General features: G+C 66.0%; 173 protein-coding genes, 2 tRNA genes, 1 pseudogene and 1 riboswitch. Of the genes and pseudogenes, 100 read left to right on the forward strand and 76 right to left on the reverse strand.

What is annotated here, in order from left to right; translation table 11 throughout:
• Positions 1 to 248: 248 nt before the first annotated feature.
• From FHR96_RS09990 to FHR96_RS10010, 5 genes are all read left to right on the forward strand, one after another.
• The gene (locus FHR96_RS09990) at positions 249 to 1,292 is read left to right on the forward strand and encodes a GlxA family transcriptional regulator (RefSeq protein ID WP_183387536.1); all 1,044 of its coding nucleotides are present in this window, start codon (positions 249 to 251) and stop codon (positions 1,290 to 1,292) included.
• The gene (locus tag FHR96_RS09995) at positions 1,283 to 2,461 is read left to right on the forward strand and encodes an MFS transporter (protein WP_183387537.1); all 1,179 of its coding nucleotides are present in this window, start codon (positions 1,283 to 1,285) and stop codon (positions 2,459 to 2,461) included. The genes FHR96_RS09990 and FHR96_RS09995 overlap by 10 nt, the downstream gene beginning before the upstream one ends.
• Before the next feature lie 24 nt (positions 2,462 to 2,485).
• Entirely contained in the window at positions 2,486 to 3,871 is a 1,386-nt protein-coding gene (locus tag FHR96_RS10000) for a YcjX family GTP-binding protein (RefSeq protein ID WP_183387538.1), read from the forward strand.
• Positions 3,868 to 4,929, forward strand: a complete 1,062-nt coding sequence (locus FHR96_RS10005; RefSeq protein WP_183387539.1) for a TIGR01620 family protein — start codon at positions 3,868 to 3,870, stop codon at positions 4,927 to 4,929. The genes FHR96_RS10000 and FHR96_RS10005 overlap by 4 nt, the downstream gene beginning before the upstream one ends.
• 76 nt (positions 4,930 to 5,005) lie before the next feature.
• Complete coding sequence (locus FHR96_RS10010; protein WP_183387540.1) at positions 5,006 to 5,446, forward strand: universal stress protein; 441 nt, start codon at positions 5,006 to 5,008, stop codon at positions 5,444 to 5,446.
• On the opposite strand, the gene FHR96_RS10015 is transcribed toward FHR96_RS10010, so the two are convergent.
• The 14 genes from FHR96_RS10015 to FHR96_RS10080 form a co-directional block, all read right to left on the reverse strand.
• Positions 5,433 to 6,692, reverse strand: coding sequence for a YbiU family protein (locus FHR96_RS10015; protein ID WP_183387541.1), 1,260 nt, complete (start codon positions 6,690 to 6,692; stop codon positions 5,433 to 5,435). The two genes, FHR96_RS10010 and FHR96_RS10015, sit on opposite strands and share 14 nt — an antisense overlap.
• Positions 6,693 to 6,706: 14 nt before the next feature.
• Complete coding sequence (locus tag FHR96_RS10020; protein ID WP_183387542.1) at positions 6,707 to 7,828, reverse strand: ABC transporter ATP-binding protein; 1,122 nt, start codon at positions 7,826 to 7,828, stop codon at positions 6,707 to 6,709.
• An 88-nt stretch (positions 7,829 to 7,916) separates the two neighbouring features.
• On the reverse strand, positions 7,917 to 8,795 hold the full coding sequence (locus FHR96_RS10025; RefSeq protein ID WP_183387543.1) for a carbohydrate ABC transporter permease: 879 nt from the start codon (positions 8,793 to 8,795) through the stop codon (positions 7,917 to 7,919).
• Entirely contained in the window at positions 8,788 to 9,729 is a 942-nt protein-coding gene (locus tag FHR96_RS10030) for a carbohydrate ABC transporter permease (protein WP_183387544.1), read from the reverse strand. Before FHR96_RS10030 ends, FHR96_RS10025 begins: the two co-directional genes overlap by 8 nt.
• Positions 9,730 to 9,792: 63 nt before the next feature.
• On the reverse strand, positions 9,793 to 11,067 hold the full coding sequence (locus tag FHR96_RS10035) for an ABC transporter substrate-binding protein (RefSeq protein WP_183387545.1): 1,275 nt from the start codon (positions 11,065 to 11,067) through the stop codon (positions 9,793 to 9,795).
• A gap of 122 nt (positions 11,068 to 11,189) precedes the next feature.
• Positions 11,190 to 12,380, reverse strand: coding sequence for an AGE family epimerase/isomerase (locus FHR96_RS10040; protein WP_343066362.1), 1,191 nt, complete (start codon positions 12,378 to 12,380; stop codon positions 11,190 to 11,192).
• An 80-nt stretch (positions 12,381 to 12,460) separates the two neighbouring features.
• A complete protein-coding gene (locus FHR96_RS10045; protein WP_183387546.1) occupies positions 12,461 to 13,945 on the reverse strand; it encodes a sensor histidine kinase in 1,485 nt (494 codons plus the stop codon).
• On the reverse strand, positions 13,942 to 14,667 hold the full coding sequence (locus FHR96_RS10050) for a response regulator (protein WP_183387547.1): 726 nt from the start codon (positions 14,665 to 14,667) through the stop codon (positions 13,942 to 13,944). The genes FHR96_RS10045 and FHR96_RS10050 overlap by 4 nt, the downstream gene beginning before the upstream one ends.
• A gap of 56 nt (positions 14,668 to 14,723) precedes the next feature.
• A complete protein-coding gene (locus tag FHR96_RS10055; RefSeq protein WP_183387548.1) occupies positions 14,724 to 15,521 on the reverse strand; it encodes a Cof-type HAD-IIB family hydrolase in 798 nt (265 codons plus the stop codon).
• Between the two features lie 90 nt (positions 15,522 to 15,611).
• Complete coding sequence (gene nagE, locus FHR96_RS10060; RefSeq protein ID WP_183387549.1) at positions 15,612 to 17,312, reverse strand: N-acetylglucosamine-specific PTS transporter subunit IIBC; 1,701 nt, start codon at positions 17,310 to 17,312, stop codon at positions 15,612 to 15,614.
• Positions 17,309 to 19,846, reverse strand: a complete 2,538-nt coding sequence (gene ptsP / locus FHR96_RS10065) for a phosphoenolpyruvate--protein phosphotransferase (RefSeq protein ID WP_183387550.1) — start codon at positions 19,844 to 19,846, stop codon at positions 17,309 to 17,311. Before ptsP ends, nagE begins: the two co-directional genes overlap by 4 nt.
• An 80-nt stretch (positions 19,847 to 19,926) precedes the next feature.
• On the reverse strand, positions 19,927 to 20,937 hold the full coding sequence (locus tag FHR96_RS10070) for an SIS domain-containing protein (RefSeq protein WP_221195773.1): 1,011 nt from the start codon (positions 20,935 to 20,937) through the stop codon (positions 19,927 to 19,929).
• A complete protein-coding gene (gene nagA / locus FHR96_RS10075) occupies positions 20,921 to 22,051 on the reverse strand; it encodes an N-acetylglucosamine-6-phosphate deacetylase (RefSeq protein ID WP_183387551.1) in 1,131 nt (376 codons plus the stop codon). The genes FHR96_RS10070 and nagA overlap by 17 nt, the downstream gene beginning before the upstream one ends.
• Positions 22,052 to 22,063: 12 nt before the next feature.
• Positions 22,064 to 22,798 (reverse strand): GntR family transcriptional regulator, encoded by a 735-nt coding sequence (locus tag FHR96_RS10080; protein WP_183387552.1) that lies wholly within the window; start codon positions 22,796 to 22,798, stop codon positions 22,064 to 22,066.
• A 226-nt stretch (positions 22,799 to 23,024) separates the two neighbouring features.
• On the opposite strand from FHR96_RS10080, the gene FHR96_RS10085 reads away from it, so the two are divergent.
• The 9 genes from FHR96_RS10085 (at position 23,025) to FHR96_RS10125 (ending at position 33,663) form a co-directional block, all read left to right on the forward strand.
• On the forward strand, positions 23,025 to 24,965 hold the full coding sequence (locus FHR96_RS10085; protein WP_183387553.1) for an exoribonuclease II: 1,941 nt from the start codon (positions 23,025 to 23,027) through the stop codon (positions 24,963 to 24,965).
• Positions 24,966 to 25,187: 222 nt separating this feature from the next.
• Positions 25,188 to 26,306 (forward strand): N-acetylglucosaminyl phosphatidylglycerol synthase, encoded by a 1,119-nt coding sequence (gene gpgS, locus FHR96_RS10090; protein WP_183387554.1) that lies wholly within the window; start codon positions 25,188 to 25,190, stop codon positions 26,304 to 26,306.
• Positions 26,299 to 27,288, forward strand: coding sequence for a glucosaminyl phosphatidylglycerol flippase (gpgF, locus tag FHR96_RS10095; RefSeq protein WP_183387555.1), 990 nt, complete (start codon positions 26,299 to 26,301; stop codon positions 27,286 to 27,288). The genes gpgS and gpgF overlap by 8 nt, the downstream gene beginning before the upstream one ends.
• A gap of 98 nt (positions 27,289 to 27,386) precedes the next feature.
• Positions 27,387 to 27,746, forward strand: a complete 360-nt coding sequence (locus FHR96_RS10100; protein ID WP_183387556.1) for a hypothetical protein — start codon at positions 27,387 to 27,389, stop codon at positions 27,744 to 27,746.
• A gap of 97 nt (positions 27,747 to 27,843) precedes the next feature.
• Positions 27,844 to 29,712 (forward strand): cellulose binding domain-containing protein, encoded by a 1,869-nt coding sequence (locus tag FHR96_RS10105; protein ID WP_183387557.1) that lies wholly within the window; start codon positions 27,844 to 27,846, stop codon positions 29,710 to 29,712.
• A gap of 176 nt (positions 29,713 to 29,888) precedes the next feature.
• Entirely contained in the window at positions 29,889 to 31,934 is a 2,046-nt protein-coding gene (gene siaA, locus FHR96_RS10110; protein WP_183387558.1) for a biofilm regulation protein phosphatase SiaA, read from the forward strand.
• Positions 31,935 to 31,946: 12 nt separating this feature from the next.
• A complete protein-coding gene (gene siaB / locus FHR96_RS10115; RefSeq protein ID WP_183387559.1) occupies positions 31,947 to 32,480 on the forward strand; it encodes a biofilm regulation protein kinase SiaB in 534 nt (177 codons plus the stop codon).
• An 11-nt stretch (positions 32,481 to 32,491) separates the two neighbouring features.
• A complete protein-coding gene (siaC, locus tag FHR96_RS10120; RefSeq protein ID WP_183387560.1) occupies positions 32,492 to 32,881 on the forward strand; it encodes a biofilm regulation phosphoprotein SiaC in 390 nt (129 codons plus the stop codon).
• Positions 32,882 to 32,883: 2 nt separating this feature from the next.
• Positions 32,884 to 33,663 (forward strand): diguanylate cyclase domain-containing protein, encoded by a 780-nt coding sequence (locus FHR96_RS10125; protein WP_246392890.1) that lies wholly within the window; start codon positions 32,884 to 32,886, stop codon positions 33,661 to 33,663.
• A gap of 109 nt (positions 33,664 to 33,772) precedes the next feature.
• Here FHR96_RS10125 and sucD read toward each other — a convergent pair whose 3' ends face one another.
• The 9 genes from sucD to sdhC all read right to left on the reverse strand — a co-directional run bounded on the left by sucD (position 33,773) and on the right by sdhC (position 45,286).
• A complete protein-coding gene (sucD, locus tag FHR96_RS10130) occupies positions 33,773 to 34,645 on the reverse strand; it encodes a succinate--CoA ligase subunit alpha (protein ID WP_183387562.1) in 873 nt (290 codons plus the stop codon).
• On the reverse strand, positions 34,645 to 35,811 hold the full coding sequence (gene sucC, locus FHR96_RS10135; RefSeq protein ID WP_183387563.1) for an ADP-forming succinate--CoA ligase subunit beta: 1,167 nt from the start codon (positions 35,809 to 35,811) through the stop codon (positions 34,645 to 34,647). The genes sucD and sucC overlap by 1 nt, the downstream gene beginning before the upstream one ends.
• A gap of 137 nt (positions 35,812 to 35,948) precedes the next feature.
• On the reverse strand, positions 35,949 to 37,388 hold the full coding sequence (lpdA, locus tag FHR96_RS10140; RefSeq protein WP_183387564.1) for a dihydrolipoyl dehydrogenase: 1,440 nt from the start codon (positions 37,386 to 37,388) through the stop codon (positions 35,949 to 35,951).
• A gap of 48 nt (positions 37,389 to 37,436) precedes the next feature.
• Entirely contained in the window at positions 37,437 to 38,984 is a 1,548-nt protein-coding gene (gene odhB, locus FHR96_RS10145; RefSeq protein ID WP_183387565.1) for a 2-oxoglutarate dehydrogenase complex dihydrolipoyllysine-residue succinyltransferase, read from the reverse strand.
• Positions 38,985 to 39,026: 42 nt separating this feature from the next.
• The gene (locus FHR96_RS10150; protein WP_183387566.1) at positions 39,027 to 41,861 is read right to left on the reverse strand and encodes a 2-oxoglutarate dehydrogenase E1 component; all 2,835 of its coding nucleotides are present in this window, start codon (positions 41,859 to 41,861) and stop codon (positions 39,027 to 39,029) included.
• A 208-nt stretch (positions 41,862 to 42,069) separates the two neighbouring features.
• Positions 42,070 to 42,780, reverse strand: a complete 711-nt coding sequence (locus FHR96_RS10155; RefSeq protein WP_183387567.1) for a succinate dehydrogenase iron-sulfur subunit — start codon at positions 42,778 to 42,780, stop codon at positions 42,070 to 42,072.
• 11 nt (positions 42,781 to 42,791) lie between these two features.
• Positions 42,792 to 44,564 carry a succinate dehydrogenase flavoprotein subunit gene (gene sdhA / locus FHR96_RS10160; RefSeq protein WP_183387568.1) on the reverse strand — a complete coding sequence of 591 codons (1,773 nt, stop codon included), beginning with the start codon at positions 44,562 to 44,564 and terminating at the stop codon, positions 42,792 to 42,794.
• A 3-nt stretch (positions 44,565 to 44,567) separates the two neighbouring features.
• Positions 44,568 to 44,915: a succinate dehydrogenase, hydrophobic membrane anchor protein gene (sdhD, locus tag FHR96_RS10165; RefSeq protein WP_183387569.1), complete on the reverse strand. Its 348-nt coding sequence runs from the start codon at positions 44,913 to 44,915 to the stop codon at positions 44,568 to 44,570.
• Positions 44,909 to 45,286, reverse strand: coding sequence for a succinate dehydrogenase, cytochrome b556 subunit (sdhC, locus tag FHR96_RS10170; protein ID WP_183387570.1), 378 nt, complete (start codon positions 45,284 to 45,286; stop codon positions 44,909 to 44,911). The genes sdhD and sdhC overlap by 7 nt, the downstream gene beginning before the upstream one ends.
• Positions 45,287 to 45,739: 453 nt before the next feature.
• Here sdhC and gltA point away from each other — a divergent pair, with 453 nt between their 5' ends.
• On the forward strand, positions 45,740 to 47,026 hold the full coding sequence (gene gltA / locus FHR96_RS10175; protein ID WP_183387571.1) for a citrate synthase: 1,287 nt from the start codon (positions 45,740 to 45,742) through the stop codon (positions 47,024 to 47,026).
• A gap of 598 nt (positions 47,027 to 47,624) precedes the next feature.
• Here the strand turns inward: gltA and FHR96_RS10180 are convergent.
• The 3 genes from FHR96_RS10180 to gltX form a co-directional block, all read right to left on the reverse strand.
• A tRNA-Glu gene (locus FHR96_RS10180) sits at positions 47,625 to 47,700 on the reverse strand.
• Between the two features lie 24 nt (positions 47,701 to 47,724).
• Positions 47,725 to 47,800: transfer RNA gene (locus FHR96_RS10185), tRNA-Ala, on the reverse strand.
• A 195-nt stretch (positions 47,801 to 47,995) separates the two neighbouring features.
• Entirely contained in the window at positions 47,996 to 49,474 is a 1,479-nt protein-coding gene (gltX, locus tag FHR96_RS10190; protein WP_183387572.1) for a glutamate--tRNA ligase, read from the reverse strand.
• A gap of 210 nt (positions 49,475 to 49,684) precedes the next feature.
• Here gltX and FHR96_RS10195 point away from each other — a divergent pair, with 210 nt between their 5' ends.
• Both FHR96_RS10195 and FHR96_RS10200 read left to right on the forward strand, forming a co-directional pair.
• Positions 49,685 to 50,425 carry an SDR family NAD(P)-dependent oxidoreductase gene (locus FHR96_RS10195; RefSeq protein ID WP_183387573.1) on the forward strand — a complete coding sequence of 247 codons (741 nt, stop codon included), beginning with the start codon at positions 49,685 to 49,687 and terminating at the stop codon, positions 50,423 to 50,425.
• Positions 50,426 to 50,531: 106 nt separating this feature from the next.
• The gene (locus tag FHR96_RS10200; protein ID WP_183387574.1) at positions 50,532 to 51,119 is read left to right on the forward strand and encodes a helix-turn-helix domain-containing protein; all 588 of its coding nucleotides are present in this window, start codon (positions 50,532 to 50,534) and stop codon (positions 51,117 to 51,119) included.
• Between the two features lie 9 nt (positions 51,120 to 51,128).
• Here FHR96_RS10200 and FHR96_RS10205 read toward each other — a convergent pair whose 3' ends face one another.
• The 3 genes from FHR96_RS10205 to FHR96_RS10215 form a co-directional block, all read right to left on the reverse strand.
• Complete coding sequence (locus FHR96_RS10205; protein ID WP_183387575.1) at positions 51,129 to 51,716, reverse strand: hypothetical protein; 588 nt, start codon at positions 51,714 to 51,716, stop codon at positions 51,129 to 51,131.
• A 63-nt stretch (positions 51,717 to 51,779) separates the two neighbouring features.
• On the reverse strand, positions 51,780 to 52,103 hold the full coding sequence (locus FHR96_RS10210; RefSeq protein ID WP_183387576.1) for a TraR/DksA family transcriptional regulator: 324 nt from the start codon (positions 52,101 to 52,103) through the stop codon (positions 51,780 to 51,782).
• A 32-nt stretch (positions 52,104 to 52,135) separates the two neighbouring features.
• Positions 52,136 to 52,378, reverse strand: coding sequence for a hypothetical protein (locus FHR96_RS10215; RefSeq protein WP_183387577.1), 243 nt, complete (start codon positions 52,376 to 52,378; stop codon positions 52,136 to 52,138).
• Between the two features lie 335 nt (positions 52,379 to 52,713).
• On the opposite strand from FHR96_RS10215, the gene FHR96_RS10220 reads away from it, so the two are divergent.
• Positions 52,714 to 52,932: a hypothetical protein gene (locus tag FHR96_RS10220; protein ID WP_183387578.1), complete on the forward strand. Its 219-nt coding sequence runs from the start codon at positions 52,714 to 52,716 to the stop codon at positions 52,930 to 52,932.
• A gap of 253 nt (positions 52,933 to 53,185) precedes the next feature.
• Here the strand turns inward: FHR96_RS10220 and FHR96_RS10225 are convergent, their stop codons facing one another.
• Entirely contained in the window at positions 53,186 to 54,259 is a 1,074-nt protein-coding gene (locus FHR96_RS10225) for a phage portal protein (protein ID WP_183387579.1), read from the reverse strand.
• Entirely contained in the window at positions 54,256 to 56,031 is a 1,776-nt protein-coding gene (locus FHR96_RS10230) for a terminase large subunit domain-containing protein (RefSeq protein ID WP_183387580.1), read from the reverse strand. The genes FHR96_RS10225 and FHR96_RS10230 overlap by 4 nt, the downstream gene beginning before the upstream one ends.
• Before the next feature lie 143 nt (positions 56,032 to 56,174).
• On the opposite strand from FHR96_RS10230, the gene FHR96_RS10235 reads away from it, so the two are divergent.
• From FHR96_RS10235 to FHR96_RS10345, 25 genes and pseudogenes are all read left to right on the forward strand, one after another.
• Positions 56,175 to 56,996: a GPO family capsid scaffolding protein gene (locus FHR96_RS10235; RefSeq protein WP_183387581.1), complete on the forward strand. Its 822-nt coding sequence runs from the start codon at positions 56,175 to 56,177 to the stop codon at positions 56,994 to 56,996.
• Between the two features lie 13 nt (positions 56,997 to 57,009).
• On the forward strand, positions 57,010 to 58,029 hold the full coding sequence (locus tag FHR96_RS10240) for a phage major capsid protein, P2 family (protein WP_183387582.1): 1,020 nt from the start codon (positions 57,010 to 57,012) through the stop codon (positions 58,027 to 58,029).
• Positions 58,029 to 58,766, forward strand: coding sequence for a phage terminase small subunit (gpM, locus tag FHR96_RS10245; RefSeq protein WP_183387583.1), 738 nt, complete (start codon positions 58,029 to 58,031; stop codon positions 58,764 to 58,766). Before FHR96_RS10240 ends, gpM begins: the two co-directional genes overlap by 1 nt.
• Positions 58,767 to 58,878: 112 nt before the next feature.
• Complete coding sequence (locus tag FHR96_RS10250; RefSeq protein WP_183387584.1) at positions 58,879 to 59,367, forward strand: head completion/stabilization protein; 489 nt, start codon at positions 58,879 to 58,881, stop codon at positions 59,365 to 59,367.
• On the forward strand, positions 59,364 to 59,576 hold the full coding sequence (locus FHR96_RS10255) for a tail protein X (RefSeq protein WP_183387585.1): 213 nt from the start codon (positions 59,364 to 59,366) through the stop codon (positions 59,574 to 59,576). Before FHR96_RS10250 ends, FHR96_RS10255 begins: the two co-directional genes overlap by 4 nt.
• 26 nt (positions 59,577 to 59,602) lie before the next feature.
• Complete coding sequence (locus FHR96_RS10260) at positions 59,603 to 59,824, forward strand: hypothetical protein (protein ID WP_183387586.1); 222 nt, start codon at positions 59,603 to 59,605, stop codon at positions 59,822 to 59,824.
• The gene (locus FHR96_RS10265; RefSeq protein ID WP_183387587.1) at positions 59,821 to 60,339 is read left to right on the forward strand and encodes a lysozyme; all 519 of its coding nucleotides are present in this window, start codon (positions 59,821 to 59,823) and stop codon (positions 60,337 to 60,339) included. The genes FHR96_RS10260 and FHR96_RS10265 overlap by 4 nt, the downstream gene beginning before the upstream one ends.
• A 47-nt stretch (positions 60,340 to 60,386) precedes the next feature.
• A pseudogene (gene lysB / locus FHR96_RS10270) lies at positions 60,387 to 60,761 on the forward strand (Rz-like lysis system protein LysB); the annotation flags it as partial.
• On the forward strand, positions 60,682 to 60,903 hold the full coding sequence (lysC, locus tag FHR96_RS22735) for an Rz1-like lysis system protein LysC (protein WP_379813055.1): 222 nt from the start codon (positions 60,682 to 60,684) through the stop codon (positions 60,901 to 60,903). The pseudogene lysB and the gene lysC, both read left to right, overlap by 80 nt.
• A complete protein-coding gene (locus FHR96_RS22595; protein ID WP_281378390.1) occupies positions 60,900 to 61,028 on the forward strand; it encodes a hypothetical protein in 129 nt (42 codons plus the stop codon). Before lysC ends, FHR96_RS22595 begins: the two co-directional genes overlap by 4 nt.
• A 14-nt stretch (positions 61,029 to 61,042) precedes the next feature.
• Positions 61,043 to 61,546, forward strand: a complete 504-nt coding sequence (locus FHR96_RS10275; RefSeq protein ID WP_183387589.1) for a phage tail protein — start codon at positions 61,043 to 61,045, stop codon at positions 61,544 to 61,546.
• A complete protein-coding gene (locus FHR96_RS10280) occupies positions 61,533 to 61,991 on the forward strand; it encodes a phage virion morphogenesis protein (RefSeq protein WP_183387590.1) in 459 nt (152 codons plus the stop codon). The genes FHR96_RS10275 and FHR96_RS10280 overlap by 14 nt, the downstream gene beginning before the upstream one ends.
• 78 nt (positions 61,992 to 62,069) lie before the next feature.
• Positions 62,070 to 62,591, forward strand: a complete 522-nt coding sequence (locus FHR96_RS10285; RefSeq protein ID WP_183387591.1) for a phage baseplate assembly protein V — start codon at positions 62,070 to 62,072, stop codon at positions 62,589 to 62,591.
• A gap of 6 nt (positions 62,592 to 62,597) precedes the next feature.
• Positions 62,598 to 62,924, forward strand: a complete 327-nt coding sequence (locus FHR96_RS10290; protein ID WP_183387592.1) for a hypothetical protein — start codon at positions 62,598 to 62,600, stop codon at positions 62,922 to 62,924.
• 2 nt (positions 62,925 to 62,926) lie between these two features.
• The gene (locus FHR96_RS10295) at positions 62,927 to 63,202 is read left to right on the forward strand and encodes a PAAR domain-containing protein (RefSeq protein WP_183387593.1); all 276 of its coding nucleotides are present in this window, start codon (positions 62,927 to 62,929) and stop codon (positions 63,200 to 63,202) included.
• An 11-nt stretch (positions 63,203 to 63,213) separates the two neighbouring features.
• A complete protein-coding gene (locus tag FHR96_RS10300; RefSeq protein ID WP_183387594.1) occupies positions 63,214 to 63,561 on the forward strand; it encodes a GPW/gp25 family protein in 348 nt (115 codons plus the stop codon).
• On the forward strand, positions 63,558 to 64,460 hold the full coding sequence (locus tag FHR96_RS10305; protein ID WP_183387595.1) for a baseplate J/gp47 family protein: 903 nt from the start codon (positions 63,558 to 63,560) through the stop codon (positions 64,458 to 64,460). Before FHR96_RS10300 ends, FHR96_RS10305 begins: the two co-directional genes overlap by 4 nt.
• Positions 64,457 to 65,389, forward strand: a complete 933-nt coding sequence (locus tag FHR96_RS10310) for a phage tail protein I (RefSeq protein WP_183387596.1) — start codon at positions 64,457 to 64,459, stop codon at positions 65,387 to 65,389. The genes FHR96_RS10305 and FHR96_RS10310 overlap by 4 nt, the downstream gene beginning before the upstream one ends.
• On the forward strand, positions 65,386 to 65,916 hold the full coding sequence (locus FHR96_RS10315; protein ID WP_183387597.1) for a phage tail-collar fiber domain-containing protein: 531 nt from the start codon (positions 65,386 to 65,388) through the stop codon (positions 65,914 to 65,916). The genes FHR96_RS10310 and FHR96_RS10315 overlap by 4 nt, the downstream gene beginning before the upstream one ends.
• 9 nt (positions 65,917 to 65,925) lie before the next feature.
• On the forward strand, positions 65,926 to 66,285 hold the full coding sequence (locus FHR96_RS10320) for a hypothetical protein (protein ID WP_183387598.1): 360 nt from the start codon (positions 65,926 to 65,928) through the stop codon (positions 66,283 to 66,285).
• Positions 66,278 to 66,565: a hypothetical protein gene (locus FHR96_RS10325; protein WP_183387599.1), complete on the forward strand. Its 288-nt coding sequence runs from the start codon at positions 66,278 to 66,280 to the stop codon at positions 66,563 to 66,565. The genes FHR96_RS10320 and FHR96_RS10325 overlap by 8 nt, the downstream gene beginning before the upstream one ends.
• A complete protein-coding gene (locus FHR96_RS10330) occupies positions 66,562 to 66,978 on the forward strand; it encodes a hypothetical protein (protein ID WP_183387600.1) in 417 nt (138 codons plus the stop codon). The genes FHR96_RS10325 and FHR96_RS10330 overlap by 4 nt, the downstream gene beginning before the upstream one ends.
• Before the next feature lie 2 nt (positions 66,979 to 66,980).
• Positions 66,981 to 67,811 (forward strand): hypothetical protein, encoded by an 831-nt coding sequence (locus tag FHR96_RS10335; protein ID WP_183387601.1) that lies wholly within the window; start codon positions 66,981 to 66,983, stop codon positions 67,809 to 67,811.
• 24 nt (positions 67,812 to 67,835) lie between these two features.
• The gene (locus tag FHR96_RS10340) at positions 67,836 to 68,318 is read left to right on the forward strand and encodes a hypothetical protein (protein WP_183387602.1); all 483 of its coding nucleotides are present in this window, start codon (positions 67,836 to 67,838) and stop codon (positions 68,316 to 68,318) included.
• Positions 68,315 to 68,608 (forward strand): hypothetical protein, encoded by a 294-nt coding sequence (locus FHR96_RS10345; RefSeq protein ID WP_183387603.1) that lies wholly within the window; start codon positions 68,315 to 68,317, stop codon positions 68,606 to 68,608. Before FHR96_RS10340 ends, FHR96_RS10345 begins: the two co-directional genes overlap by 4 nt.
• 36 nt (positions 68,609 to 68,644) lie before the next feature.
• On the opposite strand, the gene FHR96_RS10350 is transcribed toward FHR96_RS10345, so the two are convergent.
• Positions 68,645 to 68,977 carry a YegP family protein gene (locus FHR96_RS10350; RefSeq protein ID WP_183387604.1) on the reverse strand — a complete coding sequence of 111 codons (333 nt, stop codon included), beginning with the start codon at positions 68,975 to 68,977 and terminating at the stop codon, positions 68,645 to 68,647.
• Between the two features lie 247 nt (positions 68,978 to 69,224).
• On the opposite strand from FHR96_RS10350, the gene FHR96_RS10355 reads away from it, so the two are divergent.
• From FHR96_RS10355 to FHR96_RS10390, 8 genes are all read left to right on the forward strand, one after another.
• Entirely contained in the window at positions 69,225 to 70,409 is a 1,185-nt protein-coding gene (locus tag FHR96_RS10355) for a phage tail sheath protein (protein WP_183387605.1), read from the forward strand.
• Between the two features lie 15 nt (positions 70,410 to 70,424).
• Positions 70,425 to 70,937 carry a phage major tail tube protein gene (locus FHR96_RS10360; protein ID WP_183387606.1) on the forward strand — a complete coding sequence of 171 codons (513 nt, stop codon included), beginning with the start codon at positions 70,425 to 70,427 and terminating at the stop codon, positions 70,935 to 70,937.
• A gap of 132 nt (positions 70,938 to 71,069) precedes the next feature.
• On the forward strand, positions 71,070 to 71,384 hold the full coding sequence (locus FHR96_RS10365) for a phage tail assembly protein (RefSeq protein ID WP_183387607.1): 315 nt from the start codon (positions 71,070 to 71,072) through the stop codon (positions 71,382 to 71,384).
• Between the two features lie 26 nt (positions 71,385 to 71,410).
• On the forward strand, positions 71,411 to 71,581 hold the full coding sequence (locus FHR96_RS22740; RefSeq protein ID WP_183387608.1) for a GpE family phage tail protein: 171 nt from the start codon (positions 71,411 to 71,413) through the stop codon (positions 71,579 to 71,581).
• Positions 71,535 to 75,494: a phage tail tape measure protein gene (locus FHR96_RS10375; RefSeq protein WP_183387609.1), complete on the forward strand. Its 3,960-nt coding sequence runs from the start codon at positions 71,535 to 71,537 to the stop codon at positions 75,492 to 75,494. The genes FHR96_RS22740 and FHR96_RS10375 overlap by 47 nt, the downstream gene beginning before the upstream one ends.
• A gap of 9 nt (positions 75,495 to 75,503) precedes the next feature.
• A complete protein-coding gene (locus FHR96_RS10380; protein WP_183387610.1) occupies positions 75,504 to 75,950 on the forward strand; it encodes a phage tail protein in 447 nt (148 codons plus the stop codon).
• Entirely contained in the window at positions 75,950 to 76,957 is a 1,008-nt protein-coding gene (locus FHR96_RS10385; protein ID WP_183387611.1) for a contractile injection system protein, VgrG/Pvc8 family, read from the forward strand. Before FHR96_RS10380 ends, FHR96_RS10385 begins: the two co-directional genes overlap by 1 nt.
• Positions 76,954 to 77,121 carry a hypothetical protein gene (locus FHR96_RS10390; RefSeq protein ID WP_183387612.1) on the forward strand — a complete coding sequence of 56 codons (168 nt, stop codon included), beginning with the start codon at positions 76,954 to 76,956 and terminating at the stop codon, positions 77,119 to 77,121. Before FHR96_RS10385 ends, FHR96_RS10390 begins: the two co-directional genes overlap by 4 nt.
• Positions 77,122 to 77,245: 124 nt before the next feature.
• Here the strand turns inward: FHR96_RS10390 and FHR96_RS10395 are convergent, their stop codons facing one another.
• Together FHR96_RS10395 and FHR96_RS10400 are read right to left on the reverse strand one after the other, a co-directional pair.
• Positions 77,246 to 77,668 carry a trypco2 family protein gene (locus FHR96_RS10395; protein ID WP_183387613.1) on the reverse strand — a complete coding sequence of 141 codons (423 nt, stop codon included), beginning with the start codon at positions 77,666 to 77,668 and terminating at the stop codon, positions 77,246 to 77,248.
• 70 nt (positions 77,669 to 77,738) lie between these two features.
• Positions 77,739 to 78,092 (reverse strand): LexA family protein, encoded by a 354-nt coding sequence (locus FHR96_RS10400; protein ID WP_183387614.1) that lies wholly within the window; start codon positions 78,090 to 78,092, stop codon positions 77,739 to 77,741.
• A gap of 154 nt (positions 78,093 to 78,246) precedes the next feature.
• Between FHR96_RS10400 and FHR96_RS10405 the strand changes: the two genes are divergently transcribed.
• Genes FHR96_RS10405 through FHR96_RS10415 form a run of 3 tightly spaced genes read left to right on the forward strand, consistent with a single transcriptional unit; the run spans position 78,247 to position 80,497 of the window.
• Positions 78,247 to 78,687, forward strand: coding sequence for a LexA family protein (locus tag FHR96_RS10405; RefSeq protein ID WP_183387615.1), 441 nt, complete (start codon positions 78,247 to 78,249; stop codon positions 78,685 to 78,687).
• On the forward strand, positions 78,684 to 79,961 hold the full coding sequence (locus FHR96_RS10410; protein WP_183387616.1) for a Y-family DNA polymerase: 1,278 nt from the start codon (positions 78,684 to 78,686) through the stop codon (positions 79,959 to 79,961). The genes FHR96_RS10405 and FHR96_RS10410 overlap by 4 nt, the downstream gene beginning before the upstream one ends.
• A gap of 47 nt (positions 79,962 to 80,008) precedes the next feature.
• Positions 80,009 to 80,497, forward strand: a complete 489-nt coding sequence (locus FHR96_RS10415) for a hypothetical protein (protein WP_183387617.1) — start codon at positions 80,009 to 80,011, stop codon at positions 80,495 to 80,497.
• Positions 80,498 to 80,502: 5 nt separating this feature from the next.
• On the opposite strand, the gene FHR96_RS10420 is transcribed toward FHR96_RS10415, so the two are convergent.
• Genes FHR96_RS10420 through FHR96_RS10435 form a run of 4 tightly spaced genes read right to left on the reverse strand, consistent with a single transcriptional unit; the run spans position 80,503 to position 84,574 of the window.
• Entirely contained in the window at positions 80,503 to 81,156 is a 654-nt protein-coding gene (locus FHR96_RS10420) for an SOS response-associated peptidase (RefSeq protein WP_183387618.1), read from the reverse strand.
• A gap of 43 nt (positions 81,157 to 81,199) precedes the next feature.
• On the reverse strand, positions 81,200 to 82,234 hold the full coding sequence (locus FHR96_RS10425) for a hypothetical protein (RefSeq protein WP_183387619.1): 1,035 nt from the start codon (positions 82,232 to 82,234) through the stop codon (positions 81,200 to 81,202).
• Between the two features lie 16 nt (positions 82,235 to 82,250).
• Positions 82,251 to 83,840: an AAA family ATPase gene (locus FHR96_RS10430; protein ID WP_183387620.1), complete on the reverse strand. Its 1,590-nt coding sequence runs from the start codon at positions 83,838 to 83,840 to the stop codon at positions 82,251 to 82,253.
• A 17-nt stretch (positions 83,841 to 83,857) separates the two neighbouring features.
• Positions 83,858 to 84,574 carry an XRE family transcriptional regulator gene (locus tag FHR96_RS10435; protein WP_343066363.1) on the reverse strand — a complete coding sequence of 239 codons (717 nt, stop codon included), beginning with the start codon at positions 84,572 to 84,574 and terminating at the stop codon, positions 83,858 to 83,860.
• A 51-nt stretch (positions 84,575 to 84,625) separates the two neighbouring features.
• Here FHR96_RS10435 and FHR96_RS10440 point away from each other — a divergent pair, with 51 nt between their 5' ends.
• The 16 genes from FHR96_RS10440 to FHR96_RS10515 all read left to right on the forward strand — a co-directional run bounded on the left by FHR96_RS10440 (position 84,626) and on the right by FHR96_RS10515 (position 92,056).
• Positions 84,626 to 84,949, forward strand: coding sequence for a hypothetical protein (locus tag FHR96_RS10440; protein WP_183387622.1), 324 nt, complete (start codon positions 84,626 to 84,628; stop codon positions 84,947 to 84,949).
• Positions 84,950 to 85,006: 57 nt separating this feature from the next.
• Positions 85,007 to 85,222, forward strand: coding sequence for a hypothetical protein (locus FHR96_RS10445; protein ID WP_183387623.1), 216 nt, complete (start codon positions 85,007 to 85,009; stop codon positions 85,220 to 85,222).
• Positions 85,223 to 85,262: 40 nt separating this feature from the next.
• On the forward strand, positions 85,263 to 85,466 hold the full coding sequence (locus tag FHR96_RS10450; RefSeq protein ID WP_183387624.1) for a hypothetical protein: 204 nt from the start codon (positions 85,263 to 85,265) through the stop codon (positions 85,464 to 85,466).
• 34 nt (positions 85,467 to 85,500) lie between these two features.
• On the forward strand, positions 85,501 to 85,710 hold the full coding sequence (locus FHR96_RS10455; RefSeq protein ID WP_183387625.1) for a hypothetical protein: 210 nt from the start codon (positions 85,501 to 85,503) through the stop codon (positions 85,708 to 85,710).
• On the forward strand, positions 85,707 to 85,970 hold the full coding sequence (locus tag FHR96_RS10460) for an Ogr/Delta-like zinc finger protein (RefSeq protein WP_183387626.1): 264 nt from the start codon (positions 85,707 to 85,709) through the stop codon (positions 85,968 to 85,970). The genes FHR96_RS10455 and FHR96_RS10460 overlap by 4 nt, the downstream gene beginning before the upstream one ends.
• A gap of 22 nt (positions 85,971 to 85,992) precedes the next feature.
• Positions 85,993 to 86,382, forward strand: a complete 390-nt coding sequence (locus FHR96_RS10465; RefSeq protein ID WP_183387627.1) for a hypothetical protein — start codon at positions 85,993 to 85,995, stop codon at positions 86,380 to 86,382.
• Positions 86,383 to 86,434: 52 nt separating this feature from the next.
• Positions 86,435 to 86,851, forward strand: coding sequence for a hypothetical protein (locus FHR96_RS10470; protein ID WP_183387628.1), 417 nt, complete (start codon positions 86,435 to 86,437; stop codon positions 86,849 to 86,851).
• A complete protein-coding gene (locus tag FHR96_RS10475; protein ID WP_183387629.1) occupies positions 86,851 to 87,093 on the forward strand; it encodes a hypothetical protein in 243 nt (80 codons plus the stop codon). Before FHR96_RS10470 ends, FHR96_RS10475 begins: the two co-directional genes overlap by 1 nt.
• Positions 87,093 to 89,387, forward strand: a complete 2,295-nt coding sequence (locus FHR96_RS10480; protein WP_183387630.1) for a replication endonuclease — start codon at positions 87,093 to 87,095, stop codon at positions 89,385 to 89,387. The genes FHR96_RS10475 and FHR96_RS10480 overlap by 1 nt, the downstream gene beginning before the upstream one ends.
• 23 nt (positions 89,388 to 89,410) lie before the next feature.
• Positions 89,411 to 89,626: a hypothetical protein gene (locus FHR96_RS10485; RefSeq protein ID WP_183387631.1), complete on the forward strand. Its 216-nt coding sequence runs from the start codon at positions 89,411 to 89,413 to the stop codon at positions 89,624 to 89,626.
• Entirely contained in the window at positions 89,619 to 89,834 is a 216-nt protein-coding gene (locus FHR96_RS10490) for a TraR/DksA C4-type zinc finger protein (protein WP_183387632.1), read from the forward strand. Before FHR96_RS10485 ends, FHR96_RS10490 begins: the two co-directional genes overlap by 8 nt.
• Complete coding sequence (locus FHR96_RS10495; RefSeq protein ID WP_183387633.1) at positions 89,824 to 90,111, forward strand: hypothetical protein; 288 nt, start codon at positions 89,824 to 89,826, stop codon at positions 90,109 to 90,111. Before FHR96_RS10490 ends, FHR96_RS10495 begins: the two co-directional genes overlap by 11 nt.
• A complete protein-coding gene (locus tag FHR96_RS10500; protein WP_183387634.1) occupies positions 90,108 to 90,365 on the forward strand; it encodes a pyocin activator PrtN family protein in 258 nt (85 codons plus the stop codon). Before FHR96_RS10495 ends, FHR96_RS10500 begins: the two co-directional genes overlap by 4 nt.
• Positions 90,366 to 90,502: 137 nt before the next feature.
• Positions 90,503 to 91,390 (forward strand): LAPAL motif-containing putative phage structural protein, encoded by an 888-nt coding sequence (locus tag FHR96_RS10505; protein ID WP_183387635.1) that lies wholly within the window; start codon positions 90,503 to 90,505, stop codon positions 91,388 to 91,390.
• Positions 91,391 to 91,419: 29 nt separating this feature from the next.
• Entirely contained in the window at positions 91,420 to 91,671 is a 252-nt protein-coding gene (locus FHR96_RS10510; RefSeq protein ID WP_183387636.1) for a hypothetical protein, read from the forward strand.
• A complete protein-coding gene (locus tag FHR96_RS10515; RefSeq protein WP_183387637.1) occupies positions 91,664 to 92,056 on the forward strand; it encodes a hypothetical protein in 393 nt (130 codons plus the stop codon). The genes FHR96_RS10510 and FHR96_RS10515 overlap by 8 nt, the downstream gene beginning before the upstream one ends.
• On the opposite strand, the gene FHR96_RS10520 is transcribed toward FHR96_RS10515, so the two are convergent.
• On the reverse strand, positions 92,053 to 93,111 hold the full coding sequence (locus FHR96_RS10520) for a tyrosine-type recombinase/integrase (protein WP_183387638.1): 1,059 nt from the start codon (positions 93,109 to 93,111) through the stop codon (positions 92,053 to 92,055). The two genes, FHR96_RS10515 and FHR96_RS10520, sit on opposite strands and share 4 nt — an antisense overlap.
• 130 nt (positions 93,112 to 93,241) lie before the next feature.
• On the opposite strand from FHR96_RS10520, the gene dusA reads away from it, so the two are divergent.
• Positions 93,242 to 94,261: a tRNA dihydrouridine(20/20a) synthase DusA gene (gene dusA, locus FHR96_RS10525; RefSeq protein ID WP_183387639.1), complete on the forward strand. Its 1,020-nt coding sequence runs from the start codon at positions 93,242 to 93,244 to the stop codon at positions 94,259 to 94,261.
• A gap of 1 nt (position 94,262) precedes the next feature.
• On the opposite strand, the gene FHR96_RS10530 is transcribed toward dusA, so the two are convergent.
• Positions 94,263 to 95,294 (reverse strand): succinylglutamate desuccinylase/aspartoacylase family protein, encoded by a 1,032-nt coding sequence (locus FHR96_RS10530; protein WP_183387640.1) that lies wholly within the window; start codon positions 95,292 to 95,294, stop codon positions 94,263 to 94,265.
• Between the two features lie 156 nt (positions 95,295 to 95,450).
• Between FHR96_RS10530 and FHR96_RS10535 the strand changes: the two genes are divergently transcribed.
• Positions 95,451 to 96,071: a TetR family transcriptional regulator gene (locus FHR96_RS10535; protein ID WP_183387641.1), complete on the forward strand. Its 621-nt coding sequence runs from the start codon at positions 95,451 to 95,453 to the stop codon at positions 96,069 to 96,071.
• Here the strand turns inward: FHR96_RS10535 and FHR96_RS10540 are convergent.
• The 4 genes from FHR96_RS10540 to FHR96_RS10555 all read right to left on the reverse strand — a co-directional run bounded on the left by FHR96_RS10540 (position 96,063) and on the right by FHR96_RS10555 (position 102,957).
• On the reverse strand, positions 96,063 to 96,776 hold the full coding sequence (locus FHR96_RS10540; protein WP_183387642.1) for a hypothetical protein: 714 nt from the start codon (positions 96,774 to 96,776) through the stop codon (positions 96,063 to 96,065). The genes FHR96_RS10535 and FHR96_RS10540 overlap by 9 nt on opposite strands.
• 171 nt (positions 96,777 to 96,947) lie before the next feature.
• Positions 96,948 to 100,130 carry an efflux RND transporter permease subunit gene (locus tag FHR96_RS10545; RefSeq protein WP_183387643.1) on the reverse strand — a complete coding sequence of 1,061 codons (3,183 nt, stop codon included), beginning with the start codon at positions 100,128 to 100,130 and terminating at the stop codon, positions 96,948 to 96,950.
• Positions 100,127 to 101,410 (reverse strand): efflux RND transporter periplasmic adaptor subunit, encoded by a 1,284-nt coding sequence (locus tag FHR96_RS10550; RefSeq protein WP_183387644.1) that lies wholly within the window; start codon positions 101,408 to 101,410, stop codon positions 100,127 to 100,129. Before FHR96_RS10550 ends, FHR96_RS10545 begins: the two co-directional genes overlap by 4 nt.
• A gap of 95 nt (positions 101,411 to 101,505) precedes the next feature.
• The gene (locus tag FHR96_RS10555; protein ID WP_183387645.1) at positions 101,506 to 102,957 is read right to left on the reverse strand and encodes a TolC family outer membrane protein; all 1,452 of its coding nucleotides are present in this window, start codon (positions 102,955 to 102,957) and stop codon (positions 101,506 to 101,508) included.
• Between the two features lie 166 nt (positions 102,958 to 103,123).
• Here FHR96_RS10555 and FHR96_RS10560 point away from each other — a divergent pair, with 166 nt between their 5' ends.
• Positions 103,124 to 104,044: an alpha/beta fold hydrolase gene (locus tag FHR96_RS10560; RefSeq protein ID WP_183387646.1), complete on the forward strand. Its 921-nt coding sequence runs from the start codon at positions 103,124 to 103,126 to the stop codon at positions 104,042 to 104,044.
• Positions 104,045 to 104,046: 2 nt separating this feature from the next.
• Here the strand turns inward: FHR96_RS10560 and FHR96_RS10565 are convergent, their stop codons facing one another.
• Both FHR96_RS10565 and FHR96_RS10570 read right to left on the reverse strand, forming a co-directional pair.
• Positions 104,047 to 104,889 carry a fructosamine kinase family protein gene (locus tag FHR96_RS10565; protein WP_183387647.1) on the reverse strand — a complete coding sequence of 281 codons (843 nt, stop codon included), beginning with the start codon at positions 104,887 to 104,889 and terminating at the stop codon, positions 104,047 to 104,049.
• Positions 104,890 to 105,017: 128 nt separating this feature from the next.
• Positions 105,018 to 105,524 (reverse strand): fasciclin domain-containing protein, encoded by a 507-nt coding sequence (locus FHR96_RS10570; RefSeq protein ID WP_221195775.1) that lies wholly within the window; start codon positions 105,522 to 105,524, stop codon positions 105,018 to 105,020.
• Positions 105,525 to 105,721: 197 nt separating this feature from the next.
• Here FHR96_RS10570 and FHR96_RS10575 point away from each other — a divergent pair, with 197 nt between their 5' ends.
• Positions 105,722 to 106,033, forward strand: a complete 312-nt coding sequence (locus tag FHR96_RS10575) for a YqfO family protein (protein WP_183387648.1) — start codon at positions 105,722 to 105,724, stop codon at positions 106,031 to 106,033.
• A gap of 38 nt (positions 106,034 to 106,071) precedes the next feature.
• Here FHR96_RS10575 and FHR96_RS10580 read toward each other — a convergent pair whose 3' ends face one another.
• A complete protein-coding gene (locus FHR96_RS10580; RefSeq protein WP_183387649.1) occupies positions 106,072 to 106,629 on the reverse strand; it encodes an NUDIX hydrolase in 558 nt (185 codons plus the stop codon).
• 93 nt (positions 106,630 to 106,722) lie between these two features.
• Between FHR96_RS10580 and FHR96_RS10585 the strand changes: the two genes are divergently transcribed.
• Genes FHR96_RS10585 through FHR96_RS10595 form a run of 3 tightly spaced genes read left to right on the forward strand, consistent with a single transcriptional unit; the run spans position 106,723 to position 109,180 of the window.
• Positions 106,723 to 107,343 (forward strand): CoA pyrophosphatase, encoded by a 621-nt coding sequence (locus FHR96_RS10585; protein WP_183387650.1) that lies wholly within the window; start codon positions 106,723 to 106,725, stop codon positions 107,341 to 107,343.
• Complete coding sequence (locus FHR96_RS10590; protein WP_183387651.1) at positions 107,340 to 107,990, forward strand: 2OG-Fe(II) oxygenase; 651 nt, start codon at positions 107,340 to 107,342, stop codon at positions 107,988 to 107,990. The genes FHR96_RS10585 and FHR96_RS10590 overlap by 4 nt, the downstream gene beginning before the upstream one ends.
• Positions 107,990 to 109,180: a sensor histidine kinase gene (locus FHR96_RS10595; RefSeq protein ID WP_183387652.1), complete on the forward strand. Its 1,191-nt coding sequence runs from the start codon at positions 107,990 to 107,992 to the stop codon at positions 109,178 to 109,180. The genes FHR96_RS10590 and FHR96_RS10595 overlap by 1 nt, the downstream gene beginning before the upstream one ends.
• 7 nt (positions 109,181 to 109,187) lie before the next feature.
• Here the strand turns inward: FHR96_RS10595 and FHR96_RS10600 are convergent, their stop codons facing one another.
• Positions 109,188 to 110,975 (reverse strand): PHA/PHB synthase family protein, encoded by a 1,788-nt coding sequence (locus tag FHR96_RS10600; protein WP_246392886.1) that lies wholly within the window; start codon positions 110,973 to 110,975, stop codon positions 109,188 to 109,190.
• A gap of 157 nt (positions 110,976 to 111,132) precedes the next feature.
• Here FHR96_RS10600 and FHR96_RS10605 point away from each other — a divergent pair, with 157 nt between their 5' ends.
• Both FHR96_RS10605 and FHR96_RS10610 read left to right on the forward strand, forming a co-directional pair.
• The gene (locus FHR96_RS10605; protein ID WP_183387653.1) at positions 111,133 to 111,771 is read left to right on the forward strand and encodes a response regulator; all 639 of its coding nucleotides are present in this window, start codon (positions 111,133 to 111,135) and stop codon (positions 111,769 to 111,771) included.
• A 107-nt stretch (positions 111,772 to 111,878) separates the two neighbouring features.
• A complete protein-coding gene (locus FHR96_RS10610) occupies positions 111,879 to 112,376 on the forward strand; it encodes a nucleoside deaminase (protein WP_183387654.1) in 498 nt (165 codons plus the stop codon).
• A gap of 116 nt (positions 112,377 to 112,492) precedes the next feature.
• Here FHR96_RS10610 and FHR96_RS10615 read toward each other — a convergent pair whose 3' ends face one another.
• The 6 genes from FHR96_RS10615 to FHR96_RS10640 form a co-directional block, all read right to left on the reverse strand.
• Positions 112,493 to 112,879: a tautomerase family protein gene (locus FHR96_RS10615; protein ID WP_183387655.1), complete on the reverse strand. Its 387-nt coding sequence runs from the start codon at positions 112,877 to 112,879 to the stop codon at positions 112,493 to 112,495.
• A gap of 48 nt (positions 112,880 to 112,927) precedes the next feature.
• Positions 112,928 to 113,365, reverse strand: a complete 438-nt coding sequence (locus tag FHR96_RS10620) for a GNAT family N-acetyltransferase (RefSeq protein ID WP_183387656.1) — start codon at positions 113,363 to 113,365, stop codon at positions 112,928 to 112,930.
• 6 nt (positions 113,366 to 113,371) lie between these two features.
• Positions 113,372 to 114,217, reverse strand: coding sequence for an MOSC domain-containing protein (locus tag FHR96_RS10625; RefSeq protein ID WP_183387657.1), 846 nt, complete (start codon positions 114,215 to 114,217; stop codon positions 113,372 to 113,374).
• A gap of 46 nt (positions 114,218 to 114,263) precedes the next feature.
• Positions 114,264 to 114,968 carry an aspartate/glutamate racemase family protein gene (locus FHR96_RS10630; RefSeq protein ID WP_183387658.1) on the reverse strand — a complete coding sequence of 235 codons (705 nt, stop codon included), beginning with the start codon at positions 114,966 to 114,968 and terminating at the stop codon, positions 114,264 to 114,266.
• 29 nt (positions 114,969 to 114,997) lie between these two features.
• Positions 114,998 to 115,522: a GNAT family N-acetyltransferase gene (locus FHR96_RS10635; protein WP_183387659.1), complete on the reverse strand. Its 525-nt coding sequence runs from the start codon at positions 115,520 to 115,522 to the stop codon at positions 114,998 to 115,000.
• 105 nt (positions 115,523 to 115,627) lie between these two features.
• Positions 115,628 to 116,707: an NAD(P)-dependent alcohol dehydrogenase gene (locus FHR96_RS10640; RefSeq protein ID WP_183387660.1), complete on the reverse strand. Its 1,080-nt coding sequence runs from the start codon at positions 116,705 to 116,707 to the stop codon at positions 115,628 to 115,630.
• Between the two features lie 210 nt (positions 116,708 to 116,917).
• On the opposite strand from FHR96_RS10640, the gene FHR96_RS10645 reads away from it, so the two are divergent.
• Together FHR96_RS10645 and FHR96_RS10650 are read left to right on the forward strand one after the other, a co-directional pair.
• Positions 116,918 to 117,826 (forward strand): DMT family transporter, encoded by a 909-nt coding sequence (locus FHR96_RS10645; RefSeq protein WP_183387661.1) that lies wholly within the window; start codon positions 116,918 to 116,920, stop codon positions 117,824 to 117,826.
• Positions 117,827 to 117,857: 31 nt separating this feature from the next.
• The gene (locus FHR96_RS10650; protein WP_183387662.1) at positions 117,858 to 118,613 is read left to right on the forward strand and encodes a Mut7-C RNAse domain-containing protein; all 756 of its coding nucleotides are present in this window, start codon (positions 117,858 to 117,860) and stop codon (positions 118,611 to 118,613) included.
• A 58-nt stretch (positions 118,614 to 118,671) separates the two neighbouring features.
• Here FHR96_RS10650 and FHR96_RS10655 read toward each other — a convergent pair whose 3' ends face one another.
• The 5 genes from FHR96_RS10655 to FHR96_RS10675 form a co-directional block, all read right to left on the reverse strand.
• Positions 118,672 to 119,445, reverse strand: a complete 774-nt coding sequence (locus FHR96_RS10655) for an enoyl-CoA hydratase-related protein (RefSeq protein WP_183387663.1) — start codon at positions 119,443 to 119,445, stop codon at positions 118,672 to 118,674.
• An 86-nt stretch (positions 119,446 to 119,531) separates the two neighbouring features.
• Positions 119,532 to 120,380, reverse strand: coding sequence for a 3-hydroxyacyl-CoA dehydrogenase family protein (locus tag FHR96_RS10660; protein WP_183387664.1), 849 nt, complete (start codon positions 120,378 to 120,380; stop codon positions 119,532 to 119,534).
• Positions 120,381 to 120,486: 106 nt separating this feature from the next.
• Positions 120,487 to 122,283 (reverse strand): acyl-CoA dehydrogenase, encoded by a 1,797-nt coding sequence (locus FHR96_RS10665; protein ID WP_183387665.1) that lies wholly within the window; start codon positions 122,281 to 122,283, stop codon positions 120,487 to 120,489.
• 106 nt (positions 122,284 to 122,389) lie between these two features.
• The gene (locus tag FHR96_RS10670; protein ID WP_183387666.1) at positions 122,390 to 123,796 is read right to left on the reverse strand and encodes an MFS transporter; all 1,407 of its coding nucleotides are present in this window, start codon (positions 123,794 to 123,796) and stop codon (positions 122,390 to 122,392) included.
• A gap of 209 nt (positions 123,797 to 124,005) precedes the next feature.
• The gene (locus tag FHR96_RS10675; protein ID WP_183387667.1) at positions 124,006 to 124,662 is read right to left on the reverse strand and encodes a class I SAM-dependent methyltransferase; all 657 of its coding nucleotides are present in this window, start codon (positions 124,660 to 124,662) and stop codon (positions 124,006 to 124,008) included.
• A gap of 40 nt (positions 124,663 to 124,702) precedes the next feature.
• On the opposite strand from FHR96_RS10675, the gene FHR96_RS10680 reads away from it, so the two are divergent.
• From FHR96_RS10680 to FHR96_RS10725, 10 genes are all read left to right on the forward strand, one after another.
• Positions 124,703 to 125,083 carry a VOC family protein gene (locus tag FHR96_RS10680; protein ID WP_183387668.1) on the forward strand — a complete coding sequence of 127 codons (381 nt, stop codon included), beginning with the start codon at positions 124,703 to 124,705 and terminating at the stop codon, positions 125,081 to 125,083.
• A gap of 79 nt (positions 125,084 to 125,162) precedes the next feature.
• Positions 125,163 to 125,543, forward strand: a complete 381-nt coding sequence (locus FHR96_RS10685) for a DUF4870 family protein (RefSeq protein WP_183387669.1) — start codon at positions 125,163 to 125,165, stop codon at positions 125,541 to 125,543.
• Positions 125,544 to 125,546: 3 nt separating this feature from the next.
• Entirely contained in the window at positions 125,547 to 126,476 is a 930-nt protein-coding gene (locus FHR96_RS10690; protein WP_183387670.1) for a lysophospholipid acyltransferase family protein, read from the forward strand.
• A gap of 168 nt (positions 126,477 to 126,644) precedes the next feature.
• Entirely contained in the window at positions 126,645 to 128,198 is a 1,554-nt protein-coding gene (locus FHR96_RS10695) for an OpgD/OpgG family glucan biosynthesis protein (RefSeq protein WP_183387671.1), read from the forward strand.
• Positions 128,185 to 130,098, forward strand: a complete 1,914-nt coding sequence (mdoH, locus tag FHR96_RS10700) for a glucans biosynthesis glucosyltransferase MdoH (protein ID WP_246392887.1) — start codon at positions 128,185 to 128,187, stop codon at positions 130,096 to 130,098. The genes FHR96_RS10695 and mdoH overlap by 14 nt, the downstream gene beginning before the upstream one ends.
• 290 nt (positions 130,099 to 130,388) lie before the next feature.
• Positions 130,389 to 131,057, forward strand: a complete 669-nt coding sequence (gene tenA / locus FHR96_RS10705; RefSeq protein WP_183387673.1) for a thiaminase II — start codon at positions 130,389 to 130,391, stop codon at positions 131,055 to 131,057.
• A gap of 303 nt (positions 131,058 to 131,360) precedes the next feature.
• Positions 131,361 to 131,473: riboswitch (TPP riboswitch) on the forward strand.
• 77 nt (positions 131,474 to 131,550) lie between these two features.
• Entirely contained in the window at positions 131,551 to 133,446 is a 1,896-nt protein-coding gene (thiC, locus tag FHR96_RS10710; protein ID WP_183387674.1) for a phosphomethylpyrimidine synthase ThiC, read from the forward strand.
• 124 nt (positions 133,447 to 133,570) lie between these two features.
• Positions 133,571 to 134,401 carry an IclR family transcriptional regulator gene (locus tag FHR96_RS10715; RefSeq protein WP_246392888.1) on the forward strand — a complete coding sequence of 277 codons (831 nt, stop codon included), beginning with the start codon at positions 133,571 to 133,573 and terminating at the stop codon, positions 134,399 to 134,401.
• A 5-nt stretch (positions 134,402 to 134,406) separates the two neighbouring features.
• Positions 134,407 to 135,696 (forward strand): NAD(P)/FAD-dependent oxidoreductase, encoded by a 1,290-nt coding sequence (locus FHR96_RS10720; RefSeq protein ID WP_183387675.1) that lies wholly within the window; start codon positions 134,407 to 134,409, stop codon positions 135,694 to 135,696.
• A 37-nt stretch (positions 135,697 to 135,733) separates the two neighbouring features.
• The gene (locus tag FHR96_RS10725) at positions 135,734 to 137,152 is read left to right on the forward strand and encodes a Na+/H+ antiporter NhaC family protein (protein WP_183387676.1); all 1,419 of its coding nucleotides are present in this window, start codon (positions 135,734 to 135,736) and stop codon (positions 137,150 to 137,152) included.
• Between the two features lie 133 nt (positions 137,153 to 137,285).
• Here the strand turns inward: FHR96_RS10725 and FHR96_RS10730 are convergent, their stop codons facing one another.
• Positions 137,286 to 139,823: a heavy metal translocating P-type ATPase gene (locus FHR96_RS10730; RefSeq protein WP_183387677.1), complete on the reverse strand. Its 2,538-nt coding sequence runs from the start codon at positions 139,821 to 139,823 to the stop codon at positions 137,286 to 137,288.
• Positions 139,824 to 140,026: 203 nt separating this feature from the next.
• Between FHR96_RS10730 and FHR96_RS10735 the strand changes: the two genes are divergently transcribed.
• Positions 140,027 to 141,850, forward strand: a complete 1,824-nt coding sequence (locus FHR96_RS10735; RefSeq protein ID WP_183387678.1) for a sugar phosphorylase — start codon at positions 140,027 to 140,029, stop codon at positions 141,848 to 141,850.
• A gap of 140 nt (positions 141,851 to 141,990) precedes the next feature.
• On the opposite strand, the gene FHR96_RS10740 is transcribed toward FHR96_RS10735, so the two are convergent.
• From FHR96_RS10740 to FHR96_RS10750, 3 genes are all read right to left on the reverse strand, one after another.
• The gene (locus FHR96_RS10740) at positions 141,991 to 143,208 is read right to left on the reverse strand and encodes a glycosyltransferase family protein (protein WP_183387679.1); all 1,218 of its coding nucleotides are present in this window, start codon (positions 143,206 to 143,208) and stop codon (positions 141,991 to 141,993) included.
• Positions 143,205 to 144,113, reverse strand: coding sequence for an HAD-IIB family hydrolase (locus tag FHR96_RS10745; protein ID WP_183387680.1), 909 nt, complete (start codon positions 144,111 to 144,113; stop codon positions 143,205 to 143,207). The genes FHR96_RS10740 and FHR96_RS10745 overlap by 4 nt, the downstream gene beginning before the upstream one ends.
• A gap of 242 nt (positions 144,114 to 144,355) precedes the next feature.
• On the reverse strand, positions 144,356 to 144,859 hold the full coding sequence (locus FHR96_RS10750) for a porin family protein (protein WP_183387681.1): 504 nt from the start codon (positions 144,857 to 144,859) through the stop codon (positions 144,356 to 144,358).
• Between the two features lie 187 nt (positions 144,860 to 145,046).
• Between FHR96_RS10750 and FHR96_RS10755 the strand changes: the two genes are divergently transcribed.
• Positions 145,047 to 146,228, forward strand: a complete 1,182-nt coding sequence (locus tag FHR96_RS10755; RefSeq protein ID WP_183387682.1) for an acetate/propionate family kinase — start codon at positions 145,047 to 145,049, stop codon at positions 146,226 to 146,228.
• The gene (gene pta, locus FHR96_RS10760; RefSeq protein WP_183387683.1) at positions 146,225 to 148,438 is read left to right on the forward strand and encodes a phosphate acetyltransferase; all 2,214 of its coding nucleotides are present in this window, start codon (positions 146,225 to 146,227) and stop codon (positions 148,436 to 148,438) included. The genes FHR96_RS10755 and pta overlap by 4 nt, the downstream gene beginning before the upstream one ends.
• Here the strand turns inward: pta and FHR96_RS10765 are convergent.
• The 3 genes from FHR96_RS10765 to FHR96_RS10775 form a co-directional block, all read right to left on the reverse strand.
• A complete protein-coding gene (locus FHR96_RS10765; RefSeq protein WP_183387684.1) occupies positions 148,435 to 149,232 on the reverse strand; it encodes a thiazole synthase in 798 nt (265 codons plus the stop codon). The two genes, pta and FHR96_RS10765, sit on opposite strands and share 4 nt — an antisense overlap.
• 87 nt (positions 149,233 to 149,319) lie before the next feature.
• Positions 149,320 to 150,387 (reverse strand): YeiH family protein, encoded by a 1,068-nt coding sequence (locus FHR96_RS10770; RefSeq protein WP_183387685.1) that lies wholly within the window; start codon positions 150,385 to 150,387, stop codon positions 149,320 to 149,322.
• A gap of 231 nt (positions 150,388 to 150,618) precedes the next feature.
• Positions 150,619 to 152,247: a GMC family oxidoreductase gene (locus FHR96_RS10775; RefSeq protein ID WP_425485674.1), complete on the reverse strand. Its 1,629-nt coding sequence runs from the start codon at positions 152,245 to 152,247 to the stop codon at positions 150,619 to 150,621.
• Positions 152,248 to 152,463: 216 nt separating this feature from the next.
• On the opposite strand from FHR96_RS10775, the gene FHR96_RS10780 reads away from it, so the two are divergent.
• The 4 genes from FHR96_RS10780 to FHR96_RS10795 all read left to right on the forward strand — a co-directional run bounded on the left by FHR96_RS10780 (position 152,464) and on the right by FHR96_RS10795 (position 156,402).
• Positions 152,464 to 153,690, forward strand: coding sequence for a TRAP transporter substrate-binding protein (locus FHR96_RS10780; RefSeq protein ID WP_183387687.1), 1,227 nt, complete (start codon positions 152,464 to 152,466; stop codon positions 153,688 to 153,690).
• 14 nt (positions 153,691 to 153,704) lie between these two features.
• Positions 153,705 to 154,265: a TRAP transporter small permease gene (locus FHR96_RS10785; RefSeq protein WP_183387688.1), complete on the forward strand. Its 561-nt coding sequence runs from the start codon at positions 153,705 to 153,707 to the stop codon at positions 154,263 to 154,265.
• An 11-nt stretch (positions 154,266 to 154,276) separates the two neighbouring features.
• Positions 154,277 to 155,554 (forward strand): TRAP transporter large permease, encoded by a 1,278-nt coding sequence (locus FHR96_RS10790; protein ID WP_183387689.1) that lies wholly within the window; start codon positions 154,277 to 154,279, stop codon positions 155,552 to 155,554.
• 89 nt (positions 155,555 to 155,643) lie between these two features.
• Complete coding sequence (locus FHR96_RS10795) at positions 155,644 to 156,402, forward strand: IclR family transcriptional regulator (RefSeq protein WP_183387690.1); 759 nt, start codon at positions 155,644 to 155,646, stop codon at positions 156,400 to 156,402.
• A 6-nt stretch (positions 156,403 to 156,408) separates the two neighbouring features.
• Here the strand turns inward: FHR96_RS10795 and FHR96_RS10800 are convergent, their stop codons facing one another.
• The 4 genes from FHR96_RS10800 to FHR96_RS10815 form a co-directional block, all read right to left on the reverse strand.
• Positions 156,409 to 156,900: a universal stress protein gene (locus FHR96_RS10800; RefSeq protein ID WP_183387691.1), complete on the reverse strand. Its 492-nt coding sequence runs from the start codon at positions 156,898 to 156,900 to the stop codon at positions 156,409 to 156,411.
• 62 nt (positions 156,901 to 156,962) lie between these two features.
• Positions 156,963 to 158,303 (reverse strand): TRAP transporter large permease, encoded by a 1,341-nt coding sequence (locus tag FHR96_RS10805; RefSeq protein WP_183387692.1) that lies wholly within the window; start codon positions 158,301 to 158,303, stop codon positions 156,963 to 156,965.
• A gap of 2 nt (positions 158,304 to 158,305) precedes the next feature.
• Positions 158,306 to 158,869, reverse strand: coding sequence for a TRAP transporter small permease (locus FHR96_RS10810; protein WP_183387693.1), 564 nt, complete (start codon positions 158,867 to 158,869; stop codon positions 158,306 to 158,308).
• A 96-nt stretch (positions 158,870 to 158,965) separates the two neighbouring features.
• Positions 158,966 to 159,979 carry a TRAP transporter substrate-binding protein gene (locus FHR96_RS10815; protein ID WP_183387694.1) on the reverse strand — a complete coding sequence of 338 codons (1,014 nt, stop codon included), beginning with the start codon at positions 159,977 to 159,979 and terminating at the stop codon, positions 158,966 to 158,968.
• A 325-nt stretch (positions 159,980 to 160,304) separates the two neighbouring features.
• Here FHR96_RS10815 and pdxR point away from each other — a divergent pair, with 325 nt between their 5' ends.
• The gene (gene pdxR / locus FHR96_RS10820; protein ID WP_183387695.1) at positions 160,305 to 161,774 is read left to right on the forward strand and encodes a MocR-like pyridoxine biosynthesis transcription factor PdxR; all 1,470 of its coding nucleotides are present in this window, start codon (positions 160,305 to 160,307) and stop codon (positions 161,772 to 161,774) included.
• 42 nt (positions 161,775 to 161,816) lie between these two features.
• Here the strand turns inward: pdxR and FHR96_RS10825 are convergent, their stop codons facing one another.
• From FHR96_RS10825 to FHR96_RS10835, 3 genes are read right to left on the reverse strand one after another with little or no spacing between them, the layout of a single operon-like run.
• A complete protein-coding gene (locus FHR96_RS10825) occupies positions 161,817 to 162,734 on the reverse strand; it encodes a CobW family GTP-binding protein (RefSeq protein WP_183387696.1) in 918 nt (305 codons plus the stop codon).
• Between the two features lie 16 nt (positions 162,735 to 162,750).
• Positions 162,751 to 164,379: an amidohydrolase gene (locus tag FHR96_RS10830; protein WP_183387697.1), complete on the reverse strand. Its 1,629-nt coding sequence runs from the start codon at positions 164,377 to 164,379 to the stop codon at positions 162,751 to 162,753.
• Entirely contained in the window at positions 164,376 to 165,785 is a 1,410-nt protein-coding gene (locus FHR96_RS10835; protein WP_183387698.1) for a sodium/glutamate symporter, read from the reverse strand. The genes FHR96_RS10830 and FHR96_RS10835 overlap by 4 nt, the downstream gene beginning before the upstream one ends.
• 160 nt (positions 165,786 to 165,945) lie before the next feature.
• On the opposite strand from FHR96_RS10835, the gene FHR96_RS10840 reads away from it, so the two are divergent.
• Positions 165,946 to 166,821 carry a LysR family transcriptional regulator gene (locus FHR96_RS10840; RefSeq protein ID WP_221195776.1) on the forward strand — a complete coding sequence of 292 codons (876 nt, stop codon included), beginning with the start codon at positions 165,946 to 165,948 and terminating at the stop codon, positions 166,819 to 166,821.
• A 51-nt stretch (positions 166,822 to 166,872) separates the two neighbouring features.
• Here FHR96_RS10840 and FHR96_RS10845 read toward each other — a convergent pair whose 3' ends face one another.
• The 3 genes from FHR96_RS10845 to thiO form a co-directional block, all read right to left on the reverse strand.
• Positions 166,873 to 168,312 carry an NAD(P)/FAD-dependent oxidoreductase gene (locus tag FHR96_RS10845; RefSeq protein ID WP_183387700.1) on the reverse strand — a complete coding sequence of 480 codons (1,440 nt, stop codon included), beginning with the start codon at positions 168,310 to 168,312 and terminating at the stop codon, positions 166,873 to 166,875.
• Between the two features lie 46 nt (positions 168,313 to 168,358).
• The gene (locus tag FHR96_RS10850; RefSeq protein ID WP_183387701.1) at positions 168,359 to 168,742 is read right to left on the reverse strand and encodes a nuclear transport factor 2 family protein; all 384 of its coding nucleotides are present in this window, start codon (positions 168,740 to 168,742) and stop codon (positions 168,359 to 168,361) included.
• Between the two features lie 153 nt (positions 168,743 to 168,895).
• On the reverse strand, positions 168,896 to 170,032 hold the full coding sequence (gene thiO, locus FHR96_RS10855) for a glycine oxidase ThiO (protein WP_183387702.1): 1,137 nt from the start codon (positions 170,030 to 170,032) through the stop codon (positions 168,896 to 168,898).
• Positions 170,033 to 170,276 lie beyond the last annotated feature (244 nt).

A 170,276-nucleotide genomic window follows, 5' to 3' on the forward strand; every position in this document is an offset into this window, starting at 1 on the left:
GCGCCGTCGACCTGACGCCGTGGAAGGGCGCGGTACCGGCCGGCATCGTGCTGGTGATCCTGGTGATCGCCATCTACGCGGCCTTCGCCGGCTGACGCCGGCCCGCCCATCGGCCTCCTAGACGCCCCGCTCACCGCGGGGCGTCTTCGTCTGGGGACCGCATGTCCTTATTGGTGGGGCATTGGTCATTGTGGACATCGCGCCTTGAGGTCAAACTCGAGGACATCGTTCACACTGGGAGCCCCCGGATGGCCGCCTCGTCCTCCCTCACCTCGCCCACCGCCACCTCGACGCGCCGCATCGCGTTGATCGCCTATCCTGACTGCCAGGCCCTCGACGTCTGCGGCCCCTGGCAGGTGTTCGCCAGCGCCAACGACTGCGCGGGCCAGCCCCTCTACGCCCTGGAGCTGGTCGCCCGCGCGCCCGGCACCCTGACCACCAACGGCGGCCTGGCGATGCTGGCCGACCTCGACTGGGCGGGCCTGGCGGCACGCGGTGCACCGGACACCCTGCTGGTGGCCGGCGGCAGCGGCGTCTTTGCGGAATGCCGGGCCGGACACCACCTCGACGAGCTGCGCGAGATGGCCCCGCGGGTCAGGCGACTCGGCGCCATCTGCACGGGCGCCTTCCTGCTGGCCCGGGCCGGGCTGCTCGACGGCCGCCGCGCCACCACCCACTGGCGCCATGCCGAGGCGCTGGCACAGGCCCATCCGCAGGTGCGCGTCGAGTCCGATGCCCTCTACGTCGACGATCGCGGCCGCTACACCAGCGCCGGGGTGACGGCCGGCATCGACCTGGCGCTGTCGCTGGTCGCGGCCGATCACGGCGGCGAGCTGGCCGGCCGGGTGGCCCGCGAGCTGGTGATGTTCCTGCACCGGCCCGGCGGCCAGTCCCAGTTCAGTGAGGCACTGCGCCACCAGCAGCGCACCGCCGGCCCGCTGCGCGAGCTGCTGGACCAGCTGCACGCCGACCCCGCCGGCAACCACCGCCTGGAGAGCATGGCCGCACGCATGGCGGTCACCCCGCGCCACCTGTCGCGGCTGTTCCGCCGCCATCTCGATACCACGCCCGGCGCCTACCTGACGCAGCTGCGCCTGGAGGGTGCCCGGCAACAGCTGCTCGCGACCCATCCCGCGCCGCCGCTCGCGCGCCTTGCCGCCCAGTGGCGCCTGGGCGGCGCGGAACAGCTGCGGCGCCTCTTTCACCGCCGTTACGGCGTGCCGCCGTCGGTCTATCATGAGCGCTTCGGCGCCCGCTCCCCCCACCACGAGGACACCCTGCCATGCCATTGACGGTTTCCCTGCTCTCGCTGTGCCAGGCCCTGCTGGTCAGCGGCAACATCCTGCTGATCGCCGTGTCGCCGCTGATCGGCGCCCAGCTCGCGCCGGCGCCCACCTGGTCCACCACTCCCGTCGCCACCCAGTGGCTGGGGCTGATGTGCGCCACCATTCCGGCCTCGCTGATCATGGCCCGCCTCGGCCGACGCCGCGGCTTCGTGCTCGGCAACCTGCTGGGGCTGGGCGGGACCGCGCTGGCCGTGTTCGCCTTGCATATCCAGAGCTTCGCCATCTTCCTGCTCGCCACCTGGCTGATCGGCATCGGCATCGGCTTCGGGCAGTTGTATCGCTTCGCCGCGGTGGAGGCGGCACCCGAGGGCGGACGCGACCGGGCTATCGGCCTGGTGATGGGCGGCGGCGTTCTGGCCGCCTTCTTCGGCCCCTGGCTGGCGCGTCACAGCCACGCCCTGGCCGACACCCCCTACCTGGGCAGTTTCCTGGGGCTCGGCGTGCTCTATCTGGCAGCCCTGGCGCTGTTGGCCTTCGTGCGCATGCCCGAGCCGGCTGCCGATACCGTCGACGGCGAACAGCGCCCGCTGGCCGAGATCATTCGCCAGCCGGTCTTCCTGCTGGCGGTGGTCAGCGCCATGGTCGGCTACGGGGTGATGAACCTGGCCATGACCGCCACGCCCCTGGCAATGGCCGAAGTCGGCCATGGCTTCGACCATGTGGCGGCCACCATCCAGTGGCACGTGGTGGCGATGTTCCTGCCCTCCTTCGTCACCGGACGCCTGACCGCCCGCTTCGGCGCCTCGCGGATGATCGCCGCCGGCTGCCTGCTGCTGGTCGCCAGCGCCCTGACCGCCCAGTTCGACGCCGGGATCGCCGGTTTCCACACCGGGCTGGTGCTGCTCGGCCTGGGCTGGAACTTCACCTTCCTGCCGGCCACCGGCCTGCTCACCGAGGCCCACCGCCCCGCCGAGAAGGCCCGCACCCAGGCGGCCAACGAATTCCTGGTGTTCTCCACCGCGGCGCTGACGGCCCTGCTCGCCGGCCCCGCCATGACCCTGCTCGGCTGGTCGATGCTCAACGCGCTGCTGATCCCCCTGTGCCTGCTGCCTCTGGCGCTGCTGGGCCTGCGACACCTTGCCTTCCGCGCTCGCCGCCCACAGATTAGAGGCTGACACGGATGCCGAGCGACGCCACGAATGCCCCGGGACCTGACACGCGATTTCCATGATCTACTAGAACGCGGACGCGACCGCCAGCTTCGGCTGGCGGTCACCGGCCTGTCGCGGGCCGGCAAGACCGCCTTTCTCACGTCGCTGGTCGACCAGCTGCGCCATGCCGGGCTCGAGGCCCGCCTCGACCTGCTGCCGGCGGCCCGGGAGGGGCGCCTGCTGGGGGCCCGCCGGGTCGAGCAGCAGGACCTCGGCGTACCGCGCTTTCCCTTCGACCGCGCCCTGGCGGCGCTGGACGACTCCCCGCCGCGCTGGCCAGAGCCGACCCGCGGCATCAGCGAGCTGCGCCTATCGATCCGCTACCGGCCGCGTCGTCCCGGCTGGGTCGGCGGCGATACCCGGCGGCTGACCCTGGATCTGTTCGACTACCCGGGCGAGTGGCTGCTCGACCTGCCGCTCCTCGAGCATGACTTCGCCAGCTGGTGCCGCGCCCAACGTTTCGACGGCGAGCGGGCCATGCTGTTTGCCGACTGGCAGCGCGAGGTGGCGGACCTGGAACCGGCTCAGGAAGTCGAGGAAAGCCGCCTGGCCGAGATCGCCGAGCGCTACGCCGAGGGGCTGCGGGCGGCCCGCGAGGCCGGCTTCTCCGATCTCCAGCCCGGGCGTTTCCTGCTGCCCGGCGAGCTGGCGGGGGCACCGGTGCTGCAGTTCTTTCCCCTGCCAGGGCTCGACGCCGCCGACCCGGCCGACCTCGAGCGGCTACCCCCGGAGAGCCTCTACGCCACCCTGGCGCGGCGCTTTCGCCACTATCAGCAGTACATCGTCAAACCCTTCTACCGCGAGCACTTCCGCCGCTTCGACCGCCAGATCGTGCTGGTCGACGTGCTGGGAGCGCTGAACGCCGGCCCGGAACGCTTCGAGGATCTGTCCCGGGCGCTGTCGCGGCTGATGCAAAGCTTCGACTACGGCCGACGCAGCCTGCTGTCGCGGCTGTTCGCCCCGCGCATCGATCGCTTGGCCATCGCCGCCACCAAGGCCGACCACGTCACTCCCGAGCAGCACGCCCGACTTACCGGCCTGCTGGAGGCGCTGCTCGCCGAGCCGCTCAAGGACCTGCGCTTCGCCGACGTGCCGGTGCGCGCCCTGAGCCTGGCCTCGATCCGCGCCACCGAACCGCGCGAGGTCGACCACCGCGGCAAGCGCCAACCGGCCCTGCGCGGCACCACCCTCGAGGGCGAGGAGGCGCTGCTGTTCCCCGGCGAGGTCCCGGAACGACTGCCCGACGCCGACTTCTGGGGCCGCCAGGGGTTTGCCTTCACCGCCTTCCGCCCCCTGCCCCGGGACGGCGGCGCCCTGCCGCATATCCGCCTCGACGCCGCCCTGGACTGGCTGATCGGAGACAAGCTGACATGACCGCTCCTCACGACACCGATCCGCGCCCCGGCCAGCGTTTCTCGCTGGACACGGCCCCTTCTCCAGACGAGGCACCCGACGAGGCACCGGCGCCGGGCCGACGCTACGATCCCGACCAGGCCCACCATCCGCTGGCCGCCACGGAGCCCGACAGCGACGCCGGCGAGGCTGCCGTCACGGCGGGCCTGGCGCCACCGCGGCGACGCCGCTGGGGGCTGTTCGGCCTGCTGGCCGCGGGGCTTGGCCTGGGCGCCGGCGAGCTCGCCCTGTCGCTACCGGCGTCGCTGGCCGAAGGCGACTGGCTCGGCCTGGGCTGGGCCTTGCTGGGGCTCGGCGCCATCGGCCTGGGCGGTGGCGCGCTGGCTCGAGAAGTGTGGCGGCTGCGTCGCCTGCGCGGCCACGAGCGGCTGCGCGAGGCGCTTTCGGCACTGCCCGAGGCCACGCCGCGCCAGGCTCGAGCCACCGCCGAGACCCTGCGCCGCCGCCTGGCGCTGGACGATGACCATCCTCACTGGCGGGCTTTCCTCGCCGCACGCGAGCCCCACCATGACGGTCGCGAGACCCAGGCCCTGCTGGCCCATCACCTGCTCGCCCCGCGGGATCGCGAGGCGAGCCGGCTGATCTCGCGGATGAGCGGCGAGACGGCGGTGATGGTGGCGCTCAGCCCGCTGACGCTGGTCGACATGGCCTTGGTGGCCTGGCGCCACCTGGCGTTGATCGACCGACTGTGCCGGCTCTATGGCCTGGAGCTGGGCTATGCGGCGCGGCTCAGCCTGTTTCGCCGGGTGCTGCGCGACATGGCCTTCGCCGGGGCCAGCGAGATGGCCAGCGAAGCCGGCATGGAGTGGCTGTCGCTGAACCTGGCCGGACGCCTCTCGGCACGTGCCGGCCAGGGGCTCGGGGTCGGTCTGCTGGGGGCGCGGCTGGGGCTGCGCGCCCAGCGCCTGACGCGACCGCTGGCCTTCGACGAGGCCGAACGCCCGCGCATCGCCGACCTGCGCCGCGAACTGTGGAACCGGCTGCGGCGCCTGGAGCGCCGGGAGGACGGCGAGAGTTGATGAGGATCAGCCCACACCGTCGGCAGGCCGTCTAGGCTGTAGGGGTGTGACCCGGCCAAGCCAAGGAGACCTCCCCATGTTCCAGTCCATTCTCGTGCCCGTCGACGGTTCCGAGCACTCGCGCGTCGCGCTGTGCGTGGCCTGCAAGCTGGCCCGCCAGGAGGACGGTCGCATCGTCCTGCTGCATATCCCCGAGGCGCTGCCCCACGAGCCCCTGCTGGTGTGGGGCGCCGGCGCGGTGCCGCTGGGTGCCACCCTCGAGAAGCGCGAGCAGGTCGGCCGCGAGCTGCTCGACCATGCCATGGAAGAGGCCAGGACCCTGGGCGTCGAACAGCTCACCCCCGTGCTCACCCAGGGCGATCCCAGTCAGGCGATCCTGGCCGCCGCCGAGGAGCATGGCGTCGAGACGATCGTCATGGGCAGCCGGGGCCTCGGCGACCTCAAGGGGCTGGTGGTGGGCAGCGTGTCCCACAAGGTCAGCCACGGCGCCAAGTGCCGGGTGATCACCGTTCGCTGACCGACGAGGCCCCCATCTGTGCACGCCCCAGCGGCGTCAGCAGCGCCGGCCCCCCGCGCCCGACGAAGTCCACTTCGAAATCGTCCGCGGCGAAATCCGGCGGCGTGCGCCCCGACGCGAAGGCCCGCCACTGCTCTTCAAGGTAGGCAGCATTCTTGTCGCACCAGGGCGCCGCGCCGATATAGATCACGTTGCTGTCCTCGTGCCCGCGATGCTCGGGGTCCACCGCATGCACCACGTCGCAGTGCCACCAGATGGTGTCGCCGGGCGCCAGGTCCGGGATCGGCGTCAGCGCCTCGAGCAACGGCGCATGCCAGTGAGGGTCTACCGACAGCGCCCGACCCGGCCGGGCCCCGCACAGATCATCGTCGGGCACGTCGTCCTGCAGCGCCCGCAGCAGCAAATAGCTCATCACATCGGCGATCGGGATCAGGTTGAGAGTGCCCGCCCCGCCGCGCTGCGCCGTCAGCGCCGTCCAGCCCTGGAAGGTGCGGAACATCGAGCACACCACCGGCGATTTCACCTCGCGCACCCGGGTGCGGCTGCGCGCGTCGAAGGGATCGAAGCGCTCCGGCCGGCCGTCGAAGACGTGCCGATAGACGTCGCGGAAATTGGCCTCCAGCCAGCGTTCCACGGAACCGCCGTCGACGTGGGGCGACAGCCCCAGGCTCGCCGAGCCCGGCGGGCGACGCCGCAGCCGGTCGGCATAGCAGGCCAGGCGCCCGGGGTCGAACTCTTCCCCGGCGTCCCACAGGCCATTGAGGAAACGGCAGGCGGCGGCCAGGCGCGGATCCTGGCGCGCCAGCACCTGGGGGCGCGACCAGTAGAGGCCGTAGATCTGCGGCGTGCCCTGATCGAGGCCACCGAAGTAAGGGTCCTCGGCGGCCTCGGCGAGCCTTGCCATGAAGCGGTTGCGCGCCAGGTAGTCGCCGATCTCGGCGTTCCAGGACGCGGCGGTGGACTCCGGAAACACGCCGTGGATGGCGCAGGCGCCGCGTCGGCGGATCTGCGCCAGGACCGCCTCGTCGACCCGGCCGGCCACCACGTCGTCGGCGTCGAGGCTCGGGATCGCCGAGCGGCCTGCCTCGCGCTCCGCCCGGATCTCGGCCGCCTGGGCGAGAATGGCGGCTTCGGCCCGGGCGAAGGCGCCGCGATAGTCGCCTATCCGGTGGCGCAGCTCACGCTTGGCAGTGGCGATGGTCTCGCCGAGCCGCTCGGGATCGAAGGTAAAGGCTTGCTGTGGCATGACGATCTCCTGTGTCAGGCGAGACGCTGTTCGCTGTCGGGATCGAAGAGCACCGCACGACGCATGTCGACGCGCAGGCCCAGGCGCTCTCCCGCCGCCACCCGGCAGTCGGGATTCACCCGGGCCGTGATCTCGCCGTCGCCGAGCGGCAGGCGCAGCAGGATATCGGCCCCGGTGGGCTCGACCACGCTGACGGTCGCCGACAGCGGCGTGCCCTCGGCCTGCTCGCCGAGGCGCGCATCTTCCTCGCTGAAGTGCTCGGGACGCAGGCCCAGCGTCAGCGTCCGACCGCAGCATTCGGCCAGGACGGCGGTCTCGCGGCTCGCCGGCCAGGGCAGCAGCAGGTCGTCGGCGCCGGGCGTCGCCACGCGCAGGCGATAGTCGCCGGGCCCGCCCTCGAGCACCGCTGCGACGAAGTTCATCGACGGTGAGCCCATGAAGCCGGCCACGAAGATATCCACCGGGTCGTTGTAGATCTCGTCGGGACTCCCCATCTGCAGGATCCGGCCGTCACGCATCACGGCGATGCAGTCGGCCAGCGTCATGGCCTCGATCTGGTCGTGGGTCACGTAGACGATGGTGGTGCCCAGACGCTGGTGGAGCTTCTTGATCTCGGTGCGCATCTCCACCCGCAGCTTGGCATCGAGGTTGGAGAGCGGCTCGTCGAACAGGTAGACCTTGGGCTCGCGGGCCAGCGCCCGGCCCATGGCCACCCGCTGGCGCTGGCCACCGGAGAGCTGCGAGGGCTTGCGCTCGAGCAGATGCGAGATCTGCAGCAGGTCGGCGACCCGCTCAACGGCCGCCTCGCGCTCGGCCCTGGGCACCTTGCGCATCTCCAGGCCGAAGGCGATGTTGCCGCGCACCGTCATGCTCGGGTAGAGCGCATAGGACTGGAAGACCATGGCGATATCGCGCTCGGCTGGGGTGCGCCAGGTGATGTCCTCGCCGCCGATGAGAATTTCCCCGGAGGTCACCGGCTCGAGGCCGGCGATGGCGTTCATCAGGGTCGACTTGCCGCAGCCGGAGGGGCCGACCAGGATCAGGAACTCGCCCGAGTCGATGGCCAGGCTGACGTCCTTGAGCACCTGGGTGCTGCCGAAGTCCTTGCAGACCCGCTGGATTTCCAAAGCTGACATGGTGGTTACCTCTTCATTGTTCTATTGCCCTCGTACCGGGGGCCGACGGGCCGCCGTCGATGAGGGCGGCTACCGTGCTATCGCGTCGCTAGCCCTTGACCGAGCCGGCGGTGAGCCCGCGCACGAAATACTTGCCGGCCAGCACGTAGACCAGCAGGGTCGGCAGCGCGGCGATCATGGCGGCGGCCATGTCGACGTTGTACTCCTTGACCCCGGTCGAGGTGTTGACCAGGTTATTGAGCGCCACCGTCACCGGCTGGGTGTCGTGCCCGGAGAAGGCCACCCCGAACAGGAAGTCGTTCCAGATCTGGGTGAACTGCCAGATCACCGAGACCACGATGATCGGCTTGGAGACCGGCAACAGGATGCGCCAGAAGATGCGGAAGAAACCCGCGCCGTCCAGCTTGGCCGCCGCGACCAGCTCATCGGGGATCGACACGTAGAAGTTGCGGAAGAACAGCGTGGTGAAGGCGATGCCGAACACCACGTGCACCAGCACCAGTCCGGCCCGGGAGCTGGACAGCCCCAGCCAGCCCAGGGTCTGGGCCATCGGCAGCAGGATGACCTGGAAGGGGATGAAGCAACCGAACAGCATCAGCGCGAACAGCAGCTCCGCGCCGCGGAAGCGCCACTTGGTCAGGGCATAGCCGTTCAGCGCCCCGATCAGGGTGGCGATGATGACCGCCGGGATGACGATGGCGAAGGAGTTCCAGAAGTAGCCGCTCACCCCCTCGCAGCGCATCCCGGTGCAGGCCGAGCCCCAGGCCTTGAGCCAGGGCGCCAGCGTCGGGTGCTCGGGCAGCGTCAGCAGGCTGCCGGCGCCGATCTCGTCCAGGGGCTTGAGCGAGGTCAGCACCATCACCGCCAGCGGCAGCAGATACCACAGTGCGGCGACGACCAGCACCGCCTGCAGCAGCAGGCGCCCGGCACGCGCCGCCGGCGTCCGGGAGCGAATCACGTTATCCATGTCGACGGCTCCGCAGTTCGGAATACAGGTAGGGCACCAGGATCGCCAGCACTCCACCGAGCATCAGGATGGCGCTGGCCGAGCCCATGCCGATCTGGGCCCGGGTGAAGGCGTGGGCGTACATGAAGGTCGCCGGCAGGTCGGAGGCATAGCCCGGTCCACCGCCGGTCAGCGCCACCACCAGGTCGAAGCTCTTGATGGCGATGTGCGAGAGAATCATCACCGCGCTGAACACCACCGGCCGCAGGCAGGGCATTACCACCCGGCGGTAGACCTGCGGCAGGCTGGCGCCATCGAGCTGGGCGGCCTTGAGGATGCTGTCGTCGATGCCGCGCAGGCCGGCCAGGAACAGCGCCATGACGAAGCCCGAGGCCTGCCACACCGCGGCGATCACCAGGGTGTAGACCGCCATGTCGGGATCCACCAGCCAGTCGAAGGTGAAGGATTCGAAGCCCCAGCCGCGCACCATCGCCTGGATGCCCAGGCCCGGGTTGAGCAGCCACTTCCACACCACCCCGGTGACGATGAACGACAGCGCCATGGGATACAGGTAGATCGTACGCAGCACGCCCTCCTGGCGGATCCGCTGGTCGAGCAGGATCGCAAGGCCGGCTCCCAGCACCAGGCAGACGCCGACGAACAGCGCGCCGAACACGCCGAGATTGGTGGCCGCCACCCACCAGCGCTCGTTGGCCATCAGCCGCGAATACTGGGCGAAGCCGACGAAGTCGTAGCTGGGCAGCATGCGTGAATTGGTCAACGAGAGGACGAAGGTCCACAGCATGAAGCCGTAGATGAAGCACAGCGAGATCGCCACGGACGGCGCCAGCACCAGCTTGGGCAGCCAGGTCTGGAACTGCCCCGTGAGACTGGCACGCGCCGCGGGACGCCCGCCGCGCCGCCAGGCGTCCGCGTGGGTCGAAACGGATTTCATGGGATCACCTCACACTCGAGGAAGGGGCGGCGCCCGCACGTTGACGGGCGCCGGACGGAACGCTCAGAGGGCCAGGCTGGCGGCCTGGGCCAGCCGCTCGGCGGCCTGGTCGGCGCTCATGTCGCTCGAGTTGAAGTAGTTGGTAATGATATCGAAGAAGGCGCCCTGGACATCGCTGCGCATGGCCATGCGGTGCGCCATGCTGGGCACCAGGGTGTCGGCGTCGCGGGCGGCCTGGAAGTCCTCCATGGAGCGCAGGGCACAGTCGTCGAAGCCGCTCATGTCGAGATCCGGGCGCGCCGGAATCGAGCCCTTGAGCTGATTGAAGGTCTTCTGGAACTCCGGCTCGAGGATCAGCCGCGCCAGGGCGAACTGCGCTTCGCGCGCCTCGGCATCGCCGAGCTTGAACATCGCGAAGCTGTCGATGTTGAAGGTGAAGGCGTCCTCGGTGCCCGGCACCGGCGCGCATTGATAATCCTCGCCGGCCTGCATGTCGGCGGCGGTGAACTCGCCCTTGGCCCAGTCGCCCATGATCTGCATGGCGGCGTCGCCGTCGATCACCATGCCGGTGGCCAGGTTCCAGTCGCGTCCCGGCATGCCCTCGTCCATCAGCTCGCGCAGGCGCTTGAAGGTGGTCAGCGCCTCGATCATGGTGTCGCTGGTGAGGGTCTGCTCGTCGAGGTCGACGAAGGCGCGGCGATAGAAGTCGCTGCCGCCGAGGCTCAGCACCACGCTCTCGAACAGGGTAGCGTCCTGCCAAGGCTGACCGCCATGGGCCAGCGGCACGTAGCCCGCCTCGCGCAGGGCATCGCCGGCGGCGAACATCTCGTCCCAGCTGGTCGGCATCTCGACCCCGGCATCGGCGAGCACTTCGGGATTGGCCCACAGCCAGTTGACCCGATGGACGTTGACCGGCACCGCCACGTAGTGGCCGTCGTGGCGCATCATGTCGGCCACCACTTCGGGCAGCAGCGCGTCCCAGTCGCCCTGCTCCGCCACGCCGTCGAGATTGCCGAGCAGGCCGAGCTCGCCCCACTCCTGGATCTCCGGGCCGTTGATCTGCGCCGCCGCAGGCGGATTGCCGGACATCGCCCGCGACTTGAGCACCGTCATGGCGCTGTCGCCGGCACCGCCGGCCACCGCGAAGTCCTTCCACTGGTGCCCTTCCGCCTCGAGCAGGTCGCGCAGTTCGCCCACCGCCTTGGCCTCGCCGCCGGAGGTCCACCAGTGCAGGACCTCGACCTCCCCGGCCTGGACCTGGCCGGCGCCGAGGGCACCGGCCGCGGTCAGTCCCAGCAGGGCATGGCGGAGTGGGGTGAATCGCATCAATGCGCGCATGTGACGTGCCTCCTGATTGTTGTTGTCTCGACTGCCGCCCGAAACCTTGGCGGCTCGCCTCACGCTAGCGCATTCGTGGCATCGATAGGCGTTACCTAATACTGGATAGTATTGCCGAGATGTTACGGGGCTGAAACATGTCTCCCGGCCAGGGCATCCATGATGTCGTGGCAGGCGCCCATGGTGTGATAGTCGACCTTGCCGGCCGGACTCTTGACGTCGGAGTAGCGGCGGTTGTCAGGGGTCAGGATGCGGTACCAGGCACCGTGGCGATGGTCGATGAAATGGCGCCAGCTATAGTCCCAGAGCCGTTCGTACCAGCGCCAGTAGGCGGGCCGGCCGGTGCGCGCGCCGAGCAGCGCCGCCGCCGCCAGGCTCTCGGCCTGCACCCAGAAGTACTTGTCGCCGTCGCAGACCCGCTCCGCCGGATCGAGGCCGTAGACCAGGCCGCCGTGGCGACGGTCCCAGCCCGCCGTGGCGCTGGACAGGAACAACCGCTCGGCGGCGGTCACCAGCCAGGGCTCGGGCCGATGACGCTCCAGCATCACCAGCAGCTTGGCCCACTCGGTCTGATGGCCGACCTGGTAACCCCAGGGGCGGAACAGGTGGGCCGGGTCGTCGCGATTGTAGTCCCAGTCGGGCCGCCACTGGTCGTCGTAGTGCTCCCAGATCCAGCCGTGGGGATGGTCGCGATTGGCCGTCACCATGGCCCGGGCGATGGCCAGCGCCTGGTCGAGGAAGGCGGCGTCGCCGGTGGCCTCGAAGGCGGCGATCAGCGCCTCGCAGCCGTGCATGTTGGCGTTCTGGCCGCGATAGGCCGACACTCGCCAGTGCCGGTCGGCCTCATCGGCGAAGCGCTGCCAGCGCGGCTCCCAGAAACGCCTCTGCAGCATCCGATGAACGGCATAGAGGCCGTCTCGCGCTTCGTCGATACCGGCCTTGAGCGCCTCGGCGTAGGCAAGCAGCACGAAGGCCAGCCCGTAGCAGTGATGGGTATCGTCCTCCACCACCCCGGCGTCGAGGGTCCAGGCATAGCCCTGGGAGGCGGTCTGGAAGTGCGCCTGCTCCAGGTAGGCCAGGCCATGCCGCGCCCAGTGGCGGTACTCGTCGCCGCCGCCATGGCGAGCGTAGCGGGCGTAGGTCACCACATAGCGGGCACTGGAGACCAGGTGGCGATGGCCGCGATCGAGAATGGTGCCGTCATCGAGCAGGTAGTGATGGAAACCACCGTGCGGGTCGATGGCGCGGGGATGGTAGAAGGCCATGGTCTTGCGGACATGGGCGGCGAGAAAGTCGCAATCGTAGACGTTCACTGGGTGCCTCCTGCAGGAATATCGGGTCCAGCCTAGCGTGAGCCGGGGGGGAATGCCGTATTTCCAAATGCTGCGAAGTGTTACGAGGCCAGCGGGCCGGGACGCGGTAGCGCGAGGCGCACCACCAACCCGCCGCCGGGCGGGTCGTCGAGCTGCAGCCGCCCGCCGTGGGCCTCGAGAATGTGTCGGGCAATGCCCAGCCCCAGGCCGCTGCCGCCGGTATGTCGGCTGCGCGACGGCTCGAGGCGCACGAAGGGCTCGAAGACCCGCTCGCGCTGCGCCGCCGGAATGCCCGGCCCATGGTCGCGGATATCGAGGCGCAGCGACCACGCATCGTCCGTCAGGCTCACCTCGGCGCGCCGGCCATAGAAGACGGCGTTCTCCAGCAGGTTGGCCAGGCAGCGCTTGAACGCCAGCGGCTTGACGGCAAGCGGCGCCGACTTGCCCTCGATCGTCACTTCGCCGCCCTGCAACCGCAGCTCGCCGGCCAGTTCCTCGAGCAGTGCCCGCGGGTCGACGTCGGCGACCGCCTCGTGCATGTCGAGCCCCTTGACCGAATCCAGGGCACCTCTCACCAGCTGATCGAGCTCATCGAGAGAGGCGCAGAAACGCTCGCGCTGGGCCGGGTCGTCGAGCATCTCGGCGCGCAGCCGCAGGCGTGTGATCGGCGTCTTGAGATCGTGAGAGATCGCCGAGAACAGCCGCTCGCGCTCCTCCACCTGGTGCCGGATACGCCGCTGCATGCGATTGAAGGCCGCCGCCGAGGCCGCCACCTCCCGCGGCCCGCCCTCGCCGAGCGACGGTGCATCCAGGTCGTCGCCGAAGCGCCGCGCCGCCCTGGCCAGCCGCGCCAGGGTTCGGGTGGCGCTGCGAATGCCCAGCCACGACAGGCCGATCACGGTCAGCAGTACCACCAGCAGCACGAACAGGCGATCCGCGGACAGCCATTGGCGCGCGTCCAGGCCCTCCGGCACCGGCAGCAGGGTGGCCACGTAGAGCCACTGGTCGGCCTCCAGAGGCAGCTGCACCACCAGGATCGGCTGCGACGGCGGCGCCGTCAGCAGGCTGTGCTGCCCCCAGCGCGGCGGCAGGTCGCGCAGCGGCACTTCGTTGTTGAGCAGCCGCAGGGTGCCGGGCTCCGAGAAGGCCACCTGGGCATCGGTGACGCCGAGCTCGGCGCGCAGCACGCCCCGGAAGTTGTCGATCACCAGCCGCGCCTCGGGCCCCGCCCCGGCATCGGACACGGCGATGCGGTGATCGTTGACGCTGACGAAGAAGCGCGTGCCGCCCATGTCGCGCAGCTGGTCGAGCACGATATGGCGGTAGCCGTAGGGCAGCGAACGGAAGAAGCGCACCGTGGACGCCACGCTGTAGGCGATGTCGCGCGACAGCTCGTCGAGCCGGGCGAGCCGTCCATCGCGCACCTGGGTCGTCCAGATGGCATAGCTGGCCAGCTGGGCGCCGAGCACGCCGACCAGCATGATCAGCAGGAAGCGGCCACGCAGGGTACGCGGCAGCCAGCGCGCCAGCCGCCGGCGGCCACGTCGCCAGGCACCGCGACTCACGCGATCACGTCCACCCGGGCCGCCAGCACGTAGCCCGCGCCGCGCACGGTGCGAATCAGCGCCGAGTGCTGGGCGTCCTCGCCCAGCCGCTGGCGAAGGCGACAGACATGCACGTCGATGGAGCGATCCAGCGGCGGCGCCGGTCGCCCCCGGGTCAGGTCGAACAAGGCGTCGCGCGACAGCACCTGCTCGGCGTGATCGAGGAAGGCCTGCAGCAGCGTGAAATCGGCGCCGGAGAGCGCGCTGCGTGCGCCGTCGGCGCCGATCAGCTCGCGGGTCACGCGATCCAGCCGCCAGTCGCCGAAGGCCACCACCCTGGCTCGCGCCGGAGGAATCGACGGTTCCCGCGGCCGGCAGCGTCTCAGCACCGCCTTGATCCGAGCCAGCAGCTCGCGGGGATTGAAGGGCTTGCCCAGGTAGTCGTCGGCGCCAAGCTCGAGGCCGAGGATGCGATCGGTCTCGTCGGGACTGGCGGTGAGCATGATGATCGGCAGCTCGCCGTCGCGGCGCACCTCGCGACAGATCGCGAACCCATCGTCGCCGGGTAGCATCAGGTCGACGATCAGCAGGTCGGGACGCTCGGTGGCGAGCAGCTCGCGCAGCGCCACGGCGTCCTCCGCTACCAGGGCGCGATAGCCGTGACGGCCCAGGTAGTCGGCCAGCAGGTCGCGGATTTCCGGGTCGTCGTCGACCACGATCAGGGTAGCGGCGGGGGTTGTCATGTCGGACACCTTACCCGCGACGCCGTCACCCGGCGATACCACCATGGTGGCAGCGCTCAGAGCGCGAAGCGCCCGGCCAGGTGGCGCGCCACGGCGCCGTCGTCGTGGTGACCGATGCGCCGGGCCCCGGGTAGCGTCGCCGCGAGCTCGGGGTGGCCGTTGGCCATGATGTGACCCTCGCCGGCCAGCGCCAGCATCTCGGCGTCGTTGAGGTTGTCGCCGAACGCCAGGCAGCGTTCGGCGGGCAGGTCGAGGCGCGCGAGCAGCGCCGCCAGCGCGGTGCCCTTGTTGACGCCCTCGGCCATGATCTCCAGCGAATTGCCCATCGAATAGGTCACGTGCAGCCGCTCGCCGGCGCGTCGGCGAACCTCCTGCTCGAGCTCGGCGAGGGCCCCGGGATCCCCGATATAGAGCACCTTGCCGACACCGTCGGAGGAAAGCCGCTCCGGCGCCACCACCCGATAGCCGAACCCGGTGTGAGCATGCAGGGCAAGCAGCCCCGGGGCCGCGGCGTCGATCACCCACTCGTCGTCGTGATAGAGATTGAGGCGAACCTCGGCGGGGCGCGGCAGGTCGATCAGCTCGCGGGCCAGCTCGACCGGCAGGTAGCGGGCCTCGATCAGGGCGTCGTCGGGGCCGTGGGTATAGGCCCCGTTGGTGCTGATGATGTGGGCGTCCACGCCGAGCCGGTCACGGAACGCCAGGATGTCGCGATGATGGCGCCCCGACGCCAGGGCGATATGGTGGCCCCGGGCCGCCAGGGCGCGGAAGGTGTCGACCGTCACGTCCGCCAGGGCGTGATCCGCGCCGAGCAGGGTGCCGTCGAGGTCCGTGACGATGAGATGGGACGACATGGGCGGCGCCCTCCACTGAAAAGAATGTCCGCCCATTCTATCAGGCCCGGAGGCGCCACTCGCGGTCGTGTGCGGCGCCCCGGGGGAGGCTCAGCCGGCGTTCAGCGCTCGGGCCAGCGGCGCGGCCTGGTCGCCGACCACCAGGTGCCAGGCGCCCTGCCCCAGCGACTGGATGCCCCGACAGCCCAGCGCCTCCAGGGCCGCAGCGTCCAGACGGGCCTCGTCGGCCAGCTCGACGCGCAGCCGGCTATGGGCCAGGGCTTCCAGGCGACGCAGGTTGTCCACGCCGCCGAGCGCCTGGCGCCAGCGCTCGAGCCGCTCGGCATCCGGCGCCGGGGTGGCGACCTGCGCGTCGCGCTCGGCGTCGCCCGCCGTCTCCGGCGAAGCGTCGTCGGGAGCCGCCAGGCCGACATCCGCCACGGCGGCACGAATCTCATCGGCCACGCCGTCGGCGATCGGGCCGAGGATGACCTGCAGGCCGCCGCCGCCCAGCTTGAGCACGCCACGCGATCCCAGAGACTTGAGAGCGGGCTCGTCGATGGCGCCGGCATCGGCGAGCACCAGGCGCAGCCGGGTGGTGCAGGCGCCGACGCTCGTCAGGTTGTTCGCCCCGCCCAACGCGGCGACGAAGGCCGGGCCGCGTTCACCGATGGCCGCGGGAGCCGCCTCGGCCGCCTCGTTCTCGGGCTCGCGGCCCGGCGTCGGCAGGTCGAAGCGCACGATGGCCCAGCGAAACACCATGTAGTAGAGGGCGGCATAGGCCAGCCCCACCGGCAGCATCAGCCAGCCGTGGGTCGACAGTCCGTAGGACAGTGCATAGTCGAATGCGCCGGCAGAGAAGGTGAAGCCGAGCTTGACGTCCAGCCACTGCATCAGCGCCATGGACACCCCGGTCATCACCGCATGGAAGCCATAGAGCAGCGGCGCCAGGAACATGAAGGTGAACTCGATGGGCTCGGTCACCCCGGTCAGGAAGGCGGTCAGCGCCAGCGACATCAGCAGGCCGCCCACCTGAGCGCGTCGCGACCGGGGCGCGGCGTGGTACATGGCCAGCGCCGCCGCCGGCAGGCCGAACATCATCACCGGGAAGAAGCCGGCCATGAAGCCCCCGGCGGAGGGGTCGCCGGCGAAGAAGCGGTTGAGGTCGCCGGTGGCACCGTCGAAGCTGCCGAACACGAACCACACGAAGCTGTTGAGCACGTGGTGCAGGCCGGTGACGATCAGCAGCCGATTCAGCGCGCCGTAGACGAACTTGCCGAGCGCGCCGGCCTCGATCAGCCAATGACCCAGGCCATCGATGCCAGACTGGATGACCGGCCAGGCCCAGCCGAAGACGATGCCGAGCCCCACCGCCGCCAGTCCGGTGGCGATGGGCACGAAACGCCGACCACCGAAGAAGGCCAGGTAGTCCGGCAGCTGTATCGCCTTGTAGCGGTTATAGAGCAGCCCCGCCACGCTGCCGATGATTACCCCGGCCAGCACTCCCATGTTGATGTCGGGATTGAGGGTCTTGAGCACGGCATCCAGCACCAGGTAGCCGATCACCCCGGCCAGGCCGGCGGCGCCGTTGTTATCGTCGGCGAAGCCCACCGCCAGGCCGATGGCGAAGATCAGCGCCAGGTTGGCGAAGATGGCATTGCCGGCCTCCGCGACGAAGGCGATGTCGAGCAGGTCCGGCTGGCCCAGGCGCAGCAGCAGGCCGGCCACCGGCAACACGGCGATGGGCAGCATCAGCGAGCGGCCGAGCCGTTGCAGGCCGGCCATGAGTCGGGAACCGAGGGTGGTGCTCATGAGGGCATCCTCTCGTGGGTTGTTGTTGTGATGGTGGATTGCGCGGCGAACCATCCCGCCAGGCGCTCGCGCACCGCGGCGGCGTCGTCGAGGACCAGCAGCTCGGGGATCGTCCCGGCCAGGGCCGCGACGTCCAGGCGACGCAGCGCGGCCTTGATCGCCGGCACCCGGGCCGGCTCCACCGAGAGCTCGTCGACGCCCAGCGCCGCCAGCAGCGGCGCGGCCAGGTCGTCGCCGGCGGCGGCGCCGCACACCCCGACCGGACAGCGCCCGGCGGCGCCCTCCACGGTGGTGTGGATCAGCGTCAGCACCGCCGGATGCAGCACGTCGGCGCGGGCCGCCAGCCCGGGATCCTCGCGATCCATGGCCAAGGTGTACTGGGTCAGGTCGTTGGTGCCGATGGACAGGAAGTCGGCCTCGGCGGCGAGACGCCGGGCACACAGGGCCGCGCTCGGCACCTCGATCATGGCGCCCAGCGCCGGCAGCCGGGTCAGGCCCAGCCCCTCGGCGAGACGCTCGAGGCGTTCGCGCACCCGGGCCAGCTCGCCGGCGTCGCCGATCATCGGCACCATGATGCGCAGCCGCTCCGGGGCCGTGACGCCGAGCAGCGCGCGCAGTTGGGCATCGAGCAGTTCGGGATGGCTCTCCCACAGCCGCGAGCCGCGCAGGCCCAGCGCCGGGTTGGGCGCCTGGGGCAGGCGCAGGTAAGGCAGCTGCTTGTCGGCGCCGATATCCAGGGTGCGGATGATCACCGGCTTGCCGCCCAGGGCATCCACCGCGGCCTGGTACTCGCCGCGCTGGTCGGCCTCGCTGGGTGCCGCGGACCGTTCGAGGAACAGGAACTCGCTGCGCATCAGGCCGATGCCGTCGGCGCCCGCCTCGGCGGCCAACCGCGCCTCATCGGCGGAGCCGATATTGGCGCCCACCTCGATCTCGCGACCGTCGCGGGTGACGGCCGGCTCATGAGCGGCGGCCCGCTCCCGGGCGGCGCGTTCGGCGCGCTCGGCGATGGCCGCCTCGACTTCGGCCAGGCGCGCGGCGCTCGGTGCCGGCTCGAGCAGCCCGGCTTCGGCATCGAGCACGGCCCGCTCGCCGTCGAGCTCGCCGATGCAATGGCCCATGGCCACCAGGCAGGGAATCCCGCGGGCCCGGGCCAGGATCGCCACGTGGGAGGTGGTACCACCGGCGGCGAGACACAGCCCGGCCGGGCGGGCCTCGGCCAGGGCCACCAGCTCGGAGGGGGTAAGATCCTCGGCGAGCACGATGGCCCCGGCGGGCACCTCGGGCACTGACGCCTCGGCCTCGGCGAACTCGGCCATCACCCGGCGCTGCAGGTCGCGCAGATCGGCGACGCGTCCGGCGAGCAGCGGGTTGCCGCTGCCGGACAGGCGCTCGGCCTCGGCGTCCAGTGCTTCGCGCCAGGCCTGTCCGGCGCTGCGGCCCGCGGCGAGACGATCGTCTGCCGCCCGGCGCAGGTCGGGATCCTCCAGCCAGGCCTGGTGGGCGGCGAAGATTTCCGCCTCGGCCTCCTGGCCGGCCGCCCGGGCGCGCCGATACGCGGCATCGAGGGCGTCGCCCACCGTTTCCAGGGCGCGGGTCAGACGCGGCGCCTCGACCGACTGGCCCTCGCCGTCCCGCGGCACCCGCGGCAGCGCCGGGGTGTAGGCAACCAGCGGACCGATCGCCAGGCCGGTGCTGGCCACCAGGCCGGGATACTGACCGTCGGCGGCCTCGGCGAGGCTCGCCTGAGGTGCCGGGGCCGGCTCGGCGGCCTCGGGCGTGGTCAGCAGCCGCTGGGCGGCGTCCAGGGCCGCCTCGGCTCGCTCGCCCCGCGCCGTCAGCGTCAGCGACGTGCCCTCCACGACTCCCAGGTTCATCAGCGCGCTGAGGCTGTCGGCCGAAGCCTCGCCGTCCACCGAGGCCACCGTCAGGCTTACCGAGTGCTCCCTGGCGATGGCGCGCAGCCGCGCGGCGGGCCGAGCGTGCAGGCCGGCGGCCAGCGCCAGGACCAGCTCGCAAGAGCGGGTCGGCCCGTCGGCCACAGCGGGCGACGCGTGCTGCTGCGTCTGAGTCAGAGTCAGCAGCGCGTCGCCCTGGGCCACGCGCTGTCCGCTGGGCCGCTCGACCGGCTCGATCCGGTGGCCGGCGGGCTCGGTGACCACCAGCGGGGTGATCAGGGCCTTGGCCCGCCGCGCCAGCAGGTCGGGGGCGAAGCGACACAGCGGCTGGCCGGCGGCCACCCGATCGCCGGTCGTGACGACCAATTCGATGCCCTCGCCGTCCAGTTCGACGGTATCCAGGCCCAGGTGGAGCAGCAGTTCGACGCCCTCGGCGGTGCGCAGGGTCACGGCATGGCGAGTCCGGGCACACTGCACCACTTCGCCGTCGCAGGGGGCATGCAGGGTGTCGCCCAGGGGATCCAGGGCGACGCCCTCGCCCAGCGCCAGGCCGGCGAAGACCGGGTCCGGCACCGCGTGCAGGGGCAGCAGCACGCCATTGCACGGCGCCTGCAGGGTCAGGGATGGGGTAGGCATGGAAGTCTCCATGGGTTGTTGTTGTCTTGGCGAAAGGCCTTGGCAAAAAGGCCTGGGCGGCAGGCCTCACCGACCACCGATCAGATGGTGCGGGTAACCTTGCGCAGGTGACGGGGACGGTCCGGGTCGCTGCCCCGGGCCTCGGCCAGCCCGGCGGCCATGGCGTAGAAGCTCTGGACTACCGACAGCGGCTGCAGGTCGTCGTGGCCGGCGTCGGTCAGGGTCAGGTGGCGCCGGGCAACGCCCGCATCGGCGGCCAGCAGCACCCGGGCGCCCACGCCCTCGAGCCACGCGGCCAGCTCCAGCAGCCCGGCCTGCTCGGCGCCGGGCGGCGCGAACACCAGCACCGGATAGCCCTCCTCGATCAGCGCCATGGGCCCGTGGCGCACCTCGGCGCCGCTGAACGGCTCGGCCTGGATGGCGCAGGTCTCCTTGAACTTGAGCGCCGCCTCCTGGGCCACCGCCAGGCCGGGACCGCGGCCGATCACCATCATCCGCTCGACGCCGCCCAGGGCCTCGATGGCCGGCGACCAGTCCTGCCCGGCCGCCTCGCTCAGGCGATCGGGCAGCGCCTCGAGCGCCGCCAGCAGCGTCTCGTCGCCGGCCCAATGGCCGACCAGTTGGGCGCCGGCGGACAGCGTCGCCAGGTAGCTCTTGGTCGCCGCCACGCTGAGTTCCTCCCCGGCGAACAGCGCCACCTCGTCGTCGCTGGCCTCGCCCAGCGGCGACTCGGGGGTGTTGACCAGCGCCAGGGTGCGGGCGCCGCCGGCGGCCAGGGCCCGCTGGGCGGTGATCAGGTCGGGGCTCTGCCCCGATTGGGAGATCGCCACCGCCAGCTGGCCGGACAGCCGCCAGGGAGCGCCGGCCAGTGAAGGCGGCAGCGAGGCCACCGGGATGCCCAGGTGCTTCATGACCAGATAGCCCAGGTAGGCCGCGGCGTGGTCGGAGCTGCCGCGGGCCACGGTCAGCGCGCCACTCGGCGGCGCGTCGCGCAGGCGGGCGCCCAGCGAGGCCAGGACCTCGGCGTTGCGTTGCAGCTGTCCGCGGATCCGTTCGGGCGCGTTGCGGGCTTCGTCAAGCATCAGTGACATGGGGTTCTCCTTCGATGCGCCGGCCCGCCACGTGGACGGCCTGCAGGTTGAGTTCGGGGTCCAGGACCACCAGGTCGGCCCGGGCGCCCTCGGCCAGGCGGCCCAGGTCCTGGCGGCCGAGGAAGTCGGCGGGAAAGCGCGACAGCCGATCCGAGGCCTCGGCCAGCGTCAGGCCGAGGCTCACCAGGTTGCGCAGCGCCTGGTCCATGGTCAGGGTGCTGCCGGCAAGGGTGCCGTCGGCCAGGCGCACGCCGCCCAGGCATTTGGTGACGGCCTGCTCGCCGAGCCGATAGTCGCCGTCGGGCATGCCCGCCGCGGCGGTGGAATCGGTGACCGCATAGAGATGGGGAATGCTGCGCAGGGCGGCGCGGATGGCACCGGGATGCACGTGCAGCAGGTCGGGGATCAGCTCGGCGTAGTCGGCATGGGCCAGGGCCGCGCCGACCATGCCGGGCTTGCGGTGATGCAGCCCGCTCATGGCATTGAACAGGTGGGTGAAGCCGCAGGCGCCGTGCTCGAGCGCTGCCACGCCCTCCTCGTAGCTGCCCAGGGTGTGGCCGAGCTGCACGCGGATGCCGCGCTCGCTGAGCTGGCGAATCAGGGTCAGGTGGCCGGCCAGTTCCGGCGCCAGGGTCAGCAGGCGGATCGGCGCCAGCCGGCACAGCGACTCGACCTCTTCGAGCACGCCGGGGCGTGCATGGGACGGCTGGGCGCCGAGCTTGCCGGGATTGATGTAGGGGCCTTCCAGATGCACGCCCAGCACGCCAGCGGCGTCCGACGCCGGGTCGCGCAGGTAATCGCCGATGTCGCCGAGCACGCGGCGAATCTCGGCGTCCGGGGCGGTCATGGTGGTGGCCAGCAAGCCGGTGGTGCCGAAGCGCGCATGGGTGCGCGCCACGGTGGCCAGGGCTGCGCCGCCTTCCATCACGTCCGCCCCGCCGCCGCCGTGCACGTGCAGGTCGAGGAAGCCGGGCAGGATACGCGGCAAGTCGTTGTCATCGGGGTCCACCGGCGCCTCGGGCAGCGCGGCGAGGCGCCCGTCGCGCCAGCGCAGCTCGCCGAGCCGCCAGCCGTCGGGGATCAGGACATTGCCGTAGAGCTTGCCTTCATGCATGGGGGCTTCCTCTCAGCGGGTGAGTTCGACCACGAAGTCGTAGTAGTCGGTGCGGCAGTAGGTGACGGTCAGCTCCGCCGGGGTGCCGTCGGCGAGATAGCCCAGGCGGGTCACCTCGAGCAGCGCCTGCCCCTCGGGGACCTCCGCCAACCGGGCCAGCTCAGCATCGGCGTTGATCGCGCTGACATGCTGCAGGGCCCGCGCCACGCTGCGGCCGGCGGCGTCCAGGGTGGCGTAGAGCGAACTCTCCACCGCCTCGGGGTCGCCGAGGATCGCCTGGGGAAGGCAACTCTCCTCCACCGCCATCACCACCCCATCGGCCAGGCGCAGACGCTTGAGCCGGGCGACTCGGGCGTCACCGGCGAGTCCCAGGCGCAGGCTCTCTTCGGCGGTGGGCGCGGCCAGCGTGCGTGACAGCCAGCGCGAGGTCGGTGTGAAGCCGCGCTGGGTGAGCATCTCGGTGAAACTCACCAGTCGGGTCAGCGGCTGGTTGAGGCGCGGAGTGATGAAGGTTCCCGACCCGCGCGTGCGACGAATCAGGCCCAGCTCGGCCAGCCGGTCCAGCGCCTTGCGAGCGGTAATGCGCGAGACGTCCAGCGCCTCGGCCAGGGCCCGCTCGGAAGGCAGCGCCTCGCCGGCCAGCCAGGCGCCGGCCTCGATGGCGCGCTCGAGCCCGCTGGCCAGCTGGTGATAGAGCGGAGTCGGCAGCGAGGTATCGAGATGAAGCTGTTGCAGGCGGGCATCCATGGGCGGTCTCGTCTTGGCATCTTGATAATACCAATGTAGACCACTAACAATACCAATTAAATACCAATTGTCTTAGACCTTGGTCCGAGACCTCCCTCGAGCGCTGCCGACGACGCTTCTCGCCCTCCTCGCGACGGCAGGGAGGGATACCGGCCATCGCCCGATTGGCGCCGGCTGGCGGAATCCGTATAGTGGCTCCCCTACTCCCGCCAATCGATCGTGACCCATGCTGCAGAACAACTCGGTGCTTGCTCAGCTCAAGCAACAGATCCGCGACAACACGCCCCGCGTCGAGGGGGTCATCAAGGCCACCGACCGCGGCTTCGGTTTCCTCGAGACCGACGACGGCGAGTCCTACTTCGTGCCGCCCCCCGCCATGAAACAGGTGCTCCATGGCGATCGGGTCCAGGCCGTGCTCCACGAAGAGGGCGAGAAGAAGTCCGTGGAGCCCGACACCCTGATCGAGAGCGGCATGGAACGCTTCATTGCCCGCGTGAAGAAGCGCGACGGCCGCCTGGCGGTGATCCCCGATCATCCGTCGATGAACGCGCCGCTCAAGGCGAGGGTCAAGCGCAGCCTCGACGAGGCGAGCCTGGGCGACGGCGACTGGGTCGTGGTGCGCCTGGTGCGTCATCCGCTCAAGCCCGAGGACCGCGGCTTCTTCACCCAGATCGACGAGCTGGTAGCCAAGACCGACGACCCGGCGGTGCCCTGGCGGGTGACCCTGGCCCGCCACGCACTGGAGCAGGAATGCCCCGATGCCGGCGACGACTGGCCGCTGCGCGACGAGGGCCTCAGCCGCGAGGACCTGACCGCCGAGCCGTTCTTCACCATCGACGGCGAGAAGACTCGTGACATGGACGACGCCCTGCGGGTAGTGCCCCGCGAGGGTGGCGGCTGGACCCTGACCGTGGCCATCGCCGACCCCACCGCCTACGTCGAGGAAGGCCACGCCGCCGACCTGGAGGCACGCACCCGCGCCTTCACCGTCTATTTGCCGGGCCAGAACGTCACCATGCTGCCCGAGGCGCTGGCCGACGACCTGTGCTCGCTGTGGGAAGACCGTGAGCGCCCGGTGCTGGCCTGTGCGCTGGACATCGAGGCCGACGGCAGCCTGGGCGGCTACCGCTTCTTCGCCGCCACCGCCCGCTCCCATGCCAAGCTGGTCTACGACAACGTCTCCGACTGGCTCGAGGGTCAGGGCGACTGGGCACCGGCGGACGCCATCGGCGAACAGCTCCAGGCCCTGCGCGAGCTGACCGAGGCACGCGCCGCCTGGCGGGCCGAGCATGCCCTGGTGTTCAAGGATCGCCCGGATTACGTCTTCGATCTCGACGCCGCCGGCAACGTGCTGGACATCCGCACCGAGGAGCGGCGCATCGCCAACCGCATGATCGAGGAATCGATGATCGCGGCCAACGCCTGCTGCGCCGACCTGCTGGCCGAACACGTGGGTCACGGCATCTTCAACGTCCATCGCGCCTTCGAGGCCGACAAGGCCGAGGCGGCCCAGGAGTTCCTGGCCAGCCAGGAGATCCAGGTCGAGCTCGAGGCACTGACCGAGCTGCCCCGCTACAAGGAGCTCAAGCGCGAGCTCGAAGGCCGCGACGACGCCTGGCTGGACGCCCGACTGCGCCGCTTCCAGGGCTTCACCAACATGTCCGCCCAGCCTGGCCCGCACTTCGGCCTGGGGCTCGATGCCTACGCCACCTGGACCTCGCCGATCCGCAAGTACGGCGACATGGTCAACCATCGCCTGATCAAGCGCGTGCTCAAGGGCGAGCAGGCTCCGGCCGAGGCCAGCCTGGCGCTCACCGAGCAGCTCACCGAGCGCCGCCGCCTGAATCGCCTGGCCGAGCGCGACGTCAAGGACTGGCTCTACGTGCGCTTCCTGGGCAACGCCGCCGAGTCCGGCGAGAGCTTCGAAGCCGAGATCATCGCCATCAACCGTGGCGGCATGCGCGTGCGCCTGACCGCCAACGGTGCCACCGCCTTCGTGCCGGCGCCGCTGATGCATAGCGACCGCGACAAGGTGGTGATCGATGACAAGGAAGGCCGCATCCAGATCGAGGGCGTCGAGCGCTTCAAGCTCGGCGACGTGACCCGCGTGGCACTGACCGAGGCCCGCGAGGAGACCCGCTCGCTGGTCGGCCGCCCGGCCGAGTAAGCGCCCTCTAGCGCCATGCCTCGCACGCAAAACGGCGGCCCTCGGGCCGCCGTTTTGCGTTCATCCACACACCAAGAGTCGACGAGCGCAGACCCTTTTTCTCGAAGCCACGTCCTCGAAGCCACGTCCTCGAAGCCACGTCCTCGAAGCCCATGTCGTCGAACTGTCGCAAAGCCCGCGTAGCGTAATGGCTGAACCATCGGCCCGCGCGGGAGGGACCCTTTGCATATCGCCGACGTCACCATGTTCCACGCGCCCTCGAGCGGCGGCGTGCGCACCTATCTTCAGGCCAAGCGGCGCCGGATCGCCGCCCATCCCGGCCTGCGCTCGAGCCTGCTGGTGCCGGGCGCCGAGCGCGACGGCCTCGATGACCGCCATACCCTGCCCGCGCCGCGGCTCCCCCTGGGCCAGGGCTACCGCTTCCCGCTGCGTCGCGCCCCCTGGCGAGACCGACTGCTGGACCTCTCCCCGGACCTGATCGAGGCCGGCGATCCCTACGTCACCGCCTGGGCAGCGCTGGACGCCGGGCAGCGGCTCGGCGTGCCAGTGGTGGGCTTCTACCACTCCGACCTGCCACGGCTGATGGGCGACCGCTTCGGCGACGCGGTGCGTCGTCGGCTGCAGCGCTACGTCGTCGACCTCTACCGTCGCTTCGACGGCGTGCTGGCGCCCTGCCGCGCCATGGCCGAGCGCCTGGCCGAGTGGGGCGTGAACGACGTCCGCGTCCAGCCGCTGGGCGTCGACCTCGACACCTTCCACCCCGATCGCGCCGATCCCGCCTGGCGGGCCTCGCTGGGGCTGCCCGCCGACACCCGGCTGCTGGTCTTCGCCGGGCGCCACTCCCGGGAAAAGAACGTCGACGTGCTGCTGCGCACCCTGCAGCGCCTCGGCCGCCCCTATCACCTGCTGCTGATGGGCCCCGGCATGCCGACCCGGGTGCCCACCAACGTGACGGTGGTATCGCGCTACTGCGATCGCCGCGAGGTGGCTCGGGCACTGGCCAGCGCCGACGCCATGCTGCATGCCGGCACCCGCGAGACCTTCGGCCTGGTGGCGCTGGAGGCCATGGCCTGCGGCCTGCCGGTGGTGGCCGCCAGGGCCGGCGCGCTGATCGAGAATGTGCCGCTGGGGGGCGGCATGCTGTGCACGCCCCGCGACGATGCCGCCATGGCCGAGGCGGTGGACGCGCTGTTCCTCAACGGAACGGCAGCCAGCGGCCGACATGCCCGCCGCTACGTCGAGCGACGCTTCCACTGGGACAGGGTGATCGATGACCTGCTCGCCCACTATGCCACCCTGGTGCCCGCGGCAAGCGCTGGATCCTACCGAGATCATGGCTGAACGACGCCGACGCCAGCGCTGGGGATGGCTGGCCGTCGCACTGGTGCTGGCACCGGCGGTACCGCTGCTGGTCGGCGGACGGGACGCCCTGGCGGCGCTGGGCGACTTTCCCCTGGAGCGACTCGCGGGGATGCTGGCGCTGGTGGCCCTGTGCTGGAACCTCAACGCCCTGCGCCTGCGCCTGCTGCTGGCGGGCCGCGCCGGAAGGCTCGGCCAGCGCGGCGCCATGGGACTGGTCATGGCCACCGAATTCGCCATCTGCGCCACGCCGGGCGGCAGCGGCGGCCCGGCCACGCTGCTGCTGCTGCTGGCTCGTCGCGGCCTGCGACCGGCAGCGACCTCGGCGATCTTCATGATCGATCAGTGCTGCGACCTGCTGTTCTTCCTGCTGGCCCTCGGCGGACTGGTTCTGGTGTCACTTGCCACGGCGGTGCCCTGGCCCCATCAGGGTCTGCTGGTCGCCGCCATGGTGAGCCTGGCGCTGCTGCTGATCGGCATCGCCCTGCTGGTGATCCGCCTGCCGACGCTGCTGCGCCGCGGTCATCCGATGAAGAAGCGTCCCAGGCTGGCCAGGCGACTGCTGCACTTTCGCCGCGCGCTGCTAGCCACCCTCGCCTTGCCACGCCCGACCCTGGTGCTGGTCATGGCCTGCTGCGCCGGCCACTGGCTGGTGCGCTACAGCCTGCTCTACCTGGCTCTCTCCGGCCTCGGCGCCGACGTGGCCTGGAGCTGGGCCTTCCTGGTGCAGATGCTGTCGATGGCGGCCGGCCAGCTCAGCCTGTTGCCCGGCGGCGCCGGCGCCGCCGAACTGGGCACCGGCATGCTGTTGATCCCGCTGGTCGGACAGGCCACCGCCGGCGCGGCTATCGTGGTGTGGCGCTTCGTCACCTTCCACTGTTATCTGCTGGCCGGCGCCCCGGTATTCCTGATCATGGTCGGTATGCGACGGCGCATCACGGCCGACGGCGACCGGGCAAGCTGAGCACCGGACGGCCCGATCCACCTGCCGGGCCCGCAACGGCATGCCGGTCACCAGATTGGCCAGATGACCGGTGAAAGTCCGGGCGGCGATCCGCAGCCGTGACGCGAGTCGCACCGGGCATCGGCAGCGCCTGGTCTTCCCCGGCGCTTGCTCTCCTCGACCGCGATGCGCCGGACGATGCCTCCCTCGAAATGCGAGACCGTCCTCTTGAACGACGCCACCGCCACCTGCTCGGGCGAGATCATCGACTGACGGACGGGGCTCAACGTGTCGATGGTGCCTTTCCCCACTTCGCTTTCTCATCACTCAACGCCCCCTCAACCCCCGTAATTCGAGCGCCATTATTGACGCCATTTTTTACCTATACAACACTGTTTCACGGCGAAATAACGGCGCCAACTGATGGAAAAACCATCAAAAATTCTTCTCTAAAACTCGCTAAAACCGTCTCAAAATGACGACAATCAAAGCTAAATACCTCACTGAATACCCACTCACCATCCGACGCATCAACCTCATGATGCGTCGCCAAACCCTGACAAAAGGAGTCAATTAATGAGCACGACCATCGAGGTAGAAACGGACACGACCGCGGCAGAACTCGAGGCGCTGATCCGAGATGCCGCCCCTGGCAGCATCCTGGAGCTTTCCGCTGGGGAGTTTACCCTTGATGAGGCCATCACTATCGAGAGATCGGACATATCCCTGATAGGCGCGGGCTCCGGGGAAACTCGGCTGACATTCACCGACGCTGCTCTGTCGCATGATAACGACCAGGCGATTCACCTGAACGGCAGCGAGAACACCGATATCGGGACCCTCGCTTCCGGGATTAACGCCGGAGAGAACCGGCTGACGCTGGAGGCGGAATCCGACGTCGCCGTTGGTGACACCATTCGGATATGGCAGGACAACGATGATGACTTCTTCGAGGAGATCGGCGATAGCGCATGGCGCAAGGTCGAGTATGCGGAGCTCCGCACCAGCATGGCCAAGGTCACCGATGTCGACGGCGATCGGATCACCCTGGACCGTGACGTTCGCTTCGATTTCGCCGCGGGAAAGACCCGGGTTGAGCGCCTGGACAGCGTCGATGACGTCACCCTGAAGGGCTTCAGCCTGGGCTTCGAGCTCGGGGACGCCGACCCGTCGCGCTTCGAGAACCCCCTCGACGAATTGACCGACTATCACGCCGTGCACCTCGAGGGCACGGTCAATGCGCATCTCGACGATATCCAGGTCCTGGATGGCCCGTCCACCGCCTTTCGCTTCTCCCGAGCGATGGATACCCGGGGCAATGATCTCGAGGCCCATGGTGCCTTCAACAAGGGCAGCGGGGGCAACGGCTACGCCTATGAACTGCACGAGAGCTATGACGGCAAGTTCACCGGGCTAGAGGACAGCGGCATGCGTCATGGGCTGGTCTTCGCTTCCTGGCGCTCCTCGGCCGGCAACGACGTGGAGATCGCCGCCACCGACCGCGACGTCAACTTCCACGGCGGGCGGGATCACGACAACAGCGTCCATGTTCAGCGTTCGATACGTAACCCGGAGGCGGACGAGCTGTCGCCGGCGCTGTATGTCAACGAAGACGGCGAGAGCTTCGGGGCCCCGACCGATCCGGATGCCAACGACGTCACCTTCGACTACCTGGTCGGTTCGCGACGCGCGGACGAGGTCCAGGGCACGGACGACGGCGTCTACCTGGACGGCGGCCTGGGCCATGATCGACTGTCGGGCGGCAGCGGCGACGACCTGCTGCAGGGCGGGCCGGGCGATGACTGGTACGATGGCGACGACCGACTCGACGGCGGGGACGGCATCGACACCGCCCGCTACGCCGACGACGTCGACGACCACGAGGTCGAATTCACCGACGAGGGCGTGATCATTACCGGCAAGGGCGGCGAAGACATCCTCAACGACATGGAGTTCGCGGTCTTCGGCGACGGCACCACCCTGCACACGGCATCGGGCAACCTTTTTCGCGGCGAGCCCATCGACGTACCCAAGCCCGGGGAAATCCTCGACGGCGAGGGTATCAGGCCCGCCATCCTGGAGGACGACGCCGAGCTGCTGGTGACCGGCAACGTCACCAGCGAATGGTCCACCGGCTATGTGGCCGAGATCTTCGTGGAAAACATCTCCAGCGACGATATCGTCGACCCTCGGGTCGACCTGGATCTGCCCGCCGAGCTCGACACCCTCTGGAACGGCCTGGTCACCGAGGGCCCGGATGGCCTGCATATCCAGGACAACGAGGCCAATACCCTCGCACCGGGCGAGTCCTGGCGCTTCAGCTTCAAGGCCTACGGCGATGAAACGCTGCCCGCCGAGATGACGGCCCAGGACGGGGAGGGAGGCGCCCTCGACGTTCAGGTCCTCGGATTGGGCAACACGACGGTGGAGGAACCGATCGCCTGACGCCCACCAACCGCAACCCAGGGGCGCCTGCGGGGCCCCTGTTTGCCTCCTCATGACGGTTCTCCCTGCAGGGTGATTGGTTTCTTACCCCTCGGGATGTGGCATAGTAGTCACAAATCATTACAGAACCATACCCTTCGGCTACCATCGCCGAGGCGGTGCAAGGGAACTCACCCATGGCCAATCGCTGGGGACTGCGTGGCCAGTCCACACTCACGTTGCTGCTGGCCTGCCTGCTGGCCCTGATTCCGGCCCTGCTGATCGGCTGGCAGGCCATCGACGATGTCCGCCACCACTTCGCCACCCGCTATGCCGAGCAGTACACCCTGCTGCACATGCAGAAAATTCTCGCCCCCGTCTCCCGCGAACTGGCCCTGGCTCGTCGCTTCGCCGATTCGGTGGTGACCCGGGAGTGGCTGGCCACTCCCGACGATGCGCAACGACGCGACCGCTTCTTCCGCGAGGCCGAAGGCTTTCGCGAGCAGTTCAGCGGTGATGCCTATTTCGTGGTCGACGATGCCAGCGGCGACTACTTCTACAACGATGCAGACTCTCCCGACAGTCGTCATCCCCGCTACCGGCTGTCACCGGACGATCCGGAAGATGCCTGGTACTTCTCCACCATGGACAGCAGTGCCAGCTACAACATCAACGTCAACATCGACGGCAAGCTGGGCCTGGCCAAGGTATGGATCAACGTCAAGGTTCAGGAGGACGGTCGAGGGCTGGGCATGGCAGGCGGCGGGCTGGACCTCAGCCGGTTCCTCGACGACTTCCTGCGCGACAACGCCCCCGGCCTGACGCCGATGATCATCGACAGCCGCGGCGCCATCCAGGCCCACCCCGACCGCCAGCGGCTGGCCTTCAACTCCGGCGCCCAGACCCGGCTGGCCGGCGACACCCCACGGATCCAGTCGCTACTCGGCGATGCGGCTCAGCGCGAGCGCCTCGAGGACGCCATGCTCGCGGCTCGGCGCCGGCCCGGCGAGGTACATAGCCTGGAAGCCACCCTCGAAGGACAGCCGCGCCTGCTGTCGGTCGGCTATATCCCCGAACTGCAGTGGCTGTTCGTCTCGGCACTGGACCTGAAGAGCGCGCCGGTGTTCGAGGGCCGCTGGTTCTGGACGCTGGTCGTCGCCCTGACGCTGGTGCTGGCGATTCTGATGGCCGGCTTCGCCTACGGCACCGAGCGGCTGATCCTGGGGCCGATACGTCGCCTGCAGCACTCGGCCCGGGCCATCGCCGACGGGGACTATGGCAGCCATCTGCCCACCGAGCGCGATGACGAGATCGGCGAACTGTCTCGTGCCTTCGCCCACATGGCCGGCCAGGTGGAACGTCACACCCAGGAGTTGGAGGAGCAGGTGCGTCGCCGCACCCGAGACCTGGAAGCCACCAACGCCGAGATGGTCACCGCGCGGCGCCAGATCGATGCGTCGCTGGAATACGCCAGCATCATCCAGCGTGCCATCCTGCCCAGCCGCCAGCTGGACATGCATCTGGCCGGGCACCAGGCCGTGCTGTGGCGGCCCCGAGACCAGGTGGGCGGCGATTTCTACGTGTTCCGCGCCACCGAGGCCGGTTACCTGATGGGCGTCATCGACTGCGCGGGGCATGGCGTGCCCGGCTCGCTGATGACCATGCTGGCCCGAGCCATCATCGACAATGCCATCCTGCACGTGGGCGCGCATGACCCGGCGGCCATCCTCAACGAGACCGACCGCCAGAATCGCGCGACCCTGAACCGGGAGACCCTGCCCTCCTCCATCGCCACCAACATGGACGTGGGTCTGGTATGGGTCGAGCATGGCGGCGACTGCCTGACCTTCGCCGGCGCCAAGATGTCGCTATATGCCAGCGACGGCGAGCGACTGGAAGTTCAGCCCGGGGGCAAGCGCGCCCTGGGACAGAAACGCTCCATGACCCACGAGAACCATCGCCTGCCGCTGCGCCAGGGCTGGACCTACACGCTGTGCAGCGACGGCTTTCTCGACCAGGCCGGCGGCGAGCACGGCTTCGGCTTCGGCAACCGCCGCTTCGAAGCCATGCTGCAACGCCATGCCGACGCGCCACTGGACGACCAGATCGCCGCGTTCGAGGCCGAACTGGACGCCTACCGCGGCGAACATCCCCAGCGCGACGACATCACCCTGCTGTGCTTCCGTTTCGACAGGCCACCCAAGGCCGCGTCTCACGACGCCATCCCCCCTTCGTCCACCTGACCCGGAGACGCCATGAATCTGCTGAGCCTGCGCGACAATTACCTGCAGCAACGCATCATGCTGTGCTTCAACGGCCCGATCTCGCGCAGCCTGATCGAGGAAATCGGTCATGCCCTGCGCAACTACCTCAACAGCCAGTCCGCCGCTCCCTCCTCGGCGATGGACGTCTTTGCCGTCTACATCGAAATGACCCAGAACATTCGCCACTATGCCCGGCTGCAGGACTATGGGGAGGAAGAAGCCACCGCCACCATCGCCGTAGCCCGGGACGGCGACGGCCGCTACCTGGTCTCGGCCGGCAACCTGGTCGAGGATGCCGACGGACAACGATTGGTCGAGGCCGTGGAGAGCCTGGCGGGGCTCGATGCCGACGAACTCAAGCGCGCCTACAAGCAGCAGCTGCGCCGCCCTCGAGACGAGGCCGCCACCAGCGGCGCCGGGCTAGGACTGATCGACATGGCGCGCAAGTCGACGCGGCCGCTGGAAGCCTCCCTGCAGCCATTGTCATCGAGCCAAAGTTTTTTTAGCCTGACAGCCACCATTTAACGGTCATCGCCATGAGTCACGATCTAAACCTTCCCGGCAGCCCGTCCACGCCTGCGATCCAGAGCGACTGGCAGTCCGGCCGCCTCGCCATGCAGGGCGATTCCTATCCGGAAAACTCCTACGAACTCTTCAGCCAGGTCATCGACTGGGTCGAGGCCTTCCTGGAACGCGAGTCTCGCTCCCTGACGCTGGTACTGGAACTCGTCTATCTCAACACCAGCTCGGTCAAGGCCATGATGGACATCTTCGACCTGCTCGAGGACACCTACCAGGGTGGCCGGGAGGTAGCCGTCGAGTGGCGCTATGATCCACGCAATGAACGCATTGCCGAGTTGGCCGAGGAGTTCAAGGAAGATTGCAGCTATCCCTTCGCCATCCTGCCGCTCGAGGTGGGCTCGTGAATATGCGGGAACAGGCCCTGCTCGACGAGGTGCTGGCGCTGCTCGACGATCCGAGCCATCGCGATCACCCGCTGCATGGGGCTCTGGAACGCCTCTATCGCCACCACCTGGAGCAGCGGGAGCGGCTGGAACGGCTGATCAGCATTGCCGACGGCTTTCAGCAGAGCGCCCAGTACGACCTGCACGACGCCCGCCACCAGTTGGAACATCAGCGCCGTCGCCAGCGCAAGCTCTCGCGCATCGCCGACCGCTTCCAGGAACTGCTGCACGAGCGCAACCAGGCCCTGGAGGATGTCTCGGGCCAGGACCCGCTGACCGGTCTGGCCAACCGACGCCGCCTCCATCAGCACCTCGAAGAGATGACCGACGATGCCAGCCAGCCGTTCAGCGTGGCGATGATCGATATCGATCACTTCAAGGTCATCAACGACCGCTACGGCCATGCCGCGGGGGACCGCGCCCTGATCGCCCTGGCCAAGACCCTGACGGCATCGCTGCGTGCCGGCGACCTGTGCGGCCGCTGGGGCGGTGAAGAGTTCCTGCTGGCACTGCCGACCACCCGGCTCGACCAGGCCGAGTGCCTGGTCGCCCGGCTCGGCGATCGACTGCGTCAACTGGACCTGGCGCTGGATGCCTCGGGTGAGCCCACCACCGTCACCGCCAGTATCGGCATCGCCGAACACCAGCCCGACGAGGACTACCGAGACACCATCCACCGCGCCGATCAGGCGCTGCTGACCGCCAAACGCGAGGGTCGTGACCGCTCGCGTCGCGCCGGCTGAGCGATCCCCTCGGCGTCGCCGACCGTGTCAATTCCATTCAGGACGGGGCACGGACATGAAAAAGGGCACCCGAGGGTGCCCTTTTCGCGTCTCGTCAGAAGGCCGCGGCTTACCAGCCGGTGGCTTCCTTCAGAGCGTCGCCGATCTCGGCCAGAGAGCGTACGGTCTTGACGCCCGCCGCCTCGAGGGCGCCGAACTTCTCGTCCGCAGTGCCCTTGCCGCCGGCGATGATGGCGCCGGCATGGCCCATGCGCTTGCCGGGAGGCGCGGTGACGCCGGCGATGTAGGAGACGACCGGCTTGGAGACGTTGGCCTTGATGTAGGCGGCCGCCTCTTCCTCGGCGGTGCCGCCGATCTCGCCGATCATCACGATCGCTTCGGTGGCCGGATCCTGCTCGAACTTCTCGAGGATATCGATGAAGGTAGAGCCCGGAATCGGGTCACCGCCGATGCCCACGCAGGTGGACTGACCGAAGCCGTGGTCGGTGGTCTGCTTGACCGCCTCATAGGTCAGGGTGCCGGAGCGCGACACGATACCGACCTTGCCAGGCTTGTGGATGTGGCCCGGCATGATGCCGATCTTGCACTCGCCCGGGGTGATCACGCCGGGGCAGTTCGGACCGATCAGGCGCACGCCCAGCTCGTCACACTTGACCTTGACGTCGAGCATGTCGAGGGTCGGGATGCCTTCGGTGATGCACACGATCAGCTTGATGCCGGCGTTGGCGGCCTCGAGGATCGAGTCCTTGCAGAACGGTGCCGGCACGTAGATCACGCTGGCCTCGGCGCCAGTCTCGGCCACCGCTTCCTTGACGGTGTTGAACACCGGCAGGCCCAGGTGCTCCTGGCCACCCTTGCCCGGGGTCACGCCGCCGACCATCTGGGTGCCGTAGGCGATCGCCTGCTCGGAGTGGAAGGTCCCCTGGCCGCCAGTGAAGCCCTGGCAGATGACCTTGGTGTTCTTGTCGATCAGGATGCTCATTACTTGCCCTCCGCTGCCTTGACGACCTGCTGAGCCGCGTCGGTGAGGCTCTTGGCAGCGATGATGTTCAGACCGCTGGAGGCCAGTTTCTCGGCGCCCAGCTCGGCGTTGTTACCCTCGAGACGCACCACGACCGGCACGTTGACGCCGACCTGCTCGACGGCACCGATGATACCCTCGGCGATCATGTCGCAGCGCACGATGCCACCGAAGATGTTGACCAGCACGGCCTTGACGTTGTCATCGGAGAGGATGATCTTGAACGCCTCGGCAACGCGCTCCTTGGTGGCACCGCCGCCGACGTCCAGGAAGTTGGCCGGGCTACCGCCGTTGAGGTTGACGATGTCCATGGTGCCCATGGCCAGGCCGGCGCCGTTGACCATGCAGCCGATGTTGCCGTCCAGGGCCACGTAGTTGAGGTCCCAGGCCGCGGCCTCGGCCTCGCGCGGATCCTCCTGGGAGGGGTCGCGCATGGCCTGCAGGTCCGGGTGACGGTACAGGGCGTTGCCGTCCAGGTTGATCTTGGCGTCCAGGCAGTGGAGGTTGCCCTCGTCGGTGATCACCAGCGGGTTGATCTCGAGCAGCGCCAGGTCCTTGTCGTGGAACAGCTTGGACAGACCCAGGAAGATCTTGGTGAACTGCTTGACCTGCGCGCCCTCGAGACCCAGCTGGAAAGCCAGCTCACGGGCCTGGTACGGCTGGGCGCCGACAAGCGGATCGATCTCGGCCTTGAGGATCTTCTCGGGCGTCTCCTCGGCGACCTTCTCGATCTCGACGCCGCCCTCGGTGGAGGCCATGAAGACCACGCGACGGGTGGCGCGATCGACCACGGCGCCGAGATAGAGCTCGTTGGCGATGTCGGTGCAGTTCTCGACCAGGATCTTGGCGACCGGCTGGCCCTTCTCGTCGGTCTGGAAGGTCACCAGGTTCTTGCCCAGCCACTGCTCGGCGAAGGCCTTTGCCTCCTCCGGGCTCTTGATCAGCTTGACGCCGCCGGCCTTGCCGCGACCACCGGCATGGACCTGGGCCTTGACGACCCACATCTCACCGCCGATCTTCTTGCAGGCTTCCGCCGCCTCTTCGGGGGTGTCGACGGCGAAGCCCTTGGAAACGGGCAGACCATAGTCGGCAAACAGCTGTTTGCTCTGATACTCGTGAAGGTTCATCGATTCATGCCATTGGTTGCATGTGACTCGAACGGTAGCCTCTGCACTGCCTGAGACGACAGGCGGCGGCTACCACCGTTCCCCTTCGATGCGTCGCCGAAGGGGACGCGCCGCCCGAGGGCGGCGCTCTTGTTGTCTTACTTGCGCTTCTTGCGATTGGCCATGTGGATGGCGTGGCCTTCCACGGCCAGAGCCGCCTCGTGGACAGTTTCGGAGAGGCTCGGGTGCGCATAGCAGGTCAGGGCCAGGTCCTCGGCGCTGGAGCCGAACTCCATGGCAATGACGCCCTGGGCGATCAGCTCGCCGGCGTGCTGCCCGACGATGTGCATGCCCAGCACACGATCGCTCTCGGCATCGGCGACGATCTTGGCCATGCCCTCGGTGGCGTTGTTGGCCATCGCCCGGCCGCTGGCGGCATACGGGAAGGCCCCGGTCTTGACCTCGATGCCCTTGGCCTTGGCATCCTGCTCGGTCAGGCCGACCCAGGCCACCTCGGGGAAGGTATAGATCACGCTGGGGATGGCGTCATAGTTCATCTCGGCCTTATGACCGGCGATGATATCGGCCACCATGATGCCTTCCTCGGAGGCCTTGTGGGCCAGCATCAGGCCACGCACGCAGTCGCCGATGGCGTAGACGCCCGGCACGTTGGTACGGCACTGATCATCCACCTGGATGAAACCACGCTCATCCAGGTCGACGCCGACGCCATCACCGACCACGCCCTTGGTATAGGGCTTGCGGCCGACGCAGACGATCAGCTTGTCGAAGGTGATCTCCTGGTCGCCCTTGGCGTCGCTGTACTTGACCACGACTTCCTGGCCCTTGACCTCGGAGCCGGTGACGCGGGCGCCCAGCTTGATGTCGAGCCCCTGCTTCTTGAGCGACTTCTGGGTCTCCTTGGCCACGTCCTTGTCGACCATCGGCAGGAAGTCGTCCATGGCCTCCAGCACGGTGACCTCGGAGCCAAGGCGGTTCCACACGCTGCCGAGCTCCAGGCCGATGACGCCGGCGCCGATCACGCCCAGGCGCTTGGGCGCTTCCTCGAACTCGAGGGCGCCGGTGGAATCGACGATCAGGCCTTCGGTCAGCGGGGTCGGCGGGATCTCCACCGGCACCGAGCCGGCGGCGATGACGATATTGTCGGCCTCGTAGGTGGCGGCCTTGCCGTCCGGATCGGTCACCTCGACCTGCTGGCTGCCGATGACCTTGCCGGTACCGTCGATCGGGGTCACCCCGTTGGCCTTGAACAGGCCGGAGATACCGCCGGTCAGGTTCTTCACGATCTGGTCCTTGCGGGCCATCATCTTCGTGATGTCCATCTGGACGTCGCCGGTCTGGATGCCCAGGTCACCGAACTCGTCCTTGGCCTCGACGAACTTGTGGGAGGCCTCAAGCAGTGCCTTGGACGGAATGCAGCCCACGTTGAGGCAGGTCCCGCCGTGCACGACCTTGCCCTGCTTGCCGATCCACTTCTCGACGCAGGCGGTCTTCAGGCCCAGCTGGGCGGCACGGATGGCGGCGACGTAGCCGCCGGGGCCCGCGCCGATCACGATGACATCAAACTTGTCGGCCATGTTGGCTCCTTGCGTTGTGTTTCGCTATGTCTCTGTTGCCCGTGCGGATCAGATGTCCAGCAGCAGGCGAGCCGGATCCTCGAGCAGCGCCTTGATGGTCACCAGGAACTGCACCGCGTCCTTGCCGTCGATCATGCGATGATCGTATGACAGCGCCAGGTACATCATCGGACGGATCTCGACCTTGCCATTCACCGCCATGGGCCGTTCCTGGATCTTGTGCATGCCCAGGATCGCGGTCTGCGGCGGATTGAGGATCGGCGTGGACATCAACGAGCCGAAGATACCACCGTTGGTGATGGTGAAGGTGCCGCCCTGCATCTCGTCGATGCCGAGCTTGCCGTCGCGGGCACGCTTGCCGAAGTCGACGATGCCCTTCTCGACGTCGGCGATCTTCATGCCGTCGGTGTCGCGCAGTACCGGCACCACCAGGCCGCGGTCGGTAGACACGGCCACGCCGATGTCCTGGTAGCCGTGATAGACGATGTCGTCACCGTCGATGGAGGCGTTGACGTCCGGGAAGCGCTTGAGCGCCTCGGAGGCCGCCTTGACGAAGAAGCCCATGAAGCCGAGCTTGGTGTCGTGGGCCTTGAGGAAGGTGTCCTTGTACTGGGCACGCAGATCCATCACCGCGCCCATGTCCACCTCGTTGTAGGTGGTCAGCATGGCGGCGGTCTGCTGAGCCTCGACCAGGCGCTTGGCGATGGTCTTGCGCAGGCGGGTCATCGGCACGCGCTTCTCGGGGCGCTCGCCTTCGACGGCCGGGGCCGGCGCTGCGGCAGCCTTGGCACCGCCGGCCGGCTTGGCGGCTTTCTTGGCACTGCCGTCCTTGATGGCCTTCTGCACGTCTTCCTTCAGCACGCGACCGCCCTTGCCGGTGCCCTCGAGCTTGCTGACGTCGAGGTCGTGCTCGGCGACCAGCTTGCGCGCGGCGGGCGCGAGGATCTTGTCGCCGACCTTCTCGTCGCTGGCGCCGTCGTCGGCGGATGCGGCGGCCTTGCCTTCACCGGCGGACGGGGCAGCAGCACCGCCGGCACCTTCGGTGAAGATTGCCAGCACCTGCTCGGAGGTCACTTGGCTGCCTTCCTCGGCCTTGATCTCGGACAGCGCACCGTCGGCGGGGGCGACCACCTCGAGCACGACCTTGTCGGTCTCGATCTCGGCCAGTACTTCGTCGCGCTTGACGGCTTCGCCGACCTGCTTGGCCCAGCTGGCCACGGTGCCTTCCTGGACGGACTCGGGGAAGGTCGGCGCCTTCACCTCGTGCGTCTGGCCGCCGGCGGCCGGGGCGGCCTCCGGTTTGGCGTCGCTCTTCTCTTCGCTGGCGGCCTCGGCCTTGTCGTCGCCGCCGCTGGCCGCGCCTTCGCCGAGGCGGCCGAGCACCTGCTCGGACTGCACGGTATCACCCTCTTCCGCCAGCACCTCGGCCAGGGTACCGGCCTCGGGTGCCACGACCTCGAGCACTACCTTGTCGGTCTCGATCTCGACGATCAGCTCGTCACGCTCGACGCTATCACCCGGCTGCTTGTGCCAGGCGGCCACGCTGCCTTCGGCAACGGATTCCGGAAAGGTGGGTGCCTTGATCTCGGTAGCCATGTCGTTTCCCTTGTGTGTTCTCTCTCGTCCCGGTGGGCTGCCTTAGAGGTTGAAGGCGTCTTCCACCAGCTTGCGCTGCTGTTCGGTGTGCACGGACATGTAGCCCGCCGCGGGCGCCGCCGAGGCCGGGCGACCGGCGAACTTGAGCTTGCCGCCCAGGCCCGTCTTGTGCTGCTCCGCCACGCTGCGCATGTGATGCTGACTGGAATACCAGGCGCCCTGGTTGAGCGGCTCTTCCTGGCACCACACCATCTCGCTGACGTTGGTGTAGGCCTGGATCGCCTCGAGGAGCTCGGCCTCGGGGAACGGATAGAGCTGCTCGAGACGCAGGATGGCCACGTCGTCGCGGGCGTTCTCCTCGCGCCAGTTGGCCAGGTCGTAATAGACCTTGCCGGCACACAGGATGATGCGCTCGACCTTCTCGGCGTCGCGCTCGCCCTGGTCGGGGAGCACCATCTGGAAGCTGCCGCTGGCCAGCTCGTCGAGGCTGGAGGTCGCCTCCTTGTGTCGCAGCAGACTCTTCGGCGACATCACCACCAGCGGCTTTCTCAGCTTGCGGATCACCTGGCGACGCAGCAGATGGAAGATCTGCGCCGGGGTGGTCGGCACGCAGACCTGCATGTTGTGCTCGGCGCACAGCTGCAGGAAGCGCTCCAGACGCGCCGAGGAGTGCTCGGGCCCCTGCCCCTCGTAGCCGTGCGGCAGCAGCATGGTCAAGCCGCACAGTCGCTCCCACTTGGTCTCGCCGGAGGAGATGAACTGGTCGACCACGACCTGGGCGCCGTTGAAGAAGTCGCCGAACTGCGCCTCCCAGATCACCAGGTCATTGGGCGCCGTGGTGGAATAGCCATACTCGAACGCCAGCACGGCTTCCTCGGAGAGGAAGGAATCGTGGATGGTGAAGCACGGCTGGCCATCGCTCAGGTGCTGCAGCGGCACGTAGGTGCTGCCGTCCTTCTGGTTGTGCACTACCGCGTGACGGTGGGAAAAGGTGCCGCGCCCCACGTCCTGCCCGGTCAGGCGCACCGGATGCCCCTGGTCGATCAGCGTGGCATAGGCCAGCGTCTCGGCGAAGCCCCAGTTGGTGGCCATGCCACCGGCCTGCATCTTGCGACGGTCGTCGTAGATCTTGGCGACCTGGCGCTGCACTTCGACCCCGTCCGGGATATCGCACATCTTGGCCGCCAGGTGCTGCAGGCGCTTGAGGTCGAAGCTGGTGTCGGTATGGCCGCTCCATTCGTGACCGAGGTAGGGCTTCCAGTCGACGAACAGTGCGGTGTTGGGCTTCTGTACCAGGGCATTGGCCACGTGGTTGCCGGCGACCAGGTCGTCGCGGTATTTCTCCATCGTGGCCTTGGCATCGTCCTCGCTGATCAGCCCTTCCTCGACCAGGCGCTGGGCGTACAGGGTCCGCGAAGAGGCATGCTTCTTGATCTTGCTGTACATCATCGGCTGAGTGCCGGACGGCTCGTCGGCCTCGTTGTGGCCGCGGCGGCGATAGCACACCAGGTCGATGACCACGTCCTTCTTGAACTGCTGACGGTAGTCCAGTGCCACCTGGGTGGCGTGCAGCACCGCATCCGGATCGTCGCCGTTGACGTGGAAGATCGGTGCCTGGACCATCTTGGCGATGTCGGTGCAGTACTCGGTGGAGCGCGAGTCTTCCGGGTGCGAGGTGGTGAACCCCACCTGGTTGTTGATCACGATGTGCACCGTGCCGCCGGTCCGGTAGGCACGGGTCTGGGACATCTGGAAGGTCTCCATGACCACGCCCTGACCGGCAAAGGCCGCGTCACCATGGACGTTGATCGGCAGTACCTTGCCGCCGTCGGCGTCGCTGCGACGATCCTGGCGGGCCCGCACCGACCCCTCCACCACCGGCGCCACGATCTCCAGGTGCGAGGGGTTGAACGACAGCGCCAGGTGCACTTCGCCGCCCGGCGTCATGACGTTGGAGCTGAAGCCCTGGTGATACTTGACGTCACCGGAGCCACGCTCGACCACCTTCTTGCCGTCGAACTCGTCGATCAGCTCGGAGGGGTTCTTGCCGAGGATGTTGACCAGCACGTTGAGGCGGCCACGGTGGGCCATGCCGATCACCACTTCCTTGGTGCCGTAACCGCCGGCACGCTGGATCAGCTCGTCCATCATCGGGATGAAGGACTCGCCGCCCTCAAGACCGAAGCGCTTGGTGCCCGGATACTTGGACGCCAGGTAGCTCTCGAGGCCTTCGGCGGCAGTGAGTCGCTCGAAGACGTGCTTGCGCACCTCGTTGCTGAACTTGGGCTTGGAGCGCACCGACTCGAAGCGCTGCTGCAGCCAGCGTTTCTCTTCGGTGTCGACGATGTGCATGATCTCGCAGCCGATGCTGCGGCAGTAGGTCTGCTCCAGCGCCTCGACGATCTCCTTCAGCGGGGCCTTGTCGGCGCCGAGGAAGAACGAGCCCGTCTGGAACTCGGTGTCCAGGTCGGCCTTCGAGAGCTGGTGGAAGGAGAGGTCGAGGTCGGGCACCGGGGTCGGGCTGCGCAGATCGAGGGGGTCGATATCGGCCTTCTGGTGCCCGCGGAAGCGGTAGGCGTTGATCAGCTGCAGTACCTTGACCTGCTTGCGACTCTCGTCGCTGCCGGAAGCGGCGGCGGCCTGGGCGGTACGGCGCTGGCGGCCTAGCTGATAGAACTGTTCGCGGGTTGGAGCAAGTGGAACGTCGGGGGTGGCGCTGCCATCGGGTCTCGGCAGTTGGTCGAAATACTGACGCCATTCGTCGGGAACGGCGGTGGGGTCATCGAGGTACTGCTCGTAGAGCGCTTCCACATAGTGAACATTGCTGCCACTGACATGGGAGGAGCGCCACATCAACTCCATTATGCCTTGTTGCATCTCTCGGTCACCCTGCACTGATGGGGTGGTATCGGCCGTCACGGCTCACCCGTGGCGACATCTTTGGTAGCCTGCCGGCGGGCGGACACCTTGTTCTCGATGGTCAAAAGCCGGTGCGCAGGGCACCGGCTTCGACGTCTCACCGGGGGCCAGGCTGCGACAGCACGTCGCAGCTCGCGGCGTATGATAACAAGCCGGGGCCCACGATTTAAGTGGCATTCGCCAGCAGCATCTCGCGGATCTTGCCGATCGCGCGCGTGGGATTCAGCCCCTTGGGACATACCGCCACGCAGTTCATGATGCCGCGGCAGCGGAACACGCTGAACGGGTCCTCCAGCTCGGCCAGGCGCTCACGGGTCGCCTCGTCGCGGGAGTCGGCCAGGAAGCGGTAAGCCTGCAGCAGGCCGGCCGGACCGACGAACTTGTCCGGGTTCCACCAGAACGACGGGCAGGAGGTCGAGCAGCAGGCACACAGGATGCATTCGTAGAGGCCGTCGAGCTTGTCGCGGTCCTCCGGCGACTGCAGGCGCTCGATCGCCGGCGCCGGATTGTCGTTCTGCAGGTACGGCTGGATGCGCTCGTACTGCTTGTAGAACAGCCCCATGTCGACCACCAGGTCACGAATGACCGGCAGACCGGGCAGCGGACGCAGGGTCAGCTTGCCCTTCTTGACCACTTCGGAAAGCGGCGTGATGCAGGCCAGGCCGTTCTTGCCGTTCATGTTCATGCCATCGGAACCGCACACGCCCTCGCGGCAGCTGCGACGGAAGGCCAGGCCATTATCCTGCTCCTTCACCATGTGCAGGACGTCGAGCACCATCAGGTCGCGGCCTTGGGTGTCGACCTGGAACTCCTCCATGTAAGGGGCGGAGTCCGTTTCCGGGTTGTAGCGGTACAGGGATACCTGAAGATTGGACATCGTGACTCCCCTCAGTAGGTGCGGACTTTCGGCTCGAACATGTCGACGGTCTTGGGCGCGAAATTGACGTCGCGCTTGCCCAGCCTCTTGTCGGCCGGGAAGTAGAGCGAGTGCTTCAGCCAGTTGACGTCGTCGCGGTCCGGATAGTCATAGCGGCAGTGAGCACCACGGCTCTCCTTGCGCTCCAGGGCGGCGATGGCGGTGGCCTCGGCGACCTCCATCAGGTTGTCGAGCTCGAGCGCCTCGACCCGCGCCGTGTTGAAGGCGTTCGACTTGTCCGGCAGGTAGGCGTTGTCGATGCGGCCACGCAGCTCGGCCAGCTTCTTGACGCCCTCCTCCATGTTCTTCTCTTCGCGGAACACGCCGAAGTCGTTCTGCATGATGTCCTGCAGCTCGCGCTTGAGCTCGGGGACGGTCTCGCCGCTCTCGGATTCGTTCCAGCGATTGAGACGCTTCATCGCCGACTCGATGTCCGAGTCGCTGGCGGCCAGGTACTCGACCCCTTCGTTGAGCGCGCTTTCGATGAACATGCCGGCGGCACGACCGAACACCACCAGGTCGAGCAGCGAGTTGCCCCCCAGGCGATTGGCGCCGTGGACCGACACGCAGGCCGCTTCGCCGACGGCGTAGAGGCCGTTGACGATGTGATCGTTGCCGTCGCCGTCCTGCATGATGGCCTGACCGTGCACGTTGGTCGGCACGCCGCCCATCATGTAGTGGCAGGTCGGGACCACCGGAATCGGCTCCTTGGCCGGATCCACGTGGGCAAAGGTCTTGGACAGTTCGACGATGCCCGGCAGGCGCTTGCCAAGCACCTCATCGCCGAGGTGATCCAGCTTGAGATAGACGTGATCGCCATTCTCGCCGCAGCCGCGACCCTCGAGGATCTCCATGACCATGGAGCGCGCGACCACGTCGCGACCGGCCAGGTCCTTGGCGTTGGGGGCATAACGTTCCATGAAGCGCTCGCCGTCCTTGTTGACCAGATAGCCGCCTTCGCCGCGGCAGCCCTCGGTCACCAGGACCCCGGCGCCGTAGATACCGGTCGGGTGGAACTGCCACATCTCCATGTCCTGCATCGGGAAACCGGCACGCAGCGCCATGCCGATACCATCACCGGTGTTGATCAGGGCATTGGTAGTGGAAGCATAGATGCGACCGGAGCCACCGGTGGCCAGCACGGTGGCCTTGGACTTGATATGAACCACTTCGCCGGATTCGATGTCCATGGCGATGCAGCCGACCACGTCACCGTTGGCGTTCTTGACCAAGTCGATGGCGTACCACTCGTTGAGGAACGTGGTATTGTTCTTCAAGTTGTTCTGGTAGAGGGTGTGCAGCAGGGCGTGGCCGGTCCGGTCGGCAGCGGCACAGGTGCGGGCCGCCTGGCCGCCCTCGCCGAAGTTCTTGGACTGGCCGCCGAACGGGCGCTGATAGATGCGGCCGTTGTCGAAACGGGAGAACGGCAGCCCCATGTGCTCGAGCTCGAAGACCGCCTTCGGCCCCTCGGAGCACATGTATTCCGCCGCATCCTGGTCGGCGATGTAGTCGCCGCCCTTGACGGTGTCATACATGTGCCAGCGCCAGTCGTCGTTGGGATCGGCAGAAGCGATGGCACAGGTGATGCCGCCCTGGGCGGAAACGGTGTGCGAGCGGGTCGGGAAGACCTTGGACAGCACGGCGGTCTGCTTGCCGGACTTGGCCAGCTCGAGGGCGGCCCGCAGGCCGGAACCGCCACCGCCGATGATGATGGCGTCGAAGGTCAGGCTACGCATGTTGGACATGGATCAGGCTCCCCACAGGACTTGGATACCCCAGACCAGAAACACGAAGATGGCCAGGATGATGACGGTCTGGACGGCGATACGAATGCCGGTCGGCTTGAGATAGTCGGTGGTCACGGTCCACAGCCCCACCCAGGCATGGGCGGCCAGAGACACGAAAGCCAGCAGCGAGAAGATTCGCATCCAGGTCTGGGCGAAGAGTCCGCTCCAGGTCGCGTAGTCGAGACCCGGGTGAAACAGCAGATAACCGACGATGAAGAGTGAGTAGAGGGCCAGGATGATGGCCGAGACACGCTGCACGAGCCAGTCGGACAGCCCGCTGCGCCCAAAGTTCGTGATGTTGGTTACCATACCCAGACTCCAGCCAGAATGATCAGGACCACGCTCACCACCACGGTGATCTGTGCCTTCTTGACGCCGCCCTCGAGGGTCACGCCGATATCGATATCCATCAGCAGGTGCTTGATGCCGGCCACAAAATGAAAGGCCAGCGCGGACAGCAATCCCCAGGCGATCAACTTGGCCAGAAAGTTGTGGGCCAGCGCGTCATGCACCGCCGCAAAGCCTTCGGGCGACGACAACGAGGCGTCGAGGGCCCAGAAGCCGAAGATCAGGCCAATGAAGAGAATGACGCCGGTAATGCGGTGGGCGATCGACGTCAAGGCGGGGAGGGGGAACTGTATCGTGGACAGATCCAGATTTACGGGTCGTTTGCTATTCACGGCTCTCTACACACTCTCTTGGCCCGCAGTAGGCGCTCGGGCGAGGCCCGTCACGGGCGGTGGTTTCGGGAAGGGACTCGATCATGACGCGATGTCACGATCACCGTTTCCTGCCAGTCGCGCGACAGGATTATAGGGTTATGCCCACACCATGACAAATGACGCGCGCACCGACTCGACCATGGTGGCAAGCGCTTCGGGGGCAAAAAAACACCGCCACGGCGTAAGTTATCGCCTACACCCACAGCCTCCGATGGATCTTGCACGCAAATGGTGCAAAGCACCAACTCTGTTACAGACATTGTACATGTCGCGAGGAATGCACAAGCCAAGGGTGGCGATGGATGAATTGACAATCGTGAAGACGCTTCTATAGTGGGCGAACCTTTTCGCCGGCAAGTTCTGCGAAATCACGCATTATCGCGCCACCATGAACTCGAGAGGAGGCCAGTTATGGCTGACAGGAAAGCAACGTTGACGGTAGAAGGTCTGGACAAGCCGATCGAGCTGCCGGTCTACTCGGGGAGCGCAGGTCCGGATGTGATCGATGTCCGCAGCCTGGGCGCCGAAGGCCTCTTTACCTACGACCCCGGCTTCATGGCAACCTCCTCTTGCCAGTCCGCCATCACCTACATCGACGGCGGCAAGGGGGTGCTGCTGCACCGCGGCTACCCCATCGAGCAGTTGGCCAAGCACTCCGACTTCGTCGAACTATGCTACCTGCTGATGTTCGGCGAGCTGCCCGACAAGGCCCAGTACAAGGACTTCGCCGGACGCGTGCGCGGCCATACCATGGTCCACGAACAGCTGGCCAACTTCTTCAAGGGCTTCCGTCGCGACGCCCACCCGATGTCGATCCTGTGCGGCGTGGTCGGTGGCCTGGCGGCCTTCTATCATGACCACCTGGACATCACCAAGCAGGAAGATCGCGAGATCAGCGCCATCCGCCTGATCGCCAAGATGCCGACCATCGCCGCCATGTCCTACAAGTACAACGTCGGCATGCCCTTCAACTATCCGCGCAACGACCTGAACTATGCAGAGAACTTCCTCTACATGATGTTCAGCAACCCCTGCGAGGACTACGAGATCAACCCGGTGTTCGCCAAGGCGATGGATCGCATCTTCATGCTCCACGCCGACCATGAGCAGAACGCCTCGACCTCTACGGTGCGCCTGGCCGGTTCCACCGGTGCCAACCCCTTCGCCTGCATCAGCGCCGGCATTGCCGCCCTGTGGGGGCCGGCTCATGGCGGTGCCAACGAGGCGGTGCTCAACATGCTCGACGAGATCGGCGACGACTCCGAAGAGAACATTCAGCGCTTCATCGACAAGGCCAAGGACAAGAACGACCCGTTCAAGCTGATGGGCTTCGGCCACCGCGTCTACCGCAACTTCGACCCGCGCGCCAAGGTCATGAAGGAAACCTGCGACGAGGTCCTGGCCCAGTTGGGAATGGCCGACGATCCGCAGCTCAAGATCGCCAAGCGCCTGGAACAGATTGCCCTGGAAGACGAGTACTTCATCGAACGCAAGCTGTATCCGAACGTCGACTTCTACTCCGGCATCATCCTCAAGGCCATGGGCATCCCGACCAACATGTTCACCGTGATCTTCGCGGTGTCCCGCACCATCGGCTGGATCTCCCACTGGCACGAGATGATCAGCGACAGCTACAAGATCAGCCGTCCGCGCCAGCTCTACGTGGGCCACACTCAACGCGACTATCCCGCCGAGTGATCCGCCAGCATTGACCCCACGACGACGAAGGCCGCCCATCGGGCGGCCTTCGTCGTTGGCGGCCCTGGCTGCTTGCCACCGCCCCTCACCTGCAAGCCCGACAACCCCCGCCCCAGCGAGCCCTGGAAGGGGTGCCTGCGCCCGTCTCAGGGTACTGACGAAGCTCGACCAGCCTCGCCTGCCTGCGACGCCAGGGAGCGCAGTGGTGGACGATCAGGGCCGACGACATCACACTGTCATCCCGCTGACCTCATTCCGCAGCGTTTTCCACACATTCTGTGGATAACCCTGTTCAAAACCCCTAGAGAAACGCCTCAAATCGCCATGGGCAGCGGGTCGCGCTTAGATTGATCAATTTTTGACCTAATGCAAACCATTGATTTTAAAGAACTAATCAACGAAGCCCATAACCACGGGGCTAGAGCGCGAGCCTGTGCACAGATCGCGGGGGAGGAACAGTCAACGTGGACAAGTCAAGGCCCGTAGCGACCCATCTTTGGTACAAAAGTACGAGAATGCGCCATGCTCAGCGCGCCAGCGGCTCGCAACGGCGAACACAAAAAAAGACGCCTTCGGCGTCCGGATATACAGGAAGGGATGGCGTCCCATAGGGGGTTCGAACCCCTGTTACCGCCGTGAAAGGGCGGTGTCCTAGACCACTAGACGAATGGGACGCAGCATCTTCGATGCGAGATGGTTGGTGGAGCCTAGCGGGATCGAACCGCTGACCTCAACACTGCCAGTGTTGCGCTCTCCCAGCTGAGCTAAGGCCCCGCATCTCGTGAAGACGGGGCGTATAGTACTGATTCCCTTCGCCTTCGTCAACCCCTCGTGCTTCGCACGAGAGCTTTAAGCTATAAGCCTGAAGCTGGAAGAGAAACAACACCCATATCGCCGCTCCCACCGCACCTCGGCACAACCGTTGCTGCCGGTCTTGCCGAGGTCTTCTTAAAGCTTACAGCTTATGGCTTACAGCTCCCGGTACTCCTTCTCAAACCGCTTGGCCTGCTTCTTGGACACGCCGCCAAGCACCGCGATGGCGTGGCGCAGGCGCGCCCGGGTCATGTCGGAGCCGAGGATCGCCATGGCATCCATTACCGAGGTGCTGGACGCCGAACCGGTGATGGCAATGAACACCGGGGCCAGGAAGTCCTTCATCTTGAGTTCGAAGTGCCCGGCCAGCGCCTTGACCTCGGCGAGCAAGGCTTCCTTGTGCCAGGTCGGCACCGTCTCGAGGCGCCACGTGAGGAACTGCAGCAGCTTCACCAGGTCCTCACGGCCCAGCTTGACCGCATCGAAGTCGCCCTCTTCGAGCGCCGGCATCCCGGAAAAGAAGTGACCCGCCAGCGGCATGACATCGGAAAGCGTCTCCACGCGCGGGCGCACCTGTGGAAGGATCTGGCGCACATAGTCCTCGTTGAAGGCCCAATCGCGTAGCGCCGTGAGGAAAGCGTCGTCGTCCAGATCCTCGCGGATGTACAGACCATTGAGCCAGCTCAGCTTCTGCAGGTCGAACACCGGCCCGCCCAGCGAGACCCGCTGCACGTCGAAGTGGCTCATCATCTCATCGAGGGTGAACTTTTCGCGCTCGTCCGGCATCGACCAGCCCATGCGCCCCAGGTAATTGGTCACCGCCTGCGGCAGGAAGCCCATGCGCCGGTAGTAGTTGATCGAGGTCGGATTCTTGCGCTTGGAGAGCTTCGACTTGTCCGGGTTGCGCAGCAGCGGCATATGGCACAGCGCCGGCATCGGCCAGCCGAAGTATTCATATAGAAGCTGATGCTTGGGCGCGGAGTTGATCCACTCCTCGCCGCGCAGCACGTGGGTGATGCCCATCAGATGGTCATCGACCACATTGGCCAGGTGATAGGTCGGCATGCCGTCGGACTTGAGCAGGATCTGGGCGTCCACCTGAGCCCAGTCCACCTCGATGGTGCCACGCAGCATGTCTTCCACCACGCAGGTCCCGCTGGCCGGTACCTGCATACGCACCACGTGGGGCCAGCCCTCGCGCTCACGGCGAGCAACTTCATCGTCGGGAAGCGCCAGGTCGGCGGGCTTGAGCGCCAGGTGCAGCCCCTCGGCCTTGCGCGCCTCGCGTAGCTCGTCGAGCTCCTCGCTGGTGCGATAGCACTTGAAGGCATGACCGGCTTCGATCAGCCGTCTGGCATGCTCAGCATAGATGTCGCCGCGCTCGCTCTGGCGATACGGGCCATGGGGACCACCCACGTCGGGCCCCTCGTCCCACTCCAGGCCCAGCCAGCGCAGGGAGTCGAGGATCATCTGCTCGGACTCGGCGGTCGAACGTACCCGATCGGTGTCCTCGATACGCAGAATGAACTCACCGCCGTGTTGACGAGCGAAGCACAGATTGAACAAAGCGATATAAGCGGTGCCCACATGGGGATCACCGGTGGGAGACGGCGCGATACGAGTACGTACGGTCATGTCGTCCTTGGTCCAGTCGAGAGAATGAGGCCCTGGGCGCCGTCGCCAGCGCGGCACGAAAAGGCCGAGACGCTCGATCGATGGGACAGGCACCTGACCAGGGCGGATGGACGCATTATACGCACCTCGCGCCAGGGCGGCAGCCGTGGTATGGAATCATTGACGCCCCAGGCGGTCCACAGCAAACCCTCTGCAAAGGCACGAACAACGATGCTCGCGCAACTGCCGAATGACTTCAACGCCCTGGTGACCGGAGCCTCCGGAGGGATCGGCTCAGCCCTGGTCGATGCCCTGCTGGCCTCCTCCAGGCTTGGGCGACTGTATGCCGTCAGCCGGCATGAGGTGCGACGTGATGACTCGCGACTGAGCGCCTTCCCCCTGGACCTGACCAAGCCTGAGGGGCTGGAGGCACTCGGCCACGCCCTTCCCGACCGGCCGCTGCACCTGGTGATCAATACCCTCGGCCTGTTGCACGACGAAGCGAGCGGCATCTTTCCGGAAAAGAAACTGGGCGACCTCGACGGCGACGCCATGGCCCGCCTGTTTCACGTCAACGCCACGACCCCGGCACTGCTGCTCCAGACGCTGGAGCCCGTGCTCAAGGGCCATCACCCGGTTCTGATCGGCAGCCTTTCGGCCCGGGTCGGCTCGATCGGCGACAACCGCCTCGGCGGCTGGTACGCCTACCGCGCCAGCAAGGCCGCACATAACATGCTGATGAAGACCGCCGCCGTGGAGCTCCGCCGCCTCAATCCCCACGCCGTGGTGATCTGCCTGCATCCTGGCACCACCGATACCGCCCTGTCGGCTCCCTTCCAGACCAGGGTGCCCGAGGGCAAGCTGTTCTCACCGGCCTTCGTCGCCGAACGTTTACTGAGCGTGCTGGGAGAGCGACGGCCCGAGGACAGCGGCGGCTTCCTGGACTGGAACGATGCCACCATCCCATGGTGACAAAGTCTCGAGCCCGCGGTCATATCGTTGATGCGCGCTATTGCACAGTCTGTAGCAATAACGGACCATTCCATCCTTCTAGACGACCTCAGACAGGACGACGTTAATGGATACACTCGGCCCTCGGATCAAGCATCTCCGGCTGGAGGCCAAGCTCAACAAGGCCGCTCTCGCCCGCCGGGTCGGCGTCTCGGACGTCACCATCTCGTATTGGGAGTCCGGGGCTATCAAGCAGATCGGCCATGAACGCCTGGTGGCCCTGGCCGCCGCCCTCAACTGTCCACTGTCCGCCCTGCTCGATGACGAGGGCACGCGTCCTTCGCCGCTCTTCTTGAGGGCCGATGCTTCGCCTCCCTGGACGACCCCCGATGCCAAGGGCATCGAACTGCCTATCGAGCTGACCCCTGGGCAGCGCTGGGATGGCGACTGCCACCTGGTCACACCGGCCCCGGGAGAGAGCTTCGATTATCTCGGCGCCGGCGATCTGGCGGCCATCGCCCCTACCGAAATATTCCGGCAACCCGGCCTGTATCTGATCGAAGAGGCCGGTCGCCTGGCACTGCGCCGAGTACAGCAGGATGCCAAGGGTGCCCTGACCTTCCAGCGCCAGGACGACGACGCCCTCGTCCCCTATACACCGGACTGCCGATTACTGGGCAAGATCGTCTCGCTGTGGCGCCACGAAGTCCTGTGAACCGCACGCTCAGTCCAGTTCCATGACCTCGACCTGATCGGTGGTATGTCGCGGCCGTGAGCCCACCAGAAAACGCTGAGAGGCGCTGACCACCTGCCCCAGCCCATGACGTGATGCCTCGACCAGGGGGCCGCGCAGGTTCTCCCCCTGCTCTCCCAGCCGCGCTCGCACTTCCGGCGGCTGAACCTGGGCTGGCGGCATGTTCACGGTGATGCGGTAGTCCCCGTCGGGCAGACCGCTCCCGGGACCAAAGGGCCCAGCGGAGAATGCGCCGGCCGAGACGGTGGTTCGCTCCTGCCAACGCACGCCACTGACTTCCCGCTCCACCAACACCTGCAGGCGGGTATGGTCCGGCAGATTGGTCGTGCTCTCGACCACCAGCCGCCGATCGCTACGCAGCCGGGCCGACACCTCGATGACCACGACAGCATCGAACGGTGGCACCTCGGCGGTAGGCGTGGCTTCGGCGGTCGGCTCGGGCTGAGCCACGCCGCCGACCCGCTCGTCGGCCGGCGGCGAGTCCTCCTCGCTGCTGCCGCATCCGGACAGCAACGCTGCCAGAACGACCCATACCGTACCGCGACGCCATGCCCTCATGCCTGTCCTCCATGCCCTGGAATCCCTCGCCAGCCTACCATCACAGCGACGGACTCGCGCCCGTCAGTCACCGCGACACTCCCGGCATAGCGTGGCATGCGACACTGCGGCCAACCGCCCCGCATCGATCACTTCACCGCACCGCTCGCAGATCTCTCCTCTACCCTCGCGAATCCGTGCCAAGGCATGGCGCACCTGGGCCAGTTCATCCTCGGCTTCCGCTTCCAGCGAAGCCACCACTTCGTCGTCGCGCGTCTCAAGGGGCTGATCCTCCATGTCCCTGTCCACCGGACCGCCCAGATGCTGACGATGGGCCCGATAGCGCTCCAGGCGCTCCTTGAGTTCATCCCGAAGCCGCTCCAGTTCGACCTTGCGATCGTCACTCATCGCCATGTCTCCTTTCATCTGATGGCCCACCGCTACTCGCCAACCTCCAGGGCACGATACCCGGACGACGTCAGCTCGATCCGATGTACTCGTCCCTCGTCATCACGTCCGACCTCGAGGAAGCCCGCCGCCTCCAGGGCCGCAATATCGTCCAGAATCATAGCCTCGTGCGAATCCCCACCGGCATGACCGAAAGGCGCCACCAGTACGCCGCCATGCTGCAGCACGCGGGCCATCAACTCGCGCCGTGTATCGCCGAGATCATGTGCGTCCATGGGCTGCTCTCCTCTTACCCTGTTACCGCGGTATCACCTGCAGTATGGACGACATCGTCAGCGGCACGGTTCACGCTGACAGCCCCCTCGCAACCGACGCCACGACTGGTAGAATACGCGCCATTCCGCCCGACCTCCGTGATACCGATGACCGACCTCGACCGCACTTTTTCCGTGGCCCCGATGATGGATTGGAACGAAGGCTGACAACCACGGGCATTAGCGCCACCAAGTACCAAAATTGGCACAGTATTTTCTCCCCGCCCAACCGATACCAGTCTTTCACTGCTAGCTTGATAACCTACCAATGCATTAGCTCGCAGCAGGGGAAACAGATGCAGCCTTACCTCAACCTCGGCGGGAACTCAGGCGTTCGCTTCTACGAGATTTTGGCCGACCGTATCCATGTGCAGTTCAAAACAGGTACTCCATATACCTGGTCGTATGCCAGCTGTGGCCAACACCATGTCGAACAGATGAAAACCCTGGCTCGTAATGGGCGTGGGCTTAATTCCTACATCATGCGTTTCGTTCGTAAGGGATATGAGCGGTGACGAAGAGGATAAAACTGCATAGATCCGCATAGACCGTCGCCTCCCTGTAACCCCTTCCAACCCGCTCAACGGTGGGGTCTGACGACCTAGTGCATAAGTGCATAAAAACCGGCACGTTTAGCGCGCAGGCGGGGCGGGGTGTCGACGGCGCGCGGCGGTCCACGGCTGGGGATGCCGGCAGGTGGAGAAGGTAGCGCCCGCACGAAAAGGCCGCCCGAGTGGGCGGCCATGGTGGTAGTCAGCGAGTCGGTGGCTATCGCCGGGTCGGATCGAGGCCAGTGCCTTCGCCGGCACTCAGCGAGTAGGGATCGAACTGCACGATCTTTTCGCCGGCCCACTCGTTGATCTCGCGCATGGTGGCCTGGAGCGGCTCGAGCTCGTTGGCCACGAAGACACGAGCAGCCTTCTCGACGTCGCCGAACCCGCCGGTGTTCTGGGGAATGATCCCCATCATCTGGGGCGGGATGCGATGGCCGGCGAGCTGGTCGTCGCGGGTGATGTTCTTGATGTTCCAGAAGTCGTCCTTCGCCGCCACCTCACTCACCGGGATCACCTGCACCCCGTCCTTCTTGCCGCTGGGCGAGTAGAGGAACAGGTTGCGGAAATTGCCGGGGCCCTTCGACTCCTTGAGCGCCTGGCGCATGGCGTCGATGTCCTTCTGATCGTGGGCCGGATCATTCACGTACATGATGAATCCCGCATGTGAGCCGTTGAGGTAGTAGCGGCGACGGAACAGCGTGGCCGACTCGTTAAGCCAGGCCGACTGCAGGCTGCCCAGGTAGTCCGGCACGCCATAGATCGCCTGGTCGATGTCCGGCTCGAGCAAGTGCACCACCCTCCCCCGTGGCAGCTCGGTGCGCTCCAGGTAGTTGGGCACCCACCAGTAGCGATCGGCACGCTTGCCGCCACGCCGAATGTACTTGGCACCCAGGTGCCGGAACGGCAGCTGCTTGCCCAGCCGGCCGCGCACCTCCTCGAGGTAGGCGTTGCCGAACACCAGGTAATCCAGGGCCAGCGCCGAGAAGGTGCGCCGGCCCAGCAACGGGTGCGGCCGGAACGTGCGCAGCAGGATGTTGCGCTTCACCTGGAGCGCGCTGCCATGGTGGGCCGTGGCCCGATAGGACTTGGCCAGGATATCCATCGGCACCGGTGGCTCGTACCACTCGTCCGCCGACAGGTAGACCCCCTCATAGAAGACGTCGCGCATGCTGGTGACGGGCTCCGGGTCGCCAAAGCTGAACGCCTCGGTGCGTGGCGTCGCCGGCGCACTGGCAGTGGAGTACCCCGCCGGCAGGCGGACGCGCGGTTTACTGGCGGTGGCGGTCATTCGTACATCTCCATCAGGGACTGGCCGGCCCCCTCGGCCGGGCCGTCGATCGGTTCGTGTGACAAGGCGTGCATGGTGGCCCACGCGAGATCCGCGTGACCGGTGGCCTGGCTGCGGCCCGAGGTGTAGGTGTACTGGCGGCCGGAGGCGGTGAGCTCTCGTTTGATGGCCATGAACGACTGGGCGAGATCCGACCAGCCGGCGTCGAACTCGAGGCGGTCCTTGCGCATGATCTGCTGGGCCTGCATGACCAGCCGACCCTTGACCGCCGGGTCATAGCGGAAGCGCACCAGGGTCGGGAACCACTTCTCGACGTGCTCGGCCACCGCCTCGCCGAGGCCGGTGATGTCGATGCCGATATGCTCGATGCGGTACTTGGCCTGGAACGACTTGATGAACGCCGCCTGGGCCTCATAGTCCTCGCCCTTGAGCCGGTGGCGCTCCAAGATGCGGTGCTTCTCGCCGGCACTGCGCGCCGGCAGTACCACCACCATGCCCGCGCCGTCGCCGTCCTCGCCGGTGCCGGTCGGGTCGTAGCCGATCCATACCCCACGATCGCCCACCGGACGCGGCGCGTAAGGCCGGTAGTCGTCCCAGATCTCCCAGCTGTCGACCATGCACGGGTGCACGAGCGACAGCGGAAACGCCGACTGACTGTCGTCGACAAACTGGCACATCAGCAGGTTGGCGAACTCGTCGGGGCTGTATTCCAGCTTGAGCTGCTCGAGGTCGAACAGGTCACAGCCGCCGGCGATGGCATCCTCCACGGTGACGATCTGTCGCCAGTGGCCATCTGGGCACAGCGACCCGCCGGCCAGCTCGGCGTGGCTGACGTCGAACTCCTGACGCTCGCTCTTCTTGCGCCGCTTGTTGAACAGTTCACCGGACCAGAACGGGTAGGCCTCGTGGCCCAGGCTCGAGGGCGTCGAGAAGTACGTCTGCCGCCACTTCTTGTGCATGGCCATCCCGGAGGTGACCTTACGGAACTCCTGGAAGCGGTGAATCCAGAAGTACTCGTCCAGGTAAACGTCACCGTGATAGCCCTGGGCCGTCTTCGAGTTGGTACCCAGGAAGTGCAGCTCGGCGCCGTTGTCGAGCACGACCGGATCGCCCTTGAGGTCGACGTCGCAGACCTCCTTCACGAACTGGACGATGTAGTTGCGGAAGATATGGGCCTGCGCCTTGCTCGCCGAAAGGAAGATCTTGTTCCGGCCGTGCTCGAAGGCGTCGACGATCGCCTCGCGGGCGAAGAAGAAGGTGGCGCCGATCTGGCGGCTCTTGAGGATGTTGCGAATCCGGTGCTTCTGGCCGGCCTCGTACCAGTGGCGCTGATAGGCGAAGGCGCCTTCCAGGAACGCCGCCTTGAGCTGCTCGACCTGCTCCTCGTCGAGATGGTTGCGCCGCGGCTTGCGCTTCTCGCCGGCGTTACGCCGCTCGATGTTCGGATTGAGATCGGCCTCGCGCCCGCTCTCTTGGTAGCGGTGCACCCGGGCCAGCCGCTCGATCTGCCGGCCTAGCAGGTCGATCTCTTTGAAGTCCCGAGGCTCCTTGGGAACCTTCCCGATCAGTTGCACCAGGCGTGCCTCGAGCGCCCCCTCCACCCGCTGGGTAGGTGTGGCCTCCTCCCAGCCGTCGCGTTCCTTCCAGCTATGAACGGTCGGCGCCTTGAGGTCGAGGAATTCGGCGATACGCGCCACTCGCCAGCCCTGCCAGTAGAGATGGCGGGCCGTCAGGCGCGGGGATTCGAGGGTATCGGGGGCTGGTGTCGTCATGCGGCCAGCCTACCCGCGCGCGCATGGCCATCTCCGGGCGCCTCGGTGTGAGTCGCCCGACTTACACCGGCCCCGCGTTGAGAGAGTCCCCCTGTACGCGGAACCTGACGCCATTGCCCGACCCGCCACCCAACGAGGCACCCATGGCCCAGTTCCGCGTCGCCACCGAAGGCGCAACCACCGACGGCCGCACGATCTCACGCCAGTGGATCGAGCAGATGGCCAAGAACTTCGACCGCTCCAAGTACGGCGCCCGCGTGTGGATGGAGCACATGCGCGGCATGTTCCACGACGGGCCCTTCCCCGCCCTGGGCGACGTGACGGCCGTGGAGGCCAAGGAAGTCGAGGACGGCAAGCTGGGCTTGTTCGTCGACATCGACCCCACCGACAAGCTCAAGGAAATCAACCAGAGCCGTCAGAAGGTCTACACCTCCATCGAAGTGGACCCGGAATTCTCCGACACCGGCGAAGCCTACCTGGTCGGCCTGGCAGTCACCGACACCCCGGCGAGCCTCGGCACCGACATGCTGCAGTTCAGCGCCCAGCAGGGTGACAAGTCGCCGCTGGCCGCCCGCAAGCAAAAGCCGAGCAACGTCTTCACCGCCGCCGTCGAGACCGAACTGGACTTCTCCACCCCGGCTGCCAAGCCCGACAAGGGGCCGGGCCTGCTCGATACCGTCAAGTCGCTGTTCAGGAAGCACGACGCCAAGACCGACAAGGGCTTCGCGGACTTCCGCACCGACCTCGAGCAGACCCTCGAACTGTTCGTCGAGAAGCACCAGGCCCTGGTCGACGACCTCGCGGACCGCCCTGACGCCGCCGCCTTCAACGAGCTGAAGACCACCCTCGAGGCGACGAAGCAACGCCTCGACGAGCTCTACACCCAGCTCGACAACACCCCTGACACCGAGCCCCGCTCCCCCGCCCTGGGCGGCAACGGCGGCGTCGAGCTCACCGACTGCTGAGGACCCCGACCCCATGCGCAACGATACCCGTCAAGAATTCAACCGCTTTGCCCAGCGCATCGCCCAGCTGTCTGGCGTGCCCAGCGCCGGCGAGTCCTTCTCGGTCGAGCCCAGCGTTCAGCAGACCCTGGAATCCAAGATCCAGGAGTCCAGCGAGTTCCTGGGGAGCATCAACATCATCGGCGTCGACGAACTCAAGGGCGAAAAGCTCGGCCTGGGGCTGACCGGCCCGATCGCCGGCCGCACCGATACCACCGCCAAGGACCGGACGCCGCGGGATCTGAGCTCCCTGGACGCCCTCGGCTACGAGTGCCGCTCCACCGAGTTCGACACCTACCTCCCCTGGAGCAAGCTCGACGCCTGGGCCAAGTTCCGCGACTTCCAGGCCCGCGTGCGCAACATGATCATCCGCCAGCAGGCGCTCGATCGCATCATGATCGGGCTCAACGGCACCAGTGCCGCCATCGAGACCGACCGCGTCGCGAACCCGCTGCTGCAGGACGTCAACATCGGCTGGCTGCAGCACTACCGAGATCAGGCGCCCGCCCGGGTGCTGAGCGAGGTGGTCGCCTCCTCCGGCGAGGTTCGCGTCGGCCCCGGTGGCGACTACGAGAACCTGGACGCCCTGGTCTACGACGTGGTCAACGAGATGATCGACCCCTGGCATCGCGAGTCCACCGACCTGCGCGCGATCTGCGGCCGCAAGATCCTCGCCGACAAGTACTTCCCGCTGATCAACAAGGATCAGCCGCCCACCGAGCAGCGCGCCCTGGACATGATCGTCAGCCAGAAGCGCATGGGCGGGCAGCAAGCGGCCCGCGTGCCCTACATGCCCGACGGCACCCTGCTGATCACCCCGCCGGAGAATCTCTCCATCTACTGGCAGCGCGGCAGCCGCCGCCGCTACCTCAAGGACGAGCCCAAGCGCAAGCGCGTGGAGAACTACGAGTCCTCCAACGACGCCTACGTGGTCGAGGACTTCGGCGCCGGCTGCCTGGTGGAAAACATCGTTTTCGGCGACTGGAGGGTCTGATGCAAAGCCCCGCCCGCAATCACTACGCACGTGTCTCCGCCGCCCAGGCGGCAGGGGCCGCCGATCCGGAAAGCCAGCAGAACGGCGAGCAGTACGAGATCCACGCCGCCGCGCTGTACGAGGCAAGGCGCACCCTCAAGGGCATCAAGAGCACCGAGCAGAAGATCGCCAAGAAGCGCGAGATCTTGCCGGAGTTCGACGCCTACGTGGCCGGCGTGCTGGAGGCCGGTACCGGCGCCCAGGACGACGTGCTGATGACCGTCATGATCTGGCGCCTCGACGTTGGCGACCTGGACGGCGCGCTGGCCATCGCCGAGTACGCCCTGCGCCACGGCCTGGACGCCCCCGACCGCTTCGAGCGCGACACCGCCTCGATCCTCGCCGAGCAGCTCGCCGAGGAGGCGATCAAGCAGCTGGAAGCCCCGGTCCAGGACACCGAAGAAGCCCGCGCCGTCGCCGCCAATGCCGCCGCCGAGCTGGCCATGCACCTCAGCCGTGCCGAGGCGCTGACCCACGACGCCGACATGCACGACCCGGTGCGCGCCAAGCTGCACAAGGCCCTGGGCTACGCCGAGCGCGCCCGTGGCGGCCATGCCGCCGAGGCCCTGGAGCACCTGCGCCGCGCCCTGGAGCTCAACGACCGCGCCGGAGTGAAAAAGGACATCGAGCGTCTCGAGCGCCAAGTGCGTGACGAAAGCGCCAAGAACGCTGGCCAGGGCGACGCCGCCCAGGCCTGACACCGAGTCGCACGCCGACGTCAGGGGGCACCAGGTGATGGCGGTTTGACTTGTCTCCTTGCTCGCCTACCACCCGGTCCACCCCCTTCTTACCACGTGCCACGGGAGTGCCATGAGTAGCTTCGTATCCACCGGTACCCATACCAGCACCGACCCGGAATCCGCGCCGCCGGAGCGGCCGGTGCTCAATAACGGCTTCTGGCCGGATCTCTCGCCGTCGGACTTCCGCGAGCGGCACCGCCTCGACGGCACCGTGACCGACGCACGTCTGACCGGGGCCCTGGACGCCGCCATGGCGCACGTCAATCGCGTGCTGCGCGACTGGCAGAGCGTGCAGGTCGACGCCGGCTATCCGACCGTCGATGCCATCCCCGTGCCGATCTGGCAGGCCCCGGGCGTCTATCGAACGCTGTACCTGCGCGCCGTGATGTCGATGGCACACGCCGGCCTCGCCGAGCGCTATGCCGACTACGACGCCACCAACGCCGCCCGCGAACGCAGCCTGGAGATCGACGATCCGGCCGACGCCTACCGCCGCGATGCCCATTGGGCCATCGCCGAGATCGAAGGCCGGCCGCACACCACCGTCGACCTGATATGACCCGCACGGTGCGCAGCCAGCAGGGCGACACCCTGGACCGCCTTTGCTACCGGCACCTGGGGCGCACCGCCGGCGTGACCGAGCGAGTACTGGCGCTCAACGTCGGCCTCGCCGAGCAGGGCCCGGTGCTGCCCTCCGGCACCGCCGTGACACTGCCCGACATCGCCCCCGAACCGGTCCGCGCACCGCGCGTCCAGCTTTGGGACTGATCCGCCCGACCATCGCAGGACGCCCCATGGCGCAAGAGCTCAACGTCACCACCGAGGCCCTCAAGACCACGCCGCCGGCGCTGGTGGCGCTGCTGCATGCCGGGGGCATGACGCCGTCGGACTGGGTCACCGTGCTCACCCTCTGCTACCTGACGCTGCAGATCGGTCTGCTGATTCCCCGCTACATCGACCGCTATCGACGCTGGCGACGCCGTCGGCACACAGACACGGAGATCGAGGACACATGATCAAGAACCGCAATCGCTGGCTCGGTGGCGGGGCCATCGGTGCGGCCGCCGGCGGCGCGCTCACCATCGCCATCCAGGTGGTCGGCCATTTCGAGGGCACCCGCAACACCGCCTACACCGACCCGGTGGGCATCCCGACCATCTGCACCGGCCACACCGGCCCCAACGTGCGGCTCGATCAGACGCTCAGCGACGCCGAGTGCCAGCGGCTGCTGGCCGGCGATCTCGGCGAGGCCTTCGACGCCCTGGAACGCGAGGTGGCGCCGGGCGTGCTCGAGGCCATGCCACCCACGCGCCGCGCCGCTCTGGGCAGCTTCATCTTCAACGTCGGCGAGGGGGCCTTCGCCCGCTCCACCCTGCTCGAGCGACTCAACGCCGGGCAGCCACGCGCCGCCTGCGAACAGCTGTCGCGCTGGATCTACGCCGGCGGCCGCAAGCTCGCCGGCCTGGTGAGGCGCCGGGCCGCGGAACGCGAACTCTGCCTGGTCGGACTCGGCTCATGGGATCGCTCGTGAGTCGGCTGGGTAGCCCCCTGCTGCGCTGGGGGCTACCGCTGCTGCTGATGCTCGGCCTGGCCCTGGGCGGCTGGGCCCTGTGGGAGCGCGGCAACGCCGCCCGGCAGCAGGCCGAACGCCTGGCGGACCAGCGTGACGTCGCCCAGCGCGAGAACCAGCAACGCCAGGTGGTCATCGACGCCCTGTGGGCCAACGCCCAGCGCCTCGCCGACCAGCGTCGAACGCTGAACGCCACGCTCGCCGAGCTCGATCGCACCGCCTCCGATCGCCTGGCCACCCTCGAGGAACTGCAACGTGAGAACGCCGAGTTACGCGCTTGGGCCGACGCTCGCCTGCCTGAGCCTGTTATCCGCCTGCGCGAGCGCCCCGCCGTCACCGGCGCCGCCGCTTATCGTCAAGCGCTGCGTGACGCCGACGCCCTGCACCCTGCCGGCCAGCCATCCGACGACCAACGGTGACCTTCACCGTCAGTTGGAACTAACCGAGAGCGCCTGGGCGCGCTGCGCCGCCCAGGTCGACGCCATCATCGCCTGCCACGCCACCACACCCGGAGCGTCACCATGATTCACCGCCAGCGCCTCTATGCCCTCCTGCGCCGCCTGATCGCGGCCTGCCTTTCGCCCCTCCGCGGGGTCGGTCGCCAGTGCGACCGCCTGGCGGTGGCCATCGAACGCCGCTGGCGGCGCTGACCGAGGACCGAGCCATGCGCAAACTCAGCGCCCTGCGCCAATACCTGATCGATGCCGTCCCCGAGCTCAAGCGCGACCCCGATCGCCTGCTGACCTTCGTCGAGGATGGCAGCGTAGCCTTTTCCCGTGGTCCCAACCTGAGCCACGGCTATCGCTTCACCGCCCAGCTGATCCTCACCGACTACGCCGGCGAGATCGATGCCGTGATGCTGCCGCTGCTTGACTGGCTGTCGGTCTACCAGCCCGATCTCGAGTCCGAGCAGGCGGTGGCCTTCGAGGCCGAGATCCTCAACCACAACAGCGTCGATCTCGCCCTTCGCGTGCGCCTCGACGAACGGGTGGTGGCCACCCGAGACTGCGAGACCGGTCGCATCACCGCCGAGCACCGGATGCCGCGTTTCGAGCGCCCGGACTGCCCCGGGGTGCGCTGGACCCTGGAGGTCCGAGAACGCCTGGGAGGCGACTTCGTGAAGATTGCCGAGTGGGAAACGGCCGGAGTCGACGATGAGCTCTACTGACCTGGACCAGCTCGAGGACTGGGTGGCCCCGCTGCTGGCCCGCCTCGAGCCCAAGCAACGCCGTCAGCTCGCCCGGCGCGTGGCCACCACCCTGCGCCAGAGCCAGCGCGAGCGCATCAAGGCCCAGGAGAACCCCGACGGCAGCGGCTTCACCCCGCGCAAACCCCAGCACCGCCAGAAAGCCGGCGCCATCCGCCGCCGCGGCATGTTCCACAAGCTACGCACCGCCAAGTACCTGCGCACCCGCGGCACGAGCGACGCGGCGGTCGCCGGTTTCTTCGGCCGCATCAACCGCATCGCCCGCGTGCACCAGTACGGCCTGCACGACCAAGTGGATCGCGACGGCCCCCGCGTGAAGTACGCCGAGCGCCGCCTGCTCGGCTTCAGCGAGGCCGACCGCGAGGCCATTCGCGACGCGCTGCTCGAGCACCTGACCCCGCCCTGATGCCCTGCCCGGTGTAAGAGGCGCTTTCTACACCGGGCAGCGCTTCGCCCGCGTGACGCGCCCCGCCACGATAGCGGCATGAACCAAGTCGAGATCAATCGCCTGTTGCATAACCTGGTCCGCCCCGGCGTCATCGCCGAGGTCGACCACGGGGACATCTCCGTGACGCCGCCCAAGCCGGCACGGGTGCGCGTGTTCGTGGGCGCGATGAAAACCGACTGGATTCCCTGGCGCGAGCAGCGCGCCGGCAAGACCCGCACCTGGAATCCGCCCACCGAGGGCGAACAGGTGCTGCTGCTCACCCCCGGCGGCGAGCTGCGCGGCGCCACGGTGCTGACGGGCATCAACTCCGACCATATCCCGGCCCCCAGCGACAAACCCGAGATCACCATGCTCGTGATGCCCGACGGCGCCGTGCTCCAGTACGACCACGACAAGATGCACCTCGACGCCAGCCTCCCCGGCACCGCCACGATCAACGCCAAGGGGGCCATCGACGTCACCAGCGCCGACGACATCAGCATCAACGCCAAGAACATCAACATCACCGCACAGGCCACCGTCTCGGTGAGCGGTGCCCGCATCGATCTGAATCAGTGAGGCTCCATGGCAATCGGCGACGACCAACTGACCGACGACACCCAGCAGGTCGACTACACCCCGGCCATCGCCGAGCTGACCTTCGTCCTGGCCGAGATCCGCGACCACCTGGGCAGCGTGCGCGACCACCTGAGCAAGCTGGCCGAACAAGGCAGCACGCGGCAGACCCACATGGCCCGCGCCCTGGCCATCTTCGAGCGGGCAGCGGACGTGGAGCGCGGCCTGGTCTCGCGCCCGGCCAATGACGATGGACTCAACACGGCCGCCATGGTCGTTGCCCTGCGCGAAGCCGGCATGCTGGATGCCGTGCTCGCGGAACAAGGGGGTGCGTGACGATGCCTGCCGCTGCCCGCCAGTCCGACATGTGTACCGGTCACCCGGGATGCAAGCCACGCCCCGCCCTGACCGGCTCGCCCAACGTCTTCATCAATGGGCGTCCTGCCCATCGCGTCGGCGACGCCTGGGCCAAGCACTGCGGTCATGGCGGCGTGCTGGCCACCGGCTCATCGAGTGTCTTCGTCAACGGCCTGCCGCTGGGTCGCGTGGGCGACGCCATCAGTTGCCAATCCATGGTCGCCACGGGCTCACTCAACGTGTTCGCGGGGGGCTGACGGACATGGGCATGCAGCGCACTACCGGCACCGGCCTGAGCGGCATCGCACACATCCGCCAGTCGGTCATTGATATCCTCACCACGCCCATCGGCTCGCGCGTCATGCGCCGCGACTACGGCTCGCTGCTGCCGGAGCTCGTCGACCAGCCGCTGAACGGCGCCACGGCGCTGCGCGCCTACTCGGCGACCATCGTCGCGCTGATGCGCTGGGAGCCACGCATTCGCGTGCGCGCCGTGCAGCGCGAGGTGAGCACCGAACGCCCCGGCCGGCTGACGCTGACCATCGACGCCGTGGTGGTCGCCACCGGGGCCAGCCTCGATATTCGCGTGCCGCTGGCCGCCAGGGGCGTGGCATGACCACGCCGATCGATCTCTCGCAGCTCCCTGCCCCGGACGTCATCGAGGCACTCGACTACGAGACCCTGTTCACCGAGCGCAAGGACCGGCTGCTCGACCTCACGCCCGCCGAGGAACGCGATGCCCTCGCGGCCACCCTGGCCCTGGAGTCCGAGCCGCTGACCAAGCTGCTGCAGGAGAACGCCTATCGCGAGCTCATCCTGCGCCAACGCATCAACGAGGCCGCCCGCGCCGTCATGCTGGCCTATGCCCAGGACGCCGATCTCGATCAGCTCGGCGCCAACTACGACGTCGAGCGACTGGTGATCGACCCCGGCGACCCGGACGCCCTGCCACCGGTACCGCCCACCCTGGAGCGCGACGCCGACTACCGCGCCCGCATCCAGCTCGCCTTCGAGTCGCTGTCGGTGGCCGGCCCGGTAGGCGCCTACGAGTTCCAGGCCCGCGCCGCCCATGCCGACGTGCTCGACGTGTCGGTGGTCAGCCCCGAGCCGGTCGACGTCGTGGTCACCGTGCTCGCGCGCAGCGGCAACGGCATCCCGCGGCCCGAGGTGCTCGAGGCGGTGCGCACCCACATCGACGAGCGCCGCCCGCTGACCGACCGCGTCACCGTGCAGCCGGCCAGCCTGGCCGGCTATCACATCGACGCCTCGCTGATCCTGAACCCCGGCCCGGATGGTGAGGTGGTGATCAGCGCCGCGCGTCGGCGCCTCGACGCCTACATCACCGACCGCCACCGCCTAGGCGCCTGGGTCACCCGCAGCGGCATCGATGCCGCCCTGACCGTGGAGGGCGTGGTGGCCGTGGAGCTCAGCGGCTGGCAGGAACTGCGCGCCGAGCCCCATCAGGCGCCGCACTGTCTCGATGCCAGCATCACGGTGGGAGGCCGCCGCCAATGACCTCGCTGCTGCCGCCGAATCGCACCGCCCTCGAGGACCGCGTCGCCGCCTCGCACCCGCTCGCGCTGCCGGTACCGCTGCGCACGCTGTGGAATCCCCACACCTGCCCGGCGCACCTGCTGCCGTTTTTGGCCTGGGCGTTCTCGGTCGACCACTGGTCGCCGGACTGGCCGGAGCGCATCAAGCGCGACGTCATCGCGGCGAGCTTCGAGGTGCACCGCATCAAGGGCACGCGGCTGGCGGTGGATCGTGCACTGGCGGCCATGGGCATCGATGTCGAGATCACCGAGTGGTTCGAGGCCGAGCCGATGCTGCCGCGCGGCACCTTCGAGGCAGTGCTCTACGTCAACGACAACCTCACCCCCGACGAGCCGGCCTTCCTCAACCAGCGCCTTTACGACGAGCTGCGCGCCACGATCGACGCCGCCAAGAACGTGCGCAGTCACTACGCCTTCAAGGTCGGCGCCAGGTTCGGCCCCAACCGGCTCGGCGCCGCCAGCGCGCTGCAGCCGGGGGCACTGGCCCGCCAGGCCGCACGCCCGACACAGCCGCCCCTGGAAGCGATCGGCACGCTCACCGCCGCCGCGGCGCACCAGGCCGGCGGCCTCGCTCGTCGGGCCGCTTCGCCCCAGGCGGACACCACCCTGCCCGCCGCGCGGATCGGTGCCGCCGGCGCCTGCCAGGTCACGGCCGTGTCACGACATGCCACGGCCAGCACCGCGGTGCAGGCCAGCCTGCCCGCCGCCTCGCTGCGGGTGGCCGGAAGCTGCCAGGCCGTGGCCATCACACGGCGCCACGTGCGCGGCCCGGACGCTGCGGATCTTCCGGACACCGTGGCCAAGGCCAGCCTCGCCCCGATGTCGCTGCGGGCCGCCGGTGCCTGGCGAGCCCGGGGCATCACTCATTTCACCATGGAGAGCACCACATGACGGCTCTGGTCCCTGTCATCACCACCGCCGGCCTCGCCGCCGTGTTCAACGCCGAAAGCGACGGTCTCGAGGCGCGCATCACTCACATCGCGCTCGGCGACAACGGCCGCCAGCCGAGCAAGGACGAGTTCTCCCTGGTCAACGAGCGTCGCCTGATCCCGGTGGCGGACGGCGAGCGCGTGGACGACCACCAGATCCACGTCACCGCCGTGGTGGACGATCCCGATGCCCCCGAGTTCTGGGTCCGCGAGGTCGGCTTCATGCTCGCCGACGGCACCATGCTGGCCGTCTGGTCCGACACCCGGCCGCTGGCCTACGTCTCCAACAACGTGCCGCTGCTGCTGGCCTTCGATCTGCGCCTAGACGCTCTGCCGGCGGAATCGGTCACCGTGGTAGGCACCGGCGCGGATCTTTCGCTGGCCGCCTGGGGCGAGCAGTACACCGCCAACGCCGCCGCCCTGGTCGATCAGATGGCGCGTCACGTCGAGCTGTTCTTCCGCGTCAACGACCTCGAGCGCGGTCGATAGGAGGCGACGATGAGCCACCAGCCGCCTCTGCTCACCATCGTCGAAGGCACCACCTACGCCTTCGCCCTGGACTGGACCCAGCCGGACGGCACGCCCGTCGACCTGGCGGGCTGCCATGGCCGGTTCGTCATCGCCCCCGCCAGCGAAAGCACCCCACTCGTCGACTGCAGCACCGACAACGACGCCATCACGCTCGAGCCCGCGGCCGGCCGCATCGCCATCCGCATCGCGCCCGAGATGACCGCCGGGCGCTACTCACGCGACTGGGTCGGCGCCCGCTACGAGCTGCGCCTCACCTTCCCGGGCGGCGACGTCTACAGCCTGCTGCAGGGCCCGATCCGGCTTACTCCGGGGGTGATCGATGGCTGAACGGCTGACGTGCCTCACCGTGCACCTGCCGTGCGGCTCGCTGGAGCTGCGACACGTTGCCGGCCAGCGCGCCAAGGTGATCGCCGCCGGCCAGCAGGGCCCGGCCGGCCGCCTGACGCCCGAGGCCATGGCCCAGGTCGAGCAGGCCATCACCGCGGCCGAGACCGCCACCGCGCAGGCCCAGACAGCAGTGGCCTCGGTCAACGCCCTGGTCGACGACCTCACCTCCTCCTTCACCTTCTACGGCGGCGCCATCGCCGCCCAGGAGCCCATGTCATGAGCCTTTCCGGGAGCCTGGACACCCTGCGCCAGGCCATCAACAACACGCTCGGCGTCATCGACGGCAAGTTGCGCAACAAGGCCGACAAGGCCGAGGTGTACACCCGCGGCGACGTCGATACCGCCCTGGCCACCAAGGCGGACAAGAGCGCCACCCTGACGCCCGAGCAGGTCGATGCCCGGCTCCAGGCGCTGATCGACAGCGCCCCGGCCAGCCTCGACACCCTGAACGAGCTGGCCGCCGCCCTCGGCGACGATCCCGACTTCGCCGCCACCGTCACCACGGCCCTGGCCGCCAAGGCCACCACCGCCCAACTCGCCGACCTGGAAAGCCGCGTCGGCGATGGATTCACCCAACTCGCGCAGGCGTTCGACGACGGCGCCGCGCTGATCACCAGCACCACGGGAGCCTAACCATGAGTCTCGAGCAACAGATCTCCGCCCTCGTCAGCGCCGCGAACAACCTGACCGGCGCGGTCAACGGCAAGATGAGCCAGATCGACCGGAAGGTCGACGAGGCCACCGCCGCCGTACCGGATGCCATTCGATCCATGGCCGAAATGACAGTCTGTGTGGATACCGAGGAGGGTGACGACGCCAATGATGGGTCTGCACAGGCGCCTCTCAAGACACTGAGCTCAGCACTACACCTACATGTGACAGGCTCCAAGCTCACGATCCTGCTGCGCGAGGGTCAAGTCTTCGAAGAGAAAGGAAGTCTATCCGGCAGAATCGCCTCAGGTGTCATCGAGTTCTCTCGCTGGGGAAATACGTCGGGCATCGACAAACCCATCATTCGCAATACCGCTGACTATCTCCCAAGTTACTCAGCCAACCGTGGCAAGTTGGTAACCATGGATAATGGCTTGATTCTGATCAAGGATGTTGACCTGGATGTCAGAAACGCCGACAACGGCGAGCAGCTCTTCCCACTCGATGGCTTTTTCTACACGTACCTTTCATCACTAACACTGATGGCCTCCAACTCGCATATCAATTTGTACAACCGCCCCTTGTTCGGTGCTTCTCAAGGAGGAAGGACACGTCTCGATATTCGCTTGAACAGCTGCTCTCTATCCATTGAAGCGGATGACGGGAATGCAAAGGTCATCCTCGGCGGCAGCGCTCTTTATTCGCTCGGCGTCTCAAGCATGACCTTGCCGGAAGGTAAGCTTTGGAGTGATCTGGTGCCCGTCAAACCGGACCACTCCAACATACTCACGAACCTGGATTACGCCCAGCTCTAAGTCGCTTCCAAGGAGATCGAAGAGATGATGATCAACAAAGTAACGCGCCACGATGGCACCACCATCTGGAACCTGGATACCGATTCCGCCGATCTGCCGCTGGGCGAAGTTCTTCCTGCCGCTCAGACACAGTTCGGCCAAGCCATCGACACCGCCGCCGGCCAAGCCCGCGCTGCCTTCGTGTCGCCAGGAACCCTGATCGAGCAGGAATACCAACTGGCCAAGCACGAGGCTCAGACCTGGCTCGACGGCGGCAAGGACGGAACCGCCATACCCTCCAGCATCAGCGACCACATGGCCATGTTCGGCGTAGGAGCTGAGGCAGCGGCCAACGAGATCGTCGCGACGGCCGAGCAGTGGGAGCAGGCGCTGGCCACCATCCGCAGCGCCCGCCTGGGCGGCAAGGCGGCGGTACGCAACGCCGAGACGATCGAGGCCGCCGAGCTGGCGTCGCAGGCCGCCATCGCCGAGCTGAACGCCATTCGGCCGCAGGAGGGCTCACTGTGAACCGCACCCACCTCGAGCACGTGCTGATCGCGCTGGCGATCCAGCTCGCCCTCTGGCCCCTGCTCGGCCCGATCGCCGCCGGCGCCGTGGCGGTGGCCCTGCTGCTCGGCCGGGAAATCGGCCAGCACGAGTACCGTCTCGGCCTCGAGCGCGGCTGGCAGTGGGGCGACCCGCTGCCGGTGCGATGGCATGAAGGGGTATGGCGGGGCTGGACGCGAGACTCAGCGATCGATGTCGCAGCCCCGGTAGGGGCAACGAGCCTCGCCGTGTTAATTGCTTGCCTGATGTAGCAAGAAGCCCGCCATCCGGCGGGCTTCCTCCATCATTCAGCTTTCCTTGAACTTCATCGGCCCTTTTCCGTTCGTCTTCACGGACTGGATTCCATTCTCTCGAGCCGCCTCTGACGAATACATTTCGCTGGTTCCGATGACCTGGCCGTTTCCAGCCTTCAAATTGAAGTAAGGCTGGCCATTCTTGGCCACTTTCCGATCATAGCGATTGTCATTGCCACTGTTGATACGGCACGAATCAATGCCATTCTCCGCTGCGGGTTTGGTCGTGTACCGCTCGCTGGTCAGAATGACCTCATGGTTACCTGCCTTGAGCGTGAAATGATATTGGCCATCGGTGGCCTGCTTGAGCTCATAGTAACCCGCCATCGTTCGACCTCCATGTTGGTTGCACAGCCTAGCCGCCTCCATCCACTACAGACACGGCCCTACCACTTGTAGTCGCCGTGCGGTGACTCTGCCACCCCGCCAATGAGCCTCCGTCTTGCCGGTGTAAGACGCCCTCACGACACCGAGCACCGCTCGCCCCGCCCACGCCCTCACCACACCATGAAGGCCTGATAGCGCGTCCTGCCGCGCGTTCCCTGCCACCGTTCTCCCTGATCAGGACCTACACATGGCACTCGACCAATACCATCACGGCGTCCGTGTTGCCGAGATCAACGACGGCACCCGCATCATCCGTACCATCTCGACGTCCATCATCGGCATCGTCTGTACCGCCCCGGATGCCGACGACACCGCCTTTCCGTTCGACACCCCGGTGCTGATCACCAACATCAGCCGATCCATCGGCCAGGCCGGTACCACCGGCACCCTGGGCCGCACGCTGGATGCCATCGCCGACCAGTGCGATCCGGTGATCGTCGCCGTGCGCGTGGCCGAAGGCGCCGACGAGGCCGAGACCACCAGCAACATCATCGGCACCGTCACCCCGGAGTCCCGGCGCACCGGGCTGCAGGCGCTGCTCACCGCCAAGCAAAAGCTCGGCGTGACGCCGCGCATCCTGGGCGTGCCCGAGCTCGATACCCAGCCGGTGGCCACCGCCCTGGTATCGATCGCCCAGGACCTGCGGGCCTTCGCCTACGTCAGCGCCGACGGCGCGACCACCGTCACCGACGCCACCAGCTACCGCGACCAGTTCGGCGCCCGCGAGCTGATGGTCATCTGGCCCGAGTTCGAGGCCTGGGACATCACCGACAGCGCCACCACGCCGGTCAGCGCCGTGGCCCGCGCCCTGGGCCTGCGTGCCAAGCTCGACCAGACCGTGGGCTGGCACAAGACGCTCTCCAACATCCCGGTCAACGGCGTCACCGGCATTTCGGCCGACGTGTTCTGGGACCTGCAGTCCCCCAACACCGACGCCGGCATCCTGAACGCCGCGGACGTCACCACGCTGATCAACCAGTCCGGCTACCGTTTCTGGGGCTCGCGCACCTGCGCCGGCCCCGAGTCGCTGTTCCCGTTCGAGAACTACACCCGCACCGCGCAGATCCTCGCCGACACCATCGCCGAGGCCCACCTCTGGGCGGTCGACAAGCCGCTCCACGCGAGCCTGGCCCGCGACATCATCGAGGGCATAAACGCCAAGCTGCGCGAGCTCAAGACGCTGGGCTACATCGTCGACGGCGAGGCTTGGCTCAACGAAGAGCTCAACACCAACGAGTCGCTCAAGGCCGGCAAGCTGCGCATCGACTACGACTACACGCCGGTGCCGCCCCTCGAGGATCTCGGCTTCCAGCAGCGGATCACCGACACCTACCTCGCCGACTTCGCCGACCGCGTCGCCGCCCTGACCTGATAGGAGCCCCGCCCCATGGCACTTCCCAAGAAGCTCAAGGACATGAACCTGTTCGCCAACGGCGACTCCTGGCAGGGCCAGGTCCAGTCCGTCACCTTGCCCACCCTGACCCGCAAGATCGAGGAATGGCGCGGCGGGGGCATGGAAGGCACCGTCGGCATCGACATGGGTATCGACGGCCTGATGACCTGCGAATGGACCGTCGGCGGCCTGATCGCGGCGATGTTCGACAACTACGGCAGCAGCCGCATCGATGCCGACCTGTTGCGCATGACCGGCAGCTACGAGAGCGACGACGTCCAGGAGGTGGTGCCGGTCGAGGTCGTGATGCGCGGCCGCCACACCGAGATCGACATGGGCGACGCCCAGTCCGGCGAGAACACCGAGCACACCGTCACCAGCACGCTCAGCTACTACAAGCTGACCATCAACGGCGCCACGGTGATCGAGATCGACATTCCCGGGTACGTGTTCAAGGTCAACGGCGAAGACCGCCTGGCCGAGCGACGCGCCGCCCTGGGGCTATAAACGACGAACGCCTCGCCGGTAAGGGGCCGGCGAGGCGCTCTGGATTCACACCCTATCAAGGCTAGGGGGAACCTGTGGCACAGCATAAACCGTCGCGTGAGAAAACGCGATTACGACCAGGAGTTACACCCCATGACCGATAAAGCGACCGAGAAAACCCAGCCCATCACCGGCCAGGTCGAGCTCGACACCCCCATCAAGCGCGGTGAGCAGACTATCGAGTCCATCACCCTGCGCAAGCCCCGCAGCGGCGAGTTGCGCGGCGTGGCGCTCACCGACGTGCTGCAGATGCAGACCGACGCGCTGATCAAGCTGATCCCGCGGCTGTCCGCGCCGTCGCTGACCGAGCCCGAGGTTCGCGAGATGGACCCGGCCGACCTGGTGCAATGCGGCAGTGAAATCGCCGGTTTTTTGCTGACGAAGCGGGCCAAGGGCGACGCCGCGTAAGGCTCCCCGACCAGGTGGAAGACGCGATGGCGGATCTCGCCACCGTCTTCCACTGGACACCTACCGACTGCGCGGCCTTCACCCTGCGCGAACTGATGGACTGGCGCGAACGCGCGCGCAAGCGCAGCGGCGCCGCAGACGGAGCCGCACATGGCGCGCGATCTCAAGCTTCAAGTCGTCCTCGACGCCGTCAATAACGCGACCCGCCCGCTACGCCAGATCACCCGGGGCAGTGAAGCCACCGCCCAGGCGCTGAAGGCCAGCCGCGACCAGCTCAAGCAACTCGAACGCGCGCAGCGTGACCTGCGCGCGTTTCGTGACATGAAGCGCCAGGCCGGCGAGACCGGCGACGCCCTGGCGGCCCAGCGCCGCCAGGTCGCCGAGCTCTCCCGGCAGCTGAACACCACCGAAGGCGACACCGCCTCCCTCAACCGCGAGCGAGACCGGGCCATCCGCAAGGCCCAGGAGCTCGCCCGCACCTACGATCGGCAGTCCGGCCAGGCCCAGCGGCTCAAGCGCTCGCTGCGCGACACCCACGACATCACCGGCCGCCTCGCCGGCAGCGAGCAATCCCTGGCCCGGCAGATGCGCGACGCCAACGCCCAGATCGACCAGCAGCAGCGCAAGCTGACCCGTCTGGCAGAGTCCCAGCGACGCGCCCGCCAGGCCGCCGACCAGTACCAGCGCGGCATCGGCCGGGCCAACAACATGCGCGGCGCCGGCATGACCGGCCTGGCCACCGGCGGCGCTGCCCTCTACGGCGGGGCGCGGCTGCTCGCCCCCGGCGTGGCCTACGGCGAGCAGATGAGCGCCGTGCAGGCCGTGGGCCGCTTCACCGAGGATGACCAGCGCTTCCAGGCGCTCCAGGCGCAGTCGCGAGAGCTCGGTGCCTCCACTGCCTTCAGCGCCACCGAGGTCGGCGCCGGCCAGGAGTTCCTGCTGCGCGCCGGCATGAGCGCCGAGGCGATTCGCGCCTCGATGGGCGACGTGCTCGACCTGGCCATCGCCAACAACACCGAGCTCGGCCGCACCGCCGACATCGCCTCCAACATCGCCGGCACCTTCAAGATCGACCTCGAGCAGGACGGCGCCATGACCCGCGTGGCCGACGTACTCTCGGCCACCGCCAGCCGCGCCAATGTCGATCTCGAAAAGCTCGGCAACACCGTGAAGTACCTGGGCGGCGCGGCGGATCTCAACATCAGCCTTGAGCAGGCCACCGCCATGGCCGGCATCCTCGGCAACATCGGCATCCAGGGCGAGATGGCCGGCACGGCGATGCGTGCCATGAAGAACCGCCTCACCAATCCCACCAAGGCTGCCGCCGGCGTCATGCAGGATCTCGGCCTCCAGGTCGCCGACACCCAGGGCAACATGCGCGACCTGCCCGCCATCCTGTCGGACATCGAACAGGCCACCGCAGGGCTGGGCAACGTCGAACGGACGTCGGCCCTCCAGGAGATCTTCGGCGTCGAGGCCGGCTCGGGCATGAGCGAGCTGGTGGATGCCATGGGCGAGGGTCGTCTGACCGAGCTGATCGAGGCCGTGCGCCACGCCCAGGGCGAGAACGCCGGCATGGCACGCACCATGGCCGACAACATCGGCGGCGACCTCAAGGCGCTCAACAGCGCCTGGCAGGAAATCGGCATCACCCTCACCGACACCAACCAGGGGCCGCTGCGCGAGCTGATCCAGAAGGTCACCGCCGTGACGCGCGCCGTGGGCGACTGGATGAAGGAAAATCCCGAGTTGACCGCCCAGATTGCCACCGCTGCGGCCGGCGTCGCCGGGCTGGTGGCCGTCGGCGGCGCCCTGACCCTGATGCTGGCCTCGCTGCTCGGCCCGATCGTCACGGTGCGCTACGGCCTGGCCATGCTGGGCATCCAGACCGGGGGCCTGGGCGGGCGGATCTACGCCTTCACCAGCCGCATTCTTCCCGCCCTGGGCAAGGGGCTGCTGTGGGTGGGGCGCATCATGGCGACCGTGGGCCGGGCACTGCTGCTCAACCCCATCGGGCTGGCCATCACCGCCATCGCCGGCGCCGCCTATCTGATCTACCGCCATTGGGATGGCATCGCCGCCTTCTTCCGCAACCGCTGGGCCGACGTGAAGGCCGCCTTCCAGGAGGGCGCCGGCGCGGTCGTCACGCTACTGCTCAACTGGAATCCCATCGGGCTGATCTACCGGAGCATCACCAAGGGACTGGGCTGGCTCGGCGTCGACGTGCCTCAACGTTTCGCCACCCTCGGCGGGCTGATCGTCGACGGCCTGTTCGGCGCCCTGTCGCGTGGCCTGGCCGCTGGATGGCAGCACATCACCGGCGCCTTCGATGAGGGCCTGGCCGGCCTCGGCCGCCTGCTGCTCGACTGGTCGCCCTTCGGGCTGCTGTGGCGCGGTATAACCGCGGCCCTGGAGCGCCTCGGCGTTCAAGTGCCCCAACGCTTCGCGAGCCTCGGCAGCGCCATCGTGGATAGCCTGATCGGCGGTGTCACCGGCGCCCTGGGCGCGCTGCGCGAACGTATCGTGGGCATGGCCGGCAGCGTGGCCGACTGGTTCAAGGGCGTGCTGGGCATTCATTCCCCCTCACGGGTGTTCGCCGGCTTTGGGGGCAACCTCATCGAAGGCCTGGTCAACGGCATCGACGAGCGCTGGCAGGCCCTCAAGGACGCCATCGGCGGCACCGCCGACGCCGTGGTGGGCTGGTTCAAGGAAAAGCTCGGCATCCACTCCCCGTCTCGCGTGTTCGCCGAGCTAGGCGGCCACACCATGGCCGGACTGCAACGCGGCCTGAAAGCCGGCGAGGACGGCCCGCTGCACCAGGTCGACCGCTTCGGGCAACGCCTGCGCCAGGCCGGCGCTGGCCTCAGCCTGGGCGCGCTGACGCTCCCCAGCGTGGCCACCGCCACGCCACCGGTACCGCCCGAGCTGCCCGCCCTTCGCGTGACCGCCGAGGCACCGGCCCTGCCGGAGCTGGGCACCCTGCGCGCCCCCGGCCTCGAGCTGCCGCCGGTGCCAGAGCTGCCCACCATGCGATTGGCGGCCGAGGCCCCGGCCCTGCCGGAGCTGGGCTCCCTGCGCGCCCCGGGCCTCGAGCTGCCGCCGGTGCCCGAGCTGCCGGCTATGCGAGTAACCGCCGAGGCCCCAGCTTTGCCGAAGCTGGGCACCCTGCACGCCCCGCGCCTCGAGCTGCCGCCGATGCCCGAGCTGCCGGCCATGCGAGTGGCGGTCGAGGCCCCAGCCCTGCCGGAGCTGGGCACCCTGCGCGCACCTGGCATCGAGCTGCCGTCGATGCCCGAGTTGCCGGCCCTACGAGTGGCAGCCGAGGCCCCGCCCCTGCCGGAGCTGGGCATCCTGCACGCTCCGCGCCTCGAACTGCCGCCGATGCCCGAGCTGCCGGCCATGCGAGTGGCGGCCGAGGCCCCGGCCTTGCCGGAGTTGGGCACCCTGCGCGCCCCGGGCATCGAGCTGCCGCCGATGCCCGAGCTGCCGGCCATGCGATTGACCACCGAGGCCCCGACCCTGTCGGAGCTGGGCACCCTGCGCGCCCCTGGCCTCGAGCTGCCGCCTGTGCCCGAGCTCCCCGCCATGCGAGTGGCGGCCGAGGCCCCGGCCCCGCCGGATCTGGGCATCCTGCGTGCCCCGGGCATCGAGCTACCGCCGATGCCCGAGCTACCGACGCTGAAGATTCGCGCCGAATCGCCAAGGCTGCCCCAGCTCGGCGAACTGCCATCGCTGCGCCTGCGCCCGCCGCAGCTCGACACCATGCCGGCGCTGGCCATCCAGCGGCCGGAGGTGCCGGACCTAGGCACCGTGCCCTATCAGCGGCCCGAGCTCCCGGCGTTGCAGGTCGCCCGCCCCGACGTGGCGCCCATTGCCGCCGATACCCAGCCGATCCAGATCGACAATCGACCACCGCTCACCCAGGGCGGCATGAGCCCAAGCGCGGGCAGCCTCTCGTTCGGTGACATCAATATCAACGTCAACGCCGCGCCCGGCATGGATGAGCAGACCCTGGCACAGCATGTCGCCCGCGAGGTGCAGCGGGCGCTGGAAGATGCCCAGCGCGACGCCAGCGCACGCGGGCGCTCGTCGCTCTGGGACCGTGAATAGGAGACCGCCATGTTGATGGCCCTGGGCATGTTCGTGTTCGAGACACGCAGCGTGCCGTATCAGCAACTGCAACGCCGCACCGAGTGGCGCCACCCGTCCCAGTCGCGCGTCGGCGAACGGCCGGCCTATCAGTTCGTTGGCGTGGGCAGCGACACCATCACCCTCTCGGGCACCCTGTACCCCGCGTTCACCGGCGGCCGGCCTAGCCTGGACGAGATCCGCGACATGGCCGACAAGGGCAAGGCCTGGCCGCTGGTCGAGGGCAGCGGCCGCCAGTACGGGCTGTTCGTGGTCACCGGCATCGACGAAACCGCCAGCACCCTGTGCCGCGACGGCACGCCCGCTAAGATCGAGTTCTCGATGACCCTCGAGCACGTTGATGACCAGGCCGGCGCGGCCGCCCTGGGCGATATCACGCTCTACAGCCAGGCCGTGCTCCAGGGGGCCTACGCCTGATGGCCATGCCCTATCATCGCCCCAGCTACCGGGTCACCCTGGCCGGCCAGGACATCACGCCCAAGCTCAACGGCCGTCTCCACTCGCTGCGCATCAAGGCGCAGCGCGACCAGGAGTCCGACCAGCTCGACATCGTGCTCACCGACCACGACGGCGAGCTCGCCATTCCCCCCAGCGGCGCCCTGCTCAGCGTCGCCATCGGCTGGCAGGACGAGGGGCTGATCGATCGCGGCACCTTCCACGTCGACGAGGTGGAACACTCCGGCAGCCCCGACCGGCTCACCATCCGCGCCCGCGCCGCCGACATGCAGCAGATGCTGCCCGGCAAGCGCACCCAGAGCTGGCACGATCCCACCCAGACGCTCGGCACCATCATCGGCGCCGTCGCCGGGCGCAACGGCTTGTCGCCCATCATCGGCGGCGACCTGGGGGCGATCCCCCTGCCCCATATTGACCAGACCGACGAGAGCGACCTCAACTTCCTGACCCGCCTGGGCCGACGCTATGACGCCGTGGCCACCATCAAATCTGGGCGCCTGCTGTTCACCCCGGCCGGCGACGGCCGAGCCGCCAGCGGCGCGGCCCTGGGCGGCGTGGTCATCACCCGGCGTGACGGCGACCAGCACCGCTACAGCCGCACCTCACGCGACGCCGAGAGCTATACCGGCGTGAAGGCCTACTGGAATGACCCGAGAGCGGCCGCCCGGCAGGAGGTCGTCGCAGGCGGCACGGGCAAACTCAAGGAGCTGCGCGCCGTGTTCGCCAACGAGGCCGACGCCATGGACGAAGCCGTCTCCGAGTGGCAGCGCATTCAGCGCCGCGAGGCCCTGTTCGAACTCACCATGGCCCACGGCCGTGCCGACCTCATCGCCGAAACGCCCATCACCCTGGTGGGCTGGAAGCCCCAGATCGACGGCACCGACTGGCTGATTACCGACGTCGAGGACATCCTCGACGACAAGGGCTACATCACGCGGATTCGCTGCGAGGTGAAGGTGGGGGCGTGAGAGACCTCGCCGAGGGCCGAGCCGACCTAGACCCAGAGATCCCGGTCACGCTCACCAGCTGGAAACCCGAGATAGAGACCACGCCCTGGCTGATCACCGAGGTCAGCCACGACCTGAGCGACCGCGCACTGACGAGCTCGGTAGAGATGGAAGTAAAAACTTGATGAAGCAAGCGCACCATGTAAATGGTGACCCGGCCATGAATTGGCCGGGCTTAAAAGAAACTACAGGTAGGTACCATCGCTGCTATTTCCATTTCCATGGGTCCCCTCGTATCAGGGTACCGCTTTAACGAGGCAACCACTGCTGTTGAGAAAGATCATATTCCTTGATATTGGCAGGCGCATAGAGAGGCAAGTTTGGTCGCTTGTCCGAATACACCCCTCCTGGAATCGTCCCCCCACCACCTCCACTATTGTCACCACCACCTCCTCCTGCATCTGAATTCCCATCTTCACCTTCCCTTTCACCATATAAAGGGAGCGGCTTTAAATTCAATATCACTTTGTGCGTTTGTGATGCAGCAGTTTCTCCACCCAATTCAACAACAACCAGCTTCCCTTTTGCACCACCTTTTGTACTCAAGGCAAAGGTCACCTCAAGCTGAACATCCGTTAGCTCATAAAATGCATCGGCCGGATCACTTTGAGAGCTCTTCAACTCATCCTTGACTTGAGCAATAAACCTCCCAAGAGAAATATTTCCTTTCATAGCCGCCCCCATTGATCAATCACATGACAACGTCTTCCTTTCACATTAAAGCTATATCAGATGTGAGAAATCACAACCCATACCGCCTCGCCTGGCTCACCACCACGCCCCGCAGATCCGACTGCCGGGCCCAGATCGACTCGCGGGGCCCGGCGGTAGGCATCAGGCGCATCCGCCCGCCGATCCGGTGGCTGCTGAACAGCCGCTGCTCGCCATCCAGCTCCACCACCACCAGGTCGGCGTGCTGGGCGGGCTTCTGCTCGTCGACCACCAACAGGTCGCCTTCCATTAACGGACCGCCCACTCCGGCATCCTCGCTCACCTCCACCAGGTAGCAGGTGGGCTTGAAGCGCGAGAGGTCGTATCCCTCCAGCGCGGGATGGTCGATGCCCAGACACGCCGGGCCCAGGTAATTCACTCGCATGTCGTCCCTGCCAATTCATGATCCTGCCACCAGCCGCACCACACCGGGCCCGGCCGCCTGCGTCACCTGGCCTTTGTTCATATTAGCGTTTGCCTAAGAGTGCGCCGATGTCGAATACTGTATAAACGAACAGTCTTTGACAAGAGGCACCGCCATGCGCGATCCCGAGATCCACCATCCGCACCCGGCACCGCCATACCGCGCCCTGCCCCACCCACTGGCCACCATCCGCGCCGGCATCTCCGGCTTTCCCTCACCGGCAGAGGACTACGTCGGCCGCACGCTCGATCTCAACGAGCGGCTGGTGAAGCGCCCCGCGGCCACGTTCTTCATGACCGTCACCGGCGACAGCATGGTCGACTTCGGCATCCAGGACGGCGACACCGTGGTGGTGGACCGTTCCATCGACGCTCGCCCAGGGCACATCGTCGTGGCCCTGGTCGACGGGGAAGTGATCGTGAAGCGCTACGAGACGATTGGTAAGCGGCCCTACCTGTGCTCCGGCAACAGCCGCTATGCGCCGATCCCAGTGGCCGACCTGGACTGCCAGGTGTGGGGCGTGGTGCGCTCGGTCATCCACGAGTACGCCGTATGATCGGGCTCGTGGACTGCAACAATTTCTACGTGAGCTGCGAGCGCGTCTTCCAGCCGCGGCTCGAGGGCGTGCCGGTGGGCGTGATGTCCAACAACGACGGCTGCGTGATCGCGCGCTCCAACGAGCTCAAGGCCCTGGGCGTCGAGATGGGCACCCCAGCCTTCGAGCTGCAGCAGTGGGTCAACCAGGGCCGCATCCACCTGCTCTCGTCCAACTACGAGCTCTACGGCGACATGTCCGCCCGGGTGCGCGAGGTCCTCGAGGAGTTCTCCGCCGGCGTCGAGCCTTACTCAATCGATGAGATGTTCGTCAGGTTCGACGGCTTCGACACTGCCACCACCCAGGCCCTGGCCCGCACGCTCTATCGCAACGTGCGCCAGTTCACCGGCATCCCCGTCTGCGTGGGTGTGGCGCCCACCCGCACCCTCGCCAAGCTGGCCAACCGCGCCGCCAAGAAGCTGCCGGAGTACGGCGGCACCTGCGTATTGCACGCCGAGGGCGACGAGACTCGCCGCTTGCTCGAGCGCACCGCCCTGGGCGATGTCTGGGGCGTCGGCCGCCGGCTGGTCGAGCGGCTGGCCATCCAGGGCATCGGGACTGCCTGGGATCTCCGCCAGGCCGACCCCAAGACCATCCGCCGGCGCTTCTCCGTCACGCTCGAGCGCACCGTGCGCGAACTCCAGGGCACACCCTGCATCGAGCTCAACGACGCCGACCGCCCGCGCGATCGCATCATGACGTCGCGCTCCTTCGGTCGCCTCACCGGCGACCTGGGCGAGCTGCAGGAGGCCATCCGCCAGCACGCCCAACGCGGCGCCGAGAAGCTCCGCCAGCAGGACAGTCACGCCCGCGCCGTGCTCGTCTTCCTCAAGACCAACCGACACCGGCTGGACCTGGCTCAGTACTCGCCCAGCGCCGTTGTCGAACTGCCCGAGCCCACTGACGACAGCAGACTGATCCTGGCCGCCGCCCGCCAGTGCCTCGAGGCGATCTACCGCCGTGGGTACCGATTCATGAAAGGCGGCGTGATGCTGCTCGACCTGGTGGATGCCAACCGCGAACAGCTCTCGCTGCTCGACACGCCCGAGCGGGCCGCCCAACGCGATCGTGATCACAAGCTGATGGCCACCCTGGACAAGCTCAACGGTAAGATGGGCCGCGGCACCGTACGCCTGGGCATGCCAAGCAAGAATGCCGCCTGGCACCTGCGCTGCGCGCACCGCACACCGCGATACACTACTCAATGGAATGAACTCATCAATGCTAAAACATGAAGTGCTAGGATTGCAGTCTTCAACTAAAAACGAATGGAGAAATTGTAGTGGCAGAAATTGACTTAACAGAGCCATCATGGGTTCAGGCAATTGGAAGCATAGCCGCCATCTTTGCCGCCTTCCTTATATCTTGGAGAGATAGGCATCACGAAAAATCAGAAAAAATAAAAGGCGAAGAAAACTATCATAAATCAATAGTCGACATTGCCACTCTTGCCATAAAAGAAGCCAGATATATAGATCAAACAGTGCGCGGCGACTTGACATACCTGATCCACGAAGGAATAAACACCACAAGCCTAAAAAACCATTGCAACGCCTTATCCACCATCACCCTTGAGTCCTTAACCAAAAAAAACGCCTTTGCGCGACTTCACAAGTTCAGAGAAACAATAAACGGGATTGCATTCACAGGAGACCAAGCAAGCGAGAATGTCTCAACTGAAGGACTAGACCCCATGTATGAAGAAGCAGCCATGGATCAGGCAATCAGAGCAGAAAGAGAATACCGAGCACTTATGCAAGCACTGAAGTAAAAGCACTAGCAGAATTGTATTAAACTGGCATCGTCGTTAGCGGAACGATTGACGCGAGTGCTGACGGGCCAATGGATTATCAGCTCAGCGGGTAGGTGGTGGACCACCTGGCGGATCGTCTCGCGGTCCGTCAGGTGGGGATCGAGCCAGGGCTCCAGGCTCTCGTCGTCCAGGGCCAGCGGCATGCGCGAGTGGATCTCCGCAGCCACCCCGCGAGCCGGCTCAGTGAGGATGGCACAGCCCGGCTTGCCGTCCGGCCGCTCACTCCAGATGCCCGCCAGCCAGATCGGCTCGCGGTCCTCACGGCACAGGAAGTGCGGCTGCTTCTTGCCGTCTACCGGTAGCCACTCGTACCAGCCGTCCGCCGGCACCAGGCAGCGATGATGGGCGAACGCCCCGCGAAAGTAGTTGGAGGTGGCTACCTTCTCGACGGTGGCGTTGATGGGCTCAGGCGCCTTGTCATTCGTCCAGTGCGGCCGGTAGCCCCACCACACCTCACCCATCACCAGCGGCGCATCATCGCTGGGATGGCCCACCGCAGTGATCCAGGTACCCGGCGCCACGTTGTAGCGTGGCCTCAGCTCCCCTGGCTCCAGCGGCAAACGCAGGGCCTGAGAGAGCTTCGGATAGGGGCTATAAAGAGCGAAGCGGCCGCACATAATTCATCGCTATTCACAATCACTGTGAAGGTAAGATTTATAGTTAACATACTCTATTTTTCAAGCATGCTCCCCAAGATGCCACTAGTTGCGAAATACTTAGCCATTCATCATCAACACCCTCAACAGTTCGCTCTGCCAGCTTATGTACAGAGCAACAATTCATGGCATCCAAAGAATGCCGAGACAAATCACTGCCTATACCACGACAGACCCAATCGTCTGCATCCTCACGAGCCTCAACAACACCTTCCCAATAAACAGACCCACATTGATGATCTAAAGCAAGTGCATCATCTTTTCTTAAACCGCACTTATGATCAAAAAAAGGCCTACAGCCATGCCTCGCCACAATATTAAAATTGTCATAGTTGTTCTGAGAGGTTCTTAAAATAACTTCCTCAACCACGTCTAAAGGGATAATGTTCTCGACCTCACGAGAATCAAGAATTCTTAAATAGCCGAAACCATCCGCTCCTCTTTCAAAACGATTGAACCTTTTTGCAGTGCCACCCAATTTACCAGAAGGATGAGATTTGTCACTATCAACAATACAGAGAACTGGCTCATCTTCATTTAGATGCCTCACAAATTCATCATATGTGGTTGCTCCACCACCATGATGCGGATTGCACTTAACATCTTGAGAATCAAACAAGCCGGCTTTGACCAAAAAGACCTGACTCCCTTTTAAATACAATTGATAGTCAAAAACGTGCTCAACTATAATTTTAGCCTTTTGCCAAAAGGATGAGTCATTTAGCCAGCCATAGCCAACTCTCAAAAACCTACCATCCTCAACCTGTCTACACATCTTATCATCAAAATCAATTTCAACATGAAACACAAAACTTTCATGTAAATACTTAGACTCTCTCACATAACTCTTAAGCTTATAAAGAGCTCGATAATGGTAGTCACTAAGCCCTTCTGTATCCAACAACATTTCTACTAAAGCACGCTGCATCCACAATATATGCTTACCTTCACCGAAAGCATTAATTGCATGTTCTATAACCCTAAGCTTATCACTTCTATCATCATCAAGGTTAGGAATTCCGGGGATTCTTACAATCATGAAAACCTCTAAACCCTCACGCTGATAGGAAGCCGGCAGGCCAGTTCATTAAATAGCCCTCCGCGTCATATCCTGAGCGAACTACCTTAGTTGAGCCGCCAACCTCTTTATCGAAGATAGTGATATTTACATCATCGTCACTAATCAACCCATTACTGACAGAATCCCCAAAAGCATCGATAATGTGTTTGCTGTGTGTTTCAAACAAAAACTTTATTTTCTTTTCACCCCCCGAAGCAGAAAGCTTTGCAATTGCATGTGCAAATCGGTATTGCAAAAGTGGATGCAAATGTAACTCCGGTTGCTCTATAACGATAACTGATTGGGGGTGATTTCTAGAGAAACCATATCCGACTCTATCAACAATATCCTCTTTCTCAAGCCAGACAGAAACCACAACCGGCAATATCTGAGAGTACCCAAACCCCATATCGCTAATATTGAAGGGCGTCTCGCTCCCCTCCTCTTTGATTAGCAACGCATAATGTGACCCTCCTCCTGAAAGCTGCAGTGAAAACCCAAAACTCTCTTCCATCCAGAGCTTCAACCTGTATTTCTGCGACTCAGTCAATGAATTAATAACCATTGGGAGATTTGCCCCCAAATGATCGATCTCATTGACCTGCAGATCTTGATATCTATAAAATCTTTCCGCAGAAGCACGAACAGGCCCAAGGTACCTAACGCCTAAAAAAAACTCCCTAAGTGCCGAATTGGCAGAGTCCACAATCTTTTGGAAATGCATGCAAAAACTATAAAGGTAAGATATATCTCTCACATACTCCTCTTTTCCTACCAGGTTTTTTAAAAACTGCTTGTCAGAAGAAAAGCTTTTTAGCAAATAACTGTAAACATCTTCTCTGCCGCCAACTCTCACCTTGGAGACAACTCCTGCAACAGTTGACTCTTTTTTTGACTTGTGATGGTAATCCAGCAAAAATCTTTGAAACTTATGACGAACTTCAGGGAGATTTCTAGTAGGAAGAAGCTTAAACTTATTGCTTTTCATTGCATCTGCTGAAAGCACCCTAGGAAAAAAAATAGAATTGAGAGCTCTATACTCTTCTTTAAAACTAACTTCATAGCCATGCTTGACATTGAAGGCCTTAAAGCCACAAACATCGAAACCTGAGAACCTCAACTCTACCTTGCAGTCACCTGAACTCACCCCCATATAACTAGCAGAGGTTATATTGCCGTGATTTACAACACCAAGACTAAACTGAAGAGGGAGAGAAACAAGATCCCTATCCAAGTCGAAGTCCATAAAAACGCTGCTAGCATAATCGTAATAATCAGTTACCACCTCTTTCTCTAAATCAACATCCAGGTCAAAATCAAAAAATATCTCTTTTTCCCCGTCTGGAATATTGCAATTTACAGAAGAGCTAAAATCTCCAAAATCAACATAATTTCCAAACCATAAAACCGGCCCCTTGGTCTTTTCCTCCATTGATTGTCTCAACAGCGGAAATACTCGAGCAAAAGTGCTTTTCCCTGAGCTGTTTTTACCAACCAAAATATTAATATCCTTGATTGGAACAAAATCTTTTTCAGAACAAAAGCTACGCAAATTCCTTACTTTAATAGCATTTACGCTCGCCAAAGCATGCCCCTTATGATTTAGGTTATACGCCCAATCCGAATCTCACACCGCCCCAGGATCTCCACGTCCTTCATATCCTGCGGCTTGATCAATTCCTTCTCATAACGCGGGTTGTCGCTGATCAGCAGCCAGGCGCCGCCGGCGACGCGCTGCACGCGCTTGATGCGCCGCTCGCCGTGCACGAGCAGCAAGAACACGCCTTCCGGGTGAGGATCGCGGCTGCTGCGATCCACCAGCACCCAGTCGCCGTCGGCCAGCGTGCCGTCCATCGAGTCGCCGCGAACCTTGATACCCACCACCTGGGCCGGGTCGAGGCCCTGGGCGGCGAGCTGCTCGGTGGGGAAGTACATCGTGGACTCGACCTCTTCCCGCTCGAGCGAGCGGCCATCACCAGCCGCGGCCTCGATGTCGTACATGGCCACCGGTGATAGGGCTTCACTCCCCGTGGTAAACGATAAGGAGCCATCACCTAATGTGGCGTGGCTCTCATCTGTTCGCCTTCCCGTGAGCACGTAATGGGTGTCAACACCAGCCTCGTCTAACGCCGTGAGGTAGGCCGCATTGGGGCTACGAGCGTCCTTTTCGTAGTTGATCTGGGACATTTTCCCCACACCACCAAGGACGGCGAGCTCTGTCTGGCTCATGCCCAGACGCTCGCGCTCCTCTCGTAACCTGCTCCCTGTGGTCATGTATTTTTTACCTTCCCCTTGACTGGTAAACGTTCGTTGAACCATTATCAACCTGCAGTCTTACAAAGCACTTCACATCACAAGGGAGCCACTGCCATGGCCACTCCTGCTGCTACCGGCAACGTCCAAGCGTTGCCCCATCGCACCACGTTTCGCGGCCTCGACGTCGAGCTGGGCCGCTGCACCCCGGCCAATCGCCAGGCGGTGAAGGCCACCGAGCGCGACGCCGCGGCCAACCCGCTGGCCGATCTCGAGGCGCTCGAGGAGCGCGTGTCCGCCGAGGCAGCAGCCGAGTTGGCCGTTGCACTGCTGCGCGACCAGCGGCCCAACCACGAAATCGAAGACGCCCTCTGCGACCTGCGCGTCTACCTCGACGAACACTTCACCCAGCGCAAGCTGATTCGGCTCTACGGGCACTGATTCGGGCGGCTGCCACCGCCCGGCACAGTCTTTCACTCTATTAAGGAAGCCTAACCGATGAATACCGCCGAAACCATCGCTCACCCCACCACTCAGCGTGCGCCCAAGGGCTGCAATTGCCCGGTCATGACCCACGTCACGCAACACGAGCGCAAGCGTCTCGATGCACTGGCCAACGAGCAGCAGCGCTCGCTCTCCGCCACCACCCGGCTGCTTGTGCTCAAGGGGCTCGCCCAGCTCGATGCCGAAGCCGGCCACGCTGGCCGCTCCTGATCGCTGCACTGTCCTGATCTTCTGCATAAGGAAATCCGCCATGTACCAGGACCCCAATCTCGTTCGCCAACGGTATGCCAGCGTCAATCTCAACGACCGCGAGCGGACCCTGCTGGACGCTCTCGTCTATCACAGCGGCCAGCCCAGGTCGGTGCTGCTCCGCGAGATGCTGCTCAAGGAAGCCTACGACCGCCTCGGCGTCGGCAGGCTCTACAACGCCAATCTCGCCCGGGGCGCCCAGTAAACGAAGGCCTTTTTCAGGTCCTCAAGGAGACCCCATGCATGAAGAGCACGAAGAGCGGATCCCGCTGGAGGGCGACATCGAGCTACAGCGCGCGCTCCTCGCCATCCAGGAGGAATACGGCCTCGCATCCATCGATCAGGCCACCGAGTTCTTGCTGAAAGGCCGCATGAACAAGAGCACCACGGAAATCACGGGAGCCCCGCCGGCGCTCTATCTGGTCAAGCCACAAGGAGGCCATCAATGAGAGAAGCCCCGATCCGCCCGCGCATCCCGTGTCCGCACTGCGGCACGAATATGCGTATCCGCAAGAGCCAGGGGCTGACGCCGGTTTATCGAGAAGCCGTCTTCGAATGTCGCAACGAGAACTGCGGGTGGCGTGCCAAGGCATCGATCGAGTTCACCCACACCATCGCGCCGAGTGACCACCCCAACCCCACGGTCAGGCTGCCACTGGTGCCTCGCCTGCGGGAACTGGCCTTGTCGCAAGCCGCCGCCAACGCCTGACGCCACGATGAAGGACATCACCATGAGCAATGTCATGCCGATCCGCCCGGCTACTGCGCCGCGGCTCGACCCCGAGAATGAGGCCACGGCCCACCTGTGGCGCCACCCGGGGCTGCCACGCGCGGTGGCCATCGACAGTTGCATCGAGCACCTGGTGGTCAACCGCGAGATGACCGAGCACGCCGCCGAGAATGCCGCCCTCCAGGCCTACGCCGAAATGGAGAGCATGAACAAGGTGGACCGCATCGACGTGGAGGCCAGCAGCGCCCATGCCGTGGTGCTGAAGCGCGCCGGCGGTAGCCGAGTAGTGCTCACCGTGAAGGATCTGCTGACCCTGGTCGAATCGAGCCACTGCACCGCCGCCAACACCGATTCACGGCGCCTGCTCGTCCTGGAGCGCGCCTCGCACTAACCCCGATCTTCCGTCTTTTTTCATCGTCACCACGCCAGTGGAGGGGAGCCCCTTGTCTGCCAACGTCCATCCGCTACCCAGTGCACAGCCCCGCCCCGCCGTCGAACACGACCGCGGCGACTGGGGCGCCCTTCGCGCCGAGCTGCACAGCCGCTGCGCCGATGAGGACCTGGCCACGCTGTGGGCCGAGCTTGAGCCCGGCGAGCGACGCACGCTGATGGCCAGTGCCCGACTGCCCCAGCGCGACCCACGGGTGGGCATTCACGAACTGCCCAAGCCCAGCCGCGAGGCCCTGCGTGCCGCCGTGCACCGTATGAGCCAGTACGCCAGCCGCCTGCGCGATAACCTCGGCGGACACCGCCCGCACCCCAGCCGCGAGCTGGCTTCCCACGCCCGCCAGGCCCTGGCCGAGGGCAACACTGAGGCCGCCCTGCACTGGCTGGCCATCATCGAGCGGGGGGTGGCGTGATGAGCCTGCACATCACCATGGAACGTCTCTGGGTAGGCCAGTCCACGCTGCACGGCAAAGCCTCTCGCCTGCGACAGAAGGGCGAGCACGAGGCGGCCAACGAGCTGGACGCCACGGCGCACCGCCTTGGCAACCAATTGCTCGAGGTCGAAGCGGTGGTGCAGCAGTACGCCGGCGAGCTGGCGAGCCTTGAACGGCCGCGCCCGGCCAAGCCCCAGCCGTTCCGGCAGGAGGCGCGTTGATGTCCGCCGTGCTCGAGCAATCCCGCACCTTCGGCACACCGGAGTGCCATCGGTGGCGCCAGGGCTTCTTCGATGCCCTACCCACCCTGGCAGAGGATCTGGCCGCCGGCTTCGTGCACGTCGCCAAGCGTCATGGCAACGCCGCCGGCAACCGCTGGCTGCGCCGCAACACCCAGGGCCTCGTCGATCCGGGCCGCATCTATCGCCGCTTCGCCCCGATCGCCAAGGACCTGGAGCGGGGCGCGGCCTCGCTGCGTCGCCTGGAGCGCACCACCATCGAGGGCATCCAGGCCGAATGCGCCTGGCTGGCCGACGTCGAGAAGCGCCTCACCGTGGGCGGCCTGAATGCCAGTCACGATGATGAGGCCCTGGTCCGCTACGCTGAGGCCCAGGCCCGCGCCGTGGACGACGAGCGCCAGAAGCTGATCGGCGGCATCGCCGACTATAACCGCCGGCGCCGTCACGGCCTGCTGCCGCCGCCGGCACCGGCCATCACGCCCAGGGGCAAGACGCTCTCGGCGCGCATGGCGGACTACCAGGAACAGCTCGCCGACAGCCGCAACCCGCTCACCCCGCCGCCGGTGGGCATTCCGCTGATGGCGGTGTTCCGCTTCACCTATCACCCGCCGATGAGTCTGGCGGTGGTCGACGAGATCGCCCTCAAGAAGGCCCGGAGCCGCGCCGCCCAGCACGGCATCGAACCGCCGGCGCGCCGGTCGCGCACCGCCGTGCAGTTGGCTCGGCTGAGCTGCTCGCTGTGGTGGCGCCGTAAGTTGCGCCGCACCGCTGGCCGCCGCCTCGAGCAGGTCCAGCGCGAGGCCCACCGCGTGCATGCCCGCGCCGGCATCTACTGCAGCGACATGACCGTCGAGCGCCGGCGAAGCCAGAAGGTACGTAACCGCGCCCTGCTGGAGACGCTGGAGGCGATTAACCAGGACGGTCAGGTCTACAGCCTCGCCGAGCTGGCCGAACTAGGCCTGGCCAATGCCGATCACCGCCGGGCGGAGCTGATGCTGCGCATCCGCGACACCGAGGCCGAGGCTCGCCGCCTGGGCCACACCGGCATGTTCTACACCATCACCGCGCCCAGCCGCTTCCACCCGGTGCTGTCGCGCAATGCGCGGCGCAATCGCAAGTACGACGGCAGCACCCCGCGCGATGCCCAGCAGCACATCCAGCGCCTGTGGTCCCAGGCCCGCGCCAAGCTGGCCCGCGAGGGCCTGGGTGTCTATGGCATCCGTGTGGTGGAGCCCCACCACGACGGCACGCCCCATTGGCATCTGCTGCTGTGGATGCAGCCCGGCGCCGAGCCACGGGTGACCGAGATCCTGCGCGAGTACGCCGAGGCCGAGGCGACAGACGAGCTGTTCGACCGAGGCGGCCACAAGTCCACCGCCCGCTTCAAGCCGGTGCGGATCGACTACTCCCGGGGCACCGCGGCCGGCTACGTGGCCAAGTACGTCAGCAAGAACATCAACGGCGAGCAGTTCGCCCGCGACAGCGTCGAGAACGACCACCAGGACCGCTACGGCCACGAGCTTTCCGACGCCGCCCCGCGCATCGAGGCCTGGGCCGCTACCTGGGGCATCCGCCAGTTCCAGTTCCTGGGCCTGCCCAGCGTCACCGTGTGGCGCGAGGTTCGCCGTCTCACTGAGCAGCAGGAAGAACAGCTACGCCAGTGGGAAGAAGCCACCCGCCCGGCGCCCAGCGTCTCCGAAACGCTGGGCCTGATACGCCAGGCCGCCAACGCCGGCCAGTGGGACCTGTTCATGCGCCTGATGGGCGGCCCCAACGCGCCGCGCTGCGACCAGCCCATCAAGCCGTGGACGTTGAAGCGCCCCGACACGAGTGAGCCCAGCTTCAGCCACGCCACCGGCGAGGAACATCGCAGCATCGAGGCCCGAGGCCGCTACGGCGAGCCGGTGAAAGCCACTTGGGGCCTCGTCGTCCGCGACCGTCGCGGCCGCCAGGCCGAATACCTCACGCGCCTGTATCGGTGGGAGATCCGCTCCCGTCAGCGGGCGGCGGGCCGTTCCGGAGCCGGCGCAGCCGGCGACGCTTGGACTCGTGTCACTAACTGTACGGGGGTGGATATCGCCCCCCGCACGCCCCCACCGGAGGTCCTCGCCGAGCAGGTCGCGCGCTTCGAAGCGTGGCGGCAAAGCGACGACGTCCGCGCCGCCGAGGAAGACGCCGACCTCGAGGCCCGCATGGTCCGCGCCGCGGCCCAGCGGCTGTTCCAACCACCTGCACCGCCCGAGCCGGAAGAGTCCTTCCCGCCGGAGCTGTGCTGATCACCATCATCAAGGAGGAAGTCATGCCTATCGCACAACACCATCGCCCGGAACCCCGCGGCATCCTGCAGGACGCCGGCGAGCTCGCCGTGCTCAGCGAGGACAGCGGGCAGGTCCACCACCGCTACGCCATGGTCGTGGCCTTCAACAGCGAGGAAGAGCTGCGCCAGGCCCTTGCCGACCACCACTGTGCCTACCGCGACGGACAGGCCATCCAGGAGCGCATCGCCAATGGCTGATAACGCAGACCGCGCCACCGACCTACTCGAGCAGCGCATGGAAACCGCCCTGGCCCACCGCCGCCTGCCGGCTGCGCCGGCCGCCAACGACGAGTGCGAGGAATGTGGCGACGAGATCCCCGCGGCCCGCCGCCGGGCCGCGCCCTGGGCCACCACCTGCATCGAGTGCCAGGAGATCAACGAGAGGAAGCGCCGCCATGTGCGCTGATCGACCGAAAGGCGGGCCACGGGCCCGCCGGGCGGCGATGCTCTGCCAGGATCCGGCCTTCCGGCTCTACCTGGACCGTCGCCGCCGCCACAAGCATCGGATGACCGAGAGCCAACTGCCGGACGGCACCCACAACGAGCAGGACGCCCGGGACTGGATCTGCGCCGCCTGCGGCATCCAGAGCCGCGCCGAGCTGGACCATAACGTCACCGCCGGTGGCGTCTTCCAACGCATCACGCAACGCTTCCAGCACTGGAAAGGGAGGGCCCAACCATGAATACCTACTTCGGACTGCTGGCCGAGTTCGACGGCCGCGGCGAGCTGCCGCTTGAAGAGGTCGCCCCGCGCTACTTCGGCATCAGCGCACGCACCGCCAGTGCCCGTGCCGGCGCCCAGGCCCTGCCGGTGCCCGCCTACCGCGCCGGTGACTCGCAGAAGGCGCCCTGGCTTGTCAGCGCCGTGGACCTCGCCCAGTACCTGGACAAGCGGCGGGCCGAGGCACATGAGATGTGGAGAATGGTAAACTGTTGAATATAAGGACTTTTAATAGCCAATTATGCACTTTAGTGCCAGAGGTAGGCCGTAGTCTTGCATCAGCGTTTGCTTTGCTGTAAGTTCTCGTCCATTTTATGTCTAAGACTAATTAATCAATACGCAGGGACGTGGACGTGTCATACAAAGATGAAAGATTTAGCATCTCATACGATGCGGAAGACAATGGTCTTTCTGATCATAGAATAAATGCCATTGATTTAGGAAATGCCATAGTTGGCATGCACGAGCTCATCTCCGAAGTTTCAAAAAAACTTCACAAAGATGCTGAACTCTCGAAAAACCTAAAAGTTACCACACCAGCTAAAGAAGGCTCATTCATTGTCGAGTTCCTGGTGACCGCAGCTTCTCCTGAGGTTCTCAATGTACTGAAGTACATTGGGATTTCCTCCGCCGGGAGCGCCATACTCGGCGGCTCACTCTTTGAGCTAACCAAGAGCTTAAAAAACAAAAAAATCATCAAAGTAAAAATCGACAAAAAAGAAAATAAATCTATCATTGATCTCGGTGATGAGCAGATAATCTCAGACAAAAACCTTGGTCTCCTGGCTACTGACAAAAAAGTCAGAGAAGCGATAAACAAGATCGCCCACGAGCCTTTAAGAGGAAAAAACAACCCTTCTTTCAAAGTGTTAGGTGTTGACCACGCAACATATTTCGCAGCCAATCAAGAAGAGATTTCAAGCCTTTCGCAAATGCCAGACGGTTCGTTAGAAGAAAACATATTTGAGGATGAACTGACTACCGTCACTTTTACACAGGTCAACTTTAATTCTTCTAAAGGCTGGCGAATGATGTACAACGGCAAGGACTGCGCTGTCGAAATGTTAGACAAGAACTTCCTTGATAAGGTTGCCTCAAGGAAGCAAGAATTCATTAAAGATGATATCTTTGAAGTCAGACTTCAACACGAAGAAACCAAAAGAGCAACACGCTCAACGAAAAACTACAAAATAAGTGAAGTCACCCGGCACTTGGCTGCAAAAAACAGAAGGCTCATTTAGATCAAGGATGTAAAAAGGAGGGGTGTTAAATGATTTCTGAATACCCTGAAATTACCGAGCTCTTCTTTTGGCTGGGGCTGATATCGATCAGCCCCATGCTATTCAAGCTTTCAAGGGCTGCAACAAGACATTTTATCAACAGCAGAATAAGCGGCACAACTCTAATTGTCTCAATAAAAGAGGAAGATGGAGAAGAGCATAAAACAGCAATCAAACTAGACTCCAATTCCCCTATTGTTGAGCAATTAACATCGCTGAAAAAAGGTGCCCAAAATGAATGAAGGAAAGGTTGGAAATAGAACAGCCCAAACCTTCTTCACAGGTGGCGTGGGCACCCTCTTCACAATGCTAGCAACAAGCTTTGCTCCTGAAGAATTTGTTCAGATAGGTGTTTATGCAAGCGTCTTCTTCGCTCCATTTCTTAGCGCTTACTGCACAAAACTGCTTAACTCTCTTGACGAACCAGATGAGCTTTCCAAGTACAAGGCAGGTCTAAAAAAGGACATAAGATTCTGCAAAAAATGCCTTAAAGACAAGCGACTAGATGAAGGGCAAAAGAAAAAATATGGCAAAAACTATGACAAGGCTATGAACAAGCTTTCTCAAGCCAACACAGACTTCCATGAGGGAAGGCTCAAGCTAGAGTCAGTAGTGACAAAAATCTAAAAATCACGAAGAATTAAATCTTGCGGATTCAAGTGCGTATACCGCTTCAGCACGTCCCAGCTCTCATGCAGCGTGAACTGCTGCACCTCCACGATTTCATATCCCGCCTCGAAGAGGCGGGATGTCGCTTCGTGGCGCAGGTCGTGAAAGCGTAGGTCCTCGATCCCGCAGGCCGCCGTCGCCGCCCGCCAGCGGGTGCCGATCGACTTGCCGTTGTAGGGGAAGATCCTCTCCTCGCCCTGGGCCCGCGGCTGCCGCTGGATGATGCCCATGGCCTCGTGGCTCAGCTTGAAGCGCTTGTGGTTACCCCACTTCTGCCGCGGGTGCTTGGCATCGCGAACCCAGCAGGTCATGGCCTGGTGGTCAAGATCCTCCCAGGTAAGCCGGGTGATCTCCTCCTGGCGCCTCGAGGAAGAGATGGCAAAGTCCATAATGTCTTCCATGGGGATGATCGCGCTCGGGCGGATCCTCTGCGAGCGGCGGAAGTAGGCCCGGATCTGCTTGATCTCCTCGGCCGTCGGCCGCCGATCGCGTGACCCTGGCCGGGAGACGAGTCCCTTGCTGCGCAGAAGCAGCTTGGCCGACTCGAACTCGTTGAGCTCCACCGGCATCTTCCAGGCGGCCGCGGCTGTCTTGAGAATGATGCCCAGCCAGGTGATGTCCTGGTTGATGGTCGAGGGCTTGATGCCGCTGTCCCGGCGGATAACGGCATGTCCTATGATCTGCTCACTGGTCAGCTCAGTGATCTGTACCCGGGCGATAGGGAAGCGCAGCAGCTGCTGGATGGTGGCTCGCTTCGAACGGCCGGCATCCTGGGCGAATTCGTGGATGTAGCGCTCGATGGCGTCGCCAAGGGTCACGCCCCGCCACTTGGCCGAGAGCATGCCTCCCGGGCTTTTGAGCTCGAGCTCTCGGCGCTTGGCCCATTCCTCCGCCATGGCCTTGCGGGGAAAAGCCTTGGACTCGGCGTGCTGGTGGCCATCCCGCGCGATGCGGATCTGCGCAATGTATGAGAAACTGCCATCCTTCTTGCGGCGTTTCCGGATCGTCGCCAATTTGCACCTCCCTGGTACCAAATCGAAGACGCCCCAAGTACCAAATCAGTACCAGCGTGCTTCGAAAAACCTGTCTTAACCACTGTAAATATGAACAGTTATGGCTTGCAAGGCAAATGCTGAAACCCGCATGAATACTGGCACCGCGCGCCCTGCGCTGGATAGAACTTTCTCCGTCGCGCCGATGATGGACTGGACGACCCGGGACTACCGCGCCTTCGCGCGGACGCTGACCCGGCGTGCCCTGCTCTACACCGAGATGGTGACCACCGGCGCCATCCTGCACGGCAGCCCGCGGGAGCGTTTCCTCGGCTACGATGCCGTCGAACATCCGTTGGCCCTGCAATTGGGCGGAAGCGACGCCGGCGAGTTGGCGGAGTGTGCTGCGATCGCCGAGCAATGGGGCTATGACGAGGTCAACCTCAACGTTGGCTGTCCCAGCGACCGCGTCCAGAACAACCTGATCGGCGCCTGCCTGATGGCCCATCCGGAAAAGGTGGCCGCGGCGGTGTCGGCCATGCGCGAGGCGGTATCGATCCCTGTCACCGTGAAGTGTCGTATCGGCATCGACGACCAGGACGAGGACACCGACCTGGCCTACTTCATCGAGCGGGTGGCCGATGCCGGCTGCGAGGTATTCATCGTCCACGCACGCAAGGCCTGGCTCGAGGGGCTATCTCCCAAGGAGAACCGCGATATTCCGCCGCTCAACTATCCGCGCGTCCACCGGCTGAAGGCCAGCCGTCCGGAGCTGCACATCGGCATCAACGGCGGGATCAAGACCCTGAGCGAGTGTCAGGCACAGCTCGAGCACGTCGATAGCGTAATGATCGGCCGCGAGGCCTACCAGAATCCCTGGCTGCTGGCCGAGGTGGACCAACGCCTTTACGGCGAGCCCGGCCCGGCGGCGAACCGCCACGCCGCCGCCGAAGCCCTGCGTCCCTACATGGCCCGACGCCTCGACGAAGGCGCCAAGCTCAATCACCTGACCCGCCACCTGCTCGGCCTCTTCCAGGGCTGTCCCGGCGGGCGCAAGTTCCGTCGCCACCTGTCGGAGAACGCCCACCGGCCGGGCGCGGGCCTGGCGGTATTCGACGACGCCCTGGGCCTGGTCCCGGAGCCGGCACCGGATCGGTCCCTGGTCGGCTGACTCAGTACAGCGGATCGGGCGGCGGCTCGAGGGTCGACTGGAAGCTCTCGACGGCATTCTCGGCCTCCTCGATGGCATCGAAGCGGGCGATATGGAACAGCGCTTCGCCCTCGTTGGCCAGCGGCAACCGGCTCATGCCGATCACGATGCCATCGGCCACGGCCCGCACCTCGCCCTCGGCGTTGCCGAAGGGATCGGCGACCCGCCCCAGCAGCTCTCCCTGGGCCACCCGCGCCCCCAGCCGGACCTGCGGCCGGAGGATGCCGTCGATGGGCGCCCGCGCCCAGCTCGAGCCATTGGCCACCTCGGCAGCGGGCGGCGAGCGGCGGCGATGCTCGCCGCTCAGCATGCCCAGCCGGCGCATCACTCGCAGCACGCCGCGCACCCCGGGCGTGATCGCCCACTCATCGAAGCGCAGCGCCTCCCCGGCCTCGTAGGTCAGCACCGGAATGTCGTGCGTCTCGGCATAGTGGCGCAGGCTGCCTTCGCGCAGGTCGGCATTGAGGATCACGGGGGCCCCGAAGGCATCGGCCATGCGCTCTGTCTCGCTGCCGGGGCGCAGCTGGGCCCGGATCTGCGGCAGGTTGGTACGATGCAACGCACCGGTGTGCAGGTCGATGACATGGGTCGCCTGATCGACGATCTGCTGACGGAAAAGCGCCGCCACGCGACTGCCCAGCGACCCCGACTCGCTACCCGGAAAGCAGCGGTTCAGGTCACGCCGATCGGGCAGGTAACGGCTGTGTTGCACGAAGCCGAAGACGTTGACGATGGGCACCGCGATCAGGGTGCCCCGCAGCCGCTGAATCTGCCGCGAGCGCAGCAGCCGGCGGACGATCTCGACGCCGTTGATCTCGTCGCCGTGAATGCCGCCACAGACCAGGATCACCGGCCCCGGCTGACGGCCGTGCACCACCTCCACCGGAATATGCAGGGGCGCATGCGTATAGAGCCGAGCCACCGGCACATCGATCTGGCTACGTGACCCCGGGGCCACACGCACGCCGGCGAGTTCGAAAGGGGCGCGAGCCATGCGGCGACCTCCTGCTGGAAACGGTATTCACGCATATTCCCGCATCCCGCCGCGCACCACAAGGCATCCCGAACGAGCAAGCATTCACTGATGAATGTAAAGCGACGCGCCGCTTAGGTAGAATGGGGGCGCACCCTACCGGAGTCGATCACCACCATGGCCAGACGCACCAAGGCCGAAGCCGAAGCCACCCGAGTCGCCCTGCTGGATGCCGCCGAAGAGGTCTTCTTCGACAAGGGCGTCGCTCGCACCTCGCTGGAGCAGATCGCCCGCCACGCCGGCATGACCCGTGGCGCCGTCTATTGGCACTTCCGCAACAAGGCCGATCTGTTTCGCGCCATGCTCGACCGTGTCCGCATGCCGTTCGAAGAGCTGGTAGGAGAAACCGATATCGGCGATGCCACCCCGCTGGATACCATTCGGCTAGGCTGCCGACAGGGCTTCAAGCGCCTGGAACAGCCGCAGCACCGTCGGGTCCACGCCATCCTGCTGCACCGCTGCGAGTTCTTCAGCGACATCGACCCCCAGGCCATGCAGGCCGAGATGGCCGGCGAGTGCCTGGACGCCCTGCTTGGCTACTTCACCGCCGCCCGCGACCAGGACCTGCTGCGCGACGACGTCAGCCCCGAATTGGCCACCCAGCTCCTGCAGGCGGTACTGAGCGGCCTCTTTCACGACTGGCTGCGCGACAGCGAGGCTTTTTCCCTCCTCGAGCGTGGTTCGCAACTGGTCGACGCCCAGCTGCGCCTGCTCGGCCGGGACGACGCCTCACCCTGAAGGCGTCGAGCCATTGTGGCCACGCTGCCTCTGGTGGTCGGAGTGGTCGGAGCGCTCGTGACGCTCCAGCAAATGCAGGCGCACCAGCCTTGTTCGCGCATCCAGGTAGTCCTGCTCCAGCACCGACCGGTAGGCCTCCTGGCCCGCCAGGTACTTGACCAGGATGCGCGTCTCGCCTGCCTGCGGCAGGTTGCCCGCCTTGCCCAGCAGCCTGACCTCTCGACCGGGATCGTCATCCAGCACGGCGGTCGCCACCTCGTCATCCACCCGAATGACTCGCACTCGCTCACCGAGCAGGCAGCGGCGCGACAGGTTCGGGTGGCAGTGCAGACGCCGGTGCAGCCGTCGACAGAGGCCGGCCGCCAGCGGCGAGGCCAGCGCGAAAGCGGCCCAGATGACCCCCACCCCGACGGGAATGCGGAAGAATCCCAGCGGTAGCCACTGCAGCACCGCCAGCTCGGCGACCAGGGTCAGCGCCGCAGCCAGCACCACCAGCGAGCTCAATGCCACCGAGGCCGGGACGCCGGCGAATCCCAGCGACACCAGGGCGCTGGCCAGATTGTCATCGCGCAGGCTGTCGTGCTCGAACAGTTCGGTCGGCGCCAGCCGCAGCAGCACCAGCAGCCAATAGACGATCAGCAGCGCCAGCAGCACCGTGAAGACGATCAGGGGGAAACTCAGGGCAAGCGAGACAGTGGCGTTCATGGCGGCTCCTTGGGCCGGCCCGTTAGCCGGCAAAGCGTTCCGTGGCTTTGCCTTCAGCGTAGCCGAGTGATCCGTGAAAGCGCCGCCACTTTGGTCGCATGCCAGCTCCAGCAACGAAAACGGGCACCGCCCCTGAGGAGACGGTGCCCGTCGGTCAGGCCACGGCCGTGATCAGGTCGCGTCCTGCTCCAGTGCAGGCCGTTCGGCAGCCTGGTTACCGCGCGTCTTGCGTCTCAGCCAGTCGGAAACCCCGGCGATCATGGCGTAGAAGGTCGGCACGAAGAGGCTGCCGAGCACCGCCACCGAGGCCATGCCCACCGCCACCGTGGTGCCGATATGGTGGCTGCTGGTGTCGCTCGCCCCGGTGGCCATCGCCAACGGCAGCGTGCCGAAGATGAACGCCAGGGAGGTCATGACGATCGGCCGGAAGCGCAGCTCCGCCGCCGTGATGGCCGCCTCGTGGATGGTCTTGCCCATCTCGCGCCGCTGCAGCTCGGCGAACTCGACGATCAGGATGGCGTTCTTGGCCGCCAGGCCGACCACCACCAGCATACCGATCTGCACGTAGACGCTGGTATCCAGTCCGCGCAGGGCGATACCACCGATACCGCCCAGGAAGGCGAAAGGCGTCGCCGTCAGCACCGCCAGCGGCAGCGACCAGCTCTCGTACTGAGCCGCGAGGATCAGGAACACCATCAGCAGGCCAAAGACGATGGCCATGGTCGCGGCACTGCCCGCCTGGCTCTCCTGGTAGGCGGTCCCGGTCCAGCCCATGCCCCAGCCGTCGCCGAGCGTCTCATTGACGACCTGGTCCATGGCGGCGATGGCCTGGCTGGAGCTGTAGCCCGGCGCCGGCCCGCCCTGGAACTGCGCACCGGGATAGACGCCGAAGCGGGTCACCACGGCGGGCGCCGTCTGGCGCTTGAGGGTCACGAACTCGGACAGCGGAATACGCTCGCCGTCGCCACCACGCACGTAGACGTTGGAGATGTCGTCCGGCGTCTTGCGGAACTCGTCCTCGTTCTGCAGATAGACTTGGAAGTTGCGGCCCTGATAGCTGAAGAAGTTGACGAAGCCGTTGCCGAAGGTGTTGCCCAGCGTCGAGTTCAACGCCTCCAGCGACACGCCGTAGCTCAGCGCCTTCTGCCGATCGATCTCGGCGCGGAAGGACGGCACGTTGACGTTGAAGGTCGTGAACACCTGCTGCAGCACCGGGTTCTGGCCGGCGGCCTGCATGACCTTCAGCGAAGCCTGATAGAGCTCCTGGGGAGACGCCCCCTCGTAGGACTGCAGGTAGCCGGTGAAACCGCCGGTGGTCGACAGCCCGATGATCGGCGGCATGTTGAAGGCGATGGCCGAACCGCCCTGGATCTGGGCGCCGAGGCCCATGATCTTGCCGATCAGCTGCGTGGCGGTGAGGTCACGCTCGTCCCAGGGCTCCATGTTGACGAAGATGATCCCGCGGGCGGTATTCACCGAGCTGGTCAGCATGTCGTAGCCCGCCACCGCCGAGGAGTACTTCACCCCCGGAACTTCCTCGATGGCCGCACTCAGCCGTCCCATGTAGTCACGGGTTCGCGCCAGTGACGCCGAGTCCGGCAGCTGCACGGCCGCCAGCACGATACCCTGGTCAGTCTCCGGCACCAGCGTCGAGGGGGTGGTCTGGTAGAGCCACCAGGAACCCGCCCCGACCAGGGCGGTGAACAGCAGTGCCAGCCCCCAGAAACGCACCAGCTTCTTGACCACCCACATGTAGACCGCGGTGGCTCCGGCGAAGAAGCGGTCGAAGAGCCGCAGCGGCGTACGCACCGCACGCAGGAAGGCCGACTCGCGACGATGCAGGTCATGCTTGATGAAGATCGCCGACAGCGCCGGGGTAAAGGTCAGTGCCATCAGCGCCGAGAAGCCCACCGACACGGCGATGGTCAACGCGAACTGCTGATAGATCTGGCCGCTAAAGCCGCCCAGGAAGGCCACCGGCACGAACACCGCCGCCATGATCAGCGAGGTGGCGATGACCGGCCCGCCGACTTCCTTCATGGCCCGCACGGTGGCCTGAAGGACGGTGATCTCCTCGTCCTCGCCGAGCACCCGCTCGACGTTCTCGACCACCAGGATGGCATCGTCCACCACGATGCCGATCGACAGCACCAGCGCGAACAGCGTCAGCAGGTTGATCGAGAAGCCGAAGGCGTAAAAGCCGGCGAAGGTGGCCAGTACCGAGACCGGCACCACCGACATGGCGATCACCGTGAAGCGCCAGTTCTGCAGGAAGATGAACAGGATGACGCCAACGATCAGGAAGGCCTCGATGAAGGTGTGCAGCACCGTCTCCACGGAGGCGTCGATGAACTGGGTGGTGTCATAGGGCACCACGTATTCGAGCCCCGGCGGAAAGCGCCCGGCCAGCTCATCCATGGTCGACTCGACCGCCCGGGCGGTCTCCAGGGCATTGGCACCCGGCTGCTGGTTGATGATGATCGGCGTCATGGTGCCGCCGTTCAGCCGTGCCTCGACGCCGTAGAACGAAGCCCCAAGCTCGATGCGCGCCACGTCATCCAGGCGCAGTGCCGAGCCGTCCGGGTTGGTGCGCAGGAAGATGTCCCGGAAGTCGTCGACATTGCTCAAGCGCCCGCCGGCGGTGATGGTGTAGGTGAAGGCGCGCGGCTCCGACTGCGGCGTAGCCGCCAGGCTGCCCGCCGGCACCTCGGTGTTCTGGGCACGGATCGCGCTGGCCACCTCGGAGGGCGTCAGGTCGTACTGCGCCAGCTTGTCCGGATCCATCCAGATCCGCATGGCAAAGTCGCCGCCGCCCAGCACCTCGGCCTCGCCGACCCCCGGCACCTGGCGCAGTTCGTCCAGGATATTGAGGGTCGCGTAGTTCTGCATGTAGGTGCGATCGTAGTCACCCTCGGGAGAGATCAGCGACACCAGCATCAGAATCGAGCTGGAACGCAGCTCCACCGTCACGCCCTGGTCCTGCACCGCCTCGGGGAGCTGGGACAGCGCCCCCTGCACCCGGTTGTTGACGTTGATGGTGTTGATATCGCCATCGGTGCCGATGCCGAAGGCCACGGACAGGCTCATCGAGCCGTTGTCGGCGCTGGTCGAGGTCATGTAGAGCATGTCCTCGACGCCGTTGATCGCCTCCGCCAGCGGTGCAGCCACCGTCTGGGCCACGGTCTCGGCATCCGCCCCGGGGAAGGTGGCGTTGACCGAGACCGTGGGCGGCACCACGCTGGGATACTGCTCGATGGGCAGAATCCGCATGCTCATCAGCCCGACCAGCGTCAGGATGATCGCCAGCACCGAGGCGAAGATCGGTCGCTTGATGAAGAAATTGGAGAAATTCATTCCGCCGCATCCTCTTCGGCCGGCGCGGCCTGCTCGGCGGCGGCCGCCCCATCATCTCCTTGGCCCTGACCCTGGCCCTGGCCCTGGCCCTGGCCCTGGCCACCAGTCTGCGCCGCATCCACCTGGGCGATCAGCGCGGCGGCATCGCCGTCGAAGGGCTGGGCCTGGATCGGCGTGCCTGGCTTGAGCCCGGCCGGATCGCCGACCACCACACGCTCGCCCGACTCGACGCCACCGTTCAGGATCTGCCAGGGTCCGGCCAGCTCACCCAGCTCCACCGGCCGGGCCCGCGCCACGTCATCCTCGTCGAGCACGAATACCTGCGGTCCCATCAGCCCCTGGCTCAGGGCGATCTCGGGTACCGCCAGCACCTCGAAGCGCTTCAGGCCTTCCAGCCTCACGCGCACGAACTGACCTGGCAGCACGCGCCCTTCGGGATTGGAAAAGGTCGCCTTGGCCTGGACGGTGCTGGTGGCCTCATCCACGCGCGAGCCCAGGAAGTCCAGATGGCCCTCGAGGCTTCCCTCGCCCGCCGGCAATTCCAGGCTCGCATCGATGTCGCCGAGAGACGCATCGCCGAGCTGACGGCGCAACGCAAAGGCATCCTGCTGGGGCAACTGGAAGCGCACCTCGAGGGGGTCCAGCGGCGTGATGGTGGCCAGTTCGGTGCCGGAGCTGACCAGGTTGCCCACATTCACCTGGCTCAGGCCGATGGCCCCGCTCACCGGCGCGGTGACATCGGCATAGCCCAGGTCGATGCGCGCACTGGCCAGGGCGGCCTCGGCCTGGGCCACGCTGGCCCGAGCCACGTTGAGGTCGGCCTGGGCCTGGTCGACCTGCTGGCGGCTCACCGAGTTCTGGCTCAACAGCTGCTGGAAGCGATTGGCATCGCGGCCGGCCCGGGCGAGCTCGGCCTTGGCACTCTCCAGGTCGGCTTCGCGCTGGGCCACGGTCGCCTGGTAGAGATCCGGCTCGATGGCATAAAGGCTCTCGCCCTCTTCCACGATGTCGCCGGGTTCGAAGTGACGTGCCTCGAGGAAGCCGGTGACCCGGGCCACCAGAGTCACCTCGCTCTCGCTGCGAAGCTTGGCCGGATAGGATTTGTCCAGCGGGATGTCCTGACGCGCCAGCGTCGCCACCGGCTTGGGTTGCGGCGGCGCCTGGCCGCCTTGCGCCGCAGCCTGCTGCTGGGAGGCCTCGTCCTGGCCACAGGCGGACAGCAACAGGCCCGCCGCCAGCGCCAGCAGCCCGGCGCGGCTGCGTTGTAGGGTCATTTTCATGCCTGGCAATCTCGTTAGGGGATCGAACGTCGAAGCGGGTTATCGATCGACAGCGGCGAATCTAAACATACATTCGCGTCTGTACGTAAGAAAAATCACGACTCGGGCTGCGGCGGAGCACCAATGTCCATTGCCTCGTCATAGCGGCCGCCCTCCCGCGCATCGGGCAGCGTCAGATAGACGCTCTGGTCGTCCGCCAGCCAGTCATTGATCGACTCGATGGCCTCGACATTGAGGGTGCCCGACTGCTGGCGCAGGGTGAGCAGGTCGATCACATAGCTGAAGCGGGCATCGGCATGGTTGGCAATGGCGTCATAGAGATTCTGCTCGGCGTTGAGCACGTCGACGATGTTGCGGGTGCCCACCTCGTAGCCGGCACGCGTGGCGTCCAGCGCACTCTGGTTGGAAACGATGGCCTGGGCCCTAGCCTCTACCGTGGCCACGTCGTTGCTGACCTGGGTATACAGCGAACGTACCTGCTGGATGGTCTGGCGACGCTGGTCCTCGAAGTCGTACTGACTGGCCTCGAGGGAATAGGTGGACTGGCGAATGCCGGCGCTGGTTCGCCCGCCGGTGTACAGCGGCAGGCTCACGCCCACGCCGACCTGGCTTGAGGACGAATGTCCCTCGACGCCATCCTGGTCGGCATCGGCATAGTCGTAGCTGGCGAAGGCCTCGACCACCGGCAGCCGCTGCGCCTGAGCGATATCCACGCCGCTGCGCGATACCTCGACGCCGGCCTGGCTGGCCAGCACCAAGGGGCTGTTGTCCATTGCCAGATCGACCCAGGCATCGCGACCAGACGGCTCGGGGGGCGTGACCGGCATGGTTTCCTGGAGGGCATCGATGCTCTCGTAGCGCTCCCCGGTCAAGCGCTCCAGGGCTTCGAAGCTGACCTGCAGATCGCTCTCGGCGGCGATCCGCTCGGCGCGGGACTGGTCATAGCTGGCCCGAGCCTCTTCCACTTCGGTGATCGCGATCAGGCCGACATCGAACTGCTCCTGGGCCTGCTCGAGCTGGCGCCCGATCGCGCGCTCCTGGGCACGACGTGCCTCGAGGATCTCGTAGGCCCGCAGGATATCGAAGTAGGCCGACGCCACGTCGATCAACACCTGCTGCTCGGTGGCGGCCAGTTGGTAGGTCTGCTGGTCGATCTGGCGCTCGGCCTGATCGACCTCGGCACTGTTGGCCGCGTCGAACAGTGCCTGAGTGGCCTCCAGGGATAGCGCAGCGCTGTTATAGCTGTCGTCGCTGGACGCCGCACCGCTCCCGGCGGCGAGCGTCGAACGCTGGCTCTCGTACTGGCGGTTGTGCGCCACCTGCCCCGAGGCCGTGACCTGTGGCAGCAGATCGCCACGGGCAACATCGCGTCCCGCCTCCACGCTGCCATACTGGGCACGCGCCGAGGCCAGGGTGGCGTTGTTGTCGATGGCATCGCGGGTGATGGTCAGCAGATCAGCGGCCTGCGCCTGGCTGGCCAGCGACATGGCCAGAAGGCAGGGCAACAGGGCGCGCCGCCCCACCGGCACCGGATGATACGGCTTCATCGGCAAGTTCCTTCTGCGAGAGTGACTATACATTCATTGTCGCATGTTTGTGACGTCAATCCATCATCATCCATGCAATTAGCGTGAAAATTATCGCGCCGTCCGTCGAATGCCGGAGAATCGTCTATGCTGCGAAGCAGCATACCCCATACCAGGATAGCGACCCATGGACGACTTGACCCTCGTGCGCGTCAGGGAACTGGAGGTTGCCGTACGCATCTGGCACCCCGGAGCGCCTCGCACCCTGATCGCCTGGCACGGCCTGGCGCGCCACGGCGGCGATTTCGCCGAGTTCGCCCGCCGGCTGGGCCCCGACTGGCGAGTCCTGGCGCCTGATACCCCTGGGCGCGGCCTGTCCAGCTGGTCGCTCTATCCCTCCCATGACTACTTATACTCGCACTACATGACCATAGCAGTCGCGGTGCTGGAGCACTTCCATCTCGAGCGCGTCTCCTGGGTCGGCACCTCCATGGGCGGTCTGCTTGGCATGCTGCTGGCCGCCGAACCGGAGACCGCCGGACGCATCGAGCGTCTGGTGCTCAACGACGTCGGCCCGGAACTGGACCCGGACGGCCTGGCATCGCTAGCCAGCTACTTCGGCGTACCGCACCGCTTCGGACGTTTCAGCGAACTCGCCGCTGAGCTGCGTCGACATTACGCAGGCTTCGGCATTCACGACGAGGCCACCTGGCGACGCCTGACCCTGGAGAGCGCCCGCCGGCTCCCCGACGGCGGCTGGACCTATCACTATGATCCACGCATCGGCGAGCAATTCGTCCACGACACGCCCCGCGACACCTGGGCCGACTGGCGTGCCATCCGCTGCCCGCTGATGGTGGTGCGCGGCGCCGACTCACCGCTGCTGCGCGCCGAGACCATCGAGCGCATGCGCCGCGAACAGCCGACGCTGACGCACATCGACGTCACCGGTTGCGGCCACGCCCCGATGCTCGACCACCCCGAACAGGTCGCCCCCATCGCCGACTTCCTGGCACGCCCGCTGCCCGCCACGCCGCCTGTATCGCATCGCGAAGTGGCCTGGTGGCAGCGTAGCTGGGCCTGGCTACGCCGACGAATCCGCGGCTGACGTCAGTCTTCCTGCTCCACCCGCGCCAGGGCTCGAGCCACACCCTCCCGATAGGCGCCGCCGAACAGCAGCAGGTGATTGAGCAGCGGATACAGCTGGAAGAGCGCCTCGCGACGAGGCCAATCGGCGGGCTCACCGCCCTGCCAGTAGGCCTCGAAGAAGGCCGGTGAAGGGGCGCCGAACAGCGTCAGCATGGCCAGGTCGACCTCCGGGTAGTGACGATAGACCGCCGGGTCGATCAGCGCCGGCCCCCGGGCCGTGTAGAGCACATTACCCGACCACAGATCGCCGTGAACCAGGCTCGCCGGGGCGTCCGGCAGCCAGGCCTCGAGGCCATGGGCCACGCCCTCCACGCGCTCACCAAGCCGGTCGTCCAGCAGCCCCCGGGCATGGCAGGCCTTGGCCAGCGGCAGCAGCCGGCGCTCGCGCTGGAAGACACGCCCGTCGGTTAGTGGTGCGTTGGGCTGCGGCGTCGCACCGCAGGCGTTGTCAAAGGGCCAGCCGTGGGGCTCATGACCGGCCGCGTGGAGTTCGCGCAGTCCCTCCGCCAGGGCGATCTCGTCGTGCGGCGTTCGAGCCCCCGGCACCAGGGCCTCCATGACCAGCCAGCCATCGCCCTCACCCCACACCTCGGGCACTACCAGTCGCGACGTCGCGGCGCGCAAGGCCTGCAGCCCTTGCGCCTCGCCCCTCAATCGACCGGCGTCGTCGTACTTGGCCACCGCCTCGCCGCGGTCGGTGGACAGCCGGTAGACGGCGGCGATATCACCGCCGGACAGCGGCACCAATGCGCCGGCAGGACGAATCCCCAGGCGGCGCAACAGTTGGTCGAGGGCATCGGGCATGGCGTAGCTCCGGTCGAATATCGCCCCCGAGGCTCGTCCCTCGCTCCACCCTTGTCAAAAAAAAGCCGCCCCAGGGGGTGGGCGGCAAATCTCGGGTCGCAGGCGCAACCACGGGCGGGCGTCAAGAGTCACTCGGGCATCAGCACTCCGTCGATGACGTGTATCACACCGTTGCTGGCCTCGATATCGGGCTGAATAACGGTGGCATCGTTCACCATCACCTTGCCGTCCATGGTGGTGATGGTCAGGTCCTGACCCTGAACGGTGGTAGCGCTGTCTGCCGCCATGGCGTCCTCGGCCATGATCTTGCCCGGCACCACGTGATAGGTCAGTACCGACGTCAGCGTTTCGCGGTTCTCGGGCTTGAGCAGGTCGTCTACGGTACCCGCCGGCAGAGCAGCGAAGGCATCGTCGGTAGGGGCAAAGACGGTGAACGGCCCCTCTCCCTTCAGGGTCTCGACCAGCCCCGCGGCCTTCACGGCGGCAACCAGGGTCTCGAACTGGCCGGCCTCCACGGCAGTGTCCACGATATCGGCTTTCATGCCGTGCTGGTCAGCCTGGACGGCGCCAGCAAGCATCAGGCCCATCATCCCGGTACCTATCCACTTGGGTGCTGCGGAGATAAAAGCTTTCATCGTCAATCGCTCCTCTGAAGCAACACGAGCGCGTATCGCTCGACCTGACGGAGAGGCGCCGCCTCTTCCTATACAACATATAGGATATGTACACGTATTGGACAAGTATTTTTTTGCGCTGCTACCGCCCGATGAATGACGCTGCCCCGGCTTCTATGGCACAACGAGACGCCGACACCAGCGGACAGGAGATCATCATGTACAAGCTCGCCTTCTTCGTTCCCGTGGCAGACGCCGAAGCCGTCAAGGAGGCCGTTTTCGCGACCGGAGCCGGGCGCATTGGCGACTACGAGGCCTGCTGTTTCCAGACGTCCGGCACCGGCCAGTTCCGCCCGCTGGCCGGGGCGACCCCGCATATCGGCCGGGTCGGCGATATGGAAAGGGTGGAAGAACTCAAGGTGGAGCTGGTCTGCGAGGACGCCTTGATCCGCGAGGCACTGGCCGCGCTGCGGCGAGCCCATCCCTACGAGGAACCGGCCTATGACGTCTGGCGGCTCGCGGACCTGTGATCGAGGCGGCAAGAACGCCGCCCCTGGCCGCTACTGCATCAGGCCGAGCCGAAGTAGCGCTCGCGATCCTCGGGCGTGATATCGCTGATGTGCAGCGGAAAACCGCCATCACGGCGGTCGGCGAAGAAGTGGCGCAGGGTGCGCTCGATGGTGGGAAAGGCCAGCTCGTCCCAGGGGATCTCGTGCTCCTCGAACAGCGCGACCTCGAGGCTCTCCGGACCGGCACCGTAGTCGCCGGTCAGGTCGGCGCGAAAGATCATGAACACCTGGTCGATGTGCGGCAGATTGATCAGGGTATAGAGATCATGGATCGCCACCTCGGCCAACGCCTCTTCGCGCGTCTCGCGGGCCGCCGCCTCGACGGTGGTCTCGGCGTTTTCCATGAAGCCCGCCGGCAGCGTCCAGAAGCCCTTGCGCGGCGAGATGGCCCGGCGGCACAGCAGCACCTGCGAGCCCAGCACCGGCAGGGTACCGGCGACAATGCGCGGGTTCTGATAGTGGATGGTGCCGCAAGCCTCGCACAGGAAGCGTGGCCGGTCATCACCTTCGGGGATCGCGAATCGGACCGGCTGACCACAGTGGCTGCAAAAGTTCATGGCGCTCCCTGACAGGCTGGCGACCGGACATGGCCCGGGCTTGACGCCGCGCGCGGCGACTGGGTAAAAGGAGTGAAACTCGACGGAATCACCATGTTAGAGAAACTCCGCGAGCGCCTGCAAGCGCATGCGCCGCCCCCCTTGCGCGTCGACCTCCCCCAGGCGGCCGTGCTCATCCCCGTGGTGGCACGCCCCGACCCCACGCTGTTGTTCACTCGCCGAGCGGCCCACCTCTCGACTCACAGCGGGCAAGTGGCCTTTCCCGGCGGCAAGCGCGAGGAACAGGACGCCAATCTGCTGGCCACCGCGCTGCGCGAATCCGAAGAGGAAATCGCTCTGCCTCCCACCCGGGTCGAGGTGCTCGGCCGGCTGTCCGACGTGCTCTCGCTGCACGGCATCAAGGTCACCCCCTACGTGGGCGTGATCCCACCGGACCTGCCGTTGTCACCGGATCCTGGCGAGCTGGATGCGATCTTCGAGGTGCCGGTGGCGGACTTCCTGGCCGACCGCCGTACCCATACCGACGTGATTCGCGTCGACGGCCGCGACTACTACGTGCCGAGCTATCGACACGACGGCCACGTGATCTGGGGGCTGTCGTCGATGATGCTGGTGGAACTGCTGGCCGAGGGCTTCGGCATGCCGATCACCCTGTTCCAGCGTCCTTCCGGCGAGCTGCGCTTCCACCCAGAGCGCCGGACGACACCGTCATGAGCCACCCGCATCTGCCTACCCATCGACTCACCGAGCTGGTCGACGCCCTGGTCGAACAGGGCTGGTATAAAGGCGACGCCTTCCTCCCCGAGGCACTGCACGTCCCGCTACTGGCCGAAGTCGAAGCGATGGCCGCCCGCGACGCGCTGGCCGCCGCCGGCGTCGGTCGCGGCAGCGAGCATCATCTGCGCCACGACATTCGCGGCGACGCCATCCGCTGGCTCGACCGGGAGAGCCTGGCCCAGCGCCGCTACCTGGAGGCCATGGGCGAGCTGCAACAGGCCCTCAACCAGGCCCTGTTCCTCGGGCTGTTCGAGTATGAGGCCCATTTCGCCCAGTACCCGCCGGGAGCCTTCTACCGCCGCCATCTCGACAGCTTCCGGGGCCGCGCCAACCGGGTGATTTCCACCGTGGGTTATCTCAACGCCGACTGGCCTGCCGACGGCGGGGGCGAAATGGTGATCTTCGACGCCGACGCCCCCGAGCAGGAGCAGGCACGAGTGCGCCCGGAAGCCGGCACCTTCGTGTGCTTCCTCTCGGATCGTGTCCCCCACGAGGTTCTACCAACCCGCTATCCCCGCGCCAGCATCGCCGGCTGGTTCCGGCGCAACGCCTCGCTGGGCGGCCTGGTGGATCCGGCCCACTGATGGCGAATGAACGAGCGACGCTCGAGGCCCGCGTAGCGGCGCTCGAGGCCGACAATGCCAAGCTAGAGGCACGCGCTGCGCGGCTTGCCGAGCAGCGCGATCACTATCGCTGGCTGACCGAGCACACCACCGACCTGATTTCGCGGCACGCCCGGGACGGCACCTTCCTCTACGCCTCTCCGGCCGCCCGCGAGCTGATCGGCTACGCCCCCGAGTCGCTGATCGGCGTCTCGGCCTATGACCTCTTCCATCCCGACGACCTGGCCGACCTGCTCGCCAAGTCGCCGCGGGTCTATCACCGCGATGGATTCTATCGGCTCTGCTATCGTTTCCGCGCCCGGGATGGCCATTACATGTGGATCGAGACCACAAGCCGCACCCGTCGCGATCCCGTCAGCGGCGAGCTGCTGGACATTCTCTGCGTCTCCCGGGACGTGACCCTGCGCCGTCGCGCCGAGGCCCAGGCCCATCGCCACCAGGAGCAGATCGCCCACGCCAACCGCCTGGCGGCCACCGGCGAGCTGGCCTCGACCATCGCCCACGAGCTCAACCAGCCGCTGGCGACCATCGCCAACTACGCCAGCGGCGCGCTGATGCGACTCGAAACGTCACCGGACGCCCCGGCCCGGAGCCTGACACTACCGCTGACCCGGATTCACGAACAGGTCGGCGATCTCGCCGAACGGCTGCGCCTGATCCGCACCTTCGTGCGCCGCGGAGAGACCCGCTGCGCCCCGCTGGCCTTCGCTACCGCCGTCGACGGTGCCGTTCGGCTGTGCGACTGGCAGTTCCGACAGGCCGGCGTACGCCTGACGCTCGACCTGCCGGACGACCTGCCTAAGGTGCACGGCGATCCGCTGGCCCTGGAACAGGTGCTGGTCAACCTGCTGCGCAACGCCCTGGACGCCAGCCGAGAATGCCCAAGGGCCGAACGGGTGACGATCTCGGCCCGTGGACAAGGCCCCCGGGAGCTGATCTTTCAGGTGCACGATCAAGGCGCGGGGGTGAGCGAAGCGGCCCAGGAGCGATTGTTCACCCCCTTCCATACCACCCGTGACGATGGCCTGGGCATGGGGCTCGCCATCGCCCGCTCGCTGATGGAAGCCATGGGCGGTGGGCTGGTTCTCGCAGGGACCGGCGACGATGGCACCCTGTTTCAGGGCACCCTGCGCCTCGCCGCCCCCGACTGACACCCCATCAGGACATCAGCACGAAGCGCCCGGGGGCATCCTCCAGCGGCGGATGGCGTTCGCTGCCCAGCGACGGTGGCGCCACACGCGCGGAGGAATGCGCCACCAGCCAGGCTTGCCAGGCCGGCCACCAGGATCCCTTCTCGGTTGGCGCCGACCCGCGCCAGGTATCCGGATCGAGATAGCGGTCGGTACCGCGCCGGGTACAGCACTGGTAATGGCGTCGGGGATGGCCCGGCTCGCTGATGATGCCCGCGTTGTGGCCGCCGTTGGTCAGCACGAAAGTGACCTCGTCGGCATCGGCGAGCAGGTGAATCTTGTACACCGAACGCCAGGGCGCCACGTGATCCTCGTCGGTGGCCACGCTGAACAGAGGCACCCGGATATCGCTGATCGCCACCGGCCGTCCCTCCACGCCGTAACGGCCGTTGGCCAGATCGTTGTCGAGGAACAGCCGGCGCAGATACTCGGAGTGCATCCGGTACGGCATGCGCGTCAAATCGGCATTCCAGGCCATCAGGGCATTCATCGGCTGGCGTTGGCCGAGCAGGTAACTGTGCACCACCCGCGACCAGATCAGATCGTTGGAGCGCAGGATCTGGAAGGCGCCGGCCATCTGGTAGCCATCCAGATACCCGCGATCCCACATCATGCTTTCCAGGTAGGAAATCTGGCTCTCGCCGATGAACAGCATCAGCTCGCCGGCTTCGGTGAAGTCCACCTGGGTGGCCAACGTGGTCAGGCTGGCCAGGCGCGGGTCGGCATCGCGTGCCATGGCAGCCGCCACGATCGACATCAGGGTCCCGCCCAGACAATAGCCCACGCCGTGAACCCGATCGCTGCCGGTGATCTCGACGATCGCGTCCAGCGCCGCCATCGGGCCCAGCCGCCGATAGTCGTCCATGCCCAGCTCGCGGTCGTCGGAATCCGGGTTGCGCCAGGAGATCATGAATACCGTATGGCCCTGGCCGACCAGATACTCGACCAGCGAGGCACCGGCATGCAGGTCGAGGATGTAGTACTTCATGATCCAGGCCGGCACGATCAGCACCGGCTCGGCATAGACGCGTTCGGTGGTCGGCGCGTACTGGATCAGCTCGATCAACCGGTTGCGATAGACGACCTTGCCAGCCGTAGTGGCCAGTTCGTGGCCTACCCGATAGGCCTCGGCGCCCACCGGCGGGCGGCCGGCCAGCGCCCGCTGCGCATCCTCCAGCAGGTTGTGCCAGCCCTGGACCAGGTTCTGACCTCCCGTGGCCAGGGTCAGCGAGGCGACTTCGGGGTTGAGCCAGGGCAGGTTGGAAGGCGACCAGCGATCCAGCCACTGGCGCACCACGAAGTTCACGACTCGCTCGCGCTCGACCGGCAAGCCGGTCACGTCGGTGGTGGCGATATGCCACCACTGCTGATTCAGCAGAAAGGCCTGGTAGTAGAGGCTGTACGGCCACAGTCGCCAGGCGGGGGCACGAAAGCGTCGATCCTGGGGCATCGGCTCAATGCATGGCTCGACACCCGGGTCCAGCGCCAACCGCTGCAGGTAATGTCCCAGTCGCCAGGCCTTGCGCCCGGCCTTGTCGACGAGCTCGATCTGCTTGCCCGGCGACAGCGCCAGGTGCATCAGCCACTCGGCCTGGGTGCTGGCCAACCCCGCCGGCGAGATACCGGCCGTCAGTTTTGCCAGGCCGGCATGGAAGGCTCGATCCAGCTGCAAGGCAATCGGGTCGACGGCTTCCGACTGCATCGCCTCATCCGATGAGGCGTCTTCCCTGGGCCCCATGTCCGATCCCGACGTCATCGTGCATTCCTCCCCTCGACAACCGCCGCCACGCCTTTCCAGACACGCCTTTCCAGATTAGCAGCTCCTCGGCCCGCGACATGACCGTCGAGGCCGACGAGAGGTACACTGCCCCTGCGCCCGAGGCGCCCCTCATCGCCCGCCGCCGGAGCCATGCGTGACCGAGCCCTTCCCCGCCGCCCTGCACATCGCCATCGTCGACGACAACGCGGCGCTGCGCGAATCCTTGACCTGGCTATTCGAGTCCGTGGGCCTGGCTCCCGTGGCCTACCCCGACGGCGAAAGCTTCCTCGCCGCCGCCCCCGAGCATCACGATGTCATCCTGCTCGATGTGCGCATGCCCGGGCTCTCGGGCCTTCAGGTACAGCAACGCCTGGTCGAGCGAGGCGACGTTACCTCCCTGATCTTCATGACCGGCCACGGCGACGTCCCCATGGCCGTGAGCGCGCTGAAGGCCGGGGCCTTCGACTTCGTCGAGAAACCCTTCAACCAGCAGCAGCTCATCGACCTGGTGCAGCGTGCCGCGGACACGTCGCGCCGGCGGCAGCGCGAACGCGCATGCCTGTCGGCACTGCACGAGCGCTTCGCGGGTCTGCGCCCCAAGGAGCAGGCGATCCTGGTCCACGTCGCCGAGGGCCTGACCAGTCGCGAGATAGCCGCCCATCTGGAGATCAGCGCCAAGACCGTGGAGATCTATCGGCTGCGGGCCATGAAGGCGCTGGGCGCCGCCAACCTGGCCGAGCTGGTGCGCCTGGTCACGGCACTGGGGCTGGTGCCGTCGCTGCCGGACGCCTGACGCCCCTCCTCGTATCGCTTACGCTCCGCGACGTCACGCGCGCCTGTCGCGGGGCGCGCCAGGGATTACACTCCTTGGGAGAGCCAGCGCAGCGAGGAGCGACGATCATGATCCAGGACGCGGACCGCAAGCATCTCGAGCATTGCCTGACCCTTGCCGAGGAAGCCCTGGTGGCCGGCGACGAGCCGTTCGGCTCGCTGCTGGTCTCGGCCGACGGCGAGGTGCTGTTCGAGGACCGCAACCGCATCGCCGGTGGCGATGCCACCCGCCATCCCGAATTCGCCATCGCGCGCTGGGCAGCGGAGCACCTGAGCCCGGCGGAGCGAGCCGCGGCCACCGTCTACACCTCCGGGGAACACTGTCCGATGTGTGCCGCCGCCCACGGCTGGGTAGGGCTCGGTCGCATCGTCTACGCCAGTTCCAGCGCCCAACTGGGGGAATGGCTGAGCGCACTGGGCGTTCCACCGCCGCCGGTGGCAGCGCTGCCGATCCAGCAGGTAGTGTCGGGCATCTCCGTCGAGGGGCCGGTGGCGGGGCTCGACGAACGGGTACGCGCCCTCCACCATCGCTTGCATCGTGCCGGTCGTCAGACATCGCTGGAATGAACGCTCACCGGCCCGCGCCGTTTCCGATGCGCAGCATGTGATCGGGCTGCCCAGGTGGATCGGGAATACTCGTCCGTTGCAGCGTCCCGGTCATGGCCCATGAACCGCCGGCAGCGCTAGACGTTCACGCGGTAGGTGAGATCCCTGGCCTCGTCGCCGGTCATTCCACGAAAGCCCCAGCAGTGCGGCGGCTGCTCCTTGAGGATGATCTCCACGTCCACCGGCGCAATGCCGAGTCGGGCCTCGATCCGAGCGAACAGCGCCTTGATCAGGGCCCGCTGGGTCTCGGCCGCGCGCCCCGCCATCATGTTGATCTCGATCACGGTGTAGGCGTCGCTGCGCCCGCCGGGGAAATAGAAGTCCTCGGCGTCCATGGGCATGAAGCGATGGGCCCGCTTGTCCTCGGGCATGCCGAGCACCGACATCATGCACTCGTGAATCACCGCCGAGAGGCGAGCCTTGATGGGGTCCAGTCGATGGCGGATGCCATAGATCACGATCATGTCATTTCCTTATGGGCAAGGGCCTCCTCCTTGGAGGCCCGGGTGGGTTCACCCGGCCGCGGCCAGGCGACATTCCATGCCGATCAGCGGCGGCTCATCCAACAGCGTGACGAAGCCGTGGCGGCGATAGAACCGCACGGCCACGCTGTCGGCGAAGACCTTGAGCCGCAGCGCCTCGAGGCGACGCTCGCGGGCCCGTGCCTTGGCGGCCTCGAGCGCCCGGGCGCCGAGCCCGACGTCGCGCCGACCGGCCACGATCTGCAGGTCCTGGAGATAGCCGATGCCTTCGCCGTAGTGGAGGCGCAGATAGCCCACACAGGCGCCTTCGCACCACAGCAGATGGTTCTCGCCGGCGGCCCAGTCGGCCTCAAACGCCTCCGGATGCCAGTCAAGGCCATGGCATTCATAGGCCTCGCGCATGTTGGTCCGCACCAGGGCGGCGGCCCAGTCACGGTCGGACTCCCGCGCCGGGCTCAGCGACAGCACTGCGCCTCAGCTCCGAACCGTCGCCGTCAGCGCCTGGCCGACGTACAGCATCTGGCCGACGCCCTCGAGCGGGATGGCGTTCTGGCCGAAGAAGGCGCCCTTCCAGCCCGGCTGGGTGTCCATCTCGACCAGCGTCTTCAGCGGCTCCTTGGGCATCGGCGCCTCGCCGGTGAGCGGATCCTGGGTGATGATCTTGCAACGCTTGCAGGGCTTGCGCAGCCCCAAACGGACTCCCGACTCCACGGCCACCTCGTCCCAGTCGACCTCGGCGAAGGGGGCGTCACCCTCGACCACGATATTGGGCCGGAAGCGGCTCATCGGTACGGCATCACATCCCTTGGCGACGAGGCGTTCGTTCAGTCGCTCGAGCGAGGCCTGGTGCGTCACCAGCAGCGGATAGCCGTCGGGGAAGGCGGTATGCGCCGACTCGCCTCTCAGGTAATCGGCCTCCACTTCGCGGCGACGCTCCTCGGGGAAACGCACCAGGCGCAGCCCGCCGTCATCGGCGCCGCCCAGCACGGCGGTCAGCCACTCGGCCGCCTCGACGCCCTCGTCCAGCGCCTCGCAGGTGTCCTTCCAGATGCTGACCTCGAGGCGCTCGAGCCCGTGACGCTCCAGCGGCACGGCCAGGGGCGCGGCCTCGGAATGCTCCAGCACCAGGCGATTGGCCTCGAGGCGCACCGTGACCCGGGCCATGGCGGGGCGCTCCCGCTGGGTGACGAAGCGGCCGCGGGCGTCCACGACCATCCAGTGGCGATCGAAGGCCAGGCCGCGCTCGGTGAGCGTGGACTGCTCGAGCGTGATGCCGCGCAGCGACTTGACCGGATAGATGTTGAGCTGAGTGATGCGCATCCCTGCCTCCCTGGCATTGGTGGAAGGCTTTACTCTACCAAGCCGGCTAGGCTTTTTCCTCGGCGAGCGCAGCGACCACCGCGGCATCGGCGTGCAGGGCCGTGGTGTCGTAGAGCGGCACCAAAGTATCGGCCTGGCCAACCAGCAGCGCGATCTCGGTGCAGCCGAGGATCACCGCCTCGGCGCCGCGGGCATGCAGGTCCGCGATGATCTCGAGAAACACCGCCTTCGAGGCCGGCTCGATGCACCCCTGGCACAGCTCATCGAAGATCACCCGATGCAACCGCTCGCGCTGCTCGGCTTCCGGCACCAGCACCTCGATGCCGAAGCGCTCGGTGAGCCGATCCTTGTAGAAGGCCTGTTCCATGGTAAAACGCGTACCCAGCAGTCCCACGCGGCGAATGCCGTCCTGGCGCAGCCGCTCGGCGGTGGCATCGGCGATGTGCAGCAACGGGATCTCGATGGCCGCCTCGACCTGAGGCGCCACCTTGTGCATGGTGTTGGTGGCAATCAGCAGCAAGTCCGCCCCCGCCGCCTGCACTCGCTGGGCCGCCTCGGCGAGCCGCTCGCCCGCCACGTCCCAGCGACCTTGCTGCTGCAGCGCCTCGATCTCGGCGAAGTCGACGCTGTAAAGCGCCACCTTCGCCGAATGAAAGCCGCCCAGCTCGCGCTTCACGCCCTCGTTGAGGGCCCGATAATAGCTCTGAGTGGATTCCCAGCTCATGCCGCCGAGCACGCCAATGGTCTTCATGGTCACCTCCGTGTGGAACTGTTGGGACATTACCAGTATTCCGGTGCCTCGAGAGAGGCCGCGCACCTCGCCCTACCCGCCAGACGCTCGAGCACGCCGAATGCAAGCTCGCTGGCCATCCAGGCCTCGGGATGCCCCAGCGGATGGGGAGCCGTAATGGCATGATCCGCCCGGAAGCCGGCCCTGGCATAGTAGCGGGGATCGCCCAGCACCAGCACGCAGTCGACCCCGGCAGCGGCCAGCCGCGCGAAGCCCTCGGCGATCAAGGCGCCGCCGGTCCCTCGCCGCTGCTGCCCGGGCGCCACCGCCAGAGGCGCGAGGATGCGCACACTCGCCCCTGGGTAGCCTTCGATCGATACCGCGCTGAAGATGGCATGCCCCACCAGCCTGCCCTGCCGTTCGGCGACCAGAGACAACAGCGGCCGTGCCGTATCGTCATGCAGCAGGGCCGTCACCAGTCGGCCGATCCCGGCCCCCTCCGACGAGCCGAAGGCCGCCTCGTGGAGGGAAAGCAAGGCGAGCTCGTCCTGCCCCGTCGATTCACGTATCGTCAAGCTCGCCTCCCCGATGCGACTCCCGGACGGTTTCCTCCAGCCTACTCCCCTGATCACGACCCGCAAAAAGCGGGACGGTCAACGATGGACCCCAGCGCTCGTCGCTCAGCCGGCCTGCACGGCAACCTTTAGCACCCCGTCGCGCTGGTGGGAGAAGAGGTCATACGCCGCGGCAATGTCCTCCAGCGCATAGCGGTGGGTGACCAGCGGCCCAAGGTCCAGCCGGCCACTCTCGATGATGCCCATCAGCCGGCGCATGCGCTCCTTGCCGCCCGGACACAGCGAGGTGACGATGCGGTTGTCGCCGAGGCCGGCGCTGAAGGCGTCCAGCGGCAGGGTCAGGTCCTCGGAATAGACGCCGAGACTCGACAGGGTACCGCCTGGCTTGAGCACCCGCAGGGCGTTCTCGAAGGTGGCCTGCAGGCCCAGCGCCTCGATGGCCGCATCCACGCCACGCCCACCGGTGAGGCGACGGATCTCGTCGACCACGTCCACCTTGCGGTAGTCCAGCACCACGTCGGCGCCGAGCCGGCGAGCCATGGCCAGCCGCTCGTCCACGCCGTCCACGGCAATGATCAGCCCGGCGCCTCGCAGCCGCGCTCCGGCGGTGGCGCAAAGCCCGATCGGTCCCTGGGCGAACACCGCCACGCTGTCGCCAATGCGGATGTTGGCCGACTCCGCTCCGGCGAAGCCGGTGGACATGATGTCCGGACACATCAGCACCTGCTCGTCGCTGAGCCCATCCGGCACCGGGCTGAGGTTGGCCTGGGCGTCGGGCACGCGCAGGTACTCGGCCTGGGCGCCGTCGATGGTATTGCCGAAGCGCCAGCCGCCCATCGGCTTGTAGCCGTGCCCGTGGTGGCCGCCATCCTGGGCGCTGCAGCCGTCCTGGCAAGCGTAGGAGGTGAAGCTCGGGCAGATGGCGCCGGCGATCACCCGCTGGCCTTCGGCATAGCCCTTGACGTTGACGCCGAGCTTCTCGATCACCCCCACAGGCTCGTGGCCCACGGTCAGGCCGCGCTCCACTGGATACTCGCCCTTGAGGATGTGCACGTCGGTGCCGCAGATGGTGGTGGTGGTCACGCGGATCAGGGCATCGTCGGGGCCGATGTCCGGGATTGGCTTGTCGTCGAGCTCGATGCGGCCGGGCTCGACGAAGATGGCGGCTTTCATCATGGCAGGCATGGCGGCTCTCCTCGCGGGAAAAATCTCATCACAGCACAGCCTGGCCCGGGCGGGGTTGCGCTGGATCAAGCCGACGCCAGAGATGCCTCTGAGCATGACAATCCGGGAGGTGGAGCGACGTTAACTTCCATGCCCTTCCCCGCCGTTGCCCAGGCGATTAACCTGCTCATGGTTACCCGACCTTTAACCACTCGCCACCAGGACACCGCCATGAGCCCGGCTGACACCCTTCGCCTGATCCTGCTCTCCTCGCTGTGGGGGATGTCGTTCATCTTCATGCGCGTGGCGGTGCCCGAGTTCGGTCCGGTGCCGCTGATCCTGGTGCGCATGGGCGTGGGCGCGCTGCTGATGGTGCCGCTGCTGCTCGGCGCCCGCTACCTGCGCCTGGTGCGGGACAACGCCGGTAAGCTGATGCTGCTGGGGCTGGTCAACCACGTGCTGCCGTTCTCGCTGCTGGCGCTGGCCACCACGCGGCTGGAGGCCGGCTTCACCTCGCTGATCAACGCCACCACGCCGCTGTTCACCGCCCTGCTCGGCGCGCTGTTCTTCGCCACGCCGGTGTCACGGCGCCAGTACCTGGGCCTGGCGCTGGCCTTCCTCGGCGTCTACGTGCTCTCCGCGGATCGGCTGGACTTCGCCCTCGGCGGCGATGGCTGGTTCATCCTCGCGGTGCTCGGTGCCACCTTCTGCTACGGCATCGCCACCAACTATTCCAAGACGTACCTGTCCCACCTGCCGGTGCGCGTGCTGGCCGCCGGCAGTTGCGCGATGTCAGGGCTGATCCTGCTGCTGCCGGGCCTGTGGCTGTGGCCCCAGGCCCCGATCAGCGGCCTGGGCTGGGCCAACGGCCTGGCGCTGGCGGTGTTCAGCACCACCCTGGCGTTTCTGCTCTACTTCGGGCTGATTGCCAGCGCCGGGGCTACTGCCACCTCCACGGTCACTTTCCTGGTGCCGGTCAGCGCCCTGCTCTGGGGCTATCTGCTGCTCGACGAGACGCTGAGCCTGCAGGTCCTGGCCGGCATGGCGATTACCCTGGCCGGCACCGCCATCGCCACCGGCGTGCTACGCCTGGGCTGGCCGACACGCCTGGCCCGGCGACGCGACGAGCGCCTAGACTGAAGCCGATGCTGCCCCGACCCACGGGAGCCCCATGGACACCGCCCGCCTGCGCTTCCACGGCGAGCTCGACGACTTCCTGCCCCGCGAGCGGCGCGGCCGCACGCTGGCCTACCGGGTCGACCGCCGCGCCGCCATCAAGGACGTGATCGAGGCCCTCGGCGTGCCTCACCCGGAGATCGACGCCATCCTCGTCGATGGCACCTTGGTGGGCTTCGACCACCCCCTCGCCGCCGGAGAGACGGTGAACGTCTACCCCGCCAACGTCGCACCGCCCGGGGCCGCGTCGCATCGCCTACGCCCACCCCTGCCGCAGCCGCCCCGCTTCGTGCTCGACGTCCACCTGGGCCGACTGGCCCGCTACCTGCGCCTGCTGGGGCTGGACTGTCGCTATCGCAATCGCGCCGACGATGCCGAGCTGGCCGAATGGGCCGAGACCGAGGATCGCATCCTGCTGACCCGCGACCGCAACCTGCTCAAGCGCCGACGAGTTGCCCTGGGGCGCTTCGTGCGCGCCGATGCCCCCTTCGACCAGCTCGTGGAGGTAATACGGGCCTTCGTGCGACGCGACGAGCTGGCACCCTTCACTCGCTGCACGCGCTGCAACGGCCGACTCGAGGCCGTCGCCAAGGACACGGTGATTCATCGGCTGGAACCGCTGACGCGCCGCTATATTGACGACTTCCTGCGCTGCGAAGCCTGCGGCCAGCTGTACTGGCACGGCAGCCACGTGTCGCGCATGCAATCCCTGGTGGCCAGGCTGCACCACCGGCTCGATGAGGCAACATGAAAGACGGCCGTGGCGTCGCCGCCACGGCCGTCGGTCTCAACGGCGAGACGAGCGCCGCTCAGAAGTTCGGCTTGCGCTTCTCGACGAAGGCGCTCATGCCTTCGCGCTGTTCCTCGCCGGCGAAGCACAGCGCGAACAGGCTGGTCTCCAGGGCCAGCGCGCTGTCCAGGTCCTGGTCCATGCCATCGTGGACCGCCTGCTTGGCACCGCGCACCGCCTGCGGACCGTTGCCACCGAGTTGCTTGGTCAGCTCGGCGGCATAGTCCTCGAGCTCGGCCTGGGGCATCACCCGGTTGACCAGGCCGATGCGCAGCGCCTCATTGGCATCGATCTTGCGCCCGGTGGTGACCAGGTCCAGGGCCATGGCCGGGCCGACTCGGCGCGGCAGGCGCTGGGTGCCACCGAAGCCGGGAATCACCCCAAGCAGCACCTCCGGCTGACCGAACACGGCGTTGTCGCTGGCCACCGCCCAGTCGCAGGCCAGCGCCAGCTCGCAGCCACCGCCCAGGCAGAAGCCGTTGACCAGCGCCACCACCGGCACCGGCAGGGCCTCCAGCCGCTTGAGGGTGGCGAGCGCCTGGCCGGCGAAATCGCGGGCCTGGGGTGCGCTCTTGTCGCGCATCTCGGTGATGTCGGCACCGGCCACGAAGGCCTTCTCGCCGGCCCCGGTGATCAGTACCGCGCGCAGGTCATTGCGGGCCTCGAGCTCGTCGAGGGTCGCCGCCAGGGCGGCGATGACATCGCTGTTGAGGGCGTTAAGTGCCTTGGGACGGTTGACGGTCAGGCGCACGACGCCAGCGTTGTCCTGCACCTCGATCGGCTGCTCGCTCATGATGACTCCTCGTGATGACGAAAGGGACGATCCGCCCTCACCCTAGCGAACGCTTGGTTGGGCGGCAATCACGGCTTTGGTAGAGGTCACGAATAGACGTGGAAACCGCGCCCGGACTTGCGCCCCAGATAGCCGGCCTCGACCATGCGCCTGAGCAACGGACAGGGCCGGTACTTGGGATCGCCGAAGCCCTCCTGGAGGACCTCCATGATCGCCAGGCAGACGTCCAGGCCGATCAGATCGGCAAGCTGCAGGGGCCCCATCGGATGAGCGGCGCCGAGCTGCATGGCCTGGTCCACCGCCTCGGGGGTAGCCGCGCCCTCCTGCACCAGGAACGCCGCCTCGTTGATCATCGGCACCAGCAGGCGATTGACGGCGAAGCCGGGGGAGTCGCCCACCCGCACCGCGGTCTTGCCCAGCGCCTCGGCCAGGGCCTCGATGCGCGCCACGGTGGCGTCGCTGGTCTGCTCGGCGCGAATCACCTCGACCAGCTTCAAGACCGGCACCGGGTTGAAGAAGTGCATGCCCACGACCCGCTCGGGCCGCGCGCTGACCGCGGCCAGCCGGGTCAGCGACAGCGAGGAGGTGTTGGAGGCCAGGATGGCGTCGTCGCTGAGCCGGCTGAGGTCCCGGAACAATTGTTCCTTGAGTTCCGGCTGCTCGGGGGCGGCCTCGATGATCACCGCACAGTCGGCCAGGGTCTCCAGGTCGGCGGTGGTCAGCAGCCGCGCCATGGCCTCCTCGCGGCCAGCCTCGCTCAAGCGGTCCTTGGCCACCAGCTTGCCCAGTCCCGCATCGATGGCGCTGCGGGCCCGCTCCAGGGCGGCCTCGGCCACGTCATACAGGCGCACCCGAAATCCGCTGGTCGCCAGCACCTGGGCAATACCCTGGCCCATGGTGCCGGCGCCCACGACGCCGATCGGTTGTTGACTCATCGCTGCCTCTCCTCCTCTCGAGTGGATGACGTGCCCGCGGGCATCCGGTGCAGCATGCACCGCCGGCGCCCGCCGGTCGAGCCCTCGGCGGGGCAGCGTCAAGCGATCAGAGGGTAGCGGGATCCAGCGCAGCGAGGCTCGCCATGCCGGCCTCGATCGATGACAGCTGGGCACGGCCCAGCGGCAGCCAGTGACGCAGCCCATGATCGGCGGCGGCCAGCTTGGCCCGATAGAAATCGCCGTCATCGCTGCCGGCCGCCAGGGCAGCCTCGGCACGCAGCGCGGACCGCCCGAGTTGCCAGGCACACAGCACGTGGCCGGTGAGCGCCAGGAAGGGGGTGGCATAGGCCTGAACGGCGTCCGCGCCGCGCTCGGGATCCGCCCCCTGCGCCAGCACCAGGCTCATGGCGGTACGCAGATCCTCGATGCCGGCGGCCAGGCTCTCGCCCAGCGGGCGCAGCGAGGCGCTGGCGGCCAGGGCCTCGGCGGTCCCCGCCACCTCGTCGACCAACGCGGTCATGGCGGCACCGCCGTCCCGAGCCAGCTTGCGGCCCGCCAGGTCGAGGGCCTGGATGCCGTTGGTACCCTCGTAGATGGGCGCGATGCGCGCATCGCGCAGCAGCTGAGCGGCGCCGGTCTCCTCGATGTAGCCCATGCCACCGTGGACCTGTACCCCCAGCGAGGCGATCTCCACCGCCTGGTCGGTGGAAAAGGCCTTGACCACCGGGATCAGCACCTCGACCCGCGCCTGGGCCGATTGCCGCTCGGTCTCGTCGGCCGCATGGCGCGCCAGGTCCATCTGCGCCGCACAGCTCAGCGCCAGGGCCCGCAGCGCATCGGTGCGGGCCCGCATGGAGAGCAGCATGCGCTTGACGTTGAGGTGCTCGGCGATCGCGCAGGGCGCGCCGCCGCGGCGCCCCTGCACCCGCTCCAGGGCGTAGGCACGGGCCTGCTGGCAGGCGCGCTCGGCCACCCCGATGCCCTGGATGCCGACCTTATGGCGCGCCTCGTTCATCATGGTGAACATGTGATTGAGGCCTCGCCCCTCCTCGCCGACCAGGTAGCCGATGGCGCCTTCCCGCTCGCCGAAGCTCAGCGCGCAGGTGGGCGAGCCATGGATGCCGAGCTTGTGCTCGAGCCCGGAGCAGACCACGTCGTTGCGTTCGCCGAGGGAGCCGTCGTCGTTGACCAGGAACTTGGGGACCAGAAACAGCGAGATGCCCTTGTTGCCCTCGGGAGCGTCCGGCGTGCGCGCCAGCACCAGATGCAGGATGTTCTCGGCGGCCTCGTGCTCCCCCCAGGTGATGAAGATCTTCTGTCCGGTGAGCCGATAGTGATCGCCCTCTTCGTCGGGGCAAGGCACCGCCAGGGTACGCACCTGGGAGAGATCGGAGCCGGCCTGGGGCTCGGTGAGGTTCATGGTGCCGGTCCAGCGGCCCTCCACCAGCGGTGGCAGATAGCGTGCCTGCAGGGCCTCGCTGCCGTGTCGTGACAGCGCCTCGATGGCGCCAGCGGTGAGCATGGGGCACAGCCCGAGCGCCATGTTGGCGCCGTGCAGCATCTCCTGGACAGCACTGGCCACCACTTCCGGCAAGCCCTGACCGCCCCGGCTCTCGGCGACGCCGATGCCGTTCCAGCCGCCCTCGGCATAGGCCCGATAGGCCTCGGCGAAACCCTCCGGCACCTCGACCCCGCCATCTTCTCGACGACGACATCCCTGGCGATCCCCGCTGGCATTGAGCGGCGCCCAGACCTCGCCGGCCAGCCGAGCGGCCTCATCGAGCACGGCATCGACCAGCTCGGGCTCGAGTTCCTCGTAACCGGGCAGGGACAGCGAAGCGTGCTCGAGAAGCTCCTCGAGCACGAAGCGGACATCGCGAAGCGGCGGCATGAATGGCGTCATGGGGTCACCCTAGGAAAAATGATACCGGCGATAGTAGATTCACTACTTTTCGCCGGCCATTATCCGTAGGTCGGGTATACGTGCCGCTGATGACGATGCAGGAACGTCACCCTTGGCTCGCCCGAGCCACTTCCGTTTCCTCCTCCTCGACGTCGGCCGGAGAGGCATCATCGTAATAGACGATGTGCGGCTCGTCGGGCGGCGGCGGGCCGACCAGGGGCTCGGCCACTTCCACGTCCGGCACCGCATCGGAGAGGTCCTCGACGTGCTCATGCTCCAGGGCGCCCTGCACCCACTCGTCGGTGACCGACAGTTCGGCCCCGGCGGCGCTGAGCGGCGTGGAGGGCGAGAACGGCGCCACCGGCACCGGCGCCGGGCGAACGCTGCGCCGCCAGGCGAAGAATCCCACGAGGATCAGGCCCAGCGCCCCCAGCGACCAGAACAGTCCCGTATCGCCGAGCACCGTCATCACCGGCGAGATCACCGGCGGACTGAGCGTGGAGCCGATGGCATTGATCAGCAGCAGCCCCTGGCTCATGCGCACCAGGGCGCCGGCCGGAGCCCGGTCGGCGGCATGCCCCACCGATACCGGGTAGAGGGAGAAAACGCCGCCGCCGAGCAGGAACAGCAGCCCTGCCAGCCCCCAGGGCGGCAGCGGCAGGAAGAGAATGCCGGCCGAGATCAGGGCGCAGAAGCCGCCGATGCCGATCAGCACCATCTGTCGATCGTGGCGATCCGACCAGCGCCCCACCGGGTACTGCAAGAGCATGGCCCCGAGTACCATGACCGCCATCAACTGGCCGACCCGGTCAACGCCGAAGCCGGTCCGCTGCAGGTACAGCGGCAGCAGGGTATAGACTGCGGCCACCGCCAGCCCCGAACCGAAGCTGCCCATCACCCCGGTGGGTGTCAGGGTGATCAGTCGCAGCGGCGACAGCGGCTCGGCCTTGTCGATCAACGGCGTGACCTTGGGGATCATCGCCATGGGCAAGACCGACAGCGAGGCCAGCATGCCGATCGTCATGAACGGTGCGGTGGGTCCCATGGCATCGACGACGCCGAGCAGCAGCTGGCCGAGGACCCCGGCGGCATACAGCGAGATCATGTACAGCGCCAGCAGGCGCCCGCGCACCGTGGCATCGCCGGCGGTCAGCAGCCAGCTCTCGATGACCAGGAACACCCCGACCGTGGCCCAGCCGCCGATCAGGCGCAGAACGAACCACGCCGCGGGATCGAAGAACAGGCCCTGCAACAGCACGGTAGCCGCCACCAGGGAGGCAAAGCTGCCGTAGGCGCGGATATGGCCGATGGCCAGCAGCAGCCGATCGTTGAGCATGGCCCCCAGCGCCAGGCCGATGAAATAGGCCGAGGAGACCCAGCCGATCACCATCGGCGACTCGCCGGCGGCATCCAGGCGCAGGGTGATCAACGTCGCCAGGAAACCATTGCCGATACCGAGGATGAAAAGGCCCAGCAGGGGCGCCAGGGCCATGAGCAGTAGCTGCCGTGACATGAGCGAACGTCTCGAGCGAATGGCGTGTAGGGAACCCACGCCGCGCACGGCCGTGGCAGGTTCTGAAGACTGTCGAAGTCAGCGTCGACCCGATCCGGCGAACGGTCAACGACAACAGGTTCTCGAGGGGCGAATATACGCCCCGGGCAGGATCGCGCCAATCCCCGATCGGCGCCTTTTCGCGTCTTTTCCCCTACGATAACCGCATGTTATCGAAATCCTGGTGTTTCTGAACGCTGCAGCAATACGACGTCCTCGGCCGGAAATTCCACCCTCAGCTGCCAGTGTTCGGCGAACCAGTGGAAGGTCGCTTCGCTGAAGAAGCATACGTGGGTCGGATCGAGGATATAGTGCCAGCCGGCAAAGGCCTCGACCGAGCTCACGCGCTTGGTCATCATCCCCAGCCAACCGCCCGGCGCCAGCAGACCCATCAGACGCTCCAACTCCTGGCCGGGAGCGAACAGGTGCTCGGCCACCTCCGAGGCGGTGACGAAATCGTAATGGCGCTCCAGCACCGAGGCGTCCGGCGCGTAGAACGGATCGAAGATTGCCATCGGATGACCGGCCTCCTCGAACATCACCGACAGCGTCGGTCCCGGGCCCGCCCCGAAGTCGAGGCCTCGGGCTCCCGGTTCCAGCCTGGCGACCAGCGGGTCGAACAGCCGCGACAGGAAACGGCGGTAGCCGGTGTCATCGGGCGAGTTCTGGTGCCGATCGTAGACCGCCTTCTCCTCGGCCGGCCCGAGGCGCTGGTGGGCCGGCACGAACACCAGCTCGCATTGCCGACAGCGGCGATAGTCGCGCCGCGCATCGCGATGGAAGGGCAGGTGCTCGACGGATGCGCATAGCGGACAGGTCTGCATCATCGTATTCTCTGTGGCAGGACACACTTCTCAGGAGGCATGCATGCTGTCAGGTCTGGATCATCTGGTCATCACCGTGACCGATATTTCCCGCGCCGTGGACTTCTACACCCGGGTACTGGGGCTGGACGTCCGTTATCGCGACCGGGAACGCGTGGACCTGATGCTCGGCGACATGGCCCTGCGCCTGCACTGGACCGCCACCGACATCCAGCCTCGCGCGGCCACCCCCACGCCCGGCAGCCTGGACCTTTGCCTGCGCAGCCAGCTTCCGCTCGACGAGGTCCAGCGTCATCTGGAGGCGCTCTCGGTCGAGGTCGAGCTGGGCCCGGTGAGCCGTCAGGGCGCCACCGGCGAACTCGAGTCGCTCTATCTGCGCGATCCCGACGGGAATCTGCTCGAAATCAGTCGCCCCAAACGCTGACTTCCCCACGGTGGCATCGCCGCCGTGGGTCGGTATGATGGACGCCGATGCCATTCTACCGCCACCTCAAGGACGACCGATGAACGAGCACGATCCCGCGGGCCGAGACGCCGTGGTCGCCGACGATGCCCCATCTCCGGACACCACCATGGCGATGGTCATCTACGCTCTCTACCTGGCCAGTTTCGTGGTCGGCTTCACCTCCCTGGTCGGCGTGGTGATCGCCTACGTCTACCGAGGCAAGGGGCCGGGCTGGCTCGACGCCCACTACCGCTACCAGATCCGCACCTTCTGGATCGGCCTGCTCTACGCTGCCGTCGCCACCCTGCTGACGCTGATCGTGATCGGCTTCCCGCTGCTGATTGCACTGGCGATATGGTTGATCATCCGCTGCGTCAAGGGCTTCAAGGGCCTCCAGGAGAAACGCGCACCGGACAACGTGGACACCTGGTTGATCTAAGCGATGACGATGACGCAAGACAGCGACGGTCGCCTCCAGGCCCGGCTGATCGCCGGGCTGTGGCGCACGCTCGCCAACTGGCGACCGGCCGCGCTGTGGCGCCTGTCACGCCTGGTCGGACCGCTGGTCCAGGTCGGCAGCCGACGGGAACGCCGGGTGACCCGCATCAACCTGGCGCAGGCCTATCCCGATTATTCCGAGACCGTACGTCGCCGTCTGGCCCGCCGTAGCCTGATCCACTCCAGCGCCACCATGCTGGAGCTGGGCATGGCCTGGATGGGCGACCCGGAGAAAGTCGAAGCCAGCATCCTCGAGGTCCACGGCCGCGAGCTGCTCGACGAGGCCCGCGCCGAAGGGCGCGGGGTCATCGTGCTGGCCCCCCACTTCGGCAACTGGGAGGTGCTCAACTTCTGGCTGTCCGGGCATTTCCCCTTCACCGCCATGTATGAGCCGCCCAAGCTCCTCGACCTGGATCCGATCATTCGCAAGGGGCGCGAGCGGCGCGGGGCGGAGCTGGTCCCCACCAACCCGCGCGGCGTGGCGGCACTGCTCAAGGCGCTGAAGCGCGGAGAAACGGTCGGCATCCTGCCGGACCAGACGCCGGGCTGGGGCAGCGGCGTGTTCGCGCCCTTCTTCGGTCGTCCGGCCTACACCGCCACCCTGCTGCCCAAGCTGGTGGCCCGCACCGAGGCCCGAGTCGTCACCGGGGTGGCACGACGCCTGCCCGGCCAGGGCTTTGCGCTGCACTTCCTGGCCGCCGACGAGCGCGTCTACTCCGCCGACGAAGCGGTCTCGGCGGCCGGTGTAAACGCCTGCGTGGAAGCCGCCATTGCCCTGGACCCGGTCCAGTACCAGTGGGAATACAAGCGCTATGGCAAGATCCCCGAAAGACTCGAGGGCAGGCCAGACTGGAAGCGCTATCGCCTCTACTGATGGCCAACATCATGCGGGGAACCATCCCTGCGTGATACTGACCAACCCCCCGACAAGCGCTACTTTTTTGATAGCGACACCCTAGAGAACGATAACGATACGACGACATGACCCCCAAGGACCGGCTTGCGCAGGGAACGCCGGCGGGATCCCGAGGAGAGTCACCATATGACATCGCTGATCCGCTTCCTGGCATTCTCGCTGGGCGCCACGCTGGCCATGGAAGCCAGCGCCGCCCCCGAGAACGAGGAAGCGCTGTTCGATACGGTCACCGACCAGGCCAAGCGTCTGGCCGAGTCCCCCTATCACGCACCCGCCGACGAGCTGCCGGCGGCACTGACCGATCTCGACTACGACGCCTATCGCCAGATCCGCTTCCGCCCCGAACAGGCCCTGTGGAATGACACCGAGGGACTGTTCGAGGTGCAGCTGTTTCACCCCGGGTTTCTCTACGACCATCCGGTCGCCCTGAACCTGGTGGCAGCAGACGGCGAGGTGCGCCACCTGCCCTTCGACGCGTCGCGCTTCCGCTACGAGGGCGACGCGGCCGGCCTGGCGGAGCTGAATCTCGACGACCTGGGCTATGCCGGCTTCAGGCTCCACTACCCGCTGAACAGCGGCGACTACCGCGATGAATTCATGGTCTTTCTTGGTGCCTCCTATTTCCGGATGGTTGGCCGGGAACAGGGCTACGGGCTCTCGAGTCGCGGCCTGGCCATCGACACGGCCTCCCCGCAGGGTGAAGAGTTCCCCGCCTTCCGGGAGTTCTGGCTGGTCGAGCCAGGCCCCGAGGCCACACGCATGACCGTATATGCCCTGCTCGACAGCCCTTCCGTCACCGGTGCCTACCGCTTCGACATTGCCCCGGGCAACCAGACCGTCGTCGATACCGAGGCGCGGCTGTTCGCCCGGGAAGACATCGCCAAGCTGGGCATCGCCCCGCTGACCAGCATGTTCATGCACGGCGGCATCGCCGGCTATCCGGCCGACGACTACCGACTGCGGGTCCACGACTCCAGCGGCCTGGCCCTGCACACCGGTAGCGGAGAACGTATCTGGCGTCCGCTGAGCAATCCCGAGAAGCTGCACCTGTCGAGTTTTCAGGACGCCTCGCCGCAGGGTTTCGGCCTGGTTCAACGACCGCGCCATTTCGACGGTTACCTGGACGCCGAGGCCCGCTACGAGCAGCGCCCCAGCGAGTGGGTGACGCCTCTCGGCGATTGGGGCAAGGGGCACGTCGAACTGGTCGAGATTCCCTCCGACAGCGAGGCCAACGACAACATCACCGCCTACTGGATCCCCGAACAGCCGCTCGAGGCCGGCCAGTCCCGCACGTTCCGCTATCGGCTGCGTACCTTCGGTGCCACACCGCCCGACCAGCAGCTCGCCCACGTCATCCGCACCCGCCAGGGATGGGGCGCCATCCCGGGGCAGAGCGATCCGCCTCCGGCCAGTCAGCGACACTTCATCGTCGACTTTCAGGGCACCGCCCTCCAGGGGCTCGATGCCGACCAGCCGGTCGCGGCGCGGCTGACGACCTCCAGCGGAGAGCTCCTCGAGCCACGCGTCCAGCGCCTCCCCGATGGCAAGACCTGGCGCGCCAACTTCCGCCTTGCCCCGCAGGACGACGCCCCGGCCGACATGCGCCTGGCCCTGACGCTGCACGGCGAACCGCTGACCGAAACCTGGAACTATGTCTGGTATCCCGATGAGCGCCGCTGATTCCGAGGCCGAGATGGCCCATGTTCCCTGGCGCCGCACCCGCCGATGGGTCTTCGCCCTGCTGGTCGCCGCCACCACCGGCCTCGGCATGTGGACGATGTTCCGCATCCTCCACGTCGGTGGCCTGACGCCCCTGGAACTCGCCATCCTGGCGCTGTTCAGCGTCACCTTCGGCTGGATCGTCATCGCCTTCTGGAGCGGCGTGATCGGCTTCACGCTGACGCTCGCCGGCCGCGACCCACTGAGCCTGGCTCGGGCGTCGTCGCCGCGACGCCCCGATGATGCCCAATCGCGCACCGCCCTGGTCATGCCGATCCACAACGAGGACATCGAACGGGTCGCCGCCGGCCTCGAGGCCACCTGCCGGGACCTGCCGCCGATCACACCGGAGCGCCACATCGAGGCCTTCGTGCTCAGCGACAGCACCAATGCCACTGTCGTGGCTCGCGAAAAGGCCGTCATGGCGACTCTGCAGGAGCGGCTGGCCGGCCACTGCCGGCTCCACTACCGACATCGCGACAGTAACGCCGGGCGCAAGGCCGGCAATCTCGGCGATTTCTGTCGACGCTGGGGGCGCCACTACGACTTCATGCTGGTGCTGGATGCCGACAGCGTGATGAGCGGCGATACCGTGCATGAGCTGATCACGGAGATGGAGGCCAACCCGCGTCTCGGCCTGCTGCAGACGGTACCGATTCCGATCCGCCAGGACAGCCTGTTCGGCCGCGCCAACCAGTTCGCGGCGGCCGTATATTCACCGATGCTCGCCACCGGGCTGAGCTTCTGGCAGTCCGACGCCGCCAACTACTTCGGCCACAACGCCATCCTGCGCGTCGAGGCCTTCACCCGGCATGCGGGCCTGCCCGAGCTTCCCGGACGCCCGCCGCTGGGCGGCGACATCCTCAGCCACGACTTCGTCGAGGCGGCCCTGCTGCGTCGTGCCGGCTGGGAAGTCCGCATGCGCACCGACCTCGGCGGCAGCTTCGAGGAGATGCCGAGCCATCTGCTCGACTATGCCAAGCGTGACCGCCGCTGGGTCCAGGGCAACCTGCAGCACCTGCGCCTGCTGGGGGGGCGCGGCCTGCACATGCTCAGTCGCGTGCATTTCCTGTGTGGCGCCCTGGCCTACCTGTCGTCGCTGATCTGGCTGGCGATCCTGGTGGTCAGTACCATCGATGCGCTGATGCGTGCGCTGATCGAGCCCAACTTCTTCACCTCCAACGCCCAGCTGTTCCCCGACTGGCCGATCGCCCCGCCCAACCTGATCATGCCGCTGCTCGGCGGCACCCTGGCGATGCTGCTGATGCCCAAGGTACTGGGCGTCTGCCTGGCCCTGCGACGACACCCGGCCCAGCACGGCGGACGCGCCCGACTAGTGGCCAGCGCCGTACTGGAGGCCCTGTTCGCGATGCTGATCGCCCCGCTGATGATGGTCTTCCACAGCCGCTTCGTGATCGAGGTGCTCAGCGGCCGCACCGTAGCCTGGGATCCCCAGGCCCGGGAGGGGCGTGCCCTGCCCTGGCGCGAGGCCCTGCGCCATACCTGGCCGGGCACCCTGGCCGGCGCCCTGTGGGCCGGCATCACCTGGTGGTACACACCGACCTTCTTCTGGTGGCTGACCCCGGTGTGGCTCGGCCTGATGCTGGCCGCCCCGCTGGTGCGGTGGAGCAGCAGCCTGACCCTCGGACGTGGGCTACGCCGACGCGGCCTGCTGCTGGTGCCCAGCGAGACGGCTCCGCCCTCCGTGCTGCGCGAGTCTCCTCAGCCGCTGGCGATGCCCAGCGATGGCGAACCCTCGCCGCCACCGAAGGAGCGGCCCCGCGACATGCCGACCCAATCCTTTACCCGCGACTGGGCGCGGCTGCCAGCCACCGAGAGACGCACCACCCTGGGTAAATGAGGCGAGGGGTGTTCGTCGGCGACCAACCTGCTAGACTGGCTCTACTCGCTTGACGGGGTGCCGGTGGAACCGGCTGAGATGGCGCAGGCTCACTGAGAAGGAACTCGCAAGAGTCCGAGAGCCCAAGCGCTGGTCCCGTGGAACCTGATCCGGGTGGGTGCGGCACGGCCGCACGTGAACCGGCGTAGGGAATCAGGCGGAGGGACCGGCACCTCCTCGATGTTCTCGCCGGCCCTGCCTCCCTATTCCCCTGTGCCCACCCTCCGGATCCCGATTGCAACGGAGGCAAGATGGGCTACCGCTTCAGAGATCTCACCGCCGCCTGCCAGGACGACTGGCGCGCCTATATCGAGCACGACTTCGTGCGTGCCCTCGGCGCCGGTACGCTCGAGGCCGACGCCTTCCGCCACTACCTGCAGCAGGACTACCTGTTCCTGATCCACTTCGCCCGCGCCTATGCCCTGGCCGCCTACAAGAGCCGCGACCTGGACGAACTGCGCCAGGCCTTCGATGGCCTGAAGACCATTCTCGACGTCGAACTGGACCTGCACCGCGGCTTCTGCCGCGACTGGGGCATCAGCGAAAGCGACCTGGCGGCGCTGCCCGAATCCCGCGCCACCCTGGCCTATACCCGCTACGTACTCGATGCCGGCAGCCGCGGCGACCTGCTCGACCTGCGCATAGCGCTGGCCCCCTGCCTGGTCGGCTACGGCGAGATCGCCGGCTGGCTGGCGGCCCAGCCGTTCACGCTGCGCGGCGATGCCAACCCTTATGAGCCCTGGATCGCCATGTACGAGGGTGACGACTTCCAGGCCGCCATGCGCGCCGAGATCGCCTGGCTGGACGCCAGACTGGCCGAGGTGACGCCGGCGCGCTTCGAGCAACTGGCACGGCTGTTCCGCGACGCCACCCGGCTGGAAATCGACTTCTGGCAGATGGGGCTGGATCGCGCGGACTGAGAGTTCCGTCTATCGCCGAGCTTTTCCGGCGACAAGCCTCCGCGAGGCGCTGTGAACCCATCCGTGGGTGCTACTTTTGCCCTGCGGCACTCTCGCATCCTGCTCCGTTTGCAGGACCCGTGCTGGCCATCCATGGCCAGCCCGTTCGGCGAGGATCGCCTCACCCATGGCAAAAACCCTCGCTCCGCCTTGTCCCCAGCGCTCGGCTAGCACCGCGCCGACTCGGGCAATAGCGCACGATAGAAAGAAAGTAGGAAGAGAGAAGAAAGGCAATGACACGACCCGCCATCACGGCGGGCCATACCACGCTTGACGGGGTGCCGTTGAAGACGGCTGAGATCATGCAGCACTCGAGCATGGATCCCGTTGAACCTGAACTGGCTAGGACCAGCGTAGGGATCAAGCGACACGCCGCCGGGCTCGACGCCTGCGGCCAATGTCCTCCCCAGCTGTCCTCCCTGATAACACCACCCAAGCAAAGGGAGACCGACCGATGGCAAAGACCGATCATTTCCTCGCCGAGAGCGCCCGCGTCGACGACGCCGCCGTCCAGGCCCTGCCCGGCTCGCGCAAGCTTTACATCGAAGGCTCGCGCCCCGACATTCGCGTGCCCTTCCGCGAGATCAGCCTCTCGCCGACCCGCACCTCCGGCGAGGGCCCGGATGAGCAGAACCCGCCGCTGCTGGTCTACGATACCTCCGGCCCCTACACCGACCCCGAGGCCGACATCGACCTGCGCCGAGGCCTGCCCGAACTGCGCCGGACCTGGATCGAGGAGCGCGGCGACACCGAGTTCCTCGACGGGCCGACCTCCGAGTACGGCCGCCGTAGAGCCAACGATCCGATGCTCGCCCCGCTGCGTTTCGACCTGACCCGCACGCCGCGCCGCGCCAAGCAAGGCCAGAACGTCACCCAGCTGCACTACGCTCGCCAAGGCATCGTCACCCCCGAGATGGAGTTCATCGCCATCCGCGAGAACCAGCGTCGCCAAGCGATCGGGACCGAGGAGGTCGAGCGCATCCTCGGCCACCAGCATCCCGGCGAGAGCTTCGGTGCCCACCTGCCCGAAGAGATCACCCCCGAGTTCGTGCGCGATGAGGTCGCCGCCGGCCGCGCCATCATCCCCTGCAACATCAACCACCCGGAATCCGAGCCGATGATCATCGGCCGCAACTTCCTGGTGAAGATCAACGGCAACCTGGGCAACTCGGCGGTCACCTCCTCCATCGAGGACGAGGTCGACAAGATGACCTGGGGCATCCGCTGGGGCTCGGACACCGTCATGGATCTTTCCACCGGGGCCAACATCCACGAGACCCGCGAGTGGATCATCCGCAACGCCCCGGTACCGATCGGCACCGTGCCCATCTACCAGGCGCTGGAGAAGGTCAACGGCGTGGCCGAGGACCTGACCTGGGAAGTGTTCCGCGACACCCTGATCGAACAGGCCGAGCAAGGCGTCGACTACTTCACCATCCACGCCGGCGTGCTGCTGCGCTACGTACCGCTGACCGCCAAGCGCACCACCGGCATCGTCTCCCGCGGCGGCTCGATCATGGCCAAGTGGTGCCTCTACCACCACCGCGAGAGCTTCCTCTACGAGCACTTCGAGGAAATCTGCGAGATCTGCAAGCGCTATGACGTGGCCTTCTCGCTGGGCGACGGCCTGCGTCCGGGCTCGGTGGCGGACGCCAACGACGAAGCCCAGTTCGCCGAGCTCGAGACCCTCGGCGAGTTGACCCGCATCGCTTGGCAGCACGACGTCCAGGTGATGATCGAGGGCCCCGGCCACGTACCCATGCACCTGATCAAGGAGAACATGGACAAGCAGCTCCGCGAGTGCGACGAGGCGCCCTTCTACACCCTCGGGCCGCTGACCACCGACATCGCACCAGGCTACGACCACATCACCTCCGGCATCGGCGCGGCGATGATCGGCTGGTACGGCTGCGCCATGCTCTGCTACGTGACCCCCAAGGAGCACCTGGGCCTGCCCAACAAGGACGACGTCAAGACCGGCATCATCACCTACAAGATCGCCGCCCACGCCGCCGACCTCGCCAAGGGCCACCCGGCCGCCCAGCGTCGCGACAACGCCCTGTCCAAGGCGCGCTTCGAGTTTCGCTGGGAGGACCAGTTCAACCTGGGGCTCGACCCGGACACCGCCCGCGAGTACCACGACGAGACCCTGCCCAAGGACTCGGCCAAGGTCGCCCACTTCTGCTCCATGTGCGGGCCCAAGTTCTGCTCGATGAAGATCAGCCAGGAGGTGCGTGACTACGCCGCGGAAAACGGCCTCGACGGCGACCGCGCGGCGGTGGAACGCGGCATGGAAGAGCAAGCCGAGAAGTTCCGCGACCAGGGCGCAGAGCTGTACAAGGAGGTCTGATTCATGTGATCGGCGAGCCCGTCACCGTCAGGTCACGGTGACGGGCATGCATCTCGCTGCACTTCCTTCTAGCAGGTCATTCAAAATCTCAATGAGTGAGACGAAATAGCCGATTGCTATCGCTATGCTGATCCGACATTCGATCAGCAGCGGTTCCAGCATGTTTCCCCATGTCGCGAAATCCCAGAGCCCCTCGACGCTGCATAACGCCATGCAGCTGCTGCAGGTCACTGCACGCTGTGGCTATCGGGGGGCCAATATCGACGACTATCTCGACGCCACCACGTTGAGCCGGCCCACCATTTATCGCCTGCTCAAGGGCCTGCGCGAGCAGGGTTTTCTACGCTCGGCCCCGGCGCGAGGGTACTACCAACTGGGCTACGAACTCCTGGTGCTGGGTGCCCAGGCCGGCAATGGCTCAGGGTTGCGCGATCTCATGCGTCCCCGCCTGCTGTCACTCGCTCAGCAGTTCGGCGACAGCTTCTACCTGTTCGCCCGCGACGGTATTCACGCTGTCTGTCTCGAGGCACAAAACGGCGCTTACCCAGTGGGCAGCTTCGTTCGCGCCACCGGAGGTCGGGTTCCCTTGGGCGTCGGCCAGGCTTCCATTGCTTTGCTTGCGTATCTGAATGACGCCGAGAAACGCACGATTCTGCAGCATGGCGGAGCCGCCTTGAGCCGTGATTATCGTATCGATATCGCCGCCATCGAAGCCGAGATCGCCTTCCTGTTCGAACATGGCTATGCCCGTGGCGTCGAGGGTTCACAGCTACCCGAATACACCGGACTGGCCATTCCCATCCTCGATCACAGCGGCTATCCCCTGGGAGCACTGAGCTGCTCGATGCTCAAGTCACGCATGAACGACCAGCATCGCGCCGCCGTGCTCGACGGCATGCGTGCCGAAGTCGCCAGCCTTCTCGCAGAGGCACATAGCCTGCTGTATCTGGAGTGAACCCAATGACGACTTCCTGCCAGCCCTCCCACCAGCGGCCTTGCGGCTGGAACGCCTGGCTATCTCCCAGCGTCACTCGACCGGCCTTGAAGACCGACGAGCAAGCCGACGTGGTCATCGTCGGTGCAGGTTACACCGGGCTGGCCGCCGCACGTGCCTGGGCATCGGAGCGCTCCGAGGACCGGATCCTGGTGCTCGACGCCGATGCCATCGGTGAGGGAAGCCCCGGGCGCAACTCCGGCTTCATGCTGGAAATTGCCCTCGCCAACGATGCCTCCGCCGACGAGATCTCGCGCCTTTCCCGGCTCAACGCGCTGAGCCGAGCCACCATGGCCGATCTGAAACGACTCGTCGACCACCACGGCATCGATTGCCAGTTGCACCACAGCGGCACATACCGAGCCGCCAGAGGAAGCGCCGGGAAGCGTTCCCTGGCCGCATACCGCCAGTTTCTCTTGGCCGCGGGATTGCGTCACGAAGTGCTCGACCGAGGCGATCTGGAGGCCCGCATCGGTACCGACTACTACCACCAGGGCCTGTACTCCCCGGACTGCTATCTGGTCCAGCCCGCGGCCCTGATTCGCGGGCTGGCCGATGCGCTGGCGCCGAACGTCATCCTGCATGAACATTCGCCCGCCACCGGCGTGGTGAGAGATGGCAACCGATGGCGAGTCACCACGCCTCATGGAACGGTGCGTGCGCCTCACGTGATCCTTGCCAATAACGCCTTCTCAAGGGCCCTGGGTGCCGACAGGTCTCGGCTTACGGCCATCTACACCTATGCCGCCGTTACCGAAGTGCTGTCCGATTCGCTCCGCTCGAGCATCGCCGGCCACGTCTGGGGATTGCTGCCAGCACACCGGCTGGGATGCACCCTGCGCACGACGGCCGATGGCCGCCTGATGATCCGCTCCTGTTACAGCTACGAACGCGAAGCCGACAACAGCGTCATCACAGCCTCGCTGCGGCAAAGCCTCGACGCTCGTTACCCCCTGCTGGCCGACGTGCCCTTCACCAGCCTGTGGGGCGGCACTACCGGGCTGACCCATAACGGGGCCCCGGTGTGGGGAGAAATCCAGCCTGGGCTGCATGTCTCTGCCGGCTGCAATGGCGGCGGCATCGTCAAGGGCACCTGTCTCGGCGACGCACTGGCCCGACAGGCGATGGGGAAAGCGACGCTGGATGTCCCGGCACTCTTTGGACGCGCCAGTTGGATGCCACCGGAACCCTGGCGCCATCTCGGCTTCGCCCTGACCTCGGCCTGGGAGCGCCGCAAGGGCATCGCCGAAACCTGAACAACTGACACTGGAAACAACAACAAGCGAGGTATAGATGGAAACCACTGACACCTTCGGACTCTTGTCCCTGCTACCCGCGGCGCTGGCGATCGCATTGGCTTTCATCACGCGCAACACGGTATTTTCGCTGGCCATTGCCTGCCTGGTCGGCGTCCTGACCATGGGCAAGGGACTGATGGGCTTTCCCACCCTGCTCAAGGAAACGCTGGGCACGACGAGTTTTTCCTGGATCCTGCTGCTGGAGCTGTTCATCGGCACGGTGATCGCCTTCTTCCAGCGCACCGGGGCCATCCAGAACTTCACCCTGTGGGTGGAAAAACGCCGACTGACACGCGTGCGCGTCCAGTTGATCGGCTGGTTCATGGGCATGTTCGTCTTCTTCAGCGACTATTTCAGTCCGCTCTTCGTCGGCACCACGCTGCGCGGCCTCAGCGATCGCTACCGGGTATCCCGGGAAAAGCTCGCCTACATCGCCGATTCCACCTCGGCTCCCGTCAGCGTGCTGGTGCCCATCACCGGATGGGCCGTCTTCATCGCCGGCCTGCTCATCGGCATGGGGCCGATCGAGGATGCCGGTCAGGCCATGTCTGTCTTCGTCCACGCCATACCCTTCAACCTCTATGCCATCGTCTCGGTGCTTGTGGTTGGCCTCGTGATCGTCGGCCTGGTGCCACTGTTCGGCCCAATGCGCAAGGCCGAACGACGCGCTCAGGAAACCGGCGACGTACTGCGCGAGGGCGCCGAGCCACTGCTCGGCGAGGAGCTCACCGACACCCCACCCTACGAGGGCATCCGCACCTCGCTGATGCTGAATTTCATTCTGCCGGTGCTGATCGTCATCTCCGTTGCGATTGGCACCTTTGTCTTTCTAGGCTCGGCCAAGACCATGGAAGCTTTCCTGGCGGCCGCGGTCGTGCTCGGCGTCACCATGCGCTTCCAGGGAGTGCCTCTCAACGACATCATGAAGACGGCAACCGCCGGCATGAAGGGCGTCATGCCGGCCATCATCGTGCTGGCCCTCGCCTACTCGCTGAACCAGCTTTCCAAGCAGATGGGCACCGCCGACTATATCGTCACTGTCACCGAAGGGTGGCTGACACCACACCTGCTACCGGCCGTCACGTTCCTGATCGCCGCCGTCATCGCGTTCTCCACCGGTACCTCCTGGGGCACCTTCGCCATCGTCATGCCGCTAGCCATTCCGGTCGCCTTCACCCTCACTGGCGATGCCATTACTCCGCTGATCTATGCCTGCGTTGCCGCAGTTGCCGGCGGCGGCGTGTTCGGCGACCACTGCTCCCCGCTGTCAGATACGACCGTGTTGGCCTCGACGGGAGCGGCCTCTGATCACATAGACCACGTAAAGACGCAGATTCCCTATGCTCTGGCCGTTGCCGCGTGCTGTCTCGTCATCTATCTGCTGATCGGCTTCTTCTGGCTGGGCAATGTCTGACGAGGCTATTCGCGACCAGGGCACCAAGCTGAACGTGTACAGGAAACAGGGGAGCTGACCTCTCGCCCCTCACGCACAACGCCGCGCTAGCATTAAGCCGGCGCGGCGTTTTTTCGTCGAGACGCCTTCCGCTTCAGGACGTCGAGGCGGCACCGACCACCGGTTCCTCCTGGGCGTCGCGACCTCCGGGTGCGAAGCCGAGCAGCCGCAGGGCGTTGAGCGTAACCAGCACGGTCGCCCCGGTATCCGCCAGGATGGCCAGCCACAAGCCGGTGATCCCCAGCACAGTGGTGACCAGGAACAGTCCCTTCAGACCCAGGGCAATGGCGATGTTCTGGCGGATATTGGTCATGGTCGCCCGGGCCAGGCGAATCATCGACGCCACGTCGCCCACCCGATTGCGCAGCAGGGCGCCGTCGGCAGTCTCCAGCGCCACATCGGTGCCCGAGCCCATGGCCACGCCCACGTGCGCACTGGCGAGTGCCGGGGCGTCGTTGATGCCGTCGCCGATCATCATCACCCGCTCGCGGCCGGCGAGCTCGCGGATCGCCTCGACCTTGCCTTCGGGCAACAGCTCGGCACGGCGCTCGAGCCCGATGGTCCCGGCGATGGCCGCCGCCGTGCGGTCGTTGTCACCGGTGAGCATCACCGCACGCACGCCGAGCGCCGACAGCGCCTGAACGCCATTGGCAGCGTCATCGCGCGGCTCGTCGCGCATGGCGATCGCGCCCAGCACGACGCCCTCCTCGACCGCCACGATCACCGTCTTGCCCTCGGCCTCCAGCGCGTCGACGCGCGCGGCCAGAGCCTCCGGCAGCGTCCACCGTTCTGCCACGTGACGCGGCGCACCGAGGAAGGCTTCCCGACCGTCGCATCGGGCCTCGACGCCCCGCCCGGGAAGGGCCCGGGCCTCGCTGACCCGCGAGGCTGCAACGCCCAGCGATCGGGCATGATCGAGCACTGCCACTGCCAGCGGGTGGCTGGATCCCTGCTCGAGGCTCGCCGCCAGGCCGATCACGGCGTCGGTATCGTGCGCTTCGCCGGCGGCGACCACGTCGGTCACCTGCGGCCGGCCGGCGGTCAGCGTGCCGGTCTTGTCGAAGCCGACCACCTCGGTGCGAGCGGCGGCCTCGATCACCGCGCCGCCCTTGAGCAGCAGCCCGCGCCGTGCCCCGGTGGAGAGTGATGAGGCGATCGACGCCGGCACCGAGATCACCAGCGCACAGGGGCAACCGATCAGCAGCAGCGCCAGCGACCGATAGATCCACTCCCCCCAGGCGCCACCCAGCGCCAGCGGCGGTACCACGGCGACCAGCACCGCCAGGCCGACCACCGCCGGCATGTAGACGCGGCTGAAGCGATCGATGAAGCGTTCGGTGGGCGCCCGCGCCTCCTGGGCCTCCTCCACCAGCCGGATGATACGGGCGATGGTGTTGTCCTCGGGCGGCCTGCTCACGCGCAGGCGCAGTACCGCATCGTGATTGATCGAGCCGGCGAAGACCTCATCCTCTTCCCCCTTGACCCGCGGCACCGACTCGCCGGTCACGGGCGACTCGTCGATCGACGAGCGCCCCTCGAGAATGAGGCCATCGGCGGGGATTCGGTCCCCGGGGCGCACTATTACCACCTGACCGACCGCGAGCCTTGCGGCGTCCACCGAACTGGTCTCGCCGGGGGCAACCTCGAGCAGCGCCTCCCTCGGCACCAGGTCGGCCAGCGCACGAATCCCCGACCGGGCCCGGTCGGCCGCCACCCCTTCGAGGATCTCGCCGATCGAGAACAGCAGCACTACCATGGCCGCCTCTTCGGCGGCGCCAATGATCAGCGCCCCTGCGGCGGCAAGCGTCATCAACATCTCGATGGTGAACGGCATGCCGACCCGCGCCGCGGTGATCGCACGCCGGGCGACCGGTACCAGGCCGACCAGACAGGCCGCGAGAAAGGCCCAGTGGGCCACCGCCTCGCCGACGGTCACGCGCAGCAGCATGGCGGCGGCCAGGGCCGCACCGGTTGCCAGCACCTGGCGTCCCTTGGCGGTGGCATACCAGCGCCGGCGCGGCGCAGCGTCGCCTTTGGCCAGGGAGGCATCCGGGGAAGCGTCGTTCAGCGCGGCCTCATAGCCCAACTGGCGCACCCGGGCCGTGATCGACTCCGGAGAGGTCCTGGTCTCGTCCAGCGACAGGGTGAGCGTCTCGTTCATCACCGAGACGCGGATGTTCTCGACGCCGGGGAATGTCTCCAGCGCGCCGCGAATGGTCGCCGCACAGCTCGGGCAGTCCATGCCGCCCACGGCCCATACCCGAGGCGTTCCGGTGGTTTCGTGATCGTGCTGGGCCGACGCATCGTCCATGACTGCGGGATCATGTTGGTGGTCATGTCCCGCACAGCCGCCTTCCGAGGCGACATCAACGTCCTCATCCTGTTCCCGATACGCCTGGCGCCGGACCCCATAACCCAAGCGCTCGACGAGGGTCTCGACCGTCTCGGGCGCGGTCTTGCCGGCATCCAGCGCGAGCGCCAGCGAGCCCTGCATGACCGATACCCGCACGTCCTCCACGCCGTCGAGGCGTTCGAGAGCCCCGCGGATCTTTCCGGCGCAGCTCGGACAGTCCATCCCCTCGACGCGCCAGTGGTGGCGACGACTCTGTGTTCCCGCGGCGTCACACGCCATATCAGCCTCCTGAGCGGTTCCGGAATCTCGATGCTGAGCGAAGCCTAATCCCTGTAGTGGCTATAGACTCAAGCGAAGACATCGATCTCACCCGAGGCTCAAGCATGACGCTCGCGGTATCCGGCGCGACGATGCCGTCGACGACCCCGATATGGCACGCGGCCTGCATGTCCTGGTAAACCCTCATCGCGAGGCGATCGCCCATGCCGACTCCTTCCCTCTCGACGCCGCTGGCCGCCGACGCCTTCCGCGAGCGGGCCCACCGTCACCTGCACCATCTCTACGGCCCTCGGGCCGACGAGGTGCTGCGCCGACTGCTCACCCTGCTGGCGCATCAGGCCCCCGAGACGCCCTCGAATGGGGAAACGCCCGCCGCCCGGCCGCTATGGAGCGAGCACGACCAGTGGCTGATCGCCTACGGTGACAGCCTGCTCGACGGCGACCGAGCACCACTCGAGGTACTCGACGACTTCCTCGCCGGCAGGCTTGCCAAGACCTTCAGCGGCCTGCACCTGCTGCCCTTCTTTCCCTGGAGCAGCGACGACGGCTTCTCGGTCATTCACTATCGCGAGGTCGATCCTCAACTGGGCGACTGGCACCAGGTGCGCCAGCTGGCCAGCCATCACGACCTCGGCGTCGATCTGGTGCTCAACCACGTCTCCCGCGAATCGCTGTGGTTCGCCGATTACCTCGGTGGCAACCTGCCGGGGCGCGACTACTTCATCGAGATGGACCCCGACAGCGATCTCTCGGCGGTGGTGCGCCCGCGCAGTTCGCCGCTGCTGGTCAAGGTGCCGACCCGCCGCGGCCCCCGCCACCTGTGGGCGACCTTCTCCGAGGACCAGATCGATCTGAATTTCGCTAATCCAGACGTGCTGCTGGAGTTCGTCGGCATCCTGCTGTTCTACCTGTGCCAGGGTGCGCGGGTGATCCGCCTGGACGCCATCGCCTACCTATGGAAGGAGGTCGGCACCTCCTGCATCCACCTCCCCCAGACCCATGAGGTGGTACGGCTCCTGCGCGCCATCGTCGATCACGTGGCGCCAGGAGCGCTGATCCTGACCGAGACCAACGTTCCGCACCGCGAGAACATCAGCTACTTTGGTCTTGAACGTCAGGGTCTTGAACGTCAGGGTCTTGAACGCCAGGGTCTCGAAGGCCTCGAGGAAGACGCCACGCTGCCGGACGAAGCGCATCTGGTCTATCAGTTCCCGCTGCCCCCTCTGCTGTTGCATACCTTCACCAGCGGCGAGGCAGGCACCCTGGCGGCCTGGCTGAAAAGCCTGCCCGCGCTGCCGCCTGGCTGCAGCTTCCTCAACTTCACCGCCAGCCACGACGGCATCGGCGTGCGCCCGTTGGAGGGCTGGCTGCCCCATCACGAGGTCGACGCACTGCTCGAGCTGATGCATCGCTTCGGCGGTTTCGTCAGCATGCGCACCAGAGACGACGGCGAGGACTCACCCTACGAGATCAACATCACCTGGTTCGACGCCATGAAGGGCACGCGCCGAGGCGCCGATCCCTGGCAGGTACCGCGGTTCCTGTGCAGCCAGCAGTTGATGCTCGGCCTGCAGGGCATCCCGGCCCTTTACCTGCATGCGCTGACCGGCACCCTCAACGATCTCGAAGGCATGGAACGCAGCGGTCGGCTGCGCTCGATCAACCGCCACCGCTGGGACCTTGGCGCCCTGGAACGGCTGCTCGACAGCCCGCACACCTCGACCCACCAGGCTTTCACGGCCCTGACGCGGCTGCTCGAGGTGCGACGCGACGAACCCTGCTTCCACCCGGACGTCTCCCAGCGGGTGATCGAGACGCCCGCCACGCTGCTGGTCGTCGAACGCGGTCCACTCGGCGACGGACGCCGGCTGCTGGCGATCCACAACGTCACCGACCGCCCGCAGCCGCTGGGGCTGGCAGCACTGGACGAGGCCGACTGGCGGGATCGATTGGGCGGCGAAACATGGCGGGCGGAGGACACCCTGCCGCCCTACGGGGCTCTTTGGTTGATAAACAGCGGCGGGTGAATCGGCTGGAAGCTGGAAGCTGGAAGCTGGAAGCTGGAAGCTGGAAGGCAGCATGAGCCCCGACATCATAGGGTCGAGGTTTTTCTTCAAGCTTCCAGCTCCGGGCGAAGCCCGGCTCTTCCAGCTCCTAGCCCCCGGGCTCAGCCCGGAGCATTGTCGGCCTCGACCACCTCGGCCATGCGCGGCAGCAGGTCGGGGATGGCCGCCCTGACCCGGTTCCAACTGGGAATGAAGGGGCGTTCGCCGGGGTTGTCGAGGAACACGCCGCCGGCCTCGAGCAGGTTGGTGGCGAACAGCTCCACGGCACGTTCCTCGCTGTGGCGATCCAGGCTCAGGCCATTCATCCGCGCGTCGTGATCGTAGGCCTCTATCAGGTCCAGCGCCATGCGATAGTAGGTGGCCTTGAGGGTGCGGAATCCCTCGGCGCTGAAGGTCACGCCCTGGGTCGCCAGCTTGCGATAGAGGGCCTTGGCGATGTCCAGGCTCATGCGATTGAGCCCCCCGGAGGCATCCTCCGCGGAGACCGGCTGATGCTTGTGATCGTAGGCATCGGCGAGATCCACCTGGCACAGTCGCCGGGTGGAGTAGTTGCGATGCACCTCGGAGAGCACGCCGATCTCCAGCCCCCAATCGGCGGGAATACGAATCCCGTCGAGCACCTCGGTGCGCATGGCGAACTCGCCGGACAGCGGATAGCGATAGCAGTCCAGGTACTCGAGGTAGGGCAAGGGACCGAACATCTGCTTGAGCGCGCGCAGCAGCGGCGTGACCATCAACCGCGAGACCCGACCGTTGAGGCGCCCTTCGGCGATTCGCGGGTAGTAACCCTTGCAGAACTCGTAGTTGAAGTAAGGATGCGCCACCGGATAGAACAGCCGCGCCAGCATGCCGCGATCATAGGTGAGGATGTCACAGTCGTGCAGCGCCACCACCTCACTGCACCCGGACGCCTGCACGTAGCCGGCGCAGTACCAGACATTGCGCCCCTTGCCCGGCTGCTGCGGCGCCAGCCCCTGCTCCTCGAGCTCGGCATCCAGGGCACATAGCCCCGGGCCATCGTTCCACAGGATGCGATGACGCTGGGGCAGCCGTGCGAAGAACTCGCGGGCCTTGTCGAACTGCGCCCGATCGGCCCGGTCGAGACCGATGACCACCTCCGAGAGATAGGGCACTCGCGCCAACTCGTCGACGATGTGAGCCAACGCCGGCCCCTCCAGTTCGGAGAACAGCGACGGCAGGATCAGGCTCATCGGGCGCTGCTTCGAGAAGCCGACCAGGTCCTCCTCGAGCGCCTCGAGCGGCCGGCGCGTGAGGTTGTGGAAATCGGTGATGATGCCGTTCTGATGAAAATCGCTCATGCCGTGATCCTCTGCGCTTGCCCGTTGTCAGCCGCCGTCAGCGCCGGCCGCGGCCGGCGCTCGCCTCGCCCCCACCAGTGATCGACTCCTTCCGCCCAGCCGGCGGGCCCGGTGGCGCGACTGCGATAGAGCCGGGACTGACGGGGGGCTACTTCCAGGCCATGGCAGCCGCGGATCACCACGGCCCGATCCACCGCCTCGAGCATGGCGATATCGTTGGGGCCATCGCCCAGTGCCAGCGTCTGCGGGTGCACCCCGCGCAACGCGGTATAGCGCTCGGTCAACCAGGTCACCGCCTTCCCCTTGTCCGACTCGCCGGTGACGTGCCAGAAACGTCCCCCGCGTACCAGGTGCAGGCCATCGCCGGCGAGCCCCTCGCGAAAGGCGTCCAACCGCGCCTCGCTGTCTTCCCAGATCAGCGGCTCGCTGCCCTCGCGCATCCGAGCCAGACGCGCCTCGCCCTCGGCAAGGCCGGTAACGGCCACCAGATCATCGAGCCCCATCTCGCCCATCGGCGTGAAATGCGCGCCCAGTCGTGCACGCCACACCGCGAGTCGTTGACGAATGAAGCCGATGTCGACGCCCAGGGTGCGAATCACCAGTCCATCGGGGCCAGGCGTGCGTTCCAGCCGGGCATGGCACCAGGCAGCGGGCAGCCCCACCACCGCACCGTTCTCGGCCACGAAAGGGCTCTCGGTGAGGTTCAGGTCCTGGCGCAGGGCCAGCAGTTCGCTGCGGGTCTTGCTGGTCACCGGAATCACCGGCACGCCGTCGTCGCGCAGCTGTGCAAGCCGCCCGGCGGCCGGCGACCAGTCATAGCTGCGATGATCGAGCAGCGAACCATCCAGGTCGGTGAACAGCAGCCGCGGACCGACGGCTGGGGGGCAGGTAGAAGCGGAAGACATGGAAGCACCTCGTGTTACCCGGATTCACGAAGCGCTCTGCATGGAACGTGCCAAATCGGCCGAAGACGGCATGGCTGCGCCCTTGCGGCAGGTCGTCAAGGTCATCTGCCACAGGCGTTATGCTCCATGATGAGGCGGGCGACTCATCATGGAGCATGCCCTCGCCCCAACGCGAGACGCCCCCGCCGCGGGGCGAGGGCGTCGTCAGGTACGACGTCGCATGTCGTGTTCAGAAGTGTCGTTCAGAAGTGATAGGTAGCGCCCAGGCTGATGGCGTCGAAGTTATAGTTCGACTCGTCCAGGTAGCGCACGAAGTCGGCATCCATCGAGAGATTCGGCGTGAACGCATAGCTGGCGCCGCCGCCGTAGGAAACATCGCTCTCGGAGTCCTCGCTGCCGTCGAAATCGACCTCGGTGGCCCCCAGCAGGCCATAGATCTTGAAGCGTTGGGTGATCGGCAGCATGCCCTTGGCATAGCCGCCGGCCAGGTAATTCAGGTCCACCGGTCCGTCAGAGCCGCCGGTGCCCACATGCCCCTCAAGGGCGAAGTAGTCGTTGAAGGCCAAGCCGGCCCGCAGACGCAGGCCGGTACTGTCGAAGCTCCCCCTGCCATCCGGGTCCAGCTCCCAGAACAGCGCATCTCCGCCAAGGTAGAAGCTCGGCTGATAGCTCATGGGACTCTGGGCCTGGGCGGCGGTGACCGCGATCAGGCATGACGCGGCGACGGGAATCACGAAGGTCTTCATGATGATCCTCCAGTTGGGAAACAATGTTTCCCTGCGCATCGCCTAGTCTGGTACAAACCCCACCCCTTTGCCACGGCCAGGCTCTTGACCGGCGTCATGATATCGCCGAGCGCTGCACGCCAGCGCCACGCTAACGATGCTAGATTCGGCACGAGACCTCACGCACACGGCAGGGAACGTCCGCCAGATGCTCGACCCGATCCTGGTCATCAACTGCGGTTCCTCATCGCTCAAGTACGCCCTGGTGCCCGCCGAGCCGGATGCCCCGCGCCTCTCGGGGCTCGTCGAACGACTGGGCGGCGTCGACGCCCGGCTGGTCGGTACCGATACCCGGGGAGCCACCTTCGCCGAGGCAATGCCAGGCGCCGATCATCGGCAGGCCCTGGCCACCGTGCTGACGCGACTCGAGGGGGCAGCGCCGCTCGCGGTAGGCCATCGCGTCGTCCACGGCGGCGAGCGCTTCGTCGCCGCCACCCGGCTGGACGATGGCGTGCTGCGCGCCCTGGATGCCCTACGCGAACTCGCCCCGCTGCACCTGCCCGCCAACCTCGCGGGCATCGCGGCGACCCGCCGCCACTATCCCGGCCTGCCCCAGGTAGCGGTCTTCGACACCGCCTTTCACCGCACCCTGCCGCCGCGGGCCTATCGCTATGCCCTCCCCGAGTCGCTCTATCGCCGACACGGCATCCGCCGCTACGGCTTCCATGGCAGCAACCACGCCCATGTCAGCCGGCGCCTGGCGACGCTCAGCGGCACAGGCAACGGCGGCTGGCTGATCGCCCACCTGGGCAACGGTTGCTCGGCCTGTGCCGTCTGGCAGGGCGAAAGCGTCGATACCAGCATGGGGCTCACGCCCCTGGAGGGCCTGGTAATGGGCACCCGCAGCGGCGATGTCGATCCCGGGCTGCATTCGCACCTGGCCCGCCGCCTGGGCTGGTCGCTGGCGCGCATCGATCGCCTGCTCTATCACGAGAGCGGCCTGCTGGGCCTCTCGGGACTGTCCCACGACATGCGACGCCTGGAGCAGGCCGCCGCCGAGCATCACGAGGGCGCCCGCCTGGCCATCGAAGTATTCTGCTACCGTGTGGCCAAGGCCCTGGCCGCGCTTTCCTGTGCCCTGCCCCGCCTCGATGGCATCGCCTTCACCGGTGGCATCGGCGAGCATGCCGCCGCCGTGCGCGCCTCGGTCATCGCCCAGCTGCCTCATTTCGGCGCGCGCCTGGACGCCGCGGCCAACGCCGGCACCGTTGGCGGCCGCGGGGGTCGCATCGATGCCGGGCGGGGGCCCGAGCTGTGGGTGATCCCCGCCGACGAGGAGGCGCAGATCGCCGCCGAGACCCGGCGCCTGCTGGAGACCAGCCAGCCATGAACGATATCCGCACCCTCCTGCTGGTGCCCACCGACGCCGGCGTGGGCCTGACCTCGGCCAGCCTGGGGCTCGTCCGGGCGCTGGACAGCCTCGGCGTGCGCACCGCCTTCCTCAAGCCCTTCCGCCAGGACATGTCGGGCGACGACGCATCGCCCGGCGAGCCAGGGCTGGACCGCTCCTCGGCGCTGCTCGCTACCCTTCAGGGCCTGTCGCCCCCCGAGCCGCTGTCGCGGATGGAGCTCGAGCGCCTGCTGCGCGAGAACCGGCTCGACGACCTGATGGAGCAGGCGGTCGCCCGCCATGCCGCCCTGGCATCTCCCGAGACCGGGGCCACCCCGGCGTTGATCCTGGTCGAAGGACTCGCCCCTGGGCCCGAGGTGGGTTACGCAGCACGGCTCAACGCCGAGCTGGCGCGCGCCCTGGACGCCGAGATACTGCTGGTCGCCGATGGCCAACCGACAGAGGCAAAGGCGCTTGCGGAAAGGCTCGACCTGCACGCCCAGGCCATCGAGGACGAGGGCGGCCCTCGCTTGCTGGGCTGTTTGCTGATGCGGCTGCCGGACTCGGCATTCGGCGTCGAGGCGACGGCGACCATCGAAACATCCCCCGATGAGGCGCGTGAACGGCTCGATGCCTGGCGCCGACGCCTGGCCGACTTTGCCCCCGGGCTGCCGACGCTGGTCGGCGCCGTGCCCTTCCATCCGGCACTCAGCGCCCCACGCACCCTGGATGTGGCACGCGAGCTGGGCGCCCGCCTCCTGCACTTCGGCAAGGCCGCCGACCGACGCGTCCTGGGCATCACCCTCTGCGCGCGCCGCGCCGCCCATGCGCTCAACGCCTTCGGCCCGGGCGAGTTGATCGTCGCCCCCGGCGATCGTGACGACATTCTGCTGGCCACCGCACTAGCCACCATGAACGGCGTTCCGCTGGCGGGGCTGTTACTGACCCATGGCAACATTCCCGAGGGCCCGATCTTCGACGTCTGCCGACCGGCGCTGGAGAATGGGTTGCCCCTGCTGATAGTGGACGACGAAAGCCATGCCGCGGTCTGTCGGCTGGACCGGCTGAGCCATGACATCCCCGTCGACGACACGCCTAGAGCCGAACGCATGGCCCGCTTCGTGGCCGCCCACCTGGACCTGAACTGGCTCCGCGATACCCTGAGCCAGGGCGTGCCTCGCCACCTCTCGCCGGCGGCCTTCCGCCACCGTTTGATCACCCTTGCCCAGCAGGCACGCCGCCGCATCCTGCTACCCGAGGGTGATGAGCCCCGCGTGCTGGAGGCAGCGATCCGCTGTCAGCAGCGAGGCATCGCCGACTGCGTACTGCTCGGCCGACGCGATGCCATCGCCGAGGTGGCTCGTCGGCGGGGCCTGACGCTGCCCGACTCGCTGAACATCCTCGATCCCGACAGCGTACGTCTGCGCCTGGTCAAGCCCATGGTGGCCCGTCGGCGCGGCCGGCTCGACGCCCCGACCGCCGAGGCCCAGCTTCACGACAACGTGGTGCTGGGGACCATGCTGCTCGCCGAGGGCCGAGTGGACGGCCTGGTGGCGGGGGCCACCCACACCACGGCCAACACCCTGCGTCCCGCCTTCCAACTGATCGGCACCGCTCCCGGGTATCGACGCGTCTCCTCGATCTTCTTCATGCTGCTGCCCGAGCAGGTGGTGGTCTACGGCGACTGCGCCGTCAACACGACCCCGGACGCCGCCACGCTGGCCGATATCGCCCTGCAGAGCGCCCGCTCTGCCGCCGCGTTCGGCATCGAGCCAAGGGTGGCCATGCTCAGCTACTCCACCGGAGAGTCCGGACGCGGCACCGATGTCGACCGAGTGCGCGAGGCCACCCGGCTGGCCAGAGAGCGCGATCCAGGGCTGATCATCGACGGCCCGCTGCAGTACGACGCCGCGGCCATCGAAAGCGTCGCTCGCCAGAAGGCACCGGACTCGCCGGTGGCCGGTCGTGCCACGGTGTTCGTGTTCCCCGACCTCGACACCGGCAACACCACCTACAAGGCCGTCCAGCGCAGCGCCCACGTGCTCAGCGTCGGCCCGATGCTGCAAGGGCTGGCCAAACCGGTGAACGACCTCTCCCGGGGCGCCGAAGTCGACGACATCGTCTACACCATCGCCCTGACCGCCATCCAGGCGGGCCAGGGCAAGGGAATCGCGACGGCGGCGGGAATGAACGACGAACGCGGTGCCTAGGCCTCGCCTGCGATGCGCCCGGTCAAGGGAGACGAGGCCTCGGCCCGATCGCGACGCGGCATACGGCCGGCCAGATAGGCTCCGCGACCGCCCTCGACGGCCGCCTTCATGGCCCGGGCCATGGCCACCGGGTCACGGGCGTGGGCGATGGCCGAGTTCATCAGCACGGCGTCGCAGCCCAGCTCCATGGCGAAAGCCGCCTCGGATGCCGTGCCGATCCCGGCATCGATCAGTACCGGTACTGAGGCCCGCTCGATGATCAACCGGATGTTGTGGGGATTCTGGATCCCGCAGCCCGAACCGATCAGCGAGCCCAGCGGCATGATGGCGCAGCAACCCAGGGCTTCGAGTTCACGGGCCACGATGGGATCGTCGCTGGTGTAGGCCATGACGTCGAAACCGTCGGCGATCAAAGCCTCGGCGGCTTTGAGGGTCTCGACCACGTTGGGATACAGCGTAGTCTCGTCCCCCAGCACCTCGAGCTTGACCAGACGATGGCCATCCAGCAGTTCCCGCGCCAGGCGACAGGTGCGCACGGCGGCGCGGGCGTCGTAGCAGCCAGCGGTATTGGGCAGCAGGGTATAGCGCGACGGCGGTACCACCTCCAGCAGGGGCGGCTCGTCGTTGCCCTGCCCCAGGTCGGTGCGGCGCACCGCGAAAGTCACCATCTGCGTACCGCTGGCATCGAGGGCCTCTGCCGTCTGTTCGGCGTCGCGATACTTGCCGGTGCCGACCAGCAGGCGCGAGGTAAACTCGCGACCGGCGATGCGCAGCGGTTGATCTTGCTCGGCCATCCGCAATCTCCTCATTGAACGTGGGTCAGACGTCTCCACCCTCTTTCGGGCTCGGTCGTGCCGCGCCGTCGAGACGAAGGCCAATCCTCACAGGCTCGCCAGGCCGAAGTGAATGAAGGCCAGCACCAGCAGCAGCAGGAAGACGGTCTCGGCCACCATCAGGATCACCGGCTTCCAGCCCACCACGGCCAGCTTCTGGAAGGAGGTCTTGATGCCCAGTGCGGCAATCGCCGTGACCAGGCACCAGCGCGACATGGCGGTAAAGCCTTCGGTCACCATCGGCGGTATCCAACCGAGGCTGTTGACGATCACCAGAGCGACGAAGGCGACCAGGAAGCCCGGCAGCATCGGCACCTTGCCGCCACCCTCTTCGCGGCGATTGCGCCGGAACAGGAACATGAAGACCATCACCGCCGGCACGAGCATGGCCACCCGCAGTAGCTTGACGAAGGTCGACACGTCGCCGGTGCCCTCTGAGATCATGTAGCCGGCCCCGACCACCTGTGCCACATCATGAATGGTGCCCCCGAGGAAGATCCCGGCGTCGGTGTCGTTCAATCCCAGCACGCCGACGATCAGCGGATAGGTCACCATGGCCATGGTGGACAACGTGGTCACGCCGACCACGGTCATGATGGTATTGCGCTCGTGAGTAGCGTGGCGCGGCATCACCGCCGACAGCGCCAGCGCCGCCGAGGCCCCGCAGATCGCCACCGAACCGCCGGTGAGCAGCCCCATGTCCCGATCGAGCCCGAGCAGTCGCGCCAGCAGGGCCCCCATGGCGATGGTCAGCATGACTCCGCAGACCACGGTCAATACCGGCCCGATGCCTAGCTCGGCGACCTGCTCGATGGTAATGCGTACACCCAAAAGGGCGACCCCCAGTCGCAGCACCCGCTTCGCGGCAAATTCCACCCCGGCCAGGCAGCGACCTTCCTCGGAGAGAAAATGCAGGGTCATGCCGAACAACAGTGCATAAAGCAGCGTCGGCCCGCCGTAATGATCGGCGATAAAAGTCGTCGCAAGGGCGATGGTAATGCAGATCATCAAGCCCGGCATGATGCGCTGACATAGCGCCAGGAGGCCGGGCAAGGAGCGCTGGTCGTGCTCTGCCGTCGACAGGTCAGTGGTACCGTCGGTATCTCGATGCGTCATCTCGCTACCTTGTAAACCTTGGGACGAACGTCACCTCCCGCGACGACTCTCGCCCCTGCATTGTTGGAATAGGGATCCCATCAGGGAAACCAGTGGCGTCATTCCAGGACGCCAGGGCGATAAAGCGCCCATTGCCGGTGATACGGCCACATGGTGCATGGGCGAGGAACGGGAGGTTAGGACCAGTTAACGACTGGACTTAAGGCCAATCCCGGTGACGCCGCTGGGAAGCTACTCGCGGCGGCCATGAGCCTCCTTGATCATGTCCGAGGCCTTCTCCGCGATCATGATCGTGGGCGCGTTGGTATTCCCGGAGACGATCACCGGCATGATCGAGGCGTCCACGACACGCAGCCCCTCCAGACCATGAACGCGAAGCTGATCATCCACGACCGCAAGGGGATCGTGGCCCATCTTGCAGGTGCCGGCCGGGTGATAGATCGTCTGGCTGTGCTGGCGCGCCGCCTCGAGGAGTTCGGCATCGCTTTGATAGCGCGTACCGGGCACATACTCTTCGGTGATCACTGAGGCAAGTGCCTCCTGTTCGGCGATCCGACGCGCCATCTTGATCGCGTCGACCGCGACCCGGCAATCCTCCTCGGTAGCCAGATAATTGGGCCGGATCGAGGGATAGATGGCCGGATCAGGGCTCGTGATGCGAATCACGCCGCGGCTGGTGGGGCGAAGCTGGCAGACAGAGGAGGTGAAGGCGGAAAAGGAATGCACGCCCTCGGCAGGCTTGTCGGCAGACAGTGGCTGCATGTGGAACTGGATATCCGGACGATCCAGCGCCTCACGCGAACGAGCAAACACGCAAACCTGGCTGGCGGCAAGCGTCAGGGGCCCCGTGCGGGTCAGGAGATATTGGGTGCCCGCCGCCAGCTTTTTCAGAGGATGGCGTACCTCGTCGTTGAGAGTCCGACAGCGGGTCTTGAAGACCAGGCGAATCTGCAGGTGATCCTGCAGGTTCTCCCCCACTCCGGGCAACTCATGCCGACACGCGACTCCCACCTCCCGGAGATGCTCGGGATGTCCGATACCGGAGCACTGCAGGATCTGAGGCGATCCGATGGCCCCACTGCAAAGCACGACCTCACGCCTGGCTCGCACCCGTTCCAGACGCTCACCGCGCCGATATTCGACGCCTACCACACGCTTGCCTTCAAGCAAGATCCGTTGGCAGTGCGCCCGCTTGACGACGGTCAGGTTGGCTCGCTTCGCGGCCGGCCTCAGGAATGCCTTGGCCGTGGAACATCTGAGGCCTCTATAGGAGGTCTGCTGAAAATAGCCCACCCCCTCCTGGGTCGCCCCGTTGACATCACGGTTCTCGGGAATTCCGGCGGCCTTGGCGGCTTCGATGAAGCGTTCGGCGATCTCGCGTCGCAACCGAAGATCCGACACCTTCAACGGCCCCTCGGTGCCATGATAGGTATCGCCGCCGCGCTCCTGGCACTCGGATTTCTTGAAGTAAGGCAAGACCGAAGCGTAGTCCCAGCCCGCGTTTCCCGCCGCGGCCCAGTCATCGTAGTCCTGGCGCTGCCCGCGAATATACAGCAGACCGTTCAGTGAACTGGACCCCCCCAGCACCTTGCCACGGGGCCACTGCAGCCGACGACCGTTGATGCCTGCATCCGCGTCGGTGAGGTAGCACCAGTCGGTCGCGGGATTGTGCATTGTCTTGAAATAACCGACTGGCACATGGATCCAGGGATTCCAGTCAGCACCGCCCGCCTCCAGCAGCAAGACCTTGGCGGCGGAATCTTCACTCAGTCGATTGGCGAGTACGCAGCCAGCCGAACCAGCCCCCACGATGATGTAGTCAAAGGCTTCTTGCTTATAGGTTGTTGATTTCATAGCCATAACACCATATGAGACAAAAAGTCTCATTTATGCTGTACCTGAAGCCATGAATTGTCAATAACGAGACACTTTGTCTCATAAAGCTTGATAGTCTTTCTCGCCTGCCCTAGATTGAGACCGTTCTCCTCATTTCCACCAAGCAAAGAGGTGGGGAGTCCGGCACATGCCACCCACCATCCCATCAAAAATCCAATCACAAACACGGGAGCCCAGCTCATGAAAACACCGATCGGTCATGTTTCTCGTCGAGATTTCCTGAACATTTCGGGCCGCTTCGGCCTGACCTCCACCCTGATCGCCGCCTCTGGCCTGGGAGCAGGACTCACGGCCAGCACTTTGGCCCGGGCCACGGAGCAAGAGCAGCAACGTCGCTACCAGACCGAGCCAAAGTTTCAGCTCCGGTTTGGCGCATCGGGGTTCAACCAACGCAACCTGGATATCCAGAAGTCGGGGCAGCTGTTCTTTGCCCGTGACCTGGAGGAACGCACCAATGGCGCCATTCGGGTGGAGTTCATGGGGAGCAATGAAGTCTGCAATCAGCTCGACTGCGTCAGCAAGGCCCAGCAGGGCATCGTCGATATCTTCTCCGCCTCGACTCAGAACTCTGCGGGAGGGGCTCCCTATCTCAACATTCTCGACTTCGCCTACATGTTCCCGAGCGTCGCCTCGATGTTCCACTTCTTCTACGACAGGCGCAGCGAGACCCTGCTACGCGAGCCGCTGCGCCAGCGCCACAACCTGCAGTTCCTGTTCACCCACTGCGACCTGCGGGGGATCATGCTGGGCCTGAAATGGCAGGACGAACCGCTGGTTACCAGTCTCGAGCAGATCCAGGGAACCAAGAACCGCGTTACCGGCACGCAGCTCGGTCGCATCGCCATGGAGCAACTGGGACTCAACCCCGTCCCCGTGGCCTGGGAGGAAACCCTCGACGGGCTCCGTCAGGGCCTGCTAGACGGAGCGGAGACCTGGATGAGTGCGGTGGCCTATGCAGGCATGGCGCCCGTCGTATCCCAGGCCGTGGACCTGAGATTCTTTGCCGGCACCGAGCATACGGCAATGAACCTCTCCAAGTTCGAGAGCCTGGGAAGCGAGTTGCAGGATCAGGTCATGGAATCGGCTTACTGTGCCCAGATCTTCACGCAGGGTATGAACGAGGCGGGTCGCTACCAGATCGTAGGGGCAACCGAGCATCCTGCCGACAACACGGTCTTCGCCAAGAACAACGTTCGGGTCGCTCCTCTTTCGGATGCCGAACGCGACAAGGCCGAGAAACTGTGCTCGCCGGAATTCAACCCCGAGCCTTGGGAACAGTGGCGAGAACGGCTTAATGCATGGGCAGGTGGCATCGATATCTATAAGGAAATTCACGGCATTGCCCGCGAAATTCCGCGTGACATGGCGACAGCCAATGTCAAGCCTCAGCGCTGGTGGAAAGGCTAAACCGGAGGCAGACGATGGCAAATCACGATTACCAGAACGCTCAGCCAGCCTCGAGATGGCTATCGCCGCTCGGCTGGCTGGATGACAATCTTGAAAAGTGCATCATCCTCCTATCTTACACGGGGATGTCCGGCATCATATTCGTGGAGGTGATTCGTCGCTTCCTCTTCAATGTCCAGGCTCCCTGGAGCACCAGCATTCCCATTCTTTTATTCCTTTGGCTGACATGGTTCGGCGCCTCACTCAACGTCAAGAACCGTACTCACCTGTCGCTAAACGAGATTCGCATGCGTCTGCCCTATACGGGGCAGTTTATCTGCCTGGTGTTGGATGCCGTTCTCTGGATCGGCTTCGGGCTCATGGTGATCAACTTCACCATCGACCAAGTTCAACTGGCCTACAACAACTTCGCTATAGTACCGGGCACGGACAACGTCATGCAGTGGTGGTTCTACCTGGCGACTCCCGCGGCCTGGGTGCTGATTATCTATCGGGTGCTGCAAAACCTCTTCTCTGACTGGCAACGCTTTCGTTCGCGCGAGCCTTTCAACCTCCAACCCTCGATAATGGATTAGGAGGAAACATCATGACAGATGGACTTCTCATTGGTCTTATTACAGCAGGGGTGACACTATTCTTCCTGCTGGGAGTACCTATCTTTCTGGTCATCGGATTATGGGTGGTAGGCACCAGCATGGTCATCGACTTTACCCTGGCCAACGTTGGTGTGACGCTATTCCAGGGCCTGAGCTTCTTCGGCCTTCTTGCCCTGCCTCTCTTCATCCTGACCGGCGACCTGATCAATGCGGCGGGGATTGCCAAAAGACTGTCCGACTTCGCCTACTCAGTACTCGGCTGGCTTCGCGGTGGCATGGGCATGGCCACGCTGGGTGCCTGCGGGCTATTTGCCGCGATATCGGGTTCCAATGCCGGCACCACGGCAACCATCGGCTCGATCATGCAGCCCGAGATGAAGAAGAACGGCTACGATGATAGATTCTCGGCGGCCACCGCAGCGTCGGGGGGCACCGTTGGCATCATCATTCCGCCGAGCATTATCTTCATCGTCTACGGCTTCATGATGAACCTGTCGATCAGCGACCTGTTCATCGCCGGCATGATTCCCGGTGCCATGATGGTTATCGGGATGATGGTCGCCTGCCACCTGGTGGCCCGCCGTCATGGCTGGGGCACCCTCATTCCCTTCGAGATCAAGAAAAGTGCCGGCTTCGCCCGCAAGGCCTATCTGGGATTCGCCACCATCGGTGTCGTGCTGTATGGCATCTACTCGGGCAAGTTCTCGCCGACTGAAGCCGCCGCCATCACGGTCGGCTTCACCCTGATCGCGGGGCTATTGATCACGAAAGAGATCAGCATCTCTCGACTTCCCAGCATCATGCTACGCTCCGGGCAGATCGCCGGCATGCTGGCGCCGCTGATCGCCATCTCGGTGGTGATGCAACAGCTCCTTTCCGTGCTGGGGGCCGGCAAGATCCTCGAAGGACTCCTGAATGACCTGGGCAGTTACTACGCCATCCTGGGGGCCTGCATGGTCTTGATTCTCCTGGCGGGAATGATTCTCGAGAGCCTGCCTGTCACGATCATCCTAGCCCCGATACTGGCACCTATCGCACAGAGCGCTGGCGTGGACCCCATTCATTTCTCCGTCATTTTCCTGGTGGGGGCGGCCATCGGATTCGTGACACCACCGTTTGGCCTCAACCTCTACGTGGCGAGCAGCATCACCGGCATCCCCTACCTGAGGCTGGTTCGTTTCGTGATACCGTATTTCATCGCCCTCATAACCTGCTGGATCGCGATCTCTCTATGGCCACCACTATCCCTGTTCCTGGTCAACCTCTGACACCGGCATTTTGCAGCAGGCCTCGCGGGGCCTGCTGCGTTATCATAGGAAGGAGCCACTGCCCAGGGAGAGAGTCGTAAGGAATCCCCATGTCCAAAGAGAACGCCACCAATACCACCCTCCTGCGAGCCATTACATTGATGGAGGAGATCGCCACGGCCGAGCACAGCATGAGCGCTGCGGATCTCGACAAGCGACTGGACATCCCAAAGCCGACGATTCATCGCCTGATCAAGCAGCTCGAGGAACAGCAGTTGATCACTCGTGACCTGGACGGACGCCATCTGCTTCCCGGTCCACGGCTGCATCGCATGGCTATGGGGACCCTGGCCAATGAGAGCCTCAAAGCACCGCGAAGAATGCTGCTGGAACGCTTGGCCAGGGAAGTAGGCGAAACCTGCAATTTGACACTGCTCGATGGGCACCAGGTGCTCTACTACGATCGAGTGGAAACCAACTGGCCGGTACGCATACAGCTGGCCCCCGGATCACGACTGCCTCTACACAGCACTGCCAGCGGCAAGCTGTTTCTCGCCCTGATGCCCCCGCAACGACGCCGCGACCTGCTGTCGAGCCTGCTCCTGGAGGCCCACACTCCCTATACCCTGACATCGGCTTCCGCCCTCGAGGAGCAGCTCGCCCAGATCGCCCGAGATCAGTTGAGCACCGATAACGAGGAGTTCATACAAGGCATGGTCGCCATCGCCGTTCCGATCTTCGGTCATGTGGGCCACACGCAGGCCACCCTGGCGATCCATGCCCCCCGACTGCGCCATTCCATCGAGTCGTTGATGGACTGGGCCCCTTTGATGCGTCAGGTGGCTGCCGAACTCGAAGAAACCCTCTAGCGCGTTTCACTCCCTGCTGGCCGGCACCACCACCACCGGTACCCTCGCCCGCTTGATCACGCCCTTGGTGACCTTGCCCGCGTAGGTGGCGGTAAAAGTGCGCTTGTTGGCGGCCAGCACGATCATGTCGCTCCCCGTGCGTTTGGCAAAGTGCGCGATCACCGACGCCGGGTAGCCTTCCAGCACGCTTCGCGACAGCTGGCGATCGCCATAGGCCTCACACAGCTCGGGGTGCTGTTGCCAGAAGGTCTCGATGCAGCGATCGAGATCTGCGCCGGCCTGGTCAAGCCGCTGCTGCATCAATCCTCCAAGCACTTCGCGATCGCGAATGTTGACCTTCAGTGTGTTGACCACGTCGTTGGAAAGTGACTTGACCGCATGGAGAACATGCAGCTCGGCACCGGTGGCCAGCGACAGCCCTACGGCCCTGTCGAGGACTGGATCGCAATCGCCGCGCAGCCCCAGACAGCAAAGGATTCGGCGGATACCATGAGTCATGATGCCTCCTCACCGAACAAGGGCATGCCAGCCCCTGCCCGGCCTCAATGGATGTTGGCCGGCTAGTAACCCAGTACCCGGGGCAGCCAGAGCGAGACTTGCGGGAAGTAGGCGATGATGAACAGCGCCACGATGGAGGCGCCGGCGAAAGGAAGCGCCTTCAGGGAGATCTCCTCGATGGATGAACCGCCGATCCCCGAGGCGACGAACAGATTCTCCCCCAGCGGCGGCGTCTGGAAGCCGATAGCCAGGGCACAGACCACCACGATCCCTACGTGCACCGGATCCATGCCGAGCATGTACATGATCGGCAGCAGCACCGGTGTGAGGATCATGATCGCCGCCAATGTCTCCATGAACATGCCCACGAACAGCAGGAAGAAGATGATCATTGCCCAGATGGCGTAGATGTTATCGGTGACGCCCAACATGACCTCGGCGATGTAGGCCGGCACCTGCTGCTCCACCAGCAGGCGCCCGAAGACGGTCGCCGTGAACAGGATCAGCAGTACCCGGCCGGTAATCCAGGTGGTCGTCTCGAGGGTTCTCAGCGCCGGTTTCCATTCCAGCTCCCGGTGCAGGAAGACACCGACGAGCAGCGTGTAGAAGATCGCCACGATGGCCGATTCGGTGGGCGTGAACAGCCCGCTGTAGATGCCCCCCAGGATGATGATCGGTGCCAGCATCGACCAGATGCCCCGGCGCAGGGTCCGCCGAATCTGTTCGAAGGACCAGTGGTCGGTCAGGCCACGGTAGCCACGATGTCGTGAGATCAGGAAATTGATCAGCAGCAGGCAGCCAGCGATCACCACGCCAGGCATGATACCGGCGATGAACAGCTTGGGAATCGACAGCGTCTGGAAGGCGCCGTACTCGGCCACCGCCTCGGGAGGCGGCTGCAGGCCCATGCCGGAAATGCCGAAGATCACCATGGGAATCGACGGTGGAATGACGACCCCAAGCCCCCCCGAAGAGGCCGTGATGGCCGAGCCATAGCCCTTGTCGTAACCACGATTGGCCATGGCCGGGATCATCAGCATGCCCACCGCTGCCGTGGTGGCCGGCCCGGATCCCGAGATCGCGCCGAAGAACATGCAGGCGAACACCGTCGCCGCGGCCAAGCCACCGGTTATGGGACCGGCAAAGGCTTCGGCGATATCCACCAGGCGCTTGGAGATTCCTGCGGCTTCCATGAGCGCACCGGCCAGGATGAACGCCGGCAAGGCCATCAGCGGGAAAGAGCCCACCGACGTGAAGGCGATCTGCACGAACGCCATGGGATTCTCGCCCAGGCTCAGATAAGTGGCCAAGGCGGCCACGCCCAACGATACGGTAATGGGTGCCCCGATCACCAACAACAGGAAAAAGGCACCGAAAAGCACATAGACAATCGTGGGATCCATGATTATTGCTCCCGCGGCTGAGGACCATCGCCCGTCGCGTCGTTGGCGCTTTTCATTTGCTCGACCTCTTGGGAGTCGGGGTCGACGAGGTCGACTTTCCTGACGAACTTCAGATAATTGTTCTGGAGAATGCGTAGCGTCATGGCAACGAAGGCGATGGGCAGGATCAGATAGAAGTACTTCATCGGAATACCCAGGGTCTGGGACTTCCAGAAGGCATTCATCTTGTTGAAGACGAAGTCATAGCTCAGGTAGATGAAGACGGCGTTGAAACCGATCCAGATGAGATCGGTCAGCACGGCACACAAGCTCTCTACCCAACGCGGCAGGAACTTGAACTGGAAGGTCACCCGATTGTGCGCCGACATCTTGGTGGCGTAGACCGCCCCCAGATAGGCGAACCACACGAAAGCGTAGGTCGCCAGCTCATCGCCCCAGGGAAGCGAGTAACTGAACAGGTTCCTGAGCACGATCTGGGCGAACAGCAGGATGACGAACGACACCAGGAGCAACTGACAGATGATGCTCTCCAGGTTGTCCAGGACCTTGAAGATGGCTCGAAGCATGGAAGGAATCTCCCCTGATGATCAGGCTGCCGATGACGGCTCCCCGCCCTATTCCGGAGGGGGCGGGGAGCACTGCATGCCGTGATGGCGGAGAGCCTACTCGGCCGGAGCCGGCTCGCGCCCGAGCGCTGCCAGCACCTCGTCGAGCTTTTCCTTGCCACCGATGCTGTCGTAGAAATCGGGCCAGATGCCGGTGGCCAGATCGATCCACTCCTGCTCGTCGTTGGCCGGCTGGATGATCTCCATGCCATGCTCTTCGGTCAGCCGGTGCTTGATGTCGGCCTCGGTCTCGATCAGGTAGTCGTAGCTGTGTTTAGTGGCTTCCTGGCCCGCCTCCAGTACCAGTTCCTGTGTCTCGGGGCTGAGGCTCTGGAACTTGCCTTCGCTGATGATCAGCGGCTCCAGGGAGAACACGTAGCAGCTGTCGGTGACGTAGTCCTGCACCTCGTAGAACTTCATGGCATCGATGGTGATGTAGGGGTTGTCCTGACCATCGACGACACCCTGCTGAAGGGCAGTGAATGTTTCCGACCAGGCCAGCGGGCTGGGGTTGACGCCCCAGGCCTGGTAGGCGGAGATCATGATCTCGTTCTTGGGCACCCGGATGTTGAGACCGTCCAGATCGGCGGGTGAGGCCACCGGTCGAGCCGAGTTGGTCAGGCGGCGACAGCCGGAATAGGCCCACCCCAGGATGCGTACCCCGGCGTCGCGGATGGTGTTCTGGGTGAGTTCCTCGCCGACCTCACCCTGGGTCAGGGTCCGGGCGTCCTCGGGACCCTGGATGACATATGGCAGAGTCATCACCCCGACGGTCGGTGAGAAGGGGGTGATGTTGTTGATGGCCAGAACCGACAGGTCGAGCAGCCCCATGCTGGCATTGTTGACCGTGTCCTGTTCACTCCCGAGCTGACCATTGGGAAACAGCTTCACGGTCACCTCGCCGTCAGTCTTCTCCTCGATGAGCTCGGCGAAGGTGGTGCCCAGCTCGTACTGGGTGCCGCCCGCAGCATCACCGAGGGCCATCTTCCACTCGTCGGCCATGGCGTTGCCACTAAGAGCCAGGCCTGCGGCGGACGCTGCCACGGGAATGATCAGTTTCTGGATACGCATAGTGATCTCCAAGCCTTGTTATTGTCGTGAAGGGACAGAACGATTACGTGTCCCGGTGATCGGCATGGCCCAGCGCTGGTTCCACCGACCTCCTGGCTCCACCACGCTTCGCCATATCCTGATTACCACGTTCTACGCACTCGCCCGGCGGGCCACTAGAACCAGTAGGGCTCCATCGATTGGACCAGCCATAACACTCTGGCAGCGCAAGGGAAAATGCCATGACATTGGTCTGCGTACCAGGCTCGTTGCGGCCTGGGACTATGTCATAATCGACGACCATCGACAGCCACCCTCTTTCTTCAAGCGGCGAGACAACAACTCCATGAGCCAGCTACTCTTCCATCTCGACCCTGATCTGCCGGAAAGCCTCCAACGCCAACTGAGAGAACAGATCGCGCGCGCCATCCTCGATGGCCACCTGCCCCTGGAAAAGGCGCTGCCGTCGAGCCGCAAGCTGGCCAAGGAACTCAACGTCGCCCGGAACACCGTGATGCTGGCCTACGAACAGCTACTCGACGATGGTTACCTGATCGCCAAGAAACGCAGTGGCTACTTCGTCAATCCCGAGATCCTCGAAGGCCGTGCCGAGAAGCCGGTGCGTCTCAACGACATCGATGCCGAACGCCTGCCCTGGGAAGAGCTGCTGACCATGCATCCCTCACGGCAGACCACCATCAGCAAGCCCAGCGACTGGCATCGCTACGACTACCCCTTCCTCTACGGCCAGATCGACCCCGAGCTCTTCCCTACCCAGCACTGGCGGGAGTGCAGCCGCGACTCCATGAGCGTTCCGGCGATTCGAAGCTGGGCGGTGGACCATCTCAACGATGACGACCCACTGCTGATCGAACAGATCCACAAGCGCCTGCTGCCTCGCCGCGGCGTGTGGGCCGATCCCGATGAGATCCTGGTCACGGTCGGCGCCCAGCAGGCGCTGTGGATCACCTGCATGCTGCTGCTCAAGCAAGGACGACGCTTCGGCATGGAAAATCCCGGCTATGTCGACATGTACAACATCGCCAGTACCTTCACCGACGACATCCATTTGCTGCCGGTAGACGATCAGGGAATGCGCCTGGAAGACGGCATCGCCGGCTGTCAACTCATCTACGCCACCCCCAGCCACCAAGCACCGACCACGGTCACCATGCCGCTGGAACGCCGCCGTCAGCTACTGGACATGGCCGAGACCGACAACTTCCTGATCGTCGAGGACGACTACGAGAGCGAGACCAACTACCTGGAGAATCCTACGCCGGCCCTGAAGAGCCTGGATCGCCACAACCGGGTGATCTACGTGGGCAGCCTCTCCAAGACCCTGGCACCCGGCCTGCGGCTAGGCTACATGGTCGGGCCGCCGGCGCTGATCCGCGAGGCCCGGGCGCTGCGCCGGCTGATGCTGCGCCACCCGCCGACCAATAACCAGCGCGCGGTGGCGCTGTTCCTCGATCGTGGCTACCACGACGCGCTGCTGCGCCAGATCCACCAGACCTTTCACCGCCGCTGGCAGCGCATGGGCGAGGCCCTGTCCCGCCACATGCCGCAGTCCTCGGTGCCCTCCACCTACGGTGGCTCCTGCTACTGGGTACAGGGCCCCGTGGGACTCGACTCCCGTGAACTCCAGCGCCTGGCCGCCGAGCGAGGCATCCTCATCGAGAGCGGCGATATCCACTTCTTCGACGCCCCACGGCGCGAGTACTTCCGATTGGGATTCTCGGCGATCCCCGAGTCGCGCATCGAGGCCGGCATCGAGCAGCTGGCGGCGCTGATTCCTCAGGCCGTGACGCGATGACGTCTCGGCAGCGATGCCACAGCGCTGACCTCCCGCCAGCCCTTACAAGACGGCCCCCATGCTTTCCCCATCCTCCAAGCTTGCCAGGGTCGCCACCAGCGCCTCGAAGCGAGGTCCCGCCCGGCCGATGCAGACCAGTTGGCAGCGCCCGTCGCGAGCGGGCGCCGGCCGGTAGCTAAGGCGTCTGCCACTGAACTGCAACAACTGGCGCTGCTGGCGACCGAGACAATAGACAAAGCCCTTGGCGCGCAGCAGAACATCGCCGTAGCCGGTCAGGATATCGCCGAGGCGATCCGGGTCTACGGCATGCGGCATCGCGAGGCTGGCCGATCGCCAGCCTCGCTGCGAAGCGACATCGTGGTACAGATGCCCGGCTGCCACGACCGGTGATGCGATCGAGCACTCCTCGGTCGGTGCGCCAGCCTGCCCACCTCCCATATCGTGGATGCTCGCCGCCGCGTTCAGCCGCCTGAGTTCGCCCAGGCAAGCTTGCGGATCGTGGGCTGCGGAGAGCCGATTGACCAGAATCCGCGTCGCGGCCTGTATCTGAGCACGCCATGTGTCACCGATCAGCGGATCGCGGCAGTTCAGGTCAATTCGCCCACCATCCACCAGGCACACCACCTCCTCTAGCATCAGGCGGTGGGAGACCCGAGCGAGGTCGGCGATGCGCGCGGGATCGGCGACGCCGCTGGTTTCGATGAACACGGCCCGAGGCGCTTCCCGGAGGCGCATGGCCTTGGCCAGCCGCTCGGCCAGGGTGCCGCCCAGGGTGCAACAGATGCAGCCGTTGGTGAGCTGGATCATCTGCTCGTCTCGATAGTCGATCAGCTCGGCATCAATGTTGATGTCGCCGAAGTCGTTGATCACGATCAGGGAGTTCTCGGGAATCCCCCCACGAATCAGCGCGTTGAGATAGGTCGTCTTGCCGGCTCCGAGAAAGCCTCCGATCACCGTCATCGGCGCTCTGTACATCTCACTCGGCCTCATGCACCCGCCCTCCCAGTACCGTTGCCGTCACTCGGATCTCCTTCAGGGCGTCCGGGGCAGAGGCCAAAGGATCGCGATCGAGCGCAACCATGTCGGCAAACTTGCCGATCTCGAGGCTACCCACCAGATGGTCCAGACGCAGCGTGTAGGCCGCGCCAAGCGTAATCATCTCCAGGGCATCCCGTACCGAAAGACGCTCGTGCTCGCCGAGCACCCGCCCGGTGGCCGTTTCGCGCGCCACCGCACACCAGGCGGTGAACAACGGCCCCAGCGGCGTAACCGGAGCATCACTGTGAATGGCAGTGGGAATGCCCAACCGCCTGGCGCTGGCCAGCGGCTCCAGCCGCTGGCAGCGCTCGTGGCCGAGAGTGCGCTGACGATGAATGTCCCCCCAGTAATAAAGATGATTGGCGAACATGTTCAGGCACAGGCCCTGGGCCGCGGCCCGACGCAGCTGAGCGTGGTCGATCACCTGGCAGTGCTGGAGCGTATGGCGATGATCGCACCTGGGCCAGAACACCAGCGCGCCCTCCAGTGCCTCCAGCATCAGTTCCACTGCCTCATCGCCGTTAGTATGTATGTGCAGCTGGAGCCCGGCCTGGTGATAGGCCTCGACCATCTCCTTGAGCGTCTCAGGCGGCGCATTCCAGATACCGTTGGCGTGCCCATCGTGATAGTGGGGCCACTTCAGGCGCGCGGTATAACCCTGGATGGAGCCGTCGGTCATCAGCTTGACCGAGCCGAAATGGAGCTTGTCATTGCCTTGCTCGAGGCACCCTTGAAGGCGCTGGATGCCCTCGTCCACCGGCCAGGCCAGCGCCGCCATGGCCGGCACCAGGCGCACCGGATAGTCGTCTTCGCGGGTCACGGCCTTGAGGGCCGCGATACCTTCGTCGGTCAATGGATTGTAGAGGTCGGTGATGGTGGTCACCCCGGCATTGCGCGCGACACGGCCGTATCGCCACAGCGTCTCCGGTGCCCCGACCGTCTCGAACAGATTCATGCCCAGGGTCTCGAAGACGACATGCATGGCGGCCATCTCCTGGAGTTCGCCGGTCAGGCTTCCATCGTCGTCCACCATGATGCCCTCGACATCGACGTGCCGCTGGAGACCCGCCAGTTCCAGCATCGCCGAATTGACGGTCATGACATGTAGGCTGGCATGCAGGATGACCAGCGGCCGGTCGCTGACCGCCTCATCCAGCCGACGGCGATCGAGCCTCGCCCCCTCGAAGTAGACCGGATCGAAGCCCCAGGCGATCAATGGCTGGTGGGGCGGCAGCAGCTCAGCCTGCTCGCGAAGCAGCACCTGAACCGCCGCGAGGCTCTGGGCGCCCGCCCAGCGTCGACCGTCGGGATCGCGACGCGGAAAATAGCCCAGGTAAGGGTACTCCCACATGGTGCCTTCCAGGGCGTGACTGTGCCCCTCTACGAATCCCGGCATCAAGCAACGGTCAGCGAAACGCTCGTCCCACTGCGTGTCGGAAAACGCCTGCATCGCCTCCAGGTCCCCCACCGCCAGGATACGCCCATCGCGCACGGCAATATGCGTTGCCTCGGGCTGGGAAGGATTCATGGTCAGGATGCGCCGGGCGGCGAAAACGGTAATGGTCATGAGGCAACCTCCTCGCGAGACTTACCGGCACCCGCCGTTGCCGGACGCCGCCGCAGCATCAGCGGCACCATCGCCAGAAACGCCAGTGCCGTGCCGCCGAACACGCCGAGATAGCCCCAGCCCCCTAGGGCAGGCACCATCGGGGCGAAAACGAACAGGATGTGAAAGTTGGTGACGATGATCGCCAGATTGAAAAAGGCCAGTTCCTTGGGGACCGTGGTGCTGAAGTCGGCATCCATCATGCGCAGCAGAAGCAGGCCGGTACCGGTCGAACCGCAGCAGCAGCCGAACGCGGTCAAGGCACGCTCGTGACCCAGTTGGCCGCTCAGGCGCCCGAGCCCCAGGCAGCCGATCAAGGTCGCCAGGGTAACGGCCAGGGTGACCAACAGGATCGGGGTCAACAGCGCATACAGTACGGCGAACTGAATGCTCATCAGCGTGCCCACCACCATGAAATCCACCGACGAGCCGGTGATCCGCTTGAGGCTCTCGTCGTCGACGTAGGACGCGAGCCCCGCCTTGTCGATGACCAGCCGCATCAATACGCAGACCCCGAGACCGTGCAGGAAGAACAGGTTGTGGCTGAACAGCACGCCCAGATTGATGCCCCAAGGCTGGGCATCGGCGATCAGTCCCTGCATGAACAGCAGCCAGCAGTGAGTGATGACATAGGCCACCGCCAGCAGGCCCAGATGATAGGCCAGTGAGTCGAGGCTCGCCGGGTGCGACACCATCCTGCCCATCTCAGGACGCTCGCGCTCGGCGAAGAAGCCGGCCCGAAAGTTGTCATCTAGCCTGGAGGCCTGATTGGCATTGAGGCCCTGCGCGATGAAGCGTCGTGCCAGCGGCACCCCGACGGCGAAGGCGACCAGGAATCCCAGCGAGGCGAAGATCAGCCCCACCTGGGCGGCATGCTCGATGCCGTAGCTGTCTTCCCAGAGCCCTCCGTAGGTCAGCGCCTGCCCGGGCCCCTGGGTGAAGCCATGGGTCACCAGAGCCCCCAGCCAGGCGCTGACACCGGCACCGGTCAAGGCATCGTAGCCGCGGATCACCAGGTAGCCGATCATCCCTTGGAGGCCAAGGCTGATGGTCCAGATCAGGGTCAACCAGATGCCGCCGCGCACGATGCCACCACTCCCCAGCGCGGGCTGCCTGCCACGTCCGGTCAGGCACAGCGACATGAAACTCAGAGTGAAGAAATGGAAGGTCAAGGCCGTGAAGTCGGCCGGGGCGAAGCCCGGGATCCAGCCGAGTGACAATAAGGCAAAGCCCAGCAGGCCACCGAGGATGCTCGACGGCACCAGCATGTTGCGAAACAGCGGCACGCGATTGCGCAGCACACCGCCAATCACCAGCATACCGGCCAGCAGCGCGAACGCGATCACGCCATGGAAGGTATCTTGCATATCGCCCTTCTCCTTATGCTTGTTATGTGACCCGAGGCCGGGTGTCAGGCAAACGACGCGCCCCGCCCTCGACATGCTCAAGCTAGGCAAGCCAATGTGGCTTGTATAATATCAATTATCGAACAACTGATACTTTCAGGGCATCATAATGCGGATCGACATGCGTCACCTCCACGCCTACCTGGCCGTCGCCGAGATGCTGCATTTTCGCCAGGCCGCCGAACGCCTCAACCTGGCGCAACCGGCGCTGAGTCGCACGATCCGGCAGTTGGAAGACGCCATTGGCGAGCAGCTTCTGGAGCGCGACAATCGCAACGTCACACTCACCGAACCGGGGCGGGTGTTTCTGGAGGAGTGCCGGCTCCTCATCGGCCAGCTGGATACGGCGGTACTCAAGACACAGCGGGCGGGACTCGGCGAGGTGGGCCGTCTGCGCATCGGCTACACGGATTTCGCCATCACCGGGCATTTGCCCGAACTCCTCGAGGAGTTCAAGGCACGTCAGCCCGACATCCGCTTCGACCTCTCCTTCGGTTCTACCCAGGAGCAGCTCGAACAGCTACATGACGAGCGCATCGATTTCGCCTTCGTCACAGGGCCCAATGTGGCGGCTGACCTCGTCACCACGACCATCCAGCGCGATGGCTTCATCGCCCTGGTCAGCGATGAGCATCGGCTGGCGGCCAGGACGGCCATCGACCTGCAGGAGCTGGCCGACGAGCCTTTCATCGTAGGCTCGATCGAGCGCTGGAAGCATTTTCGGCGACACCTGGATGCGCTGTGCATGTCAGCCGGCTTTCTGCCGCGGGTGGCGCAGGAAACCTTCAACAGCGAAGGCATCTTCGGCTTCGTCGCCGCCAACTTCGGGGTCACCATTCACCTGGAATGCGCCAGGAATTACATCCGCAAGGGTGTGACGCCGCTGGCGATCCGCAACGCCCCCCAGTACCTGGAAACGCAAGCCGCCTGGTGTATCTCCCCCATGACGCCCGTGAAACGACGTTTCGCCGAATTCATCGCCGCGAACGCTGTCTAGCGAGGCTCGATGCACTGCCCTTGGCCGCCTGAGCGTCGGCCAAGGGCAGGATCACAGCACCTCGTCCTTCAGGTAATACCAGCGATACAGCAAACGCTGGCCGACGCGCCGGAAGGGGGCGAAGGCAGGCGACTCGATCGTGTCACGCACGTTGGGGAACGGCAGCCGGGAGGTGAAGATCGGCAGCTCCAGCGACGTGCCGTGACCGGCGATCCACTGCGCCAGGCGGCGCCCGGCCTGGGCCGAGTACATCACGCCGTTACCGCCGTAGCCCAGGGCGTAGTAGACCGTCTCCTTGGCATCGGGCTGGTGGATGCGCGGCATCATGTCGTGGCTGACGTCTACCCAGCCCCACCATGAGTAGTCGACCTGGATGCCCTCCAGCGCGGGAAACTTGCGATGCATGTCGCCGATCAGCAGAGCCTCGTACTTTTTCTGCGGCGCGTCACGGCCGGTGATCGCGCTGCGGCTGCCGATCTGCAGGCGGTTGTCCGGCAGCAGGCGATAGTAGTGGCGCAGAATCCGGGTATCGGTGATCACCTGGCGCGTGCGCAGGCTGCAGGCCTCGAGCTCCTCGCTGGTCAGCGGCCGGGTGACGATCGAGTTCGACAGGATCGGCAGCAGACGATTCTTGAGCTCTCGATGCAGGCTCTGGGAGGTATAGCCACCGGTGGCGATCCCCACCGCCCGGGCCTTGACCGTGCCTCCCGGGGTGGTCAGGTAATGCACGCCGCCACGGGTCTCGAAGCGCTGTACCGGGCTTGCCGGATGCACCTTGACGCCCAGCGCACGAGCCTTCTTCAGGTAGCCGAACGCCAGCTTGCCGGCGTGAATGCCGATACCCTCGGGCTCGTGCATTGCCCCGGCCGCCTCCCGGTCGCCGATCCACTCGCGCTTGACGGTATCCGCATCGAGGATTCGGGCATCGTAGTCGAAGGTCTCCCTCAGCAGCCTGGCTTCCTTCTCCAGGCCCGGCATCACCTTGTCGCGATGCGCCACATAGAGGTGTCCACCGGGCTGTGGGTCGCAGTCGATATCCTTGATCAATCCCTTGAAGGTGTCCATGGCATCCAGGCACTCGCGATGCAGCTTGAGCGCCGTGTCGAGGCCATAGCGCTGGATCCACTGGGAGCGCTTGAGGCGCCCGGAGGCGCACTGTGCCTGCCCGCCGTTGCGAGTCGAGCAGCCCCAACTGCTGCGGTTGGCTTCCAGCACCGTGGCCTTGATGCCATATTCCTGGGCCAGGAAGATGGCGGCGGTCAGCCCGGTGAAACCGGAACCGATGATGACGACATCGGCATCCGTGTCCTGCGTGATCGGGCCATCGTCCACGGGAGGCTCGCCGGCCGTGCCGATCCAGTAGGTGGGTGCATAGTCTCGACCCACCCCGGGCGTTGCGCTCTTGAGCGGATCATAGGCCGGATCATACGGCTGGTCAGGCGGGGTCGCCTGTCCCGTCGCCCTGCTGGCGTTGGGCATTATCGTCTCCATGATCGAACTCCTCGCAGTCGGATGCCGTGGTTCGGTCCTCGCCGGATCAGGCGTTGACGGGCGGACGGTTCTTGCGGAAAGCGTTCTTCACCGCGATCTTGCCGTCGCGGAAGGTGAACGCGTCGATCATGCGGGCCTCGCTGCGCACGCCATCGGTGGTGGTGCCCTTGTAGGTGGACTCGGTGAAGCCCTTGTCGCCGATTACGTGATGCTCGGCGTCGACCCAGCAGGCATCGGGCGCGGTCTTCCAGGCGTTCTGCAGCCCTTCGCGCACTTCCGCCTGGCCCACGAAGCTCTTGCCCTGCAGGTTCGAACCGGCGATGGCATGGAAGACGCAGTCCTCGGTCATCATGGCCATGACGGCATCGATGTCATGGCGGTTCAGGGCGTCGCTGAAGGCCTGGAGGAAGGCAGTATCGGGTTGGCTCATCTCGGTCTCCTGAGCGTTGTCGTTGTGAAGTGAAGAGAGACAGTGGACAGGGCCAGTGGCTCTCGGCCCCATCGCTAACGAGCCTACTGATCCCGCCGGCGCGGCATTAGCGCCAGTTGCCGGCGGGATATTGGGCCAGCCTCGCGACCTGGCTCAGCCAGTCGCGGCCAGTACATCTGCTGCGGCGAGGCGCGCAGCCGGCTGAAACGGCATCGGGTCAAGGATCGCCGGGCGCCCCAGCAGCTGGTCAACCAGCAGCCGCGTGGCGGCCGGGGCCAGCACCAGGCCATTGCGATAGTGGCCGGCGTTGACGAACAGGCCCGCCACGCCGGGAATCTCACCGATGAAGGGCAGGCCATCGGGCGCCCCCGGCCGCAGCCCCGACCAGTGATGCTCGACCTCGCACTCGGCCAGCGCCGGCAGCATGGACACCGCGCTGGCCTGCAACGATTCGCGAGCCTCACGGGTGGGCGTCTTGTCGAAGCCGGCCTCTTCCAGGGTCGAGCCCACCAGCACGCGGCCATCGGCGCGGGGGATCAGGTAGCGCCCGCCGCTCAGCACCACCCGCTCCAGCCACTGCCGGCTACCGGTCACGGTCGGTGTCTTGAAGACCATCATCTGCCCCTTGACCGGCCTGACCGGCAAGGCGATGCCCAGAGGCGCCAGAAGCTGGGCCGTCCAGGCCCCGCCGCACAGAACCACCCGGCCGGCCGTGAAGCGCCCGGCGGCAGTATCGACGCCCTGGATACGACCGCGCTCCACCACCAGCCGCTCGACCGGGCAGTGCTCGTGCAGGGCGATGCCCGGAAGAGCCTGCAGCATGGCGCGCAGCGCCTGGCCCAGCCGGGGGTTGCGCAGGCTGCCCAGAGTGGGCATCCACAGCCCGCCCTCGAGACCTTCGGCCAGCCGTGGTTCCCGGGCATAGACGGCATAGGCATCGATCCGGCTCAGGGGCTTGTCGACGCGTCCTGCCCAGGCCATGGCCTGGGGCGCGTCCTCCAGGTCGAGGTAGAGCAGCCCCTGGCGGCGAAATTCCGGGTCGATGCCGGTCGCCTCGGCCAGGAGTCCCGCCAGGTGGGGATAGCGGCCCTCCGACCAGCTCGCCAGCTGCGAGATGGGGGCCGAATGCCGCCAGGGATAGAGCGGCGAGACGATGCCGCCCCCGGCCCAGGAGGCCTCGCCGCCGCAGGTCCCACGTTCCACGAGGGTCACCTCGTGACCGGCCTCGGCCAGTTGCCAGGCGGTCATCATGCCGATGACGCCGCCACCGATGATCAGAAAGTCCTTCATGGTCGTCTCCTCGACACCGTCGTTGTAGAAAGCCATGTCGCAGGCATGAAAAAGCCCCGGCCTGGCGTGTCGTCGCCGGTGAGGCCGAGGCTTGAGTGGGCGTCAGCTCAGCAAGGGAGCGGCGCCGACCGAGTTACACGTAGTCCTGGTACTTCTCCAGCAGCCGCACCGGCTTCTTCAGGGCGTCGCGGCGGAAGGGGTCGCCCAGCTCGCGGGTGCACATGATCTCCAGGATGCAGGTCTT

Source organism: Halomonas organivorans, from assembly GCF_014192055.1.
GTDB classification, from domain to species: domain Bacteria; phylum Pseudomonadota; class Gammaproteobacteria; order Pseudomonadales; family Halomonadaceae; genus Halomonas; species Halomonas organivorans.

Excerpts from the sequence above, each read along its gene's own strand:
- FHR96_RS09990 (WP_183387536.1), top strand. The coding sequence starts at position 249 with ATGGCCGCCTCGTCCTCCCTCACCTCGCCCACCGCCACCTCGACGCGC.
- FHR96_RS09995 (WP_183387537.1), top strand. The coding sequence starts at position 1,283 with ATGCCATTGACGGTTTCCCTGCTCTCGCTGTGCCAGGCCCTGCTGGTC.
- FHR96_RS10000 (WP_183387538.1), top strand. The coding sequence starts at position 2,486 with ATGCCCCGGGACCTGACACGCGATTTCCATGATCTACTAGAACGCGGA.
- FHR96_RS10005 (WP_183387539.1), top strand. The coding sequence starts at position 3,868 with ATGACCGCTCCTCACGACACCGATCCGCGCCCCGGCCAGCGTTTCTCG.
- FHR96_RS10010 (WP_183387540.1), top strand. The coding sequence starts at position 5,006 with ATGTTCCAGTCCATTCTCGTGCCCGTCGACGGTTCCGAGCACTCGCGC.
- FHR96_RS10015 (WP_183387541.1), bottom strand. The coding sequence starts at position 6,692 with ATGCCACAGCAAGCCTTTACCTTCGATCCCGAGCGGCTCGGCGAGACC.
- FHR96_RS10020 (WP_183387542.1), bottom strand. The coding sequence starts at position 7,828 with ATGTCAGCTTTGGAAATCCAGCGGGTCTGCAAGGACTTCGGCAGCACC.
- FHR96_RS10025 (WP_183387543.1), bottom strand. The coding sequence starts at position 8,795 with ATGGATAACGTGATTCGCTCCCGGACGCCGGCGGCGCGTGCCGGGCGC.
- FHR96_RS10030 (WP_183387544.1), bottom strand. The coding sequence starts at position 9,729 with ATGAAATCCGTTTCGACCCACGCGGACGCCTGGCGGCGCGGCGGGCGT.
- FHR96_RS10035 (WP_183387545.1), bottom strand. The coding sequence starts at position 11,067 with ATGCGCGCATTGATGCGATTCACCCCACTCCGCCATGCCCTGCTGGGA.
- FHR96_RS10050 (WP_183387547.1), bottom strand. The coding sequence starts at position 14,667 with ATGACAACCCCCGCCGCTACCCTGATCGTGGTCGACGACGACCCGGAA.
- FHR96_RS10055 (WP_183387548.1), bottom strand. The coding sequence starts at position 15,521 with ATGTCGTCCCATCTCATCGTCACGGACCTCGACGGCACCCTGCTCGGC.
- nagE (WP_183387549.1), bottom strand. The coding sequence starts at position 17,312 with ATGAGCACCACCCTCGGTTCCCGACTCATGGCCGGCCTGCAACGGCTC.
- ptsP (WP_183387550.1), bottom strand. The coding sequence starts at position 19,846 with ATGCCTACCCCATCCCTGACCCTGCAGGCGCCGTGCAATGGCGTGCTG.
- FHR96_RS10070 (WP_221195773.1), bottom strand. The coding sequence starts at position 20,937 with ATGTCACTGATGCTTGACGAAGCCCGCAACGCGCCCGAACGGATCCGC.
- nagA (WP_183387551.1), bottom strand. The coding sequence starts at position 22,051 with ATGCATGAAGGCAAGCTCTACGGCAATGTCCTGATCCCCGACGGCTGG.
- FHR96_RS10080 (WP_183387552.1), bottom strand. The coding sequence starts at position 22,798 with ATGGATGCCCGCCTGCAACAGCTTCATCTCGATACCTCGCTGCCGACT.
- FHR96_RS10085 (WP_183387553.1), top strand. The coding sequence starts at position 23,025 with ATGCTGCAGAACAACTCGGTGCTTGCTCAGCTCAAGCAACAGATCCGC.
- gpgF (WP_183387555.1), top strand. The coding sequence starts at position 26,299 with ATGGCTGAACGACGCCGACGCCAGCGCTGGGGATGGCTGGCCGTCGCA.
- FHR96_RS10105 (WP_183387557.1), top strand. The coding sequence starts at position 27,844 with ATGAGCACGACCATCGAGGTAGAAACGGACACGACCGCGGCAGAACTC.
- siaA (WP_183387558.1), top strand. The coding sequence starts at position 29,889 with ATGGCCAATCGCTGGGGACTGCGTGGCCAGTCCACACTCACGTTGCTG.
- siaB (WP_183387559.1), top strand. The coding sequence starts at position 31,947 with ATGAATCTGCTGAGCCTGCGCGACAATTACCTGCAGCAACGCATCATG.
- siaC (WP_183387560.1), top strand. The coding sequence starts at position 32,492 with ATGAGTCACGATCTAAACCTTCCCGGCAGCCCGTCCACGCCTGCGATC.
- FHR96_RS10125 (WP_246392890.1), top strand. The coding sequence starts at position 32,884 with ATGCGGGAACAGGCCCTGCTCGACGAGGTGCTGGCGCTGCTCGACGAT.
- sucD (WP_183387562.1), bottom strand. The coding sequence starts at position 34,645 with ATGAGCATCCTGATCGACAAGAACACCAAGGTCATCTGCCAGGGCTTC.
- sucC (WP_183387563.1), bottom strand. The coding sequence starts at position 35,811 with ATGAACCTTCACGAGTATCAGAGCAAACAGCTGTTTGCCGACTATGGT.
- lpdA (WP_183387564.1), bottom strand. The coding sequence starts at position 37,388 with ATGGCCGACAAGTTTGATGTCATCGTGATCGGCGCGGGCCCCGGCGGC.
- odhB (WP_183387565.1), bottom strand. The coding sequence starts at position 38,984 with ATGGCTACCGAGATCAAGGCACCCACCTTTCCGGAATCCGTTGCCGAA.
- FHR96_RS10150 (WP_183387566.1), bottom strand. The coding sequence starts at position 41,861 with ATGCAACAAGGCATAATGGAGTTGATGTGGCGCTCCTCCCATGTCAGT.
- FHR96_RS10155 (WP_183387567.1), bottom strand. The coding sequence starts at position 42,780 with ATGTCCAATCTTCAGGTATCCCTGTACCGCTACAACCCGGAAACGGAC.
- sdhA (WP_183387568.1), bottom strand. The coding sequence starts at position 44,564 with ATGTCCAACATGCGTAGCCTGACCTTCGACGCCATCATCATCGGCGGT.
- sdhD (WP_183387569.1), bottom strand. The coding sequence starts at position 44,915 with ATGGTAACCAACATCACGAACTTTGGGCGCAGCGGGCTGTCCGACTGG.
- gltA (WP_183387571.1), top strand. The coding sequence starts at position 45,740 with ATGGCTGACAGGAAAGCAACGTTGACGGTAGAAGGTCTGGACAAGCCG.
- gltX (WP_183387572.1), bottom strand. The coding sequence starts at position 49,474 with ATGACCGTACGTACTCGTATCGCGCCGTCTCCCACCGGTGATCCCCAT.
- FHR96_RS10195 (WP_183387573.1), top strand. The coding sequence starts at position 49,685 with ATGCTCGCGCAACTGCCGAATGACTTCAACGCCCTGGTGACCGGAGCC.
- FHR96_RS10200 (WP_183387574.1), top strand. The coding sequence starts at position 50,532 with ATGGATACACTCGGCCCTCGGATCAAGCATCTCCGGCTGGAGGCCAAG.
- FHR96_RS10205 (WP_183387575.1), bottom strand. The coding sequence starts at position 51,716 with ATGAGGGCATGGCGTCGCGGTACGGTATGGGTCGTTCTGGCAGCGTTG.
- FHR96_RS10210 (WP_183387576.1), bottom strand. The coding sequence starts at position 52,103 with ATGAGTGACGATCGCAAGGTCGAACTGGAGCGGCTTCGGGATGAACTC.
- FHR96_RS10215 (WP_183387577.1), bottom strand. The coding sequence starts at position 52,378 with ATGGACGCACATGATCTCGGCGATACACGGCGCGAGTTGATGGCCCGC.
- FHR96_RS10220 (WP_183387578.1), top strand. The coding sequence starts at position 52,714 with ATGCAGCCTTACCTCAACCTCGGCGGGAACTCAGGCGTTCGCTTCTAC.
- FHR96_RS10225 (WP_183387579.1), bottom strand. The coding sequence starts at position 54,259 with ATGACCGCCACCGCCAGTAAACCGCGCGTCCGCCTGCCGGCGGGGTAC.
- FHR96_RS10230 (WP_183387580.1), bottom strand. The coding sequence starts at position 56,031 with ATGACGACACCAGCCCCCGATACCCTCGAATCCCCGCGCCTGACGGCC.
- FHR96_RS10235 (WP_183387581.1), top strand. The coding sequence starts at position 56,175 with ATGGCCCAGTTCCGCGTCGCCACCGAAGGCGCAACCACCGACGGCCGC.
- FHR96_RS10240 (WP_183387582.1), top strand. The coding sequence starts at position 57,010 with ATGCGCAACGATACCCGTCAAGAATTCAACCGCTTTGCCCAGCGCATC.
- gpM (WP_183387583.1), top strand. The coding sequence starts at position 58,029 with ATGCAAAGCCCCGCCCGCAATCACTACGCACGTGTCTCCGCCGCCCAG.
- FHR96_RS10250 (WP_183387584.1), top strand. The coding sequence starts at position 58,879 with ATGAGTAGCTTCGTATCCACCGGTACCCATACCAGCACCGACCCGGAA.
- FHR96_RS10255 (WP_183387585.1), top strand. The coding sequence starts at position 59,364 with ATGACCCGCACGGTGCGCAGCCAGCAGGGCGACACCCTGGACCGCCTT.
- FHR96_RS10260 (WP_183387586.1), top strand. The coding sequence starts at position 59,603 with ATGGCGCAAGAGCTCAACGTCACCACCGAGGCCCTCAAGACCACGCCG.
- FHR96_RS10265 (WP_183387587.1), top strand. The coding sequence starts at position 59,821 with ATGATCAAGAACCGCAATCGCTGGCTCGGTGGCGGGGCCATCGGTGCG.
- FHR96_RS22595 (WP_281378390.1), top strand. The coding sequence starts at position 60,900 with ATGATTCACCGCCAGCGCCTCTATGCCCTCCTGCGCCGCCTGATCGCG.
- FHR96_RS10275 (WP_183387589.1), top strand. The coding sequence starts at position 61,043 with ATGCGCAAACTCAGCGCCCTGCGCCAATACCTGATCGATGCCGTCCCC.
- FHR96_RS10280 (WP_183387590.1), top strand. The coding sequence starts at position 61,533 with ATGAGCTCTACTGACCTGGACCAGCTCGAGGACTGGGTGGCCCCGCTG.
- FHR96_RS10285 (WP_183387591.1), top strand. The coding sequence starts at position 62,070 with ATGAACCAAGTCGAGATCAATCGCCTGTTGCATAACCTGGTCCGCCCC.
- FHR96_RS10290 (WP_183387592.1), top strand. The coding sequence starts at position 62,598 with ATGGCAATCGGCGACGACCAACTGACCGACGACACCCAGCAGGTCGAC.
- FHR96_RS10295 (WP_183387593.1), top strand. The coding sequence starts at position 62,927 with ATGCCTGCCGCTGCCCGCCAGTCCGACATGTGTACCGGTCACCCGGGA.
- FHR96_RS10300 (WP_183387594.1), top strand. The coding sequence starts at position 63,214 with ATGCAGCGCACTACCGGCACCGGCCTGAGCGGCATCGCACACATCCGC.
- FHR96_RS10305 (WP_183387595.1), top strand. The coding sequence starts at position 63,558 with ATGACCACGCCGATCGATCTCTCGCAGCTCCCTGCCCCGGACGTCATC.
- FHR96_RS10310 (WP_183387596.1), top strand. The coding sequence starts at position 64,457 with ATGACCTCGCTGCTGCCGCCGAATCGCACCGCCCTCGAGGACCGCGTC.
- FHR96_RS10315 (WP_183387597.1), top strand. The coding sequence starts at position 65,386 with ATGACGGCTCTGGTCCCTGTCATCACCACCGCCGGCCTCGCCGCCGTG.
- FHR96_RS10320 (WP_183387598.1), top strand. The coding sequence starts at position 65,926 with ATGAGCCACCAGCCGCCTCTGCTCACCATCGTCGAAGGCACCACCTAC.
- FHR96_RS10325 (WP_183387599.1), top strand. The coding sequence starts at position 66,278 with ATGGCTGAACGGCTGACGTGCCTCACCGTGCACCTGCCGTGCGGCTCG.
- FHR96_RS10330 (WP_183387600.1), top strand. The coding sequence starts at position 66,562 with ATGAGCCTTTCCGGGAGCCTGGACACCCTGCGCCAGGCCATCAACAAC.
- FHR96_RS10335 (WP_183387601.1), top strand. The coding sequence starts at position 66,981 with ATGAGTCTCGAGCAACAGATCTCCGCCCTCGTCAGCGCCGCGAACAAC.
- FHR96_RS10340 (WP_183387602.1), top strand. The coding sequence starts at position 67,836 with ATGATGATCAACAAAGTAACGCGCCACGATGGCACCACCATCTGGAAC.
- FHR96_RS10350 (WP_183387604.1), bottom strand. The coding sequence starts at position 68,977 with ATGGCGGGTTACTATGAGCTCAAGCAGGCCACCGATGGCCAATATCAT.
- FHR96_RS10355 (WP_183387605.1), top strand. The coding sequence starts at position 69,225 with ATGGCACTCGACCAATACCATCACGGCGTCCGTGTTGCCGAGATCAAC.
- FHR96_RS10360 (WP_183387606.1), top strand. The coding sequence starts at position 70,425 with ATGGCACTTCCCAAGAAGCTCAAGGACATGAACCTGTTCGCCAACGGC.
- FHR96_RS10365 (WP_183387607.1), top strand. The coding sequence starts at position 71,070 with ATGACCGATAAAGCGACCGAGAAAACCCAGCCCATCACCGGCCAGGTC.
- FHR96_RS22740 (WP_183387608.1), top strand. The coding sequence starts at position 71,411 with ATGGCGGATCTCGCCACCGTCTTCCACTGGACACCTACCGACTGCGCG.
- FHR96_RS10375 (WP_183387609.1), top strand. The coding sequence starts at position 71,535 with ATGGCGCGCGATCTCAAGCTTCAAGTCGTCCTCGACGCCGTCAATAAC.
- FHR96_RS10380 (WP_183387610.1), top strand. The coding sequence starts at position 75,504 with ATGTTGATGGCCCTGGGCATGTTCGTGTTCGAGACACGCAGCGTGCCG.
- FHR96_RS10385 (WP_183387611.1), top strand. The coding sequence starts at position 75,950 with ATGGCCATGCCCTATCATCGCCCCAGCTACCGGGTCACCCTGGCCGGC.
- FHR96_RS10395 (WP_183387613.1), bottom strand. The coding sequence starts at position 77,668 with ATGAAAGGAAATATTTCTCTTGGGAGGTTTATTGCTCAAGTCAAGGAT.
- FHR96_RS10400 (WP_183387614.1), bottom strand. The coding sequence starts at position 78,092 with ATGCGAGTGAATTACCTGGGCCCGGCGTGTCTGGGCATCGACCATCCC.
- FHR96_RS10405 (WP_183387615.1), top strand. The coding sequence starts at position 78,247 with ATGCGCGATCCCGAGATCCACCATCCGCACCCGGCACCGCCATACCGC.
- FHR96_RS10410 (WP_183387616.1), top strand. The coding sequence starts at position 78,684 with ATGATCGGGCTCGTGGACTGCAACAATTTCTACGTGAGCTGCGAGCGC.
- FHR96_RS10420 (WP_183387618.1), bottom strand. The coding sequence starts at position 81,156 with ATGTGCGGCCGCTTCGCTCTTTATAGCCCCTATCCGAAGCTCTCTCAG.
- FHR96_RS10425 (WP_183387619.1), bottom strand. The coding sequence starts at position 82,234 with ATGATTGTAAGAATCCCCGGAATTCCTAACCTTGATGATGATAGAAGT.
- FHR96_RS10435 (WP_343066363.1), bottom strand. The coding sequence starts at position 84,574 with ATGGTTCAACGAACGTTTACCAGTCAAGGGGAAGGTAAAAAATACATG.
- FHR96_RS10440 (WP_183387622.1), top strand. The coding sequence starts at position 84,626 with ATGGCCACTCCTGCTGCTACCGGCAACGTCCAAGCGTTGCCCCATCGC.
- FHR96_RS10445 (WP_183387623.1), top strand. The coding sequence starts at position 85,007 with ATGAATACCGCCGAAACCATCGCTCACCCCACCACTCAGCGTGCGCCC.
- FHR96_RS10450 (WP_183387624.1), top strand. The coding sequence starts at position 85,263 with ATGTACCAGGACCCCAATCTCGTTCGCCAACGGTATGCCAGCGTCAAT.
- FHR96_RS10455 (WP_183387625.1), top strand. The coding sequence starts at position 85,501 with ATGCATGAAGAGCACGAAGAGCGGATCCCGCTGGAGGGCGACATCGAG.
- FHR96_RS10460 (WP_183387626.1), top strand. The coding sequence starts at position 85,707 with ATGAGAGAAGCCCCGATCCGCCCGCGCATCCCGTGTCCGCACTGCGGC.
- FHR96_RS10465 (WP_183387627.1), top strand. The coding sequence starts at position 85,993 with ATGAGCAATGTCATGCCGATCCGCCCGGCTACTGCGCCGCGGCTCGAC.
- FHR96_RS10475 (WP_183387629.1), top strand. The coding sequence starts at position 86,851 with ATGAGCCTGCACATCACCATGGAACGTCTCTGGGTAGGCCAGTCCACG.
- FHR96_RS10480 (WP_183387630.1), top strand. The coding sequence starts at position 87,093 with ATGTCCGCCGTGCTCGAGCAATCCCGCACCTTCGGCACACCGGAGTGC.
- FHR96_RS10485 (WP_183387631.1), top strand. The coding sequence starts at position 89,411 with ATGCCTATCGCACAACACCATCGCCCGGAACCCCGCGGCATCCTGCAG.
- FHR96_RS10490 (WP_183387632.1), top strand. The coding sequence starts at position 89,619 with ATGGCTGATAACGCAGACCGCGCCACCGACCTACTCGAGCAGCGCATG.
- FHR96_RS10495 (WP_183387633.1), top strand. The coding sequence starts at position 89,824 with ATGTGCGCTGATCGACCGAAAGGCGGGCCACGGGCCCGCCGGGCGGCG.
- FHR96_RS10500 (WP_183387634.1), top strand. The coding sequence starts at position 90,108 with ATGAATACCTACTTCGGACTGCTGGCCGAGTTCGACGGCCGCGGCGAG.
- FHR96_RS10510 (WP_183387636.1), top strand. The coding sequence starts at position 91,420 with ATGATTTCTGAATACCCTGAAATTACCGAGCTCTTCTTTTGGCTGGGG.
- FHR96_RS10515 (WP_183387637.1), top strand. The coding sequence starts at position 91,664 with ATGAATGAAGGAAAGGTTGGAAATAGAACAGCCCAAACCTTCTTCACA.
- dusA (WP_183387639.1), top strand. The coding sequence starts at position 93,242 with ATGAATACTGGCACCGCGCGCCCTGCGCTGGATAGAACTTTCTCCGTC.
- FHR96_RS10530 (WP_183387640.1), bottom strand. The coding sequence starts at position 95,294 with ATGGCTCGCGCCCCTTTCGAACTCGCCGGCGTGCGTGTGGCCCCGGGG.
- FHR96_RS10535 (WP_183387641.1), top strand. The coding sequence starts at position 95,451 with ATGGCCAGACGCACCAAGGCCGAAGCCGAAGCCACCCGAGTCGCCCTG.
- FHR96_RS10540 (WP_183387642.1), bottom strand. The coding sequence starts at position 96,776 with ATGAACGCCACTGTCTCGCTTGCCCTGAGTTTCCCCCTGATCGTCTTC.
- FHR96_RS10545 (WP_183387643.1), bottom strand. The coding sequence starts at position 100,130 with ATGAATTTCTCCAATTTCTTCATCAAGCGACCGATCTTCGCCTCGGTG.
- FHR96_RS10550 (WP_183387644.1), bottom strand. The coding sequence starts at position 101,410 with ATGAAAATGACCCTACAACGCAGCCGCGCCGGGCTGCTGGCGCTGGCG.
- FHR96_RS10555 (WP_183387645.1), bottom strand. The coding sequence starts at position 102,957 with ATGAAGCCGTATCATCCGGTGCCGGTGGGGCGGCGCGCCCTGTTGCCC.
- FHR96_RS10560 (WP_183387646.1), top strand. The coding sequence starts at position 103,124 with ATGGACGACTTGACCCTCGTGCGCGTCAGGGAACTGGAGGTTGCCGTA.
- FHR96_RS10565 (WP_183387647.1), bottom strand. The coding sequence starts at position 104,889 with ATGCCCGATGCCCTCGACCAACTGTTGCGCCGCCTGGGGATTCGTCCT.
- FHR96_RS10570 (WP_221195775.1), bottom strand. The coding sequence starts at position 105,524 with ATGAAAGCTTTTATCTCCGCAGCACCCAAGTGGATAGGTACCGGGATG.
- FHR96_RS10575 (WP_183387648.1), top strand. The coding sequence starts at position 105,722 with ATGTACAAGCTCGCCTTCTTCGTTCCCGTGGCAGACGCCGAAGCCGTC.
- FHR96_RS10580 (WP_183387649.1), bottom strand. The coding sequence starts at position 106,629 with ATGAACTTTTGCAGCCACTGTGGTCAGCCGGTCCGATTCGCGATCCCC.
- FHR96_RS10585 (WP_183387650.1), top strand. The coding sequence starts at position 106,723 with ATGTTAGAGAAACTCCGCGAGCGCCTGCAAGCGCATGCGCCGCCCCCC.
- FHR96_RS10590 (WP_183387651.1), top strand. The coding sequence starts at position 107,340 with ATGAGCCACCCGCATCTGCCTACCCATCGACTCACCGAGCTGGTCGAC.
- FHR96_RS10595 (WP_183387652.1), top strand. The coding sequence starts at position 107,990 with ATGGCGAATGAACGAGCGACGCTCGAGGCCCGCGTAGCGGCGCTCGAG.
- FHR96_RS10600 (WP_246392886.1), bottom strand. The coding sequence starts at position 110,975 with ATGACGTCGGGATCGGACATGGGGCCCAGGGAAGACGCCTCATCGGAT.
- FHR96_RS10610 (WP_183387654.1), top strand. The coding sequence starts at position 111,879 with ATGATCCAGGACGCGGACCGCAAGCATCTCGAGCATTGCCTGACCCTT.
- FHR96_RS10615 (WP_183387655.1), bottom strand. The coding sequence starts at position 112,879 with ATGATCGTGATCTATGGCATCCGCCATCGACTGGACCCCATCAAGGCT.
- FHR96_RS10625 (WP_183387657.1), bottom strand. The coding sequence starts at position 114,217 with ATGCGCATCACTCAGCTCAACATCTATCCGGTCAAGTCGCTGCGCGGC.
- FHR96_RS10630 (WP_183387658.1), bottom strand. The coding sequence starts at position 114,968 with ATGAAGACCATTGGCGTGCTCGGCGGCATGAGCTGGGAATCCACTCAG.
- FHR96_RS10640 (WP_183387660.1), bottom strand. The coding sequence starts at position 116,707 with ATGCCTGCCATGATGAAAGCCGCCATCTTCGTCGAGCCCGGCCGCATC.
- FHR96_RS10645 (WP_183387661.1), top strand. The coding sequence starts at position 116,918 with ATGAGCCCGGCTGACACCCTTCGCCTGATCCTGCTCTCCTCGCTGTGG.
- FHR96_RS10650 (WP_183387662.1), top strand. The coding sequence starts at position 117,858 with ATGGACACCGCCCGCCTGCGCTTCCACGGCGAGCTCGACGACTTCCTG.
- FHR96_RS10655 (WP_183387663.1), bottom strand. The coding sequence starts at position 119,445 with ATGAGCGAGCAGCCGATCGAGGTGCAGGACAACGCTGGCGTCGTGCGC.
- FHR96_RS10660 (WP_183387664.1), bottom strand. The coding sequence starts at position 120,380 with ATGAGTCAACAACCGATCGGCGTCGTGGGCGCCGGCACCATGGGCCAG.
- FHR96_RS10665 (WP_183387665.1), bottom strand. The coding sequence starts at position 122,283 with ATGACGCCATTCATGCCGCCGCTTCGCGATGTCCGCTTCGTGCTCGAG.
- FHR96_RS10670 (WP_183387666.1), bottom strand. The coding sequence starts at position 123,796 with ATGTCACGGCAGCTACTGCTCATGGCCCTGGCGCCCCTGCTGGGCCTT.
- FHR96_RS10675 (WP_183387667.1), bottom strand. The coding sequence starts at position 124,662 with ATGATGCAGACCTGTCCGCTATGCGCATCCGTCGAGCACCTGCCCTTC.
- FHR96_RS10680 (WP_183387668.1), top strand. The coding sequence starts at position 124,703 with ATGCTGTCAGGTCTGGATCATCTGGTCATCACCGTGACCGATATTTCC.
- FHR96_RS10685 (WP_183387669.1), top strand. The coding sequence starts at position 125,163 with ATGAACGAGCACGATCCCGCGGGCCGAGACGCCGTGGTCGCCGACGAT.
- FHR96_RS10690 (WP_183387670.1), top strand. The coding sequence starts at position 125,547 with ATGACGATGACGCAAGACAGCGACGGTCGCCTCCAGGCCCGGCTGATC.
- FHR96_RS10695 (WP_183387671.1), top strand. The coding sequence starts at position 126,645 with ATGACATCGCTGATCCGCTTCCTGGCATTCTCGCTGGGCGCCACGCTG.
- mdoH (WP_246392887.1), top strand. The coding sequence starts at position 128,185 with ATGAGCGCCGCTGATTCCGAGGCCGAGATGGCCCATGTTCCCTGGCGC.
- tenA (WP_183387673.1), top strand. The coding sequence starts at position 130,389 with ATGGGCTACCGCTTCAGAGATCTCACCGCCGCCTGCCAGGACGACTGG.
- thiC (WP_183387674.1), top strand. The coding sequence starts at position 131,551 with ATGGCAAAGACCGATCATTTCCTCGCCGAGAGCGCCCGCGTCGACGAC.
- FHR96_RS10715 (WP_246392888.1), top strand. The coding sequence starts at position 133,571 with ATGCTGATCCGACATTCGATCAGCAGCGGTTCCAGCATGTTTCCCCAT.
- FHR96_RS10720 (WP_183387675.1), top strand. The coding sequence starts at position 134,407 with ATGACGACTTCCTGCCAGCCCTCCCACCAGCGGCCTTGCGGCTGGAAC.
- FHR96_RS10725 (WP_183387676.1), top strand. The coding sequence starts at position 135,734 with ATGGAAACCACTGACACCTTCGGACTCTTGTCCCTGCTACCCGCGGCG.
- FHR96_RS10730 (WP_183387677.1), bottom strand. The coding sequence starts at position 139,823 with ATGGCGTGTGACGCCGCGGGAACACAGAGTCGTCGCCACCACTGGCGC.
- FHR96_RS10735 (WP_183387678.1), top strand. The coding sequence starts at position 140,027 with ATGCCGACTCCTTCCCTCTCGACGCCGCTGGCCGCCGACGCCTTCCGC.
- FHR96_RS10740 (WP_183387679.1), bottom strand. The coding sequence starts at position 143,208 with ATGAGCGATTTTCATCAGAACGGCATCATCACCGATTTCCACAACCTC.
- FHR96_RS10745 (WP_183387680.1), bottom strand. The coding sequence starts at position 144,113 with ATGTCTTCCGCTTCTACCTGCCCCCCAGCCGTCGGTCCGCGGCTGCTG.
- FHR96_RS10750 (WP_183387681.1), bottom strand. The coding sequence starts at position 144,859 with ATGAAGACCTTCGTGATTCCCGTCGCCGCGTCATGCCTGATCGCGGTC.
- FHR96_RS10755 (WP_183387682.1), top strand. The coding sequence starts at position 145,047 with ATGCTCGACCCGATCCTGGTCATCAACTGCGGTTCCTCATCGCTCAAG.
- pta (WP_183387683.1), top strand. The coding sequence starts at position 146,225 with ATGAACGATATCCGCACCCTCCTGCTGGTGCCCACCGACGCCGGCGTG.
- FHR96_RS10765 (WP_183387684.1), bottom strand. The coding sequence starts at position 149,232 with ATGGCCGAGCAAGATCAACCGCTGCGCATCGCCGGTCGCGAGTTTACC.
- FHR96_RS10770 (WP_183387685.1), bottom strand. The coding sequence starts at position 150,387 with ATGACGCATCGAGATACCGACGGTACCACTGACCTGTCGACGGCAGAG.
- FHR96_RS10775 (WP_425485674.1), bottom strand. The coding sequence starts at position 152,247 with ATGGCTATGAAATCAACAACCTATAAGCAAGAAGCCTTTGACTACATC.
- FHR96_RS10780 (WP_183387687.1), top strand. The coding sequence starts at position 152,464 with ATGAAAACACCGATCGGTCATGTTTCTCGTCGAGATTTCCTGAACATT.
- FHR96_RS10785 (WP_183387688.1), top strand. The coding sequence starts at position 153,705 with ATGGCAAATCACGATTACCAGAACGCTCAGCCAGCCTCGAGATGGCTA.
- FHR96_RS10790 (WP_183387689.1), top strand. The coding sequence starts at position 154,277 with ATGACAGATGGACTTCTCATTGGTCTTATTACAGCAGGGGTGACACTA.
- FHR96_RS10795 (WP_183387690.1), top strand. The coding sequence starts at position 155,644 with ATGTCCAAAGAGAACGCCACCAATACCACCCTCCTGCGAGCCATTACA.
- FHR96_RS10800 (WP_183387691.1), bottom strand. The coding sequence starts at position 156,900 with ATGACTCATGGTATCCGCCGAATCCTTTGCTGTCTGGGGCTGCGCGGC.
- FHR96_RS10805 (WP_183387692.1), bottom strand. The coding sequence starts at position 158,303 with ATGGATCCCACGATTGTCTATGTGCTTTTCGGTGCCTTTTTCCTGTTG.
- FHR96_RS10810 (WP_183387693.1), bottom strand. The coding sequence starts at position 158,869 with ATGCTTCGAGCCATCTTCAAGGTCCTGGACAACCTGGAGAGCATCATC.
- FHR96_RS10815 (WP_183387694.1), bottom strand. The coding sequence starts at position 159,979 with ATGCGTATCCAGAAACTGATCATTCCCGTGGCAGCGTCCGCCGCAGGC.
- pdxR (WP_183387695.1), top strand. The coding sequence starts at position 160,305 with ATGAGCCAGCTACTCTTCCATCTCGACCCTGATCTGCCGGAAAGCCTC.
- FHR96_RS10825 (WP_183387696.1), bottom strand. The coding sequence starts at position 162,734 with ATGACGGTGATCGGAGGCTTTCTCGGAGCCGGCAAGACGACCTATCTC.
- FHR96_RS10830 (WP_183387697.1), bottom strand. The coding sequence starts at position 164,379 with ATGACCATTACCGTTTTCGCCGCCCGGCGCATCCTGACCATGAATCCT.
- FHR96_RS10835 (WP_183387698.1), bottom strand. The coding sequence starts at position 165,785 with ATGCAAGATACCTTCCATGGCGTGATCGCGTTCGCGCTGCTGGCCGGT.
- FHR96_RS10840 (WP_221195776.1), top strand. The coding sequence starts at position 165,946 with ATGCGTCACCTCCACGCCTACCTGGCCGTCGCCGAGATGCTGCATTTT.
- FHR96_RS10845 (WP_183387700.1), bottom strand. The coding sequence starts at position 168,312 with ATGGAGACGATAATGCCCAACGCCAGCAGGGCGACGGGACAGGCGACC.
- FHR96_RS10850 (WP_183387701.1), bottom strand. The coding sequence starts at position 168,742 with ATGAGCCAACCCGATACTGCCTTCCTCCAGGCCTTCAGCGACGCCCTG.
- thiO (WP_183387702.1), bottom strand. The coding sequence starts at position 170,032 with ATGAAGGACTTTCTGATCATCGGTGGCGGCGTCATCGGCATGATGACC.